Raw genomic sequence first — 230686 nt, forward strand, 5'->3', positions numbered from 1 at the left:
AGGCTGAGTCGCCACCACTTGTGTGCCGCACGGGATCGCTTTGTTGCTGATGTTTGGTGCCAAACCACCAAGGTAGGCGTTACCTGCCAGTACCACGTACTTGCTCTTCACGCTGCCTTGCGCCGTTTTGACTACTGGGTTAATCCCTTTGTCAATCGACACGACCGCCGACTGCTCAAAGATTTGACCACCTAGAGAAATGAACGCAGCGGCTTCACCTAATGCCAGTTTCAGCGGATGAATATGACCACCGCGCATATCCAGCAAACCGCCAGTGTACACTTTCGTCCCTACCGCTTGTTCTACCTCTCCTGCGTCAAGCAGAGTCAGTTGGTCGTTGCCGTAACGCTCCCAGTTCTTCTTATGTTCTTCTAGCCCTTTGAGTTGTTTACTGTTCAGTGCCGTGAACAAGCCACCTTGCTTGTAATCACAGTTGATATCATATTTGTCGATCAGACCACGGATGATATCGCCGCCTTCAAAAATCATATCGCACAGAGCTTTAGCTTGGTTTTGGTCGTAACGGCTTTCAATCACGTCAACATCTCGGCTGTAGCTATTAACGATTTGGCCACCGTTACGACCAGTTGCCCCAAAGCCCACTTTTGCGCTTTCTAGCACAACGACTTTAAAACCTTTTTCTGCAAGGTGTAGTGCAGAAGAAAGACCAGAAAATCCCGCACCGACTACACACACATCGCACTCGATGTCGTTTTGCAACTGTGGGTATTCCGGCATGTTTGGCACAGAGTGCGCGTAGAACGAATCCGTATGCTTGTTCATAGAACTATTCCTTTATTTATCGTAATCGTCAGCAGGCTTAAGGATGGAGGCGAATCCAAGTGGTTTTGGTTTCGGTGAATTTTTCAATCGCGTGGAGAGACTTGTCTCGACCGTTTCCGCTCATTTTGAATCCACCAAATGGAACCGTCATGTCACCTTCGTTATAGTTGTTGACCCAAACCGAGCCAGCTTGCAGTCGTTTTGCTACGCGATGAACGCGGTTGATATTGCTACTCCAGAGTGCCGCGCCTAAGCCGTACTTCGAATCGTTAGCGATCTCAATTGCTTGCGCTTCGTCTTTGAATGGAATGACACACAGCACCGGACCAAAAATTTCCTCTTGAGCGACACGCATCTTGTTGTCGACGTTGTCTAAAATGGTTGGGGAAACAAATGCGCCCTGCCCATCGACATCGCCGCCACAACGTACGTTTGCACCTTCTGATTCACCTAACGAGATGTATTCCAACACTTTTGATTTATGATCTTGGTCAATGAGCGCACCCATTGATGAACTTGGGTCCATTGGGTCTTTTGGCGTGAACGCTTTCGACGCTTGAATAACTTTTTCTATAAACTGCTCTTTGATGCTTTCGTGAACAAGCAGGCGGGTTGCCGCGACGCACACCTCACCTTGGTTGTAGAAACACCCTGCGGCGGTGTCTGCTGCTGCGCGGTCTAAATCATCACAATCTTCAAACACGATGTTCGCGTTCTTGCCGCCCGCTTCTGCAAACACACGCTTTAGGTTGCTCTCACCCGATCTGACCATCAGTTGACCTGCAATGCGCGTCGAGCCTGTGAAGGCGATGCAGTCTACGTCTTGGTGTTTCGCCAACGCGTCGCCAGCTTCATGACCAAAACCCGTAACGACTTGGAAAACGCCTGTTGGTAATCCCGCTTGAGAAGCAAGTTGACCTAGAAATATCGCGGTGAGAGAAGATTTTTCTGACGGTTTTAGAATCACGCTGTTACCAGCGGCTAAAGCAGGACCAAGCTTCCAGCACGCAAGCCAAAGGGGAAAGTTCCACGGTACAACCGCAGCAACCACACCAATTGATTGATGAGAAATAAAAGCGTGTACATCTTTTTCGGTTGGGGCAACTTCGCCGTACACTTTGTCGATCGCTTCTGCGTACCAGCGTAAAGAGTTTGCTGCGCCAGGAATATCGGTTGAGAAGCTGTGAGAGATAGGTTTACCAGTATCAAGCGTTTCTAGCAGAGCCAATTCTTCTTGGTTTTGATCAATCAAGTCAGCAAACTGTTTAAGCACTGCTTTGCGATGAGCTGGGCTGCTCTCGCTCCACTGACCGGATTGAAATGCTTGGCGAGCGTATGAAACCGCGAGATCAACATCTTCATTTTGGCAACGGGCGATTTCGGTGAATATCTCATCTGTTGCTGGGTTAACTACCGGGATGGTTTGCCCTGTTAAAGCGGCACTGTATTCACCGTTAATGTACGCCCTGTTTTCGATGTTTAGATTGTTTTTTAGTTCAATCCATTGCTCTTGGGTTTTCATACGCTCTCCTTGTGATCACACAAGGCAAGCCCCCACTAAAATGTGGTTGGCGTATGCGCACTTATCATTCGACAAGCCTTGTCTGTGTGATTTGTAAATCGATGGGGCTTCGTCGTATCAATAATGTACGACTCGCCCGCTGTTATGACATGAGATTGCCCTTTATATTCCAGAGTGATTTCACCCTCTAATACGGTGCCAATCTCTTCGCCTTCGTGTTTGATTTCTGCCGCACCAGTGGTTCCATAAGGTGCGTATTCCTCGATCAAGAATCCGATAACTTGATCTTTGTCGCCATTCGTTACCAGTTTCATGGACACCGTCTCGCTCCCGATTTCCACAAGATCTGACGGCTTGATGACTACTTTCACTTCATCGTTCGAAGGTTGTTCAAAAGTGAAAAACTCTGATAACGATAAAGAAAATACATTAACGATTTTTTGTAGTGAGCTGACCGACGGGCTCACTTTGCCATTTTCAATGGATGAGATTGCACTGTGGGTAATACCAGCGCGCTCGGCTAGTTCCCTTTGTGACAATCCATGTTTTTTTCGTAACTGAACAATATTTTTACCAATCTCTTGATTGTCCATTCATACAGCTCCAAACGTTTAACGAGAGGTAGCCATCATAAATTCATTGAACAAAATTTGAGAGAAATGATTGGTTTTTGCTTCCCATTCTGGGTGCCACTGCACGCCAACGAAAAATTTTTGATTAGGAAGACTAAATGCTTCTACCAAGCCATCCGGGGCTTTAGCTTCTACTTGTAATAGAGGAGCAAGCTGATCGACGCCTTGGTTGTGTAGTGTGTTCACTTCAAAGAAGGTGGTATTTTCCCAATGATTTTGCACCAGCCATTGTTCAAATAAGCTCTGCTTTTGAACTAGTACAGCGTGTGCTGGCGCGTATTTTTGTTCGAAATCTTCAACAGGCGCTTCACGATGGTCATTGAAGCCGGAGTCATGAACGGCTGGGTTTAACGAGCCACCAAGTGCGACATTCATCTCTTGAAAGCCGCGGCAAATACCAAGGCACGGAATGTTTTGGTCAACCGCATGACGAATTAACGTGAATGAGAGCTCATCACGAGCTTCATCTTTGTAGCTCTCTTCGTGCGTTGCATTGTATCGATGTGGCGCAACGTTAGAGTGGCTGCCAGGAAAAAGAAAACCATCACATATGTCTAGGATGGTGGTTACGTCATCGCCCGACATGTCGGGAGCCAACATAATCGGTAGTCCTCCAAAATCCTTTATGGCGCGAAGGTAAAAGTCGTTGACCGCTTGTATCTGATAGCCACCCAACTCTTTAGCGCAGCTAACCACACCAATGATGGGTTTGTGTGTATCTGCCATGATATGTCCGTGTTCGATTTATTTAACACAAACCCTACAAACCATGTACAAAATTATCAACACAGATGACCATTATTATCGTCACAACGTGATCTGACGCACTTTTTAGGCTTCAAAACTGAATATTTATGCTCATTATATTGAACAAAACAAAACCAACTGTTACAAAATAGTTAACAGAAAGACATAAAAACCAGCCGTTAAACATCAAAAACACAGTGTAAGTGCATGTTTAAATTAAAAATAACCTAAAAAACAAACAACTCGCTCAGAGTACTGTAATTTATTTGTTAATTTGGTTATTTCTAATTTCTACTCGTCAGGCTATTTGGAGAAGAAAATGGAATCGTATCTACAGGAAGTAAAAAATTTTAAACAAAAATGGCCCGATATTGAATTTATCGATCTCATCTTTACCGATATAAATGCCACCCCAAGAGGAAAACGCATCCCGATAGATGCTCTAGAAAAACTGAATAAAGGTGTTGCCCTCCCCCTTTCGACCATCACCCTAGATACCAAAGGTAACGTCGTTGAAACAGCCGGGTTGGGAGAAGATCTCGGAGAACCAGATAATCTCTGCTATCCAATCAGCGGCACCTTAATGCCGACGGCAAAAGAACAAGTTGGTCAGCTACTGCTTAGTATGATGGATGAAACCGGGCAGCACCCTAACCCACTGTTCATCCGAAACATTCTCGCTTCTATATTGCAAACACTGCATGCTAAAGACCAATATCCTTGCGTCGCGCTCGAGCTGGAGTTCTATTTAATAGACAAAACCCGCGGCGAAAATGGCGAACCATTAACGGCAATTAACCCCACGAAAAAAACTCGAGAAAAAGATACCGAGGTTTACGACCTTGATGGACTAGATGACTACGCTGATTTCTTGGCCGACCTTAATCGAATTGCATTAGAACAAGGTTTAAACACTTCCGGAGCCCTATCTGAATCGGCACCAGGGCAGTTCGAAATCAACTTCAACCATTCTAAAGATGTGCTTCGAGCATGTGATGAAATCATCATCGCAAAACGCTTGATTCGCCAGGTCGCTCATCAGCACGGATTTGACGCCACATTTATGGCGAAACCTTTTAGTGAGCAAGCGGGTAATGGCATGCACATTCACCTCAGCTTGGTTGATACAGATGGTAACAACCACTTTAGCCAACCAGACGGTCAAGCGAGCGCCTTCTTCTATCAAACCATGGCAGCGATGCTGTCACAAACATCCGATGCCATGGCCCTAATCTGTCCTAACGTTAACTCTTACCGTCGCTTTGTTCCTGGCGCTTACGTCCCAACCAAAGCCGATTGGGGAGAAAACCACCGCGGTGTTGCGTTGCGTGTGCCTATCAGCGATAGCAAAAATCGCCGTATAGAGCATCGTATAGCAGGCGCTGACGTTAACCCATACATTCTCGCTGCAGTAGTACTTTCCGCAGTATTAGCGAGTGAAAGCTACACCAAAGATCAATGTCCACCGACTCTCAGTGATGATGCAATTGAGTTACCTCTGCGTATGTCAGAAGCTCTAGAGCGACTGGAGCACAGTGAGCTGGCTCAATACATCTCAAGAGATTTTATCGATTTGTATCTAGCTTGCAAACAGAGTGAACTCGCAGAATTTGAGCGAGCGATTACTCCATTGGAAATCGACTGGATGTTGCACTCGGCATAAACAAAGGAAATGAACTTTATGACTACGCAGACCAAGGCGCTGGATGCGCCTCTTAAAATCAACTCTCAACACATTATTGTTTCTTTAATCTCGGTTGCGACGTTTGTCTTTTTTACCACAATCGGTTTGAACCATGAGGAAGGCGAAGCCTACGGATGGATGAGTCTTTTACCAACGGCGTTGGTATTGGTCTTTGCGCTGACAACACACCGAACTGTGGAAGCCCTCTTTAGCGGCGCTATTGCCGGTGTTCTTCTGCTTAACCCAACTGAAGCGGTGGAACAGATTGTTGATATTTCCATGAGTGTAATGATGGATGAAACTATTGCTTGGATCATCCTCGTTTGTGGTTTGATGGGCGGCCTAATTGCTATTTTGGAGAAAGGCGGCAGTATCTTAAGCTTCTCCGACATGCTGGTCACGAAAGTAAAAAGCCGTAAGCAATCGATGCTGATGACCTTTGCTTTAGGTATTCTGATCTTTATCGACGATTATTTGAATGCGATTGCAATTTCTTCCTCAATGAAAAAAGTTACGGACGGCTACCAAATCTCGCGTGAAAAGCTCTCATATCTTGTGGATTCAACCGCCGCGCCTATCTGTATCCTCGTACCGATTTCCACTTGGGCAATTTTCTTCAGTTCGTTGCTAGAAGCAAACGGAGTAGCAGAAGCGGGAGATGGTATCAAAGCATACATTGAAGCTATTCCATACATGGCTTACGGCTGGGTAACGCTGGTGATTGTTTTGCTGGTTGCAATGGAAAAGATCCCAGATCTAGGTGCGATGAAAAAGGCAGAAAAGCGTGCGAAGAATGGTCAAGTTCGTCCAGACGGTGCAACAGATGTCGACTTTGGTCCCGATGTATCTGCACATACCAACCCAACCATGGGCCTTGTCAACTTCTTGTTACCAATGATCGTACTTGTTGCCGCAAGTTGGTATTTTGGTATCGATCTACTTGCTGGTGTTTTCGTCGCGTTAATCTTTACTATTAGCTTTTACGGCGCACAAAAACTGATCTCGATGAACGACATGTTCGAAGCTGTTTATGATGGCATTAAGGTTATGCTACTGCCGCTTGCGACCGTTATTGGTGGTTTCATGTTGAAATCGGTCAACGACTCATTGGGCGTCACGCAGTATGTCATTGAGACCGTCAGCCCTTACCTGTCAGCGTCTTACTTCCCGGCGATTATCTTTATGATTACGGGCGCGTTGGTATTTGCAACGGCATCGTCTTGGGGAACGTTTGCAGTAGCGATGCCAATTGTTCTACCTTTGGGCGAACAGCTTGGTGTTCCTCTACACTTAACCGTTGCAGCGCTGCTTTCAGCATCAGCGGCAGGGAGCCACTCTTGTTTCTTTAGTGACTCAACCGTGTTATCTGCACAAGGTTCGGGCTGTACAGCAATGCAACACGCAACCACACAGTTTCCTTATGCGTTGATTGGTATTGTTGCAACCGCGATTTTCTTCTTCATCATCGGTTAGCCCCTTTATCTAATTGCAAAACCCTGCTCAAAAATAGCGGGGTTTTGTTCTATCAAGTCAAATGATCCTCTTAAAACTACTTTACGTTCGTTCAGTATAAAAATACTCAAAGATGTACAGCTGCACTCAATAAGGGTTTGGTAAACCTAATATTTTTGGTTTACGCTTAGCGAAGCGTTTATTGTGCAACAAGGCAGCTTTTGAGTAACTTAAATGCCGCCTTAATACAGTGTTAACGGTTGGAGAGACATGAAAAAGTTAGCCCAAGAGATATGGATATTTGACGGAGATCCCGTCCAATTCTTAGGACTCCCATACACCACTCGTATGACTATTGTTAGGCTTTCTGATGGTGGCCTTTGGGTTCATAGTCCAATTAAGTTATCAAATTCGATTAGAGAGCAAATCAACAATCTAGGCCAAGTGAAATACTTAATCGCTCCTAATCATTTACACCACTTGTTCTTATCTGAATGGGTATTTGCCTATCCTAGCGCAGAAGTTTATGGCACAGATGAAGTCATCAAGAAGTGCCGTGATATACACTTTCACGCTTCACTTAACCAAGGCGGTAATGCTTGGAACTCTGAGGTTGAACAAGAACTATTTTCTGGCTCTCCATTAATGGAAGAGTGTGTGTTTTATCATCGACTTTCAAAGACCTTAATTGTTACTGACCTCGTCGAGAATTTTTCTGGCCAGGACTTTAACTACTGGCAGCGGTTTGTGGCTAAAGGGGCCGGTATTCTTGCTCCGAATGGAAAAATGCCTTTGGATTGGCGCCTAAGTTTTATGTTTAGCAAACAAGAGGCTCGAAAACACTTAAATAAACTGCTGTCTTGGAAACCTAATATATTGGTTATGGCTCACGGTGAAATCGTCCTTGATAATGCAGACAAGTTCTTACAGCGCTCTTTTAAGTGGCTAGTATGAGACAACATTGAAAACTCACACAACAGAATAGACAAGAAGCTATTTTAAAACATTAGGCCCTTTTAGCTTAGTCTTAGGGGGCAATTTACAGAACTACACGTTATGTTTAACGATAAGCTCCCCTATTCCTCTTAATTGAGCATTATGCAGCAATTTAAAATTCCGTTAGAATTGCACTTCAAAAACTTCAATGCGAAGAATTCTGAACATTGATACGGACATAAGTTCAAGAGTTAACATAACGCTATAGCAATCTCTTACTAATTATTTTGCTTCGAGACATTGGCATACTCCCGAAACAAACCCTTCGACTCTAAAGGTTTTGTTAATAACTGTTGCCATGCTTGTTAGTTATTCTCGTTGAACTCAGTATCTTGAAGTTGTTTGAATATATAAATTTAAAAAAGAGACATAAGATGCACAAAAAACTCATCATTCTAAGCTTGCCTATTCTATTAGCCGCATGTGCGGCACCAAAGTATACGGTAGAAACAATCTCGAAAGAAAATCAGAGCAAGGAAATCACCATCGTAAAAGACAACGCCACGCGAGATGTTTTCTTAGATTCGATGCAAGACTGGTGTTTGGATACCGCCCATAAATGCACAGTCGTAAGCGACGGCACTCCTCCTGTTAGCTCTGAGCTGACACTTACTTACGTATCACGCTGGAGCTGGGATTTTAGAACATTTATCGCTGATGCTCAGATCAAAGCCTACAAAAATAACGAAAAAGTAGGACAAGTTGAATTTAAAGCACCAAACAGCGCGAATCCAGATAAATGGGGTAAAGACAACAAACGAATCATTTCGATGATGGATTTGTTATTCGGTAAACAAACCGTGAGTGAGGCTCAATCCAAGATTAAGCTGGGCGAAATGTAATGAGCCGAGCAATTGCCCATTTAACCAGCATCATATATTTGTAGATAAAGATAGGAATGTTTAAGTAACTGAAGTCAAAACCATTGGGCTTTTCTTTATAACCGCCATTGCAGAAATATTAGGCTGCTACTTACCTTATCTCTGGTTAAAGGAAGATAAGTCAGTTTGGCTTTTGGTACCGGCAGCGCTATGCCTTGCTATGTTTGCTTGGCTTCTATCTTTACATCCTACCGCTACTGGCAGAGTTTATGCTGCTTACGGTGGTGTCTATATTTTTGTCGCAATTCTATGGTTGTGGTGTATCGACGGCGTTCGACCAACGCTCTGGGACATAGTGGGGGTTTCTGTCGCTATGCTTGGCATGTCAATCATCATGTTTTCACCCAGAGCATCCTAAACGTAACCGAGGGAAACCCTTACGCTTAGTATTTTGGCTATGTGCTAGATTTATTGATTAATAACATTATGACGTAATTGCTACATAGCCAAAGTACGCTTGGGCTTCACCCCAAAACAGCGCTATTTATAGGAGATACCAATGAACCATGCAGTGAAGGCAAGATTTGATGAGTATCCAAAACATGTGCGTATTCGGATAGAAGAGCTACGAAATATCGTCTTAACTATCGCTTCTGAATTAAAACTGGGGGAAGTTGAAGAATCTCTAAAATGGGGAGAGCCAAGCTACAGTGTGAAAACAGGTAGCCCGGTAAGGATGGATTGGAAACAGAAAACGCCTAGTCGTTATTATCTGTTCTTTAATTGCCAAACTAAGCTCGTCGACACATTCCGCGAACTGTATAGTGACTCACTTGAGTTTCAGGGTAATCGAGCAATAATTCTATCTTTATCAGCTCCTTTGCCAGAAGCTTCAATCAAGAGCTGTTTAGAATTAGCATTAACCTATCAAAAGCGAAAGAACTTACCTCTTTTAGGTATGTAAGATCGCTTAATAAAACTATTTACGGCCGATTAACCATATTCAACTACTCTACCTTTGTATCCTTTTTAATGCTTACGCAGTAAAGTTTTAGATTAAGTGGTCACCTTAATAGCGCCGTAACCAAACTAGTAATATCGAAATAAAGAAGAGTTTATGAAATCAAAAATCTTGTTCTTACTTATGCTTGGAGCTCATTTCAATGCTTTTTCAGCGACGAACTATCAAGTAAATGTGGTAGTAACAGAGCCTCAATCAACATTCATTTTTCCGACTTTTGAAATATCCTCTAAAGGAAAAAGCAAAACCAGTTTTGTCGACGGCTGCACGTACTTAGGAACCCTTTCAGAACCGAGCAAAAATAGCATACAGCTTGAAGCTACCATGTCATGCAACCGAGATGGCGCTACGTCAAGGATGGAAATGCCGGTATTTGTACTCAACTCCGAGGGTCAAAGCGCGAGTTATGATCTTGTAGAAAACGGGGTCGTGATGTGGAAATATTCTGTAGAAGTTAAGCCGTCACTTAAAAAGTGATATATCAGAAATACTAAAGTAACAATCAGCACTATTAACCGCCGTTTAAGTGTAATAGGTATATTCTTTACGACTTAATGACGTTACTTGTTGCCGCAAGTCTCCAACTCATGTACAAAACAGCCCTAATTTTAATAGGAGATAAGTGGCATGAATTTAATTGTACGTCAGGTAACTTTAGGTGATGCTGAAGGCATTACAAACGTCCTCAACCCCATCATTATTGAAGGTTTATACACTGTATTAGATACGCCTTTCACACCTGAAGAAGAAAAAGAGTTCATTACTCATTTCCCAGAACGGGGCGTGTTTACAGTCGCTTTATCCGAAAATAGCTCACAAGTTGCATATTTCGGAACATTCCGATCAGTCATTTCGGGATTATCCGATCACTTTTAACCTAACTCCGAAATTGGTGATCGGAATAGCGAAAACCGCGATCGGAAAGCCCGAATTCCTACCTTTCCTCTTTTAGAACAATAGCTCGCTATTCTTTACTTCTTAAACAAGTAAGTAAGGAAGCGACAATGGCAAAAAGAGGAATCCAATGAACAAAATAAGAGAGGTATTACGCCTTAAGTACGACTGCAGTCTTTCAAATCGCAGCATCGCTTCTTGCCTTAAACTCGGCCCTTCCACCATATCGGAACTCCTTACTCGCTTTAAACAAAGCCAACTTGGTTGGCCTCTACCTGAAAGTTGTAGCGATGCTGATCTCACTCAAGCTCTGTATCACGGCAACAAAGCCAGTCGCGATAAAGTCATGCCAGACTCCATTCAATACGCAGTCGAACTCAGACGTAAAGGTATGACGAAGATGTTGTTGTGGCAGGAACATCATGAGCAATATCAAGAGCAAGCTTACGCTTACACTCAGTTCTGCGAGCACTTCACTCGTTGGTTCAAAACCCAAAAGCGCAGCATGCGTCAGCTCCATGTGGCAGGTGACAAGCTGTTTATCGATTACTGTGGGCTTCGGCTTCAGGTAGTCAATCCTGACACAGGCGAAGTACGAGAAGCAGAAGTGTTCGTGGCGACCTTGGGCGCGTCCAATTACACCTATGTTGAAGCCTTCTCAAGCCAAGGTAAGTCATACAGGTTAGAGGCGCGCCAATGCGTTAGAGCACCTCGGCGGCGTACCACAACACTTGGTTCCCGATAATCTGCGTAGCGCGGTCACCAAAGCTAACCAATATGAGCCAAGGCTTAACGAGAGTTATCAGAAACTGGCGAATCACTATCAAACTGCCGTAATGCCAGCTCGTCCCTGCAAACCAAAAGGCAAAGCGAAGGCCGAGAATGCCGAACTCTTAGTAGAGCGCTGGATCATGGTGCGGCTACGACACAAACCTTCCATACCTTCAAGGAACTGAATCTCGCCATCCGTCAGCTTATGAACGACTTAAACCAACGTGAGATGAAACAGTATGGTGCAAGTCGTAAAGCGTTGTTCGACAAACTCGATAAGCCTCCGTTCCCCCCCCCCCACAAAAAATACAGCGTTACCTGTATACCTAAACCAAACGAGCCAAAGTCGGGCCTGATTATCACATCGAATATCGCCGCCACCACTACTCGTGCCACATCAACTTGTAGGTCACCATGTCGAACTGGAAGCCTACAACCGTCTCGTGCAGATCTACCATCAAGGTAACTTGGTCGCCCAGCATCCACTCAGCCAAAGAGAGCGCGGAAACAGCACCCAACCAGAGCACATGCCGAGTAATCATCAACATCAGAAGTGGTCGCTTGGACGCCTGCTCAACTAAGGGAGCCAATATCGGCCCAGCTATGCGAGAAGCCGTTAATAAGATGCTCAACTCCAAGCCTCATCCAGAGCAGTCGTATCGCTCCTGCCTTGAGCTGCTCAATCTGAACAAAGCGCATGGCGAATCGCGCTTAAAGCAAGCCTGTAACGATGCGCTGATGCTGACAAAACCGAACTACACCTTCATCAGCAATCTACTGAAAAATAATCGAGAAGGGCAACTAAGCAAAGACAAGGCGAGCACGCCGAACCTAGTTCATAGCAATGTCCGTGGCCCGAACTGTTATCACTAGGAGAAAAGACATGAACTCACTGAACGACCAAACCAAAACTCTCCGCCTGAGCCATGCTGTAAAATCGTTAGAGCAGTAACAGGAACAACTAAGCACCTACGCAGAGTTGGACTTCGAGGAAAGAATAAGCCTGCTTCTGGAAAGTGAAATCTTGAATCGTACTCAGACCAAAATCCAACGTCTAAAGCGACAAGCCAAGCTGAGAGTAGATGCGAAGCCAAGCCAACTCATCTACAAAGAAGGACGAAATCTCAATCGTCAACAGATAAGCGAACTTATGACGGGTAGTTATCTTTACAAGCATCAGAACATCTTGATCACAGGCCCAACAGGCGCAGGCAAAACCTATCTTGGCTGCGCACTGGCAACCAGTGCCTTCGACCAACAACAAACCGTCAGGTACTACCGATTAATTCGCTTGCTTGATGCTCTGACCGCAGAACGTCTAGATGGCAGCTATCAAAAACAACTCCAATCGAAGGCTAAGAAAGCCTTACTGATCCTTGACGACCGGGGGATGGAAAAACTGACTCAAGAGCATGCAGGCCATCTTCTGGAAGTATTCGAAGATCATTACCAAAACAGCAGCACAATCGTCATTATTCAGTTACCTGTAAAAGAGTGGTACAACATGATCGGCAACGCAACCGTCGCAGACGCTCTCATGGATCGGCTGGTACATAATAGTCATCGAACAGAACTAGGAGGTGAGTCGATGAGAAAACTGGCGCAATCCGATCACTTAGAGTAAAAATAGGAAGAGAGAAAAACGGCAGGATCAGGTGATCGGAATAAAACGAAACAAGCGATCGCAATCACCGAAATACGCAAAACACTCGCAAATTTAGAATTTTGGCATGAAGGCTTGGAGTCCATTACCTAATGATTTAGCAAAACTAAGAGGAACTAATGCATATAAAACAAAGCGATAAGCTACAGAGAAGGAGCCTTTGACGCAAGGAATTAGAAGCAAAATTCACCCTGCGTATAACGCCGCATTAAGTGGTGAGCAACTCACCGCCTAACCCGAAATATAGTGCCATAAACACCGCACTAAAACTTTGAACTGAAACTGCCGAGCGTTGGGAATCCCTCTTAAATGCTTTGTTAGCTTTCGTACTCTACGACGTCAGCATTTTTTAGTTGATATTTTTGTAACAAAACCAGTGCCCTTTCAGAAACTAAGAGTAGCCCAGTATCTGTCACGCTAAAATCGTCTTTATCTATGGTTCCAGAGACTTGGAACCACGAAAAACGAGGTAATGTACACTCTGGATACAGTTCTTCAAATATGTCAGAAATAGATATTTCAGCCACTTCCAGATTGTATCCTGACAACTGCGATGAGCGTAAGGCCATGGCTAAACGCTCAGAGACTAAAAAGCATGGAAATGAAGTCAATAAATCATCACCTAACCAACCATCAAACTGAAAATGTAGCTTTTCTATTGTCGGTGGATGCAAATCGAAATTTGCCAGCGTATTTTCACCCAAGCTTCCAGGAACTTCTGGTTCGATCAAATATTGGTTCATTTCATTCTCCCAAAGAAAGCTAACGCCCTGTGAAGGTGTGAGCAACGCAATACGAAAGCCGCCGCACACCACTCTAATCCCTAAAACCAACGCATAATGAAAATGCCACGCGTTGCGAATCCCTCTTGAATAGTTTGTTATTGCACTGAGCTAACGGCTACGCTGTCAGCGCCCATTTGATAGCCAAAATTCATACCGTTCTTTTGCCCTTTCAGATACACGCAACACTGTGCCCTCAATCCACTTAGGAGCATGTCTTCGATTCAAAATGGAAATATTTAGCTTATCCCCAGATTCTGATGTGCAATCATCGCAACCTAATCCATATTGATTGCGTAACCATCTTTTACCTTGAAAATAATAAGAGCGACCGTTTCGAGTCAGTTTGACGATATCAATCAAAACAGTACCACTTTCCAACTCAATATATGCTAACAGCTCTCTTTGTTTATGCTTCATTTTTTCCTCTGGGCAATAATGCCTTGCTAAGGGGTGAGCAACGCAATACCGAAGCCGCCGCATACCACCTTAAACACTAAAACCAACGCATAGTGAAAATGCAGCGCGTTGCGAATCCGTCTTAAAGCGTTTGTTAGCATTCAGCACCAAGTTATACTATAAATTTTCTACGTTATATAGGTAGCTAACCTTCTACTGTCTTTTTACCGCACTTTTCACAAACTAGGTGGCGTTCAAACTCATCCATAGAGGCAACAAATGCTCCAAGAGCCCAGCCTTTAATCGCGCCTGCTATAAATTCCTTAAATTTCTGATTTTTGGCACCTTTAAAAGCACTCGGCTTTCTGACCAAGACAACTACGTGATGAGTATCCGTACCGCAATCTGAACAGTAACGAACTTCTGTTTTGTGAGACATTCTTTTTCTCCATGAATGCTAACGCCTTGCTAAAGTGTGAGTAACGCAATAATAAGCTACCGCACAGCGCCTTAATCACCATAAGCCACCGTAAAGTAAAAATGCCACACGTTACGAATCACTCTTAAGCAATTTGTTCGTACATGCGCCACTTCTATTTATACGCTCAAAAATATTGAAAAGTGGCATAATATGAAAGAATTTGAACACTGAAGTGAGACGGGCAGCTACAAAACTTCAACTCGATTAATGGACGAGAGTTGACTAGAAGAAAAATGCACTGAACTGCCCTACTTTCACTGGCTTCAAATTAGAAAAGGATTCATTCATCGCACTTTTATGGCAACACCCGAAAAACGACAAGATTAACTTAGGAAGTACAGCGAAAACGAAGAAGCTCCAAAGAAGTAGGCTAATAGTTAGAAACCGTAAACGATGAAATCGAAGCGAACAATCCATATATAGTGCCACCGGAAAGAACATGAAAGACACAAACTGAAAGGTGTAAAAACGAGCGCCAACACAGATAAATACCAAAACTTATGACCTTCGACGCCAAACCCGCACTAATGCCGCATTAAGGTGTGAGCAACGTCACCACCACACTAACTTATACGCCTTAAATACAAAACCCAACGATGACATAAAAATGCCACGCGTTGGAAATCACTCTTAAATACCTTGTTAGTTTTTTGTTTCTAGAGTGTGCTTATTTTCCAAGTCGTCTAACCTGTTTTTAAGTTTCTCTAACTTTCGAGAATAAATAAAGAAACCGATTTGAGAACATACTACGGCCACATAGAACAGGTTATCTCTATGTTGAGCTGGAGCATCATTCCACAACCATATAGCGAAGACAGTGACAAGCACATAAGAAATAATATTTGAAATCATTGATGAAGCCCCGAAACTAATCGCACACTTCGATTTTCTAACTCTGTATTTACTTTTTTTAATTCAGACTTATTAAACGCAACAGCTCCCAAAATGACAAACATAGCTAAACCACCTCTGCCAAGTTTACCTCTAGCTTTAGATTCCTTGGATAGTTACCAGCTTTTAGGTTGAACATGTATTTGCCAGCCGCTGTTTCTTTCCTTTCATATTTTGAATCGTCAGGCGCCTTCTTTTTCACTGAGTCAATGCCATTCTCACAACTTGGTTTTGTTGTGTAGCTCTCACTAGCTAAGATATTTTGTCCATTTCCTGCTTTTAAACGAAAGCGATATTCTCCCGCTGTATCTTTATAAAGTTCAAATTTTCCAGACATAGACGCCCCACAATATTATTGACAAATCAAACATTAAAGATATATGCATGTCAGATCATACAAAATATAATCAATTTTTCAAAATTTTCAATTATGTTGAATAAGTAATACACACTAGCTTCTGTAGGTGTGTTCTCAAAGAACTTAATGCACTCACAAGTAGCTGCCATCTATAGAGTTATAAACAACCAAGGACATTTTTGAGAGCTAATTACAATATCAACTAATTAGCGTTGAAGCTATCTGTAGTTGTGCATATGATAGACGCACAATCGGAAATGGAGATTATGTTGTGCAACCTAGAGGCAAATCACTTTCTGTACCACTACGTCCCAAAATCCAATGGCACTTGAACTAGCTGTACACCGATATGAGGTTTCAACTATTAAACTTTATAATCAAACTTGGATGAGACAACCCTAAATCTTTCAAAGCTTCTCAAGAAGATTTGAAACACCTCAAAACCTTGAGACGTAGCTTAAATGCACGGTATCATTACAAAATAACTTACAGAATATCAAGAGCGAAGCGCAGTGACTTCGCCAGACGATTTAATGGATGAACCTCATCACCTTACCCGTGTTTTGGCAAGATACCTACCCAGTATCGGTGACACCAAGCAAACTAAACGACATGAAGCCACCATATTATTATGGGAACTGGGCATTTCCGAAAAATGGAAATGATCTTTGTAACACGCAACCTTCATACGCTTGGTCTTGGAATCAATGACCCATCCAATGGTGTTTGGTTACCTAGAAATGTGAAAAACAAAGGATATTGGAGTTCTCCAGATGCTGAAGCATATAAGAAAGTTCATCGCTATGACTATGAAGCATGGGTAGTTACAAATTTAAGCAATAACTCTCTTAAAAAAGATGTGTTCATTAACCGTCTTCGTAATATCAAAATTAAATTAAAAACTTCTACTTACCCCGAAGGTATGATTTCTAGCAAAAACCCGAACTGGAATGATGAATAATGAACGTCTACCAATTGAAAGAGGCGCCGCATGATTACAAGGCTTTGCAATTAGGTCCAACGGAACTCTTCGGTGCCATAGGCAAACAACATCTAATGACCATACACCGCCAGCGCTCTCAGAACACGTCATTACTAGATATTTGGAAAAATGTATCCGCCTCATTCGATGACGTTTTAGGAACTAACGCTGACATCCCTGATGTGTCGCTGTGGTCTATGACATACCTAGTACTGTCCCATCGTGCTTACGAAATATTAAAACCCACCTTAGAAAATGAAGGTGAGTTTCTATTGGTAACTGTCGGAGAGGAACAAGTTTATGTCTTTAACTGCCTCTCCTTTGGCCAAGAAGACGAATCTGTTTGCGTGAAGAAATATCTTGATGGCATCGAAGATGGTTACGAAATACTTTATTTCGAAGAATCGGATATCGAGAAGCGATATCTATTTAAATCACGACTTGAAGGTTGTCAAAGACTGTATGCCACTGAATCTTTTAAACACTTATGTGACCACTATGACTTGCGTGGGCTTCGGTTTGAAGAAGAGCTGCTAAGAGTGTTTTAGCCAACTTAAATTTCAAGTAGCAGCTATGAAATGTATTAAATTATTCAAGAGTAACAATGAGGAAACCGTGATTGGATAAAATAGAATGAACAAACGAGTACATTGCACTAGTTAGCGAACAATTTAAACTGTGGGCTAACTTCCTCAATACAGGTTCGGGGTGTTAACTTTTACTCTGGCAATAACGTATATGGGAACATCTTCACCGTCGGTAAATCGGGTTCTTTCTTTACTCGTTATTTTCTTTGTAAGGATTAATGGCTCCCAGTATTTACCTCATAAAACTTGGCAGTTAAGAGTTAAAGCAAAATCAGACGAGAAGACAAAGTTAATACTACTAGGCCTAGAGCAAAAATACTTTAATTTTATAACAAACTTCACCATGTATCCTATGTTTATGTTTGGTTTGCTATTTCTCATAGCTGTTTCTTTGAGTACATCAATAGCAAAGTATTTTCCTTTGTGGTAAACATACGTCGGCTTTTATAAAATCCCTTAAGAATGACTCAAACGCTTGGCATTTTCAATTAAATAGCGACCTTCGTGGTTAAAGTTAATTATTAAAATTATCACAAAGTAATATTCCATTATAGTCTTAAAAGGGAATTATATGAAGTTAGTTGACAGCGCGGGAGCTACTGCTTTAATTACTGAATGTTTATACTGTGCTAGCACAGAATTTAAACATGGATATTTTAGAACCTTAGGTCTTGATGGCGATTTATTAGAGCGAAGCTTCCAAGAAATTATTTATGAGGTTTTATATAAATCTTAAATAATATTGTAGATTTTTAGCTTCTTTCGTTTGGATGCGTGTTTGTATATTCATTTTTTAGAATATCAATCAGTACAAATATACGTAAAATTTTTAGCCAGAAAAGTAGCAGGTCAAAAGCACTTTAGGTTAAATACTAAAAATCCAACGAAAATAGAAGATAAATATCTATCATATTTAAAGGTATCTTGAGGATTGCTTTTAGCAAAATTCATTTTTATTGTCATATATCCAATCATGAAAAACAAGGCGTCACTAGAGAAAATGATGTGATAGCAGTTATAAAAAGCAATGGAAATGACAAAGTCACATTCCGGACTAAAGAGTATGAGACTAGTATGATATTTTTATACTGTGGTTCTCGAAATTGTGCAGGGTATAATCCAGAAGGGAGTCAAATTATCTATGTACCCCAAACACAAATGACGACGAAAAACCCAAGAATATACCAAAGATGTTGATTATTCTATCTACAACTAGCTTTCTGATTACTACTCAATCCGATGAAGAACTAGTAGTGGTTACGGACTGGCTTCAGCGTAATTCACGTCGCCGAAAAATGACGAGCACCCTCTAAAATATCAACAATTGGAAGATATACGAATTAATTATGTGTTTGAGCCAGGAGATTGCAAGGGCAAAAAAGATGACGATAAACAGTATATTAAGAAACTCCGCAAGAAACTGAAGTTAACACATGAGAATGGGGTTGATTCATTTAATTACTTATAGTGTCGACCGAGACAAAATAAATCATTTTATGTCAATGCGTACTAAAGTGATGCGTGAGTTAGCTAAGAATTTAATTTATCGGTCAGCCATAGGGGAGGATTTTCAACCTCAAATACAAGATATTACGAAGTGACTAGAGTTAACTTTCAAAGCTTGGCCCTATCATGTTTTAAAGGATGTCTCTAATTTAAACCTCTACAACCAAGACGCTATCCGTACACAAACCAGCCCCTTCAGATTTTAGAGTCTTTATCCTAAACTGTGTGATTCATAGACATTCTTTCAACTATGCTGGGTGTCTATGGACAGAGAAATCCAACAAAGACTACGGTGGGTAAAAATGTATGAGGAATGTGGTTATGCAGGCCTGGTATGTCGACGCTGTAGTATTTCCAGACCAACATTACATAAGTGGGCTAGGCGATAGAAGCAGTATGGAATCGCTGGTCTGGAAAGCCAGAGCAGACGCCCTCATTCATCTCCAGTTGCCAAGCTCTATGATGAGCTAAGAGCATTGATCGTTACGATGCGTGAGAAAGGCAATTTAGGGGCGCGGCGTATACAAACGAAAGTAATCCGACTTCACCAAATACATCTAAGCACAGCGACACTCCATAAAGTTTTATACGAAGCACCAGTCAAACTCATCGTAACTTACCGACGAAAAAAAGATTTCCAAAGATATGAGCGCCCAATTCCTGGTGATAGAGTCCACATGAACACCTGTAAAATAGCGCCTGGAATTTACCATTATACAGCTATTGATGACTGCTCTCGCTATCGGGTTCTAAGGTGCTGCTCTCGGCGCACAGCAGCAAATACAGTTGACTTTATCGATTGTGTCGTGGAAGAGATACCATTTCCTATCCAGCGTATTCAGACGGACAGAGAGCGTGAATTCTTTGCTGAGAAAGTCCAGAAACAACTCATGATTTATGGGATCAAGTTTCGCCCAAATAACCCTGGTTCACCTCACTTGAATGGTAAAATGGAACTCTCGCAGAAAACAGATAAAAGTGAGTTCTATCCGACCATAGATGTCTATGTGGGGTTGGAAGAACTGGACCTGCTGCTAGCTGAATGGCAACACTACTACACCTAGGAACGGCCCCACAGCTCGTTAAATGGGCTAACCTCGGATAGACAGGATTACTAAGATTCTGATCAAACCCTTTTGTCTGAAGAGGTATCTCAGAACTACGAGATCAAGAAAGAGAGGTATCAAGAGCAGAATTACAAGCTCGATCTTCAGCTAAGAAAAGTGAAACCATCTCTATGAATCACACATTTAAGCTTAGAAACATGATTTTGATTGCTAGCTTTTTCTGGCGACTAACGCCCTGTTAAGGGGTGAGCAACGCAATACTGATGCCACCTTAAACACCGAAACCAACACACAGTGAAAATGCCACGCGTTGGGAATCACTCTTAAATGCTTTGTTATGTATAGCGGCTAGAGAGACCAATTGTAGCTTTTGAAAAACACATCATCTATAGGAAGAACCGGGCACAACAATGCCCCTTCAAGCGGCTTACTGACCGCGATTACTTTTGAAACCTCATCAATCATTACACCAACAGATTCAAGAGAACAGTTCTGTTCGACACTCACCCCCCATTTTTCAGCTTGATTAGAAGATATAGGTTGGCCTAGAAGAATGGCTACTTTGTTACCTTTTACACTGAGTGTCTGTAAATCACCTTGAGCATTAACTGCCCAATTACATTGAGAAGTTAGTTTTGTTTCAAAAATGGTAGACTCTTCAAACAAAGTACAAGATGATCCATTGTTAACTGACAGATTAAATGCTAAGGAAGAAAAATTAACAAACGATAAAAGTAGCGTAGTTGTTTGTTTCACTGTTTTATCTCCCAAAACCAAACTTCATCACCAAGATTAATCCAATCAGGGGCGCCTCCCTTCATATGCTCGCCATCCCAAACGTCAATGTGATCGGTACTACCCCACCCATTCCTGATAAAGATAATCCCTCTCCGACCCATTAATGATTTTCTCTTTGCTCTTTAATAAGCTCTTTATTTCCAAATATATTAGGGTTAACAGAGATCCAATTTGCTAACTCTTGGGCTGCTAAAATGTGTCTAGGACTATGTTTAAAGCCAGGGTAGCAGCGCCTATTAGGATATTTTTGGTCAAAACTTGAAGTGTCGATACCTGTTTCCTCCAGAGCAACCCGTACGAATAGCACACTGATTAGGAAAATGAGCCCTATCACAAGGAGATTTTGGGTATGGATGGTTTTTCCACAACTTGACAAATTGAATTACTGACACTGTACGTACCTCACTGAAACAAAAAGCACTCTAACACACTCAAAAATAGCAGTTACTCTAAGTGTCGCACTTCAAACTTGATACTAAGAACTCGAAGCAAACATCAAAGGGTAGATAGTAGTTCATAGGCCCTTTAAGAGTGCACGAATTATTCGATCGCGAAATATACGTAAGATAAACCATGTTATCGCTATCGTCGCTGATACCACAGCCAAACTGTCTACAGCCATCACGATGTAGAATAAGCAGCCGACAATAACACCAATCAACATCGCTACGTTGAATGGAAAAGCGTTGAATTTAACTATACCGGATGAGCCCTCTCTTAGCTCTGTCTTTAGTCCTTGCAAGTAAAAGAAGAGTAAAGTGCACCCACCGAAAAGACCCAATATTGCTATAATCATTATAACTCCGAAGGATTGATTAGACCTCTGAGGATCAGCTCTTTTCTGGCATCTTTCATGCCTTGGGTTTGCATTGCATTAAAACCAATAATCATTATCACAAAAGCGCCAAGCATTCGCCCTGACTCACCTACAAGTTGCTTTCTTAATCCCAATTTTTTCGCTGTCTCTAACACCTTATTCGAACTAACGATACTCGTTAGACCTTTGGTCACTGTTGTTTTCATTCCTTCATTAAAAACAGAATATACGCCAGCGGGTAACACTCCGACTGAAATCGTTGGAACATCAAAGCCAGGGCTACTGAGTAAGTCAGAGATTTTCTTGTTTGAATTATAATAACTTTTTAACTCAGAATCACTTAGTGACCAGCAGAACCAGTATGGATTTGCGCCGATTTGGCCTATCATTCCATAGAGTTTAGACTTCAAGCGATTGTTTTTTAAATTCAACACACTACTCGTTACTTTTCTTTGGTCGGGCTTCGATAAATGTCTGTACAACACAATACCAGATAAAAGGCTTAACGATTGATTTTCACGATGTAAATCATTTTTATATGGTTCTAGACCCATGAGAACAATGAAAAACTTTAACGGATCTTGATTGTGTTGCCGATGGGTGTATCTGGAATATGTGACGCTTAAAGAGTCCATGCCTAAAAGTCCTTAGGTAATTTCAATACACAAATCATTACATAATATTAAGTAGGCGTTTCGTTTGTAAAATGTCATTTACTTCTAATGTATTGATATATAGAACTATATTAAAAGTGAGATCTGGTAGGGGTATCCACTTTTAGGTTACAAAAGCTGATGCAAACTTGTAAAGTTGCATCGTTGATTGTAACTTGGTGAAACTTATTTTGAGGCAAAGGTGAGTCTGCCGTGGTCGACATCTGACACGCCTTTGCACAGTTCAGAGTTGCGTTTTTCTAATTTAGTAGAGCATGAATTAACTGATGTATGGCAACTCGCTTATTTGAGCGCCCAGTATCATTGGAACAGAGCACACCGAATACAAACCCATATTGCTCAGTGCTTAATCATTAATAAATTCAATAACTTTACAAGATGATGAAGCATAAAAGGCTAGAGGGTAGCTCCTTCATCAAGAAACCGAATATACGGACGCAACAACTAAAGAGTTGCTTTGAGTTGGAAAGCAACTGGTAAGGGTTTCTTACTTATTGCCAGCAGGAAATGAGGCAAATTAACGAATTTGAACTCCACTTTAAAAAACTTGGGCGCTATCTTAAATCCTGAGATTAATTCCACAAACTTGAATTACTCCTCTTGAGCACATTTTGATCTTAGAGGCTATTCGGTGAAGATCCGAAACAAAAACAAGCACAAACAGTGATTTAAATCACAATTAGGAGTTATTTTCGCAGTTCCTCTCAATGTTTCCCTAGAGGGTAACACCAAGACAATATTACATATAAAACAATGCCTTGTAATGAAATCGAGAATCCATCTTGAACAGTTTGTTAGCTGAAAGTTTCACCGAGTGCATCTATCCATTGCTCTGGCTTCGCTACAATAAACTCGTAACACGTGTTGTTGGCTAGCTTTATGCGAAATGCATTCGTGTTGGTTGGAGTTACACCACCACCTTTGCCCAAGTACTTAGCTACGGCAGCAATGCCTTGGCGCTTTAATTGATATGGACCAAAACCCAACTTTTCGTTGTACGGAATAAAAATTAAATCCGGCTTCGTTAGTTCTAATTTCCCATCTGCTTTAGTCGCACCGAATTGAGTTGTAGCTGTTGAAGACTTAATTACTTTATCAGACATAACGTACCCTCTTCCTTGATTTACTTTTGTCTGCTAACGCCCAATTAAGGGGGTGAGTAACGCAAAACCGATGCACCGCAAAGCACCTTAATCACTCAAATTAACGCATAGTAAAAATGCCAAGCGTTGGAAATCACTCTTAAACAGTTTGTTAGCTATCTATCAAATTGATACAGTTTTGAATGATGATTGCACTATCAGCTTTACTTTGAGTTTGCATCGCGCATTGTGCCATAGAGCTATAGCCACTACTCTTACGTACTTCATGATTCAAATTATCTAGCGCAAGACGAAGAGTTGAAAGATTAAACACTCCGTTATTAACCAAATATTTTACTGTCTCAGGATAAAAACTGGCCATTTCTAAAAATTCAGCTTGCTCATTCACATCATTAAATATATTTTCCCGTTTTAGACACTTTTTGGATAATTTCATGGACAAGATACTGCGCTCTTGTTCGTTGAAAACTTTTCTTTGCATCAAAATAAGAGTCATCGCCAATGCTGCATCAACATCGTAATGATCGTTTTGGCCGCCAACCATTTTTAAGCACTCTTCAAAGCTTTGAATCAAGTCAGGTAAGATTCCATTCATGTTATTCCTCCAATTTACATTAGGCAATATCTGGCATTACAGCTAACACCCTGTTAAGGTGTGAGCAACGCAATGCCGAAGCTGACGCATACCACCTTAATAACTTAAATCGACGCATAGTAAAAATGCCACGTGTGCAAAATCCCTCTTAAACGCTTTGTTAGCGCGCTATTAAGTTAAACAAGAAATTCTTTGGGGTCCGTTGACTTCCAGTCCTTTTTTCCTCATTACTGTAATAACTATATTCACGTTGATGCTCATCACCATCAACGTGAATCTTATTAACAGCGCAAGGCATATTTATATGCGAAACCGTACACCTAATATTAAAAGTATCATTGTAACTCAACTTCTTAAGCACCTCTACATGTAATACTGTTAACCTGTTAAATATAGAGTTAAGCTCAGTAATAATTATCAATAGATTATTACGTATGCCATTCATTCTATCTTTAACAAAGTGCTTAGATGACTTAAATGACATTTATGGCAACGTAAAATCTTATTCACTGAACGTTCGAGAGCAGCTATTTGAGATCGTGAAATCATGTTTACCCCTCCATAAAGCTACGATAAAGCTCTTCAAGCTTCGAGTTCAATTCAGAGTCACTTTTCGCAGAAATTGAGCCAATTAACTCTGATTCACTTATATTTCCTAGTCTCACATCAAAGCTTTTATTATCAAAACTATCAACGAAAATACACATTTCACTCCCCTCATAAAAGAATGAAGCAGAGTTATCATTAACAGACATATCAAATTTCATCTTTTCCTCTTAATAATGTTTATAAATATCATGTCGACTTAGTGCGTTGCGAATCACTCTGAAGTAACTTGTTATACCGCTTGGATTCAAGTACGAAGTGCGACACCCCTGAAATTTAAAACTGTGAGATGTGCTATTCATAAGTTTTACTCCCGCCAAGAAGTGAAAAACCATGAATTACACACACCGCACTGAGAATGAAAGGTATATGATGTCCGCACTTAGAAAGCAAGGCATTAGTGTCGTCAACATCGCTAAAGAGCTAGGGCGTCACAAGAGCACTATCTACCGAGACTTTAAACGTAACTCTCGATATAATGCCTATCGCCCCAACCCTTCCTATCAGCCAGCTAGAGCGCAACAAAGAGCTAGAAACAGGTTAAGCCGATCACGGCGTAACAAGCGGTATACCAAGCACGATTTCAAAATTATTGACGCACTTATAATGCTCGACTTAATGAGTTTGTAGGAGACAAGCTTTCCAAGTCAATTAACTTAGGAAACCATGAACGACTTTCTAAATACATATTATGGCGATAAATCCAAAGAGGTTTATAACAAGAAACTTTCTCGATTAAAGAAGAGCTTTAGCTATCTAGCAGATGAATCCGCAATTAGTGAAAACTTTATGTTTAACAAAAAACCAAAATGGCTAAATGTTTCTGATAATAAGAAAGAACGCTTGGGTTTAGATATAGAAGCATTCAAAGCAATTGAAAAAGAGGCCCCTCTATTTTTAAAAGTAGCGATGGGGTTATCGATTCAATCGACTCACGCAGTAGCTGAACTACATAGAATAAAATACCGTATACCAAAACCGGATACATGTGGAATTGTCTGGTTTGATACTCCAAAACCAGAGAACGGAGAAATTGTATTTGGTACCTTGTACATACATCGAGCAAAGGTTAAGAATGCTAAAACGTCTTATGTTGCTATTCCGGTGACAAGCGCTATCAAAGAAGTTGTAGAGCTATCTAAAACAGATAAGCTACATTGCCCTTACGTAGTGCATCGTAGACCTGCAAGAAACAATAATATCGCTAAGCAGTGTGACCACCGTTACCAAGTGACCAGTCGCATGATCAGCGAAACATTTTCCAAAGTACGCGACGAACTCGGTTTGTACTCTAACGTAGAAAAAGCTAAGCGCCCTACTTTCCATGAAATCCGAAGGCTATCGGCAAAACTCATCGATGAAATGGGTGTAAACCCTCGCCAACGCATGGCACATGCCAGTGATAGAACCACTCAGATTTACACTGATAGTCACGACGTAGAATGGCATGAAGTACCAGCCATAAGCGTCGCAATATAGCCCATTTCAAGCGCTGTACAAACTACTGTTTTTTACCACCTTTTTACCACCCCCTCGAACTTTACTCAGTACTAACGCAGAGTAATAACAAGGGGATAAAAAGGAAAAAAGAAGGAATTCCACTTGAATATCAATAAGTTATAGACACAAAAAAGCCCACCAAAAGGTGGGCTTTTTCTAAAATTTGGTGGGTCCGGGCGAACTCGAATCGCCGACCCCTACCATGTCAAGGTAGTACTCTAACCAACTGAGCTACGGACCCAAATTTTGTGTTCCTAACCATTCAATTCAGAATGGTGCGTCCGAGTGGACTCGAACCACCGACCCCCGCCATGTCAAGGCGATACTCTAACCAGCTGAGCTACGGACGCATTTCTCTGGAACGACGAGGATATTAGCTATAAGCGAACGACGGTGCAAGCACAAATTTGCCAACTTTGAACCGTTTGGCGAAAATGTAAACTCAACACGCGTTTTCAGATGATTTTATCGACAAGAACTGGGCCTGTAGGGTTTAAAAGTGTGATCTATATAACTTTTATTATCTCACTTAATTGTCGTAAGGCACTTCACTGAGCATCCAAATCTGTAAGGTTTGCGATACCTTAGGGCAAGTACCAAACAAAATCTGATATTTAGGTTTAAATGGTTCGCCGATATAGGTTGTACGGATCAACTCTCCTGTTTTAACATCCACTTGAGTGCTCACCCTGCCTTTGAAGTTTTGAAATATGACAAACTGCTCACTGTGGTAAACCATTTGCTCTCGGTAAAACAAGAAATGATCTTGGGGTGTCTCTGTCAATTCACACTCTAGTGGTTTCAAATTAGGTATCGCACTAACATTAGATGCGATGAACAATGCTGACAAAATCCATCCGTATCGCATATGGCTGCCCTATTCTGCACTCTTTTTCAAAGTATAGGTCTTGCCTTGAGGACAGATACAAAAAAGGCTTTGATCATCTCTAATCAAAGCCCCTTATTTCTGCAGGTTAATTGCCGTGTTTAGTCGTCCGCCTCAAACACAACGTTATAATTTTCGGTGTATGTACAATTCGGCTGACGGCTACAAGTAAAGAAACGTCTCCCTTTGAACTCACCTTGGCTTGCGGTTTTAATGATCATCGGACTGCCGCATTTTTTGCAAAAGCGCACTTCTTTATCAGGCTCAATCAAATCAATGTGTGCCGCAAGCAAACGACGTAATCGCCCAACTTGATAACTGTGCTTTACCGAGGCGCCAATTAAAGGCAGGTTGGCCGTCTTACAAACATGAATCAATAACTTTTGTCTTTCTATCTTACCCTTGTTTAGCTCCTGCCCATTATCCAATTCAACGATAACGCGCGGCTCTAGTGTCCTTGGGTCACAAATAACGTAATCAAAATAGCTTCGAGATATACGATTGTTCGCGACAAAAAACTGCTTCTTATTTTTGATTTCTTTTGGCGTAACCAAACTGGACATGTTTACTTTCGCGAATACTACGGCATGCTCCCCGACCGCAGCTCTTAACGCATTATAGAACGCACCCTCTTGACCTCTGAGCAGAGGGCCTTTCGAGCGATAAGGATAATCACGCGTGTCATCGTGCTTAATCACGTACTTTTGAATAACAAAGAAGAATAAAACCAGAAGAACAACAATGATAAAAATGTTGGTCATAAATAAAGTGCATCCAAAACAACTCGTTGCTCAAAGCGTAAATGGAAATGTTATGCAGAGCAACAAAACCTCGCAATTTTGAGGCGCCACGACGATAGCGAGAAACAGAAAATTTTGCTCACCAATAAAAACAAGCCAATCACACACTTGGATTGGCTCGTTTAAATTTTGTTAATACATTATGTATGCTAAGAATCAACTATTAGCGTCTGGCTGATTCTCTGGCATCGCATCAATAAAAGCGGGCAGTTGATTGCATGACTGCACAACAGCGTTAATGGTTGGATAAAGAGAGGTATCTACACCAAAGCGTTGTGCGTTATAAAATTGTGGTACCAGACAAATATCGACAATAGATGGCGAGCTTGTCAGGCTAAACTTGCAATCACCATTTAGTTTACGATGCTTCTGAAGTTTCTCTTCTAATGCTGTAAAACCTTTGTGGATCCAGTGATGAATCCAAGCGACTTTGCGCTCTGGCTCGCAAGCTAACTCCCCCTCTAAATACTGTAGAACTCTTAAGTTATTCAGGGGATGAATCTCCATTGCAATATCCTGAGCCAAAGCTAGCGCTTGGTATCGAAGCGGCGTTTGCTCGGGGATCACAGTGACATCCGGGTAGTGTTCTTCTAAGTATTGAATGATCGCCAGTGACTGGGTTAACTGAACCTCCCCATCCACCAGCAAAGGAACCAGTTCAGAAGCGTTTAACTCATGGTACTCGTTACTGTGTTGTTCGCCACCATTGCGCACCAAGTGTACCGATTTTGAATCATACAATAGCTCTTTAAGATTCAAGCAAATACGCACACGATACGCCGCCGATGATCGCCAGTATCCGTATAAAATCATGCTATCGCTCATATCGTCTCCCAACCAGCATTGTTAGTGCTTGAGATATTGGCTAACTTGTTGGTCAATCGAGCCGAATATGTTGTTGCCACCCGCATCGAACATTTCCAATCTGATTGAATCTCCAAACGACATGAAGTTAGTCGACGGCTTGCCATCACGAATGGTTTCAATCATGCGAACTTCCGCGATACATGAATAGCCAACGCCACCCTCCTCAATCGAAGTGCCATGTTCGGTGCCTTGCTTATTAGATACCGTGCCAGAACCTATAATTGCCCCAGCAGATAGCGGGCGCGTTTTAGTCGCATGAACAATTAAGTCTGCAAAATCAAACGTCATATCGATACCCGCATTTGGGCGACCAAACGGCTTGTGGTTGTAGGTCGAGACCAATGGTAAATGCACTTTGTTTTCGTACCACGCATCGCCTAGTTCGTCTGGTGTTACTGCCACAGGAGAAAACGCAGAAGAAGGTTTAGATTGGAAAAAACCAAACCCTTTAGCTAATTCTGCGGGAATTAGCCCACGTAGTGAGACATCATTCACCAGCATGATCAAACGAATCGACTCCTGAGCCTCTGCAACACTCGCGCCCATTGGTACGTCACCAGTTACCACAGCCACTTCACCTTCGAAATCAATACCCCATTCATCACTCGCAAACTCGATGTTGTCACAAGGACCAATAAAGGCATCAGAGCCTCCTTGGTACATCAACGGATCGGTCCAAAAACTCTCTGGCATTTCAGCGCCGCGAGCTTTTCGAACCAACTCAACGTGGTTTACGTAAGCACTGCCATCAGCCCACTGATAAGCGCGAGGAAGCGGCGACTCGCAGTAGTGCGCTTCAAACTCTTCATACCCTGCAACCGTGCCATTGTTCAGTGCAACGTATAGCTCTTCCAGTTGCGGTGCTAGCGTATCCCAGTTATCAAGTGCCACCTGCATCGTCGGTGCTAAGTTCATGGGGTGGAAAATTTCTGTCGCTGGTACGCAGCGCGTTAAGTCTTTGCTCACGACCATCAACAAACCGTCACGAGTGCTATTTTTCTTGGTTGCTAATTTCATCCTTGCCTCTTACTTCTCTTGCCAGCTATAGACGTATTCTTTGTTTTCTACTTTTTCCAGCTCATCCGAAAACTGAAGTGCGTGACGCGTATCAATCATGACCGCAACTTCGTCGGTGAAAGTCTTCTTATGCTCTCGCCCTGCTTTGAATGCTTTCGGGTGAGGACCATGCGTAAATCCTGCTGGATGGAATGTCACCATGCCTGCTTCAATGTTGTCACGGCTGAAAAAATCACCTGCATGGTAGAACAAGACTTCGTCATAATCGTCATTGTTGTGGTAGAACGGTACTTTGAGCGCTCCAGGATCACTTTCAATTGGACGAGGAACGAAGGTACACACCACAAATCCTGCTCCTACAAATGTAGTATGTGCAGAAGGCGGTAAATGGTAACGATGTGACATAAGTGGACGAATATCACGCCAGTTCACTTTTACTACCGCCAAATCACCATGCCACCCAATCGCATCCAACGGGTTGAATGGGTAAGTGATAACACTGACTTTATCGTGGCGTTTCACCTGAACCTGTGTTTGATTTTCAGAATATTGAGCACGGAACTGATCGTTGATCGACGGCGTTTCTAGAACCGCCGGATCAAACACCGCGTGGTTTCCAACCATGCCTTTTTCGGGCAATGTATAAGCCGCATCGGTGTTTTCGATCATCAGAATGAACATCGGCTCGCTTGGCTCTAAACGCCAGCTCGTTGAGCGCGGGATCATGACATAATCCCCTTCGCTCACTTTCAAATGACCATAATCACAGTAGAGATCTGCCGTACCTTGGTGGATGAATAGCAGTTCGTCGCCATCTGCATTTCTCACCAAGAAGTCCATTTTTTCATCCATACGCCAGACACGAACTTTACAATTCGTGTTATGTAATAGATGTGGGACTGCCCAAGGGGTAATATGGCTAGCTTTCTCGACTAGATTAAAATCAAATGCTCGTGGACGTAGCTCGCCTTCCCACTCAGACCACTCCGTTGGGGCATGTTGATGATGAAAATGTGTTGCGGGGCCGAAGAAGCCACTTCGACCTGCCTCACGTTCATAAATTGCCTCTTCCGGGAAGTCAGCATGCGCTTGTTTAGAGCACACTCCCTCCCGTTGAGGGAATGTGATCCATTTATGCATCGCTCAATACTCCTCGGCGAATTTGGTCTTCTTCTATCGATTCAAACAACGCTTTGAAGTTACCCTCGCCAAAGCCTTCATTGCCTTTACGTTGGATGATTTCGAAGAACACAGGGCCGATAACGGTTTGAGTAAAGATCTGTAGCAAGATGCCATCTTTCGTTGGTGCACCATCAATAAGAATCTGCAAATCACGAAGCTTGCTTACATCTTCACCGTGGCCTTCAACACGCTGATCGACTTTCTCGTAATAAGTATCTGGCGTTGGCATAAAGTCCATGCCGCGCTCACGCAAGGTTTTGACCGTTTCGTAGATGTCGTCTGTGGTCAATGCGATGTGTTGAATACCTTCGCCATTGTATTCACGGATAAACTCTTCAATCTGCGATTTATCATCTGACGACTCATTGATAGGAATTCGGATTTTGCCGCAAGGTGCGGTCATCGCACGGCTGACAAGACCAGTCAGCTTACCTTCGATATCGAAATAACGAATTTCGCGGAAGTTACCAATGCGCTCATAGAAACCTGACCAGACATCCATGTTGCCCTGCTTAACGTTGTGCGTTAAGTGGTCGATTTCGTAAAGACCAACATTCGCTTTTGATAAACGCTCATCAGCATCATCATAAAAACGAAAATCGACATCATAAATACTCTGCTTTCCATAACGGTCGACAAAATAAAGCAAGCTTTCACCGATGCCATAAATAGCAGGAATGCTAAGCTCCATCGGCCCAATTTCCGTTTTATATTCTTTACCGCCATTCTCTAACGCATGCGCCAGAGCAACGGTGGCGTCTTTCACACGAAATGCCATGCCACAAACCGACGGACCGTGAACTTTGGCGAATCCCTCAGCTTGGCTATGCGGCTGCGCATTCACAATAAAGCTAATGTCACCTTGTCGATATAACCACGCTTCTTTTGAGCGATGCTTTGCAATTTCCGCAAAACCTAACGATATAAACAGATCTTTAAGCTGTTGAATGCCTTTGTTGTCAGCAGCGGTATATTCAACAAACTCAAATCCGTCTGTTCCTAGTGGGTTATATGCATCAACCATGACTTTCTCCTTGTCTCAGTAGCTTTTGTTTGGACTTATTTTTCTAACTTGGCGCAGGTCTTGAGAAATTGGAATACGTGGGGAGAAATCTTTACCTTGGCGATTTTTACGCATAATTGTAAAATATATGTTACACACAGGAGGCGCGTCGAATCTACTTTCGTAAACATCAAATAAACTGCTTATTTTCAATATATTAGATTGATATTTTCGGCTTTACGCCAACACATAAAATGTAAACAAGTTGTTACTTTGGCATTTTATCTTGGCAACGTAACTCAAAAAAGTAAAAGGGTATGGAAAATCTATTGCACCCTATCTCTATCCGATTTATTCATTTGCTCCTGCAAAACATCAAAAGTAATGTTTCGTGACGCTTCATACAGTTCGAAAGGCTCATCGGTCAGAATCGTGTCATGGATACCCCTTTATTGATTCACCTCAGTTTTATTTAAAAGTAACTGTGCCATAAGTGGTGCTCTGTTCCCTATCGAGCCGAGCCACAAGGCTTCACGCTCGATCAGAAAAAGAGACATCTAATGACACACATCAATCAAGAACGCTTAGTTGAACATTTTTGCCAACTGGTACGTATCGATAGCGAATCAACAAACGAAAAACAAATTGCAGAAACACTGGCAGAGCAGCTAGGCGACCTAGGCTTTACCGTGCACAAGCTTCCAGTACCTAAGCACATTTCTAACGGCTTTAACGTGTACGCCCGTTTAGACGGCAAAAAAGACGGCTCTATCCTAATGAGCTGTCATATGGATACAGTCACACCGGGCATTGGCATTGAGCCAATCATCGAAGACGGCGTTATCCGTTCAAAAGGCAATACGATTCTTGGTGGCGATGATAAATCTGGTATTGCTGCCATCATGGAAGCCGTTCGTTGTATTCAAGCGGAAAACCTTGAGCACAAAACGTTAGAACTTGCTTTCACCGTGTATGAAGAAGGCGGTTTATTCGGTTCACAATACTTCGATATGTCACACGTCACTTCAACGGAAGCAATCGTGTTAGATACGGGTGGCCCTATTGGCACTATTGTGACCGCAGCCCCAGGCCAGCAAAAAATCGTGGCAACAATCAAAGGTCGACCAGCACATGCAGGGCTTGCGCCAGAAGAAGGCATCAGTGCGATCATGGTGGCGGCAGATGCCATCAACCAAATGAAGCTGCTTCGCATCGACGAAGAAACGACAGCCAACATCGGTATAGTGAATGGCGGTCAGGCCACAAACATTGTTATGCCTGAATTAAAAATCGTGGCAGAAGCACGCTCCCTGAATGGCGATAAACTAGATGCTCAGGTCAATCATATGATCTCAACATTAGAGTCTGTCTGTGAAAAACACGGTGCAGAAGTCGACATTGAATCTAGCCGAGCCTACGACGCTTTTGTTATTGAAGAAAACCACCCGCACGTAAACGCTATAAAAGCAGCGTTTTCAGAGTTGGGAATTGACGCCTTCACAAAAGGCACTGGCGGCGGTAGCGATGCCAACAACTTTAACAAGAAAGGTCTCACAACGGTCAATCTTTCAACTGGCATGGCAAAAGTACACACGACAGAAGAGTTTATCGCGGTAAGTGATATGGTCAAAATCACTGAGTTCGTGAAACATTTCCTAGTCAGTTAACGTCGTGCTTTTTGAAGAGCAGACTGACTATCTTCCCCTTCTAGCCTGTGCTTGAAGGGGATTTTAATTTGTATCGAAGCAAAATTACTTCCCGTCATGCCAACTTGATATCAGATCTTCAAAGAAATTCCCCTAGCTCACTTTTTGAGACCAGACAGCTCAACACCTGACACCCTGTTACAGTAATGTTAAAACTCGATTGTGTAGACAATTTATACAATATACATTTTTGGCATCTTTCAGGATGAAAAGAGTGAGACAAGGATGAAATTACCTAAGTTGCTTTTATTAGCGTCGATGATGAGTCCAATACTGGCAACATCAAGCTATGCCGCGCCGTATCCCTCAGGTGTGACCCTCGATGAGACACAAGAAATTACGCTAAACAATGGGGCTGAAGTTACTTCTATTGACCCAGCCAAGCAAGCCGCAGAGCCCGCTTTTAATCTCGGTCGAGACCTGTTTGAAGGTCTGGTCATTCAAGATAAGCAAGGTAAAACCATTCCTGGTGTTGCTGAGTCTTGGTCAGTCAATGACAACAATACGGTTTATACCTTCCACTTACGTGATGCAAAATGGTCAAATGGCGAAACGGTCACTGCACAAGATTTTGTCTACAGCTGGCAACGCTTACTGAATCCAAACACTGCTTCACCGTACGCTTGGTTTGCGGCCATTCCAAATATCGAAAACTCGCAAGCGATTATGAAGGGCGAAGCCGAGCCTGAGTCTTTGGGCGTGAAGGCGCTGGATGAAAAAACGTTCCAGGTAACACTCGAAGAGCCTATTCCCTTCTTTACGAAACTATTAAGTCATCCCGTACTTGCACCCGTTCACAAAGCGACCGTCGAAAAACATGGCAACCGTTGGACCCAGCCTGAGCATATCGTTACAAATGGTGCGTTTACTGTCTCTGAATGGAAAGTTAACGAAAAACTGGTGATGGTTAAAAATCCACATTATTGGGACGCAAGCAATGTAGTGCTGGAAAAAGTCACCTGGCTACCAATTGGTGATGCAAACGTAGTGCTAAACCGCTACCTAGCTGGTGAGATAGACCAAGCGGTTTCCATTCCTGCCGCTCAGAAGAAAAAGTTAATTCAACAACGCCTACAAGAAGTGGCAAGCACCAGTGCGTCTCTTGGCTCCACATTCTATTACCTCAACACTCAACAAGGGCCAACAAAAGACGTGCGGGTTCGTAAAGCCCTCTCATATGCCATTGACCGTCAACTGTTAACAAGTGCTATTTTGAGAAACGGTGGGGTTCCAATGTATACCCTTGTGCCACCTCAAACAGATGGTTTTAAATCTCACACTCCTGAGTTCGCAACTTGGAACCGCCATAAACGTATCGAAAAAGCGCAGCAATTACTGTCAGAAGCTGGATACGATAAAAGCAATCCGCTTAAGTTAACGTTTACCGTACCAACTTTCTCGATGGACGTAAAAATGGCAACCACCATGGCAGGCATGTGGAAAAGCCGATTGGGTGCGCAAGTCACGATAAAACAGCTAGAACCGAAAGTGTTCTACGCACTTAAAGAGCCGACCGACATTACTCGCGGCGGCTGGACGGCTGACTACAATGAAGCCTCTACATGGTTGGATATCTTCGTTTCTAGTGGCGAGTACAACGATTCTCGTTATAACAACCCGCAATACGACGAGTTAATGGCTCGCTCAAAGACCATGAGCAACCCATCAGAACTGTATCTACAAGCAGAAAGCATGCTGATTGAAGACATGGCCATTATTCCTATTTATCGTCCGGGTAACGATCAATACCTCATCAAGCCTTACGTGGGCGGCTACGAACTGACAAACCCTGAGTCGTCGTACTACCGCAAGAATGTCTATGTAAAAGCCCACTAAAAGCATGTTTTCGGTCTGAGTCGGCAAGTTCAATGTTTACTTGCCGTTCCTCATATCTCTCGGTGGAGAAGGCAACCTGAGCTCAGACCATTTTTTATTCATAACCGTTCGAAGTGATTTCGGATGACCAAAGGATGATGGATCATGATTTGGTACATTGTTAAGCGATTAGCTATCGCTATCCCCACGCTTCTATTCATCGCACTCGTATCATTTTGGCTGATGCACATTGCACCAGGGGGGCCATTTGATATGGAACGGCCTATGCCAGAAGTGGTACGTGCGAATATCGAAGCAAAATTCCATTTGGACCAGCCCTTCCTTACTCAGTTTTGGATTTACATTGGTAATTTCATACAAGGAGATCTCGGTCCGAGCTTCGTTTATCAAGACTTCAGTGTTACACAGCTCGTCGCACAATCATGGCCAGTTTCAGCAGTATTAGGCGTACTCTCCTTTTGTATTTCCGTTCCACTTGGCATGTTGCTTGGCACCATTGCGGCATTGAACCGAAATAGCCGCCTAGATTACGGCCTGATGACACTTTCGATGACTGGAGTTGTGGTTCCGGCTTTCGTGCTTGCTCCGGTTTTAGTCATGATTTTCGCTATTCAGCTTGGCTGGTTCCCTGCTGGTGGTTGGGAAGGAGGAAAGCTGGCTTTTCTTGTTCTTCCCGTGCTCAGCTTAGCGATTGGCTCCATTGCGAGTATTGCACGCGTCATGCGTGGCGCAATGATTGAAACGCTCAACCAACCATACATTCGAACGGCAAAAGCCAAAGGTTTGTCCACAACCTACATTTTATTCCATCACGCTTTGCGACCATCCCTGATTCCCGTCGTTGCGATGCTCGGCCCTGCGTTTGTGTCTGTTGTGACAGGCTCGGTGATTATCGACATTTTCTTTGGTACAGGTGGCATGGGACAACACTTTGTGTCTGGGGCTCTCAACCGCGACTACGGCCTAGTAATGGGCATTACTCTGATTGTCGCTTCACTCACTATCTTCTTTAACCTTGTGGTCGACTTGCTATATACGATTATCGACCCTCGTATACGCGTTTAGGAGTCCGGTATGTTAACGATCAAAAAACTGGATACACAAGCTCTTCAAGATCAAGTCGTCGACAATATTGAAGCCGTCGAAGGTCGCAGTCTTTGGCAGGATGCATGGACTCGATTTCGTAAAAACAGAGCCGCGATGACATCAGTGTATGTTTTGGCTTTCATTACCTTATGCATCACTTTCGGCCCCTCTCTTGCCGCTTTTGGCCATGATGAAATTGACTGGGAAGTGCTCATCGATCCATACGAGCTAGGGAAACCTTCACTGAGCAGTGGCCATTACTTTGGTACCGATGATCTCGGGCAAGATGTCTTCGCTCGCACGATGCAAGGTGGCAGGCTCTCTATTTTGGTAGGTTTTGTTGGCGCCTTAGTCGCCGTTGTTATTGGTACGATTTGGGGAAGTATTTCCGGCTATCTTGGCGGCGTTGTCGATAGCGTAATGATGCGCATTATTGAGGTGCTCGATTCGGTGCCATTTATGTTTATGGTTATCCTGTTTGTTACCCTTTTTGGCAACAACATCTACCTGATTTTTATCGTGATCGGAATGGTATCTTGGCTGGGCATTGCCCGTGTTGTACGTGGTGTCACCTTCGGTCTAAAAAAGCGAGAGTTCATCGAAGCCGCACACTCTATTGGGGTTTCTAAATTGACAATTGTCCGACGCCATGTTCTGCCTAATGTGCTTGGGATCGTGATGGTTTATTCCTCCTTAATGGTACCAGGATTCATTATGTTCGAATCGTTTTTGAGCTTCTTAGGGCTTGGTGTTCAACCACCAGACACGAGCTGGGGAATCCTAATTTCCGAAGGCGCAAAAACGATTGACGTTGCATTGTGGATGCTGCTTTTTCCCTCTCTGTTTTTAGTTGCCACCCTCTTTTGTTTTAACTTCATCGGCGATGGCTTGCGTGATGCTCTTGACCCGAAAGACCGATAAGGACAAACCCATGCTATCTATTGAAAACATGAACGTGCGCTTCGATACGCCAGATGGGCAAGTGCAAGCGGTCAGTAATCTCTCCTACTCGATTAAAGCGGGCGAAACTCTTGGGATTGTTGGGGAATCAGGTTCGGGAAAAAGCCAGTCTGTTTTCGCATTAATGGGGTTAACCGCGGATAACGGCGCCGTGTCTGGAAGCGCAATGTTCCACGGTGATGATTTACTCGCGATGTCTAAAAAGCAGCTCAACCGCATCCGTGCAGAGAAAATCGGAATGATCTTTCAAGATCCGATGACGTCACTCAACCCATTTATGAAAATTGGCAAACAGCTTTGTGAAGTTCTCATGATTCATAAAGGAATGACCCGAAAACAAGCAAAAATTGAATCGATTCACATGTTGGATGCGGTGCGTATTCCCTCTCCCGAAACTAGGATGAATCAATACCCTCACGAATTATCTGGCGGAATGCGTCAGCGAATCATGATAGCGATGGCCTTGTTGTGTAAGCCCGAGTTGTTAATTGCAGACGAACCAACCACCGCGTTAGATGTAACCGTTCAAGCTCAAATTTTGACGCTATTACGAGACTTACAACAAGAGTTCAATACGGCTATTTTACTGATCACTCACGATATGGGCGTCGTCGCCGAGATGTGTGATCGCGTATTGGTCATGTATGGTGGTCAAAAAATGGAGCAATCAGATACCGAGACATTGTTCGCTCAACCTGCGCACCCCTACACTCAAGGCCTGCTAAAGGCGATTCCTTCCATCACTGAAGATATGCCGCGTTTACCAACCATCCCAGGTAACCCACCAAGTGCGTTGATTAACCATCAAGGGTGTCCGTTTAAAGAGCGGTGCGAGCATCGAGAGACGCGTTGCCAATACGAAACCCCACGGTTTTCTCCATTAAACACGAGCCAGTCCATTGCCTGTCACGTTAAAGCACCCAGTGTTATCACTCCCATTCAAATAAAAGCTTAAGGAGGCGTTATGAATAAAAAAGAAGTCCTCATGTCTGCTCGTGATTTAAACGTCCACTTTCCTGTTTCACGTCATCTTATTCCAAGTCGACGTAAAATCGTGAAAGCGGTCAATGGTATCGACTTAGATGTTTACCGAGGTGAGACACTTGGCATTGTGGGGGAATCAGGCTGCGGAAAATCAACACTTGCACGCGCCTTACTTCGCTTAATTGAACCTACACATGGCGAGTTGACTTGGAAAGGTCAAGACATGCTCGGGTTTAGTAAAAAAGAGCTTTCCTCTCGACGCAGAGAATTTCAGATGGTGTTTCAAGACCCATCCGCTTGTTTGAATCCGAGATTAACCATCTCAGAATGCATCGCCGAACCACTGCTCACCCACGAGCCAAAGCTTAAACAGGCAGAGGTAGAAAAGCGTGTCATCGCTATGATGGATAAAGTGGGTCTCTTGGCGAGCCAGCGAAACCGCTATCCACATGAATTTTCCGGAGGTCAATGCCAGCGTGTGGGCATTGCCAGAGCATTAATTCTCAATCCAGATTTGGTCGTGTGTGATGAACCCGTTAGTGCGCTAGATGTCTCCATACAAGCTCAGGTCATCAATCTTCTAGATGATCTTAAACAAGAAATGGGGTTAACACTGGTGATGATTGCGCATGACTTAAGCGTGGTGCGCCATATCAGCGACCGCGTTATGGTGATGTATCTTGGTAAACCTATGGAAGTAGGACGTTACGATAAAGTATTTGATGATGCACAGCACCCCTACACCAAAGCACTGTTATCTGCTGTCCCGATAGCTAATCCGCAATTAGCACGTGACCGTGAAATACAACTATTGCCCGGCGATCTTCCTTCTCCACTTAACCCACCTAGCGGTTGTGTTTTTCGTACTCGATGCCCAGAAGCCACAGAAGTATGCGGGCAACAGAACCCAATAAAAACAGGCTCGGAGCAGCATCATATCTATTGCTCAAATATGACTTTAGGAACCATTTAATGAACAATACTAACTCAGTAAACCAACGCCTTACGTTATTGCGTGAGGCAATGTCCTTTCACAACGTGTCTGCATATATCGTGACCAACAATGACCCACATAACAGTGAATACTCAGCGGATCATTGGTTAGCGCGAAGCTGGATTTCAGGTTTTACCGGTTCTGCAGGCGATGTCGTCATTACCCAACAAGGTGGTGGCCTGTGGACTGATGGTCGTTACTATATTCAAGCTGAAGAACAGTTACACGGCACAGGGTTGGAACTGTTTAAAGCCAAACAACCAGAAACGCCGACAATTGCCAAATGGCTAGCTACCACGCTCCCAGAAAACAGTATTGTCGCAGTTGACGGGCGCGCCATCAGTTACGCTTTTTATCAAGGCCTCAAACATGCCTTTGAAGCGAAAAGTATTAAGATCATTCTCGACCTGGATTTACTCGCACCGATTTGGCTTGAAAGACCACTTCGCCCAAGTACACCCGTATTCGAGCATCCCACCGCTTTTGCTGGCGTTGACACAGAAAATAAGTTAGCAAGAATCCGTTCTTGGTTATCCGAGAACCAAGTAGATAGCTTATTAGTGTCAACGCTAGATGATGTCATGTGGACAATGAATATTCGAGGTGGTGATACTAATTACTGCCCAGTTTCTGAAGCCTATCTAATCGTAGAGCAATCACTTGCGACACTGTTTATTGATAAAGCCAAACTGCCTCAAGAAGTTGAAAGAGCACTGACCGAGCAGAGTGTACACATTCGCCATTACAGCTACGTAAGTCAGTATTTGAATCAGCAATGTGAGGGATTATCGCTCGCTTTTAGCCCTACCCACACAGACAGCTTATTGGTGAGTTCGATTGAACGGAATGTGAATCTAAAACCAATGGCTTGCCCTGTAACGGCAATGAAGGCCATAAAAAATGAGACCGAACTAACCAGCCTAGAGCAGGCATTAACAGATGATGGTGTGGCAATCGTAAGGTTTATGAACTGGCTAGAAGAGCAAGTTCCAAGCGGATTCGTTACAGAATTGTCTGCTGAGGCACAACTGAACCACTATCGCCGTCAAACCCGACATTATGTGAGTGACAGTTTCCGCACTATCGCAGGCTTCGCAGCTCACGGGGCAAAAATGCATTATGCCGCCGATGAAGAGAGTAATGCGGCGGTCAATGAAAGCAACTTCTTTCTTGTCGATTCTGGTGGCCAATACCTTGGCGGGACAACAGACATCACCCGTACTTTCCACTTCGGGTCACCGACCATTAAGCAGCGCAAAGATTATACCTTGGTGCTCAAAGCGGTCATCCGACTGACTCAGACTCGATTCATGAAAGGCTCTACGGGTGCCAATCTTGATATCATGGCGCGCGGCGTCTTATGGCAACATGGTATTGATTACAAGTGCGGCACTGGACACGGCGTAGGCATTTGCTTGAATGTTCATGAAGGCCCACAAAATTTCTCGCAAAGCCACCGCGAGGTTGAGCTAAAACCGGGTATGGTCATTACTAATGAACCAGGCGTGTATCGCGAAGGTGAGTACGGAGTAAGAATAGAGAACATTCTTAAAGTTGTAGAAGTAGAACAAAATGAGTTCGGCACGTTTTACGGTTTTGAGACCATCACTCTTGCTCCAATTGCGACCAACGCCCTTGATTTATCAATGCTAGATCAAGCAGAGCTAGACTGGCTCAATCATTACCATTCACGAGTCTATCAAGCACTTAGCCCTTTTCTTGATACGCAAGATAAAAACTGGCTTCAACGCGCAACCCAACTTATTGAGAAATAGGATATCAGCAAGCTTTATAACGTTTTCATTTTCATCTCAAACTCCTTGTTTGCCAGCCTTCGGGCTGGTTTTTTTTATAGAGATAACGGCGTGAAAAACAAAAACGCCCCGCAATGTTAGCGAGGCGATCAATTAAATTAAAATGATGCAGTTAAAATGCCCTACTGACGACACTTCTGAGCATCAAAATCAACGACGATGGCGGCACTCTCAAAGTCCCCAGAGACTTTAACGTAGCCCCAGTAGTTACTCTGATTTGACAACGTAATACACTCTCCATTACCAATATTATCTGACCACCCGTGAAGATTAGCACCATCCGGCCAACCAGAGTTACTGTATTCAAGCTTTAGGTTGCCCATACCGTTCCCCGTCGTTATCGCCAGATTTGAGCTCTCATTCACCGCTGGCACGCTCAGCCAAATGGTTTGTTGATTTGCCAAGCAAACAGGCTCTCCTGCTGTTAGGCGCCCACCGCTTACTTTACTTTGCACCGCGCAGTCTTGTGGCAATGTGTCATTACCGCCCAACGTTGAGATAACAACACTATGAGTGGCGGTTGCCGTCAAGCCTTCACTGTCTGTCACACTTAGACTGACCGAATACTCCCCTTCACTCCCATATTGGTGCGTCGGCTTGGTTTGTGTACTTGTCGAGCCATCACCGAAGTCCCATAAGACGCTGACGATCTTCCCGTTTGGGTCTGTACTGTTTTCACTGCTAAATGTAATGCTTTCACCGACTTTCCCCTTGTTGTTTGCGGTTATGACTGCATTAGGTGCACCATTTGAGACAAGGGCTTGCTGCCACTGCTCAAACTCACTTTGATATAAATTCGCCCATTGGGTGATCGTTGCTTTGTAATTGCTCCAATTCCCTTGGCGTGTTTCCACCAGCATTTGGTTTACGTCATCTTTATGATTTTCAAACATAAAACGTACAGCTAAGTACCCCCAACGATAAATTCGATCGACATCAAACCCATCATAAGTAGTCTCGAAAATCTCACTTAAGGTATATGTCGAGCCGTCTAAAATCGTCTCAAGTGCTGCTTGGTTGTCATTTTCTTGAGCGACATACTCTGCAATGCCTTCACTCCACCACACTATTTTTTCAGTTGGATGACTAAACCCTCCATAGAGATCAAATCGACCATCTAAGTAATGCACGTATTCGTGCTCTAAGTTCCAGACAAAGTGATCCGCGTTCGCATAAGAGGCTTCATAAGCAATAAAGTTGGGAATATTCCCCGGCTGGGAAGGATCGCCTTCCAAGTACATACCGCCATTGTCAGTACTAATATCGAAAATTGGCCCTGCGTACTTACCATAATCGGTGCTTGAATCGAAGATATTGACTTGGATCTGAGTATTGTGGTCATCTTTTACTGGCTGTTCACCAGTTTCTAATGACTGATGAAAGTAACCCTCTTCGTAACCCATTTTAGAACATGCGGCCGCGTGTTGCTCTTGCGTCATATTCTGGGACAATATTCGAATTGTTGGACTACAAGTATAAGTTTGCGATAGCACTAAGCCTTTTAGCTCAGTTTCGAAATTACAAATTCCGAACTCACTACAATCTGCGTAATATGAGGCAGTGTCCGCCGCCGCAAGCCAAACCGCGTCACCCCGACCATACATTTCATACTGTTCAAAGATTCGACTCAGCTGACTCTTCACAACAGAACTCGCGTTACCCGTATACTTGGTCAAACGCCCGAGCTCTCGCCCCGCATTCGCGGCCATGAACTCATCTTCAGCACCGATTGATGATGCCCTCAGAGCAAAATCGCCTAAAGCTTTGGCAAGGTCCGTTTGGTTGCCAATTATTTGCACAAATTGCTCGTTCCACTGCCCACCAAACAAAATAGTGAAAACACCGTTAACTGCATTGCGCATATACCAGTGCTGGGCGTATTGATCATTCCAACGTGTAAGCCACTGGGTCACTTGCGGTAAGTACGCGTGCTGCAAGCCCGCACTATCCATAGTGATGATGACTTCACTAAGCACTTTGCCGTGACGGTCGCTGTTCTCATAGAAGTTTGCGTTATTAACAAACGCATCCACGGATTCTTTCACCGCTGGGGTAACCCATTCAATAAATGAGATGTTGTCATTGTAAAACTCGGCGTAATAACCCGCGCGCAAGTATAAGAAAAACGTTTCGAGTTCATCGCTCCCGCCACCTGTATACCCCTTCGCCAATGTCGTAGTGCGCTTCGCAATGTTGTACATATGATCGGAGCTAAATACCGACTCCTGAATCCGACTTTCAGCAGAGAATAACTGGTTCACGCACGTCGCGCCCTGACTTAAAATTTCGCTGATCAATTGGTTACTGCTTTCGGTAACCAATGCTTCCAAATCACAAGCAGTGCTCGACTCATCAAGGCTTTCAAGTGACTGTACTCGAGTTGCCTTGGAGGGCTGAATAGGGAGAGTTGCGGTTGGTTGGTATTCAACTCGATTGGATTCAACACCGTGTGTATGAGCCGAATGTGCATGTTGCTCTGTAACTTGAGAAACTGGCTCGCTTAACGCAAATACGCCAGTGCTGGTTAATGTTGTCGCAATCGCGACACTCAAAGTCTTCAGTTCCATCTAATTTCTTCTATATTGAGTTTTCCTTAAATGCATTACGTCTTTTGCATCGCCACTGCCCTTATTACTGCAAGAGCATCTCCATATAATCTACTCGCAAGACAAGATGAAACATTTTGTTAACAACTGAACGTGACGGTGTCAGTTTTTGGTACTCGAGTTGCCGTTGCACGAGCTTGCCAGAAATCGATTTGCTTTAGTAATATTGATCAACTAGTTGTTTATCTTTCCATTCAAATATCTTTTATTGCTCCTCACAAAAGCGATAAAATGGTTTCTTTTCTTTTTGCTAAACAACTCCTATGACCGACGCTGATATTGAGCTACAACATCTTTGGTTAGAAGTCCAAGCCGAACGCTGGCAAAACCTGCCACGCTTTTTATTCAGTTACTACTGCTACAAGCACAACCTTGTCAGTAAAACCAACAAAGTTTGTTGGGAGACGGCACGTGCAAGACTGCCCGCTTCAACATCAATAAAAGAGCGAAAAAAGGCGGTGGTTGAACCGTTAGTCCCTGAGGAAGCCGTGGTTGGGTTATTGAAAGCCATCAGCAAAGATGGGGAAATGACATTTGACGTGATGGGAACCACACTTGATACGTTTTTGCATTATGTTGTGATTAGCAAGGAAGAAAAAGCGCGACTTAAATCAAACATGCCAGCTAGTTGGTATCAGCAATCAAACAAGTCGCCTTTGGCACGTTTCGAGCAAGCTGGCATTAAGCTACCAGAGTGATATGTCAGTCATCGCTGAAGATACACAAAAAAGACAAGCGCCTACAATGAGGCGCATTTGGTCAAAAATTGAGGTGCCCCTAAACAAAAGTGCAAAGTGACCAACAAAGAAAAAGTTTGGTTACTCTTGAATGCCTCGAATGCGTACATTACGTCTACGCAAAACTTCTAATGTCACGAGCAAACACACCGACATAAAAATCAACAACGTAGCGACCGCCAATATGGTCGGACTAATTTGCTCTCGAATTCCTGACCACATCTGCCTCGGAACGGTTTTTTGTTCTGCCCCAGTCAGGAATAACGCCACCACAACCTCGTCGAACGAGGTGCCAAAAGCAAACAAGCCGCCAGATATCATCCCCGGACGAATCAGTGGAAAGGTAATGTGTCTGAAAGTATAAACAGGGTTTGCGCCTAAGCTAGCCGCCGCTTTTACCAAGCTATGGTCAAAGCCGCTTAACGTCGCAGTAACGGTAATGACGACAAAAGGCGTACCTAACGCAGCGTGTGCCAAAATGATGCCTAAATAAGTTTGTGATAAGCCAAAGCGTGTGTAGAAAAAGTACATCGCAGCAGCAGAGATAATGACTGGTACGATCATGGGTGAGATCAACAGCGCCATAATCGTATTGCGAAAAGGCAAGTTACTACTTGCTAAACCCAACGCCGCCAGAGTTCCTAGCCCTGTTGCAACGAGTGTCGCCATAAAAGCAATAAACGTGCTGTTTTTCAGCGCCAACAGCCACTGATCACTAGTAAACATTTCTTGATACCAGCGAGTAGAATACGCTGCCGAGTCAAGGTTTAAAATCCCCTCGGTAAAAGTAAAGTAAGGCGTTGCATTAAACGATAACGGGATGATGGTCAGAATTGGAGCGATTAAAAAGAACAGCACCACCCCACAAAAAGCTAAGTAACCTGCGTAAGCAACTCGCTCTACTTTTGATGCATAGTTTGGTAATGCCATGGTTATCCCCCTACCTTAAGGTTGTTAATGCCAACCACACGGTTGAACATATAAAACAGAACCAGTACAACGAACAAAAGCAGTCCACCCAATGCGCCAGCCATCCCCCAGTTCAGTGATGTCTGCATATGATAGGCAATCATATTGGAGATCATCTGTCCGCTTCTTCCACCAACCAAAGCGGGCGTAATGTAGAAGCCAATAGAAAGAATGAAAGTAAGCAAGGCCCCCGCACCTATACCCGGTAACGTAAGCGGCATATAAACTTTGATGAACGCAATGAAAGGCGTCGCGCCTAGAGAACGAGCGGCTCGGAAATAAGTTGGGCTAATTCCTTTCATTACGCTATACAGAGGCAGGATCATAAAAGGCAACAGAATGTGCACCATAGACACCACCGTTCCGAAGGTATTGTGAATCATCTGAATTCGCTCAGAAGTAAAACCCGACCAAATAAGGAGATCATTAATGACCCCTTGGTTTTGCAGCAGAACAATCCAAGACGTGGTTCTGACTAACAATGATGTCCAAAATGGCAGCAGCACAATAATTAAAAGTAAGTTCGCGCGCTTATCAGGTAAATTGGCAAGCAGGTAAGCAACGGGGTACGCCATCACCAAACAAGTTAAGGTGATTGAAATAGACATCCAAAAAGTTTTAAAGAAAAGGTCGACGTATATTTGGCGTTTTTCTGGTTGGGGCTCAATGTCTCCAAACTCATTCACTTGCAAGTCTAGCGCTGCAAGATAATGACTGAATGTTAATGCGCCACTAAGATTCTTAAACGCCGCCCAATATTTAGGATTAGCCCAACGCTTATCCAGCTTAGCCAACTGTGTCACCGAGATCGGCAGCGACGTCAACCGAGACAACTTTCTGCCGGTTTTCATGAGTAAACTGCGCATACCAGACTCTTCAATATTCATCCGGTTGGCTATTTTCGGTAGCTCTTTGCTTTGATAAAGCGCAAGTACCTCAACAGAGAATGCCTCAATGACTTCTTGATGAGGCTGACCTTGATAATCCCAACTTTCTAAAGCTTGAATAGTTTGTGGGAGTGACTGGGATATTTCTCGGTTATCCACGCTTCGAAAAAGCATGTCGAGGATAGGAAAAGCAAACGTAAGCAGAATAAAACACACCAATGGCGTTGTGAGCATAATGGAGCGAAGCTTTTTTCGGCGCTCTGCCTTTTGCAGCTGCGCTTTCAGATTGGTTTCTTGCTCATGAACTTGGCGTTCGATTTCCAATACAGAATCTAATGCGGTTAGCTCTCGACTCATGCTGCTACCTCGCTACTTTGAGTTTGTGTCCCATCAAGAGCATGGCAATCGTCACTTTGCCAACCAATACGACAAATTGAGCCAGGCGTTAACTGCAAGTGTTTACGATTATCGTTAGGTACTTTAACGATGAAGTGACCAACGCTCTCTACTTCGACGACCAGACGATAATGATCACCGTGATAAATCAATTCTCGTAGGACGCCCGAGACTTGGTTCTCACAAGACGCTTTCTCTGGTTGAATAACAATCTTTTCTGGTCGAATGGAAAGTGTTGTTCTCTGCCCTTGCTCAGAGACTCTGACAGGTTTCGCAGTAAATAACTCTTTCCCAACGAGCACTTGGCAATACTTTCCGTTCCACTCTTTGACTAAACCTGAGAGTTGGTTGTTTTCTCCGATAAACTGCGCAACAAACGTATTACTCGGAGATTCATAAAGCTCGGTTGGTGTCGCGAGTTGTTGCACTTCGCCGTGATTAAAAACCGCAATACGGTCGGACATAGTGAGAGCTTCGTCTTGATCGTGCGTCACATACAAAATGGTAATGCCAAGCTTTTCATGCAAATGTTTAATTTCCATCTGCATTTGCTCACGCAGCTGCTTATCTAACGCGCCTAGTGGTTCATCCATCAACACGAGTTTAGGCTCAAACACTAATGCTCGCGCTAACGCAACACGCTGTTGTTGACCACCTGATAACTGCTTCGGGTATCGAGTCGCAACATGCTCAAGCTCGACCATTTCTAATACACTCTGAACTTTGCTTTGAATCGTGTCACTGTCGAGTTTTCGCACCTTTAAAGGAAACGCAAGATTCTCAGCAATGGTCATATGTGGAAACAACGCATAGTTTTGAAACACCATACCAATATCACGCTTGTGCGGCGCGAGATGATTGACAGGAACGCCATCAATATAAATGTCTCCACCGGTCGCAGTTTCAAAGCCTGCTAGCATCATCAAGCAAGTGGTCTTGCCCGATCCTGACGGCCCCAACATAGTAACGAACTCTCCAGGAGCAATATCTAAGTTGAAGTCTTTCACCACCAAATTCGTGCCATCGTAGGTTTTCTTAACGTGTTGAAAGCTGACATAGTCCTTGTTTTCCGTGCTCATGACTTCCCTCTTCTCATTTTTTGAATATTACGAATGAGTAGAGCGTCAGTTAACGCTCTACTAAACAGCACAATTACAGATTGTATTTGGATAGGTCTAAGCGGGTTTCTAACGCATGTTCAACCATTTGAATGACTTGTTGACGCTCTTCACCTTGTAAGAGTTGGCGTGGCGCACGAACTTGTTCAGAACCACGTCCGCAGACTTGCTCGGCCAATTTTATGCACTGAACCAGCGTAGGAATGGTGTCTAAACGCAGTAGGGGTAAGAACCAACGGTAGATCTCTAACGCTTCAGCATAACGACCTTGGCTTGCCAGTTTATAAATCGCAACGGACTCTTCTGGGAATGCGTTGGTTAAACCAGAAATCCAGCCGGTCGCACCTAGCATCAATGATTCAAGAGCGATGTCATCAACACCACTGAACACGGTAAAGCGGTCATCAAATTTATTGTAAAGCTCGGTGATACGACGAGTATCAGTGGTCGACTCTTTGATAGCTACAATACTTTCAAACTCAGCCAGTTTCGCCATGATGTCGAGGTTTACATCGACACCATAAGCAACCGGGTTGTTGTAAATCATGATTGGCATTTCTGGCGTTGCTTCTGCTAGCGTGCGGTAATATTCGAACGTTTCGCTCTCAGACGTGCGGTAAACCATGGCAGGCATCACCATACAACCATCGATACCAATTTTGTACGCATCCTGCATGTAATCAACAGCTGCTGTGGTAATAGACTCTGCTGTACCAGCAATCAAAGGCACACGGCCATTTACGACTTCTTTTGCCGCTTGCAAGACCTGGCGTTTCTCCTCCGGGTACAACGCACAGTTCTCACCGACAGTACCCAAGCAGATAATGCCATTCACACCATCTTTAATTTGGTTATCTATAACAGTTTGCGTTGCGTCTAAGTCGATTGACTGATCTTGACGAAATTGCGTACTGACCGCCGGATAAACACCTTTCCAATCAATTTTCATGAACTACTTTCCTTATATGTATATTGTATGCAATTTAAATGAACGAGCAAAAATGCTCAGGCATGGCTATCTATGCCATTTTCTAACAACACCGCCTTTACAGCGGCCAAATCAGCCAAAGCACTGCCAACTGATTTGTATAAAGTAATGACCTCATCGTTTTGACGTCCTGAGATTTGTTGGGCGCAAAGCTGCGGTAATTCCCCTTTAATATCGTCTGACGTGAACACGCCCTCTTGAATTGGAATGAGAAGATCGCCCGCTTCGGCTAATACATTAATACGGCTATCAACATACACCTGTGCTCGTTGCACTGCTTCGGAGTCGCATTCACGCTTATCCAAGTCATGATTACCGACCAAATCAATATGGGTGCCCGGCTGCACGTCTGCGCCATTAAACAAAGGCTCTGCTGATGCGGTAATACAGCTGATGATGTCAACGTGTTTGATAACGTGGTCCACATTTTCTACGACTGAAACACGGAACCGACGCTCATCAGGAAGCGACTGATACTCTGAAGATGACACAATGGCATCTACCGTCGCCTCGGCTTTGTCTGAGTTACGCCCCCAAATATAAACCTGCTTAAGTGGGCGAACCGCAGCGTATGCCCACGCAAAATAAGGCGCAAGATTGCCCGTTCCGAAGATCAACAGACGATCAGCATCCGGACGCGCTAAATAGTCCGCTGCCAACGCAGAAGCTGCGGCGGTGCGCCAAAACGTTAAAACTTTACCGTCCACGAGTGCGAGCGGCTCACCATCGTTTCGTCTGAAAACAAGCAGCTTAGATGCAAGCGTATCTTTGCCTTGCTCAGGGTTATGCGGGAAATACGTAAAGGCTTTCACCGCAATCAACTCCTGGTTCCAAGCTGGAAGTAGCGCAAACGCCTCGTATTCTCCCTCTTCTAAGGGCATAACTCGGCGTTGAGGTATTGTTGCTGGCCGCGAGTACATTTCACGCATCGTTTCAATAAGAGACTCCATTGTTAAACATTGCGCGACTTGCTGTGCTTCGATGACTTTCATTATTTCTCCGAAAACATAAATACAGTTGAGGAAAAGTACGGAACCTCGCTTATGGATGAAAACTCGGTCCCATACAAAAATTAACGCCTAGTTAAGCAGCCAGGTGTTGAACTCTTCATTGAGTTCATCCGCGTAGTCTGACCACCATTCATCGTTAATCAGGAAGGCAGTTTGGAAGTTTTGAGGTGCGGTAGGAAGGTTCGCTAAAATGTCTGGGTTCACCTCCGCCGAAGACGACTTACGCGTAGGCCCATAGGCAACGTACTTAGCTTGATCAGCTAATGGTTTTGTTCCTGAAGAAAAAGCAATAAAGTCCAATGCAAGCTTTGTGTTCTCACTCCCTTTAGGTATCGCCCATCCATTCATGTAACCCATTTGACGGTCCCATATAATCCGAAATGGTTGACCTTCATCTTTACGGGCATTGTGGATTCGGCCGTTAAACGCCGAGGCGATCACCACTTCTTTGTCTGCAAGCATTTGAGGTGGCTGGGCACCTGTTGTCCACCACAGTACTTCTGATTTGATCGTATCCAACTTAGCAAAAGCACGCTCACGCCCCGCTTCGGTTTCGAGCAGGCTGTAGACCTCTTCTGGCTTTACACCATCAGCCAATAGTGCCCACTCAAGATTGCCCTGAGGTTGTTTTTGCAATGCACGTCGACCTGGAAAAGTTTTTAGGTCAAAAAGATCGGTCAACTTGCTTGGCAAAGCCTTACCTTTAAACGCGTCTTCGTTCACCGCTAATACAGTGGACACAACGATGGTATTGATTGCGCATTCGTGAATCGCACCATCAATAAAATCCTCTTGTGCTGGTGTTCCATCAGCTCCCGGAGGCAAAATACTTGGGCTCACTGGTTCTAATAGCCCTTCTGCACAACCACGAACAATGTCCGGCTTGTCGAGAGAAACCAAATCCCAGCGCACATTGTTCGCTTCCACCTGTGCTTTAATTTCGGCTAATCCGCCGCTGAAATCCTCGGATACGATCTCAACACCTGTTTTTTTAATGAAAGGCTTATGATATGCCTCCACTTGGCTCTTGGTGAATGCACCACCCCAAGATACGACCGTCAATTTGTCTTCAGCATAAGCAGAGGTCCCCAACAGCATTCCTGAAATCAACAGCGCCAATGGTGCTTTGGTCATTCGTGACATGTTTTACTCCTTTTGGTTGTTTTTCTGGAGGCATCCGAGTACGGCTGTTGGATACCAGTTTTTGTTAAAATTAAGTTAACATTAGCATCTAATATATTTTATACAATATTTAATATTAAATTTTTCAGGCAAATCGTTGTAATGAAAAAGGTGAAAGATCAATCGATGTCGGCTTTCCTTCGATAAGCTCTAAAAGGAGATCTGCCGTAATCGCCGCTTGAGTTAATCCAAGGTGTTGGTGGCCAAATGCCAGTAATACATTTCCATCCCAAATGCTATCAATAACCGGTAACGAGTCGACTGTTGAAGGCCGATTACCCATCCACTTTTCTCCTTGCTTGAGTGGATGTAACCCCGATTCAAACATCTCATCACCTAACTTAAAAAGCATTTCTGAACGTTTCATATTGGGTGGTGACTCTACATCGGCATACTCAACAGTGCCTGCCAAGCGTAGCCCACCAGACATCGGAGTCATGATGAATTTTCTATCGGCAGAGCTAATAGGAAATGGCAGTACATCATGCTTGTCGTCCACCATTAGGTGATAACCTCGCTCGGCTTGAATAGGCACTTTGACTCCGGTTAGCTGCCGTATCAAAGGCTTAGAATGTACACCAGCAGCAACAATGATTCGGTCAAATGAATACGTTTGAGACTCAACCAGCACCTCGCCATTTTTCGCCAACGCAGATACACCGTTTTGTAAAACCTTACCGCCAAGAACTTCAAAAGCTTCACTTAGCTCAACACAGAGCTGATAAGGGTCTAGCGTATGACCTGTATCGGGAAAAAAGACGCCGACACGAACCTTATGGCTGAGATCAGGTATCCGCTCTCGAATCGCCTCTTGTGTCCAAACTTGATACGCCACACCGTTTTTAGCCAGTGAGTTAAGCGTGCTTTGATAATTCTGAAACAGTTTCTCGTTTTCAAAAGTGAGCAATGAACCATTCATTTTTATTAGATGCGCTTTTCCGATTGAATCAAGCACGCCACGCCAACTTGCCACTGACCGCTCGTTAAGACTCTTAATCGCGTTTTTTGCCCGCTCCGCGGCTGATGGCTTGGTTTGTAATAGAAAACGAACCATCCACCCGATTGTGTTTGGAATATCTTGCCAACGGATCGAAACCGGACTTTTGGGATCTAGCAGCATTTTAGGTAATTGTGGAAGCAGCGCTGGCGTTGCAAGAGGGAAGATTTGCTCAGTCGCGATATGGCCTGCATTTCCCTTAGAGCATCCATTCCCCACGCCATTGGGATCAAAAATCGTGACTTGATAACCTTGCTGCTGCAATTTCAAGCCAATTGATAAGCCAATAATCCCCGCACCTATCACAGCGATCCTTTCCTTTTTAGTTTCATCCTTGACCAACATAAATATGCTCCGAGTCACACTTGAAAACGTAGATTGTATACAATATATTTTACATTACGTTAACATCACTATTGTTTAATTCAACCATTTTTTCAGCAAGGAGCGAAAAATGAGACAAGGAACTTTTTTCTGTATTGATGCCCACACCTGCGGCAACCCAGTTAGGCTGGTAGCAGGCGGTGTGCCTCCACTCGAAGGCAATACCATGAGCGAAAAGCGCCAATACTTTCTTGAGCATTATGATTGGATTCGTCAGGCACTCATGTTTGAGCCTCGCGGACACTCGATGATGTCGGGGTCCGTTGTCTTGCCTCCTTGCAGCGATAACGCAGACGCTTCAATTCTGTTTATTGAAACCAGTGGCTGCTTACCAATGTGTGGCCACGGCACCATTGGAACCGTCACCACCGCTATCGAAAATCGCCTTATCACTCCCCAAAAAGAAGGTCGTTTGATACTTGATGTCCCAGCAGGACAAATCGAAGTGCACTACCAAACAAAAGGTGACAAGGTCACGTCGGTAAAGATATTTAACGTACCGGCTTACCTTGCCCACCAAGACGTAACCGTGGACATAGAGGGCTTAGGTGAGCTCACTGTCGATGTTGCTTATGGCGGAAACTATTACGTAATCGTCGACCCTCAAGAAAACTACGCCGGACTTGAACACTACTCTCCAGATGAAATTTTGATGCTTTCTCCAAAAGTTCGCGAAGCGGTATCTCGAGCGGTTGAGTGCGTACATCCAGAAGATCCGACAGTGTGCGGTGTTTCTCACGTGCTATGGACCGGAGAGCCCACTCAAGAAAACGCCACCGCTCGAAATGCTGTGTTTTACGGCGACAAAGCGTTGGATCGCTCGCCATGTGGTACGGGTACTAGTGCACGCATGGCGCAATGGCATGCAAGAGGCAAACTCAATCAAGGAGAAGACTTTGTTCACGAAAGTATCATCGGCAGCCTATTTCAAGGACGTATAGAAGGCATTACCGAAGTGAATGGCAAAGCCGCTATTTTGCCAAGTATTGAAGGATGGGCACAAGTATACGGTCACAACACAATATGGGTAGACGATGAAGATCCATATGCGTACGGATTTGAAGTGAAGTAATAAGGATAGTAAGGAAGAATGATGAACCCACAAGAACCAACCACTTTTTACGCAGTCAACGCCTTTACTGGTGAGCCTCTACCTATTGCGTTTCCGGTACATGGAGAGCAAGAAGTTAATCAAGCCGCCTCAGCCGCCCAAAACGTTGCGCGTGAGTTTCGCCAACTAAGTAATGCAAAGCGATCGAGCTTACTTTGCTCTATCGCCTCTGAATTGGAAGTGAAGAGTGAAGAAATCGTTGCTCGTGCTCATTTAGAAACTGCCCTTCCCGAAGCACGTTTAAGCGGCGAAATAGGACGTACCGCGAACCAATTAAGACTATTTGCCGAGGTTGTGAGATCGGGTAATCACCATCAAGCAATTTTCGATACGCCAAACCCAAACCGTCAACCACTGCCAAAACCAGATATTCGCCGTCAACAAATCGCAATTGGCCCTGTCGCCGTGTTTGGTGCGTCTAATTTTCCGCTCGCATTTTCTACGGCAGGTGGTGATACGGCTTCGGCACTGGCAGCTGGCTGTCCTGTGATTGTAAAAGGCCATACCGCCCACCCTGGCACCAGTCAACTTGTTGCAGAGTGTATTGAGGCTGCACTGGAGAAAGAGTGCTTACCGCAAGCCATCTTCACGCTATTGCAAGGCAACAAACGCGCACTTGGCCAAGCACTCGTTACCCATCCAAAAATTAAAGGGGTTGGGTTTACAGGCTCCGTCGGTGGTGGCCGTGCGCTGTTCAATCTAGCTCAGCAAAGACCAGAGCCAATCCCCTTCTATGGTGAACTAGGGGCGATTAACCCAACATTTATTCTCCCTTCAGCCATACGAGCAAACGCCTCATTGGCTGAAGAGTTTGTGGCTTCTATGACTTTGGGCTGTGGACAATTTTGTACAAAACCAGGCGTTGTATTTGTCTTGAATAGCCCAGAAACGCAAGCCTTTATCGAAACCGCTCAAGGGTTAATTCGACAACAATCAACGGCCACTTTGCTAACGCAAGGAATCCGAGAAACATATGAATCCGAAGTGGATAAGCGAACTTCCGAAACAGGCATTAACGTCACTCGTTCTGAACAAGCAGAAGCGACCAATGTCTCACCAGCACTGTTCGTGACGGACAGTAAAAACTGGCGTAAAAACCCACAATGGGAGGAAGAAATATTTGGTCCTCAATCGTTAATCGTAATCTGTGAAGATTTCGATGACATGTTGAAACTGAGTGATTCACTGACTGGATCGCTCACCGCAACCCTTCACGCTACCGCTGAAGACGAAGAACAAGCCAAGCAACTGCTTCCAAGTTTGGAAGAAATCGCCGGACGCCTTGTATTCAACGGTTGGCCAACTGGCGTCGAGGTTGGTTACGCTATGGCTCATGGTGGACCATATCCGGCTTCAACCAATTCTGCCTCAACATCTGTCGGTGCGGAGGCTATTCATCGTTGGTTGCGTCCGGTCGCTTATCAAGCTTTGCCAGAATCTTTATTGCCGGATTCATTAAAAGCGTCGAACCCACTGGGTATCCAACGCGCCATAGATGGCAGTGTGTCCCAATAAGATCAACAAATGGCTCAAAAAGGCATCAACTGATGCCTTTTATTTCACTCTACTTCTCAAAACCTTCTTTCCTAGTTGGTTTGTGCCAGAAAAACAATAAACTACTAAAGTAAAATGGATTGGATACAATATTAATTTCACGGGAGACTTCAATGTCACAGAAACCTGTTTTTAAAACGCGCACTCAGCTCGTTGAGGAAGCAATTCGAACTCAGATCTTGAAGGGCGAGTTAAAAACTGGTCAACCTTTACGTCAAGATGCGTTAGCAAAAGAGTTTAATGTTAGCCGAATTCCTGTGCGTGAAGCGTTAGTTCAATTGGAAGCACAAGGACTCGTTAGCTTTGAACCTCACAAAGGTGCGACGGTCACTGAGCTATCTCCAGAGAAAATCAATGAGCTATTTGAACTGCGCGCTGTCGTGGAATGCCACATTTTAGAGCGCGCGATTCAAAATATGACAGACGCTGACCTTGAACGCGCGCGCGAAGTTCGCGAACGTTTCGAGTCAGTAGTGAACAGTGGCGACGAAGTAGAAGAATGGAGCAACTACAACTACGAGTTCCACAAAGCCCTATATGCGCCAGCCAACATGCCTGAAACTATGGACGTCATTTACAACCTGAACACAAAGTGTGACCGATACATACGCATGCAGCTATTGTTTACTACAGGCATTAAAAAGGCAGAAGAAGAGCACTTAAGCTTGTTTGAAATGTGCCAAAATCGCGATATCGAAGGCGCCAAGTACCTACTGAAAAAGCATATTCTAGAAGCAGGCACAGCGATTCGAAACCTGCTGCTTGAAAGGCAAAATATCAGCCAGTAAATGGAATAACGAATAAGGTGATATTCAAGGATGAATGTTGGACCAAAGTTTTTACTTGCAGCGCTACGACAAAAGATTAAAGAAGAAGGGCTTTGCTACAATTCCTTGTCAGAGAAAAGTGGCATCCCTTTATCTAGTATTAAACGCCACCTACATAATCCAGCTTTAGGTTTGGATAAAGTACTTATTTATCTGAACTACCTGAATACCGATCTCATCGAACTCGCAACCTTAGCCAACGAGCTTCAGCACCAAAACGAGCAAATGCTAACAGATGAAGAGAGCGCCCTTTTCGTTGAGCATCCTTATTTACTTGATTTTATTTATATGCTGACTTCTCGTGATATTAAACCGCAAGAGATAGCCCAAACTTACGGACTTTCTGATACAAGCTTACGATTCTATTTGCGTATCGCGGAAATTCTAGGATATGTCGAAAACTTCGGAGACGGCTTGTTTTACCGTTCTGGTCGTCGATTTATTATGGAAGAAGGTACGGCATTAGACACCTTATTCAAAGAGCGATTTCAACAAGATTCGCTTTCTCATGATATCAACCCAGGCGTATGTATAGGTCGCATTAGGCTCACCGAAGAGCAGAAAGTGCAAATAGAGGACGAGCTTTGTAATAAATTAGCGAAACTTAACGCAGTTAACACTTCCAACAATGAAGGTGAACTAACAAATATATTAATGCGCTGCACTCCCGGTGCTCAGATATTTTTCGCTGATGATATACCTAACATTGACGGAAGCCTATTAAAGCACGTCGCTCAACTCACTAAATTAAGTTAAAGCATCAGACAAATAAATCAAACAAATCCCAGATAACATCATATACCCCTACCAAATTATTGATTCAAAGCGTTTCCTGAATCTAATTCTGATTTTTATTTAGCAAGCATCGCTTAGTCAACTAAGAACTTGTCTTAATTTCACACTTATTAATTGTCTTGTTAGATCTTTTGAAATAGACAGAAAACTTAAGTAATGACTAATTTAGCTTAAGGATAAAAGACAACTTTTTTACGTTATTTACCTCACACTATTTAACTATAAATTTGCAGACGAACAAATTAAATTAATACATTCACCTAGCTAATAAAAACAAAAGCAAAACACATAATTATAATTCTATTATTTATAAGGACATAGAAAAGTGAAATTTAAGTATTCTTTAGCAACGGCAGTCACTCTCGCATTATTACAAGGCTGTGGCGGTGGCGGCGGTGATAGCTCATCACCTACTCCGTCCACTAGCAGTGCAAACGGTCCAACATGGAAAGTTCATGATTTTAGCCAATCGTCGAAAACGTTTATCAACCAATGTGAAACGCCCCGCGTCGGACTGGACCCATATGACAACTATGCCGCCTATCCAGATAAATTGGGCTCTGCATTACACGAAAAACTCTTTTTAAGAGCTTTTACTAACGAAACGTATCTATGGTATGACGAGGTTCCTGATAATAATCCAGCAAACTACAAAACTGTTACTGATTACTTCAATACGCTGGTCACCTCTGCTACTACCGCGACGGGTAAACCAAAAGATCGCTTCCATTTTACCGTCCCTTATGAGGATGATATGAAATCATCGCAATCCGGTTTAGTTGCTGGATTTGGTTTTAACTGGGCATTCCTACGTGGCGTACAACCTCGAGACGTTCGTATTTCCTACACTGAAGAAGCCTCGCCAGCTGATAGAAGCGGCATTGCTCGTGGTGATAAGCTTCTGAAAATCAATAATATTGATGTGGTTAACACCGGTAGTCAGTCCGACATTGATTTTATTAATAAAACGCTCTTTAACCCTGACATCAATCAAGATTACACCTTCACATTTGAGAGTGTTGGCGGTCTAGAGAAAACCGTGACGCTTACCGCCTCTGATGTCATGACCTCTCCAGTTAAAAATGCCAAAGTGATTACACAAAATGGTATGCGGATCGGCTATCTGCAATACAACTCCTTTGAACCAAGCGCTCAAGCCCCGCTTATTGAGGCGTTCAGTACGCTCTCAGCAGAAAATGTTGACGAGATCGTCGTTGATTTACGTTACAACGGCGGTGGCTTAGTCCTTCAGTCCTCGCAAGTAGGCTACATGCTAAGCGGTGCTGGTCAGAACCGAGTCTTCAGTGAGTTGATTCATAATGACAAAGTGATGCGTACCATTAAAGATGGGGATAACATCTATCGCTTTACGAATCTAGCAATAGACTGGGCAGCACAGAAATATTCGGATCAAGTGCTTCCGACACTGAACAAAAAGCGCGTATATGTGCTGACTTCAGGAGGCACGGCTTCCTCAAGTGAACTGCTAATCAACGCTTTGCGCGGCATTGATGTGGAGGTTATCCAAATAGGTTCAACAACCACAGGTAAACCGTATGGGTTCTCACCAGAACAAAACTGCGGCACTATGTACTACACTATTCAGTTCAAGTCGGCGAACGAGAAAAAATTTGGCGACTTCGCTGATGGTTTTATTCCTACTCCAAAGAGCCAAATCAATACCGAGCTAGGCTTAAACAATAGAGTGGAAGGTTGCTGGGTCAATGATGACCTAACAAAACCATTAGGCGATCCGTCTGAAGGTATGCTTTCTGCGGCGCTAAACTACATGGAAACAGGAACCTGTCCGCCAGTATCCCCTTCAAGTTTCAACGCCATGCCGCGTAACATTTCATCTCCGGAGTTAAGCGATCTTCGCTCTCCGCTACGAACAGAGGCAATTCATGTTGAGATCAACTAACTTTTTACGAATGCTGATTCGGGTTGCGCTTTTCCTAGGCACTTCAATTTCTTTGATAGGATGTCAAGCTATGTCACAAGAACCCGTTGAAGCATTGAGTAAAAAGAACTCTCCGGAAACAGTCATAGAAATTCAAAACGCGATCGCAGAAATCCAAGGGACACCAGCACCTAGAATCGCAAATAACGTATTTGAATCCTCACCGCATTTGTTGATTGAAAAAGGACGAGTAAAAGGTAACAACAATCAACTGCTGGATGGCAGCTATACGGATCTTCCAGACCAATATACGTTGCAGATAAGAGGTGAAACCTGTGGCTTGTACTACGCCAAAACAGATACCTTTGTCACTCTCAGTTCACTAGATTGTGAGCCCATCATTAAGTTTTAGATCTCCCAAAAAGAGAAGCCCGCTGATATCAGCGGGCTTCCTACTTTATTGTTCAGTGTGAAACGGTCAACGTTACTTTAGTTCAATCCATGCTTTGCGCTGTTGCTTATCCATGTATGACCAAGCTACAAAGCGGCTCACTTTCTGTCCTTGGCTCATTTCAACCACACGAATGGCTTTCACACCCAATTTTTCAAGCTGCTTGCGCATCGGGCGAACGTTGTCTTTTTTGGATATGAGTGTTGTAAACCACAAAACCTGCGCGGCAAAAGCTTGGCTTTCATTCGCCATTTTTCGGATAAACGCCGCTTCTCCGCCTTCACACCACAATTCAGCGTTTTGACCGCCAAAATTCAACGCAGGCTTACTTGTCTTTACTGGTGCGGTTTGAGGTTTTAGCCCTTTCTTGCGCTGGTTTGCTTTTAGATTATCGATTTTACGCTGGCTGCCCATAGCGGCATCTTCCGCCGAACGGTGGAATGGCGGATTACATGTCGTCACATCATAACGATCATTCGGTTGAATGATACCTCGATAAATATTGGCATCATTGTATTGCTGTACCAGTGCAATTTTTCCCTTCAAAACACGATTGTGCTCTACGATCGTTTGAGCCGATTGGATGGATTTTGGATCGACATCGCTGCCCGTATAGTGCCAACCGTATTTTGTTACACCAACAATCGGATAAATACAGTTTGCTCCCACGCCAATGTCCAACGCTTTCACTTTTTGGTGCGCGTACTGACCTTTTACTTCACTATCAAGTAGTTCTGCCACTCGGTGAATGTAATCAGCGCGGCCCGGAATCGGTGGGCAAAGGTAGGTGTCGGGAATGTCCCAGAACTCGACACCATAATACGCAGCAAGCAATGCTTTATTGAGCATTTTAACCGCGTTAGGATCAGAGAAGTTTATGGAATCTTCCCCTTTCGGATTTTTGATAACGAATGGCTTTAACTGTGGTTCACTTTCCACGAGTTTTTTAAAATCGTAACGACCTCGATGAACATTACGCTCATGCAAACCATTCTTCGCTATTTTTATGAACTCGACTTCGCTCTTTCCTGCAGGCTGAGGGGATTTGCGCGCAACTTTGTCTTTAACACGCTTCGGCTTGTCTTTATTCGCGTCTTTCTTCTGACCCGCCATTGAAGCCTTTGGCTTTGCTTGCTTCGCGTTGTGATTATTGTTCTTCATTCAAATTCGCTTTTAAATCGAGGTAAATCATAAACAAACGAGCATCAAATTCGAGTTGGTGATACTCAGGCTCCATATAGCAACATAACTGATAGAACGCCTTGTCGTGGTTTTTCTCACGAGTATGTGCCAACTCATGTACCACCAGCATTCTTAATAGTGGCTCGGGCGCATCTTTAAATACATTGGCAATGCGAATCTCGTTTTTCGACTTCAGCTTACCGCCATGGTTTCTACTGATTACACTGTGCAAACCAAGCGCGTTGTTTACCGCGTGAATTTTCTTATCGTAGACAACTTTACTGATTGGCGCGGCTTTCTTCATGTAGCGGTTTTTGATTGCCATGGCGTACTCATAGAGCGCCCTTTCGCTTTTGATTTGGTGCCTATCGGAATAACGCTTTTCGAACCAAGGAACAAACTTGCCACTCGCTATCAATGAGCTCACCTGCTCTACGATGTTTTGTGGGTAGCCCTGAATGTATCGAAGTGACGGATGCATAGAGTTAACGTCTGTTATGACAAAATAAAGGCGCTCAATATACCTGAGATAAAGGACAGTTTCACCTTAGCTTTCGCCTTTCATTTATGGTGAAAGGCCGTTAAACTTCGCCTCCCAATGATAATGGAGAGAAATTCAATGAAACGTGTCGTTCTTTATGTCAAAGACAAATGCCCTCACTGCAAAGATGCTCAACGTTATCTGGATTCGAAAAATATTAACTATCGTTTGTGCAATGCTAAGATGCAACGCGGTCGCAAAGAACTTGATGCGCTTGGTGCTCGTTCAGTGCCAGTTTTAAAAATTGGTGATCGGGTAATGATTGGCTGGAACCCAAAGAACTTCGAGAAGATGTACAAAGGCGACTAGTGCTCGGACGATGAATCTGCGCTGCGTTTAAACGTAGCGCTTGATAAAGTCGATAAACGTTCGATCTGCTATTGATAAGTACCCCTGCTTGCGCCAAGCAAGTGCCAGATCCAGCGTCACTGGTGGTTCAAACGGTAAGCCAACAACGCCCGACTCATGTTGCGTCACCAATTCCAGTAACGCGGTAATCGCAAACTCTTGTTTTACAATACTCAAAATCAAAGGCAGTAAGTTGGTCTCGAATGATGACTTCATGGTAAACCCATGCTCCTCACTCACCTGATCCAAAAATTCGCGGTGAAAATAGCCATGCTGAAACATAACCAAATCGTGTTCAAAGAACTCATCAAAAGTAAGAGCGTGTCGCTGGGCTAACTCATGCTCAGGTGAAACAACTGCGACCATTTGGCTAGTAAACAAATGGTCAGTTTCTAGGTCATCAGGCACGTTATCACAACTGATCACACCGATATCGAGTTGACCATTGAGCAGCATACGACGAATCGATTGAGTCCCAGCTTCGACCAAGGTCAATTTTAACTCCGGGAACTGGCTTTTAAACGCCATCACAATTCGTGGAAAGAAATAACTGCCCATCATTGATGGCGTCCCGAGCCTTACTTCGCCTTTCGCTAAGCCTTTCAACTCATCAATCGCGAGCTGCGCGTCGTGCAACTGTTGAATCACCCGCTTGGCATGTACAAATAACGTTTCGCCCTCTTTCGTTAAGCTGATTTTTTTATCATCACGGCGAAATAGGGTAACGCCCAAAGACTGCTCAAACTTTTTGATAGAAATGCTTAATGCGGGCTGGGCAATATGCAGGGCTTTCGCCGCATGGGTAATGTTTCCGTGTTCAGCGACCGCCAGAAAATGTTTAAGTTGTTTCGATTCCATTAGATCAAAAATATATGGTGTCCATATTTTTAATATATTTTTTTAATTTATAACGAACTGATAGATTGATCACAGTCTCTCCATTTGCTCACATTAGGCAGGATTCATGGTCAGTTTTGGCACACCGGAATACAAACGCATTACGCTCTCGCTAGCGCTTGGTTCCTTCTTGGTTTTTTCAAATTTATACCTACTACAGCCAATGCTGCCCACTTTTGCTCAAATTTTCACGATCTCAGAAACGCAAGTGAACTGGTTATTTGCGGCCTCGACACTCGCTCTCTCTTTTAGCCTCGTTCCAATGGCTGTGTTGTCAGAATCAGTGGGAAGAAAGCCAGTCATGATGGCTGGTCTGTTTTCAATTCCTACCCTTTCCGCTTTGATGCTGTTTGGTGACTCATTTCTGTTTTTGGTGGTATGTCGAGCACTGATCGGTGTCGCGCTCGCCGCTTTTGCTGCGGTCGCCGTGGCTTACATGGCAGAAGAACTCGACAAGCACGCCTTCCCGATGGCAATTGGAACGTACATTGCGGCTAACTCATTAGGCGGCATTGCAGGGCGTATTAGCGGTGGCTTATTGGCGGACAATTTCAGTGTTGATGTCGCCATTGAAGTTATGATGGTGTTCACTCTTCTTGGTGTCATTGGCGTTCACTATTTATTGCCAACACAGCGCAACTTCACCCCGTCATCAAGCAGCTTGCGCCATCAAAATCGTGCGCTTATTGGTCATTTTAAAAACCAACGCGTGTGGTTCGCAATGCTGATAGGAGGACTCAACTTTGCTTTGTTCGTCAACCTTTACTCCGTCATGGGTTTCCGTCTGGTGAGTGAACCTCACAATGTGCCCGTCGGGTTGGCCTCACTGATCTTTATTTGTTACTTGGGAGGGACTTTCTCCTCTCGTTGCGCAGGCCACTGGAGTAAACGTTATTCATCAATCCTCGGTATGTTCTTAGGCGCGATAGTGAGCATGGCGGGGATGTGGATTGCGGCGGTTGAAAGCTTGACTGCAATGCTATTTGGGTTGTTGCTGATAAGTTTTGGTGCCTTCTTTACTCATACCCTCGCCTACGGTTGGGTCGGTCAGAACGCCACTCGCGCCAAAGCCACCGCGACAGCGCTCTACTTAGTACACTACTACGTAGGCGGTAGCTTAGGAGGATTCTTACTTCTTTATTGTTGGCAACATGGTGGTTGGTCGAGTGTTCTTATGGGAGGAAGCGCAGTCTACCTAGCGATGTTTGCTGCAATTGCGTATTTGAAACACATTGCCGAAAGAAAGCATACTGACCAAACACCTGACGCTGCGAGTTTAAAGAGTAGCTAAGGTACGCTCATTTGCGTAATACCTCTCTGGTTACTTGGATAACCAACTCTGCTATGCTTGCGCTACTTTAATAAAAACCAGAAAGTCGTATGTCAACGCGTTCAACACAAAACACAGATATCGAAGCGATCACTCAACAGGTCGATCAATGGCTCAAAGATGTAGTAATCGGTCTCAACCTTTGTCCATTTGCTGCCAAGCCGCAACGTAATAAACAAATCAAAATCTTTGTTAGTGAAGCGACTCAAGAAGAAGCGCTTCTAGAAGATATTTTATTGCAGCTGATTGAGCTGAGTAACACAGAACCCGAACAACTTGAGACCACGTTGGTTGTGGTTCCCAACATGCTACAAGGTTTCTGGGACTACAACTTTTGCATAGATTGGGTTGAAGGATTAATTAAGCAGCAAAACTGGGAAGGTGTTTTCCAAGTAGCGACTTTCCATCCTGATTACTGTTTTGGCGGCGCAAGGCCTGAAGACGACGAAAACCTAACCAATCGTTCTCCTTACCCGATCTTCCATTTGATTCGCGAAGAGAGTATGGAAAAGGTACTAAAACACTATCCTGATCCTGAATCCATTCCCGATACGAACATCGCTCGTGTTTCCGCCCTTTCAGAGGAAGAACGTAAAAAGCTGTTCCCTTACCTATTTCGTTAAGCACCACCATTCCCAAAGGCAGATTTATCACCAGTTAGATGCAATGCCCTTGGGGTTCAAAGTGCGGTTTGGTATCATTGCCGCTTCAATCGATTCAATGGAAATTAGAATGCAACTGTCAAAGCTAACCCAAGAGATTTTTGATCACTTATACCGTGATATCACCGAGTTCCGTAGTACGTTCGACTTACCAGTCGCAGACGCTGCAAGCCTTGATACGCAAGCAGACACACTACACACCTCTTTGGCGATCGAAGAGCTAACAGAGCTAGCAGAAGCAGATTGTAAAACTGAGCAAGCAGATGCCATCGTAGACAGCGTGTATGTATTAATGGGCCGTCTCGTTCATCTTGGCCACAGCAAAGTAGAAGACAACCTGGCGATCAGCTACTTAATTGATCTTCTATTAAACGTTGCGGTAAACCGTGGTATCGAGTTTATTCCTTGCTGGGATGAAGTACATTCAAGCAACATGAGCAAAGTATGCCGTAACGAGCAAGAGTACTCAGAAACAGAAGCATTCTACGCAGAACAAGGCATCAAGTTGATGGCGGTGCAGAAAGGTGAATACATCATCGCGAAATGCGCCGAAGATTTCGTATCGGAAGGTAAAACCATTCGTAAAGGCAAAGTACTCAAATCTGTTTACTACCGCCCTGCAGATCTAAAACCGTTAACTCAATAAGCGTTGAGTTTGGCTATCTCGATTAAAAAAAACGACCTCAAGTAGGTCGTTTTTTATTGTCCCTAAACATTAATCAAAGATTAAATAAGGTTGCTCATCTACGATGACCTTTTTGACTTGAGTATTGAACACTTCCCCGAGAGCTTCTTCCGTTAGCACAGTATCGGCACTTCCTGATGAGTGCAGCACACCGTTGTTAAGCAGCAATACTTTATCTGCGTGCTTTAATGTGCGATTGAGATCGTGATTAGCAACTAATACTCCAATTCCCTGCGCCGCCATAGCGTTAATCAATTGATAGAGCAGACCCTCTTGCGCAATATCTAACGGTGCTGCTGGCTCATCCAAAATTAAAAACTGCGAAAAAGGATTAATGGTACGCCACACCTGCAAACATACACCTGCTAATCGGACACGCTGCCACTCACCACCGGATAATGTTTGAATACTGCGATGAAGCTTATCTTGCAGTTGTACCAGCTCCACCACCATATTGACGGCATCACGCACTTTGATATCCGCAATCTCAGCACCACTTGGCAGAGATAAAGCGAGATACTGAAACACATCAACATTAAACGCTGGGCGCGATTGCTGACACAAATAACCTCGAACATGAGCTTGCTCTGACAACGGTAAAGTAAGCAAGTTTTTGTTGCCAACGTACACTTCACCACTCATACCGTCTCGGTGACTTAACGTACCAGAAATCGCAGCCAATAAAGTACTCTTACCGGAACCATTAGGCCCAACGATATGTACGATTTCGCTAGCTTTGCATTCAAAAGAAAGAGGCAATAATCGACTACCAACCGACATATGTTTAACGTGCATCATGACTCTTCACCAGCATCCAGATGAAAATAGGTGCGCCAATCGATGTTGTCATGACACCTAAAGGCAACTCTGCGGAGTCCAATAACAGTCTTGCGCCGATGTCAGCAAATACAAGCAACGCAGCACCAGATATTGCAGAAAGTGGCAATAAATAACGGTTTTCCGTACCAAAAGCCAAACGCAACAAGTGCGGCACCACCAAACCAACAAAACTGATGATGCCACCCAAAGCGACTGAACTACCCACCAAAACAGAAATGGCGAGGATCAATTTCCAACGCATTTGATGCACATCGACACCCAATTGGGTCGCATGAATCTCACCCAGCATCAATTTATCAAGCGACTTGCCTTTACAACATAACCAGGTAAGCACTGGTAACATCACCAAAGTAACGGTATGTTGATACCAACTTGCACCGCCAATACTGCCCATTAACCAATACATCAGTTGGCGTAAACTGAGATCATCACTAAAGTAAAATGCCCAGGTCACAATCGCGCTCGATAAAATACCCAATGCGACCCCAACCAAAAGCAATCGAGCCGTCGTCAGGTGCATTGCCCTTGCTATCGCCACCAAAACAAACGTGAATACCATCGAGCCTGCAATCGCTGCCAACATAAAAACAATCGGGGTAGGAAGAACAGGTGACGCGAACATGATTAAGACCATTGCTAAGCTTGCGCCACCAGAGATACCAAGCACGCCAGGTTCAGCCAACACGTTCCCAAGCAACACTTGTAACGTCGCGCCAGATACCGCTAACGCAGCACCAATAATTGCCGCAGACACTAACCTCGGTAAACGCAAGTCCACCAATAACTTCTGTTCAAATGCAGATAAGGATTGAAAAGGAGAAAGGAAAATTTCTCCGACCATCAAGTGAATGGCAGAGAGTACAGCGAGCACGATCGACATAACCATCAGGTTACGTTGCCAGCGTCGTTCCTTGTTCAGGATAAGTTGTTGAAAATCCATAGCGGCCGATAAAAACAAACGAGGCTTAACCTTACAGTTAAGCCTCGGTAAATTGCAATTAACTTCTCAAAGCAATGTTGGATTAATCGTAAACCAACTCACCCTCTTCAAAACGGGTTTTCACTTCACAAACCATCAGAGCTGCACGTTGACCTATTGCGACGTGGCGGTTCGGGAAGACAATCGCTTCGTTTTCATTCTTCGCCATTAATGGTTTGTCGCCATCATGACCAAACACTTCGCCGTGAACAAATGAGGTGAAGTTTTCAACATTGTCGTCGAACATAAAGTCAAAGTCTTCGTTCAAACGAACGATTGTGCGACTTACGCGATACTTAATGCATGGTTTTGGTAGGTGTTCTGGCTTCGTTTCCGCAATCAAATTACGTAAAGACAAATCAAACGCGGTCAGTTTATCGAGGTCATTTTCACCAATACGAGCCACACGTCCAAGCTCCATCGTGAGAGCCTGCGCACCAAAGTTCTCAGCACTGTACCAGCTAAACGTACTCGATGGTGAGTTTGACAGGAGCACAGCTTCAATGTGTGCACTGTCCAAGAAATCGATCAATGCCTTGCTGCGCACTGGATGACGAGTCTTAGGACTTACTGAAAACGTATAGTGCTTCGAGCCTCTAATCGCGCAGTGTAAATCAAGGTGCCAGCGTGTTGTCGGGTCGGTATCCTGATAAAAATCTCGAACAAGCAGCTTAAGTGTATCGGCGATAACAAGCTCTTTTGTCTGTTTGTGTTCTTTTTCGTCAAACAGACGGTTGAGGTTTTCTTCGAGGAATCGCGTGTGCGCCAGAGTGGATTCTGGGTGAGCGATAATGAACAGACAACGGGTATCGACCGTCTGGAACCCAGATTCTATGTCTTGAATAATGGAATCCACCAGCTCCATCGGTGCGGTTTCATCTCCGTGAACTCCACAAGAGATGATGATGTTCTTCGTATCCTGAGTATAATTCGCAGGGATTACTTCTAATACACCACGCTGATAGAGTTTAAGTTTTACACCGCTAGAAAGCACCTGCTCCGCTGGTGCAACATCAATATGAACATCTAACGTGTCAGTTAAAAACGATTGGCGAAAGAGAGACTTCGTCATGCGTTACTCCTTAATAGCACGGCGGATATGTTAATAAATTGTACAAAGGATTTTTGTTGCTGCGATCTCACTTATGAGTAGAAATCACTATTTCCCTCGAAAATCCGATGCCTTTTCGCGCCAGGCACTCAAATCAAGCATTGAGGCGTTTAATTTTCAAACAATTACAAAGTGTTAGGGCTGTGAACTTTACCACAGCCCTGATTAAGATCATTATGATTTGATCAAATTTTTGTAGCTATAAAGCAGATTATGCATCAACACTGCGAAAAACTTAGCCGCGCTGTACGAGCAAACGCTCAAACTCATCGACTTTTTCACGCACTAGCTCAACACTCTGCTGCCAAAACCTTGGCTGGGTTAAATCCATAGACAGATGCTTTTCGACGACATCTTCCGCCATCATGCAGCCTGTATCGCGCAGCAAATTGATGTAATCGGTGTAAAACGCTTCGCCTTTGGTTTCTCGCTGTGCATAGATACCCTTGCTAAACAAGAAGCCAAATAGGTATGGGTAGTTATAAAAGCTCACGCTATCAATAGAAAAGTGCAGCTTGCTTGCCCAGAAGTACGGATCCGGTTCGCTCATTACGTCGCCATACCATTCTTTCCAAGTTTCTGACATCAACTCACAGAAATCATCTGCGGTTAACTCTCCATCCTGGCGGCGTTCATAAAACGATTTTTCAAACTCGTAGCGAACCGGAATGTTGATCATTAAAGCTAGCGCAGATGACAACTCTTCCCACAACATCTCGAGCTTTTCATCAACGCTCTCAGCTTTCGAAATCAAATGATCACGAACGATGTTTTCTGCAAAGATAGAGGCGGTTTCTGCTAACGTCATTGGGTAGTAAGTTTGGCAAAGTGGCAAATCACGAATAACCCAGTTATGGAACGCATGGCCAAGTTCATGTGCCAGAGTCATAAGGTCTGAACGGCTGCCACTCCAAGTCATAAACACAAGTGGTGTTCGCGTTGCTGGCAGTTTGGTGCAGTATGCGCCAAGACGCTTGTTAGCATTTGGCGCGGCATCAATCCAACCATTTTGTACCATCAAACGGACAAACTCCGACATCTCAGGGTTTACTGTTTCAAATGCTTCACAAATAACATCAATCGCTTCATCAAAGTCGTAAACCTTCGCTTCACCGCTCAAAGCAGGCATAGCCGCCAGATGATTCCAAGGTTTCATCTCATCCAGACCATGTACTTGCGCCATCAATAAACCTGCTCTCTGACCAATAGCTCGACTGTCTTTGGCTACTGTCATCATCGCATTTAAAGTTTCAGCTTGGATTCGGCTACCATGCAAACTCGGCTCTAGGAAGTGAACTTCACGCTTCGTAGAACGCTTTTTGTTTTCAGTTAAGCGCCATCCTGCTAACGCATTCAAAATCGCAGCGAATGATTCTTGGTGCGTTTGCATTGCATCTTGTACGCCACGCCACGCGGCTTCTTGACGCTCGAATTCAGAACCATAAAGAATGCTTGCCGCTTGAGAAAATCCAAGCTCTTCACTATTACCATCTGTGTACTCAAGCTTCACTTTCAATGAGCCAGTCAGGTTATCGTATAGGTTACCCCAAGCCGATTTGCCATCCACACTCATCGCAGCCAGTAACTGTTCTTCTGCGTTGCTAAGACGAGTATCCGCCAACTTTCTAGAATTCAAGATAGAAAAAGCTTGCCCACTGATATCAGGATTCTCATGGTCTAACACGCGCAAGATAAACTCTTCGTCGGCATGAGTTAGTGTCAAATCAAAGGGACTGAACGCTTGGGAAAGCTCCGAAAAGATGCGGGTCATTTTACCAAGTAACGATTTCGCTTCGGCGTTTGTTGCATCAACAGAAGCATAACAACTCGCAAAATTTGCAACTGTACCCGCTAAACGACTCGCGGCTTCATTGGTCAAAATCGCATTTTGCATGATCTCTACGTTGCCACAATCTGCTGGTTGTTTATTCAAAAGATCAATACATTGTTCCACAAGAGCAATATCGTCTTGAATTCGTGGGTCAGAAAGGTCGTTATAAACGATGGACAAATCCCAACTCGGCGTTGTCATTTCTATATTTCCTTTTTATGTAACTGAGTCAATTTTCGCTTCCTGCACCTAGCAGATGGGCTTCCACTGACATCTTCCGTGACTATGCCCGTAAGCAATATCGTTCTGGGCATTTTAATATTTATAAATTAACGAGTTAAAAGAGGTACGCCAATCGAACGCACCGAGGCGTAAATTTGCTCATCTATGGTAACTGTTACATGCGTGACAGAAGCGTTTCCTATCGACAACGTCGAATACCACTTTGGGTTACGCCAATCTAACTCCAATACATGAGCAAGAATCATACGAATGACGCCACCATGCGTGACGATAAGTAGATTGTCATTGATATCGTTGATGATTTGAGACCAAACGCGACATATGCGCTCAGAAAATGTGCTTAAGCTCTCAGCATTCGGCAACGTATGTTGTGCTGGCGATTGCCAAAAAGCATCTAGCTTTTTCCACTGCTCAGTGAGCATATCAAAAGGCATACCATCAAAATCACCAAATGCCATCTCTTGTAAAGACTCATCCGTCATTACTGGTAATAATTGCTGTTCAGCAATGATGTTTGCCAGTTCTTGACAGCGTGAAAGCGGAGAAGAAATTATTCCACCCACACCTCGTCCACTCTCGGCCCAAGCCCGAGCAATACTCTCTTGATCAGCAGGCGTAACTTTTACATCTGTTTGGCCATGGAGTCCTGGTGGAGCGTCTACTTTTCCATGACGCACAAGATAGATATTGAGTGTTTTCATTTTGTTCCATCCTACTCTTTAAGAACCAACGGCAAACCAGCAGCAACAAAGGTAACGCGATGGCAAACACTGGCTAGTTTTTGATTCATCCGTCCTGCATTATCCACAAAATAACGACTAACCGCCCCCAAAGGTACAATGCCCATTCCAACCTCGTTAGAGACGAATATTAACGTCGCATCTGAGCCACGTACCACCTGTATAAGCTTTTCAATTTCTGCTTCTAGCTTCTCATTGGAACATTCATCACCTAACTCAAATATCCAATTGTTGAGCCACAAGGTTAAACAATCGACCAATACAACATCGGTGGTAGCGAAATTTGTCAGTAACTCAGATAAATGAAGGGGGCATTCATGCTCTTGCCACTCGCCCCCGCGTTGCTTTTGATGATGCGCTATTCGCTCTCGCATTTCTTGGTCAAATGGCAGCGCGGTTGCAACATAGTGTAATGATCGATGAGAAGCGACCGATAATTGCTTAGCTGTTTTTTCTGCCAAATGCGACTTCCCAGAGCGCGCGCCACCGAGTATCAATTGCTTCATGAGGAGTGATACAACCCAATCATAGTGAGATAAATAAGCAGTTCCGACAACTGTTGCGCTGCGCCAAGGCAATCCCCCGTAAAGCCGCCAATTCTCTTGGTTAACCAACGTTTGAACATCAAACGAAATACCACGAGAACAAGCGATATCAAGATCGCATCCGCGATACCAAGCACAAGCAATGTTATGCCACCAGTAAACAACAAAATGGAGACTTCTAGAGAAGACTGGCGACTTGCTAGCGGTTTACTTTTCGACGTATCACTGTCACTGACATAAGGCATGTCATAAATAAGCGTCGCTGCTAGTGCTCGGCTTGCGGTGTAAGCGACGACAATGACCAACCAAAAGTGCGGCAAGTTAGCCAGTTCACTCCAAAAAACATACTTAGCCAATAACGCCATAATGAGAGTGGCGGCACCATAAGTGCCAATACGACTGTCTTTCATAATAGAGAGGCGTCGCTCTACGGTCATGCCACCGCCAATGCCATCCGCCATATCGGTCAAGCCGTCTTCGTGAAAAGCCCCAGTTAACAATAAGCTAAACACCATCGTTAATACTATGGCAACCGACTCTGGGAAAAAAATTGAGGTGAGCGAGAATACCAAAGCGCAAAGTGCTCCAAGCACGAGACCAACTAACGCAAAGTAACGGCCTGCCTGATTCATGCGTTCTTCACTGTAAGGCAACGCTTGGGGCACGGGTAAGCGGCTAAAAAAACTGGTAGCTAATAGAAATAACTCCCACTGGTATCTTAACGATGACGGCATGACTTTCTCAGAATTATCAGGGACTGACACTAAACTGTAACTCCTGCACTCTCGAAGCTCGCCATTTTGTTGTAAAACTGGGCAGCAGCTTTTAACAGAGGCAAGGCAAGAGCGGCTCCTGTTCCCTCCCCTAGCCGTAAACCAAGGTCGAGCAGAGGTTCTGCTTTTAGATGTTCCAATACAAATTTATGTCCATTTTCTTCAGAGCGATGGGCAAACAACATGTATTCACGCGTTTCTTCGTCTAACAACGTCGCAATATAAGCCGCTACCGATACGATAAACCCATCCACTAAAACTGGAGTTTTAAGCCGCTTGGCTTCTAAAAAAGCGCCCACTATCTGTACGATTTCAAAGCCCCCAACCTGTGCGAGAATCGCTTTGGTATCAAGACCTCGACATCGGTTTACCCCCTGTGCTACCAGTTTATATTTGCGGCTCAACTGCTGTTGATTGATTCCGGTGCCAACGCCAACACAATAATCAATATCTAATGAGCTCAGTGCCGATAACAGTGCTGAGGCCGAACTGGTATTACCGATGCCCATCTCACCGAACATCAAGAGGTTTGAACCATGCAAAATGGTTTGCTCAGCAATCTTCGCACCATATTCTAAACCTAACGCCACTTGTTCTGGGGACATCGCTGATTGTTTAGAAAAATTAGCCGTACCGTTACCCAACCGTTGTTCAACCAAGTTGGGATGGGATTTAAATTCTGGAACCAGCACATCAATAGGAGCCAACATGCCGCAATCTATTACTTTGAGTTGAATGCCATTAATGTCGCAAAAACAGTTGATGGCTGCGCCGCCAGCGAGAAAGTTAGCCACCATTTGTTGAGTGACTTCGCTTGGCGCAATGCTCACACCCTCCTCTGCAACGCCGTGATCTCCAGCAAATACCAGCATGCTCGGTTTGCAGATAGCGATGGAATCAACTGGCTGAGGTTTATCCTGACTTTGAATAAGAGCTAACTGCAGTGCCACCTTTTCCAATAAGCCTAAAGAACCGACGGGTTTGGTTTTGTTATCTATGCGTGCTTGTATCTCCGCAGCAAAAGAGTCATCCATTTTTTACGTTCCTTTGATGTTGTCTGGGTGAGAGGTGTTCTGTTGTTCAAGAGGTCTTGTTCAGCGACAGTTTTTGCGCGCCCACTATTGTATACACTTGCATCCAATTGGGGCAGCGCTAATCAAGTTTATCTCAGGATAGTCTGCCGAGTTCGCAGAGCGTCTCACCTTTCTTGCACGAGATTATAAGTAACTCGTTGAAATCCGCTACAATAGCTTAGACTATGTTCCCATATAGGAGAAAAGATATGGATAACAACACCTGCGCAATCATCGCCGGTGCAACTGGCTTAGTAGGCTCAAAAGTCATTGCAAACCTCATAAATCAATCAGGTGTTGGAACATTATATTATCTTTCTCGCCGCCCACTCGATGGCGTCCTAGATGTGGACAACAAGCTTATTCCTCTCATTGATGCAGACCTTTCTATCCACCAATGGGATGAGAACCAACCAACACCAACCATCGGCTTTATCTGTTTAGGTACGACCCTTAAGCAAGCTGGTAGTAAGGATAATTTGCGTAGAGTAGATGTTGATCTGGTGTGCAAAGTCGCCCAACAAATGAAAACAATCGGAGTCAAACGCCTTGCGGTTGTTTCTAGCCTCGGTGCAAATAGTAAATCGCCATCCCATTACTTAGCTTGTAAAGGACAAATGGAACAACGAATCGAAGCTATGGATTTTGAGGAAATCGTATTTGTTCGCCCAGGCCCGCTTGTTGGTCAACGTCAAAACCCAAGAATGGACGAGAAGTTAGTACAAACTCTGTTTAAGGTAATTCGCCCACTTATGCTAGGCAAACTGTCCAACTTTTTACCGATTCGAGCAGAAGATGTCGCCAAAGCGATGATTTATCAACTTTTCAGTTATCAAGAAGACTCGGTGGTTTACTTACAAAGGAAAGAAATGCGTGACTTACTGCATCACTACGAATAACCATTTTGTACAATTAACGTGCTAATTCACGCTCTCACGCGACTAAGATCTCGTTTTTATATTCATTTTAGATCTAGCTAATACCCGTTTGTCATTTTTAAAGTTATATCACGAGCGTTATCTTACGCTCCATAAATAAATCCGTATAAAACCCCGTATAAAAAACAACCGCCACTTCGGTTGGTTGATAAGGTCAAATTATGAATTTTGCAGTGATAGCCTCTCTAGCCGTCTTTGTTGGAATATTGTTCTTTCTATTTAATCAACAACAAAAGAAACACACTCTTTCACGTCTCGTTTTGATCGGTCTTGTTACCGGTTCTCTTTTTGGTCTTGCTTTGCAACTCATTCACGGTGAAGGTAACAGCGCAATTGCTCAAACACTTGAATGGGTAGGCATTGTAGGCAGTGGCTACGTTGGTCTACTGAAAATGGTCATCATGCCACTGGTGTTGGTATCGATGATCTCTGCAGTTGTTAAATTGGAGAAAGGTGGATCATTAGGTAAAATTTCTGGCCTGACCATCTCTGTTCTTCTAGTAACGACTGCAATTGCTGCACTTATCGGTATCTTGGTGACAACGACATTTGGCCTTTCAGCAGAAGGTTTAACTGAAGGCGCGCGTGAAACCGCTCGTATCGCCGTTTTAGAAAGCCGTGCCAGTACAGTAAGTGACCTAACTATTCCTCAAATGCTAGTTAGCTTCATTCCAACCAACCCATTTGCTGATCTAACAGGTGCTCGCTCGACATCAATTATCGCTGTTGTGATTTTCGGCGTGTTAACTGGTATCGCCGCTCGTAAAGTGATGATGGAAAAAGCAGAGTTGGAATCACCGATTCGTACTTTCGTAGAAGCTGCTCAATCTATCGTTATGCGATTAGTGAAGATGATCATGGCCCTAACGCCATACGGCATCGCAGCACTGATGGCAAAAGTGGTAGCGACATCAAGCGCAGGCGACATCCTAAACCTACTTGGCTTTATTGTGGCGTCTTATGTTGCTATCGCACTGATGTTTGTTGTTCATGGCGTATTGGTCTCTTTTGTTGGCGTTAGCCCTGCGGAATACTTTAAGAAAATCTGGCCTGTACTGACCTTCGCGTTTACATCCCGTAGCTCAGCAGCAACAATTCCACTAAACGTAGAAGCGCAAATCACCAAGCTTAACGTACCACCAGCGATTGCAAACCTATCAGCATCGTTTGGTGCCACTATCGGCCAAAACGGCTGTGCGGGTATCTATCCTGCAATGCTTGCAGTGATGGTAGCTCCAACAATGGGTATCAACCCACTTGATCTACACTTTATCCTGTCATTGATTGCGATTATCACCATCAGCTCATTTGGTATTGCAGGTGTCGGCGGCGGTGCGACGTTTGCAGCCTTGATTGTTCTTCCTGCAATGGGCTTACCTGTGACCATCGCGGCACTGCTTATCTCTATTGAACCACTGATTGACATGGCACGTACCGCACTAAACGTTTCAGGCTCAATGACTGCGGGTACAATTGCTAGCCGAGTGCTGAAGTCACCAGAAAGTGAAGCAACATTGGAAGAAACACGAGCATAGAACTCAAATTCCTTCCAAAGCGATAAAACGTAAAATATCAAGCCGATGGTTCGCCATCGGCTTTTTTCATTTTCAAAAATTCAACTTGCATCTTTCGTTGCTAGTCAAGGCGTTGAATGGTCTAATACTGTCATCGGTTTTGTAAACGGTAAGCAGAATGCACCAAGATAATCAGCCCACTTTTTTCTTCTTTGATTATGAGACATGGGGAACCAACCCCGCGAAAGATCGCCCAAGCCAGTTTGCTGGTGTTCGTACAGATGAAAACTTTAATATCATCGGCGAGCCTTTAGTCATGTACTGTCAACCACCGGCTGATTATCTTCCGTCTCCTGAAGCTGCGCTTATTACTGGTATTACTCCGCAAAAAACGGTTCAAGAAGGCCTTTCTGAGCCAGAGTTTATCGCTAAGATTCACACTGAACTCGCGAGACCAAATACCACCAGTTTAGGCTACAACAGCATTCGCTTTGATGACGAAGTGACCCGTTATACTTGTTATCGCAACTTTATCGATCCATACGCATGGAGTTGGCAAAACGGTAACTCACGTTGGGATTTACTCGATGTACTACGCGCGTGCCATGCCCTTCGCCCAGAAGGCGTAGAATGGCCAGAAAACGAAGATGGCTTCACTAGCTTTAAATTAGAACACTTGTCTGTGGCTAACGGCATAGAACATAGTAACGCGCACGATGCCATGGCAGATGTGGTTGCGACTATCGAAATGGCAAAGAAAGTAAAAGCAGCGCAACCAAAATTGTTTGATTACTTTTTTTCTATGCGCCAAAAGCGCAAGCTCAATGATTTAGTCGACATCGTCAACATGACACCGTTGATGCACGTTTCAGGCATGCTAGGGCGCGAATGTCAGTACACTAGCTGGATTGTGCCTGTTGCTTGGCATCCAACCAATAATAACGCCGTTATCACCATCGATTTAGCGAAAGACCCTCAACCTATTCTTGAGCTATCCGCAGAAGAGCTGCACGAAAGACTCTACACGAAGCGCGAAGATCTTGGTGAATTGCTACCAGTGCCAGTTAAACTAGTTCATTTGAACAAATGCCCTATTCTCGCCCCTGCAAAAACGTTAACGGCTGAAAATGCAGAGTCTATTGGCATTGATCGCCAACAATGTCTCGCCAATCTCGCTTTGTTGCGCCAACATCCTGAAATTAGAGAAAAGCTGATTAGCCTCTTTTCCGTCGAGCGTAAATTCGATAAAAGTGATGACGTCGATACACAGCTTTACGACGGGTTCTTTTCTCCGGCTGATCGCGCAGCTATGGATATCATTCGAGAAACCGACCCGAATAATCTTGCTGCATTAGACATTGAATTTGATGACAAGCGTATTAAACCTCTATTGTTCCGCTATCGTGCGCGTAACTTCCCAGGCACATTAGACGAGCAAGAACAAAGACGCTGGGCACTACACTGTCGAGAAGTGTTTGAAAGCCAAATTGAAGAGTACATGCTGAATTTAGAAAACTTAGTTCACGAACATGAAAGTGACGAAAAGAAGATTGCGATATTAAAATCCGTGTACCGTTATGTAGAGAGCTTAGCTTCCTAACTCCTCCTAATACAAGCGCACCTTATGGTGTGCTTGTTGTTTATATACTGTCAAAATGATTAAAGAACGATTCTTACAACTGATCCAACTGCTCATTTCAATCTTCCTCATCATGGGAGCACTTGGCATCGGAATTACCATTCAAAAGTTCACTGGCGTTTCCGTTCCAGGAAGTGTCATCGGTATGCTCGTACTGTTTTTCTCCATGACTCTTGGGCTTGTAAAAGTCGACTGGGTCAAACCGGGCGCCACGCTATTTATCCGCTATATGATCTTATTGTTCGTTCCTATTAGCGTGGGATTAATGCAACATTTCGATATGCTACTCGCTAATGCCCTCCCTATCATTGCTAGCGCAGTTGGAGGCTCACTCATTGTACTAGTCAGCCTCGCTTGGCTGCTGGACTACTTGTTAAAGGAGAAGCACTGATATGTGGTTAGTTGTTACCATTGCGGTTTTTCTTGTCGCGCGCCAAATTGCAATCAAAGTGAATAATCCTCTAGCAAATCCTTTGCTGATCAGTATTGCAGTGCTCATTCCTTTGCTTACTTACTTAAATGTACCGTTTGAAACGTATTATGCGGATAACGAAGGGATCAGTTTTTTACTTCAACCAGCCGTAGTTGCTCTGGCTTATCCACTATATGAACAACTACCACAAATTAAAGCAAACTGGCGAATCATCACTTTTGCTTGCACAGTAGGCAGTGTGATGTCGATGATGACAACCACCTTGATCGCAGTCGCTTTCAAAGCGGATATCAGTTTAATCGCGAGTCTAGTGGGTAAGTCCGTCACTACACCAATAGCGATGGAAATATCGAGTCACCTCGGTGGTGAAGCCGCCGTTGCAGCGATCTTGGTTCTGATTGTCGGTTTATTGGGCGCAATTTTGGCATACCCAATTTACAATTTGATTGGAATTAAACACCCGATTGCACGTGGTCTGACAATGGGTACAGTCTCTCATGCCTTAGGCACCGCTACTTGTGCAGAGAAACAGCCCATAGATGCCGCGTTCTCATCACTCGCATTGGTTTTATGTGGGATCATAACTTCTATTTTGGCTCCAAGCTTTTTTGCTTTGGCTGTCTGGCTATATCAATAGTTAAGCGCTCTCGGTCTGCCCTCCTTCCGGCAGGCCGTAGCCTTTCCGCTTCTTCCTTACCCTTTTCTAAACCCTATCTTATCTATCAACCTCACCCAGTAATATCGTGAAGGGACTTGATCGAGATATACATTCATAGCATTAGCATTCTAGGTGCTACCACTCGCTCTAGATTACGTAGGCATAAAGTAGCATAGCGGTAAAAGTCGCGTTAGTAACATACTCCTGCTCCTTGGTCATATGAATATATACTGATATGGTTAATTGTGAGACGGAGATAACGCTTCACACCTGTGCAATCGAATACATGTGTGAGCTCACTCTAATTATGTAACAGAATTATCAATTGCATTATTTATCGTGATCTAACGCACGGAACATTTCTATCTTTCACATAGAATAACTGTCCATGCAATAACAAGGATTCAACATGAAAAGTCGCATTGAACAGGCGCTAGCAGGCGCTCCAGAAGCACTTTCCAAACAACTTGCTCCTATCATCCAAGCTGATGATTTTGATGCTACGCTTTCAGTTCAACAATTTGAGCAGTTGCTTTCAGCTACCGGTCTATCAGACAAAGAGCTTCGTGTTGCGCTACTTCCTTTTGCCGCAGCGTACTCCTATGCTCCCCTTTCTGACTTTTATGTCGGCGCTATCGTTCGTGGCCTTTCAGGTCGCCTTTACTTCGGTGCCAACATGGAATTCTTTGGTGTACAGTTGGGTCAAACGGTTCACGCAGAGCAGTCTGCGATTAGCCATGCTTGGATGAAAGGCGAACGTGGTCTTAAGGATATCACTATCAACTTCAGCCCATGTGGTCACTGCCGCCAGTTCATGAATGAGTTATCTACCGCAAACGAGCTTAAAATCCAGCTCCCAGAACGCGAAGAAAAGTCACTTCATGAATACCTGCCTGAAGCCTTTGGACCAAACGATCTCGGTATCGAGTCCGGCTTAATGGCAGAAGTTAAACACCAATTCTCATGTGATGATGAAGACGCACTCATCCAAAGTGCAGTTGAAGCGATGAACATGAGCCACTCTCCATACACCAACAACTTGAGTGGTTTAGCATTAGAGATGACTAGCGGCCGTGTATTCCAAGGCGCTTATGCAGAAAATGCAGCGTTTAATCCTAGCTTGCCACCGCTACAAGTTGCGCTAATCCAAGTTTTACTTGCGGGTGAAAACTTTGACAGCATCAAAGCCGCTGCATTGGTAGAAAACTCTGAAGGTAAGATCAGTCACTTAGCCGATACGCAATCAACGTTGGAAGCGTTGAATCCAGATATTCCGCTTAGTTTTGTCAACGTATAAACGACAAATTCAACAAAAAGCTCTACAACATGTAGAGCTTTTTTATTACCTAAAAACCAAAAGCAAACGTTTGCTTTGTCATAAAACTTCAGTATGATCTCCTGCAATTTCTGTCTCATCACTCTATTTTGTAAGGGAACACTATGTTTGGCACTGCAACTAGCGCAAATGCTACCCGTGTATTACTTTTAGGCTCTGGCGAACTCGGTAAAGAAGTCGCCATTGAATGCCAGAGACTTGGTTTAGAAGTGATTGCTTGTGATCGCTATGCCAATGCTCCAGCGATGCAAGTCGCTCACCGTAGTTATGTTATCGACATGTTAGATGGGAACGCCTTAGAAGAAGTTATTACGAAGGAACAACCTACTTACGTCGTACCAGAAATTGAAGCCATCGCAACCGGCAAACTGGTAGAGCTTGAAGAAAAAGGACTGAATGTTGTTCCAACCGCTAAGGCAACCAGGCTAACAATGAATCGTGAAGGTATCCGACGTTTGGCAGCAGAAGAACTGGAATTGACGACTTCACCTTATCGTTTTGCAGATAACTTTGAAGACTTCAAAGCCGCGGTTGAGCATGTGGGTATTCCGTGCGTGGTGAAGCCAGTGATGAGCTCTTCCGGTAAAGGGCAAAGTGTTATCAAGACCGAAGACGACGTTACAAAAGCATGGGATTACGCTCAGGAAGGCGGACGTACGGGTGCAGGTCGCGTTATCGTGGAAGGTTTTATCGACTTCGATTACGAAATCACTTTATTGACCATCAGAGCCGTTGACGGTGTGCATTTCTGTGCTCCAATTGGTCATCGTCAGGAAGATGGCGACTACCGCGAATCATGGCAACCGCAAACTATGTCAGAAAACGCAGTAAAAGCAGCTGAATACACGGCTGAGAAAGTGGTAAACGCGCTCGGTGGCTACGGCATCTTTGGTGTAGAGCTGTTTGTCAAAGGCGATAAAGTCATTTTCAATGAGGTCTCTCCTCGCCCTCACGATACGGGCATGGTTACAATGATTTCACAGGAAATGTCTGAGTTTGCTCTCCACGTGCTCGCGTTTACCGGAATGCCAATTAATAATATTGTGCAATATGGCCCATCTGCGTCTGCTGTTATTCTTGGACAAGGAACTTCCACAAACATTCGCTTTGAAAACCTAAGCAAAGCTTTAGCTCAACCTCAAACACAAGTTCGTCTATTCGGTAAGCCAGAAATCGATGGCCGCCGCCGTTTAGGTGTTGTCCTTACGCGACGAAAAACCACCGAAGAAGCCGTTCAAGATGCTGTTGAAAGTGCTTCAAAAGTGAATATCATTTATTAAATACGAACCACTCATACAAAAATAGCGCAGCTCAACTTGCTGCGCTATTTCGTGTTCCAAACCGAAGAGAGCCTATTCACTCTCGATTAAGTACACTTCTTCAGAGAAGCGACTTAAGCCTTTTTTCGCAATTTTAGGATGATTCTCGTCAGCTTCATCTACGTTCAAACAAGTAACTTTGTAACCTGAAAATAACTGCTCAATCTCTTCGACCGGCACGCTAAATGGAGGCCCCGCCATCTCTTCTTGAGGATAGTTGAGTGTAACAAGCAAAATACGACCGCCTGGATTCAGCAGTTGCTTGAGACGCTCTACATACTCCTCTCGCATATCTTGCGGTAAAGCAACCAACGCGGCGCGATCATAAATGATATCGGCTTGAGATACTGGTGCAGTGAAAAAGTCCCCAGTATAAATAGAGAGCTCATCAAATTGATAAAGCTCGTGCATGCCATTAAGAGGCGTTACCGTTGGCGTGTAAAAATGTTCAGCAAAAAAGGCACGCACAGCGATATGGCTTAGCTCAACACCTTCAACCGAATCATGCTTCATCGCTAGCCAAATCAAGTCTTCTGACTTTCCACATAAAGGAACTAACACTTTATCTTCACGCTTTGGATTAGTGTGTTTCCAATATACTGGTAATAGCGGGTTTACATCTTCCAAGTGAAATCCGATTTGATTGCTGGCCCATTTGTTATGCCAAAATTCTTGGTCTCTCATTTTACTTTCTACTTGTCGGCTGTTTTCATTTTGAGAGGTAAGACTAACGTTTTTTTTCAATTTGTCTATGCCGTTCATCTTTGGTTAATACTGCGGTGATAGGATGTAATCGGTCTCATAGGAGATGCGCCTTTATCTGATAATCAGAATAAAGAAAAGAGAAATGGTGATCTAACGCACGATTCTACTTCAAGATAAAACTGAAACCTTGGAATCTTTCGTAATGGCCCCATTTATAAGTTAGTACCTGATTTGCCGAACTTAGCGACCTTTATGTTCCCTATTTTCTAAGTACAAGCAAGTTAAGGAGAGTGAATGAGCTTATTTCTTCGTACTACAGCATTGATGCTTTTGGTACTTAGCCGTGCACCGGCATTTGCCGCACTTCCAATTACCCCTGCGCCTAATGGCGAACAAAATCGTTCAACCAGCCAAAACGAAGTTTGTTCGAAACTTTTTAAACACAGCCTTAGCGGTTTATATGGCATTCAGTCAATCGACACCACACCAACTCAGCCATATTCTGACTTCGACATTCTTTACAGCAAAGCTCACCAAGCGCAATTTGAACTTGAAACTATCTGTAAAAGTACCGCACTTCTTAATGACGCTCAGCCATACTTCGCAGGCGTGAAATCCAAACAACGAGCAGAAGAAAAGATAGCTTTAGAGTTAGATGGGAAAGTTGAACGTATTACTGACCTAGCACGTGCAACGATTGTAGCTGAAGACGTCGCGAGTTTAGTCTCCATTTATGAAACGTTAGAGCGTGAAACAACGATTGTGAAAGTAAAAAATCGATTCAAAAAACCTGGCCCTTCAGGATATAGAGACTTGAACTTGCTCGTTCGTTTACCAAAAACAAACCTAGTAGCCGAAGTTCAACTGCACTTGAAAGCAATCGCAGATGTAAAAAGCGGTCCCGAACACGACCTATACGAAAAAATCCAGAAACTAGAACGTCAAGCGATGTTGGAAAAACGTGAGCTAAGCGAAATAGAGCTTGCCTCTATTCGCAACATGCGTACACAGTCTAAGAACTTGTACCAACAAGCATGGCAACCATACTTAACAACGCATCTAGAAGCGGCGTAACCGATATCATTAAGCGTCTCTCATAAACAGAAAAACCACCGCATTACGGTGGTTTTCATTTGTATGCACACGAATTTTACGCAAAAAAAAGACCACGCCTTAGCGTGATCCATTTATTCGGCTTACTGTACTTTCTTCAGGTTTTCTACACGAGCTTTTAACTTCTGACCCGGGCGAAAAGTCACTACACGTCGAGCAGTAATTGGAATATCTTCACCAGTTTTCGGGTTACGACCAGGTCGTTCATTCTTGTCACGAAGATCAAAGTTACCAAAACCTGACAGTTTTACCTGTTCGCCACTTTCCAGTGCCTTACGAATCTCTTCAAAGAACACTTCCACCGTTTCCTTGGCGTCCCGCTTACTAAATCCTAATTTATCAAACAGGTTTTCTGCCAGTTCGGCTTTTGTGAGCGCCATAAAACTTTCCTCAAAGCTATGTTAAACAATGCTACGTTAGTGTAGCGCCAGAGCAGTTTTACCCTACCAATTCAACAACATATCGGGGTTACATCAGGAAGTGTATGACAAGCTTATGATTTTCGCCAACTTTTTTCTTGGCGAACAAAAGGAATAGCACTACGTAAATTATTGTTAAACGCCAGAAATTTGATATTTTTGTTTTTGTTTCATCTTTATCAGGAAAAACATCCAGATTATAAAACTAAAAGTAGTTTAAATATCAACATTAAACACTATTTAATAAAAATATCAGATATTGGTTATTTAACAGACACTTGACATAGAACTTGTCGTAAATTCAGTGATTTGTATGTAACTCGATACGTAACAATTAGATTAAAAGGTATGACCACCTGTACTTTGCAACTGTGCTTTGAAAGCTTGATTAAACCCACGCTTCTCGCTGTTTAACGATGACGCCATATATAAAGATTGATAATGTGGAAGTTCGTGTATTTCCTCATTAGCTTCTTACACTGCTTCTAGGCGACCATGATTAATCAAATCATAAATATTCTTTTCCCTGTTTTTGCTCTTGTCGGAGTTGGCTATTTGGTCGGTCGTTACATCAAGCCTGACTTTCGCCCAATAAACCGCATTAATATTGAGGTTTTTACGCCAGCACTGGTATTTTCGTCACTCGTTAGCATGCCGCTCGATTCAAATCAGGGGCCGCTTCTTTTGGCGGCAATTGTTGCGGTTTTAATTCCCGCACTACTCATGATCCCGGTATGTCGATGGACGTCACTCTCGTTTAAAACCTGGGCGCCACCACATATGTTTCGGAATAGCGGAAATCTAGCTATTCCTTTGTTTACCTATACGTTTGGAGAAATTGCGCTGTCGTCAGCAGTGCTTTTATTTGTCGTGTCAGCATGCTTGCATATCAGCTTAGGCGTAATGCTGCTTAGTCATGGCAACCCTTTTAAGCAAATAGTCAAGATGCCAATCTTTTTAGCAGCGTCGTTGGCTCTGTTTCTCAACGTGTCAAATGTGGGTGCATGGGCGCCTTTATACGAAGCCACTGCTCTACTTGGGCAAGCGGCCGTACCCGTGATGCTTTTATCTCTGGGGGCACAAATGTGTCATTTACGGTTGGACGGTTTAAAGATTGGTGTGTTGTGTACCGTGCAGTCACTGGCAACTGGTGCTGTCGCTTTTGCACTTATTTATTGGTTAATTCCCCTTCCAACGATGCAATTGCAAATGATGGTGCTCTTCACAATGCTGCCGCCAGCCGTCATGAATTACCTATTTGCGGAAAGACTGAATATAGAACCCATGAAGGTGGCGTCAATGGTACTATTTGGCAACTTTTTCAGCATTCTTACGCTGCCTCTTCTGCTTAGCTATACCCTCTCACTCGCTGCCTAACCGCCAATAAGCTATCGTTAGCGTGTATTAGCTGAAAAACAATACGTTCCTAATCTCGGGTAAGGGCCATCCCTAGTTTGGTCTAGTATTTTAAAATAATGAGGGGTGGTGCGAGCAGTAAGGAACTTGAACAACGATAAGGTAATCCTAAAAATAAAAAAACCCTGCCAAACTGGCAGGGTTTTCATTTCTTAAGAAGATACGTTACGCGAGATTAGTCACGTAGAGACGCACCAAACTTCTCAGAAACGTGAGCAACGATAGCGTCAACCGCACCAGCGATATCTGCATCTTCAAGCGTACGCTCAAGTGACTGTAGAGTCAGAGCGATTGCTAGGCTCTTCTTACCTTCTTCAACGCCTTTACCTACGTAAACGTCGAACAGTTTTGCATCTTTAAGGAACTCGCCACCTTGCTCTAGACAAGCGTTAACAATGTCACCAGATGCAACAGCTTCATCCACTACTACCGCGATATCACGACGGTTTGAAGGGAATTTAGAAAGTGCTACCGCTTCTGGGATCACTTTGCTGTTAATTGCAGACCATTCGATTTCGAATACGATAGTACGACCATTTAGACCGAACTTACGCTCAAGCTCAGGGTGAACGGTACCGATCACGCCCACTTCTTTGCCATCTACGATGATTGCCGCAGATTGACCTGGGTGAAGTGCTGGGTTAGCTTTTTTGCTTTCAGGTGACAGTGCAGCGAAAGAGTACGCTTTTTCGTTCGCAGATAGCTCTAGAATCGCTTCTAGATCGCCTTTAAGGTCGAAGAAATCAACCGTGTTAGTTTCGATATCCCAATGTTCTTCACCGCGAGTACCAGCGATAACACCCGCTAGCATAGGCTCTTGGCGCATGCCGTTTTCTGCAGATTCACATGGGATGAAACGTAGGCCGTATTCGAATAGACGAACGCGTGGCTGTTGACGCTTCTGGTTGTGAACAACCGTGTTCAGCAGACCTTGGATAAGACCAAGACGCATTGCTGACATGTCTGCAGAAATTGGGTTTGGAAGTACTAGAGGCTCAACACCAGGTACAACTAGCTTTTGCTGCTCAGGCTCAACGAAGCTGTATGTGATTGCTTCGTGGTAACCACGGTCAACAAGAAGATCACGAACGCGTTTCAGTGGAAGATCCGCTTCAACGTGGTTGTGCATCTTAAGTGCTGCTGCTGGGTTTTGGTTAGGAATGTTGTCGTAACCGTAGATACGGCCAACTTCTTCAATCAGATCTTGCTCGATAGCGATATCGAAACGCCATGTTGGCGCTACTGCCACCCAACCTTCTTCTGAAGCTTCAACAGTCAAACCTAGGCGCTCTAGGATTTCTACTACATCAGCATCAGCGATGTGGTGACCTAGTAGGTTGTCTAGTTTCGTGCGACGTAGTGCAACTTTGTTTGGCTTAGGTAGGTCTGCTTCAGATTCTACAGCTACAACAGGTGCTACTTCACCACCACAAATTTCAACAAGAAGCTGTGTTGCACGCTCCATTGCGCTCACTTGTAGTGCGTAATCCACACCACGCTCGAAACGCATTGAAGAATCAGTGTGAAGACCGTAGCTACGTGCGCGGCCACGGATGTGGTCAGGTGCAAAGAATGCACACTCTAGTAGAACGTCTTTAGTCTCAGTTGTTACACCAGACTCTTCACCACCAAAGATACCTGCGATTGCAAGTGCTTTGTTGTGGTCAGCAACTACTAGTGTATCTGCGTTTAGTTCTGCTTCGTTGCCGTCAAGAAGCGTTAGCTTCTCACCTTGCTCAGCCATACGAACTACGATGCCACCTTCGATCTTCGCTAGATCGAATGCGTGCATTGGTTGGCCTTGCTCTAGAAGAACGTAGTTAGTGATGTCTACTACAGGGTCGATAGAGCGAATACCACAACGACGCAGTTTCTCTTGCATCCATAGTGGTGTTTCAGCTTGAACGTTTACGTTCTTAATAACACGACCTAGGTAACGAGGACACGCAGCAGGAGCTTTCACTTCGATAGACACTTTATCGTCGATTGAAGGGGCAACTGCTTCTACTAATGGCTCTGTCACGTCAGCACGGTTTAGTACGCCAACTTCACGAGCTAGACCACGAATGCTGAAACAGTCAGCGCGGTTTGCCGTTAGGTCTACGTCTACTGTTACGTCGTCTAGACCTAGGAATTCACGGAAATCGGTACCGACTACTGCGTCTTCTGCTAGTTCCATGATACCGTCTGACTCAACGTCGATACCTAGTTCAGTGAATGAACAAAGCATGCCGTGAGATGGCTGGCCACGTAGTTTCGCTTTTTTGATTTTGAAATCACCTGGAAGAACAGCACCAACTGTTGCTACTGCTACTTTCAGACCTTGGCGACAGTTAGGTGCGCCACAAACAATGTCTAGAAGCTCTTCTTCACCCACGTCAACTTTAGTTACGCGCAGTTTGTCTGCATCTGGGTGTTGACCACATTCAACAACGTGACCGACTTTAACGCCAGTAAAAGAACCTGCAACAGGAAGAACGTCGTCTACCTCTAGACCGGCCATTGTAATTTGGTGAGTTAGCTCGTCAGTAGTAACCGCAGGGTTTACCCACTCACGAAGCCATGATTCGCTGAATTTCATGTTGATGAACCCTCTGGATTACTTGAACTGTTTTAGGAAACGAAGATCGTTCTCGAAGAACGCACGTAGGTCGTTCACGCCGTAACGAAGCATTGTTAGACGCTCAACACCCATACCGAATGCGAAACCAGAGTATTTTTCAGGATCGATACCTACGCTACGTAGCACGTTCGGGTGAACCATACCGCAGCCTAGTACTTCTAACCATTTACCGTTCTTGCCTTTCACGTCTACTTCAGCTGAAGGCTCAGTGAATGGGAAGTAAGATGGACGGAAACGTACTTCTACTTCTTCTTCGAAGAAGTTACATAGGAAATCGTGCAGGATGCCTTTCAGCTGAGCAAAGTTTACGTTCTCATCAACCAGCATGCCTTCCACTTGGTGGAACATTGGCGTGTGCGTTTGGTCGTAGTCGTTACGGTATACACGGCCTGGTGCGATGAAACGGAATGGTGGTTTACCATTTTCCATCGTACGGATCTGTACGCCTGACGTATGAGTACGAAGCATCAAGTCTGGGTTGAAGAAGAAAGTATCGTGGTCAGTACGCGCTGGGTGATCAGCTGCGATGTTTAGCGCATCGAAGTTGTGGAATGCATCTTCGATCTCTGGGCCTGCCTCGGTGTTAAAACCGAGTTCGCCAAAGAACTTCTCAATACGCTCTACAGTACGAGTTACTGGGTGTAAACCACCGTTTTCAATACGACGACCTGGTAGTGTTACGTCGATTGTTTCTGCTGCTAGTTTCGCTTCAAGCTCAGCACGTTGTAGTGCATCTTTACGAGCTGCGATAGCTTGCTGAACTACGCCTTTCGCTTTGTTGATCTCTTGACCAGCTTCACGGCGTTCTTCTGGTGGTAGTTTGCCTAGGCTTTGAAGTTGAGCAGTTAGCTCACCTTTTTTACCCAGATACTGAACACGCACTTCATCAAGTGCGACTAGCGATTCGGCAGCTTCAATTGCAGTGCTCGCGCTAGCAATGATCTCTTCTAGATGTTGCATCGTTTCCTCATCTACCTGTAGGTAGTGTCCATAAGGGAGTGATTGGTTTTTTGATAGCTGTACATAGTAGCCAAACCGGGCACCAATGCCAAATTGAATTACGAAAAGAAGAGGTTATTGAATAAAAAGAGCACAAAAACGTCAAAAATGTCATCTTTAGTTAATCTGCCGTTTAGTTGTGCCCTTTTGTTTTAGAAATAGTATTGAATAGATAGCTCGATAAAATCGTCATCTCTAGCAAAGTAGAGCAAATCATTTGGTGTTTCATTTTTAAACAACCAAGCATCAATTTGCCACTTAACGTGATTCGATATTCGGCTCGACGCCTCTAACTTAGCATTGTAAACATCAGCGTTATCTAAATCCTTCGTGATTCCCGTCAATACTTCCGTTCCGTCCTCATCATTGAGCGCCCAACGAATACCTGCAAACACATCATTTTGACCGATAGTTTGTGCGTTGTTCCCTCGACTGTCATAGAGGTACTCACCAATAACTCCCACATCCCAAACCGTGTCAAATGCACCGACGAAGGTATACTCAAAACCCGTCACAAGACCGACATGATTATCAGCGCTATCTCGATAAACACTTTCTAGTTTCCATAACCAATCGCCAACAATTCCTTGCACATCGAGACCGACATGACTCATCAGAGCGTAGTAAGGCTTTAATTCTCCGTACTCAAAACGAAAGTAGGGATCCCGGTTTGTTCCATATAAATAGCTTAGGCCTACGTCCCAATCGCCAAGCATTTTCGAATATCGAAAAGCCACATCTACGTGCTTCTCTTCTCTGCTTGATTCATAGATAGCATCATCAGAGACAACGGGTTCGGTTCGCAAGCGGCCATCTGTACCCGCAAACGTTCGTTCCCTAAAGTAAGGTAACAACATTGCGTGGACGGTACCCCAGTCTTTGAAAGAGGTAAAATGTAACATCGGCTGACCGAGCTTATCTTCACCATCAACGGCTTCAATAGAGTCTGTTTGGTTTACTACATCAACTAAATGGGCTGATTCAGTCACTCCCCAAAAGACCTTACTAATCCCAACTCGAAGCTCATAATCATCCCAATAAGTCAGATAAAGTGCCTCTCGTATGTCACCATGACTTCGCTCATCGTCTAGACCATCCAGACGATAGAAAGGTGTGAAAGTAAAGTTTGCATCACCATTTTGCATCTCCCAGTAAAATTCTGGCTGCAAAACCAATGACGTTTGCGCTTTGCTCTGACCCTGAGAGCCCGTTTTAAAAAACTGACGATGCTCAATATTGACTTGTCCTGCGAGCTCGACGGCAGTCAGAGGCATCGAGTAAAAAAAGGCTGCTGCACTAAGCAACAACCCAACATTTAATCGCTTCATTTTTCCTCCACTACCTCACTCGCTTCAACACATTCTTATGAAAGTCATTGTCTTGTAATCCAGTGTTAAAACGCATTTCGCTAGTCGTTAGCTCAGTACTTTTTCCTGTTTGATGGTTTGTCATCGCCATAGTGTGCGCTCGCCAATATTGGTTGAGATATTGCTTGTAATCGGAAAAAGAAAGCGTTTTTAACAAAGAGCCTTTGCGGTCGTAAAACTCAACTTTAAGTGGACGATAATGCGCTTTATCTAACCACACCGTTTGCTTGGTATAACCTGAGTTCTTATCGGTCGGAATTTGCTCTACGACGAAAACATCTTGCCCGTTTATGCTGTCATCTTTTAGGTAGTTGAAACGGTATTTTTCAATCTCAAAGGAACTGAGATCCTCATACGCGAATTCACTGCCCATAAAAGGACCTGATTTGTTACGCGAGGAAATACGTTTCACACGTTTCAGTGCAGGAAGGTAAAGCCATTGGTCATCGGCACCCACCGTATGAGAATGGTTGAGAAACGCCGTGCCTTTTACATCTCTCGGTTCATCAAATATCGTGAGCCCTTTGTCACCATCGCCATCAACTTCAAGTGATTGTAAGCGCATTAAACGTGTGCTGCTTTCTCCTTGCGCGTTTCGCAGAATCATTTGCATCGTAGCAACAGAATCCCCCCACCCTCCATCACGGGCTTTGCGCTCTTGGGCAATTTCTAGTCCTTTGGCTTCATCCGCCAACACCGCATGACTCATAATAAGCGAGACAGAAAGTACTGATACTTTTAAGGCATTTTTTACTAAATTCATGTTCAATCCTTTAATTCGTTATGACTGAGTAACAGTCTTGGTTTGAGAGTCAGTTGATTTAAGCTTATTTCGGCGCTCTACCTCGTCGTAAACGCCTTTGTCAAACAACATCAGTAGAGTCGGTAGAAAGATGAAATCCACAACAAGAGCAATGAAGATAACAATGGCACTCAACTGTCCCATATCGGCATTTAAGCGGAAGCTCGACATCGCCAGAACAGAGAAACCAGCAACAAGCACGACCGTCGTAATCCAAAGCGCGCGCCCCACGGTGCGAAAGGCGTAGCGAACCGCTTGCTCCGCACTGTGGCCATCTTTACGAGCGTGTTGATATTTAGAAAGAAAGTGAACGGCGTCATCGACAACAACACCAAGCGTTAATGTCACAACGACAGACAATCCCAAGTTAATCTCGCCAGAAACCAGCGCCCAAATACCAAAACCAATAAGCGCAGGAGCAATATTCGGGACAAGACTAATTAAGCCAAGCTTGAACGAACGCAAGGCAAAGATCAGTAATGCAGAGATTAAGACAAGAGTAATGGGCAAGGTTGACAGCATGCTGGCCATATTCGTTTCACCAATATGCGCAAACATCAATGAAGGACTAGACGCAACAACATCATATTGAGGCGCGTTTTCGTTAAACCATTGGTAAATGCGATTTTCCAAATCAACAAGCTCGACGCTGCCCAAGTTCTCCACGGTGAGAACCATCTTGATCGACGACTTATCTACATTGATTTGGTTGTTCAAATCTAAACCATACGGTAGTGACATTTCATAAAGCAGCAGATATTGAGCCGCTAATTCTCTGTCTTGAGGGAGCGAGTAATAAGCCTGATCATCTCCATGCATGTTCTTGTTTAGGCGCTTATAAACATCGCTCAAGGTCGCAACATGGTCCGTTTCTGGCTGCAACCTTAGCCAGTCAGTAAATTTACCCACGGAATTGAGAAAATTAGGATCGGCAATGCCCTGCGATTCGTTAGTTTTTATCGCGATACTGATGTTCGCCATGCCACTGATTCGCTCTTCCATAAAATCAGCCGCTCGGCGAAATTCATTGCTATGGCCAAAGTACTCGACGGATTCATCATTGACTTTGTTCAGCGGAATCAAGCTCGCACTCGCGACAATAACAAGCACCGACAACGGCAATAACGCATGTCGCTTTGACACCACGAAATCTCCTAAATGATCCATAAAGTGCTTTCTTTCATCAGAAGTATCCGACTTCACCGTAACCGGAAGGATATTAAGCAAGGCGGGAAGTAACGTGATGGAAAGGAAACAAGCAACCATGACGCCAAGGGCTGATAGGTTGCCGAAATCTCTCAGGATTGGAGAATCCGACATATTCATCATTAAAAAGCCGATCGCGGTGGTAATGGAGGTAATCAAGATAGGCATGAAATTGAGCGCAATACTTCGCTCAATAGAGTGGGCTTTACTAAAGCCGTTTTGCATAGACTGACGCATTGTCGCGATGATGTGTACACAGTCTGCGACGGCAAGCGTCATCACCAAGGTAGGCACATTAACGGTCGCCGTGCTTAAGAACATACCAGCCCATCCTGACAAGCCCATTGTCACCATAACCGAGCCGATAATAACGATGAGCGTCGCGATGACGCTAAGCAATGAGCGCAACATGATGGTCAGAAACACCAATATCACTAGTAACATAGTAGGCACTAATGTTGCGCTATCATCTTGGGCTGCGGTCATAAATGCGTAGTTCATTGCAATAATACCAGCCTTGTGGAATTCCGTGTCTGGGTACACTTGCTGATAACGTTCAATCATTCCGTTTATGTAAGCAACCACCTCTTGTACTTCAGCAGTTTTATCTATTTCAGGGAGTTGGACCGTAATGTTTACGACCGTGACATCTCCTTTTTCAGAAATCAGTGAACTTTTCAAAACCGGCTCACTCAACGCAATACTTTTGACTTTCTCTATTCGTTGAGGTGTCAATTCATATTCGCTATACAGTAAGTCTTCGACAAGAAGATCATCTTCAAACGCTTCGGTATGCTGGTAGTTGGCGAGGGAATCAACGCGGGTGGAGTATGGAACTTGCCACGCCTCGTCAGTGATCTGCTGAATAAGAGATAATGTACTAGGAGTAAAAACAGTGCCGCTCTTTGGCGCTATAACCAAAGCAAGACTGTCAGATTTTGCAAAGGTGGTTTGAATTTCATCAAACGCAAGTAACTGCTCATTTGTTCCATCAAAGAAGATGTCGTAATCTCCTCTAAAGTAAAGATTTTTTCCTCCAATAGTTGCTATGACAATCAATAAAACGGTAGCAAGCATCACCAATACACTGTAATTCGTTGGTAGCTTACCCCACCCTGAACGGGCGTATTGTTGAACGTTGTGATGTGGCATCACACTCTCCTTTTGTGACGTTTCGTCAAATTTAAAAACTAAAAAAACAGCAAATGCTGTAAATAACCAGACAAACTCGACATGCAAACTTTAGATCGAATGAATTTGGCTACATAAGTCAGTTTTTAGTAACTTCCTATGCTTCTCGTGATCATTGGCTGAACGCCAACCCTCGAGATTTAATGACGATTCGTCACAATAGTGCGATAAAAAAGCCAACCATAACGTCAGATTGGCCTTTCCAGTTTATTAGCGATTCACTGACTCTAAATAAGCAAGCTCTTCACTAAATAACTCCTGCTCCACTCGACGCCAGGTTTTACGGTAGTCCCATTCTGTAGATAAAGGCGACCAACCTAAACCATCAAGTAACATATTCGCGTTGTGCAGTACTGAGAATGGGTCTTGAATTCGCTGAATACATCGACTGTTCGATGCATTTTGCGCCAAAGCGTTTGAACCGAATGCAATAGACCAGTTGGCGAATACAATAGCATCAGAACCAATTGCGGGAGAAAACTTAAGATCACCACATTCTACCGCATTGTTCACCAGCGCATCAGCACCATCTATTACTTGTTCTTCCAAGTTATTCAGTTCATTCACACGTTTAGGCGAAGCCTTCTCTAGAACCCAAGGCGTCTTTGCAACAATCGCACAAGTTGATAGTACTGGCTCCATACGAGCGTAAATACGATAACCTACATGCATCGCAATGATTTTTTCTCTGGTATTGCCATTAAATTTGGCGGTACGTTCGAAAAATATTGCTTCGCTTTTCAGCGAATGAATACAAAGCGCAAGAATCACATCTTCTTTGCTGCAAAAATGATTGTAGATCGTCCCTTTAGAATAAGGGCTTGACGCTGTAAGCTTGTCCATCGTTAAGTTGGCAAAGCCTTGCTCTTGAACTAAAGACTTAGCCAATTGAATAAGCTCTATCTCACGATCAGCAATCGCCTGTTGCTTTTTTGTTAGCCCTGAAGACACACGACATCCGTCTTGCTTGCTATATTTTTTACAGCGAAAGTTAAACATAATCCTTTGATCCGTATACCAACACACTCCCAATAATTGTAACACGATTCTTTAATACGGGAACGCAACTAAAGTTGACGAACCGTCACAAATGACACTTCGTCATAATAGATCAAAAAACAAACATTTCAAGTATGAATTTATAATTAGAAGATAAATAGCTACCAATTATGCATACCCAAGTAGCTACAGGATGCTTGGTTCAACGAGAATGGTTTCTTTGTAGAGGAAGCGAGAGAGGCTTTGGGAGGAACAACGAAGGAAATCAGCATGTTAAAAATAACGAAAGTAGATGCTGAACAGGTATTATTCGAAATAAGCCCAACACACTTTAAGTCTGAATTAAGAGCAAACACCGCTGAATGCCCTACTTACAAAGTATTTGCTGTCTTAGGCTTTTTCTTTTGCAACGCCCTTTCAGAAACTCTCTTCAAAAAAGGCTCAAAATCTATATAGATAGGCTTGGCTTATCACCTGCAGCTGCGATGGCATAACGAATATCATCAATAAATCGCCCCTCTGTCTCAATAATGCCGTCAGAGAATGTGACTGGCTGATGTGGCCCAGCAAGTAGAACAATATTAGTAAAATCAGAGACATTAAAGTTCTCTGCTACAACATTTTTGGAATGAAAATCAATGACGGTCTTTGCAACTTGATCTTCCAGTAACAAAAGCTGTTCTTCAGTAATTTTCATACGCGCCAAAGCAACGCGAACACACTTATCGTGGGTAGTCGTCTGCTCTTTTATGATTTCGGTATATTTGTCGTTGAGCTTGGAGTTCTCTGCATAGCTATAATATAAAGGCCCGTGCAGCGTTATATTTTTATCTTCATCAACGTAAACGAGATCCAACAACTCTAATGCTTTTAAGTAATCAGACATGCTCTGCTCAGACAAGTCATACTTTTTCTTTAAAATAGAATAACCGTCTTTACCTCGAAGCATTCTCAATTCACGATAAAAGTCGTAAAGGTGAGGGAATTGAAAGAATACTTCATCCTGTGTGCGACTAAAGTAATCCTCGTCTTCACCTTGCAATTGATTTGCGAGCTTTTGTAGTTCATCTAACGTGCAATCAACCGCTCTACAATATTCCAGCAACTTATCTAAAGCGAGATTCGTGCTTGTAAGATGTCTCTTAAAGGTAGATAGTGGCATACCCATTTTCTCAGATAGCTCTCGATATGTTAGCCCTTTTGTTTTAATCGCTTGGCGTAATGCGGCTAGCAAGTATTCGGGAGTCAGATCTCTCATCTACAATTCCTTTTGGCAATGTTACAGCTGTATAGTATTTGTAACAATTTAGAACCGCTTGGCAAGGTATAAGTTCATATTTTTATAAGAAAAACATGAATTAATATACCGAAAAGAGAATTCACACAACAAATGAAAAATTCAATATGAATTCAATTTCATTATAGATATAAAATAATATGCAAAATAAAAGTAAAGCAATTACTCTAAATCATCGTGATTAATTTTAATAGTAACGTAAAGTTGAGAATATAAACCTATTCTCTCTACAAAAATCTAGAATAATTAACCTAAAAGGAACAGAACGGTAAATGCATAATAATTCACCGCTCTCTATTAGCATTTTTGCAATGCTATTCAAGTAGACTAGTCCGCTAGTTTCACTGCAGTACCAAATGCCAAAATTTCCGAAGAACCATCTACGATTGAGCTTGTGGTAAATCGAATCCCTACTATTGCATCGGCACCTTTAGATTCAGCGTCCGCCACCATGCGCTGTATAGCAATATCACGCGCGTCGGTCATCATTTCCGTGTAACCACGAATTTCGCCGCCAACAATGCTCTTGATACCCGCCATGAGGTCACGGCCAATATGCTTTGATTGAACAACATTACCAGTTACAACCCCTCTGATTTCAGAGATCTGCTTGCCAGGAATGCTTTCGGTCGTTGTGTAGATCATTTTTAATCCCTTATAAACGTAAAAATTTATACCCAAGCTACCTTATAACTAACATAAGATGCTAACCAATAAATTGAGAACACTGATAAACAATACTCTAAATAGCCAAGCTAAAAGTCATTTGGGTATAAATTTTAGCAATAAAAAAGGAGAGCTAATGCTCTCCTTCTCTTAATCCTAAACTGCTAATTAAAGAGCAGCTTTCGCTTTTTCAACTAGAACTGCAAATGCAGCTTTGTCGAATACAGCGATGTCCGCAAGGATCTTACGGTCGATCTCGATAGATGCTTTCTTCAGACCGTTGATGAAACGGCTGTAAGATAGACCATTTTGACGAGATGCCGCATTGATACGTGCAATCCATAGTTGACGGAATTGACGTTTCTTAGCGCGACGGTCACGGTAAGCGTATTGACCAGCTTTAGTAACTGCTTGGAAAGCTACGCGGTAAACACGTGAACGCGCACCGTAGTAACCTTTAGCTTGTTTTAGAACTTTCTTATGACGTGCACGAGCTTGTACACCACGTTTTACGCGAGGCATTATGCTTCTCCTAAACTAAACGATTGATAACTAAAAAGAATTAAGCGTATGGCAACATACGGATTACTGCAGCCACTTCACATTTTGGAAGGATTGCATTCGGACGTAGTTGACGCTTGTTCTTAGTAGTACGCTTAGTCAGGATGTGACGTTTTGTAGCGTGCTTGTACTTAATACCACCAGCAGTTTTCTTAAAACGCTTAGCAGCACCTTTGTTGGTTTTCATCTTAGGCATGATGAATAACTCCGCATTGAGTAGGTTTAATAAACAACGTAATTAGGGCGAACAAAACCCAGCCATATGCCTTTATATAAAGGAAAGCGGCTAGGTTTTAATTACTTGATGAGCCGTTAATTACTTCTTTTTAGGGGCTAGCACCATGATCATCTGGCGACCTTCAATCTTCTTAGGGAAAGATTCAACTACAGCAATTTCTGCAGTATCTTCCTTAAGACGATTTAGAACGTCAACACCGATGTCTTGGTGTGCCATCTCTCGGCCACGGAAGCGAATTGTTACTTTCACTTTGTTGCCTTCTTCAAGGAAACGCGTCAGGTTGCGTAGTTTTACCTGATAGTCTCCAATATCAGTTCCAGGACGGAATTTTACTTCCTTGATCTGGACCTGCTTTTGCTTCTTCTTCTGCTCTTTAGCAGTTTTGCTCTTCTCGAAGAGGAACTTACCATAGTCCATCACACGACAAACAGGTGGCTCGGCGTTAGGACTGATCTCAACGAGATCCATACCAGCTTCTTCAGCAGCTGCAATGGCTTCTTGAATCGATACAACACCAACTGATTCACCGTCAGCGCCTGTTAGTCGAACTTCACGAATACCACGAATTTCACCGTTGATACGGTGCGGGTTTTGTTTTACCGGCTGTTGGCCACGTCTTCCGCCTTTAATAGCTTATTCCTCCAGATTGAGCTTACGGCTAGAGATCTCGTCTTGGATGTATGCAATAAAATCATCCACTTTAAATTTACCAAGATCTTTACCTTTACGAGTACGCACTGCTATTTCGCCAGCTTCCATTTCTTGGTCACCAACAACAAGCATATACGGTACACGCTTCAAAGTATGTTCGCGGATTTTAAAGCCAATCTTCTCATTTCTCAAGTCCGCTTTAGCTCTAATTCCACTTTTTTGTAGTTTTTGTACTATTTCTTGAACATAACCTGACTGTTTATCAGTAATGTTCATAAGAACTGCTTGTTCTGGCGCCAACCAAGTTGGGAAGAAACCAGCATATTCTTCGATAAGGATACCGATGAAGCGCTCTAGTGAACCTAGAATCGCACGGTGAATCATTACCGGTACAAGACGTTCATTGTTTTCACCTACATAAGTTGCACCTAAGCGACCTGGTAGGTTGAAGTCTAGCTGGACAGTACCACACTGCCACGCACGGTCTAGACAATCGTATAGTGTGAATTCAATCTTAGGGCCGTAGAACGCACCCTCGCCTTCTTGAATTTCGTATGGGATATCCATCGATTCAAGAGACTGCTTCAATGCTTCTTCAGATTGATCCCAGATTTCATCTGAACCTACACGTTTCTCTGGACGAGTAGACAGTTTCACTACGATGTTGTCGAAACCAAATGTTTGGTACGTATCGTACACCATCTTGATACAGTTTGTTACTTCTTCTTGAATTTGGCTCTCAGTACAGAAAATGTGAGCGTCATCCTGAGTAAAGCCACGTACACGCATAATACCGTGTAGTGCACCAGATGGTTCGTTACGGTGACATGAGCCAAACTCAGCCATACGTAGCGGTAGGTCGCGGTACGATTTTAGACCTTGGTTGAAGATCTGTACGTGACCTGGACAGTTCATTGGCTTAATCGCGTATTCACGGTTCTCAGAAGAAGTTGTGAACATTGCATCAGCGTATTTGTCCCAGTGCCCAGAGCGTTCCCAAAGAACACGGTCCATCATAAGTGGACCTTTCACTTCTTGGTAACCGTACTCATCTAGCTTAGCGCGGATGAATACTTCTAGATCACGGAAGATAGACCAACCATTGTGATGCCAGAACACCATACCCGGTGCTTCTTGCTGCATGTGGAATAGGTCTAGTTGCTTACCAATCTTACGGTGATCACGCTTCGCCGCTTCTTCTAGGCGAGTTAGGTGCGCTTTCAGTGCTTTCTTGTCGTGGAAAGCCGTACCGTAGATACGTTGAAGCATTTTGTTGTCGCTGTTACCACGCCAGTAAGCACCTGCAACATTCAGCAAAGTGAAGTGTTGACAGAAGCTCATGTTAGGAACGTGAGGACCACGACACATGTCGATGTATTCTTCATGGTGGTAAAGGCCTGGACGATCATCACGAGATACGTTTTCGTCAAGGATTTCCACTTTGTATGGTTCGCCACGTGATTCAAACGTATCACGCGCTTCCTGCCAGCTTACTTTTTTCTTAACCACTTCGTACTTGGTTTTCGCTAGCTCTTTCATACGCTTTTCAATCTTTTCAAGATCTTCTTGCGTTAGAGATTCGTCTAGGTCGATATCGTAGTAGAAGCCATTGTCGATGGTTGGACCGATCGCCATTTTAGCTTGAGGGTAAAGCTGCTTAAGAGCGTGACCAAGAAGGTGAGCACAAGAGTGACGAACGATTTCTAGACCGTCTACTTCATCTTTAACTGTGATGATTTCAAGGCTTGCGTCTTCTTCAATTAGATCACACGCATCAACGCGGTTACCGTTTACACGACCAGCGATAGTTGCTTTGGCAAGACCAGGACCGATCGATTGCGCAACTTCCATAGTAGAAACTGGGTTGTCAAATTGACGCTGACTGCCGTCAGGAAGAGTAATAATAGGCATGCTATGTCCTTTACAGTGGTGTTGCACACCAAGCAACACATGTTATTCAAATTAGAAGCTATTTGTTGAAAATAGTTGAGAGTCAATAAAGGCCTCTCGGTAACACGAATACCGGACCGTTATCGAGAATGGGATTGTACCTAGCTCACATTTAGAATGCAAAGCGCGATTTTGTTTTGTCATAAGAACTTAACCGCAGACCCGTCACGACAATCTGATCATGCTTTTTTAAGAGACAGCATAACTTGTAAACGGAATTGCCCCTCAATGAACTTACACAACAAATTACAATATCGCCTATTACGTGTGAACCGATACAAAACCTAACACGCTGGGCGAGAGCTCAACGTGCGATTTAGGTATATAGTTGTTTTATAGAGTAGTTTGTATGTAGGTATTCATCATGGTCTATTTCAAATCGCGCTTTATGGTGCTTCTAAGCACCTCGATATGTTCTTTGCAAGCCTTCGCATCAAATGACTTATATGGCCCGCTGCGTTCTTACGCACAATCCCCAATGCAAGTGGTTAGTCACACCAACGTACTGCGTTCAGGACATAGTCTACCCTATGGTTTTGTCGAAGCTTATGGTTCGGGAACCGTGGCAAGTGTTTGGGCTCATACTGATGAATACGCACTGGATTATTACCACAATCAAATCGAATTAGGCAGCAAATGGCAAGTCAGCAACCGTTGGCAGTGGGAGCTCAACTATCGATGGGTCTTTGCCGCTGACAACCATTTAGATGGACTGACGAAAAGCTTCCATAAACTTTTCGGTATCGGACAAAATGGGCGGGATAAAGTAGACAGAGATCGTTTTTACATTTCAATGCCGCAATATGATGTGCTTGAAGATGATTTCGAAGGACAAACACTGGCCAATAACCTATCTACTTACTTGCAGTATCAAGTGTTCCAAAATGAACATCACGGCCTATCGATTGGCGGCAGTTTGTATTTTAACGATGTGGCTCACAGCACTTTTCAAGGTAGCAGTTTCGAGCAAGGCTTCCAATTAAACTACAGCTACTTAAGTGATGCTCATGCATTTTATTCGATGATTGGCATGACTTTTCGCTCGGATGACCGTGCCTTGCTCGATCTGCCCTATCGACATAATACGATTGCCATTGCGGGTGGGTACCGTTATGCCTTAGAAGATAACCATCACCTGATGTTGGAATATCATTGGTATCAAGGCTCAACAGAAGGGCCCACAGAGTTTGCTGATGCCTCTAATGAACTGGTATTAGGCTATCGATATCTAATGGAAAATTCAGCGCTTGAGTTTTTAGCCGTAGAGAACGCAAGAAACATGGATAACAGTACCGATATCGCTTTCACAATAGGATATCGGTACATATTTTCATCAAGTTGATGAGAGCTATAGATTTAGCGTTGGTGCAACTGCGGTTGCGACTTGAGCATCGGTTGCATTGATCGGCAACGTAAACGAGCGATATTGGTCACCAGCCAAACTGAGCGAACGGTCAATCTCTGCCAAACAATGCATGACCTGCCCTTCCAGAATAAAAGAGAGCTCAATTTCTTTTGATGAGATAAAGCCGTTGTTACGGAACTCTAGTTCTTGATAAATACCAGAGCGAGAGGCAAACGAGCCACCGCGCAAAAAGCCTTTTTCAACATCGGCTTTAACCATTGTGAAACCAGCTTGCTCGATCGCTTGAATAACCCGAGATGCTACTGGTAGTGGTTTCACTTCAATATAGTCACGGTCACGCGGATCAATTGCAAAATCAATATCTAACGTCGTCTCAACCCAAACATGACATTGATTCTTAAGTGCGCTAACCGCAGTAATTGGCGTTTCATCATGCAATTTTAGCTCAAACGGAACCTGCTTTTCTTCATTAGGTTGAATCACAAAAGGGTCAACTGCTTTCAATTGATCAATAGTGAACGTTTGGTAACTTACGCTATCATCCACTTCGACTTTCATTTCCGTGTTCAATTTAATCGTAATAGCATCAATTTGTTGTTCGACGTCTCCGCCTTTGATATGAACATGCCCTTTCAGCGTCGCTCCTTGAAACACGCTCATTTCGTCCAAAATGGTATCTACTTTTGCAGAGCCGATCCCCAGTGATGCTTTCAATTTTTTAAACATACTTTCCCTTTTTTAGCGATTTTTCTTCTAATAATCGTTTGTTTACACAATTGTTTTCTGCTGTGCAAGCAATAGACCACAAGAAAATGTTTGAATTCAATCATCAATCCAAATAATGCTCAGCAACAAGAGTCATTCAGCTCTGCAATAGGATTGCTCGGTCACTAAGCGGTACATTCGTCGAGAAATGTTTGCAATTTGTACCTAAATTAAGCAGTATTTGTATAGTCAAATAAAGGGAGATCATTATGTCTGCACCACTCTACATTCAAATTAAACAATTTATCCTGGATAAAATTGATGCTGGAGAGTGGGTAGTTGGTCATCGCATCGCCACCGAGATTGAGCTTACCGAGCAATTTGGTGTCAGTAGAATGACAGTGAACAAAGCAATTCGGGATTTAGTAAATGAGGGCCGATTACAACGTCGCCCACGTTTAGGCACGTTCGTGTGTGATCCTGGTGAAAAGTCAGAATCTCCTCTGCTAGACATTCGAAACATTGCCGAAGAAGTCAGCGATAGAGGGCGAAAGTATGGCAGTAAAGTGCTCAAACAAATTGCCATAAAAGCAGATGACAACATTGCGACAAAACTCGGCGTTATGCTAGGCACGACAGTGTTTTACAGTGAAATTATTCACTATGAAGACCAAACGCCGATTCAATTGGAGCTCCGCTGGGTGAATAGCCAATATGCCCCGAGTTATTTAAATCAAGACTTCACACAAATCACTCCAAATCAATACCTGTCAAATAATTGCCCACTCAGCGCGATAGAACATACTGTAGAGGCAATTGTGCCTGAAAGCCGTATTAAGCAAGACTTAAAAATGCAAGCCAATGAACCTTGCCTTCTCTTGAATCGCAGAACGTGGAGCCAAGATAAATTAGTCAGTACCGCCCTACTTTATCACCCTGGTAACAAATATAAGCTGAGCTCAAAAGTGCTCATTTAAGGACAAGATTTGTCCTCTAGATCTACGTTTTGATCACATTTTAGCAACATCAATCTTGTCAGTATTCTTATTTTGCTCTATTTATTTGTATATACATTTAATGATACAAATAAACACAGGGACACAAACATGGATTTGCTGATTGAAAACGCACGTCTAGTTACCATGCAATCGGGAGAATGCGGATACCTTCCAACGCCTCCAGCGCGCATTGGTATTAAATCTGGAAAAATCGTTGCGATCAGTACTTGTGCCATTGGTGAAGACGCACCGCAAACCGAGTCTCTGCTGTCTGCCCAACATTACGCTCAGAGTATCGACCTTCAAGGCAAGTTAGTTCTGCCAGGTTTGATCGACTGCCACACTCATCTTATTTACGCGGGCAATCGTGCCAACGAATTTGAAATGCGCTTAAACGGCGTGCCATATCAAGAAATTTCCAAACAAGGCGGCGGGATTCTCTCAACGGTACATGCGACACGCTCTGCAACCGAAGCACAACTAGTTGAGTTAGCGTTACCACGTTTAGATGGGTTACTCGCGAGTGGCGTCACTTCTGTCGAGGTGAAATCTGGCTATGGATTGACACTGAATGATGAAATAAAAATGCTCCGTGCAGCCAAAATGCTTGAACAAGAGCGCAAAGTTAAAATCACCACTACACTTCTCGCCGCTCACGCCATTCCGCCAGAGTTCCAAGGTCGTGCAGATGATTATATTGAGCACATTTGTCAGGACATAATCCCTGTTGTCGCAAAGGAAGAATTAGCTACGAGTGTCGATGTTTTTTGTGAATCGATTGGTTTCAATCTTGAACAAACAGAAAAAGTGTTTGTAGCTGCAAAACGCCACGGCTTAAAGGTTAAAGGGCATACTGAGCAACTTTCTAATCTCGGTGGTACAGCCCTCACTGCGCAATACAACGGTCTGTCAGCGGATCACATCGAGTTTTTAGATGAGCAAGGTGTTAAAGCACTTGCTCGATCAAACACCGTCGCCACTCTATTGCCTGGCGCTTTTTATTTTCTAAGAGAAACTCAGTTACCACCGATTGAGTTGTTGAGAGAGCATAACGTGCCGATGGCAATTGCTACGGACGTCAACCCAGGTACATCACCATTTTCTGATCTCACACTCATGCTGAATATGGCGTGCACACTATTTCGCCTTACACCGCAAGAAGCACTGCGTGGTGTAACGCAACATGCAGCCAAAGCTCTGGGTTATCAAAACTCACGTGGCGAAATCAAAGTAGGGTTTGATGCGGACTTCTCTATCTGGGATATCGAAAGCCCTGCGGATTTAAGCTATCAAGTCGGAGCAAAACGTCTGGTAGGTCGTATAGTAAATGGTGAATACATTTCACACGGAGGCCACTAATATGTCTCAATTCGACCTACACTCTCCCCTATTTCATTGGCAAGGCCGTCATGATGCCGAGGACGGCAAGCTTGGTCAGCGAATTCATCACGTTGTTCAACGCCAAAAAGCAGATGAGTTGAGTGCCGTTGCGCATGGCGTCTCATTACTCGGTTTTGCTACCGACGCTGGCGTTGCGAGAAACAAAGGACGCATTGGCGCGAAAAAAGCGCCAGACTTAATCCGACGAGCACTCGCTAATTTAGCATGGCACCAAGACGCCCCACTATATGACTTAGGTACTGTGGTGTGTGAAGACGACTTACTGGAAGAGAGCCAAGCTCTATGTGCAGCAACCATTTCAAGCGCACTGCCCCATACGCCAGTCATCGTGCTGGGTGGTGGGCATGAGATTGCGTGGGCCTCGTTTTCCGGCTTAGCGGAATATTTTAAAGCGCACCATCCAGAGAAGAAGCCTAAAATCGGCATTATCAATTTCGATGCGCATTTCGATTTGCGCGCATTCGAGAGTAACCTCGCCGACATAAGACCGAGCTCTGGTACACCCTTCAACCAAATTCACCATTTTTGTCAACGTAACGATTGGGACTTTCATTACGCTTGTATTGGTGTAAGCCGCAGTAGCAACACTAAAGCGCTATTTGAAAAAGCAGATGCGTTAAATGTTTGGTATGTAGAGGACAATCAGCTCTGCTACTTAAACCACAGTTATCACTTAACTCAGCTTCAGCATTTTATTGACGACTGTGACTACCTCTATTTGACTATTGATCTGGATGTATTCCCTGCTGCAACCGCACCTGGAGTCAGCGCACCAGCAGCTCGGGGAGTGAGTTACGGCACAATTGCCCCCTTTTTAGATCGAATTCTTCATTACAAAAATAAGTTAATGCTGGCTGATATCGCCGAATACAACCCAAATTATGACGTCGATAGTCAAACAGCACGATTAGCTGCCCGTTTGTGTTGGGATATCGCCAACGCAATGGCGGAAAAACAGCACAAACCATAATGCATCCCAGATGCCACTGATTATTACGACCAAGCAAGTACTTGGTCATCACGAGAAACTAAAGGAGTCTGAAATGACACAGCGCCAGGGACAAGATCCACGACTTGATACAAGCAGAACAATTCGTGCACCTCACGGAGATAAACTGCGCGCAAAATCTTGGCTAACCGAAGCCCCTCTTCGTATGCTGATGAACAACCTTGATCCTGATGTTGCAGAACATCCACATTCACTGGTTGTATATGGCGGCATTGGCCGAGCAGCGCGAAACTGGGAATGTTACGACAAGATTGTTGAAGTACTTGAAAGACTCGAAGATGACCAAACGCTTTTAGTTCAATCAGGCAAGCCTGTTGGTGTTTTCCCTACTCATAAAAATGCCCCACGCGTGCTTATCGCAAACTCAAACCTTGTTCCGCATTGGGCAAACTGGGAACACTTCAACGAGCTCGATAAACAAGGCTTGATGATGTACGGCCAAATGACCGCTGGCAGCTGGATATACATTGGCTCGCAAGGTATCGTACAAGGCACATACGAAACGTTCGTATCTGTTGCAAAAAAACACTTTGACGGTGAAGCAAAGGGCCGTTGGATTCTAACGGGTGGTCTTGGTGGCATGGGTGGTGCTCAACCTCTCGCTGGTACAATGGCGGGCTTCTCCATGATTGCAGTAGAGTGTGATGAATCACGTATCGATTACCGCCTACGTACAGGCTATGTCGATAAGAAAGCGACTTCTTTAGATGAAGCGCTAGCTATCATTAAAGAGTCAGACACACCAGTATCGGTTGGTCTACTAGGTAATGCAGCAGACGTTTTCTCTAAGCTGGTAGAACGTAATATCACGCCTGATGTCGTAACAGACCAAACGTCTGCACACGACCCGCTCAATGGTTATTTACCACAAGGCTGGAGCATGTCTCACGCAGCAGAAATGCGTTTGCAAGATGAAGCAATGGTCGTAAAAGCAGCGAAAAAATCCATGGCTGTGCAAGTTCAAGCGATGTTAGAGCTGCAAAATCGCGGCGCCGCAACACTCGACTACGGTAACAACATCCGCCAGATGGCCTTGGAAGAAGGCGTAGAAAACGCATTTGATTTCCCTGGCTTCGTTCCAGCCTACATTCGTCCTCTATTCTGTGAAGGTATCGGTCCTTTCCGTTGGGCTGCTCTCTCTGGCGATCCTGAGGACATTTATAAAACCGACCAAAAAGTAAAAGAGCTAATTCCAGATAATCCGCACTTACATAACTGGCTAGATATGGCTCGCGAACGCATCCAGTTCCAAGGTTTACCTGCGCGTATTTGCTGGGTTGGTCTTAAAGATCGTGAGCGTCTTGGTCAAGCATTCAACGAAATGGTGAAAAATGGCGAACTTAAGGCGCCCGTTGTCATTGGTCGAGACCACTTAGACTCTGGCTCTGTAGCAAGCCCGAACCGTGAAACCGAAGGTATGATGGACGGATCTGACGCCGTATCAGACTGGCCATTATTAAACGCGCTACTCAACACGGCAGGCGGCGCAACTTGGGTTTCACTACACCACGGTGGTGGCGTAGGTATGGGCTTCTCGCAACACTCAGGTATGGTTATCTGCTGTGACGGCAGTGAAGATGCCTCAGAACGTATTGCCCGCGTGCTGCATAACGACCCAGCAACAGGCGTGATGCGTCATGCTGATGCGGGATACGATATCGCTAAACAATGTGCAGCAGAGCAAGGGCTAGATTTGCCAATGCTCAACGAAGAACTGAAGAAGCTCAAGTAAGGATGAAAGAGATGTTAAATTTAACGCTAAAGCCAGGTCATATTAGCTTAAACGAACTACGCCAAGTGAGCCGTTCACCAGTCAACCTTACTTTGGCTCCTGAAGCCATTCCGGCCATTGAAGAAAGCACGCAAGTCGTAGACCGAGTCATCGCGGAAGATAGAACGGTTTACGGAATTAACACTGGTTTTGGGCTATTGGCTAACACACGAATAGCACCAGAAGATTTAGAAACACTTCAACGCAGTATCGTTCTTTCTCATGCGGCAGGTATCGGTGAGTTTATGTCAGATGAAACGGTTCGTCTGATGATGGTATTAAAAATCAATAGTCTGTCTCGTGGCTTTTCTGGGATTCGCCTAAAAGTCATTAATATGCTGACCGACCTAGTCAACGCACAAGTTTACCCTTGCGTACCTAAAAAGGGCTCTGTTGGCGCATCAGGTGACTTAGCTCCTCTAGCCCATATGAGCACAGTATTACTGGGAGAAGGACAAGCTCGCCACAACGGTAATATCATTTCCGGGCAAGAAGCATTAAAAATCGCAGGTCTAGAGCCTATCACTCTGGCGCCAAAAGAAGGCTTAGCGCTACTAAATGGGACTCAGGCATCCACAGCGTTCGCATTGGAAGGCCTGTTTATCGCGGAAGACCTTTTCGCGTCAGCAACCGTTTGTGGTGCAATGTCTGTTGAAGCCGCTCTCGGCAGCCGACGTCCATTCGATCCGCGCATTCACCGTGTACGTGGTCATCGCAGCCAAATGGACGCAGCACTCGCATACCGTCATTTGTTAGACACATCGAGTGAAATAGGTGATTCGCACACTAACTGTGAAAAAGTACAAGACCCGTATTCTTTGCGCTGTCAGCCTCAAGTGATGGGTGCGTGTTTACAGCAAATCCGCAATGCGGCGGAAGTATTGCAAGTAGAAGCGAACTCCGTATCAGATAATCCGTTGGTGTTTGCTGAAGATGGTGACATCATCTCTGGCGGTAACTTCCACGCGGAGCCGGTTGCAATGGCAGCCGACAACCTAGCACTTGCGATTGCCGAGATCGGCAGCTTGTCTGAACGTCGTATGGCATTACTTATCGATAGCGCGCTATCAAAACTGCCACCGTTCTTAGTCGACAATGGTGGTGTGAACTCTGGTTTCATGATCGCTCAGGTTACCTCTGCTGCGTTAGCAAGTGAAAACAAAACACTCGCTCACCCAGCGTCAGTAGACAGCTTGCCAACATCTGCAAACCAAGAAGATCACGTGTCAATGGCAACATTCGCGGCTCGCAGATTGAAAGAAATGGGCGAAAACACTCGCGGTATTCTGGCGGTAGAATACCTCTCAGCAGCACAAGGCCTAGACTTTAGAGCACCAAACAAGTCCTCTGAGCGTATTGAGATTGCGAAACAAATGTTGCGTGAAAAAGTATCGTTCTACGATAAAGATCGCTACTTTGCTCCAGACATTGAACAGGCAAATACTCTGCTTAAGCTGGCTATCCACAACACGCTCATGCCAGAGAGCTTGTTACCAAGTGTTCAATAACCAAGCATAACTGGCATTTCATCGAATAAACAGATAATGACTTGAAGGCTCTACGTTCAGCGTGGAGCCTTTTTACATACGATTAAACATGTTGATGGCACTATTTATGAACGCCAGTCTACTTTGATGGCTATACTTTAAAAGATAGGCGAGCGAAAAGGTCGTTGTTTATTGTTTTCACAAATAAAAGCGTTGCTAAAGTATGCGTTTTTAACGGTTTATCCGCCGAAATAGTGTCTTATTGTTAGGATACGGTGAAGTTTTCACTGGATGGACCATTGCTACGCAGATATTCGCATATAATCCCACACAGTTTTGGTTACTACGTAAAAATTATGTTTCTAACACCTTATTTTTCAAACACTAATCACCAGTTTCAGTTCACTCGCGAACAAGCAAGCCACTTTGCAAAACGTGTCGCAGGTGACTACAACCCAATTCATGATGAAGACAACAAACGCTTTTGTGTCCCTGGGGATTTACTTTTCGCTGTGCTTCTTAGTAAAGAAGGCGTTAGCCAAAAGATGCGTTTTAACTTCTCTGGCATGGTAAACGATGGTGTAGCACTTCATATTGAAAATAAGTGTGACAAAGAAAGCGCTGTTGTTGACGAGGCAGGTAAAGAATACTTACACATGTCCCGTGAAGGTGAAACTAACCACGATCCGGCATTTATTGAGCATGTAGTGACAAATTACGTGCAATTTTCTGGTATGAACTTCCCTCACATCATGGTTCCTCTTATGGAAGAGAAGCAAATGATGATTAACTGCCAGCGTCCATTAGTTATTTATGAAAGCATGGAAGTCGAATTTTCACGCTTAGACCTTACGCATCCAGAGGTTGATTTCACTGGCGCAACATTCGACGTAGAAGGAAAACGAGGTGTAGTCACCTTAAACTTTGCGTTCAAAGAAGACGGTGAAGTCGTTGGTAAAGGTATTAAGCGCATGGTTGCAAGTGGCTTGAAGCCATATGACCAAGAAGCGGTTGACGACCTTGTACGCCGCTTTAATGAACGTAAGGATGCATTCCTAGCAAAGTTCGTTAAGGCAGCCTAGTCGACTGCCCTATCGGAAGCGCACAAAAAACGTGTTTACTAAAAGAAAGTCCAACGTCTACCGTTGGGCTTTCTTTTTATGTCTCATCCAAACAAAACTAAATGCAATGCTTAGAGCCAGCGACGAACATGATTTTTATAATCCACATACTCTTCACCAAACAATCGCTCTAAAACGCGTTCCTCAGGCTTGATTTGAAACCGATTCATATAACTGACAAATATCACGCCACAAAGCACCACACTCAAGTGCTGCCACCACAAACCAGTTGCTATGATTAGGAGCAGTAATGCCGTGTACATAGGGTTGCGTGAAAAGGCAAACACACCAGTTCTTACAACAGAAGATGCCGCTTCAGGTTTTACTGGGTTTACTGTGGTTTTTACTTTGCGAAATTCATACACACCAGCAATGCCCATGTAACCAGACAACAAAGTTAATACACCTACTACAAATTCAACAAAGGGTACTCGAATGTTCATGCTCGGCGTCAAAACTTTAAGTCCATACATCAAAAGTATGACTAACAAAAACACCACAACAGGTGGGGCTTTGAGTTCAAGTTTTCTCAAGATTCATATCCTTTGAAATTGTTGTATGTGGCTTCTAAAAAAGCCCAGTAAAACTGGGCTTAATTTGATGTGATTATATCAAAGTTAACAGCGCCTGAACGGGATGCTTGGGCTTCGTTCCTTCAAAGCGTTTAACTTGGCTGCGGCAAGAATAGCCTGTAATCAAACATCTCTCGTTATCCAACTTATCTAAGCTTGGCTTCCAGCTTAAATTGTAAATATCTTTCGACATCGACAACTTATCAACCTCATGACCAAACGTACCCGCCATACCACAACAACCAACAGGTACCGTATTCAAAACTGCACCAAAGTGAGCAAAAATAGCGCCCCACTCTTTTTCCGCATTCGGCATTTTGGTTTTTTCAGTACAGTGCGCAAACAGATACCAAGGTTCCTGCGCCTTATGCTCTCCGCTTTCAAACGCTTCTAGTCTTGGGTAAAGCCATTCGTGGGCTGTTAGTACATCGAAATTACCTCGCTTACTGCCAAGCACTTCAGCGTATTCATCTCGATAACACAGCACCAATGCAGGGTCGACACCAACTAATGGGATATCCAAATCCGCTACCATCGCCAAGAACTTCGCTGTGTCGGCTGCTGTGCCCTTAAACTGACGTAAAAACCCTTTAATGTGTTGTGCTTTACCATTCGGCTTAAACGGCAGAAGTACCGGATGCATACCCAGCTTTTTCAATAACTTAACGAAGTCTTCAACGACATCAGCGTCGTAGTAGCTAGTGAATGGGTCTTGAACAATTAAAACATGCTTGCTCTTTTCAGACGAAGACAAACCACTGAGCGCTTGCAGATCATAAGGCGTTGTCAGCGACTCTACTCGTTGTTTCAAGGTGGGTACTGATAACAACGGCGCATCGACATACCCGACCGTAGATGCCGTTAAACTTTTCACCCACGACTGCTTCAAAACACCATTTACGACACCTGGCGCTTTTGCCATCATCGGCAGCATAGTCTCAATGTTCGCAACCAGATAGTCTTTTGCAGGACGTTGATAACGAGAGTGATAGATGTTTAAAAAGCGTGAGCGAAAGCTCGGAACATCGACTTTAATCGGACACTGGCTCGCACATGCTTTACACGCCAAACAACCATTCATCGCTTCATACACTTCGTGGGAGAAATCGTATTCGTGACGACGATTGATAGAATGACGTACGCGGTCAATCATGGTTTTGATTGATGTTTTGTTTTCTAGTGTTTGCTTTTCTAAGTCAAGAATATCAATGCCTTGCTCAGTAAGCTGACGCAACCACTCACGAACCAAACCTGCACGACCTTTTGGTGAATGACGACGATCGGCTGTTACTTTCATCGATGGACACATTGGCGAGCTAGTATCGTAGTTAAAACACAAACCGTTACCGTTACATTCCATCGCTTGTTTAAAGCTGTCACGTACTTGAACGTCAATCTGACGGTCATAGTAACCACGTTTGGTATCGGTAACTTTGACAAGCTCTGCATCACTATCAAGCGGCGTACAGATTTTGCCCGGGTTCATTTTGTTGTGTGGATCGAATGCCGCCTTCACACGTCTCAGCTCAGTAAACAACTCATCACCGAAAAACTCAGGGCCATATTCTGAACGGAAACCTTTGCCGTGTTCACCCCACATCAAACCGCCGTATTTCGCCACCAGCTTAACCACTTCATCAGAAACTTCGTGCATCAATGCTTCTTGGTGCGGGTCACACAAATCCAACGCAGGACGTACGTGAAGCACCCCGGCATCGACGTGACCAAACATGCCGTAATTCAGAGACTTGCTGTCTAACAGCTCTCGAAACTCTACAATGAAGTCCGCCAGATTTTCTGGTGGCACACAGGTATCTTCAGCAAATGCGACCGGTTTAGCGCGGCCTTTTGCTGCGCCTAACAAACCCACCGCTTTTTTACGCATGTTGTAAATACGCCCGATACTCGCTACATCGTTACAGACTTGGTAACCGATGATGCCCGCTTCTTCTGTTTCCAGCATGGTATCGAGCTTGGCGGTCAGCGATGCAACCTGCGCTGCAACTTCTTCTTCGTCCTGACCTGCATATTCCACCATATTGATGCCAAGCATCTCTTTATTTGGAACATCGGTAAGCAAATCACTCACGGTGTGCCAGACGATATCTTGCTTCGCGAGATTAAGCACTTTCGAGTCAACGGTTTCTACAGACAGCGCTTTCGCTTCGACCATCAACGGTGCATTACGCAGTGCAGAATCAAAGCTGTTGTATTTAACGTTAACCAAAGTACGCGCTTTCGGAATTGGCGTCAGGTTAAGCTTCGCTTCGGTAATGAATGCCAATGAACCTTCAGCGCCGCACAGTACTCGTGTGATATCGAAACGGTCACCTTCTTCATTCAAGGCATTTTTTAAATCGTAGCCCGTTAAAAAGCGGTTAAGAGGAGGAAACTTATCTACGATCTGCTGGCGTTTTTCACGACATACGGATTCCGTTACACGTAGCGCCTTGGCAGCAAACTCGTCTTCTTTTGGGTAGCCGTTGGACAGGTCTGATTCTAAAACTGAGCCATCAGCAAACACCGCTTGTAGCGACAAAACATGATCGGATGTTTTTCCGTATTTCAGAGAACCTTGACCAGAAGCATCGGTGTTGACCATGCCGCCAATCGTTGCACGGTTACTGGTAGATAAGTCTGGAGAGAAGAAGTAGCCATAAGGGCGAACAGCGTCATTTAACTGGTCTTTCACTACACCAGTTTGTACACGAACCCAGCCTTCTTTCTCATTAATCTCAAGCACTTTGTTCATGTGACGAGACATATCCACCACAATACCTTTGGTTAGCGACTGACCATTGGTCCCTGTGCCGCCACCACGAGGTGAAAAGGTAATTCGTTCGTACTTTTCTTTATTGCTCAGTTTCCCGAGGAGAGAAACATCTTCTGTCGTTTTGGGATGAACGACAGACTGAGGAAGTTGCTGGTAAACACTGTTGTCAGTGGCAACCGCTAGCCGGCTTGAATATTGGCTTTCGATATCACCAGTGAATCCGGCGTGCTCAAGCTCTTTCAGAAAACTAAGAACAAGAGGATCGACATCAGTTTGCGAGTGTAATCTTGGTAACATTTGCTTCCTGCCCCTACGACGCTGATCCGATCAGCTGCGGGTTGTGTAATTATTTGCTCACTTCTCATACAAATTGGCGCTAAGCGAAAAAAAACACCACAAAAGAGTTAGTGAAGTAATATTCTTTGAATTTCGTCACTTTACAACATTTAAAAAGACGAGCAAATCAGAATCTCGATACAATAATTAAACTTATGCTTTATTTTTTCACGCTTGATGCCTTACATTGGGGAACGAATCGCGTTTCTAGATGAGTTTTCAGAATGAAAAAAAATAAAATTGTGACCACTGAAGATATCCTTCTCAAACTTTGCCAGTCTGTTTCTGGCGTACTTACTTCGGCGACATCTTCTCAAGTAAATTATTCAGCAATGGTGCAAAAAATCCACAAGACTAGCCTCAAACCAGATTTTGGCTGTTTTGTTCTGTTTGATGGCGGATTTACCGGGCTAGTTGTGATTAATTTTACGGCAAAAGCCGCACTGGAGATCTACACCAACTACATGCGTAATATGGGCATGCCAGAAGAAGAACTGGCAATATCTCATACTTCTGACGAGGTAGGCGATGTTCTGGGTGAACTCATGAATCAACTGGTCGGAGACTTCACTAATAAAATTCGTAAAGACCTGCAAACGAACATCACACAAAACCAACCAAAAATGCTGGCGCTGAATAAGCAAGTTATCTTACAAGTTGATACCAACCTTGACCGCCCTCAAGCGCGCAGAGTGACGTTCTCCACCGAAAACAACAATATTTTCTATCTCGAACTAGCAATGGATAAAACTGAGTTCATCCAACTGGAAGAGTTTGAAGTTGCTGAAGACGAAAACCCAGACGACATTTTAGAGGCCACACGTAAACAGTTGGCTGAGAAAGAATCTAAATCGTCGGGATCAAACGATGATGCCGATGACTTGCTCAACCAGCTCGGGTTGTAATTCTAACGAATCTTAATGAAGAATGGCTTCTTAGACACAAGTACGACTTCATACTGATTACGACGAACTAAAACGCCAGCCTCGCTTAATGCGAGGCTTCTTTTTATGTGCTGAAATTATCTTCAGTCCCACCTTGTATTTCGTTTTTATGTCAAAAAAGGTAATATGTCTGACTTCATAAATTTTCTGCTTTCGTTACTGGTTGTCGATGGATAAACAAAAAGCTCTGAAAAAAATCGCCAAGTGCTTAGAACTGGGCAATTCCGCTAATGTTAATGAGGCTGCCAATGCTATCAAAATGGCACATCGCCTCATGCTTAAATATGGTCTCGATAAAGACGATATTGAGTTCATCAGAATGGGAAAAACACAATCTTCTCATCTGCTACCAGCGAACATCAGTTCTACCATATTGCGAGTGATTCGCGGCATTAACACAAAATTCGGTGTCGAAGCAGTATTGTTGAATCACAAAGGGCTCAAACGTGTCGAATTTATCGGTGAAGCAGATCGCGCTATTTTTGCTGCATTTGCTTTCGATATTGTTTATCGCGAGATGAACGAAAGTACCGGACAATTCCGAAACAGCTTTGCTGGCACCGGCACCTCTTCTCAGGAAGTGACTCGCCGTGTGAACTCATTTGTATCTGGCTGGGTGGAAGGCGCGATTGAAAAATTGCCAATTATTTCTCCAGATGAAGAGTCGGCCAATAAAATTAATGACTATATTGATAAAGAATTCCAAAACATTGACCGCGAAACGTTCAAGAAGCAATTGAAAGAAGCAATGAAAAACCTAACTGAAGACTACGAAGTGGGCTTAAAGAAAGGTAGAAAGGTTTCAGTTAACCGTGGAGTGGGCGGCGAACAAGCACGCAAAATGTTGGGCGATTCATCGAAATAGCCAGAATAGTAAAGGATTCACATAAGCAGCAATGACTTCGATGTCGATGGGGCTTACTTTGAGAGCTTTGGCAGTATTGGTAGGAATTTTCTTACAGAAACTCTTATCAATCTTACTTTCTCATAACAAATATTAATGCTTGTTTATTCATAATTCGCATCCCATTATGAGGCATGGTTTCGCCTCAGTTTTATACGGAGATTTTCCCTTGAAAAAGATGCCTATTGCACTAGCTCTAGTGCTAGCTCTTACTGGCTGTCAAGCCACTCAACGCCAAAATGCAACAACGGGTGAATACGAAACTAACTCCACCACGCAAGGCGCGCTTATTGGTGCGATCGCTGGCGCAGCAATCGGCCTAGCAACGGGTGATGATGCTAAAGAACGTCGTCAGCATGCACTCATTGGTGCAGCCGCAGGCGGAGCGACTGGCGCTGGCGTTGGTTACTACTTTGACCAACAAGAAGCGGAATTACGTCGCGCTTTGCTAAACTCTGGCGTACAAGTTCAGCGTGTTGGTGAAAATCAGCTTTTACTGCGTATGGAAAACGGTATCGGCTTCTCTTCAAGCTCTTACCAACTTGATGCTAGTATCCATAATACTCTACGCGGTGTTGCTCGCATCCTAGTTGAGTACCCAGATACCAGTCTCGTTATTGATGGTTACACGGATAGCACAGGCAGTGAGTCATACAACCAAACGTTGTCAGAGCGCCGTGCAGAGTCCGTACGTCAATTCCTAGTATCTCAAAACGTTGCACCTGGTCGTGCAATTGCACGCGGCTACGGCGAACGTAACCCAATTTGCTCAAACCAAACTTCTGAAGGTCGTGCGTGCAACCGTCGTGTTGAAATCCAGATCTTGCCACTGAAGTAATTTGGTTGCACCATAACGGTAATAATAAAAAATTACCGGAGCAGGCCTAACCATTATCGTTAGGCCTGACATATTAATGTCTGTCAAAACGTCTGCCCTACTCTGCTTATTTAGCCTCAGCTTTTCTGGCTACTCACTTGCCTCTCAAGCTCCAAATGACCCCATCGAACAATACGAGTACGCACAACAATTATTGGCATCAAACGAAGCTGAAGCCTCACCAGAAACGCGCTACTGGCTAGAGCAATCCGCCAACCAAGGTTACCTCCCTGCGCAAAAACAGCTCGCGAACGACTTTGCTAAAGGGATAAATGGCGAAAAAAATGAAACACAAGCGTTATATTGGCTAACCTCTATCGCACTCAATGACCCAACCGATCGTGGCTTTCTTCTCGCCGATTTTATTCAGCGCAATCCAGATAAGGTCACAACTTCTCAATTGACTGAAGCCTTGTATCAAATGGCTTCTCAGCATAATCCAGCAGCAGAACAAGCTTATAATCAACTGTTAGAGCTGCGCTTCAACCAACTACGAGCTAAACAAGTCTCGCAAATAAAGTCGCTCGATAAAAAAGCAGAGCAAACACAAGAAGAGAAAAGCACAGTTGCAAACCCCAAAGTAAAACACTCGCAGTTTCTATGGCTGATTTGGCTAGCGGCGATCCTCATCATCAGCGGCTTAAGTTTCCTCGTGATCAAAAAACTCAAGCAGAATAGAAAAGCGCGTGAAGCCAAAGAGGAAAGCCAAAATCAACGAATGGCGGAAAAAATAAAAGAGCTAGAGTTTACGAACAAGCAACTGAAGCGTCAGTTAGAGAAACTATTCAGAGAATTTAAGAAATCCAAAACTCAGGCAGAAAACCATAAGCTAAGCGTCGCGTGTGCTATGTTTGGCTACACACCACAAACCATCCCTGATTTACAGGCAATCAAGCTACGCTATAGACAGTTATCAAAGCTTTATCATCCTGACACAAGGGGCAGTGAAGAAGAAATGAAGCGACTCAATCATGCCTTTAAGCTCGTTTCACAAAATGTTACAAAACAGTAAAAATAGGTCAGGATACTTTGGCTGCCATGCTTTTATTCCCATATAATCAAACACCGCAATCGATCTCCCTCTCAAAGAAATTAACAGACATTTAACTTAAGTCGCGCTTTTATGCCATAATGCCCGGCGCAAAATAACACCTAACGACTCAAATTAATCTAGGTGGGGAGAAAATCAATGTTCACTGAAGAAGGCACCTGTGATTGGTGTAAAAAACCTAGTCTTGTAACTCGTCACGATTATTTAGATGGCAAGCACCATTACTCATGTAAAGCTTGTTACGACATGGCAAAAATCGACGTGCGCCTATTTAACCAAGGCGAATTGCAAATGCGCGAACGCTTGCAACGAGCGAGCTAAGCAAGACGGAATCAATGGAACTGATTTTCAAAGGCGCCTTTTAAGGCGCTTTTTTGATCGGCCAAGCCCTATTTCCAATCTCTATCTCGTATTCCCTCCTATCTTACATAGCACGTCGCATCGGTTATCAGCCCTCTCCCACTGTATACAAACCATTGTCCGTGAAAAACACCTGTATATACAGTAGTAAACCCCTGTATGTCTCTCGTCCAGTTTTCTACTCACCTCACATTTTTAAATTGATGTTAGACATATCAAAAATGAAAAACAACCACATAAATTCAATCACTTAGAATCAAATCCTTTTATTTCCTTCTCAAAAAACCGCAAATAACTTTTGAGAAACTGGTTGATCAGGTCACCAAAACAAACTACTGTATACACATACAGCATGTATAAAGGAACAGTAAGATGCAGTTACAAAGTCAATCTCATACATACTCTCGTTACAACGTATTGGCACAAGCAACTAAGCCCATGGCCGTTTCGGATCAGCTTCTATCTAAGCTGGCTGTTTTATCGCAGCAGAAACAATGGATTTTGTTTACAGCAGACTGCCCTCGTCCAGACTTTGAACAACTCACTGCTTCTAATATTTGCTGTAAAAACGTTATTCAAATGAAGCCCTCTCAACAGCTTTCAGAAGTCGAGATCGTGATAAAAGCCATCCGCTCAGGCAATGCCAGTGCTGTTGTCGCATCCAATAAAATTGCACTTATGAATCAATCTATGTTGCGCGACATGGCGCAGCGCTATCAGTGTGAAGTCTTTTTCGTCGAAGGCAGAGTTAATAAGTACCACTAATAAGTTCGACGTTATCCATCCTGCATCTCGCCTCCTTTTTAAGGGGGCTTTTTTTGTATTAAAGAAAACAGGCAAACGTTTGCTTTTTCTCTGGCGAGTTAAAATAGTTCTGGTATGATGCCCACATTCGATTTATTCAGCGCCCACATTTTGCTGAATATCTTCTCTTTCTGACGTTTGATTAAGATGATAGGAATGTCGCAATGAGCCTTGCTAATCAAGTACTTGCCGTCAATGACGACCTGCCAATTCGCACCCATAAACCCGTTCATAGTGGAAAAGTTCGTTCAGTTTACTGGTTAACTGAAGAAGACAGCGCCCGACTGATCAAAGAAAAAGGATACAATGTCGCTCCAGATGCGCCCTTGGCTATCATGGTGATTAGCGACCGAATCTCTGCATTCGATTGTATTTGGCATGCTGAAGGTGGTCTTAATGGTGTCCCGGGTAAAGGGGCTGCGCTTAATGCGATTTCTAATCACTGGTTCAAACTGTTCAAAGAAAATGGCTTAGCAGATAGCCATATTCTAGACATTCCTCACCCTTTTGTTTGGATTGTACAAAAAGCCAAACCGGTAAAAATCGAAGCCATCTGCCGCAAATACATCACGGGTTCGATGTGGCGCGCTTACGCAAATGGCGAGCGCGAGTTTTGTGGAATCCAACTTCCTGAAGGGTTAGAAAAAGACAAAGCACTGCCAGAGTTGCTAATGACCCCATCCACAAAAGGCATTCTAAAAGGCATTCCCGGTGTGCCAGAAGCGGATGACGTTAATATTACTCGTCAAAATATCGTAGACAACTACGAAGCATTTAACTTCTCAAGTGCGGACGATATCGCACTCTACGAAAAACTGCTGAAAGACGGCTTTAACGTTATCAGCCAAGCATTAGAAGCAATTGACCAAATCTTTGTCGATACCAAATTCGAATTTGGTTATGTTCATGATGCTGCTGGCAATGAAAAGCTGATTTACATGGATGAAGTGGGTACACCAGACTCATCTCGTATATGGGATGCTAAAGAGTACCAAGCAGGTCACATCGTAGAGAACTCAAAAGAAGGTTTCCGCCAGTTCCTACTTAACCACTTCCCTGACCCAGATATCTTGCTAAATAAAGAACGTATGCCAGAGCGTGAAGCACTCGCTCGTGATAATGCTTTACCCGTCGAATCTTTGATGGCGATTTCGAGCACCTACATTGGTATTGCCGAGAAGATTACAGGCAAGCCGATTCATTTGAGTGAGAATCCGAAAGCGGAAATCATCGAGGTTCTGAGCAAAGAATACGGATTGATTGACTAGCACTGTCGCTAGATTGCTAAACGCTTTCCAATAAAAAGTCCGCACTAGCTTGCGGACTTTTTTCGTATTAGGCTCAGTTTAGCCGATATTTAACGTAGTACCATCAGTTGTGGAGGCTGACTTGGTCGTCACCTGATATGTTTTGTCTTTAATCGTTGATACGAAATACCAGGTCGACTCTGCTTTGTCGGGCGTAAAAGTAACGCGCATAAAGCCACGCTGCTTGATATCTGCCCACTGTAATTCTGACACTAAGTGCGGCAACGTGTATTCCATTTGAGCGATCGCAACAGGATCTAACGCTAGGTAGGCCTCTAGCCCAGGGGAACTCACCGAGCTAGTTGCAAACTCTATCCCGATAGGATGCTTAGATACGTCTTTAAGCTCACTTGCCCATGCGTTGTGCGTATCTCCTGCCAAGCAGACAAATTTACCACTGTTGGCTTTGGCCAGTTGATAAACTTTCTCTCGCTCAACGTAGTAACCATCCCATGCATCTAGGTTATACGGGAGAGAAATGGTATCTGAACTTGGGTCAGAGAGGTAACCCGTAATCGCAGAGTTTACTGCTAATAACGCCTCTGTTTTTTGTTCTTCAGTGGCAGTAAACAATTGAAACATCGCGGTCATAACCGAACTTGGCAACTCCATACGAGACATTAACACTTGTTGCCCTAGCACATTCCAAGTTGCGTCGTGCGTACTGAACGCATCCATCAGCCAAGCGAGTTGGTCAGCGCCTAACAGCTCTCGGTCTTCGCTGCGCGACTGAGCAACTAAACCGCCAATCGCTTCCATCGTTGGAGAGCTGAGCGAGAAATAATCCAACGGTTTATCACGCCCCACAAGTCGCGTGTCGAGCATCATCAAATTGACTAGACTTCCAAACGAAAACTGACGGTAAATCAGCATGTTTGAGAAAGTGTTTTCACGAACGGGCAACCATTCTGTCCACGCGGCAGCCGCAGCTGGACGACGATCATTAAAACTGCCTTCCTCTTCTTGATGGTTTTCCGCACCATTTTTCCAACTATCATTTGCAAGCTCATGGTCATCCCAGACTGCAATCATTGGTAGGCTCGCATGTAACGCTTGCAGATCAGCATCTTGGCGATATTGCGCATACCGTTTTCGGTAATCATCTAAGGTAATGCATTCAGTGCCTTTGCTTGGCTCTCGCCCTAGTGCCTCAGCATCTTCACTAGCGTAGCCACCAGCCCCATACTCATAAATGTAATCACCGAGATGAAGTACCACATCAAACGGTTCTTGCTCATGTTGATTTAAGATCTCTCGATACACATGGAAATAACCAGCAGGATAGTTTGCACAAGAAACAACGGCCATGGATGCCTTTTCTACACCACCCTCTGGTAATGTTTGAGTTTGCCCGACTTCGCTAGTGACATCTCCAACCATGAATCGATAGTAATAGTGAGAATTTGCGTTGAGGTTTTGAACATCAACTTTTACCGTAAAATCTCGGCTCGTATCTGTAGCGAAAGTGCCACTTTGTACGATATCAGTAAAAATTTCGTTAGATGAAACTTGCCAGCTTACATCTGCGTAGCTTGCTGAGGTCGTAACACGAGTCCAAATGATTACTTGTGTTTGAGTAGGATCTCCACTCGCCACTCCGTGCTCAAAGGTAACCGCAACAGATTCACTAGCATCGCTACCACAGCCCACCAGCCCGGTAACAATCGCCGTTGAAGAGGCAGCTTTCATAAAGTCTCGACGAGACAAAGACATATTGACTTCCTTTCTTATTGTGTTTGTTTTTATGCCCAAATGACGTGGTGACTCAATCATCCTTGTGTGCCAATAAGGGACGTTAATTCGAACTTACAGTACCAACCACTTAGTCGGTAATTTGTCCTAAAAACACAAAGTTAGAAGCTAGTTATGACAATTGCATTTCCAAACGTTACATTTTTGTTAATTTAAGTGCAAATACTCTATATTCATCACACTTCCAAGACCTGTGACAAAAACCTCAAAATAAAAAAGCGACCTACTTTGAGGTCGCTTTTCATTGCACTATTGTTAAGTGGTACATCGATGAAGTGGAAATGCTCAGCCTAAAACTTGATGTTAAGGACATCTTGTTCTGACGTATCCACCTTCAACTGACTGCGAGATTCTATGTACTCGATTTGCTGAACATCGAGCGAATATGGCATAACGACTCGCAATTCATTGATCCCTTCATGTTTAGCTAGCTGGGTTAAGCGGACCAAATTGGATTCATCACTTTTACGAGAAGACATCGATTTTAATGCGGCATCCCACAACCGATCTTCAGGCTTGCTCAATTCCGCAATGTTCTGTTTCCACATCAAACCGAAAATAGGCGCGATGGTGGCAAATGCCTCTAAAAAGGTCCATTTCTTACTACCTGTCGCTCCTAAAAAGCTAGTGTAGTCGAATTCAATGCACGTCTTTCCTTGTTGATCCATTCTATGCCCCCGACACTCGAAAATGAGATATACCAAATATCGTTCAACTGTTTTGATATAGCAATGGGATATAAAACATTCGTCTTTTATGCCTTAATTTACATACAAAAGGAAATATTAAAACCAGCTTTGTAACAACTGATGTACAGCTTCGCCATATATAAGCATTCAATTGATTAATATTTCAATTAAGAAACTAAAAACAACACGCAAGTAACGCTATCAATATGAAATCATTATAGATTCACCAAGAAAATATCAATTCTTGTCACAACGTCATCCGCCGACCTACTTTACATCAATCACTCGACTGGCCTTTTTATACTGTATCTTCCAACCAGCCCAACGTGGCAGCTCCCAACGCTTCGGGTCCCCCTTACGGTTTCCCTCTCGATAAACGACCTGTACCAGCTTGCGAGACGCGTAATACTCAACATCCAGTTGGAGTTCTGGCAGCGAAAGTTCTAAAGGGTACTGCTCCGTGAAATCGTCGTATTCCCATTCTGGAACACCGTTAAATGTTAAGTCTTCCGGTTCAAACAACGCCATATCATCGACATTTTCAACGCCTAATGTTTCCAACTGATCCTTTAACCAGCTAGAAAATGTCAAGGAGGCCAAGTCGTTAACCTCTTCTCCTTCGACATTAAGGCCCAATGCGTTGTAGAGTTTCCAGTGTTGGATTTGTTGTTTTCTTTGAGAAGCAAATCCTGGTAACAGTGTCTCGTCTTCTATCATTTCGACAATAGACTGAACAGCAACATCACCTTTTAACGCTTGATGTTCAGTACAGATTGTTCGTCCGGCGTAGACCAAATGCATCGTTGCTCTTGGGGTCTCCTCTTCATAATTCGTCTCACCTTGTTGCCACTCCCCTAGCTCAAGTTCGCGTAATAATGTCAGCGGGATAGGCATCATAACCGATGCGAGGTTCAGTGTTTGCTTAACGCCTCGTCCTGGCACGCTATGGCTATCTAGCACGATGGCCGCTTCTTCTTTATCAGGAAAGCGGCTGTTACGCCCAACCAGCATCTCGACTACGCCATTTCCTAGAGCATCCCTTCGACGAGCTCGTCGGACAAACACAAGCTCAGGGTGCAATGAGGCGATGGAGAAAAAGAGCGCTTCACGTTTATATCGAGAGGCAACGTCAAGTTCCGGTAATTCAAATACTTCTCGCATTTGTTTCGCTAAACCTTGTGCCTCTTCGAGTGCGCTGGCATCAATGACAATGCCCGGAAGTCGCTCCCCTCGAACCAAACGGATCAGCAAAGAGGCATCACATCCGTATGGCTCCTCTTGAGATAGAAGCTCAGCAACTTCACCACTTTGTCGCTGATAGAGCTGCGCAGGCACAGATAAGGCGGCAGCCAAATCAATCATTGCTTCCTTCTCTGGCTTCGCTTGAATTCTGGTAACGAGATCGGCAAACAGTGCATCAATAGGTAGTGGATATACTTTTCTCCCGTGCTGCGTGACATTGCCATCCTCATCAATCGCTTCCATGGATAACAACGTCGAATGAGATGCCTCTAGCGACTTTGGGGGAATTGAGTCGAGAAAATCGAGTGTTGAGAGACGGTACCCACAACAAGCCGCTGCCAGCATGGGCTCGACGAGCTCTTCTCTGTGTAATTCTGGAGGCGTCACTAATTCTAAAGGCGCGTGCTCACCATATAGACGAATACAAGCCCCTTCGGTAACGCGACCTGCTCGCCCCATTCGCTGCGCGGCACTGGCCTTAGAAATGTTGGTTAATGTCAGTGCTGTACGTCCATTTCGTTGTACAGTTCTGCGCTCTAAACCACTATCGATTACCACACGGATATTAGGAATGGTCAGAGAGGTTTCCGCGACGTTGGTTGCCAATACGACTTTCCGTTGCTTTTGTACCGTCAGCGCACGATGTCGTTCTTCATCACTGACCGAGGCATGAAGTTTAACCACCATGACATCACTGCTGCTTTGTAGCATCTGCGCGCATTGGGCGATCTCTTTACGTCCTGGGAGAAAAACAAGAATATCGCCATCTTCATCTTCCAGTGCTTCTTTTACCGCTCCGACAACTTCCTGTTCACATCCCTTTTTGTTCGGTAAATAGCGGCTGTCTGTGGAACGATGTGTCACCGTGACTGGAAAGCAACGTCCTTCCGAACGCAGACGCTTAGCATCCAGGTAACGCGCTAGCTTTTCGCCTTCTAAGGTAGCGGAAGTGACGATCAATCGATGTTGATTTTCTTGCTTCAAAATGGCGGTTAATAGATCAATATCCCATCGTCGCTCGTGAAATTCGTCCACTATCACGACATCAAAGTCTGCTAGCTTGTTTTCCGAAAACCAACGCAGTGCAACCCCCGGAGTCACAAATACAACTTCGGTTTTTTCATCAAAGTAGGCATGAAGCTTGATCGCGTAACCGACTTTGCGACCTATTGGCTCTCCAGATTGCTCCGCAAGAAATTCAGCCAGCGAGGTACAAGCAATTCGACGTGGTTCAATAACCAGAACGCGTCCGTGTTTTGCCGCCCACATGGGCAAGCGGGTAGATTTACCCGACCCGGTTTCGGCTTCCACCACAAGATGGTTAAGGCTTACACGATGGTCAAACTCGGCTTGCAGGCTGTCGATAGGTAGTTGAAACATAGAAATTGGATTTGATTTGATGATGCAAAACATTATACCCAAGTAAAAAAATCCTGCTTTAGGTATCTCTAAACAACCAATATTGCCGATATTTTCGTCGGTATCTGAATTTTTTTGCGACATTACATTGATGTGCATCAACGCATGTTTACAACTAAATAGTGAACCCGTTAAAATTTGGTGCGCATCCTTCAACCCTACATAAGGCACCCAATGAACAACGATAAACGCCCACTATATATTCCATATGCGGGTCCGGCTCTTTTAGCAACCCCTCTTTTGAACAAAGGCAGTGCATTCTCTGCTGAAGAACGTAGTTCATTCAACTTAGAAGGTCTGCTTCCAGAGTCGACCGAAACTATCCAAGAGCAGGTGGAACGTGCCTACCAGCAATACAAAAGTTTCGAAAGCGATATGGATAAGCACATTTATCTGCGTAATATCCAAGACACCAACGAAACATTGTATTACCGCCTAGTGCAAAATCACATTTCTGAGATGATGCCTATCATCTACACACCGACTGTTGGCGCAGCATGTGAAAACTTCTCTAACATTTACCGTCGTGGTCGTGGTCTGTTCATTTCATACCCAAACCGTGACCGTATTGACGACTTGCTGAACAACGCAGCAAACCACAACGTTAAAGTGATTGTTGTGACAGATGGAGAACGTATCCTTGGCTTGGGTGACCAAGGTATCGGCGGCATGGGTATTCCTATCGGTAAACTGTCACTATATACCGCGTGTGGTGGTATCAGCCCTGCTTACACGCTACCAATCGTGCTTGATGTGGGTACCAATAACCCGCAACGCTTAGCTGATCCGATGTACATGGGTTGGCGTCATCCTCGTATTACGGGTGCAGAATACGATGCATTTGTAGAAGAGTTTATCCAAGCGGTACAGCGCCGTTGGCCTGATGCTTTGATCCAGTTCGAAGACTTTGCTCAGAAAAATGCGATGCCTCTTCTTGAGCGTTACAAAGACCGCGTGTGTTGCTTCAATGATGATATTCAGGGTACTGCTGCTGTTACTGTTGGCTCTCTACTTGCAGCTTGTAAAGCAGCAGGAACTCAGCTTTCTAAACAACGTATTACCTTCCTAGGCGCAGGGTCTGCTGGTTGTGGTATCGCAGAAGCGATCATCGCACAAATGGTATCGGAAGGAATTTCTGACGAGCAAGCTCGCTCACAAGTTTACATGGTTGACCGTTGGGGTCTGTTACAAGAAGGCATGCCTAACCTTCTTGATTTCCAACAACGCTTGGTGCAAAAGCATACCAATACGAAAGAGTGGGAAAATGAAGGAAATGGCTTCTCACTACTCGATGTTATGCGTAACGCCAAGCCAACGGTACTAATTGGTGTTTCTGGTGCTCCTGGCCTATTTAGCCAAGAAGTCATCAAAGAAATGCATAAACACTGTAAGCGTCCGATTGTCTTCCCACTGTCGAACCCAACAAGCCGCGTGGAAGCGACACCGAACGACATCATTCGTTGGACAAATGGTGAAGCACTGGTTGCAACAGGTAGCCCATTTGAGCCAGTGGTTCATGAAGGTCGCACTTACCCTATTGCACAATGTAACAACAGCTACATCTTCCCAGGCATTGGCCTTGGTGTACTTGCTGTCAATGCAAAACGTGTCACTGACGAGATGCTAATGGAATCAAGTCGCGCGCTAGCAACATGTTCTCCTCTAGCAATCAATGGTCGTGGTGCACTACTTCCACCACTGGAAGAGATCCACTTAGTGTCGAAAAAAATCGCATTTGCCGTTGGTAAAAAGGCAATTGAACAAGGTGTCGCATTAGAAATTACTGATGAAGCATTGAACGTGGCGATTGAACAGTCGTTCTGGCAACCTGTTTACCGCCGCTACAAACGCACTGCGTTCTAAGCTTGAGACAATTCGTTTAATAATTAGCCCCTACCATGTAGGGGCTTTTATTTTTTTATCATCCTAACCAGATTTTGGCATAAATGGGCTTCTCTCTTTTTGTTTCTATCAGATATGATGAGAGCTACATTTTTAGTTAAGGATATAAGACGTTTTGTTGTTTTCTCGCATAAGATCAAAGTGGAAGCTGAAATTTTCCTGGAAGCGATTTGCTTTGATTTTGTCGATCTCTGCACTTAGTCTGCTTGTTTCTGTTATTGCCATCGACCGGTGGGTGGTTTTACAAGCCAAAGAGAGCATTTTCACTGAATACGAGCAAATCCCTCAACATGAGGTTGCCGTAGTTCTTGGTACCAGTAAATACATCGGAAAGATCCTCAACACTTACTACACTCATCGCATTAATGCGGCGATTGAGCTTTACAACCAAGGCAAAGTAAAACAGTTTTTATTGAGTGGTGATAACGCCCACCGTTCATACAACGAACCGTGGACAATGAAACGCGACTTACTTAAAGCAGGCGTGCCTGAAGAAGTGATTCACCTTGATTATGCTGGCTTTCGTACCTTAGATTCGATTGTACGAGCGAAAAAAATTTTTGCTTCGGAGCGATTTCTGATTGTGACTCAGCGCTTTCACTGTGAACGCGCACTGTTCATCGCTGATGCTTACAGCATTGATGCGCAATGTCTCGCGGTAGCAGGGCCGACGGCCAACAAGCAAAAAACATCGATGCGTGTTCGAGAACTGCTAGCCCGTGTGAAAGCGTTTTTAGACCTGTACATTATCAATACGCAGCCTAAGTTTCTTGGCCCTCAAGAACCTATCGTCGCAGTAAAAGAGCCAAATAAAGCAGCTAACGAGCCTCTTCAAGTCCCCGTCGAATAGGCTCACAAGCCTAGTAACATTTCTATAAAACAAATGGGTAGTTTTCTACCCATTTCCAATTCTCAACATCACACTTTCTAATTTGCTCTACGATTCAGGCAAAACTCTTTTTCGCATTCAAAGTAACATTTCATCAATAAATAACTACAAGTCAGTTACTTTGCCATAAAAAACCGACAAAAGGCAATGCAAAAGGAGCACTACCCATGACCGCACTCGCTGTGACATTGAAGAATTGGTTCTTCACTCGCAACAGCATGATTTTGAACGCGAATATCCTATTGTTCATTATCTTGTTTAATACCTTACCCTTTGAACCACAAGTAGTAACCGGCCTGAGCATCTTAGTTTTTGTTGCTATTTTGTGGCTAACCGAAGCGATTCACGTCAGCATTACCGCGCTGCTCATACCACTACTTGCGGTATTTTTGGGTGTGTTCAACACTCAAGCCGCACTGAATAACTTTTCCAACTCCATCATTTTTCTATTTTTGGGTGGTTTTGCACTAGCTGCGGCTCTGCATAAACAAAAGTTAGATCAAGCGATTGCAGATAAAGTACTATTGCTGGCAAGAGGAAAAATGTCTGTCGCTGTATTCATGCTATTTGGTGTGAGTGCTGGCCTGTCAATGTGGATTTCAAACACCGCCACCGCCGCGATGATGTTACCGCTGGTGCTGGGTGTGATGACAAAGCTAGACGCCAAGAAAAACCACAACACCTTTTTGTTTGTTCTACTCGGTATCGCTTACAGTGCTTCAATTGGTGGTATTGCAACACTGGTTGGTAGCCCACCAAACGCAATTGCAGCCGCTGAAGTTGGCCTAAGCTTCACTGAATGGATGAAGTTTGGTGTACCTATTTCCCTAGTATTAATGCCAATCGCTATCCTCGTATTGTACACGATGACTAAGCCTGACCTTAGCCACAAGTTTGACCTTGACCATCAACCAGTCGAATGGACAAACGGCAAAATGATTACGTTGGCGATTTTCTTACTGACCGTAACTTTGTGGATATTCAGTAAGCCTATTAACGCTATGCTGGGTGGCTTCGCGAAGTTCGATACTCTTGTAGCCATTGGCGCCATCCTTCTACTTGGTGCTTCTCGCGCCGTCGAGTGGAAAGATATTGAGAAAACAACCGACTGGGGTGTGTTAATCCTATTTGGTGGTGGTATCTGTCTGAGTAACGTCCTAAAAGCAACCGGAACAAGCGTATTTTTGGCTCATAGCTTGTCAGGCTTCCTTGAGCAAGCCGGTATTCTCTTAACGATTCTTGCAGTGGTTGCTTTTGTTGTCTTCTTGACTGAGTTTGCGAGTAACACCGCCAGTGCTGCGCTACTTGTCCCTGTATTTGCGACCATTGCAGAAGCCTTAGGCATGTCTCCGGTTATTCTCTCTGCACTGATTGCCGTCGCTGCATCTTGTGCATTTATGTTACCTGTTGCAACACCTCCAAACGCGATTGTGTTCGGTACGGGTCATATCAAGCAAAAAGAAATGATGCGAATTGGTTTCGTATTAAACATTGCCTGTATTGCTGCACTAACGCTTTTCGCTTGGTTGTTCTGGTAAAAATAGCAAATTCGATTAGCACTACACTGCTGCTCACGGTAATCGTATCGATAACCCAAACTTCCCCCCTAAGTGGTGTTCAGCAGTTTCCCTCTTGGTGGCCAGTTGGCCACCTTTTTTCTTTCCTTTTAGTGAACGGCTATCAGGCTTGCTTCTTTTCGCAAGCAAGTAAACCATAATGAGCTTCCACTCGGTTGCGACCATTGCGCTTCGCCTGATACAACACTTCGTCAGCTCTCGCCATTGTTTCTGAGACGCGTTCATTCTGCATTTGGGCAATGCCAATACTGCAAGTTAATGATTCACCGTGCACCCACAAATGATCCTCCACATTTTTGCGAATCATTTCTGCCTTCTCTAACGCTTGTTCAATATTGGTATCAGGGCAAAATACGACAAACTCTTCGCCGCCCCAACGAACGAGTCGATCGTCTGAGTAAATAGAAGTCGCTACCACCATGACAAATTCGCGCAATATGTCATCCCCCATTTGGTGCCCAAATTTGTCGTTCACCTTTTTAAACTTATCCAAGTCCAAATAGAGAATACTGAAGGTGTTATGCCCCCAGCGAACCTGACGAGATTGTTGTTCCAGCCAGTGTTGCACAGCATATCGGTTCATCGCGCCCGTCAAAGCATCTCGATGCGCTAACTCTGCAAACTCATAGTTTTGAGCTCGCAAAGTATCATTCACCTTTTCCAAATGACGGTGACGCTTTTGCGCTTTTTCATAAGCCACTCTATTTTTTCGTAACTCATGCAGTGAAAAAGCCAGTCCAAGCGCCATCCAAGAGAGTAATAATGCATACAACAATGTTTCTTGCGCAAGGTAAGCGCCTTCAAACTCAATTTTATCAATCACAATTCTATGTTTACCAAGTGCCGCACCAGACCCAGTTGCAATATCAATACGTGTGATGTTTGAAAATTCAGGTGCAGAGTGCTCAATCGCGACTCCGTTATCCGCTAACCACCAGGTCATCACCTGAAGATTTTTAATCGGAATTTCGACAATATCGCTCGAACCCGACGGAGAAAACTGCATGCCATTATATTTAATGGTGTACTCGTCGTCCGGCTTGGAATACTCAGAATTATAATTGCGAAGATACAAACGTAGGTCGTGGCTAGGGTTAGCCCCTATTCCTGCCTCTTCATATCGCACCTTCAATCGAATCGTATGGTAGTTGGAAAGGTCAATACCCTGTGTTGGCGTTGCTGAATCGGTATAAACCGAGATTCCGCAGTAAGGCCAAGCATACGAGCTCTGCTTTAGTTCACAGCTAAGAACTAGGCTTTGCCGATCGTATGTGATATCAGCCTCACTCACACCTCCTTCACTGGCATCTTTAGTTGCATAGATATTGAAATGCTCAGGTGTAATGGTCAGCTTTCGCGTATCGCCAAGCACACTATAAAGGGCAACCAAACTGATAGTGCAAATAGAAAGAGCAAAGATAAAGTTATGGATCCACTTCATGGGCAAGTGACCTGCTGAGATTATATGCAATACGTGAGGTTCAATAATTTCAAAAAATGAAATCAAGGTGATTTATCAAGAAATAAAATCACTTTCTCATTCAATTCTTAGTTTCGACACATAGTAACGGATTTTGAACCGTTATCACGTTTTAAAATTTCTAAAAAGTGCAGCTCAACTTCTATTTGCGAAGCATTTCACAGCCATAATTTTTAGAAAATAAAACACGATGCATAATAATTTAGTGCAAGACATTTACTTTAAAGCTCCTGTCAACCCTGCATCTCTTCTCCACTTCAGTATATACTGTGCAAAAACACAATAATGAGTAATGTCATGTCATTAATTGCAACTGGCACGCTAAACAAAATGCGTGCTTCTCTGGACGGTGCCGTCAACTACCGTCTTCCTGTCGGTGAGGAAGAAATCGACTTAACTCCGTTTCTGGGTAAAACGCTCACACTGACTCACACTGGCAATATTTTTTGTTGCTCATGTGGAAAGAAAACGAAAAAGAGTTATTCGCAAGGCCACTGTTTTGTATGCATGAAAAAGCTAGCAAGCTGCGACATGTGTATCATGAAGCCAGAGACCTGCCACTACGATCAAGGGACTTGTCGCGAACCACAATGGGGTGAAGAGAATTGCATGGTGGATCACTTTGTCTACCTGTCCAACACATCCAGCTTAAAAGTTGGTATTACTCGTCATACTCAAATCCCGACTCGTTGGATTGACCAAGGCGCGACTCAGGGCTTGCCAATTTTTAAAGTAAAAACTCGCCATATCTCCGGTTTAATTGAAGTTGAACTGGCGAAACATATCGCAGACAAGACCAATTGGCGCACACTGCTTAAAGGTGACGGTGAACCTATGGCATTGCAGGACCGTTTTGCTGAGCTATTGCCTTTAGTCGAAGAGAAAATTGCCGAGATAAAACAGCAATTCGGCGAAGATGCCATTGAAGTATTAAACGAAAGCATTACCGACCTTAGCTACCCGGTACAACAGCACCCAACGAAGATCACTTCGCATAACTTCGATAAAAACCCGGTTGTTACTGGCACTTTGCAAGGCATTAAAGGTCAATACCTCATCTTTGATACTGGCGTTATTAATGTAAGAAAATTCACTTCCTATGAAGTTGAAGTTAGTGCGTAATCGCTTGCAGAACGCGTTGATTCAAATAAAAACGAAAAAAGCTCGAGTTTGACTCGAGCTTTTGTTTTTCTATTAGGAAGAAATCGTTAGTTATGCGTCAAGGATGCTTTCTAGCACATCGAATAACATATCGACTTCTTCTATTGTGTTGTAATGCATACAACCAATTCGCACTACACCACCCGATTCTTCTAAACCAAGTTGACGAACTAAGCCCAACGCATAAAAGTGACCATTCCATACACAAATGTTATGTTCACCCAGTGTTTTCGCGATGAACTCTGGAGAATATCGGCCAAACGTTAGCGCAAAAGTTGGCGTGCGGAGTTGGCTATCTTCCTTTGCGATACCGAATAGATTGACACCATCTAATGCATTCAAACGCTGTAAGAAACGCTCACTCAAGCGCTGCTCATGTTGTTCATACAGTTGGTAACTTTGCTCCAACCGTTGGCGAAGAGGTAAACCGACTTCACCAAATTGAGCCAGATACTCAACCGCAGAAACGACACCAGCAAGACCTTCAAAACTTTGCGTTCCTGTTTCAAATCGACCTGGACCTATATTAGTGGCAGGCTCGACTTTGTAAGGGCGAATACTGTGGAGCCACTGATCGGCTATGTAAGCAATACCAACGTGCGGTCCGAAAAACTTGTAAGCTGAGCAAGCTAAAAAGTCACAACCTAACGCTTGAACATCAACCAAATGATGAGGCGCATAATGGACGGCATCCACATAAACTTGTGCCCCGACATTGTGCGCCATGCTGACTACTTGCTGTACATCCACAATAGAGCCCGTCGTGTTCGATGCATGAGTCACAGCGACAAGGCGCGTTTTATCAGAAAGAAGGCGGCTTAAATGCTCCATATCCAGCGTACAATCTTCTTCGTTGATACGAACTTGATGAACCGTAACGCCTTTATCTTCTGCCGCTTGCTGCCAGCTGGATACATTTGAATAGTGATCCAAAGCGGAAACAATGATCTCATCTCCTGCTTGCCAATCTCGACTAATCGCGCGACTAAGCTGAAAGGTTAGTGAGGTCATATTGGCACCGAAGACAATATTGCCAGATGAAGGGGCATTAAGTAGCGCCTGAGCCGACTCACGCGCATTTTGCATTACGTCAACGGTCACTTGGCTAGAAAAATAATGCCCGCCTAAGTTAGCGTTGAAACAACCTAAATACCCTACCATGCTGTCTAGTACTGATTGAGGCACTTGTGAGCCACCTGGACCATCAAAAAACGTCACGGGCTTGTCGTTGTGGTATTGAGCCAACGCCGGAAATTGCTCTCTGATCTGATTAAGATTGAAGTTCATTACGCTTATCCGTAGCCGTGAGTACAAATACATCCATATGGCCCGCTTCGTCATCAATAACAGAGCGGATTGGGCACGCGTTATGCCACAGCTTGCTATCAGCCAAGATTGCGACCTCTCCGGTTTCTAGCACTTTACGGAAAAATGGGGCTTGGTTATGGCTGCTGTACAGCATGATGTCGCCACCGATGATGTTATGGCGTCCCACACCAACCATTGCAATGTGATCAAAACCGTCTTGGTGCACACCTTCAGGTGCTACTTGGGTTTCTTCTTCCAGTGCCCTGATACGGATTTGGTGAATTTCTATTTCTTGACCGTTTGGCAGATGATTCGCATTGACAAACAATTCACACATTTCTCGAAAGCCATCGCTGGTAAGAATATCCTTCTCAATTGGCTCGAATTGTCTTACAACATCACCTTGAAATCGGTTGATATCAGAGGATTGAACAAAGCTATTTTTATTTAAGTCGATGACTTTGCCGTTATCAAAACCAACCACAGAATAACGTCGTAGTCGATACTGACCATCTGCATGTTCGGTACGAGGCAGTTCTTCAAACGATGGGGAAAGCTGCTCAATTGCTGCCATGCTGAGCTGTGTTAAATGTAGAGTATTCTCACGTGAATGTAACATCATTTGCTCCTTTAATGAGGCACATTAATTAACATTTAATTTACACACTAGGTTACGCAAATATTCTGCAATTACCAGCTTTTAACGTTGATAGCTTCAACAAAACGACGAAAACGACATAACAAACCAAATCAAACCACAAAAACAGAACCATGTTTCAGTTTTACGCTTTGACAATATTTGAAACTAGACTTCTCTACTACGAATAGAATTTTATGCTAGAAGTCAACGTTCTCTATCAATATTTAGTGGGTTCTAATCTATAACCAATTATTCGATCACAATCGTTGTTTATGCTTTTAAAGCACTAAGAATTTCCATACAATCGAGGGAAATGTTACGCCCTTTTTGGAGCCATAATGAGCGACGTAAAACACTGTAAATTATTAATTCTTGGTTCTGGTCCTGCAGGATACACAGCTGCCGTCTACGCAGCGCGTGCAAACTTAAACCCTGTGCTTGTGACGGGAATGCAACAAGGTGGTCAGCTAACCACCACAACTGAAGTTGAAAACTGGCCAGGCGATGCTGAGGGACTGACAGGACCAGCATTGATGGATCGCATGAAAGAACACGCCGAGCGTTTTGAAACTGAAATCGTATTTGATCACATCAATGAAGTAGATCTATCACAACGCCCATTTCGTTTAAAAGGCGACTCAGGTGAGTACACTTGTGATGCCTTAATCATATCTACCGGCGCATCAGCAAAATACCTTGGCCTTGAGTCTGAAGAAGCATTTAAAGGTCGCGGCGTTTCTGCTTGTGCAACCTGTGACGGTTTCTTCTACCGTAATCAGAAAGTTGCAGTTGTGGGCGGTGGTAACACGGCTGTTGAAGAAGCGCTATACCTATCTAACATTGCGTCAGAAGTTCACCTGATCCACCGCCGCGATTCATTCCGCGCAGAGAAGATCCTTGTGAAACGTCTGATGGATAAAGTTGAAAGCGGTAATATCGTTCTTCATACCGATCGCACTCTCGATGAAGTACTGGGTGACGATATGGGCGTAACGGGCGTCCGCATTAAAGACGTGAACAGCGGTGCGACAGAAGATATCGATGTAATGGGTGCATTCATCGCAATTGGCCACCAGCCAAACACACAAATCTTTGAAGGCCAAGTAGACATGAAAGATGGCTACATCATCGTTCAATCAGGTCTTGAAGGCAACGCAACACAAACTAGTATCGAAGGTGTATTTGCAGCTGGCGACGTAATGGACCACAACTACCGTCAAGCGATCACCTCTGCAGGTACAGGTTGTATGGCTGCATTAGATGCTGAACGTTTCTTAGACTCACTTGGTGACAAATAACTTTTCACATTTGTGTCATATCCTTAAAGCCCAGCGGTATTCCCGCTGGGTTTTCTTTTGTATACTACCGCCTCATTAAAACAATTATCATTAAGCCTTCACGATGGATAAGAAAAAGCAAAGCAGCTTGAATAAGTGGCTGAAGCAACAAAGTAAGTTAGCCAAGCGCTGGCTTATGATTGCGATAGGCCTAGGCGTACTTTCAAGCGTGTTTTTATTGGCTCAAGCAGCCCTGCTCGCCTCCATTCTGCACCAGTTAATTATTGACCAAGTCGACAAAGCCGACCTCATTTGGCATTTTGTTGGGCTCGGTGGCACGGTTATCGGTCGAGCTGCTTGTACCTGGGGTCGAGAGCTTGCCGGTTACCGTTGCGGGGAGCAAATTCGAGTTTATATTCGCCAACTCATTTTAGATAAAGTTCATAAACTTGGGCCAGCTTACATCAAAAGCAAACCTGCTGGCAGTTGGGCAACGCTCATCTTAGAGCAGGTAGAAGATATGCAAGATTTCTTCTCACGCTACTTGCCTCAAATGTCATTATCGGTACTAGTGCCTTTCATCATTTTGGTTGTCGTATTCCCAGTAAACTGGGCAGCAGGCTTGATCTTCCTGGTCACTGCACCACTAGTGCCTATTTTCATGGCACTGGTTGGGATGAAAGCCGCAGAAGCAAACCGTAAAAACTTTAAAGCAATGCAGCGTTTGTCGGGTCACTTTTATGACCGCTTGCAAGCAATGACGACTATTCGCTTATTCGATAGAACAAAATCTGAAACTGAAACTCTTAAGGGTGCTTCGGAAGTCTTTCGTACTCGTACCATGGACGTTCTGAAAATCGCGTTTCTGTCTTCTGCGGTGTTAGAGTTTTTCACTTCTATTTCTATCGCAATTACCGCTGTCTACTTTGGCTTTAGTTATATCGGGGAGCTCGATTTCGGCTACTACGGCGCAGGTGTTACGCTCTTTGCTGGTTTGTTCATTCTGATTCTTGCGCCAGAGTTTTATCAGCCATTACGTGATTTGGGCACGTTCTATCATGCGAAACAGCAAGCGGTTGGCGCAGCAGAAAGCATTGTCGAGTTTCTGGATTTGGAAGTCGATCAAATCAAAGATGGTACCCAAGCGTTAGATAAAAACAGCCCTATCCATATTGAAGCGAACCAGTTAACCATTTTTAGTCCGGAAGGTAAGCAGCTCGCAGGTCCCCTATCCTTCTCTCTTGAAGCCAACAAAAGTACGGCTTTAGTTGGACCAAGTGGCGCAGGTAAAACAAGCTTGGTAAACACCATCCTCGGTTTCATGCCTTATCAAGGTAGCTTGAAGATTAATGGTTGTGAATTGTCGCAACTGGATCTAGCCACATGGCGAGAGGCAGTAAGCTGGATTGGTCAAAACCCGATGCTATTACACGGTAGCATTCGAGATAACATCACACTAGGTAAGCACAATATTCAGGATGCAGACGTACATTCTGTGTTGAATGACTCTCACGCTGCTGAATTTGTTGAAATGCATGGGTTGGATTATCCGATATCTGATCGTTCTGGTGGTTTATCTGTCGGCCAAGCGCAGCGTTTAGCACTGGCTCGCGCCATGCTACAAAATGGTCGTTTTTGGTTATTAGATGAACCAACCGCAAGCTTAGATGCTCGCAGTGAAAAACTCGTGATGGAAGGCATTAACAAGTATGCGCATGCCACAACGAATTTGATGATTACTCACCAACTTGCGCCTTTACAAAACGTATCGCAAATTCTTGTTATGCAGGACGGCCAGATTGTTCAACGTGGTGATTACGCCACACTGTCGACAGAAGATGGCTTATTTAAAGACATGTTGGAAGCGAACCTCGCACAACGTGAAACAGACAAGGGGAACTTAGATGCGTGATTTACTCCCTTATCTAAAACTCTATAAGAAACACTGGTTTGGTCTTTCGCTAGGTATGCTACTGGCATTTCTGACCTTAGCGGCGTCTATTGGCTTATTAACGCTATCAGGTTGGTTTATTTCAGCCGCAGCGGTGGCAGGCTTGACGGTTGCTCGTGAGACCTTCAACTACATGTTACCAGGTGCCGGGGTACGCGGCGCTGCAATGGCTCGAACCGCAGGTCGATGGGGAGAACGTGTCGTTAGCCACAATGCAACGTTCAAGCTGCTTACCGATCTACGTATCTTCTTCTTTAAGAAACTTGCACCACTGATTCCGGGTCGTGTTTCTACGATGCGTGATGCCGATCTGCTCAACCGCCTAGTAGCGGACGTAGATGCGATGGATCACGTTTACCTTCGACTTATCAGCCCTGTCGTGATTGGTATTTTTGGCATATTGAGTTTAACGGCTGTCCTGGCGTTCTTTGATTGGCATCTCGCCTTACTGCTTGGTTCGATTCTTACCGTCATGTTGTTTGTATGGCCGGTGCTGTTCTATAAACTGGGTAAAAACAATGGCGAGAATCTCACTCATCATAAAGCGCAATTGCGAGTGGCGACACTGGACTGGCTTCAAGGCTACAGCGAACTGAGTATCTTTGGGGCAGAAGAACGTTATCGTAATCTCATTCTAGAGAAGCAGAAGCAGTTGCTGTCTAACCAGTTTGTGAACGCGAATTTAACGGGCATGGCTTCAGGCCTGCTTATGCTGGTGAACGGCATTACACTGGTTGTGATGCTTTGGTTTGCTGCAGACGGCGTAGGTGGTCGTGCTCCTGATCCTTGGATTGCGCTGTTTGCGTTTGCAACCATGGCGAGCTTTGAGATTCTGATGCCTATCGCGGGCGCATTCCAGTATCTCGGTCAAACGTTGACTTCTGCTCGTCGTTTAAATGAAGTAATTTTAGCTGAACCTGACGTTGTCTTCCCTGAGCAGTCGAAACATAAAGACACAACGTTAGACATTGAATTCGACAGCATTGATTTCACTTACCCTGACGGTCAGCAAAAGGTGCTGAAAGACTTGTCACTCTCACTACCGTTGGGCACTAAAACTGCAATTGTAGGTCAAACAGGTTCAGGTAAATCAACACTGATTCAGCTTCTTTGCCGCTACTGGGATGTTAACCAAGGTGAAGTTCGAATCGGTGGTACAAAACTGCAAGATTGGAGCGAGTCGGACCTGCGAGCAGCAATGACTGTGGTCAGTCAACGCGTAGATGTACTAAACGGGACACTACGTGACAACTTACTCATGGCCGCTCCGGATGCAAGTGATGAGCAACTGTCTACTATTTTACAAAAAGTCGAGCTTGGCGGACTTCTTGAAGAGCCGGGGTTAGACGCTTGGTTAGGCGACGGCGGCCGTCAGTTATCTGGTGGTGAGAAACGTCGAATCGGTATTGCTCGAGCATTGCTACGTGATGCCCCAATCCTACTCTTAGATGAACCGACTGAAGGCCTCGATAAGCGTACGGAACAAAAAGTGATGGCGCTTTTCAATGAACACTTTGCTAATAAGACAGTAGTATTCATTACACACCGACTGATAGAGCTAGAAAGTATGGATAGCATCTGTTTGATGGAACAAGGTGAGATCATCGAACAAGGCGACCATCCAACGCTACTCGCTCAAAAAGGTCGTTACTACCAGCTATTACAATCTCTATAATTCGATTTTCAGTGACGAGAAGGGCTCATCAAACGATGAGCCCTTTTGTTATTCCTGTATTATTAGTTACCTAATTAAGCACGTATACAGTGCTGATTTACCGACCAGATTTTTTGAGATAAGCCGCCATTTCATCTTCCGGAACCATGCCCCCACCAGTTGCCCAAACAAGATGTGTTGCGTTTTTGAGTTTTTCTTCGTCAAATTTCATTTGAGACTGATAAGCATGGTTATTCGAGACGTGCACTGCCCCAATCATACCGGCTAATGCAGAAGGCTCTAGATTAATACCTTCCAGTTCACTTAACTCACCCAAGTGGTGATACATACGAGCGTCATCAATGGTGTAAAAACCATCAAGTAGCCTTTCCATCGCTCTTCCGACAAATCCCGAAGCACGCCCGACTGCCAAGCCATCAGCGGCGGTGATGTTATCGATACCCAAATCTTGTACCGAAATATCGTCATGCAAGCCTGTATGTACGCCCAACAGCATGCACGGGGAGTGCGTTGGCTCCGCGAAAATACAATGGACATGCTCGCCAAACGCTACCTTCAAGCCAAATGCCACGCCACCAGGCCCGCCGCCAACACCACAAGGAAGATAAACAAACAATGGATGATGCTCATCAACCACGATTCCCAAGTCATCAAACTGCTGCTTAAGACGCTCACCCGCAACAGAGTAACCTAGAAACAGCGTCCGTGAGTTTTCATCATCGATAAAGAAACAGTTGGGATCTTTTTCTGCCTCTTTACGACCTTGCGCGACAGCAATACCATAATCTTCTTGGTGCTCTACGACATTAACACCATGTGACCGGAGCTTATTTTTCTTCCATTCCCGCGCATCCGCAGACATGTGGACTGAAACTGAAAAACCCAGCTTCGCACTCATGATACCGATGGACATACCAAGATTGCCGGTTGAGCCAACTGCAATACTGTACTGCTTAAAAAACTGCCGAAACTCATTGCTGAACAATTTGCTGTAATCATCGCTTTCACAGAGCAAGCCGGCTTCAAACGCCAACTTTTCTGCATGAGTGAGCACTTCATAAATACCACCTCTCGCTTTGATCGAACCAGAAATTGGCAAATGACTGTCTTTTTTGAGCATTAAATGGCCCAATATTGGTGTGTCGTATTGCTGCTCCAAACGCACTTTCATATTGGGAATATCCACCACTGCGGACTCAATAACGCCACGCGACGTTTCCGTTTCGGGAAACGCTTTCATCAAATAAGGCGCAAATCGTGCTAGCCGTTCACTCGCCGCTTGAATATCTTTTTCATCTAACCCGACATGAGGTAAGCCTTCCTCCAAGGAAGTGATATGGGGGTTAAACCAACAAACCTCTTCAAGATCAATAAGTGCTGCCAAGAGTGGGAACTGCTTAGTCAGCGCTTCAATATTTGCCTTGGTCATTTTACCTTCCTGGAATGATGTGAGTTGAGATAAACAAAAGCGCCGCAATAGCGACGCTTTGGAGAACAACTATCAGTTTGAGCTTACGCGTAGTTTTTCTCAAACTCTTGCATGAAGTCTACTAACGCTTGAACACCTTCTAGCGGCATGGCGTTATAAATAGATGCTCGCATACCACCAACGGCTCGGTGACCTTTTAGCGCTTTCAACCCTTTAGAGTCTGCTAGCTCAAGGAAGGTTGCATCCAGTTCAGGCTTAGCAAGTTGAAATGGCACGTTCATCAAAGAACGGTTTGCTGAGTGCACGCCATTACGGTAGAAATCAGACTGATCGATGTAATCATACAGTAGCGCGGCTTTAGCGCGGTTCACTTGCTCAATCGCTTTTACTCCACCCTGTGCCTTCAGCCATTTGAAAACAAGACCAGACAGGTACCATGCAAAGGTTGGTGGCGTGTTGAACATTGATTCTTTTTCTGCCAAAACAGTGTAATCCAAGATACTTGGTAGTACCTGCTTCGCCATACCTAATAAATCATCGCGCACGATAGCAATAGCAATGCCGGAAGGACCAATATTTTTCTGAGCGCCCGCGTAAATCACACCGTATTTAGACACATCGATTTCACGAGAAAGAATTGTCGAAGACATGTCAGCAACAATCGGTTTGTCGGTGATAGGAAGATCGTTAATCTCAATACCATCAATGGTCTCATTTGGACAGAAGTGAACGTAAGCCGCTTCTGGAGCAATTTTCCATTCACTTGCAGGTAGAACCGCGACTTTCCCGTTGATTTCTGTTTTTGCATCAAACACGTCTGGTTCGCAGTATTTTTTCGCTTCAGCTACCGCGCTTCCAGCCCAATAACCACCATCGATGTAAGTTGCCGTATCGGCATCACCAAGTAAGTTTAGAGGAACAGCAGCAAACTGAGCACGAGCACCACCTTGGCAGAACAGCACTTTATAGTTGTCCGGAATATTCAGAAGATCACGTAAATCCTGCTCGGCTTCTTCTGCAACTTTGATGAACTCTTTGCTTCGGTGGCTGATTTCCATGACCGAAGTGCCAAGACCTTGCCAATCGATTAGTTCCTTTTGTGCTTGCTGCATAACTGCTTTAGGCAGACCTGCTGGCCCTGCACTGAAGTTAAATACGTTGTCCGTATTTTGTTCCATGATGCTCATTGCTCCTGCTATGTAAATATTAAGAAATTAATATCACGTTTTCGCAGTGATAAAAACAAGAAAAGAGGTCTTACGACCTCTTTTTAAAGACTAAGCGTTGAATTGGAACAAATTCGCAACAACACGAATTACTGTTGTTGCATCAAAGCAGGCATAAGTAGAGCCACCAATGGGAACTCATGCCCATTTTCGAACTTCAATTTGCCTTCACCAATTTCTGCTTTTAATTGATAACCGCCCTCTACTTTTTCGATCAACTCCATAATAAGGAGCTCATCAATCCCTTCTTGAATAAATGGGTAATGCGTTACTAATTCATCAGAGAAGTAAGTGCTAAGTTCACCAGTAGTGGCCGTCACCAACTTCATTGGATCTTGAGTAATATGCTCAGTACCTTCAGGGATGGATAGTTGCCACTCGTTGTGGAACTTGCCGTCACCGAACGCGAGTGAAAGCTCGTTCACGGATAAATCAAAACCTTTGCTAAACAGCGTATCGACATGCGGCAATAAATTCGCAATTTCCTGCTCATCTAGCATAGGAGAGCTTTGATAGATAGACATAATTTGATCAAAAGACTGGCTATCCACATCTGCAATTGAGAAATCCAACTTAAAGTTATCGACATCCGTCCCATCAGTTAAACGTAGTTTCTTAGCATCTAGGTTTAATTGACTGTTCAGCTTATCACCAGACTCACTCATCGTAGTGTTACCACGGTAGCTCGCATTTTCAATCAAAAAGACAGGCGTCAAGTTCGCATCAACCACATCCAGCTTCTCTAGAGAAAAAGATTGCTCACCCAGCCAATAGCCTTTTGCTTGCTTTCCTTTACCTTGCCCTGTCAATGCATTCAGATGAAGCTCTTCACCGTTTTCAAAATCCACTTGAACAGAAGGAACGGAAACTTGGTAATTGAGATCACCCAATACCGTCACATCACCTGTTACTTTTGCAGGGCTTGTAGAAACAGAAACACCTTGCGCTTCGTTACGATAATGCCAACTGTCTAGGTCGAGGATAAATGCTGTATTGCCATTTAGTTGAGTCTGGCTATGCATCGTGAGAGGCAAAAAGTCATTGTCCACCAATTTTGAATCTGCTGTTAGGCTTGTTAGACCGTGGCTAACATCACTGGTTACGTCAAACGTCGTTGGCATACCATCACGCTCTAACTGCGTTTTAAGCTCAGGATCAACAACTGAATAACGAGTCAGCACGACTGAAGACAAATAGCCACGCTGATACTCGACCACTTCGCCTTTAATCATTTCATCATTCATATTGGTAATACCATCTTCAATGATGGACTGACCAATTTGTCCGACAGCCAATGGCCAACACAGTGCTAATGAGATAGCACCACCAATGGCGCCGATTTTTTTAAGATTTTGCATAACGTCACTTATTAGATATTTTCGGTCAGTCTACCCCAAACCACCTGCGGAGAAAACATTGAGACAAATCAGACTATTGATGCTTATTCTAGTCCATTAATCAGGAATCATACTTGGCTCCCACTCATCATGTCCTTTTATTGTTAAAGTTTGCGTGGCGAAGTTTTAACCGGAGCTAAAACATCTGTGAATCGTTATGCTGTGTTGTGTCTCGACAACAACCCAATCAGTGCTGAACAGTTTCGATTGGAGCTGTCTGCCTTCTCAAGTAAGTTTGATATTTTTTCTGTCGAATCGATAGAAGAGGCTCAAAGCGCTTTAGAGTATCTAGAAGAAAGAGAACAGACTGTTGCTTTAGTTATAGCGAGCCATCACGCTCATTTTAACGGCGTGGATTTTCTTATTGGTTTAGACCGGATGCCACATACCGAGCAAGCAAGAAAAATTCTTATTAGCTGCTCGTCTGATATAGAGGCAATTCTCACTGCCGTTAATGAGGGCAGGCTCGACCACTGCCTCACTAAACCTTTGCCAGATCACGTCTTATTTAACACAGTGCAAAAAGAGCTGACCCAATTTATCTTGCGAAATGGCAAAGAAGACCTGCTAAGTTACAGTCAGATATTGGATCATCACAGCTTGTTGCGAGCGCACATCAATAACCAGATGAGCCATTATCAAGCCGGATTCTTACACGACTACCACTCGATGTCTGATACCGAGTTAGCCGAGCAAGTGATCTCCGCTCTCCAGCAATTTTTCAAAGATAATGACGAAACAAGAGCGTGCCGTACATACTCACCTGAACACTTATTAACCGTGGAAGGCGAGCCAAATAGCTTTTTGTGGTTTATCACCGAAGGTGAAGTGGCTCTGTACAAGCGCGATGAACAAGGCATGCAGCGAGAGGTTGTACGCCATAACAAAGGGAATATTGTCGGAGGCATGTCGTTTGTTACTGGGGAATGTTCTTTCTCGACAGCTCTAACACTAACCAAAACAGAAGTTATCAAACTCGATCGCAACGTATTCAATAAAGTGATGCAAAGCGACTCAAACTTACTGCCTCTTTTTACAAACTTGCTTTTACGCCACTTCAACCGCCGATTGCAAAGAAGCATCAACACCAAACTGCAACTTCAAAAAACGCTCGAATCTTTAGAATCAGCCCACCAGCAGCTCATTGAAAGAGAAAAAATGGCGATGCTTGGTCAATTGGTTGCAGGAGTGGCCCACGAACTAAACAATCCAGTAGCCGCGATATTGAGGGGCGTAGAGAATTTAACGCATACGCTAGAACGATTACTTAACGATGCGCCAAGTTCCGATATACAAACCAAAGGCATTGAATTACTGAGCAAAGCGCAAACCTCAAAACCCGCTTCAACCGCCGAGCTCAGATCACGCGTAAAAGCGCTTAGCCATACTTTTCCAGACCGAGCATTGGCAAAAAAAGTGGTGAGCCTTGGATTAGAGTCCGATCAAGAGCTACTTACCCAACTAATGAGAAAGCAGCAAGCGTCTTATCATGCTCTCAATACACTAGAGCAATACCACAAAGCAGGTTCTACACTTCGCTCAATTAATGTCTGTGCAGCACGAATTGCTGATATGGTAAAAAGCCTGAAAGGATATGCTCGGTCAGATGATGAAACCCTGCACTATGCCGATATTCATGAGGGTATTGAAGACACCTTGGTGATTTTCGAGAACAAATTAAAAATGCACCAAGTTTCAACCGACTATGCAAACTTGCCTTCCATCCTTTGTCAACCGATCGCACTCCAACAGGTGTGGACGAACTTGGTCTCTAACGCCATTGACGCATTTCCAGAGAAAGGTGTGTTAAACATACAAACACGCCTTGTAGAAAAAGAGCACACACATTATGCCGTTATCTCATTTGAAGATAATGGATGTGGCATTCCTGAATCGCAAAGAGACGCCATTTTCGAGCTGAACTTCACCACAAAAAAAGAAGGTAACTTTGGCTTAGGCATCGGGCTGTCCATCTGCCAGCAAATCGTAACAGCACACAGAGGGTGGATTGACGTCGAATCAGAGATCGGCCAGTTCACAAGAATGACCGTCTGGTTACCAGTCATCGAAGAAGGAGATGAAACATGACCAAGTATCTAATTTTATGTGTCGATGACGAACGAGAAGTCTTGGATAGCGTGCTCCAAGATCTTGCTCCCTTCGAGGAGAACTTTGTTGTCGAAGGAGCGGAATCAGTGACTGAAGCTCGGCAAGTGATTGAGGAGATGGCGGAAGAAGAAGTTCAGCTTGCTCTCATTTTATGTGACCACATTATGCCGGAACAAACTGGGATCAGCTTCTTAATCGAACTCAGTCAAAATGGTGACACAAAAGCAGCGCGCAAAGTTTTACTCACAGGACAAGCCGGTTTGGAAGACACCGTAGAAGCCGTAAATAACGCGAGTCTCGATTATTACATTGCCAAACCTTGGAAAGGCGAAGCGTTGAGAAAGGCAATCGTGTCTCAGCTTACCGCGTTTGTGATTGAGAATGATGATAACCTGCTATCCTGGACTCAAATCCTTGATTCTGAGGCAATCCTCAACGCCATGGCAGATAGAAGAGCAAGCTTTGGCGAGTAATAAAGTGTTTAGTTCTAACTTGAACTCAACGATGGTCATTGAACCACCTTACCTCGCATAGTAGAACGAGGTTAGAAAAACATCGTTACTTGTCCGAGTGAAATCCTCGGACACTACGTATATGGCGTAGTTTTTGCTTAAACCAAGGAACTATTAAGTTAATTGACAAAACATCGACACATTTTTGTTGGTCGTGGACCTTCCTTTTTATTATGATGTCGGACAAATCAGATTACGGTTCAAGTGGTTGCTTGAATCCATGGAAATAATGAACAAGGTTTATCGTTAGTTATGCGTAAAACACTATTAGCCGCTGCCTTACTAGTGGCATCAAGCCATGCCCTAGCTGCAAACGATCGCAATGCGCCAGCAACTATGAGCAACTTTAGCTACGACTATTTCGAAGCACGTATTGGCGCAAGTCCTGTGACATTTGGTGCTGGATTCAGCAAATCAATTCACCCGAACGCGCATGTTATTGCTCGTATTGACTCTGAGTTTGAAAGTGATTTTGACTCAGCTGCAGGCTTTGGCTTCCATTCTCCGCTAAACAACTGGGCAGATCTTACTGGTGAAATGCTAATGCGCGTTGTGCAACCTTCGAACGAGAGCAGCACAGATGTTGGTATGGAGCTGAACTTAGGTGTTCGCCAATGGTTGGGCCCTCAATTAGAAGTAGGCGGCAAAGTCGGCTACGTTTCTATCGATAACGATGACGATTGGACTGGCTCTGCCTACGCTCGATTCCACTCAACAGAGCTTTTCTCTTTGGGTGCTGAAGCACGTATCAACGATTTTTACGGTGATCAGGTAATGTTTACTACGCGTTTTAAGTTTTAAGATTTGTGCTGTAAGAAAAGAGCAAATTAAAAAAACAAAAACCGAGGTCTCTGCCTCGGTTTTTTGTCTAATTTAATGACTAACTCAATGAAGTGGTAAAAAACTTCAACGTCCTTTTTCCGCTTTTCACACTTGCCTTTACGACCCGCTAACTCCATCGAAACGAGTCAATCATTGTGCGATCAGCTTCGCTTAGTCACACAGTGCCAATAACTGTTTTTTACGCGGCTCTTGGATCAGTTTCCAATGTACGCCATCAGTTGCACCAGCAAATTTCCACAGTAGCTTTACATCAACATCATTACCGTAAGCCGTTTTAACTTTGTTGAAGACTTTTACAGGTCCAAGTTCTAAAAAGGTTTCTACGTCATCAACACCGGCTTTCTTGACCATACGTTCAAGGGTTAGTTGCATGTTGGGTAAGTCTCTTAAGCGTCTACTGGCAGAGGACTTTTGATATTTCCGTTCCTTAATTGAGTATTCAATTGATTTCTGTACCAGTTCATCAAGCCCTACATATCCGGATTCGAATAAATCGGTTACATCATAATAATTTACGGTTGCCGTCGTCTGTTTTTTGACGTGCTTATACTTCTCACAGCTCAGTTGAGTAAACACTTCATCTAGCCCATTACCACCACGTAAGTAGCAGCAATCATTGCTGACAAGCGCAAACATAGCATCATCGGTGAATAAACCAATACCACCGAACATAGAACGTTTTTGGTACTCACTGAAGGTGCGTACATATTTAAAAAAAGCTTGGTCTGTCATGTCCATTGACCTCTTTAATCTGAATAAATTACCCCGATTAGCGATGTCACCAGATAAACAGCAGCTTATAGCGAATTATAAATGTCGATTTGTTGGCGATATTTTTGTGAGTTGTGCTCACCAACTTGCTTAATCATACTTAACGTTGAAAAATAAGTTAGGACATAGGTCACATATAAAAAAGTATAAATTCTGCATACGTGATTAGTTTCACATTTATTGTTCGTGTGGTGATATTTTTTTGACGCATAGCATGCCTAAAACGCGCCATCATTATGATCTCGCTGGCAATTACGGGCACATAATACGCATTTAATTGATAAAGAATACGCTGTAAGGGTACACTGTACGAAAGATCTCAAGTACAGCGTCACAATGGAACATTTATCATTTTTTTGGCTGCCAAATAATAAAGATAAGCTTATAAACGCACTGGAATCCGAGTTTGCTCAGCTGGTAGAACAGTCCATCGCCACGGGTAAGATTTCGTTACCTCCTATTCCTGATGTCGTGCTTAAAATTCAGCAGTTATGTGTCGAAGAACACACCACGATTGCCGATGTTGCGAACTGTTTATTGGAAGATCCCGGATTAGCAGCGGTCGTTTTACGAGTCGCTAACTCTGTGATTTTCAATCGCAGAAATATCACCTGCAACGACTTAACTACAGCGGTATCTCGTCTCGGAATACTTCGTGTACGTGATATTGTTACCGCACAAGCGATCGAGCAACTTAAACACTCAGTTAATCTCACTAAAGAATGCAATGCCATCTTGGTGAAGAGTGCAGCGATATCGCGTGAGCTCGGTGCCGTCATGGTGATGTTGGTTCAATCGTTTCGTAGCCACGAGCCAGGCACTTATGGTCATCTAGAGCAAGAAAAGGCGTTATTGGTCGGTCTATTAGCCGATATTGGGTTATTTTGCCTAATTAATGAGTACCACTTGTACTTAGATAGGGGCAATTACTTAGACCCAGATATTGCATTGCAGATCTTCCAAACACGTTGTTCTGCCACAAGTAAACTGGTACTTGAGCGTTGGGGGTTTGACAACGACTTCAGAGAAGTATCCTCAAACGAAAAATACGAGTTAACGCGACCAGAAGTGAGTTATCTCGACATCGCTAGAATTGCGCATCATTTATTGATGTTCCGCAATCACGATGAACGCATTGACGAACATGAAGTTGAATTCAACTTAACTGGTGCAGAAGTCTTGTATGAACTTAGTAACATGAGTGATACTGACTTCAATGATCAAATCCGTGCTGTACTCAATGCTAGCGGTTTGTAATTTATCGCTTTCTGATAATACCTTATCCGCGATAAAACGATTCGCTCAAGGCTGAGCTGTGTGTGGTGAAATGTCTCTAATTTCAACCGATAGATAATTTGATTTATGCGTGTTGATGTTATCTCAAAAAGGAATCATTGAGCTTTATGTTCTCAGGGATGCTATTTATTTTCGCTCCGCTTGTGGTGGGGTATCTAATTCCTATATCTCGATCTTCGTTATTGGAGAAGATCAATCAGTCAACGTCCTACCTTATTTACGTCATTTTGTCGTTGATGGGTCTTAGTTTGGCGGCGCTCGATAATTTAAGCAGCAACTTACAAAGTATTCTCCTCTATGCGAGTACGTTTTTTTTGTGTCTAAGTGCCTGCAACCTGTTGGCTCTGCCTATTATTGATAAAATTATTCCACTCCAGACCAATCAGAATCAAAAGAAGCTACCGTTATCTTCGATGGCTTTAGAGTCAGTTAAGCTTATCGTGGTCGTTGGCGGAGGGTTAGTGGTTGGCCTGCTGTTACCCATTGATTTGAGTTGGGTAGATACAGCAAGCGAATGGATACTCTTTCTACTTCTATTTTTTATTGGTATTCAGCTGCGCAATAGTGGACTTACTCTGCGTCAAATCCTATTAAATAAACAAGGAATGGCCATTGCGGCTGTTGTCATCGCAACATGTATGCTTGGTGGCGTTCTTGCAGCGGTGCTTTTGGATCTTCCTCTTTATCAAGCACTCGCAATGGCTTCAGGTTTTGGCTGGTATTCACTCGCAGGTATTTTAATGGGTGACGCTTTTGGTCCGGTATTTGGTGGCGCGTCGTTCTTGATTGAATTGATGAGAGAGTTAGTCGCACTGGTTGCCATTCCTCTCTTTATTCGTAGCTATCCGTGCACCGCAATTGGTTATGCCGGTGCAACAGCAATGGACTTCACCCTACCCGTTATTCAAACTACCGGTGGTGTGCGTTGTGTTCCTGTTGCTATCGTTAGCGGCTTTATTTTGAGTTTATTGGTACCAGTTATGATGCTTTTCTTTGTATCACTTGCTAGCTAGATCTCAGGTTTTCGCTTTAACATCCATTACAATACGGCAAAAATTTAAATACCCAGTTAACGTCAAAGTGGTCAATGTTTTTTGGCAAGACCCCTCTTTCTTTTCGTCATTCAGCCCAACGATTTGTCACGACCAAATAGAAAGAAGGGAGAAACATCAACTGATGTGCATTGCGTTAATAAAGGGATAACAACCAGAAGGAAGAAGAATGAAACGCTTTGTCGTTGCAGCGCTCCTCGCTACAAGCTCAACTTTTACGCTTGCCGCAGATCAACAATGTCTTGCTAGCAAATACGATGGCTACGTCGATGCCTCACTACAGTGGTATCAAGATCTTGTTGATTTGACGGTTACCCAATATCCAGATCTGAAAGAAGTTAGTCAATGGTTCTTGGATGGACGTAAACATCACTTTGAATTAAACCGCGAAGCGGTTCACTACTTTCTAGAGAACGACCCTAGCCGCGTTGCGACGGAACAGCCAATCGAAGCATGGTTAAAACTAGAGCAACATGACGTTAAGCAGTTAGCGACCCGAAGCGATAAGTTAGGTGAAGTTGCAAAACAGACATTTAGCGACCGTCAATCAACTAACCACCCAAAAAACTACGAGCTTCGTTCAGCATTCGCTGATCTGCTTAGTCATCCCCAACAAATTGATACCGCACTTAATAAGTACAATCAGTCAATAGAAAAGATTGAAAAGCAGAAATGTGACTAAGATTGCTCGCATTAGTCGTTGATTAGCATTCGAAAACACTAGAATGTTTTAACGTACTCAATCTAGAATTTTTTAATGTGAATATCGTAACCTTCACCTAAAATTTTCATTTCTACAACTTGGGTTTCAACAATTAAAACGGGACTTTGCGCCCGTTTTAGTTTAGATTGTGCCGCTCGCATTACCAAAATAACTACAAAGATTCTTTGCTATGGTTAAGGAACAAAAAACCGCTGATGTTAGCTTTGAGAGCTTGCTAAAGATCTTCACTGTCCCAGAAGGTCCGGACTCAACGTTAACTAAAATTGACGAGAGCCTCTCGCGAAATCTAAATCAATTTCTTCGTGAACACATCGTGGCAGAAGAAAAGCCTTTACGCGAAATCGAAAAAGACTTTTCTTCTGCTCAGATTCCTGAGCAGCCAGAGTTCGTGTCAGATCATACAGAGCACTTACTCGACACTTTGGTGTCGCACTCAGTTCACACATCTTCACCAAGCTTCATTGGTCATATGACATCGGCACTGCCTTATTTCTTGATGCCACTGTCAAAGATCATGATCGCCTTAAACCAAAACCTGGTAAAAATAGAGACTTCCAAAGCCTTTACACCACTTGAGCGTCAAGTTTTGGGTATGCTGCATCGCTTGATATATGGTCAGAATGATACGTTTTACAATCAGTGGATGCACAGTGCAAACCACTCATTAGGCGCATTTTGTTCCGGCGGCACCATTGCCAATATCACTGCGCTTTGGGTAGCACGTAACAAAGCGTTAAGAGCCAATGGCTCATTTAAAGGCGTGGAAAAGGAAGGCCTTTTTAAAGCCATGAAGCACTATGGCTATGATGGCTTAGCGGTGCTAGTGTCTGAGCGTGGTCACTACTCCCTTAAGAAAGCAGCCGATGTATTAGGGCTAGGCCAAGAGGGCTTGGTTGCGGTTAAAACCGATGCCAACAACCGTATTATTGTCAACGACCTGAAAGCGAAAATTGTTGAGCTCGAAAAACAAAACATCAAGCCTATTGCTGTTATTGGTGTGGCTGGCACAACAGAGACAGGTAATGTTGATCCATTGCCTGAAATCGCTGAAGTCTGCCAAGCTCACGGCTGTCACTTCCATGTGGATGCCGCATGGGGTGGCGCAACACTTATGTCTAACCATCACCGTCACCTTCTTAAGGGTGTGGAAATGGCAGACTCAGTAACTATTGATGCGCACAAGCAGCTCTACATCCCGATGGGCGCTGGTATGGTTCTGTTCAAAGACCCTGACGCAATGAAATCCATAGAGCATCACGCTCAATATATATTGCGAAAAGGTTCAAAAGACCTAGGCAGCCATACATTAGAAGGTTCACGTTCGGGTATGGCGATGTTAGTCTACGCCGCAATGCACATCATAAGTCGCCCAGGTTATGAGCTTCTTATTGACCAAAGCATTGAAAAAGCTCGCTACTTTGCGGATTTAATCAAACAGCAAGATGATTTCGAATTGGTTTCTGAACCAGAGCTTTGTCTGCTCACATACCGTTATTTGCCGCCATTCATCCGTGAAGCATTAGCACAAGCAGAAGGCTCACAAAAAGAACAACTGAATGAGCTGATCAATGAGTTAACACAGTTTATTCAAAAGCGTCAGCGCGAAACGGGCAAATCGTTCGTTTCACGTACAAGACTGAACCCAGACCAATGGCAACGCATGAATACGATAGTGTTTAGAGTGGTTTTGGCAAATCCACTGACCACAAAAGAAATTTTGAGCTCAGTGCTTGATGAACAACGCGAAATCGCCAAGCAAGCACCAAATTTGATGAAAAGGATTCAACAGCTGGTTGTTGATATTCAATCGTCTTAACAGCCAGATCGAGTTACATCAATTTGAAATTTTTTTTCGTTTTGATGTAACTCAAACATCATTATCGTGCGACTAGCGCAACAAAACTTCGTTTACACATCCAATTCTGTAGTTTTTACAACATTTTGTTTGAGGCCTGTCAAATTCTCACTAAATAGTACCCGTTATTGGTTTAGACTGATTGAAGATCAGGTTTATACTGATTCTATGGCGCTGGTTGTTTTCGTTAACGCCCCACTCTACTCCGGAATCTTCGTGTTTCCTTTCGTTAGCAGAGCCAGCGAGTTGTTCTCTATACCCTCGTGAACACTATGAATACATTAGAAAAAATTCAAAAAAACCTGGAGAATTTCAGTAAGTCAGAGCGCAAAGTTGCGGAAGTAATTATGGCGTCTCCACAAACTGCAATTCATTCAAGCATTGCAACGCTGGCTAAAATGGCCGACGTTAGTGAGCCCACTGTAAACCGCTTCTGTCGTCGTCTGGACACCAAGGGCTTTCCAGATTTTAAGCTTCACTTGGCACAGAGCCTAGCCAACGGCACCCCTTACGTTAACCGTAATGTGGAAGAAGACGATGGCCCAGACGCGTACACCCATAAGATTTTCGAATCGACGATGGCGTGTTTAGATGTCGCGAAAAATAGCCTAGATCCAATGCAAGTGAACCGTGCGGTCGATTTGCTAACGCAAGCGAAGCGCATTTCATTCTTTGGCCTTGGTGCATCATCTTCTGTCGCCCGAGATGCACAAAACAAGTTTATTCGCTTTAATATTCCAATTACTTGTTTTGAAGATATTGTTATGCAGCGCATGAGTTGTATCAACTGCAGTGATAATGATGTTGTGGTTCTTATTTCTCATACCGGTCGAACAAAGAGTCAGGTAGAAATAGCGAACCTTGCTCGTGAAAATGGCGCAACGGTTATTGCTATTACAGCGAAGGATTCTCCTCTAGAAAAGGCAAGCTCGCTGGCCATCACGCTCGATATTCCAGAAGATACCGACGTTTACATGCCAATGGCAAGCCGAGTTGTACAAATGACAGTGATTGATGTGCTAGCAACTGGCTTCACTCTTCGCCGTGGTACAGGTTTCCGTGAGAACCTAAAACGCGTAAAAGATGCGTTGAAAGACAGTCGCTATGACAAACTAAGCCAGTACTAAGCACTAAAGCTTAGTCAATACTTTATCTAGGGGAACTCAAGGCTCCCCTTTTGTTTTAATGCTGCTAAGGGAGCAATCACCCTAAGTCGTTGACACTCGATAAGTCCGCTCTTGATTCCAGTACTTCAACAGAACTGACATGTTGTGCACTCTCTGCTACACACTCTCCGCTACAATCACAGACTTGCTGCAATATGTAAATCAAACGTTCCTGATTAAGAGGTAAAGGATTCCCTTTGATTGCCATTGACTTAAGCGCATCGTTCGCCACTTGCTCAAAAGAGGTTTCGCATACTCCAAATTGAGCCAGTAGCGGTAACGCTAACTTATCTAGCACCATATTTACCCAAAGAATTCCATCGTGTTCGTTAGCATTTACTCGCTCAGTGACTAATTGGGCCAGCTTGCGATAACGACTTATCACATCATTCCTACCCGCGAGTTTAGCGGCGTTAATGTTCTCCTGCATCACGTGCGGAGCTAGGCGAGCCGTAATAACGCTATGGGGGGCGTCTAACTTGCCTCCTAACGCCGATGCTAACCCATGAGCGGCACCTAATTTGGCATTAGTAATCGCCATACCACCAAGCAATGCAGCGAACGATAAATCAGAGCGCGCCTTATGATTATCTTGCTTACAAGCGGCAATCACTGAACGGCTTAAACGGCGTAGCCCCTCTTCGCAGACCATATCAGTAAGAGGGTTTGGCTCACCACACACATACGCTTCCATTAAATGAGTGAACGCATCCATTGCGCCACGTCCAGATGTGTATTGGTCGGTCCCGTAAGTAAGTGTCGGGTCTACAATGGCAACGTCTGCGAGCATATCAGGGCTTCGAAGACTCACTTTCACTTTATCTTGTCCAGATTTCAGCACAGCATTTCTGGTCACTTCTGAACCGGTGCTTGCTGTCGTAGGAATTGCAATAAAATGAAGAGGCTTTGCTTTTAAAGGGACGCTTCTTCCTACCACTTCTACGTAATCGTAAACATTGCCTTGATTGGGAATAATGGCAGCTAAGGCTTTGCCCATATCGATGACGCTGCCACCACCTATCGCAACTACCATATCAGGTTGGAATTTTCTACCGAGCACTGCGGTCTCTTCTACCATCGTGATGTATGGTTCACCAACGATAGCTACGTGCTGGTAACGCATATTTTGAGCTTTAAGATATTGGATAATGGGGGCGGCTCGTTGGGTATCCTGCCCAGTAACCAGCAAAACACTGTAGCCAAATTGGTTAATAACGGATAATGAAGATTGAAGTGCACCTTCACCAAATATAATCCTTGTTGCAGTCATAAACTGAAACATACACACCCTCCCAAAAGAATATACCCAAATAACCTCTCGCCCTCTGATTTAACACTTATGTAAGAGTTGAAGTTATTTGCGTATAGCCAAAATAGATTGCTATTTTTTTAAACAAAAAAAATTGACCAATTCCACCTTGCCATCATTAACCCTTTAGAATGTATGTTTTTTATGTGTCACTTCACATACTTCAGAGTCGTAAAATAAGCACGTGCGTTTAGTTTTTATTCGATAGATTTCACCTATAGAACCAAGAGGTAATTGCCGCTTTATTTCCGTATCTGGATCGGGCATAGTTACTCCAACAAAAGAAAGCGCACTCAGCCGCTATGTTTTGTACGCTTTCAAAAAAGAATAGATTTAGGAGAAATAAGATTATGTTCGTTGTTATCTTTGGTCGCCCTGCATGTCCTTTCTGTGTTCGTGCAAAAGAGCACGCAGAAACGCTAAAAGCAAAACGTGATGACTTCAACTACCGTTACGTTGATATTCACGCTGAAGGTATTTCTAAAGCAGATCTTGAGAAAACAGTTGGTAAACCAGTTGAAACCGTTCCTCAGATCTTTATCGACCAAGAGCACATCGGTGGCTGCGACGAGTTCGAAGCATACGCGAAAGAGCACCTAGGTCTATTTGACGAGTAATAAAGACTGTTTTCAAAAAAGCCGCTTCATGCGGCTTTTTTATTATTTTTCAGCTGGTTATTACGTTAAGTCAACTAATGGTAAAACCTAAAAAAATTCACTTATCTTTTTGCTATATTTAGTTACAATTCACAGTTCTTAATCTTTTTTGGCACACACTCTACCGAGCCACACAGTGAACATAGACGTCGTATACCTTCTCGAGCAAAACCCTATCCTTCTAATCTTCGTCGTATTAGCCATTGGCCTTGCCATCGGAAAAATTCGATTTGGCAAATTACAATTAGGCAACTCTATTGGCGTTCTTATTACCTCTTTGGTAATGGGCCACCTTGGTTTCTCATTTAATGCAGAAGCTTTAACCATTGGCTTTATGCTGTTTATCTACTGCGTTGGCATTGAAGCTGGACCAAACTTTTTTGGTATATTCTTCAGAGATGGTAAGCATTATTTTATTTTAAGCATGACTGTTCTCGTGTCTGCGGTCAGCTTAACGTATGGCTTGAGTCACTATTTCGGCCTCGATTTTGGCTTATCCGCCGGTATGATGGCAGGCGCATTGACCGCAACGCCAGTACTGGTTGGTGCACAAGATGCTCTTAACTCTGGCCTTGCGACTATACCGCGGAATATGGAATTTTCTCTGGTATTAGAAAATCTATCCGTAGGCTACGCGATGGCTTATCTGGTCGGCTTAATTAGCATGATCATGTTTGCTAAATTGTTGCCAAAACTGCAAAAACAAAACCTTTCTGATTCCGCGCAGCAAATCGCACAAGAGCGTGGCCTTGGAAATTCAAGCCAGAGAAAAGTGTATTTACCCATTATTCGAGCTTACCGAGTGGGCCCAGAGCTAATTGACTGGACTGATGGTAAAAACTTGCGAGAACTGGGTATTTATCGTCAAACTGGCTGTTACATTGAACGAATCCGCCGAAATGGTATTCTCGCCCACCCAGATGGTGATGCTATCTTGCAAGAGGGAGATGAAATTGCACTGGTTGGCTTCCCTGACAGCCATGCTCGCTTAGACCCTAGCTTCCGTAATGGTAAAGAAGTATTCGACCGTAACTTGCTTGATTTACGCATCGTTGAAGAAGAAATCGTCGTAAAAAGTGACGCAATCGCTGGTAAGCGTTTATCGGATTTGAATTTGTCTGAGTTTGGCTGTTTCTTAAACCGCGTAGTTCGCGCTCAGATTGAAATGCCTATGGACTTAGACATTGTGCTCGCTAAAGGGGACGTCCTTCAAGTGAGCGGCGAGAAAAGCCGAGTACATGGACTGGCGGAAAAAATCGGTTTCATCTCGATCCACAGTCAAATGGCCGATTTGCTCGCTTTTTGTAGCTTCTTTATTTTGGGTATTCTGTTTGGCCTCATCACAATGACGTTCGGTCAGGTGTCTTTCAGTTTGGGTAATGCGGTGGGTCTTCTGTTGTCCGGTATTACGCTTGGTTTCTTACGAGCAAATCACCCTACTTTCGGTTATGTCCCACAAGGGGCGCTGAATATGGTCAAAGATCTAGGGTTAATGTTCTTTATGGTCGGAATTGGTCTAAGTGCAGGTGGAAAGATGTTCGAGCACCTAACGCAAGTAGGACCAAAAGTCATTGGTTTGGCATTTATTGTCAGTGTTGTGCCTGTAGTTCTGGCTTACTTAGTTGGCGCACACGTACTCAAGATGAACCGTGCCCTGCTCTTCGGTGCCATTATTGGCGCCCGTACTTGCGCTCCGGCTATGGATGTCGTTAACGACTACGCTAAGTCCACCATCCCAGCCCTTGGTTATGCGGGTACCTATGCGATTGCGAATATTTTAATGACGCTAGCTGGTACGATTCTGATAATACTAAGTTAATACTCACTTTGACTATGAAATACAAAAAGGCGCTCAATGAGCGCCTTTTGTTTATTGGTTATCTAGTCTGTGATTCGATTAGATTTGAATGAAGTCTGCTTCAACTGCTGGATTCACATCCGCTTCGTAATCTACGCCTTCAACGCCGAAACCAAATAGTTTCAAGAACTCTTCTTTGTACTCAACGTAGTCAGTCAGCTCTTTTAGGTTCTCAGTCGTAATTTGAGGCCATAGCTCACGACAGTGCTGCTGAATGTCGTCACGAAGTTCCCAGTCATCCAGACGTAGGCGGTTCATCTCATCAACTTCTGCCGCGCTACCGTCTTCTTTGTATAGACGTTGGCTGAACATACGGTAGATTTGTTCCATACAACCTTCGTGTACACCTTCTTCGCGCATTTTCTTGAATACCATTGCGATGTACAGTGGCATAACAGGAATTGCAGAACTCGCCTGAGTTACAACAGATTTAAGTACCGCAACATTGGCACTACCACCTGTTGCTGCTAACTTGTCGTTTAGCGCTTTCGCTGCACGGTCTAGGTCCATTTTTGCTTTACCTAGTGCACCATCCCAATAAATTGGCCAAGTTAGCTCAGTACCAATGTAGCTATACGCGACGGTCTTACAACCTTCAGCAAGAACACCAGCATCAGACAACGCATTGATCCAAAGTTCCCAATCTTCACCGCCCATTACAGTGACAGTGTCTTTGATTTCTTCTTCTGTTGCAGGCTCAACGCTAGCTTCGATGATCACATCTTTGTTGGTATCAACAGCCGTTGATGTGTAAGTTTCACCGATAGGTTTAAGAGATGAACGAACTAATTCACCAGTTTCTGGCATTTTACGTACTGGAGATGCCAGTGAGTAAACCACCATATCGATTTGACCTAAGTCTTCTTTGATGAGCTCGATAGTTTTCTGTTTCGCTTCATTTGAGAAAGCGTCGCCGTTTAAGCTTTTTGCGTACAGACCTTCTTCACGCGCTAGCTTTTCAAAAGCAGCGGCATTGTAAAAACCTGCTGTACCTGGTTTCTTCTCAGTACCTTCTTTTTCGAAGAAAACACCGATAGTTGATGCACCGCCACCAAATGCCGCAGCGATACGAGAAGATAGACCGTAGCCACTTGATGCACCAACAACAAGAACACGCTTAGGTGCGTTTTTGATTGGACCTTGCGCTTTGGTGTACGCAATTTGTTCTTTTACGTTAGCTTCACAACCAACAGGGTGCGTTGTAGTACAGATAAATCCACGAATTCTAGGTTTGATGATCATATTCAACTTCCTTTAAAAAACCTTGTTAGGATAAAAGTTTCGTTGGGATTTCGCATCTAATTTCTGTAAAAATGCTCTTAAAAGGCAAGTGGTTGGAGCACTATCCCACCATCCACTCCCCAAGAATACAAAAAAGCACCTCATTGAGGTGCTTTTCTTAACATTAGTTGTCTATTATGCCGCCGGATTCAACTGCGACTTTTTTGGGCTATGAGTTCGCACTTCAGAAAAGTCATGACTAAAGTGGTCAACTTGAATCGCCTTGTAGCGCAATTTATCTGCAGCCATGATTTGATCAATTTCTTGCTCAGTTAACACGCCTGCTTCAAATGCTTGCTGCAAACGGTCATGCAGCAGACCTTTACGAGCCACTTTACCATCCTTCGCAGCCTTCATAAGTTTACGCTCCAAAGGTTTAATGTCGTACATTGCAAGGAATGCATTCTCCATTAAGCCTACGCTGTCATCCTCTGATTTTCCGATGTAGCACAGATGCGTGAGGCGATCACGTTGCGCGCCTGGTGTCATCATCGCTTCAGCCAAATTCACACACAGCTCATCACTTGGCTTATTGAAATGATTACCAAGCGGGAACAATAGCCCCTTAAGCACACCGCCAACGTATTTCACAGGGAAGTTGGTGTAAGCCTCATTTAATGACTTAGAAGCGTTATACAAACAGTGTTGAACAGCGTAATGAACGAAGTCTAGATCGCCTTGTTGACGGCCTTCATCTTCATACTTTTTCAAGGCAGCAGATGCCATGTATAGATAGCTTAATCCATCACCCAAACGTGCTGAGATCATTTCTTTACGCTTCAAGTCTCCACCTAAGGTTAACATCGCAAAGTCTGCACTTACTGCAAGTGCACGACTAAGACGAGTAATGTCTTTGTAGTATTGCTGCGTTGGGCCACTCATGTGCGCGTTAACAAATCGAGAACCAGTTAGTGCTGCACCAAATGCACCGAATGTATTACCGAGCGCGTGCTTGATGTGTTTAAAGAGTAAGTTGTCAAATTCTTTCGCACCTTGTTCAGAATCTGGATTCGCCGCGGCTTCCATTTCTTTTAGAACATATGGGTGGCATCGAGTCGCACCTTGACCAAAAATCATCAGGTTACGAGTCAGAATATTCGCGCCTTCAACAGTGATAGCAACCGGGATACCAAGGTAATGTTTAGCAAGATAGTTCATTGGACCATCTTGAATCGCACGACCCGCATGGATATCAAACGAATCATTTAGAATGGTACGCGCGATTTCCGTCATGTGGTACTTGGCAATCGCGGTTACAATCCCAGGTTTTTCTTTCATATCGAGAGAAGTCGTCGTTAGCGTACGCGTCGCTTCTAGTAGGTAAGTAAGACCACCAATGCGCCCCATTGCTTCTGCAACACCTTCAAACTTACCGATCGACATTCCAAACTGTTTACGCACGTAAGCATAAGCACCTGTTGTACGTGTAGTAAGGTGACCAATCGCTGTGCCAAGCGCTGGGAGAGAGATACCGCGACCAGCAGAAAGACACTCAACCAGCATACGCCAACCTTTACCTGCATAATCAGCGCCACCGATCAACCAGTCCATAGGGATGAAGACATCTTCACCACGAGTAGGACCATTCATAAACGCAGACCCCAGAGGATCATGGCGTTCGCCTATCTCGACACCTTCATGGTCAGCGGGAATCAACGCACATGTAATGCCAACCTCTTTCTTGTCACCAAGTAGCCCTTCAGGATCTTGCAGTTTAAATGCTAACCCGAGCACTGTCGCAACTGGCGCAAGCGTGATGTAGCGTTTATTCCAACTAACTCGCACGCCAAGCACTTCTTTGCCTTCATGGGTGCCGTAACAAACCACGCCTTGATCAGGTATGCCACCCGCATCAGAACCCGCTTCAGGGCCAGTTAGGGCGAAACAAGGGATGTCTGTACCATCAGCTAAACGAGGCAACCAGTAATCTTTTTGCTCTTGCGTACCATAGTGCGATAGCAGCTCACCAGGGCCAAGAGAGTTCGGTACCATTACCGATACCGCGGTACTGATACTTCGAGTCGCAATACGAGAAACAATGGTTGAGTTCGCCAAAGCGGAAAATTCACGACCACCATATGCTTTCGAGATGATCAAAGAGAAAAATCGCTCTTTACGTAGGTACTCCCATACTTCAGGCGGTAAATCCCTGTCTTCTTTGACAATCTTCTGGTCATCAAGCATTTCTAGCAGGGTTTCAAGCTCATTATCCATAAATGACTGCTCTTCTGCCGTCAGTGTAGGCGTTGGATAATGATGCAATGTTGTGAAGTTTGGCTTGCCTGAGAATAGTTCGGCATCCCACCATACACTACCCGCTTCCATCGCCTCTTTCTCGGTGCTAGACAGAGGTGGCAATACTTTTTTGAACACTTTAAAAGCCGGGTCACTAATCCATTTTCTTCGTAGAGAGCTCATAGTTCAGATCCTTTTGTTCACGTAACCGCTCGGGGTATAATCTTATTATTGGTTTAACTTTCTTATTTGTCTTATGCCAACTGCTTTGCTGACATTCCTGCTGACAAATATGGAATCAGTAAATCGACGACAGATTTCACATCGACTTCCTTTTCAAACTTACTTTCTGCCAGCTCCGAAAGAGCTTGGCTTGAAGCCATCGTAAATACACAGGTTCCTAACGTGAAGTGCAGTCGCCAAAACAAATGTTCTTCACATAGTTCCGGGTTCGCCTTCATTATCGAGAAAGTGAAAAGGTTCAGTACCTCTTCGTATCTGGTGGTAATGAACCAGCGTAGATGACCTTGAACGTCTGTATAACCGCGGCCAATTAACAACATAAATAGCGCAGTACCATTTGGGCGTACATCATTTAATGTACGTAAAGGTAATCGCAATGACTCAAAGACATCGTCCATGTTGTAGCTATCGCGCGTGTTTAACTCAATTAATGAAGTCTTAATGCTCGGCATTAGTGCTTCTAAATACCTATCTAAAACCGCTCTAACCAGCGTTTTTTTATCGCCAAAGTGATAGTTTACCGATGCTAAGTTAACGTTAGCTTTACCTGTTATCGTTCTTAGCGAAGTATCATTAAAGCCATGTTCAGCAAAGAGTCCTTCTGCGACATCGAGTATTTTTTCTTTTGTTGATGTTCTCGGGGCCATTTTAATCACTCGTATTAAACAACTGTTTGAAAATATACTCCCGAAACTTAAGATTAACAAATGATTAACATCACACTTTAACCAATTGGTCTGACCAGACAGTAAAAGGTGTGATCTAATCTTTTGAAATTCAATCGAATACTCCGGTGAAGCTTATCAGAAGAAAACGATCAAATTTCTCAGTCCAGCGCAATTGAAACGCTAACAATAGCCTTGGCGGCTCGGAGTGAGCGACGAGAGTATGAAATACATCTTCGGTTCTCGGGGAGATAAAATGAGAAACACAGAAGTTAGTAACTTCGCCAAGTTGGTAATCCATCTCGACTTTTCTATTACTTTCGGGTGTGTAAGAAGCTAGAAAGCATTAAGTAGAAATTTTTTGAAAAAAAATGGAACTGTTTGGAAAAGGCTCGGTCTGAATATACGTAACAGTTAGGGCATTTGAAGTTTCACTGGCCGTCAAACTTGTTTCCATCTAATTGTTACGTTGCTGCTTTTTTCTTATTAACTCCTATGTTTGTATCCGCCCAGTCAAATTTTCGGCTGGGCTTTTTTTCGCCTGTAGATTTACCAAGCGCCTCTTTCGATGATTTGCCCCAACTCCATAAGCTAGACCTTAGTTGGTCACAAAAGTAACCACCCTGAAGTGGTTGATGTGCCGATCTGCAGACATAAAAAAGCCTCCCGAATGGGAGGCTTTACTAAACAGTGTGTATCTTACGCTTGCGCTTTCTTAGGCAAAGAAAAGTGCAGTAACGCGTAGCCAAGTAACGCGGCTGTCGTCGAGCCCATTAAGATGCCTAGTCGAGCATAGGTATCAAACTCAGGGCTTACATTTCCAAACGCTAAAGAGGAAATGAATATAGACATTGTAAAACCGATACCACACAACACAGAGACCGCAAAGATATGCTTGAAGTTAATGCCTTCCGGTAGCTTAGCTACACCCATTTTCACAGCAGCCCAACTAAAGGTGAAGATACCTAGAGGCTTACCAACCAGTAGCCCCAAAGCAATACCTAATGGCAGCATTGAAGTTAGGCCTGACATCGATACGCCTTCTAGCGAAATCCCCGCATTTGCAAATGCGAATAGAGGTAAGATACCAAATGCCACGTATGGATGAAGTGCGTGCTCCATGTGCTTAAGTGGGGAATGTTCGCCCTGTTTACCCTTAAGAGGAATAGCAAAGCCGATCACTACGCCTGCAAGTGTTGCGTGAACACCAGATTTAAGTACCGCAAACCATAAGATCGCGCCGACTATCATGTATGGTGTCAGTTTCGTTACTTCCTTCGCATTCAACATGAACAGGACACCAGTCATGATGAAGCCAACAAGCAGCGCCATGCTAGAAAGATCACCTGTGTAAAACAGTGCAATAATAACAACCACGCCTAAATCGTCGATAATAGCGAGAGCTAACAAAAACACTTTAAGGCTTACTGGTACGCGCTTACCTAGTAGCGCCATGATACCTAGAGCAAATGCAATATCCGTCGCAGCTGGAATGGCCCAGCCAGAAACCGCCTCTGGGTCGTTAGCATTAAACGCAACGTAAATAAGAGCAGGGGCTAACATACCACCAACCGCCGCAATAGCAGGGAAAATTGCGGTTTCTTTTGATTTTAGCGCTCCTTCAAGTAGCTCTCGCTTCACTTCAAGGCCAATAAGTAAGAAGAAAACAGCCATTAGGCCGTCATTAATCCAGTGAGAAACTGACATACCGAATACATAAGTATGCAGTACAGATTGATAAGTTTCGCCCAGCGGTGAGTTAGCAATGGTCATCGCAATTGCCGCTGCAATTACGAGAAGAATACCACCTGCTGATTCCATTTTGAAAAAGTCACGAATGACATCGTTCATGGTTTCGTCCTTATATTTATTATCTTAATAAACGATTAACAAAGAGTGATAAGAGTGTATAGCTGTCGAAAACTTTAGAATAATCGCTTCTTCAGAGTATAAACTTCGGTTTTTTCGATGTTAAGTTTACTATACATCGTATTTTCCAACATGACACTCAATTTTGATCGGAGATCGTATTTGTTTTTGTCGCACCAAATATTTATCAAGATGATGAGAAAATCAGCATAACACGGCTTGTACCATCATGATAACCCCGTACTTTTGAGAAAAAGCTAGGAAGCTTCGCGCACTAAAAAACCACCCGTAGGGGGTGGTTTTCTTCACAACTCAATAGCCTGTCAGCTGCATAAAGCCCCAAGCCTCATTGGAGCCGGAGGCTAAAGTAGGCCCTTCCCAGTAAGGTATTACAAAGGGTAGCCACATATCTGACTTGATAATGCGGGTAGTCAAATTAATTTGATGCTTCGGAATATTGATAATCCACTGCAAAGGTAACCTTCTTCCATTGGATAAACTGGTCACTTGCATTGGTTTAATACTGATATCATCGTCTGAGAGGTTGATGACTTTACCTGAGCGTGTCGACAACGTGCCAAATACGTGCGGTGTTTGCCCATGGTGACGATAACGGCTAACAGTTAATGCTCGACCATCATCTAAATTGAAAACAAACCAATCCCAGCCTTGTTGCCCCTCACCAATTAAGCCGCTGCCCCATTCTTTTTGCGCCCAAGCAGAACCCGTCACTGAGAATCGCTTACCATTTAAGCTTAAGCTACCTTTTACTTTTAAAAATGGAGCACTGAAGCTAAAAGAAGCAACAGATTGCAACGCATGTTTAACTTGGAAACCTTTGTCTCCATTCACGACAAAGGGGCCGCTTGTCATGGTATTGAGCTCAAGTCCAAACGTATCAGTATTCACATTCAAGTTGCCCGGGAAAGGCGTCGCACCGAGTGATCGCCAAGTCCAATTATCAATCCATAACCTGAAAGGGCGATTGATCATACCAGCTTGGCCTATCCCACCTCTAGCTACCCGTTGCTCTTTCCATACATGCGAGCCATGACTGACGACAACATGTGAAATGTACAATTGAGGGTTCTGCCAACCGCTGGTTTCTCGCTCGTCCGTCGCAACCCTAAAATAGCTCCATTGAACATTGTAGATCTTGCCTTGCTCATCTTTTAGTTTCGCAAAGTAGTGCCACCATTCATGCTGATACTCGGGATGAAAGCGAAAGTCTGAGGGTAAAGAGACATGCTCATTAGGTAGTACAGGCTCGAAAATCGTTTGATTTTCACGCGTTAAGATAGAATCAAGTTCGCTTTCTCGTGTTGCTGTAGCCTCTAACCAAAAAGTTGAGTAAAAAGCAGCCCCAGTCAGAAAAGCGAACGTAACAACAATGAGCGTTGAAACCAACAAGCGTTTTTTAGAGCCCATTTTTTTCATTACAACGCGTCCCTTAATGACTTCATCGGTGTACTTTTGATCATTCTAATAACTGGCAATGCGCCAGCAACCATGATGGCAAGCATCGCCCAAGCAATGGTTTGAGCATACTCCCATGGAATCGTTTGAAGCTCTAGAGACCAGCCAAATGATTGCTTAATGATAATATCAACGATCAAATGTGCGAGCGCCAAGCCGAGCGGCACTGCAATAATCGCAGAAATGGCTCCGAAGACGAATAGCTGCAAACCACCTAATACGACAAGTTCTTTTCCGGACACACCCATGCACCTTAATAAGGAAAAATGCCGCTGCCGTGAAAGTTCTCCTGCCAACGTCGCAAAGAATAAACCAAACACGGCAATAATCAGCGTGATATTGCCCAAGGTTCCTGCTATCGCAAAGGTATGATCAAACACTCTCATTGCTTGGCTATAAATATTACCGTTATCAAACACACGATCTTGCGGGAGACGGAATACATTCTCTAAGCGATTTTTCAGCCCTTCTCCATTGACGTTATCTTTTAATACTACGCCAAGACCAACATTACCCGTACCTGCAAATGCATACAGCCAATTCCGGTGCGACATCATCACCTGGTTATATGGGTTTCCATAATCGTAGTAAACGCCTACGACTTGCCAATCACCACCAAGCGGTTCTTGCAAGTTAATGAAATCGCCAGGGCGGATATCCAGCTTCAAGGCCATCGACTCACTGACCATTAAGCTCTTGGTAGCGTGCAGTTGATACCAGTAATTTGGGACACCTAACTTGACGGTAAGTGAGTCTAACTCACCTTCAGAAGAGCCCGTACTTACAACTTGTAGAGCACCGTGCTCGGTCGGCATATCTTTTTCCCAGCGCCACCAAACCGAGTTCACCTCTGGCTGATTCTGGAGCCATGCGCTCATCCTAGCGGCTGAATTGTTGGTCGGATAGATGTACACATCAGCGGCTAATCGCTGATTTAGCCACTTATCGGTTGTATCTCGAAAGCTTCCGACCATTGTTTCTACACCAATGTTTGCCGCCAGCGCTAACATAAACGCCATCGTAGCCACACCGCGATAGCTCATGCTGGCTGCTGCATCAGCAAAAAACCAACGGACACGAACCCATCGCATGGTATAAGAAAAACTTTGGAACATATGCCACATAATAAATGGCATAAACAACGCCACACTAACCAACATCAGAGCAATAATAGCAAAGCCGGTTTCTTGTGTTTTCGGCGCCTGATATACCGCTATTGCAGCGACACAAAACGCACATGCCGCAAGCGCCTGCCAAGAGAACTCTCTTCCAGCAAATCGCATTAGCGACAGTCGAGAAGAAAGGCGGATTGGTTGTGACTTCAACAAACGGATTAATGGCCACAGACACGATATCAACGCACCCATCGCTGCCATGATTAGACTGTATAAGCTAGATTGCCATGACCATCCTATGGTTAAGCCTACGTTGGCATCATACAAATCACTCAGGCTCGAAGACACTGCTGGGATAAGTTCATTTGCTAAGATCAAGCCAAAAAAGTTACCACACGCCCACGCAATAAAGACGAGCAAAGACAACTCTAGTAATAAAGCTTGCGCTAACTGTGTTCCGTTAACACCAGTCTGTCTCAAAATACCTACCAAACGTTGTCGCTGGATGAAAGACAGAGACATCGCTTGATAAAAAATAAACAACCCGACCAAAAACGACAGCATTCCCATCGCGGTGAGATTCATATGGAATGCGTTAGTTAGCGACTCAAGCTCTGTACGCGTATTCCTAACGAGCGTCATTCCGTTTGGCAGCATGTTTTTCAGTGCTATTAGCTTTTCCTCTGGCATTTCACCACAAGAAATCGCAGACAAACCTGAGCTCCGCTTGAGCATACGCAACAACGATATATCAGTAACCAGCCGAGTACCCGAAAGCATCTTGTCCTTATCTACTTGAATAGGCCCAAGACGGCTTCCGTCATTCATCTCAATGAAGTCCCCATCCTGCCAACTCATGTAAGCGGCCAAATCTTGACTAACAAGAATAGGATAAGGAGGCTTCATTAGAGATAAAACAGGCATCTCACCTAGCGATTTTCCTTGTTGTAGTGGGATCATCGCAACAGGATCTATCCCCACCAACATCAGGCTCATATCGGTCTTGGCATCTAGATGAAGCACGTCAAACGGTGCACATTGGTTAAACCCAGCTCGACGTAACTGAATATAGAAACCTTGAGGAATTTTATTGGCAGAGTGCTTCGTTCGGATTCGGTATGGCAAAGGATTGGAGAAAAGCTTTTCCCCAGTAGCATAACTTTGTTTTGCATGCTGGTTGATAGAAGTAACACCAACAAGGAGGGACACGCCTAAAGTTAATCCCAGCCAGACAAGAATAATTTGTAGAGGGTAACGACGGTAATGACCGAGTAGTGCCTTAACTACGGGCCATAACATGTAACTGCCCTCCTTGAAGTCGAATCTTTCCTTCCATATGGGCGGCCACTTTTTCACTGTGCGTCACTAACAGCAAAGTACACTCCAATTGGCGAGCGAGACTCGTTAATAAGCGCATTACTGCTTCTGCGTTTCGCTCGTCTAGGCTACCAGTTGGCTCATCAGCAAGCAGGATTTTGGGTTCCATATAAAGGGCGCGAGCAATCGCCGCACGTTGTTGCTGACCACCAGACGCCTCTTCCGGATAACGTCCTAGCAATGGCATTAAGTCCAAAGCAGAAAGAATTTGACGCCACAACTCTTTATCTTCCGGCAGACCTTTTAACTGACGACAAAAACGAATATTGTCGGCAATATTAAGTGTAGGAAGCAGGTTGAATTGTTGGAAGATATTACCAATATTGTTGCGGCGATAAAGGGTTCTTAAATGCTCCGGTGCTTCATGCATAGCAAAATTTGGAAACTGCACTTCACCAGAGTCGGCAGTATCTAATCCGGCGATTAAATTCAGCAGAGTACTTTTACCCGAACCACTTTCTCCCATCAGAGCGACTTGGTCACCTTGCTGCAATGTTAATTCTGCCCCTTGTAATACAGGGTGAAACTCTCCCCCGTCTACATAGCCTTTACATAGGTCTGACAGTTTTAACATTGATTATGCCGCTCGGATGGTGTTTAAAAATTGGGATCAGAATCTACACTAAAATCCTGTTAGTAGAAAGTATTTTGAATGCTTGATCACACTATGGAAGTACAAATGCAACTCGATTCACTTTCTGTTGCTAATTTTGTTGACGTTTTGAGCAGATTTTTGCAGCCAAAATAAACTCTGTTCCTCTTTACTGGCCAATCAGGTTTCTCATCCATTTTCGGCTAACCATTCTTGGCAAGCAAATCGCCCACTTCACAACTTCTTCCGTCAGAAAGAGTAAGTAAACCCATTGTGGGTCCCAATTGAGATAAATCGCTGCAAATGCTGCGAGTGGAATCCCGATCACCCACTGTGCCAAGATGTCTTGATACAAACAAAACTTAACATCACCGCCCGCACGTAATACACCAACAATCGCCATCATCGGCACCGAGCGTAGCACAACACCCAACGCAAGAATCACCATAAACTGTTCAGCTAGCTCGCGAGTGTCTGTTGTCAGTGCACTAAACGCATTAAGGATCCATTGATTTGACACTATCAACAAGACGGCGACCACAAATGCGATAAGCACATTCAAAATGACCGTAGCCCATGCTTGATAATAAACGGGTTCAAAATTACGAGCGCCGAGCTGGTTCCCGACTAGAACTGCAGCCGCATTCGATAAACCAATCATCATCGCCAATGCGATCGACTCAACAGGTGTCATTACGGAAAGTGCCGCCAAACCTTGTACGCCTGCTTGCCCCATGATGGCGTGATAAGCAAACAGCCCACCAGCCCACGCCAAGAAGTTAAATGTGGTTGGCAAAGAGAGGCTCAAGAAACGCGTAATTTTATCTAAGACCAATCCTGCGCGTATATCATCCCAACCAAATGCGATTATGTGTTTTTTCAACCATAGATAACCAAACAGGCAACCTACTTCGATCGCGCCACTGATTACCGTTGCGATCGCTGCTCCCGTAATACCCAGAGCAGGAAAGCCTAATTGACCAAAAATTAAAACCCAGTTAAGAAACACATTAGATAAAATGCCTATACCACTAAAAAAAGTGCTTAAGCCTGGTTGGTGCATCGCCCTTAGGCCCACCGACATACTGGCCACACATGCAACAGCAAACATGCTAACCGACGAAATAATGAGATAGCTGGCCCCTAGTTCAATCACTTCTTGTGAATCGGTAGTCAAACTCATGATGGGCTGTGGAAAAACAACAAACAAAGCAACAGCAATCGCAGCAAACATCATTGCGATCATCCATGTTAAAGCGGTACTGCGACGCACCCCAACTTTATCGCCAGCCCCCCAATATTGAGCGGTTAACAATGCACCACCCGTTGTCACCCCAACTAACATAATGGTGGTGACGAAAGTCGCGCGCGCAGCAACTCCAACTGCGGCAATTTCTGCTTCACCAAGTTGACCAAGCATAAGAACATCGACGAGGCTTCGGCTTGAAAACATCATGCTTTGCAGTGTAATTGGTAACGCGATTGCAAATAAACGACGTAAGAATGCTTTATCTGCGTGTATTGAGAGTTGAGAAAGAAAAGTCACAAGCGCTCCAACGACAACTTATTGATAGAATGGGGAAAGTGTCTCATGATTATACTCTGTGGTGTTTATTCCACCAACGATAAAAGGACAGATAATGAAAAAGGTGTTGGTGCTAGGCGCCTCGGGTTACATTGGCTCTCAACTTCTTCCGTTACTTTTAGATAAAGGTTACGCCGTCACAGCAGCGGCGCGACATATTGATTATTTAGAGTCAAGAACTCAGCCTCACCCTAATTTAACGTTAAGGTATCTCGACTTGGCTGACGCAGAGACCACGAAGGCTGTAGTGAACGATTTTGATTTAGTATTTTTTCTCGTGCACGGGATGGCTCAAGGTGATGACTTTGTTGAGTACGAACTAAACCTTGCTTTGAACTTCAAATATGCGTTGGAACAAAGCTCCGTCGAGCATGTTATCTATTTGAGTGCCATTCAACCTCAAACCGGAAACTCTCGCCATTTAGCCGCTCGTAAAGCCACGGGAAAAATAATTCGACAGTCTGGTATTCCAGTAACTGAATTGCGTGCAGGCGTTATCATCGGCCCCGGCTCTGCCGCTTTCGAAATCATGCGTGACTTTGTCTACAACTTACCTATTTTGATCGCGCCTAAATGGGTCGACTCAAAAGCGAACCCTATCGCCTTGCCCAATCTCAACCACTATTTGTTGAAGTTAGCAGAAGCCCCCTATCCAGAAGAAAGTGAAATTTATGAAGTTGGAGGGCCAGATACACTTAGCTACCGCGAGCAGTTCAAAGTCATTTGCCGAATCACGAACAAGCCGTATCGGTTGTGGTCGACCCCGCTACTTACTCCGAAAATGGCATCGTACTGGCTAGGTTTAGTTACCTCAGTGCCAACTAGTATCGGTAAAGCATTACTTGCGGGCTTAGAGCACGACTACATTGCAGACTCTAAAGCGATTGAAGAACGATTTCCTCAAACGCTGATCAGCTACGAGCAAGCGGTAACTGATACCATTCAAGATGAAGGCACATTTGTACGCAGTAATGTCTGGGGGTTTGAACCCGCAGCGCTTCGTCGATGGCAACCAGGATATGGCTATTACCCAAAACAAGCTGGAGCGAGCATTAAAACCCAAGCCTCAGCGGCAGCATTATGGAAAGTGGCGCAAAAGATCGGGAGTCGCGAAAAAGGCTATTACTTTGCCAACATCTTGTGGCGTACACGTGAATGGCTCGATATCTTTTTTGGTGGCGGAAAACCGATTCGCGTTTCTCCTCCTGGACCAGAGCTTAAAGTCGGTGATTTTATTGACTCTTGGAAAGTGATTCGCTGCGATAATAATCAGTTTCTTTCACTGTTTTTTGGTATGAAAGGCCCAGGCCTTGGGCGTTTAGAAATTACCATCAAAGATCTCGGTGACGAACGAGAGCTGGATATTACCGCCTGGTGGCACCCGCAAGGGTTTCTTGGGCTGCTTTATTGGTTTGCAATGATGCCAGCCCATCTTTTCATATTTAAAGGCATGGTCAAAGCCATCGCGAAAGAAGCAAACCGTTTAGAAAACAAAAAGCCCCAATAACAGGGGCTTCTAAACACTCAAAATGTCACTTTAGTCAGCTTTGAACGAGAGTGGAATTTCGGCTAACTGGTTGCCTTCGTTTGCGGGAAAAATAAGGTACTCGCCATGGTATTTCACCATCGATTTGTAGTCTGTTACCTTATGTACCATAAAGCCCGCTTGCGCTGCTTTCTCAACAAACTCAGCATGATTGCCACGTACAAACCAACTCATTGGCTTTACGAGCAACTCGCCATCAAAACAGCTTTCGCATTGGTCTGCACATAACGCTAAAGAGTTTTGACCTTCAGTGAAGATTTGTACTTTGCCGCACCCAATCAGTTGCTCAGACGTCGAGACTTCCCAGCCTGCTTGCTCCATCAAATCAAGAAAAGACTCAATATCTGAATCTTTGAACACTTTGGAGTCTTCACCTTCAGGGAAGAATTGCGCATAAAAAGCAGAAATACGCTTGAAGATAAACAACAAACCAGCATCGTTCCCCTTTGAGCGACCTGCTTTTTGCCAACGCGTTAAGTCATCGCCTACCGTACGTCCGAAACGTTGTGATTTTAGCGCCTTTGTTACCCAACGCACTAAATAATGGTTATTCGCAACAGGGGCATTGGCTAACTTACCTGAGCGATGCTCTTGATCTAACTCTTCAAGTGCTGAGTTAACCAAGTTTTGAATTTCTTTGGTGTAATTCGACATTACGCCTTTCTTCCTAAAGTCCAATAAAACAGTGCTGAAAGCACAGAACAAGCAAACATTACGATGATCATCGGCCAAGCAACATTCCCGGGCAGTGATGCCACCAGCGCACCAACCAATGAACCGATACCGAATCTTAATGTCCCCGCTAGAGACGACGCCGTACCCGCCATTGATGGGTAACCACTTAAAAGCAGCGCCATCGCGTTACTACCTATCGTCGACAATGTACCGATAAACAGCACAACAAAAGGTACAATGCCCCATAATCCGAAGTCCATTAACCAACTTACGAATAAACCAATCCCCGCCAAAAGTTGCACGAACAACCCAAAACGAAGCATGGCATGGGAACCAACTTTCTTCACCAAGCGACCATTAATACTGGTCATGATGATCATCGCCACAATGTTCAAACCAAATAGGTAACCAAAGTGGTCTGGTCGAACACCATATAAATCAATATAAACAAACGAACCCGCCGTCAAAAATGCAAACATTCCGGAAAATGAAAACGCACCTGAGAGCATCAAACCGATCGCTTCAGGATTGGAGCATAATCTGGCGTAGTTTCTCAGCGTCGTGCGGAAACGAAGAGGCTGACGATTTTCAGGCTGTAACGTTTCAGGGATTTTCCAAAGTACGAGAAAAATCACAACTACAGCGAAAATAGCTAGTACCCAAAAAATGGAACGCCAACCAAACCAAATCGCGAGATGGCCACCGATCATCGGTGCCACCAACGGCGCAATAGTAATGACCAGAGTAACGAAGGACATTGCGCGTGCAAAGTCTTCACGGTCAAACATGTCACGCACGACGGCTTGGATAATGACCGCCGCTGCCGCGCCAGCAAAACCTTGTGCCGTACGTACATAGGTCAGCGCATCAATGCCATTTGTTGTCGCACTCACAACGGCAGCCAAGCCGAAGAAAAGTACGCCTAAAATCAACACAGGTCTGCGACCAAAGCTATCGGCGAGCGGCCCGTGAATTAACTGGCCGATCGCAAAACCCGCGGTATAAGCCGTCAACGTAATCTGAACCGCGCCAGGCGCGACCCCCAAATCTTTCGCAATTGTCGGCATCGCAGGCAAATACATATCGATCGCCAAAGGCGTCAAAGCACCAATCGCTCCTAGTACCAGAAACAATAGAAAACTGATTTGGGATTGCGGAGCACTTTGAGCTTTTTCTGTCATTCTTTTACCTCTTGTTGGAGCCCTACCGTCAATACTTGCAGAACAAAGTGAAAATAACGGACAGTTCTTATATCGCTGAATGTAGAAGCCAAAAACCTGTTCTATCCAACGTTCGAGAATCATAAGGGCAAATATGTACCAAGGTGTGACCTTGACGAACTCGACATAGAAAAGCATGTGAAAGCGAAATGTGTTTATGGGAAACAAACACAATGCAGTAAAAATGATGGCGTTGACACCATCATTCCATTCACCGTAGCCGAAGGCTTTGCAATAAGAGTATGCATGCCTCAGCTAAATGCAAAGGCGTATCACTGAGATGAGTAAACACACCGGAATTGTCTAGGCACTAATTTTGGTAGGAAAATTTATTTTGAGCCAATTCCTACCAAAAGACTAGTTCCTATTAGGAACTAAAGAATTTCCCATGCCGACAATTAATTCCAAATAGAATCAATTTCTTCTTGCGTGAGGTAGCGATAATCACCTGGTTCTAGTGCCTCATCAAGTTCGATAGAACCAATACGCTCACGATGTAAGTACTCAACTTTATTTCCTAACGCCGCGAACATACGTTTCACTTGGTGATACTTACCTTCCACGATAGTTAACAATACTTCATTCTCGGCCTCGTTCACGATTTCCAAACGAGCAGGCAATGTTGCTTCTGATTCATTGCGCAAAATGATGCCTTGTTCGAGCTTTTCCGCATAATCAGGCTGAATAGCATCGACGAGCCAAACACGGTACGTTTTCTCACACTTATGCTTAGGTGAGGTAATACGGTGAGACCACTTACCATCATCCGTAATCAACACTAAACCAGTTGTGTCGACATCTAATCGGCCCGCAAAGTGAAGGTTTTCAATTTTAGGCTCATCAAGCAATGCGAATGCAGTTTGGTTGTAGCCATCTTCATGTGAACAAACAAAGTCAGCAGGCTTATACAACATAATGTAACGAGGACCAGGAGCACCAATAACACGGTCTTCCCACATCACTTCCGCACCTTTAGGTACTTTAAATGCACCACTTTTTTGAACCTCGCCGTCAACGGTGATGTCTCCACTTTTGATGATCTTTGTTGCCTGTTTGCGTGTTGCACCCAGAGCGTCACACAAATATTTATCTAAACGCATGAATACCTCATTGAATTATACCCAAGTGACCTCTAAATCTTGGTTTAAAGGTCACTTGGGTATAAAAGTCAGGTATTATAGCGTTCCTCGTTCGAATAGTTGAGCAATTTCACATATTTTCATGTACACACTTCGTCCTTATCAAGCCGACTCGGTTAAAGCCGTTATTCATTACTTTCGTAAACACTCGACACCAGCAGTGATCGTGCTGCCAACCGGTGCCGGGAAAAGCTTGGTGATCGCAGAACTTGCTCGCCTTGCGAAAGGACGAGTGTTAGTCCTCGCCCACGTAAAAGAACTGGTCGAGCAAAACCACGCGAAGTATGAAGGTTATGGTTTAAAAGGTTCTATCTTCTCAGCAGGATTGGGACGAAAAGAAACTGACCAGCAAGTCGTGTTTGCTTCGGTTCAATCGGTCGTACGTAACTTAGATTCGTTCAAAAACCAGTTTTCTCTGCTCGTTATTGATGAGTGCCATCGTGTGCCAGATGACAAAAACAGCAGCTACCAAAAAGTTATTACTCACTTACGAGAACTGAACCCTGGCATTAAGGTGCTGGGACTAACTGCAACGCCCTATCGTTTAGGAATGGGCTGGATTTATCAGTATCACACCCGAGGTCAAGTGCGAACCGAAGAGCCTCGATTCTTCCGCGATTGTATTTTCGAACTGCCGATCCGTTACTTGCTCGACGAAAACTTCCTCACTCCAGCCCGCATGATGGATGCGCCCGTTTTGTCTTACGACTTCTCTCAGCTGAAGCCCGCTAACACCGGACGCTACAAAGAAGCAGAAATGGACATGGTGATCGATAAAGCCAAACGTGCGACTCCACAAATTGTTGAGCAAATCATGCAATATGCGAAAGAGCGCCAAGGGGTCATGATCTTCGCTGCAACTGTTCGACACGCACAGGAGATCCACAGTTTATTGCCAGAAGGCGAAACTGAAATCGTCATTGGTGATACACCTACGCTGGAGCGCGATGCGATCATCCAAGCGTTCAAGAATCGCCAAATAAAATACTTGGTCAATGTTTCGGTACTGACAACCGGTTTTGATGCGCCGCATGTCGATTTAATCGCGATTTTGCGACCAACAGAGTCAGTCAGTCTGTACCAACAGATAGTAGGACGAGGATTACGCTTATCAGACGGAAAATCAGAATGTTTAGTGCTTGATTACGCAGGCAACAGCTACGATTTATACCAACCTGAAGTCGGTGATCCCAAACCAGACTCTGACAGTGAAATTATCACGATTCCTTGCCCGGCTTGCGGATTCAATAACAATTTCTGGGGTAAGTTGGATAGCAACGGTTTCTTGGTTGAACATTTTGGCAGACGTTGCCAAGGTTACTTTGAAGATGAAGACACAGGCGAACGTGAACACTGTGGCTACCGTTTTCGTGCCAAATACTGCGGTGAATGTGGTGCGGACAACGATATCGCTGCACGAATTTGTCATGAGTGTGACGCGACGCTCGTTGACCCAGATAAAAAGCTAAAAGAAGCCCTTAATCTCAAAGATGCATTAATCTTTGAATGCACAGAAATGGACCTATCTGTATTTAAGTCCAGTGATGGTAAATCTCAACTAAAGGTGACGTATTCTGGTGAACCATACCAAGGCGAAGGCAATGCGTTAGTTCATGAGTTTTGGTCATTGAGTACCAAAAAACAAAAACAAACGTTTAAAGATCAGTTCGTACGCCCCCACTTAGCAGACAAGCATCGTCCTTTTGAAGAGGCTTCACCGACACGCGTTGTAGCTAATCAACATCGTTTCCGTTTGCCTCAGTTTGTTATTGCTAGAAAATCTGGTCGCTTTTGGAAGCTGCGGGATAAGATTTTTGAAGATGAGTTGAAATAACATCGACAACACATGGCAAAACTTAATTAGCTGATTCACTCTCTGTTCATCTATATCCGATATACTGCGGCTAACGCTCCAGAAAAGGTTTGACTATGTATAAAGCAACGACTTCTCTACATTCTGCGTTACTTTTCGGCCTTATCACGACATTCATGTGTGCACCAAGTTTTGCCAAGCATGGCAACGAGTACACATCACAAAATGGCCACGCCATCGTGCAAGATGTCGAAAAGCCAGGAACACGCATCGAATTCGATGAAGATCAAGATGAGGTCTATCGCGCGGTTCAACAAGGATATATACGACCATTTTCGGAACTTTACGCCGCAGTAGAAAACGACCTATACGGCCGCATCATCAAGGTCGAGCTTGAAGAAGATGATGATGCTTGGGTGTATGAATTGAAAATTCTGTACAACAATAGCGTCCTGAAAGTTGAGTACGACGCCGCCACGCTGGAAATGCTTGAGATCAAAGGTCGCAGCTTTAACAAAGCGTTAAAGCCGCAAAACAACTAAACTTGTCTAATGCGTAATCCAGACGCGATGCGTAGCTTACTTCGATAAAAACCCAAACATAATAAGAATCATCAATATGAAAATACTTGTTGTTGAAGATGATCCTCGTTTAGGCGAGCAAATCATCGAAACATTAGAAAGTACCGGCTGGGTACCAGAACTGTCCCAAGATGGCATAGACGCTCTGTATCGCGCGACTTCGGAAGAATGGGACGCCATTGTTCTTGACCTCGGCTTGCCAAAACTGGATGGTCTTACCGTCCTAAAAGGCATCCGAGATGAAAACATTAATACTCCTGTCGTGATTTTAAGCGCTCGCGACACCCTAACGCAGCGAGTTGAAGGCTTAAACGCAGGTGCAGACGATTACCTAACTAAACCATTTGAAATGGTTGAGCTTATCGCTCGTATTCGTGCACAGCTTCGAAGAGCCTCTGGTAATGCCTCTCCTGTGATGCAAATTGGCGACTTGAGCTTGGATACACGCACTTCTAAAGTCATGTGGCAAGGGCAAGCGGTAAGCTTGACGGCGCTAGAGTATAAAGTGGTCGCTTACTTTATGCATAACCCGGAAAAAGTGATTTCTCGAACCGAACTCGTCGAGCACATTTACAAACAAGACTTTGATCGTGACTCCAACACAATCGAAGTTTTTATCGGCCGAATTCGCAAAAAAATCGCACCAAAGATCATCAAAACTGTCCGAGGGTTGGGATACCAATTAAATGCCGAATAGAAACAGGCTACCGTTGAACGCAATAAAACGACTGAGTATCAAAAGTCGCCTCGTTTTAGCGGCGATCGTTTGGTTAACGGCAATGATCCTCGCCGCTGGTGTGACGATACCGACGCAGGTCTACAACTATATGGTTGATGACACTCGCTCACAGCTCAGCATTTTTATGGATGAAGTCGCAGCACAGTTAGAAGTCGATAACACCGGGCACCTTTCACTCGCAGCTCAGCTATCAGACCCTCGATTTAACCGACCTTACAGTGGTTTGTATTGGAGTGCCTCTACAGAGGCAAGCCTCGAACGTTCTCGTTCGTTGTGGGACAAAAAAATCGAATACAAAGGTTTGGATAAAGATGCGTATGGAGCAAGAGGCGAAAAACTAATTACGCTAGAAAAAGCACTGTATCTTCCTGATTACGATGGTCCTATTCACATTATTATTGGTATTGACGAAGAGCCCATTAAAAATACCCTTCAGACGTTAATCGGCCAACTTTGGCTTATTTTGGGTTTATTATTCGCGGGCGTGCTTACGGTCATTTTACTGCAAATTGCTTGGTCATTGAGTCCGCTTACAAAGCTACAAAAAGAATTAGCCGAGCTGAAGTCTGGTAATAAAAAGAGTCTAGAAGAAACCTACCCAAAAGAGATTTCTCCTCTAATCTTCGACCTCAATGCTCTGCTGTTCCATTACCAAGAATTACTAGAGAGAGCTCGCAATCATGCAGGTAACCTATCTCATGCACTTAAAACGCCACTTTCTGTTCTAAAAAATGAAGTTCAGACGTTAGAACCTGAGGCACAATCCCGTCTCCGAGCTCCAATCAATCAAATACAAGACCATATCGATTACCATTTGGGTCGTGCCCGTATGGCCGGATCGATGAACATATTATCAGTGAAGTCGAACCCTGCAGATCGTGTGGATGCTATCTCAATGGCGTTTGATAAAGTGTATGCGAGCCGAAGCATTACCTTAATTAATGAACTTGATTCAGAGCTGAATGTAGCAGTAGAGCAGACCGATCTCGATGAAATGCTAGGTAACTTGCTAGAAAATGGCTATAAGTGGGCCAACAGCATGATTCGTGTGCACTCCTCTCAGGATAAGGAAAATATACACATCATTATTGAAGATGATGGGCCAGGCATCCCTAAAGAGAAACTGAGTCAAGTAATCAAGAGAGGAGTTAGATTGGATGAAACAACCCCTGGCTCAGGCCTTGGTCTAAACATAGTCAGTGAAATGGCACACAGTTACCGAGGTCAATTAACATTGGATACAAGCGCTTTAGGTGGATTAAAAGCATCTTTAGTCTTACATCTCAGCCGAACATAAAGCATATAACAGTAAACTTTGTTCTTCGGACCTTGATCAGTAAACCGATGAAAATGAAGTCGATGTGAACAAAATCCAAGCAAAGCGTTAAAAGGGATAGCCTTCCACCCCGCTAAATCATACCTTTTTGTTGATTTGGATACGATTTGGGTTGCCCATTTATAAGTGGAATGATAGTATCCGCGCTCGCTTGAACAGTTCCTGTTTCAAGCTTTACCACGAACAACAAGGTCGCATTGTTGATTGTGAACATTTGATTTTTACTAATTTGAGAGTAAATACTATGAAATTCGAAGCAGTAGTACGTACTGAACTAGGTAAAGGTGCGAGCCGCCGCCTACGTCACGCTGGCAAATTCCCTGCAGTTGTATACGGCGGTGAAGAAGCAGCAGTAGCTATCGTTCTTAACCACGACGACATCGTAAACCAAATGGACAAGCCTGAATTCTACGAAGGCATCGTTCTAGTTATCGATGGCAAAGAAGTTAAAGTTAAGCCACAAGACGTTCAACGTCACGCGTTCAAGCCAAAAGTTGAACACATGGACTTCATCCGTATCTAATTCCCTACCAAGGAATTAATCGGATTAAATCCAAACCTTTTGCATAAAAGATAATCGGACTTACCAACCGAGACATCTACAAAATTTCAAAACCCCGGAGTCTTACCACCTCCGGGGTTTTACTATATTTGGCATATAGCATTTGATTTATGAACGGGCAATATACTTCACTAAAGTGAGATCGGTCAGCGTCATACTATCAATCACTTCCGACTCTTCCTCTCCAGTACGCACAAAACCACACTTCTTGTAAAAGTTAAGCCCCTGTTGATTAGTATCCAGTGCTTTCAAACTGATCTGCATAACTGACGTAGAGAGCAAACGTGTCTCTAACTCATCTAACAGTGCACTTCCTGCTCCTTGCCCATAATGTAGCGGCGTAACGTAGCAACATGTCACTAATGCCGTTTTATCTTCGCTGGTGTGGTTAGGTAACTCGTAACTTAAAAAGCCAACAATTTCTCCTTGCCTCTCAACTACGATCAATTGGGCCAGTTGCTCCGTCATCACTCGCGCCCACATCCTTTCTCGACGCTCAATCGTAAACTGCTCTATGTAGCTCTTTGGCATTAATCCTTTATACGCCACCTGCCAAGAATCAACGTGTATCTTGGCGATTTGGGCTGCTTCCTTTTTGAGTGCGTCCCTTACTGTGTATCTCATAAGCATCCTTTATTAGCGTTCACCACTTACAAATTCTTTTAACCCTACCCTTTAAACCAAAGCTCAAAGATAACGGCTACAGTCGCAACGCTTTACATTAATCTATTTCATTTTCATTAATTAAATGATAGTTCACATCATAATATTCGAAGAAGAACGATCCATTATTTACTTTTCATTTTGACTCATTAGGTTGAATCTATTTGTTTAAACACTCGAGTGTCAAATGCGGAATAAGCACGATAAGGTATCGGATGAGGATAAATAAACGATGCCTAAAGCATAAGGTTTCTAAACGATCGCAATTATAGTAAAGAGATAAATACAATTTTTGATAGAGTTTGGCAGAATAAAGCCATGATCAAATGAGTTTAAGCTCTGTGCTGTTCATTATGCATACAAACCGAACCCCTCATCATTAGAGCGAAAATTTATAACGATTTGTGTCATACCTATTAGGAAAAACATAAACTTGGCAAAATAATCACCAAAATCAGCGTAATACTTCGCAAAAATGCGCATTGATTCACACAAACAACACACATTCAATTAACTACCTCACAAAAAATAGAGCTAGCGATACAAAATAAATACTAAATACCAATTCTGTTTATTTATAGACGTAGTTTGCAGGCTTATTAATTCATTTCTCCGATAGAAGTATAAATAAGAGATAGATCACTAAAGTTTCACATTAATTCCGTATATTTCACGCCGTAACAATAACAAAATCACAAAGAAAGGATCCCTTATGAAGTTTTCCAAATCTCTTTTGGTAGTGGCAGTAGGCGCTGCGCTAGCAGGATGCGGCTCAGACAGCGACAATTCTCCAGTAACCTGCGAGACTGCAGATTCTTGTACTAAGTTCACCGTTCTCCACACTAACGATAACCATGGTCGCTTTTGGCATAACAGCGACGGCGAATACGGCATGGCTGCGCGTCACACTTTAATCGAATCTATCCGCGCAGAAGTCGAAGCAAAAGGCGGTGAAACCATTCTGCTATCTGGCGGTGATATTAATACCGGCGTACCAGAATCAGACATGCAAGATGCGGTTCCAGACTTCGTAGGGATGAACCTACTTGGTTACGATGCAATGGCTGTCGGTAACCACGAATTTGATAACTCACTAGATATTCTCGATATGCAAGCCGAGCTAGCTGACTTCCCTATGCTGGCTGCGAATATCTATAAAAAAGATACAAACGAGCGTTACTTCGACCCTTACAAAGTATTTACTATCAACGGCCTTAAGATCGCTGTTATTGGTCTAACAACGCAAGACACTGCGAAGCTAGTCAATCCAGACAACGTATCAAACATCCACTTCGAAGACCCTCAAGTAGAAATCAAAAAGGTACTGAAAGAAATCGAAGAGAACGAAAAGGTAGACCTAGTGTTTGCAACGACGCACATGGGTCACTACGAAGATGGCAAAAACGGTAGTGAAGCACCAGGTGACGTTAAACTCGCTCGCTCTCTTGAAGAAGGACAGCTAAACGCTATCATCGGTGGTCACTCACAAAACCCTGTATGTATGGAACCAGGTACCAATGAGTATGCTGATTTCAAACCTGGGGATGATTGTGCCCCAGACCAACAAAAAGGCACTTGGATTATGCAAGCGCATGAGTGGGGTAAATATGTGGGTCGTGCAGACTTCGAATACTACGACGGCAAGCTTCACTTAGCGAATTACGCACTGATTCCTGTAAACCTTCTAGACGAAAACGATGAAGTTATCGGTGAACGAATTCAACAAGATGCAACGGTAAAAGCGTTACTACTGCCATACCAACAACAAGGTCAAGAGTTATTAGATGAGAAGATTTCTAATACGACGGGTAAGTTAGAAGGTGATCGTAACGTAGTTCGCTCTCAACAAACTAACCTAGGTCACCTACTCGGCGAGGCATACCGTACTTACAAAACGGTAAATGCTGACTTTGGTGTGATGAACTCTGGCGGCGTGCGTGATTCAATCCAAGATGGTGATATCACTTACCGTGACGTACTAACGGTTCAGCCATTTGGTAACTTCGTGACTAAAGCAACTATGACAGGTAAAGAAGTTAAAGAATACTTAGATGTGGTTGCGACGAAATCTGCAGGCTCTGGTGCTTACGCTCAACTAGATAACATCACTTTAGATGTAAATTGTGATGCTGGCTCAGTAACCATTACCGATATTAACAATAAAGGCTTCGATCTAGACGCAACGTACACATTCTCTGTAATCAGCTTCAGTGCTGCTGGTGGCGATAACTATCCAATCATCGATGTTCAATCTACACAGCTAACCGATGCATACGTTTTGCGCGAGTTCTTCGTAAACAACCCACAAATCTCTGCGGATAACTACAACAAGAACTTAGAGAACATCAAGTACTTCAGTAATGGCCAACCAGTAAAAGGCTGTCCTGCATCTGGTAGCTAATACTCAACACCTTACCCCTGGCACTAAGAGCTTTTACAAGCAATTTCGTCAGGGCTTTCCTCAAAACCGAAGCTTTGTGCTTCGGTTTTTTATTTTCGATAAATTACTGAAAACTCTCCACCTTCACAATATGTTCAAAAATTGTTCATTTGTGTTATTGACGCCCCTGTGTTGGGCTTCTATGTTTGATAAGGTCTTTTAAATATGCAGGTTCATCGGCTAAATTTCGCGAAACATTTTTAATCGCATAGTCAATGATTCTGAGAAAGATGTGAATGGCGTTACAAACACTGCTCTCAAACAATTTGTCTTTGGACTTCAAACGATGGTGATGTGCCTCCACGCGCACACTAATGAGCAGCGATCTGGACGTCAATGTGTTCAAACTGCTGCCATCGAGTTCTGGAGGTCAAAAATGAAACGAGCCAGCAATAGCTACAGACTCCAAATGATCAAAGAAGTAGTTACCCGTAGAGAGCGTGAAGCTTGTACGGATCCTATGGCGAGATACATTCATCAACTCATGGATGAACGCCCAACAAGTAAATTAGATGTTGAATTCAATCATCGATTTTCAGGAAATCACTTCGACGAACAAGCGGGAGGCTGGGTTAGCGACCGTTGGTCGATGAAATAACGCCAATTACCGCTTTATAGGGAAAATGGATAGGAGATTCCCGGTTCTTAAAGGACACCTTGCCGGACCGGGAATATGTAAAAGCCTAATCAGAACCGAAAGCGAAGGCGTAACCCCACAGACTGAACAAGAGTTCTAGAATAAGTCTTGTTGAGGCGATGACTCATCTTGAAGCTGTTCTGGCTTCGTCTTCCCTGCCAACATCTTTCTTCTGTACCTTTGACGACACAACTTAATAACGTGCAACTGCTGAGCGGGGGTTAAGTTAAGCCAATTAAACCTTTCCTCTCTCTTTCTCATACACCCCTTGCAATACCCTTTTTCATCGGAGGTACATACTCCAACACAAGGGCTTGGGACAGTAAAAAACTCCAGTTGCTCCATACTAAAACCGCTCTTTCCATATTAGGGCGTATTGGCCTAGTTTAAATAATGAGAAGATTAGTCAGCAACAAAACTTGCTATATACTTCGTTATGTCAAAAACATACGAAACCATAACCTTATGCTGACAAAAACAGTGTTTTATTACTTATACTTACCGCGTTTATAAAAACGGAGTCTATAAAATGAAGCTTAGCCTAAAAACGTTAGTTACAGCAATCTCTCTCCCTGTTCTTATGACTGCTTGTGCTAGCAACGGTGATGATGTGAAAGAAATAACGGCTCAAGATTTGCAGCACCACAACTGGGAACTTGTTCAAGTTGATGGCAAAAATATCGTTCTAGACGAACACCAAAAAGCGGCTCGCCTAGAAATTGGTGAAAATCTAACCGCAAACGGCAACGCAGGTTGCAACAACTTCTTCGGTCAAGCCGAGCTGAAAAACAACCAACTACGCATCGAAAAAATGGGCATGACCATGAAGATGTGTATGGAAGATCAAATGAAGATCGAAAACGCAATGACACAAACACTATCTAACTGGAGCGATATCACGCTAACTAAAGATGGTCTTGTTCTGAAAAGTGCCGATCACGAATTGACGTTTACACTACGTGACTGGGTAAACTAATCCCAACTAAGTAAACCAAATAGTATTTTGAAAGCAGCCAGACGGCTGCTTTTTTTATGTCCACGAGTCATTGGTCGTGCATGCCAAAGTCATTTAAGTGACAAACTTTCTTTCTCTTTTGCCCTCAATTCCATGCTTTAAACATCAATTTTGCTCTGTAAAACAACCTATTCATATCTCTGGGGACAATAATTTTCAATTACTTGAAAGAATATCCTCAAACAAACGGTCCGCTCCTAGAATGACACCAAATTTGTCCTTTCTTCGTTTTGCTTCACATTGAGAGTAATTCTTTGAATCAATGAGTGATTCCGTTTGGGATTGGCATTGATAATAGAGAGAGATGAATTACTATCCTTGTAACAGAGCGGAACGACTTGCGAAAACGTCAATAGAAACGAAAGCAAGAACCAAAAGACATAACACGGAATAGATATGAAAAAGCTACTCAGCAGCATTGGCATTTTAGCCACGACTTTTGCGACACCTTCTTTTGCCGATTCATCAGTGAATAGCGAATGGCAAAAAATCGAACATCAAGCCGACGGGCAATCCGTCTACTTTCATGCTTGGGGCGGAAGCCAAGAAATTAATCGCTACATACAGTGGGCGAGTAGAGAGCTAAAATCACGTTATAACGTGACGCTAAACCACGTTAAAGTAACTGATATTTCTGAGACCACTACTCGACTTATCGCAGAAAAAGCGGCAGGCAAAAACAGCGGTGGCAGTGTTGATATGGTTTGGATCAATGGCGAAAACTTCAAATCAATGAAGGATAACCAATTGCTATTTGGTCCTTTTGTCGAAGGTTTGCCAAGCTGGCAATATGTGGATAAATCTCTACCAATTGATGTGGACTTCTCCGAGCCAACAGAAGGTCTAGAAGCACCTTGGGGAGTAGGACAATTAGTGTTTATCCATGACGAGCAAACCCTCCATAACCCTCCAAAATCATTCGCAGAAATGCTGAGCTATGCAAAAGCGTTCCCGAATCGCCTGACTTACCCTCGACCACCAGAGTTTCATGGCACAAGCTTTATCAAAGCATTACTCATTGAACTGTCTAACAACGCCCCTGAGCTGCAACAACCAGTTACCGATAACACGTTTGAGCAAGTCACTCAACCGCTGTGGTCTTATCTAGATGAGTTCCATAAAGTCGCTTGGCGCGGTGGTAAGCAGTTTCCAGGTGGTACAGCAGAAACCCTTCAGCTACTAGATGATGGTCAGACTGACCTGGCGATTACCTTTAACCCGAACGCGGTTTTCTCTGCGCAGTCGAGCGGTAATCTTGCAGAGAGCACCAAAGCGTACGCAATGGACGCAGGAGCACTCTCAAATATCCACTTTTTAGCGATTCCTTGGAACGCAAATGCCAGTGCTGGTGCACAAGTTGCGATAAACTTTTTATTGAGCCCTGAAGCACAGTCTCGCAAAGGTAACCTAAACATCTGGGGCGACCCTTCGGTACTAAGCAACCAATACCTAACTGGTTCGGCCAAAAACACTCAACAATTCAAATCTATCGCTGAGCCACATCCAAGTTGGCAAGCGGCGTTAGAAAAAGAATGGTTGAAACGCTACGGGAATTAGTAAGAATCCATGTTAAGAGCGCTGTATTTAGTCATTATCGCAGTTTGTATTTTGCCTACCATTCCGGGACTACTTGGAGTGGTGGTCTCTGCGCTCGGTTATGTGCCTCCTATCGGCTTGCACCACTTTTCTTTAGATGGCTTTAACGCTGTTTTTGATTGGGAGGGTGTTTGGACATCCATCGGGCTTACTTTCTACTCTGCCATTTTCAGTAGCTACTTGGCTTGCTTGATCACATTTGCGATTTTGCAAGCCTCTTGGGGCAGTAAGTTTTGGCGAAAAATTGAAGTAAGCCTCTCGCCACTTCTTGCCATGCCGCACGTAGCGTTTGCGATTGGCTTTGCGTTCTTGTTTGCCCCAACTGGTATGGGCGTTAGGGTTCTCAACCAACTGTTTGGTTACGACTCGAATGCACAAACGGTGAATGACTTAGCATTGCTGATTAAAGATCCGCACGCACTCGGTTTGATCATCATGCTTGCGATTAAAGAAGTGCCGTTTTTATTGTTGATGAGTATTCCAATTCTTCAGCAATTGAAAGTCGATAAGATTGAAAAAGTCAGTCATTCGATGGGCTACAGTTCGGCGCAAGCGTGGTGGAAATGCGTGTTCCCACAGTGGATAGCAAAACTGCGCTTTCCAATGCTGGCGGTATTGGCTTACAGTTTGTCCGTTGTCGATGTCGCCCTGATTATTGGCCCCACCAACCCGCCGACGTTTGCGGTTTTGGTATGGCAATGGTTTAACGATCCAGATTTATCGCTCCTACCAAGAGCGGCCGCTGGCGCAGTAATACTGTTTGCGATCGCAAGCCTTTTGATTGGATTTGCACGCTTAATGGAATGGTGTATTACCAAAGGCTTCAAACGCTGGCAGTACTCTGGTCGAAACGGGTTTCGTTTACCCGGTAAAACCCTATTTTCACTGGTCGCGCTACTTGCACTTCTAATGATTCCACTCATGGTGCTGTGGAGCTTTGCCCAACGTTGGCGCTTTCCAGATTTGCTCCCAAGCCGTTACAGCCTGCGTTTTTGGGAATACGAATGGCACAGTATTCTAGGGACTCTAGAACAAAGTATGTCAATCGCCCTAATCAGCGCGACTGTCGCGCTAGTTCTTGCTTTAATAGCACATGAGTATCGTCTCCGTTATCGCTGGCAGGTGCCCGGTTACATCATCGCCATCCCAATGCTGATTCCTCAGCTATCCGTGCTATTCGGTATGCAAATAGTGACGCTGTACTTAAACAGTAATGCGTATTTCTTTTGGGTATGTTGGGCGCATATATTCTTTGCGTTCCCATTTATTTACCTCTCGCTAGACGGTCCGTGGCGCAGCTTCGATAACGGCTTAACTCGCGCCGCACTCAGCTTGGGTAAATCACCGATGCAAGCTTGGTTAAAAGTGAAACTGCCAATCCTCCTGCCTGCAATTGCATTCGCGTGGGCTGTCGGTATTAGTGTCAGCCTGGCGCAATACCTACCAACATTGGTGCTAGGGGCTGGGCGCATTAGCACCATCACAACCGAAGCCGTTGCGCTATCCAGTGGTTTTGACCGACGTGTCACCGCGATTTACGCCATTTGGCAAGCACTCTTGCCGTTCTTGTTCTTCTCTTTTGCGATACTACTAAGCCGCTTACACATGAAGTATCGCCGCTTGTCTATAAAAGGTTTACTACTGAATGAGTCTTTGTCTCGAAAACCTCGCCATCCGTAAAGCCAATGGCGACACGCTTTTTTCAGCGTTCAACATGACTGTAGAGAAAGGTGAAATTGTTACTCTGATGGGACCAAGTGGTTGTGGTAAATCCACTTTGTTGGATGCCATTGCCGGGCACCTATCCGCCGAGTTCAACTACTCTGGATCCATTACGCTTGATAACGAAAAGTTGGATGCCCTCCCTGCCCATAAGCGTCAGGTCGGTATTCTATTCCAAGACGATTTGCTCTTCCCTCATTTAACGGTGTGGGAGAACCTTGCCTTCGCGCTACCAAACTCAATCAAAGGTGAAGAGCGTAAAGCTCACGCTATGCAAGCACTGAAGAACATTTCATTGACCAAACTAGCAGAGTCCTTTCCTGACCAAATTTCGGGAGGGCAACGTGCCCGTATCTCATTGACTCGTATGCTGCTAGCAAAGCCGAAAGTTGCGCTACTTGATGAGCCCTATAGCAAGCTGGATAAAGACCTGCGCGTGCAATTTCGCAATTGGGTGGTCGAACAATTGCAGCAAGCGAACATCCCTACTTTGATGGTAACGCACGATGAAGACGATATTCCTGATGGCAGCCGCTGCCTAAACTGGCCGTGGGAGACAAATCATGCTTGATAGCCTGAGTATAAAGCTCATCCGCAAACCGCTGGCACTCAGTGCGACATATCTCGATAAATGTGGTATCACTGCAAATCAGACGACAGTGTTTGGTTTTGTACTTGGCTGTTTTGCCCTGCCTGCTTTGATCGCCGAACAGTACTTGTTGGCGTTGCTGTTTATTTTGCTGAACAGAATCTGTGATGGGTTAGACGGTGCACTGGCAAGGATTCAAGGCATTACCGATGCGGGTGGCTTTCTTGATATCAGCTTAGATTTTTTGTTCTATTCGTTGATTCCTTTTGGCTTTGTGCTTGCCAACCCAGAGCACAATGCCGTTGCAGGCGCATTTTTGATTTTTTCCTTCATCGGCACTGGTAGTAGCTTTTTGGCTTTTGCCATCATGGCAGGAAAACAAGGCATCGATAATCCGGTATATAAAAACAAATCGCTTTACTACATGAGCGGCTTAACCGAAGGTACAGAAACCATTGGCTGCTTGGTTTTATTTTGTTTGCTACCGCAACACTTTGCCGTCATCGCGTATATCTTTGGCGCGGCATGCTGGTTTACTACTTTTACACGTATTTATTCAGGGTTTCATACGCTTAACGATCATTAATACTGCTTAGACAATCGCGTTTCCTTAAGGGACAAGCCGCTAAGCCACTGTTTTATAAAGCACCAAAACGCAGGTTAAATTGGGGTATATACTCTTTGAATGAAGAAACCATTCGGAGGCTATATGAAAAAACAGATTAATTTAGGCATGTTGCTCACCATTACTTGTGCGCTCGTGCTTGGCGGCTGTAGCTCACCTAACCCGTACGGAGATGCATACGGCTCATCCGACACTCGCAAAGTTCAGCAGGTTTACTACGGCACAGTAGAAAAAGTAGAACCCGTAACCATTGATGCCTCTACCCAATCCAATGCCATTGGCACCATCGCTGGTGCTGCCGTGGGCGGGATCTTAGGCTCAAAAGTTGGGGGCGGTTCTGGCTCGGATATCGCTGCCATTGGTGGTGGTCTATTGGGTGGCTATGCAGGCAGCAAAGCGGCTGAAGCAACCGCGAAAAGAAATGGCGTGAATCTGACCATTCGTTTAGAGGACGGAAAGATTATCTCTATTGTTCAAGAAGCAAATCCAAACATGATTTTCCAACCAGGCCAAGCGGTCCAAATCAATGTTTCTGGTAATGACGCTAGAGTCGTTCCTCGTTAATTCGGACGAACCAAACCTTTGGCCTGCTTTAATTCAAACACCTAACCCGCGCAAGCTTACATCACTGGCTTGTTAACTTGCGCGTTTCTTTTCGTATCAAACTTGATCGTCGTCAATGGAACATCAATCTCCCACACCTTTCGATGTTCAAATGACATCAAGTTGCTAGCATGAGCCCATTCCAGATAACTTTGGGTTTGTTATGACTCCGACTGTTGACCACGTACTCCTTAATATCGCGCTAAACCTCAGCTCAAATCGCTCTCACGAGCAGCAATATCAAAATCTCATTGATGGGGTCGCGCAAGTATTCCCATGTGATGCGAGCTGCCTGTTTATCTTCGATGAGGATAGGTTTCTAACTCCTGTCGCGGTAAAAGGCTTATCCAGCTCGGTCTTAGGTCGTCGCTATTTCCCCAAGGCGCACCCTCGCTTAGATGCCATTATTCATAGCCGTGAACCGGTGCGTTTCGATGCCGATTGTTCACTGCCGGATCCTTTCGACGGCACACTATTAACTGAAGACCAATGCATTGATGTTCACGATTGCATGGGCTTTAGCTTGTATGTCGAAGGCCAACTTGTTGGCGCACTAACGATGGATGCCCTAACGGTGGGCGCGTTTGATGGCATCGATCCTGTCGCTATCGAAACCTTTGCGGCTTTGACCGCTGCGACATTGCGTAACATTGCTCAGTTAAAAGCGCTCAAAGCGCAAAACCAGAAGCAAAAAAGCGTCACTCAAACCCTTATCCAGCAAGCCCGTTCTCAACATGGCGAAATGGTGGGTTTGAGTCCACAGGTCAACCAGTTACGAAACAACATTGCGACTGTTGCTCAATCAGATTACGCAGTACTTATCACAGGAGAGACCGGTACTGGTAAAGAACTGGTCGCGCACTCGGTACACGCGCAATCTCATCGTAGCGATAAGCCGATGATTTACGTCAACTGTGCGGCCCTGCCTGAAGGTCTGGCTGAGAGTGAACTGTTTGGCCATGTCAAAGGCGCATTTACAGGTGCTAATAGCCACCGTGCCGGTAAGTTTGAACTGGCAGACGGTGGAACGATTTTCCTTGATGAAGTGGGCGAACTGCCTATGATTTTGCAAGCAAAATTGCTGCGCGTAATTCAGCAAGGCGAGCTGCAACGTGTGGGTAGCGATCAGCATTTGATGGTCAATGTGCGCATCATCGCCGCGACCAATCGACAATTAGAAAAAGAGGTCGAAGCTGGCACGTTTCGAGCAGACCTTTTCCACCGTTTAAACGTATTCCCAATCCAAGTCCCCCCACTTCGTGCCCGTGACGGTGATATTCCCGTTTTAGCCGGATATCTGTTAGAAAAGGTACGCCAACAATTTAATGCGTCCAATCTTCACGTTCACCCTAAAGTGTTGACTCAACTGGAGTCTTTACCTTGGTACGGAAACGTACGCGAGCTCGAACACACTTTAACTCGCGCGGCTTTACACGCCATTCAACAAGGTGCAAGCACGATCATGCTTAACCATTTTGACACCTCATTGGCTCTCGGTGATGTAAAAAACACATCGCATTATTTACCCAAAGAAAGCCAACCAATGCGAGAACTGATAGAAAGCTATCAACGTGATTTAATTGAACATGCTTTAAGCCAAACTGGTGGCGTTTGGGCAAAAGCAGCGGAGTTTTTGCAAATGGATCGCGGGAACTTATATCGGATGGGTAAAAAGCTCGGGATCAATAAATAACCAACCACAAGAAGCCGATGTAATTAAGACATCACCCCCGTTGTCTTAATTACATCAATCATTCACCTAAAAACAATAAAATCCTATATAAATCAACAAAATAAAAATTGGCACACATTCTGCTCTCTAGCGGTCAACATCACGACTATTAAAACAATCACTGGAGAACCCAATATGTTCTGTATTCAATGTGAACAGACAATTCAAACCCCTGCTGTTAAAGGTTGTTCTTTTGCACAAGGTATGTGTGGTAAAACTTCTGAAGTATCTGACCTGCAAGACGTGTTGGTTTACACACTGCAAGGGGTTTCTTTTTGGGCATCAAAAGCACTTGAATTCAACATCATTAACGATGAAATCAACCAATGGGCACCAAAAGCATTTTTCTCTACATTGACGAACGTAAACTTTGACCCTGAACGTGTCCTAGAGCTAACTTCTCAAGCAGCAACGTACAAAGCATTGCTAAAAGAGCAAGTGATATCGGCAGCAACGCTTGCTGATACCGAAGTTGCAGACATCCCTGTTGTTGCTCACTTTGAGCTACCAAATAGCGCAGAAGCGATCTTAGCTTTTGCTCCTCAAGTTGCCGTTAACCGTGGTAAAGACCAAGTACATGAAGATGTGATTGGCCTGCGTCTACTTTGCCTATACGGCCTTAAAGGTGCAGCCGCGTACATGGAGCACGCACGTGTTCTTGAGCAAACCAACAACGATATCTATGCCGAATACCATGAAATCATGGCGTGGTTGGGCACAGACCCTGAAGATCTCGGCGAACTACTTGATTGCTCAATGCGCATCGGCCTGATGAACTACAAAGTGATGGAAATGCTCGACCAAGGTGAAACAATGACCTTCGGCCATCCAGAACCAACCACGGTGAACGTCAAGCCAGTAAAAGGTAAATGTATTCTTGTTTCTGGCCATGATTTGCATGACCTAGAAAAAATCCTGCAACAGACCGAAGGCAAAGGCATTAACGTTTACACCAATGGTGAAATGCTGCCTGCACACGGCTACCCTGAGCTGAAGAAATACTCTCACCTTGTCGGTAACTACGGCAGCGCATGGCAAAACCAGCAGAAAGAATTCGCCAACTTCCCTGGTGCAATCGTAATGACGTCAAACTGCTTGTTGAATCCAAATGTGGGTCAATACGCAGACCGTTTATTCACTCGTAGTATTGTTGGCTGGCCTGGTGTGGCTCACATCGAAGGCGATGATTTTAGCCAAGTGATTGAATGTGCTCTAGCGCAAGACGGTTTCCAACACGATGAAATCGAACACCACATCACGGTTGGTTTTGGTCGCAATGCACTGATGAACGCCGCCCCTGCGGTTATCGACCAAGTGAAGCAAGGCAACATCAAACACTTCTTCCTAGTCGGCGGTTGTGATGGTGATAAAGCGGAACGCAGCTACTACACCGATTTTACGGCTGAAGCGCCAGAAAACACGCTAATCCTGACCTTGGCGTGTGGTAAGTTCCGCTTCAACAAGAATACGTTCGGAGATATCAACGGCATCCCTCGCCTATTGGATGTGGGCCAATGTAACGATGCTTACTCTGCAATCCAGCTTGCACTTGCACTGGCGAAAGAGTTTGACTGTGACATCAATGAACTGCCACTCACGCTTGTGCTTTCTTGGTTCGAGCAAAAAGCGATCGTTATCTTGCTAACGCTATTTGCATTGGGCGTGAAAGGCATTTACACAGGCCCTACTGCACCAGCATTCCTAACGCCAAACCTAATCGCCATCATCCAAGAGAAGTTCGATATGCGCAGTATTGGCAATGTTCAGGATGATCTAAAAGCCATCCTAGCAGCCTAATAAACCTGCTTGTTACGCGCCTCCTTACGCGGAGGCGCTATCTATTTCGAACCAAAAATAGCCACAACCAAAGAGATCGTTATGTTTTTTGAATGGCAAGGTAACCAACCCGTCACACTCCGTTGCATCGACAAATACTTCGAAACACACGACACCGTCAGCATCAAATTGGCCGAACTAACCGAATCACTTCTGTTTCAGTTTAAGCCTGGCCAGTTTATTAACTTGGGCGTCGAAATTGATGGAAAAATGGAGTTTCGTTCCTATTCAATCAGCTCGATCAATGAAGACGATCACCTTCAACTCACCATCAAACGAGTATCTGGCGGTAAAGTATCGAACTACATCGTTGACTCGCTGCTGCTCGGTGATACTGTTCAAGCATTACCACCAGCAGGCGAATTTAACTGCATCGACCATCCACCCGTGTTACGTGATGGCGAAACAAAAGCCTTGCTTATCAGTGCAGGTTGCGGCGTCACGCCCGTATTTTCGATGGCAAAACACTGGCTGAGTAATCAAGATGAAAACGAAAACGATGTGGACATCGCATTTCTTCATATCGCACGCAGCCCAGAAGAGACGATTTACTACGATCAGCTAGAAACGTTAGACGCCGTATATCCCAACTTCCATTTAAAGCTGTTGCTGAAAAACCGTGAAGGAACGTCACACCCACAAGGTCGTTTGAATGCCGACTGGATTAAAGAGCTTGTTCCTGATTTCAAGCAACGCACCGTTTACCTGTGTGGTCCAAGCCAGTTTATGCAAGATGTTCACGGCTATTTGAATGATCTTGGTTTTGACATGACGAACTTCTACCAAGAGAGTTTTACGCCAGCGACTGGCGCAGAATCATCGGTCTCCGATGAGACGGTTAACGTTTTTGTTCCTGATTTTGCTCAAAGCATCGATGCGCAAAAAGGTCAGGTACTGGCCGATGTGCTCGAAGGCGCAGGTTTACCATTAATCGTCGCTTGTCGAAGCGGAATTTGTGGCTCGTGCAAATGCAAGGTTCGTAAAGGCAACGTTTCTTCCACTAGCCTAGAAACATTGACGCCAGAAGAAATTGAACAAGGCTATGTGCTCGCCTGCTCATCAATCATCGAAGCGGATCTTGAAGTGCAGATCGGTTAATGCTGCTGGTATCGATCTTTTATTGTTTCCCGTCATTCCGACGAGCCTAGGCGAGGTCAGGAATCTAATATCAGCGTGTTAGGAATAACTCACTCTGATAATAGACTCTGAATCACACTCGCGTCTCGCTATTCAGATTAACGGGGTATCGTGGAAATGCCAGCCGTACTCAAACGGCTGGTATTATAGATAGGCACAACTTTCGTTTCGTCGTCATTGCTTCTCGCTAAACAGCAACACTTTCAATGCTGCTTCGCTGTCTACGTCCATAAACTCTGGTGGGTTATCCAGACGCTCACGGAATGTCAACTCTGGCGCTTCTTCTTTCATGCTTTCAATCAAGAAGTCGCTTGTCACAGATGGTGAGTTCACACATGCCATCACTTGACCGCCTTCTGCCAACAAATCCGGCAATCGACGTAGAATCTTTTTGTAGTCTTTAGTCAGCGCAAAGCTGCCTTTCTGGAATGAAGGCGGATCGATAATGATCAAGTCATACTGACCAGATTTCTTAATCTTACCCCACGATTTAAAGATATCGTGCCCCATAAAGCTTACCTGGTTGATGTTATGACCATTTAGCTTGTGGTTCTCACGACCTTTAGACAGCGACGCTTTTGCCATGTCGACGTTAACCACTTTATCTGCGCCACCCGCAATGGCAGCGACAGAAAAGCCACAGGTGTAAGCAAACAAGTTAAGCACGTTTTTATGCTTCGCATTTTCCCGTACCCAATCGCGACCGTAGCGCATGTCCAAAAACAGACCGAAGTTTTGATTGCGGCCAATATCCAATTGGTATTTCAAACCGCTTTCTTCAACGACAGGGCGAGCATCTAATTCACCGACAAGCACTTCTGAAGGCGCACCATCGGCATAACGGTGCTGAATAACCATAGTACGACCTTGCTTGTCTGCCCACAGTGGTGATTGTACCAACGCATTGAGGCCGCTTTTCAGCTCAGCGAGAAACACGTCGTCGACTTCTTTAAACAAGTTGATGATCAACTGACCTTGTAACCAGTCACAGGTGATTTGCTCTAGGCCCTCAAAACGACGACCACGACCATGAAACAGTCGACGAATTTCATTCGGAGCTTGCGCTAGCTCGGTTTCTAGATGCTGAAAAAACAGCGGAAGTTGTGATGCTTGCATCGAGTTCTCTTATTAGTTTTCTTTGTGACGGTTATTTGATCGTAGGCCAGTTCAGTTCCCAGGGGGAAAGCCAAGTATCCAAACCCTGAGAGACGATTTCACTGTGCCATTTGTTACCAAGCACTTTGTATTCTCGTGGATCGCAAACAAAGCGATATTGCTCATCTCGGTATTGGAAGCAAAGTGAAAATGCATGCAGATAACCGCGATCAGCCTCATTGCCTGCATTGTAAATCGGGTCGCCAACAATACCTGAGCCAACCGATTTTAATGCCACGCGGATTTGATGCGTTTTACCAGTGTGCGGCTTACATAAAAATAAACGCTCTCCGGGCTCTGCCGCAAGAGAGAAAAACTGGGTAACGGCTGGGTTATTTTTGCTGTTGACCAGCTTCCATGATGAACGGCGCGAACGCTCCATATCACCAACGACCAAACCTTGTTTCTTTTTCGGCTTTTTAGAGCCAATCGCCAGATAGAACTTTTCCACTTGGCGGTCAGCAAAAGCTTGCGATAACGCACTGCCCGCTTTGGCGTTGCGTCCGAGGAGCAGAATACCCGATGTCATTTTATCCAAGCGATGGATAAGATAGAGATGCTCATCACCACTCTGCTTAGCCACTTCTTGCAGCAGCATTGTGTCGCCATCGTCTTTATGAACAGAGACGTTAGGATGCTTATTGATGATCAGAAAATCGGGATGAGTATGTAGAATATCGAACATAAAAAACTGGCTCCACGTTTGGAGCCAGCAGTATACATAAGTTATCGGACAAAGCTATCGAGGCTTGCCCCCAAGGTATTTGCTAAAGCTTCTTCGAGAAAATGCCAGCAAGACCAATGATTGCGATACCCAGCAGCATGATTTCACCTTTGCCACTATCAAAGCCAGACTTAATCCCCATGAAGGCAACAATAGCAATCGCAACAGGAATCAGGTATTTAACTAGGTTGTACCACAATCCAAATAGCGGGAAGGATACTTCGCCGTCATTAGTGATCTCTTTTTCTAGCTCAGCACGGCTTAGGCGCCATCCTGCAAAGATACAAACCAACATACCACCAACCGCTAAGAAGATTTTGTCCGTTAGCAAGTCGAAAATATCAAAGGCACCGGTACCGAACAGCGTTGGCCCCATTCCACCTAAAGATAGTGACGCAAAAATACATAATGCCGCCATAACTGCACTTGCAGACAGAACAGCGTTAGAGCGCTTCATGCCTTTCTCGTCGATTAGGTAAGACACGACAACTTCCAATAATGATACTGAAGAAGTTAATGCCGCCACCGTCAAACCGATGAAAAATAGCAACGCGAATAGCAACCCAATCACTCCGCCCATTTCAGCAAACAGCTGAGGAACGACAACAAATACAAGACCAGGGCCTGCCGAAGGCTCCATGCCAAAGGCAAACATAGCTGGGAACATAGCAACACCAGCAAGAATCGCGACACCTGTATCCATAGCTGTAACCATACCGGTTGTTTGAACTAGGTTCTCTTTCTTCTTCAGGTAAGAACCGTACGTCATCATACAACCCATACCTAAGCTAAGTGAGAAGAACGCCTGTCCTAGTGCAGCAAGAACCACGTTGCTGTCGACTTTAGAAAAGTCCGGCATGAATAAGAACTCAAGGCCAGCCATTGCACCTGGCAGCATCAAGCCTTTAACAGAAACAACGATTAGGATTAAGAACAGAAGCGGCATCAGAACCTTACCGGCTTTCTCAATACCACCCGAAATCCCTTTCATCACAATCATGACGTTAAGGAACAGGTAAACACCCATCCACATTAAAGGTTGAATCGGATCTGAGATGAAACCGCCAAAACTGTCGCCAATTGCTTCTGGCGCGCTGAGTAGACCACCACCCACTTTAAAGATGTAGGCCAATGCCCAACCACCAACCACAGGGTAGAAGCCCATGATCAAAAGACCACTGAAGACTCCCATAACGCCAGTGAACGTCCAGCGTCGGTCAGTTGTCTTGAATGCACCTACGGCAGAAAGACCTGTCTTACGACCAATAGCGAACTCTGTCAGCATCACGCTAAAGCCGATAAAAATTACAAAGATAAGATAGATAGCAACGAATGCACCGCCGCCACTCTCACCTGCTGTGTAAGGGAATTTCCATATATTGCCTAAACCGACAGCGGAACCCGCTGCTGCCATTACGAAGCCTAGTTTAGACCCCCACGTATCACGTGGTGCTGCTGTATTAGTTGTAGCCACGCTTTTTCTCCAAAATTAGTTTGTTGTGTATGCATAGAGATAGGCGTCTAAAAAGTTTATGTAAAAATTATTGTACACTTATAAAATAAGCGTTCGACGCACTATGTCTAGAAAGTAAAGCAGCTCCCCTTTAAAATTGGAACCCCAAAAAAGTACATTTATCGCACAAGTGTCGAGTTACGCAGGTTAAATGCTGCTTTTTTGTTCAAAAGTTAAAGAATGACCTTATTTTTCACATTAAAATAACAGAATCAGCTGTTATGAAATTCGTTCCTCATATAAGGTCAATCCCATGTCTAAATGGGAAATCTATTCCCCCAACCCACTTTTATGCTTAATATCCTAGAAGGGCATATTACTCTGAGCGTATATGGACAAGTTTTATCACTTTCTTACTTTAGCTGGCATCGGGCTATATTGGTTACTGGTCGCAGGTGTGACCATTCGTGTCGTTTTAAAGCGCCGTGCAGTGAGCGTGTCTTTAGCTTGGCTAATGATCATTTATATCCTTCCCGTTCTGGGTGTCGCATGTTATTTCCTCTTCGGTGAACTGAACTTAGGCAGAAAGCGAGCCGAACGTGCGAAAGAGATGTTTACACCATTCGAGAAGTGGTTCAGTCAGCTTAACGACTGTAACGCGCACAACCCAGAAACGATGGGAAGGCACATCTACCGAATTGATGAACTTTGTAACAACCGCCTTGGTCTTCCCGCATTGAGCGGTAATACATTGTCGCTGCAACAGTCACCTAATGAGATTTTGCATTCCATTATTGAAGACATCGAAAACGCGCAGAGCAGTATTCGAATGGTATTCTACATTTGGCATCCGGGTGGTTTGGCTGACTCTGTCGCTTCTGCGCTTATTCAAGCGGCTAAACGCGGCGTAGATGTCAAACTATTGCTCGATTCAGCAGGTAGTCCACGTTTTTTCAGAAGTCCTTGGTATCGAATGATGCAGGATGCTGGAATTGAAGTTATTCAAGCGCTAGAAGTGAAGATGTGGCGTATTTTCTTACGTCGTCTTGATCTTCGCCAACATCGCAAGATCATCGTAATTGATGATGAAATTGCTTATACAGGTTCAATGAACTTGGTTGACCCGGCTTACTTCAAGCAAAATAGTGGCGTTGGGCATTGGGTGGATATCATGGTTCGCATTACAGGACCAACGGTAAACGTATTGAGTGCCATCCACTGTTGGGATTGGGAAGTCGAAACTGGCGAACGTCATTTACCAAGACTACCTGAATGCAAGATCGATGAGAGTGAATTCCAACACCCTATTCAGGTTGTGCCTTCTGGCCCAGGTATGCCGGAATATCTGATCTATCAAGTATTAACATTGGCAATAAACCAAGCCAATCGCTCGGTACGAATCACAACACCATATTTCGTGCCCAATGCTGATTTACTCGAAACGTTAAAGATGACAGCACAACGAGGCATTAACGTTGAACTCATTATTCCCCATAAAAATGACTCTATGATGGTGCAATGGGCTTCACGCGCTTTTTATAGTGAGCTCTTGAGTGCAGGGGTCAAGATTTATGAGTTTTATGGTGGTTTGCTGCATACAAAATCTGTCGTAATTGACGACCAATTCTGTTTAGTTGGCACCGTAAACATGGATATGCGCAGCTTGTGGCTGAACTTCGAAGTGACCCTCGCCGTTGATGACGAAGAGTTCACCAAGCAAATGTCTTGGTTACAAGATAGCTATATTAAGCAATCTCACACTGTTGTATTGGAAGAATGGGAGAAAAGGAGCCTATTTTCTCGGTTCTTAGAGCGAGTGTTCTATCTCTTCAACCCACTCCTCTAATACCTCAAATACACAGGCTAAAAAACCTCCAGCGCTACATGCATCCTGCTGGAGGTTTGTTCTTTTAGCTCCCTATCTACACGATACCTCTCGACATCATTACCTGTTCATCTTGGCTGTTATTGGCTGATAGTTGACTTTTCCCTTGCATAACCTACGTCGTCCATGTTTTAAATATTCAAAACCGCAATATTTAAGACAGGGAACTTTTATGTCAGAGGGAAAAAAAACCAAACTCATTACCGCTGGCCGCGATAAAAAGTGGACAAATGGTGTTGTAAACCCACCCGTTCAACGCGCTTCAACCGTGGTATTCAATACCGTTGCAGAAAAGAACCAAGCCACCATTAATCGTGCAAACAAAACATTGTTTTATGGTCGCCGAGGCACCAACACGCACTTTGCTTTCCAAGACGCAATGGTTGAGATTGAAGGTGGAGCTGGTTGCGCGCTTTACCCTTGTGGAACGGCAGCAATTTCAAACGCCATCCTCTCTTTCGTTGAAACTGGCGATCACATTCTAATGGTGGACACTTGTTACGAACCAACTCGTGACTTTTGTAACACCATAATGAAGAAAATGGGCATCGAAACCACCTATTATGACCCAATGATCGGTGAAGGTATCCGAGACTTGATTCAGCCGAATACCAAAGTCCTTTTCTTGGAGTCTCCTGGTTCAATAACCATGGAAGTCCAAGATGTACCTACATTAGCGCGCATTGCCCACGAGCAAGATATCATCGTGATGCTTGACAACACATGGGGAGCAGGCGTGAACTTCTCTCCTTTCGAGCATGGCGTAGACATTTCCATTCAAGCGGCAACTAAGTATATTGTTGGACATTCAGATGTCATGCTAGGTACTGCTGTGGCTTCTGAAAAGTATTGGGATCAGCTTCGTGAACAAAGCTACCTGATGGGTCAGTGCGTTTCTCCTGACGACGCATACCTAGGTCTTCGAGGTATTCGCACGTTGGATGTTCGCCTAAGACAGCACGCAGAAAGCAGTTTAAAAGTCGCTCAGTGGCTCGCTTCTCGCCCAGAAGTTGATCATGTCCGCCATCCAGCTTTAGAAACAAGCCCTGGCCATGAGTTTTTCAAACGAGACTTCACAGGTGGAAACGGCTTGTTTTCATTTGTTCTCAAAACGTCTTATCCAAAAGCGACGACGGCTCTGCTTGATGGTATGAAACACTTCAGTATGGGTTACTCTTGGGGCGGTTATGAAAGCCTCATTCTAGCTAACGAACCTAAGAGCTTTAACAGCCTGAGAACCATAGCTCACCCACACTTTGAAGGTACTTTGGTTCGTATTCATATTGGCTTAGAAGACGTAAATGACTTGATCGCTGATTTAGAGGCTGGTTTTGCGCGTTATAATGCCTTAATGCTTGAAAAAGAAGCCTCCCTATAACAATGATTGAATCGCCCTGCATTGCGGGGCGTTTTTATAAGCCCCTGACTTAATTAGAATTAACTAACATTCACCCGAACCCATTAATTAATGTTAATCATTTGTGTTGTTTTTCAATTGAGCAGTCACAGAATGAAATAATGTGCCACAAATAGGCTTTCCAAATTTAGAGTTTCTCTCCTACTTTTTATCATTCATAAGAGGTCATACCACAAGGAGATAGTTTTGAAACTCAAATTTATAGCGCTAATGCTTTTTACCTTAGTTACCGTCCCAATAACCTCCGTATACGCTGCAACAGGTTATACCCAAACCAAGTATCCGATTGTTCTGGTTCACGGTTTGTTTGGTTTTGATACCCTGGCAGGCGTTGATTACTTTTTCGGAATACCACATTCCTTAACAAAAGATGGCGCTACGGTTTATGTTGCACAGGTATCCGCGACCAACAGCAGCGAAGTTCGAGGGGAGCAACTGCTTGCTCAAGTAGAAACCTTACTTGCAGCAACAGGCGCAGAGAAAGTCAATCTCATTGGTCACAGTCATGGTGGTCCAACAACGCGCTATGTTGCCTCTGTCCGTCCTGACCTAGTCGCATCAGTTACGAGTATAGGAGGCGTTAATAAAGGGTCTAAAGTGGCAGATTTAGTTCGTGGCACCGTATCTGAGGGTTCGGGTAGTGAGCAGCTCGCGGTAAAACTGGCGCAAGGCTTAACTACTCTTATTAATCTTCTATCAGGTGGTTCTGATCTCGACCAAGACCCTTTAGCCTCACTAGCAGCATTAACCACGGAAGGATCATTAGCGTTTAACCAACACTACCCGGAGGGGGTCCCTACCAGTGAATGTGGTAATGGTGACTTGCTGGCTTCAAATGGCGTTTATTACTACTCATGGACCGGATCATCCACTTTTACAAACGTTTTCGATCCGACCGACGCTGCCATGATGGTACTTGGCTTAGCCTTTGATGGGCCAAATGATGGCTTAGTTGGTGCGTGCAGCACACATTTGGGCAAAGTCATACGTGATGATTATCAAATGAACCATTTGGATGAAATTAACGGCCTGCTCGGTATTCATCATCTTTTTGAAACCGATCCAGTCACGCTTTATCGCCAACATGCAAATCGTCTCAAACTTCAAGGTTTATAAGAGGTCATCACAATGAAGAAAGTCGCTCTCACCACTTTTATCCTGCTCTCGATATTTGGCGTGGGAGCGCTTTCTCTGTTGCAAAGCGACAAACAACAAGAGATAACCTCTAACCATTCGCAATCTCAGCAAGATATAGCCGCCGATGTCTCTTCCCCAAAAGACTTCTTCGAATATTCTCTTAGCCGGCTGGGCGAAGAAGATCTCGATACGATCAAAGCGGAAGTTAATGATGACACTTTAGCAAAGCAAACTCTGAATATTGATGCCAAACTTTTTCAAACCTACCTTTCCTACAAGCAAGCACTCTCTGCATTAGAGCCTTTTGAGCACAACCACCTAACGCTTGAACATTTAACCATGCTGAATGAAGCAATACTGAACTTACAGCTTCAATACTTTAACGAGGTGCAGATAACCCAGTTGTTTGACGAAGAAAACCGACTTCGCCAGCTTGCATTAGAAAAGCTGACGATCAAAAAACAGGCATCGGATATCGAGAGTCAGACCCACCTTCTCAATCAAGCGTTATCAGAACAACCGGATTACATACGAGAAAGTGAACGCAATAACGCATTAGCAAAGCAGCTCGAGCAAGCTTCTCAGCTTGATTCACAAGACAAGTACATCGCCCGTGTTGCTCTGGTAGGAGATGCCGGAGCGCAGAGGCTGCAAAAGCTTGATGAGCAAAGAGCATCATTTGAGACTCAACTCGCCACTTACTTAAAGCAGCGTCAAAATATTCTGAATAGAGATTTTCTAGGGCAAGACGAAAAACAGGCAGAAATCATTGCTTTAAGAAAACAAAGCTTCGATACCACTCAATGGCGTCGAATCGAAGCTTTGGAACGTATTCATGATAGCCAGAACTAACAACATTAGCTTAATCGCCAAACGTTACTTATTCTGCTTTTTAGGACATCCAACGATATGGTCATCCACCATGCCGACGGCTTGCATGAAAGCATAACAGATGGTTTCACCGACAAACTTGAAGCCTTTCTTTTTTAGGAATTTACTCATGGCTTTGGATTGCTCTGTCGAAGCTGGTACGTCACTCATATGTTGCCATTGATTGACGATTGGTTCACCGTCCACGAACTGCCACAACGCGTCTGATAAACTCCCGTATTCAGCAATTAACGCTTTAGCCGCTTTGGCATTACTAAATACCGAGTTAATCTTTCCGCGATGTCTCACAACATCGAAGTTTTCCACGATGTATTCAGCGCGTTCTTCATTTCTTTGTTCCAACGCATCTAGGTCGTAGTTCTCGAACGCTTCTCTGTAACCTTCGCGTTTTTTAAGGATGGTGATCCAGCTAAGCCCAGCTTGCGCACCTTCCAAAGTAATAAATTCAAACAGGACTTGGTCGTCATATACTGGCACGCCCCATTCGGAATCATGATATTCGCGTTCTAATGGGTGATTCATCGCCCACGCACACGTTTTTTGTTCTGTCATTATTCTTCCTTAAAAAGCGCCTCTAACTGATGAGCTAGAGGCGCGATATTTTTCATCGTTATATCAGTAGCACTAAGCCTGTTTCGGTACTGCCACTTTATGGAACAAACGATACAACACTGGCACGACAATCAGTGTCAGGACTGTCGCAAAACCCAAACCAAACATAATCGTAACCGCCATTGGTTTGAAGAAAATATCTGGCAACAGTGGGATCATACCAAGGATCGTCGTGATAGCAGCCATACAAACGGGACGGACGCGACTTACCGCAGCATCAACGACCGCGTCATAAGCCTCTTTACCGGACTTCATTTCAATTTCAATTTGGTCCAGTAATACGATGCCATTTTTGAGCACCATTCCCGATAAGCTTAAGAAGCCGAGCAATGCCATAAAACCAAACGGCGTGTTGAGCGCCAACAAACCGGTAGTGACACCAATTAACGCCAGCGGCACGGTAAGCCAAACAATGAGTGGCTCTTTGATAGAGTTAAATAGGAATACAGTGATCAAGAACATGAACAAGTACCCCATTGGCATGGTAGTAAACAGCGACTCTTGAGCATCACCAGAAGATTCGTATTCACCACCCCACTCTAGTGAATAGCCAGGAGGCATTTGAATCGCTTCGATTTGGGGCTGTAAACGTTTTTGCAACGTCGATGCGGTTTCTTCACCTAGAATATCAGGGTCTGCCATCACAGTGAGCATACGCTTACGGTTCTTACGTACGATGATAGGATCCTCCCAACGCATGTCGTAACCCATTGTGACTTGTTGAAGTGGGATAAACTCACTCTGTGCTGGACTCCATATTTTCATGCCTTCGATGTTACGAATATCAATACGTTCATCTTCAGGTAAGCGAGCCACGATAGGCATGAGCGTCGTGCCGTCTCGGTATAAGCCTATCGTCATTCCAGAGAATGACATGGACAAGAAATCATCGACGTCCGATTTGGTAATGCCATAGCGACGTGCCTGACTCTCGTTAAACTGAGGTTCAAGAACTTGGGTTCGTTCACGCCAATCATGCCTGATATTTGTTGCCTGAGGGTCGGCGTACATGATGTCCTTGACCTGAGCGGCTATCGTGCGAAGGACGGTTGGATCTGAGCCAATAATGCGAGCTTCAATTTTTGCACCACCACCAGGGCCTAACTCAATCTGTTTGAGCTTGTAATTGATTTCTGGGTAGTTGGCTTTTAAATACTCTCGAAACTTCGCCATTAATGGTTTTAACGCTTCGTAATTTTCCATACGAGTGGTTATCTCACCATAAGCCGCATAACTTTTCTCTGGCGCGTACGTTAACATGAAGCGCTGTAAGCCTTTACCCGCGGTCGTCGTGATATGGTCAACATGCTCTTGCTTAGCTAACCAACTTTCTAACTCTTTAAGCGTTGTGTTAGTTGCTCGAATATCAGTTCCTTCTGGCATCCATACATCTAACTGAAAAATCGGCGTTGTCGAAGATGGGAAAAACGCTTGCTTCACAAAGGTGAACCCGTAAACACTTGCCGCTAATCCCGCAATCAGCACCACAACGGTAAACCAAGCACGACGCATACAAAACTGAAGAAACTTTTTATAAATAACGAAAATAACCCCGTTATATGGATCATTTTCTTCCCCTTCACCTTGTTTAATCTTCTGGCCTTTAAAGAAGATGTCAGCAAAGAATGGTGTCAACGAAATAGCGGTAAACCAGCTCAACATTAAAGAGATCAGCAGAACCGTAAATAAAGTGCCACAGTATTCGCCCGTCGAGTCTTCAGACAGTCCAATTGGCGCAAATGCAGTTACCGCAATCACAGTTGCCCCAAGTAATGGCCACTTTGTTTGGGTAACAATGTCGGTCGCTGCTTGGAGTCGAGTTCGCCCTTTTTGAGTACCAATCAAAATCCCCTCAACCACAACGATGGCATTGTCCACCAGCATACCTAACGCGATAACCAAGGCACCTAATGAAATCCGCTGTAAATCTATCGCGAGATACTTCATGAAAATGAACGTACCCAGCACCGTCAGCAGCAAGATTAAACCGATTAGTAGCCCAGAACGTAGCCCCATAAAGAACAGAAGTACGATAATGACGATACCGACAGCTTGAGCCAAGCTCACAACAAAACCGCTAACCGATTTATCCACTTCTTTCGGCTGACTATAGATTTCCGAAATTTCGATACCGACAGGTTGCTGGTACTTTAGCTCGGCAAGGCGATGATCAAATGCTTTTCCGACTTCAACGACGTTGACGCCTTCAGCAAAAGAAACGCCGACGTTTAGTGCAAGACTTCCGTTAAAATTAATAATATTATTCGGGACTTCTACGTAACCACGTTTTATTTCCGCCACATCTTTCAAGAAAATGAGCCCCTGAGCGCCCGACTCAGTAATTAACAAATCACCCAGCTCCTCCACACTCTGGAACTCGCCAGTCGGCTGAATTCTGATGTACTCGTCACCAATTCTGATCGCTCCTGCGTCAGAAACCACGTTTTGCGTCGAAAGAAGATTAAACACGGTATCCGGAGCAAGACCTATACTGCTCAGCTTTTTCATCGATACTTCGATGAAAACTTGTTCTTGCTGTTGCCCGGATACCGAAACTTTACTCACGCCATCAACCAGTTCGAGCTCTCGGCGTAAGTAATCGACGTAATCTAGTAGCTCTTTATAGCTATAACCGTCGCCAGTCACCGCTAACAAAATCCCGTAAACATCACCAAAATCATCGATCACTTGAGGTTCATTCACACCTGGAGGCAACGTCCCTTTAAGGTCGTTCACTTTACGGCGCAACTCATCCCAAATTTGTGGTAGATCATCAGGGCCATAATTGTTCTTCATCGTGACCGTGATTTGAGATAAGCCTCGGCTAGAAATCGAATTTACTTCATCAACATAAGTAAGCTGCTGAATCGCTTTTTCGATTGGGTACGTCACTTCTTCTTCGACTTGTTGCGGTGTCGCACCAGGGTAAGAGGTCACTACCATCGCATCTTTAATAGTAAAAGCAGGGTCCTCAAGACGCCCTAAACCAAAGAATGCGGCGATACCACCAATCAAAAATATCAGTGCGACCATCCAACTGATGACGCGATTTCGGATGAAGTACGCAGCAATACCGGTCACATCATCATCACTTTGAGGCACTGATTTATTAAGATCGCTCATAGACCGGCCTCCTGCGTAGCCATTTCCTGTATCACTTCCACTTTCATGCCATCCCTTAATCGAGAAACACCGGCAATCACAACTTTGTCTTTGAGCATGAGACCATCAAGGATTTGAATGGACGTTTTAGATGCCTTACCTGCTCGCACCTGTTTGCGCGATACCGTATTGTCGTCATTCAGTACCCAAACAAATTTGTTTTCGCGCCCCAGCTCGTCACCATCCGCATTAAAAATGGCTTCGATAGGAACATTAATTCCTAGGTTGAGATCAAGCCCAACATTCTCGTCTTTAGAAGTTACCTCAACAGCCATACCATCTAGGATGTACTCTTCTTCCGGCATAGGAAGCGACAGTGTGACAGTAAACGTACCTGTTGTTGGGTCGGGTTCGGTTGTAAATTCTTTTACCGTCGCGTTATATTCGTTACCACTGGGCACGCGCACTAATGCTTTGATCGCGGTAAGCCTTTCTTCCGTTGGCGGTTGGTTCACATAGAGGCGGTCAGGAAGCTGAATCAACACTTCGACTCGCTCCAAGCTGTGAATATTAACGATATGCTGTCCGACTTGAACATTTTCGAATTGGTCGATATTAACTCGCGAAATAACCCCATCCACGGGCGCTTTTAAGGCAGTAAATGATAGACGAAGTTTGGCTAACTGAAGCTCAGCTAAGGCGATTTGTCGTTGTGCTGCAATTTCATCAAACTGAGACTTAGCTAATAGGCCTTTATCAACCAAAGGGCGTGAGCGGCGATACTGACTGTCGACAACAGAAAAACGCGCACTCGCATTATCTACATCCAACTCATAGTCCGTGGGATCTAGCGTTGCAATAACATCACCCTTCGTGACTTTGTCGCCCTCTTTTACCATGATGCTGCTGACTTCTCCTGCCACTCTGAAGCTCAAATGAGAGCGATCCGCTGCATTCGCAACCGCAGGGAAGTACAAGTTGTCATCCACCTTGTTTCCCGCTAATGACGTAACTCTAACTCGTGGCGTTTCGAGCTCTTTTTCTGGCGCCTTATCCCCACAGCCAACGAGAAAAAGCGTTGAAAGTAAAGTCGCTAGAGAGATGACTCCTTTCATATTACAACCCTCTTTCCTTAATCCACGCTCTTACCTTAATTCCGGGTTCAATTACACTGACACCCGAGATAATGATTTGGTCGCCATCGTTAAGCCCAACTAACACTTGATTTTTGTCATTCATCTCAATTGCGGCTTTGGACACAATGCCTTGCTCATCGACACGCCAAACGTATGTTTTGCCGTTCTCTTCTAGCAACGCGGAGTTAGGAATCTTTGTCGCTCCTGCACTTTTGGACAGGAGGTAAGCATTGCCAGACATTCCCGGCAAAAGGCCTATTTCTGCTGGCCGCTCCATGACCATCGTGACTTTGTAACTGCCCGTTTTAGGGTCGGCTTCTGTATCGATTTCCTGAAAGGTTAAGTCAAAGGCTCGCTCGGGGAACGCATCAAATATCATTCTGGCAGAGACATCGCTCCCCTGCGTGTAACGATTTAGAAGATAGTCTGGGATTTGGAATATCACTTTGAGGAATTGGTTGGACTGAATATTCATCACCCCTTCTTTCGCGGCAACATATTCATGGTTTTCTGCTGGAATGTACGAAATAGTGCCATCATATGGCGCGACAAGTTTGGTATATCTTAAGTTTGCCTTTGCTTGATTCCATTGAGCTTTTGCTGAGTTGTGATTCGCTTTTGCCTCATCAAAATCTTGCTCAGATACTACTTGGTCTTTACGTAGCTTTTGGTATCGCTTGTATTGCACATCTGCGAGCAAAAAATTTGCCCGAGCTTGCTGTTCGAGCAGAGAATATTCATCTGGGTTTAATGACGCCAAAACATCACCTTTACTAACGACTTGACCTTCATTCACTTCTATCGTTTGAAGAAGCCCAGGAACTCGAAATGTCAGTACTGCTCTATCGCCAGCTTCCGTCGTGGCAGGAAAATGTCGCTCAAACTGGGCATTGCCAACAGATACTGTAAATAGCTTCGCAGGACGCGATTCAGGTTCAGGAACAGGAGGAAGTTCTTTACCGCACCCCGACAAGACAGCCGAGATGGCAATAGGAATGAGCAATTTTCTCATTACATTCATCCATAAAAATTGGGGGATTATTTTTAAAGTAGATGAATTTTGAACGAACTTCCAGAGCAGAAAAGATTAATAGTGCTTTAAAATTAGTAATTTGTGATAAAAAAGCAGGCTTTATGCCTGCTTCAGTTAAATCTTCTTTGGATACAAAATGCCTAGAGCTTACTGAATTCTCTGTTCACCCTATATGTATCAGACGTAACATAAGCTTCCATGTTACGAATTTTGCCATCAAGACGGTCAAAATCCCTTTCCAACACACTGAGCAGTTGATCAGGGCTTTGCCCTTTCTGCCAAGGCTTACTTTTGAGCGTATGCTCTTGCTGAGCTCTGATATTTTCAGAATACGTTAATGGTTGCTTTTCTAACATAAACGCCATCGCGATGTACGCTAACAATACCAAAAACGTACCACCTAACAGCGCTGCAGAAATCACTACAATACGAATCAACCAAACTTCTGCACCAAAGTAGTTGGCAATTCCGGCGCAAACACCGGAGATTTTGCCATTTACTGGATCACGATACAGTTCTCGATTATTCATACTTTCGTCTCCATGTTGGTGACTCAGCATCCAAGATGCGCTCCAATGTATCAACTCGGGACTGCATCGCTTCCGCTTTTTCAGATAGTACCTGAAGGCGCTCTAAATCTTGGCTCGACAGTGCACTATCTGTTTTGCGTTTGCTGCGATAGTGTAAGAAGAGCCATAGTGGAGCGACAAAGATTAAAAAGACAATCACTGGTCCTGCTATAAAAAATGCCGACATAAATGGCTCCTTTCTTATTTATCTTTCGATGACATCTGTTCTTTCAGTTTTGCCAACTCTTTTTCAATTTCGTCTTGTGCCTGCAACTCTGCAAACTCTTGTTCTAGCGATTTAGCATTACCAGTTTGAGCATACAGGTCTGCTTCCGCTTCCATTTCATCCACTTTACGTGAGTACTGCTCAAATTTCGCCATCGCTTCATTAGTACGGCTAGTGTGCAGGTGTTTTTGCACATCACGACGGTTAGATGCAGTTTGGTTACGAATTGCTAGTGCTTGCTGTTTTGCGCGCGTTTCAGCAATTTTGCTTTCCAACTTACCAATCTCGCCAGTAAGCTTATCGATCGTTTCTTCCACTAAGGTTTGCTCAGTGTGGAGGCCCTTAATCACTTGCTCTAGCTTTTGCTTTTCAATTAACGCTGCACGAGCTAGATCTTCACGCTCTTTAACTAATGCTAAGCTCGCTTTTTGGCCCCATTCGCCAATTTGCTCTTCTAACGTTTCAACCTTACGAGCCAACTCTTTCTTGTCTGCAATCGCTTTAGCCGAGTTAGTACGCACTTCAACAAGTGTGTCTTCCATTTCTTGAATGATAAGACGGATCATTTTTTCAGGATCTTCCGCCTTGTCCAGTAATGCACTGATGTTTGAGTTAACGATATCTGCAAATCGAGAAAAAATACCCATAACGGAACTCCTCTTTTTTCCTATTAAAACTCGACAAGGTGGTGATTAACCTTGTGTCTCCCTGAATATAAAACAAGTAACGTGCCAACTTATAATTTTCTTTTAAATCAGATTGTTATTCATTTTGTTGTCGTTACACACTATTGTGCTATGATGTTTTTCACCAACTGTTGGTGAAATTTACCAACTCTATCTCTAAATCATGGCTCGGCTGTTAAATAAGAAGGACTTTATGAAGCAAAACCTGATTGGTGAATCACCTGCTTTTCTCGCTGTACTAGATAAAGTATCACAACTTGCACCCATTGAGCGCCCTGTCCTCATCATTGGTGAACGAGGTACGGGTAAAGAACTCATCGCTCAGCGTTTGCATTATTTATCAAGACGTTGGGATAAACCACTACTATCACTCAACTGTGCGACATTAAGCGAAGGGCTAATAGATTCCGAATTGTTTGGACATGAATCCGGCTCCTTCACGGGCTCTAAAGGTAAACATAAAGGGCGTTTCGAGCGTGCCGAGGGCGGTACTTTGTTTCTTGACGAACTGGCAACCGCACCACTTTTAGTTCAAGAAAAGCTATTACGTGTCATTGAATATGGTGAATATGAGCGAGTTGGCGGTCATACCGCTCTCAATGCGGATGTTCGACTTGTTTGTGCAACCAATGCCGACCTACCAAAATTGGCAGAGCAAGGTGATTTTCGTGCAGATCTGCTCGACAGGCTAGCCTTCGATGTCATTATGTTGCCGCCTCTTCGCGAGCGCAAAGAAGACATTCTCTCTTTAGCAGAGCACTACGCGATGAAAATGTGTCGTGAACTGCAACTGGAATACTTTGTCGGTTTTACCCCAAAAGCGCAGCAGTCGCTTATTGAATATGAATGGCCCGGTAACGTCCGCGAACTAAAAAACGTGATTGAACGTGCGATTTACCAACATGGTCTGAATGCTCACCCAATTGATGAACTGGTTTTCAATCCTTTTGAAACGGTTTGGCACAGCGCGCTTGGCCATAGTGCAAAACAAGCAGAACAACAAGAAGAGGAAGCATCAAGCAACACCATCCAATTCCCTCTAGACTATAAACAATGGCAAGAGGAACAAGATATCCATTTACTCAATCGTGCATTGGAAGAAGCCAAGTTTAATCAACGACAAGCAGCCGAGCTACTTGGCTTGAGCTATCACCAATTACGAGGGATGGTTAGAAAATATGGTTTGGTCGGACAAAGCTAACTTGACCGAGAGTACTCAATCAATACACGAGCTCGTGACTGCGCTCTAATTCGCATGCATTTATGGCATAACACCTTACAGTGTATGGATTTTATGTTTGGAGCGAGTTCACAAAGGTGATAAATTAGCGAGATCATTTTCGCTTGTTAGCTTTGAAAGAGTAAGATCAAACGAAACGAGCAAGATCCAATGAACATTTCATATTATGAATGCTTTTATAAGATTATCGCTGAGCCTTATTGGGATTAGCCTACTGACCGCTTGCGGCGATGAAATTGACCACAATGATATTCGCAAAGCTGGCTTTGTGTTTTGCGGACAGGGTAAGCCGACCACGTTTAACCCTCAGCTTATTGATAGCGGTATTACCGCAGAGGCTCTGAGCCCGCAGCTGTACGATACGCTGCTCACGCTCGATCCTAAATCACATCAGCCCGTGGCAAGCATCGCCGAGAGTTGGTCAGTAAATGAATCAGGGACGGAATACACGTTTAAGCTTAAACGTGGTGTTCAATTCCAAACCACGCCTTGGTTCACACCCACTCGCCCATTGAATACAAAAGATGTGGTATTTAGCTTCAAGCGAATCATCGATGTAGACCATCCTTTTCACCAAGTAGGTGGTGGTTTTTATCCATGGTTTGCAGGGTTAGATTTTCAAAACCTACTCCAAGACGTGGTTGCAATAGATGAGCATACGGTAAGGTTTACGTTATCTCAGCCAAACTTTTCTTTCTTGGCCAATATTGCCACCAGCCATGCGGTTATCTTGTCTGCGGAGTATGGACAGCAATTGGCAGCAAAAGATCATAAAGAAGAAATCGACCAACTTCCTATCGGTACCGGCCCTTATCAATTAAAAGAGTACCAAGTGAACGATTTGATTCGATTAGAGCGTCATTCTAATTACTGGAAGTCACCAGCAAAAATGGAACAAGTGGTGTTCGATATCTCTCACAGAGGCACGGGTACATTAGCTAAACTTTTAAGAAACGAGTGTGACGTACTCTCTTCACCTATTTCGAGCCAAATACCTGTCATTCAAGAAAATGACAACCTTGAGCTGACGGCTACACCGGCTAACAACGTTTCCTTTATTGCGATAAACACAGAAACCACCGCGCTGAGTGATGCTCGAGTTCGCCAAGCACTTAACTTAGCGATCAACCGTCAAAATATTTTAGATTCGGTTTACTACGGAACTGGCTCCCAAGCTTATACCTTGCTACCACCTAATTCATGGGCTTATCAAAAAGACAGTGTAAAAATTCGTTATGACCGGAATTATGCATTGGCACTACTTCGAGATGCAGGCTACGAAGACGGCCTAGAATTGACCATGTGGGTACCACTTGAACCACGTGCTTTTAACCCAAGCCCTCGTAAGACTGCGGAGTTAATCCAAGCGAATTTTGCCGATATTGGGGTTAAATTAACGCTACTGACCGATGATAGGTTTGAACGTGTGGATTTGGAGAACATCAACGATATCGATTTACTTTTAACTGGTTGGATTGGTGATACCGGGGATCCTGACAACTTTTTCCGCCCTTTATTATCTTGCGAGTCTGACCGCGTTGGCCTTAACGTGTCCATGTGGTGTAACGATGACTTCGATTTCTTGCTCGATTTGGCGTTAGAAACTCAAGAACCGCGTTACCGTTTGAACCTATATCGCCAAGCACAGAACATTTTGAATCAAGAGTTCCCGGTTATTCCTCTGGCGCATGGCGTGCAGTTCCGTGTGCACGACAAATCGCTGACAGGCTTCAAATCAAGCCCTTTCAATGCCCAACCGTTTGATAGAGTTGAGAGAATTCACTGATGTTTTGGTATACCGTTCGACGCTTTAACCTATTTATCATCACTTTGATGATCCTTACATTAGTGGGTTTTTCTCTGCTTCGCCTTGACCCTCTCTCGCACTGGGCAAACGTTGATTTTTGGTCTGGTTGGCAAACTTACTTAATCAACCTTTCTCAGCTTGATTTTGGCATAAGTAAAAACGGCAACGCGATTTATGACGAGCTCGCCGTCGTATTCCCTGCCACTTTGGAACTGTGCTTTTTTGCCTTTTTGGTGTCCCTTTTGATCGGTATTCCACTTGGAACCGTGGCTGGGATGAAGCAAGGTAAATGGCTCGACACCAGCATTTCATTCATGTCGATGTCTGGTTATTCCGCCCCAATTTTTTGGGTAGCTCTGCTACTTATCATGGTCTTTTCATTGGAATACCAACTCTTTCCCGTTGCGGGACGGTATGATTTACTTTACGAAATTGATCATGTAACCGGATTTGCCATTATCGACGCATTCATGGCGAAAGGTGAATACCGCGCTCACGCACTGCAAAGCGTCATTGAGCATATGGTGCTGCCATGTTTGGTGCTTGCTTTGGCTCCAACCACCCAGGTTGTCGGACTAATGCGCTCCTCGGTAGCGGAAGTGATGAGCCAAAACTACATCCGTGCAGCGAGAATCAAAGGTCTTTCTAACCGCGAAATCGTAACTCAACATGTATTGCGGAATGCGATACCGCCTATCATTCCCAAAGTTGGTGTTCAACTTTCGAGTATGATTACCTTAGCTATCATCACGGAGTCTATTTTTAACTGGCCAGGTATTGGTCGTTGGCTTTTAGATGCGCTAGCAAGCCAAGACTATGCATCTATCCAAGCTGGCGTGATGGTACTTGCGACTTTGGTTCTTACCGCTAACATACTCTCGGATTTGATTGGCGCGATGATTAACCCTTTAGTTCGAAAGGAATGGTATGCTAACAAATAACGTTTATCAGGAAGAGCGCATTCCAACACAGTTTGAGCGTTTTTGGCGAAGCTACCGCGCCAACGGACTAGCCATGTTTGGCTTGTGGTGCTTGGTGTTTATCGTCCTTATTACCATTTTTGCTCCCCTACTTGCACCATTTGACGCCCAAGCACAGTCTGGTGAATTGCTTGTGCCGCCGTCATGGGCCCCAGCAGGAACGGTTGATTACTTTTTGGGGACCGATGACTTAGGTAGAGATATTCTTTCGCGCCTGATTATGGGCTCTCAGCTAACATTTGGCGCTGCTGTCGCCATCACCGCAATTGCTGCCGTTGTAGGCTGTTTAATTGGCGTATTGGCAGGTATGACGAAAGGCTTACTGTCGAGTACTCTCAACCACTTGCTCGATACCGTCATGTCTATCCCGTCGCTCTTATTAGCAATCATTTTTGTAGCATTTCTCGGCTTTGGTGGGTTCAATATTTTACTCGCAATCTGCTTGGCATTGATTCCGCGTTTTATTCGCTCTGTTTATATCGCAGTCCACACCGAAGTTGAAAAAGACTACATAATGGCGGCACGCCTTGATGGCGCTAATGATTTCTACTTACTGTGGAGTTCAATTCTTCCTAACATTCTGACGGTCATTGCCGCTGAAATCACACTCGCGCTGTCTGCTGCGATTTTAGATATTACGGCACTGGGTTTTCTTGGCCTAGGTGCACAGGCCCCAAGCACCGAGTGGGGAGCAATATTAGGTGACTCTGTCGAGCTTATTTATATTGCACCTTGGACAGTGACCCTACCCGGCCTGACCATCATGTTTACTGTTATTACCCTAAACTTAGTAGGTGAAGGTGTACGTCAAGCGCTTAATGCGGGGATCGAATAATGCCGTTGTTAGATATTCGACATTTGACCATTGAGATCGAAACACCTCAAGGGTTGGTCAAAGCCGTTGACCGAATGAGCCTAACTTTGAACGAAGGCGAAATTCGTGGTCTTGTAGGTGAGTCTGGTTCAGGGAAAAGCTTAGTTGCAAAAGCGATTGTCGGGGTAAGTAAAGATAACTGGCGCATCACCGCAGACCGTATGCGCCTTGGCAATATTGACTTGCTTCAGCTTACACCAAAAGAGCGTCGGCGCGTCATTGCTCGTGATATTGCGATGATTTTCCAAGAGCCTTCAACTTGTCTTGACCCTTCAGAGGAAGTCGGGCGTCAATTGATTGAATCCATTCCATCTCGCGCATTTGAAGGGAAATGGTGGGAGCGATTTAAATGGCGTAAAAAACAGGCCATCGCGCTTTTGCATAAAGTGGGTATTAAAGATCACAAGCGTTTAATGGGTAGCTACCCTTATGAACTGACTGATGGTGAGTGTCAAAAAGTCATGATTGCCATGGCGATAGCGACCAAACCAAAGTTGCTGATCGCAGATGAGCCAACCAACGACTTAGACCCGATTACTCAATCGCAAATTTTGCGTCTGTTGAGCCGCATGAACCAACTTAATAACACAACCATTTTGCTTATCGGCCACGACTTAGCGACCATAACACAGTGGGCAGGACGTATTACGGTAATGTATTGTGGTCAGTCGGTGGAGTCTGCCGATACCAGTAAAATCATTGCGGCACCCAAGCACCCGTACACCGATGCCTTGCTTAAAGCGATGCCTGACTTTAATGATTGGGTACCACACAAGCAAAAACTCCAATCCCTACCGGGCTCGATTCCGCCATTGCAGCATCTGCCTATCGGTTGTCGCCTCGGACCACGTTGCCCATATGCGCAGAAACAATGTGTAGAAATTCCACACACCAGACGAATTAAGAATCATAAATTTAACTGCCACTTTCCATTGAACACGGAGAAAAAGTCATGAGTGCGTTACTTGAAGTCGATAATTTATCGAAGCAATTTGTTACGCGCTCCCGTCTGTTCAAACGTCAGGTTAATGAGGCAGTTAAACCGGTAAGCTTTACTTTAGAGCCAGGACAAACTATTGGTTTTATTGGTCAAAACGGGTCAGGAAAATCCACACTAGCTCGTATGCTTGCTGGCGTTGTTGAACCAAGCTCCGGAGAGATCCGTGTGAATGGCGAACGATTGGAGCACAAAGATTACGCGACACGCTGCAAGCTCATCCGCATGATTTTCCAAGATCCAAACACATCGTTAAACCCACGTATCCAGATTGGTCGTATTTTAGAAGGTCCGCTAAAGCGAAATACCAACATGCCGCCAGATGCGCGCATGCAGCGTGTAAAGAACACCCTGCTCCGCGTAGGATTGCTGCCTGAGCACGCCTATTTTTATCCACAAATGCTAGCTGCCGGTCAAAAACAGCGCGTATGTTTGGCTCGTGCACTTATTCTTCAACCTTCCATCATTGTCGCTGATGAGGCGTTAAACGGTTTGGATATGGCAATGCGCTCGCAGATCATTAACTTATTCCTCGAGTTGCAAGAAGAGATGGGATTGTCATTTGTGTACGTGTCTCAGCACATTGGCATTGTTAAGCATATTACTGATAAAGTGATGGTGATGCATGAAGGTGAAGTGGTCGAGTTTGGCGAGACCAACCAAGTACTGACTCATCCCGAGCATCCTATTACTCAAAGACTAGTCGAAAGCCACTTTTATAAAGCGCCAAGCCATCAAACAAAATAGCTTATCAAAAATGTAATCGTGCAAATGTAAAGAAGCCTGCTTTAACGCAGGCTTCTTTATTGCATGGGGACTAATCAAAAAACTAACGGCGGCTCGCTTGTTTGCGTAGTTCAAAATCAAACTCGTCAGGAAACAATACGACCCCTTCTTCATTTTGATTTGGGAATACAACAATCGATAGCTCGTCATCCTCTAGACCAGAGGTCCAACGGCTGTGCCACTTGTTTAAAGAGATCGCTTCTGGCTCGCAATCTTCCCAATCACCATTCGCCCATTGCAAAGCAAACTCTTCGTTTGGCCATACTGGTACACAATCATCATCTTCTGTATTTAACATGACACAGCCATGTTCGTCTTTCAGAATCCAAACCTTACGATTCGCCACAATCTCTTTTACGCAGTACTTTAAACGTTGCTCTTCGTTGTAGCGATTAATGGTATCCATCTGCTCTTGGGTCAGTTGCTCAGACATATTCGTCTCCTATTTCCCATAGAAAAATGCCCGCAGCTAAGCGGGCATTTAAAGTATATGCTAGAAAATTAAGCTAGTTCAGTTTGAAGCCAAGGCCAACCTTGCTTCTTACGGCTTAGCGTGTTTTCCATCATTAGCATGCCGTCTTTTTCGTGCTTAACAAGCTTCTCAGCCCACTCACCTTTGTATAGAAGACGAGTTTGAGCAGTCGTGATGTCTGTTAGCATTACAGCAGCGAACGCTAGGTTATCTTTCTCACAACGAGATTCTAGGTCTGCTTCTAGTGCTTCGATCATACCGTCAACTTGCTCAAGAGTTGCAAGTTCAACCTGACCAACCACTACGTCACGACCGTTGAATGGGTAACCTTTAAGGTCTTTCTCAACAAGCTCAGCCGCTGATAGACCTTCGATGTTTGTTTTAGCAATTAGAAGATCTTTAGTGAACGCGTCCACATCTTGTACGTCTGCGATTGCCGCTAATTCAGCAACGGCATCTTTGTCTTTTTGTGTACAAGTTGGAGAAGCAAAACCTACTGTGTCAGATAGAATTGCTGACATCATTAGCTTAGCAATTTGTGGAGTAATCGCGTGGCCTTCAATCTTGAACATGTTGAATAGAACAGTGTTGGTACAACCAACAGGCCAGATCCATGCTTCCATTGGGTTTACTGTCATCACGTCACCTAGACGGTGGTGGTCAACAATACCCGCAATTTCAGCTTCTGCGATATCGTCTGGTGCTTGTGCTAGATCTGAGTAATCTACTAGCCAAACGGTCTCACCCGCAACTGATGTGCGAAGCTCAGGAACTTCAGCGCCAGCAACTTCTAGGATGTGCTGAGTTTCACGGTTGATTTCGCCTTGGCGAATTGGCATAGCTTCAACGCCACGCGCTTTTAGAAGTTCAGTTGCAACGAGTGCACTACAAATACTGTCACTGTCTGGGTTCTTATGACCTACAACTAGAATCATGTTTCTTCCTATTCAAGTCAATTTTATACGCCGCCTAATACAGTTAATTAGGGCGTGTTTGCTCACAAAGGCCGATACTTTACCTGATTTCAAAGAGTTTGACACGAAGAAAAGTTCACAATGCTATTGCGAATAAATCTCATTTACATATAATGATAATTATTCCTATTTGCATTTGAGTAAACGATGAACGCGACCCAATTATTACACTCTGCACAACAGTTGTTTCAGCCTACTCAGTTTCGTTTAGCTTATAAGCGATTGCTGATCCCTATCGTCATGCTCATTTTGCTAGGCAATGAAAATACACGTGACGTAGCCGTACAGACGCTATCCGACTCATTCTGGGCAGTGTCATGCTATGTTGCTGCCACATTGGCTATTTATCATTATCTTTCAAACTTTATGTCGAAAACCAATCGAATTACCGAGCTATATCATCGCTCGCGTAATCATCAGGTTTTCTTTGCTTCTTTGTTGGGTGCTTTGCCTGGCTGTGGTGGCGCTATTGTTGTGACAACGCAATTTATTAGTGGCCGAGTGGGATTTGGTGCGATTGTCGCGGTACTTACTTCAACAATGGGTGACGCTGCCTTTTTACTTCTTGCCGCCAAACCAAGTGTTGGATTAGGCGTGGTTGGATTAGGCATTATCGTGGGTACTCTTTCAGGGTTAGTCGTTAATGCTTTTCATGCTGATAACTTTCTGCGACCAGAACCAAAAGAAGCACCTCAGACACATGCTTGTTGCCAACACCAGACAGACCGACACACGCCTCTTGAACAACGTGCAATCAATCTACAAGGCGCATTTTGGAAATGGCTTATTGTGCCTGCTAGTGTCGTTGCTGTGTTAATGTCTTTCCAAATAGATATTAATCAGTTGCTATCTTTGAAAGCCAACACCATTGAATGGCTGGGCGCTATCTTCGCGGTGATCACAATGTCGTTGTGGGCTATGACAAAAGAGCTCGGCGATTATCAGTCAACGGTCTCTGAAGATGAAAAAATTGTGGACTCGCATCCAATTCAAAAAGCGGCTCAAGACACAAACTTCGTCAGTGCTTGGGTGATCGTCGCTTTTCTGGCGTTTGAACTGACGACCTATTTTTCTGGAATCGACCTCGTAGAAACCTTTTCTCATTGGGGGATATGGATGCCATTAGCTGGCCTAGCCATTGGTATGTTGCCTGGTTGCGGACCGCAAATTTTAGTCACTAGCCTGTACATCTCTGGTGCAGCGCCACTTTCGGCGCAATTGGCAAATGCGATTTCTAACGATGGTGACGCCCTATTCCCCGCCATTGCTATGGCACCGAAAGCTGCTTTGGTCGCGACTATTTATTCGTCCATTCCTGCGTTTATTGTTGGATACGGGTATTACTTTTTATTCGAGTTCTAACGCCCAGAGCATCAAAACGAGAAAGGAGCCGCAATAGGCTCCTTTCTTGATCTTGGTATTAGGCGATTTACTTCACGTTATGCTGTAACGATCGCTTTCGCATTGAGCCCTTTATCCACGCTCACCATTAACAACTGGCAAGGTTCTTGGTTTAGCTTTTCCCCTGTCCAGTAATCATACCAGTCCACCGGTTGATCAGACGTCAGCGTAAATTCCATCGCTCCGTAACTCGCATAATTAAACAAACAATGGAGGTCATTCTTCGTCGTTAGTTTTAAAAACGCGTGATTTAAACTCAAAGCGGTAAACTTTGCAGATTGCTGGTTACGTTGTTGACGTAACATGAGCTTAGCCAGTGTCTTCTTAGCAAACGGCGTAATCTCAGGGAGTGGGTCGCCAGACAGCAGCAAACCACCACTCGCTAATAACACCGTGCGATGAAATTCATACTCTTCTCTGGATGCAGATTGATTAGCTAATGAAGTGAATGTCGCGCAATCCGGGTCAATTTGCCACAGTTTTCGGTGCTGCCAACTACGGTAAAAGGTTTCTCTGGCTATCTGCTCGAATCGACGACTATGACGCTCTACATCGTCAGAAACACGCATTGCATCCACAAGCCCCAGAGATGGCCACATTGGCGCGTTGCAACCTAAAAGCCACGCATCACCAGCGCCTTTGGCAATCGCTTCCATTCCTAAGCGATACGCCTCAACGCCTGTAATACCAGATTGTTTACGAACACCTTTTAAGGTGCCCCAATAGTTCGCGTCTAGCTTGAACAACTCAACGCCCCACTCTTGTCTCATGACAGAGACTACATTCGTCAGATGGTCTTGTACTTCTGGGTTTGAGGTATCGAGTATGTACCAAGGCGTGCATCGCCAACCACCGTATGTGACATCTTCTGCTTTAAGTAAGCCACCATCCTTGTGGCGAACAAACCACTCTGGATGCTGTTTGAAGATCTCCGACTCAGGCTGTGCAATGAAAGGCGCCATCCAAATTGCCGGCTTTTTTCCTTTTGCACGGATGTTATGAATGAGCTCTTTTACGCCACCAGAAAACTTATCTGATGGGGTTAACCAATCGCCCATAAAGGCTTGATAGCCATCATCCAGAAGTACCCACTCAAGGTCTTCGAGCTTATCTTGCATGCAATCAACGTTCTGCATGATGTTTTGCTCTGTCACGTCTGCGTAGTACGCGTACCACGAACACCAACCAACAGGCGTATCTTGTGTCACACCTTGGCGAACAGGATGATGCTTTGCAATCATCTCGCCATAGGTTTGATAAAGCTCGGATAGCGATTGACCACAGAGTACCGCCACGGATTCAAGTTGATTACTTTCCCAATCCGCCACTTGAGTCAACTCACCATCAATTGCGGCTGATAAAACCCAATGCCCATCACGCAGTACAACATCAAAATAGCCAGCAAAGCGATGACATGATGTGAAGCCATACAATGTGTAGCCAGCCGAGCCTTCCACCACTAAATAGTTGTAATAACGCTTAGGGGCATCTTTAGGGTAGATTCGATAAGAAGGATTATTGTCTGGGCAGCGACCAATATCAACGGGGTGATTGATCGTTCCCGCCGTTTGCGCCAACATTTGAAAACCATCCCCAATTACGTTGGCCTCGTGCTCGTACAAAAACGGCATTTCGAGCAACACTTCACGGTCGGTAAAGGTTTTATTGTGGAGACCAGCAAAAGAAAAATGTAATTGATTACCCTCGACTTCAACTTGGAAGTCATTGTTATTCACAGTGATCTCAGTGTGATTTGCCAATTGAATGCTCTGAGCCATAAAGAGTCTACTCACTTAATTATTATTGTTTAGCTTGGCGCATTATCTCCTGCTTGTCTCACCCAATTCGTTACCATCATCACGAATACCAGTCTCGTTTAACGTTATGAAGTTACTATTGAGACAACGCTCACTGAAATTTTGATAAAAAAATACCAGCCCTGAGGCTGGTATTTCGATTTATGCAAACTGCACTAATTAAGCAACTTCGATCGGACCACCAAATGAAGTGACTGGCGGCACTTTACCTGTGAACTTCTCGAAGTCTACGATACATGTGTTCGCAGAAGTCGCCTGTGCAAGCTCAGAAGAACCGATGTCTTGCGTTAGCGTGTTAGGATCACCGTAGGTACAGATTGCGCCCTCTTTCTCGTTTAGAGGACCGTACCATGCACCTTCTTCGATACGAATAACGCCACGTGGGTAGCTGTCAGTCAAAACAGCGCCAGCTAACAGCTGACCACGACCGTTGAATACACGTACCAAATCGCCATCTTTGATACCTTTTGCTTTGGCATCCGCTGGGTTGATGTAAACCGGCTCACGACCTTGTACCGCGTAAGTCGCGCGGAACTCTTCAGACTCACACATCTGAGAGTGCAGACGCTTATCAGGGTGGCAAGACTGCAACCAGAATGGGTATTTATCTGAACCAGGACCACCGTGTGAACGCTCTGATTTTTCGAACCACATTGGGTGCTCTTGACAGTGTTCGTAACCGTAACGGCCGATCTTACGAGACGTGATCTCGATGAAGCCAGACGGCGTACCTAGTGGATTCAGCTCAGGGTCTTTACGGAAGTCCGCATGACGAACCCAAGGTTTACCTTCACCGAAGTCTAGTACGCTCTTCTCCCAGAACTCGTTGAATTCTGGCATTTCAAACTTACCTTCGTTCGCTTTTTTACAATCGTTGTAAAGGCTTTCGATCCATTCCATCTCGCTCATACCACGAGTGTATTCTTCGCGGCGACCAAAACGCTGAGTTAGTTCACTCATGATTTGGAAGTCAGGCTTAGATTGGAACAATGGATCAACTAGGCGATGCATCGCAATCAGACCTTTGTTCGAGTATGAACCGTATACGTCGATGTCGTTACGTTCCCATTGCGTACACGCCGGTAGAACGATATCTGAGAAACGACATGTCGCAGTCCAAGCAAACTCGATCGTTACAACCGTTTGAAGCTTGCGGAACGCTTTCTTCATGCGGTTACGATCTTGATGGTGGTGCCATGGGTTACAACCCGAGATAACCATCATCTTGAAGTCTGGCAGTTTCACTTTACCGCCGTTGTAGTTGATCTCTTTGCCAGGCTCTAGCAGACAGTCGATCCAACGTGCAACAGGGATAGTACGACTGTAACCGTTAAAGTCGTTGTTGTCCCACTTCGGTTTCATACCTTGGTCAAGGTTACGAGGGAAACCACCAGGGCCCGCGAAACCAGTAGAAGGCACACCGATACTTGAGTAATGGTGACCGTAAGAGATACCACCGCCAGGTAGACCGATTTGACCAACCATTGCAGCAACCACAGCCGCTGCCCAGTATGGCTGCTCACCGTGCTCTTGACGCTGGATACACCAACCCATCAGGATCTGTGTACGACCGCTGACTAGCATGCGTGCGAATTCACGGATCTTGTCCGCTTTCACGCCACAAATCGCTGCTGCCCATTCAGGCGTCTTCTCTACTTTGTCTTTTGTCTTACCTTGAACGTATTGAATGAACTCTTCAAAGCCTAGACAGTAAGTATCAATGAATTTCTTATCGTACAGGTTTTCGTTGTACAACACGTGTGCCACAGCGAGCATGAACGCTACGTCTGTCAGCGGGTTGATGTACAAGTGATTGTTCTCTAAGTAGCGCTGAGTTTTGTTCTTCACTGGGTCTACAGATAGAACGTTGATCTCACCTTTTGCCACTTTTTCTTTTAGTTGTGCAAGGTACTTAAACGACTCATGCGTTTCACAGTTCCAACCTACTTGAAGGTTTTTCACTGGGTCGTTAGCCCAAAGAACGATGTTGTCAGAGTTTTCTAGGATCTCAGACCAAGACGTACCTTGTGCATAAACTTCGGTTGAGCCTAGCACGTACGGCATAATGGTTTGACCTGCACCCGTCGAGTAGTCACCTACTTTAGTGATGAAGTTGCCATGCATACCTACTGCACGTTGCATGTGCGCAGTACAGTTGTTAAATGAACCCGTTTGGTTCCAACCTGTTTGACCTGCATGCAGCGCCCATGGGCCGTAGTCTTTTTGAATACGTTCTAGTTCGCGATAAAACAAATCTAGCGCTTCATCCCAAGTTACTCGGATGAAACGGTTGTTACCGCGAGTATCTGCGCTGTATTTATGTTTCTTCAACCAATCTAGACGAACCATTGGGTAACGAACACGTGAAGGGCTGTAGATAATACCCTTAATGCCGTTCAACATTTCTGTTGGGTTTTTGTCTAGCTCTAGCGGCTTGATCTCTTGAACTTTACCCGCGTAGATGTGGGCGCGAAACGCGCCCCAGTGAGAACCGGTTACTTTCCAAGTACCTGTCGTCTCAACGGCATTTGCAGAGGCGGACGCCAATAAGCTAGGACCAATTACTGACGCTGCACTTGTGGTTGCTACACCTTTAAGAAAACTTCTTCGTGTAATAGCCATTTAAAATTACTCCAATCCGACGCTTATTAGTGGTGACCTTCAGCATAATCTGAAGAGTGTTTCTGTAGATACTTCAAGATCAGTGCTTCACTGTCTGTATCTAGGTTAACGAACGCCAACATACCGTCGAACATACCTGGCCAGGTGTTCGCGTCGAAGTGCGCTTCCGCAGGTTGAGTGTGACATACAGAACAATTGGTCTTGTAGGCTTCACGAGATTTTTCCCAAACAGGATTGATGTCGTTCAGCATAGACTCTTTCTTAATCCATACTTTCGCCGCTACTTTTTCCCAAGGAAGGCCTGTTAACTCATCCACTTTTTTCTCACCAGTCGTCACAATGCTGCTGTCTGTTGCTGCTTCTTTCATCAGAGACGCAGTCGCAATGTTCTTACCGAAATCTTCTTGAATTACGCGACCAAAGCCTTTCGCTTTACGCCAGCCGTCAATTTCGATTTCGATGAAGTCACCTTTATCTTCCAGAACTTTTACTGTTGATGCAGGGTTTAGAAGACCCGCTTCTTTCGCGCCTTGCGCGTCAAAGTAAATTGGAAGGTGACGAATACTTACGAGCTCTTGACCTACTGCGTAGTCAGTACCTGATGTCATTTGCTCTAGATCACCCACGATGCCGCCGATGCTATCCATACCTGCTGGTAGGTTGTGCGCGATACCTTTGTGACAGTCAACACAGCTTTGATCTTTCTCAGCGGCTTGCTTCATTTGGATACGAGCCGTAGGAGACATTTGCTCGAAATCCATCGATTCGTAGTTGTGACAGTTTTTACACTCCAGAGATTTGTTTGCCGAGAAACGATCCCATTCGTGTTTAGCAAGTTCGATACGACGCTCTTCGAACACACCCGGTTCGTCGTAGTTGCCAAATACTTGTGCAAATACTTCTTTAGAAGCTTGCATCTTACGAGCGATCTTATCTGTCCAGTTATGTGGAACGTGACAATCAGGACAGGTAGCACGAACACCAGAGTGGTTTTTCCAGTGCACCGTTTCTTGTAGCTCAACGTACACGTTGTCACGCATTGTGTGACAACTAATACAGAATTCTTCTGTGTTGGTTGCTTCTAGAGCGGTGTTAAAGCCACCCCAAAAGATAACACCAGCAATAAAGCCGCCCATAGTCAGCACACCTAGGCTGATATGTACAGCTGGGCGCGTCATGGTACGCCACAGTTTAATGATTAATGATTTCATTATTTGCTCTCTTAAAATCTTTTCAAAAGTGTGGTTATGAGCTCACTGGCTTACATGCCGTGCGCGCCTGGAGGTCCAAAGAAGAAGACTTGCAACATCCAAACGATGAACCCGTAGCCGCCAACAAAGGCCACACTCAGAATTGGGAAGAGAACAACTGCAATGAAGAGGAACGACTTCCACTCCAGGGAGCGTTTTTCACCACTCTCAATTTTATTAACATCACTCATACATTTGCCTATTTTGTATCTAGTGTTATTGAAAAGCCCGCGTAACCAAGCTTAAGTTTTTTACAATCTCTAATGGAAAATGTTAGACCATACTAATAGTAGGGTTCAATCAAATAAGCGACCTCAGACCTTGTAATTCAACACTTTTTTGAGCTCATCCAGAGATATGATGGATTGATGTTATTTATTAAAAAACATGAACAGATGTGACAAAATAAGTCTTTTAAGGAGTTGTTAAATAACCAACATTTAAGAAACATCGATCACATTTAAATCGTAATTACCATGCCATAAATCGACTTAAAAACTCCGAAAAAGATAACCGTTTGTAAACAAAATGCTGCGTATTAATGTCGAAAATAGCACTCAAGATTTACTTTAAGAACAGCAAAAAGTGCACGTAGTGGTTCATATAAAGGGGAGGCTTAGATACAATTATTCGCGTATTTTCAAGGAGCGATTATGGACAACGTGGTGGATATAAGCTGGGTCAAACTGGCACTGTTTGGTTTGATTTTATTGGTCCCCTTCTTTATCAATGCCCGCTACAAATTAGGGATAGCAAAAGACACCATAATCAGTGTTATCCGAATGACACTTCAGCTCATATTGATTGGCGTGTATTTAGAATATCTTTTTCAATTAAACAGCTTACTTGTCAATATACTTTGGCTTGCCATCATGCTACTGATTGGTGCCAGCTCAATTGCGGGAAAAGCTCGCTTACCTAAAAAGCCACTTATGCTTCCGCTACTAACGGGCCTTACCTGTGGTCTAATACCACTTCTGATAGCAATTACAGCAGGCTTAGTGCAACCATCCCCTATTTACAATGCGCAGTACATGATCCCACTTGCTGGTATGTTATTGGGTAACAGCTTGAGTAGTAATATCATCGCTCTTCAGAATTTGTTTACGGCTTTTGAGCAGAGACAAGCAGAATATGAGGCTGCAATCTCACTTGGAGCCTCTCCTCGCTACGCATCCTTCCCCTTCATTCAGGAGGCTCTTAGAAAGTCCCTTGCCCCGACTTTAGCTTCTATGGCCACTACAGGGCTGGTTACCTTACCGGGTATGATGACCGGTCAAATTCTAGGTGGCGCGAGCCCGATGGTTGCGATTAAATACCAGTTAGTAATTATGCTGGCTATTTTCGTCATGTTGAGTGCCTCCGTAACCATAACGTTAGAAATGACATTGCGCTGGGTACAAACCAAAGAAGGCCGAATAAAGATAAAAATCGAGCAACCCGAATCGACCAAAACTCATGGTTAGCTGGCGCTTGTGGGTAAAGACCGTTAAACAACTTATATTGCCAAGTCGAACATACTTATAACTGAATAACTCAACTATTCTTCGAGCACTCATCAAGACGCTTTCAGATGAAAAGCCAGGCAGAATTCTTTTTGATATAAGCCTCTAATTTTATGAAATTTTCTTTGCAAGTTTAGATACGCACGACCTTTGATACAGGTTATCCACAGAAAATGTGGATAAGCCCCCAAAACCCATACGCAACCAGAAACATAGCAACATAAGTGATCAATCGAATCGTCATGCATTGATCACGTGACTGACATGTTCTAATTTTAAAGTAAAGGCAGTGACCACAAACTTGGAGAGACGTACATGGATGTCTTAATGATCAAAGAAAATTACGATGAACTCCTGTCCGATGCACCTCTGGATTGGCTCGTTCAAGAACCAAAGGAAGTAACTTCTCATTGGCTCCCAACCGATTTTGGCATCAACGAAGAGTTGATTTAACATGACTCGACTTATTTGACATTTGCAGAGACAAATAAAAAGAAAGGCGAACCATCTGGTTCGCCTTTCTTGTGATCTTCTAAACTTATCGCAAATGGTTATCTTCATCGCGTAGATAAATCATCCAATACCACATGCCAACAAATACGCCACCACCAATAATGTTTCCTATCGTAACAGGAATTAGGTTGTTTACGATGAACCCCATCATGTTTAAGTCCGCGTAGTTTGCAATATCTGCCCCTGTCATTTGCCAAAACGCTTCTGGCGCAAAGTACTTAATACCAATCGCCATAGGTACTTGGAACATGTTCGCAATACAGTGCTCAAAACCTGCCGACACGAACATAGCCACAGGCAAAATCATGACCGCTATTTTATCTGTCAATGTTCGCCCACTAAACGTCATCCAAACTGCAATACAAACTAATACGTTACACATAATGCCAAGCGCAACAGCAGCAAAGAAACCATGATGTAATTTGTGTTGGGAGATCGCCATCGCGTTAAGACCAACTTGGCCATGATCAAACATATATTGCTTGGTAACTAGCATACAGGCCACGAGCAAAATGGCCCCAACCATATTGCCAAAGTAAACCACCAACCAGTTTTTGATAAGTGCTTGCCAAGAGATTTTTCCACTCGCACGCGCAACTAGTGTCAGCACAGAGCTAGTGAAAAGCTCGCCGCCAGTAACCACCACCAAAATCAAACCAAGGCTAAATGCCAGACCACCAATGAGTCGTGTAATGCCCCAAGGCAGCTCGCCTGCGCCTGTCGTTACCGTGGTATAGAAGATGAAAGCAATACCAATATGAAGCCCCGCAGAAATGGCGAGCAGAAAAGATTTGATTGGAGCTTTCGTTGCTTTGCCTACCCCCACTTCAGCCGCGCGTTCCGCAGCTTGTGGCGGTAATAGTGAGTCAAACTGATTAAAGTTCATTCTGGTGTAACATTTAGAAACATTTAAAGAGGCGCGGATAATCGCTCTATTTCCCTATTTTTTCAAGTGCTATTTGGCGTGTTTACTAAAATCGTTGTTATTGGGAGATCAAGCAATAAATAGCGCCTATCATTCGCTACCGTAAGTATCATTGATACTTAACAAGTATTCGGCCTTTCGAACAAAGATCCTGCGTTATATCAGCCTGATAGCGCCATACTTAACACTTCTTGTCGTTGAATGTTGCCCAACGCTACTTTTCAGACTAGCTTGGTAAAAAAAGCGCAAAGGAATCATTTATGAAATATTCAGCTGAACATATCGCCGAATTGAATCTACTTCTTCAGTTCGACCTAAGTAGTGCTGCAACTGGTATTAAAGTTCATACAGACGCGTCAGAAGAAATGCAGGCAGCCGTTGCTCGTCTATATAAGAAGCAACTTTGTACACAGCCTGACGGTGGTTATCTAACAGACGAAGGCATTGAAGTTGCAGAACATGCAGATAAGATTTTGAGAGTTCTGTCTGTGTAATTTGAACAAAAAACGCCACCGAACTCGGTGGCGTTTTTTAGTCCTATATTTTTCCTGTCGATGCCTGTGGCAATAATCGCTTTTTCATTTTGCTAAATGGTTGAACCTTGTCATACAACCAGTTAAAACCAGTGGCATAAAATAGGAAGAAAACGAGGAAGCCGGCTTCCAGCATCAGAGCTTGAAGAAGCGTAATTTCTAAGAACCAGGCAATCACAGGTAGAGAGATAAAGATTAATCCTCCCTCGAAACCAATAGTGTGTCCAAGCCGCATCGCTAAACTTCGCTCAGCTCGATTGTCACCAAACCACTTATCAAAATACAAGTTGTAGATGTAGTTCCATATCACGGTATACATGCTCAACCCGACCCCAACCAACGCGAGATCACTAGAACCCTTTCCAGTGATCAATGAAGCCGCTGGTACAATAATCGCGAGTGCGATTAACTCAAAAAGTACTGCATGAAAAATTCGTTCGTTACGAGTCATATTTCTCTGTCCAAATAGTTCTACTCAATGCTTAGAATTTTATCTATTATTTAGATAACCAAAAGTTAGATACCATCGGTTTAAGCGATATGTTTACCATCGAACAACTGCAAGCTTTCATTGCTACATCAGAAGCAGGATCATTTTCAGGAGCAGCTAGAAAACTGGGGCGAGCTCAATCTGTAGTGAGCCAGCACATCATGAATATGGAGATCGACTGTGGTGTTGAGCTTTTCGATCGATCAGGCAGGTACCCTAAATTAACTGAGAATGGCCTCGCGCTCGTACCTTATGCACAAGCAACAATCAGCCAACTCGACCGCCTAAACAATAGGGCATCGCAGCTCTTTTCCACGCCAACGAACAAATTAGTCTTAGCTATTGATGAAGGGATTCCTCTGACTCGCTTGCCGGATGTGCTAAAGAAGTTAGAGCAACGCTTTCCACACTTACAAGTTGAATGCTTAACGGCTTCAAGCCCTGATATCATTGAATTGGTTAAGTCGGAACGCGCCACGACTGGGATTATTTTGAGTGATTTACAAATGCCAAGACACATCGATTTCACCAATCTTGGCAATATTGCATTTGATGTCTATGTCTCTTCAACACATCCTTTAGCAAAGCAGCAAATCACTCACATTGATCAACTAAAACAACATCGTCAATTGGTCATACGATCCAAAAGTGCAGAGCCATGTGGTCTCAATCAAGCATTTAGCCCAGATATCTGGTACGCTGATAACTACTATATTTTGTTGGAATTGGCGAATAAAGGGTTTGGTTGGTGCTTTCTACCACAGCATTTAGTCGCGTATTCACCTAATACATTAAAAAAGGTTGGGGATGATTTCACAAAACTGGCTTGGCAAGTCAATGTTGACCTTATTCAGCACCAGAAATGGCATTCAGATCCCCTCCATCAACAAGCCAAAGCAGAACTGCTCAACCTATTCGGGCAGACATAAGTAAGTAGGAAGACCCAAATGGCAAATACATTGATCGTAGGTGCAGGCTGGCTCGGAACTCCGCTAGCAGAAACATTGATGAAAGATGGACACTATGTTGTCGTCACTCGTCGTAGCCAAACTCGATTAAAAGAGTTACCCACCTCATTAACTCACTCCGCATTGTTCGATTTCAATCAATTGAACGCCACAGCACGGCTAGATGAGTTGCTCAAACAGCATCAAATTACGCACGTTATCGGTGCTTTTCCTCCAGGGTTTCGTAAAGGACGCGGTCAAGAATATGCCCAGCAATGGCAAATACTTGCCAACGCAGCTAAGCAAAACAACGTTGAAAAACTTCTCATGATCAGCTCTACCACGGTTTACCCTAACCTTGCTTCCGATATGGAAGAAGCTGACGCGTCACTCTCTTTAGCAGCCGAAAGCCCTTATTTCTCTGATAATGCACGTATTATGCTTCAAGCAGAGCAGCATGTTATCGACTCGAATATTAGCTTTGTTATTCTACGTTGTAGCGGATTAATCGGGCCAGATAGACACCCATCTCGCTTTGCAGCAAGGCTTCAACAAGTTAGTCGTAAAGCACCAGCTAATATGCTTCATCAAGATGATGCTGTCTCGGCTGCGAAATTTGCCTTAGGCAATTTAAGCAACCAAGTCATTAATGTGACGACACCTCATACTGTCAGCAAGGCTGAGTTCTACCAAGCTGCCATAAACAAAATCGGAAGTGAGATACCTCTTCCACCCGTCACAGAGCAAGCTGACAAGCGTATTCTTGCTGACAAACTACTCTCACTTGGTTATCGATTTCACTTCAATTCAACTTTGGATGCGCTATGAGACTCTATAGACATATAGAAACGCTTTGGGATTACATGCAACTCAAACATAAACTGAAGCCTGCGGACTGTTTGTTTGTGATGTGCAGTAATGATGTGCGTGTAGCGGAGCACGCTGCCAAGCTCTACCACCAAAAGTTGGCACCTTTGATTGTATTTTCAGGGGGTGAAGGTCGCTTCACAGATGGACTGTTTGAAAAAAGCGAAGCAGAAACCTTTGCCGAGATTGCAAAGATGTCGGGCGTTCCAAGTGAAGCAATTTTGCTCGAAACTGAATCCACAAACAGTGGAGAAAATGTTCGCTTTACTGAGCAACGATTAAAAGAGGAAGGAAAACAGTGTTTCTCGTTTATTCTGGTACAAAAACCGTTTATGGAGCGTAGAGCAATCGCGACATTTGAAAAACAGTGGCAGTCACCCTACACTCAGCTCCAAGTAAGCTCTGCGGCTCTTCCATTTTTTGAATACATTAATGAAGACATGCCATTAATGATGGTGCTAGAAGCACTAATGGAAGATTTCTCTCGCGTAAAAAGCTATCCAGAGAAAGGATTTCAAACCAAGCAGAACATCCCTCATCAAGTTGAATCTTCTTACCAGGTTTTACTCGAGCGGTTTGGTTTTGACTTAGGCTAGCTTTTTCTAACCGACAACAAAAAGCCACCAAGTACGGTGGCTTTTCTGTATCAATACGGCTTATTTACCGAGCGCTTCTTTGTAATGTTGGCGGCATACGGAGACATACTTATCGTTACCGCCGATCGCAACTTGATCGCCTTCTTTAATTGCCACGCCGTGTTCATCGGTACGAATAACCATATTCGCTTTGCGGCCACAATGGCAGATTGTTTTGAGCTCAACCAGCTTGTCTGCCCAAGATAATAGATACTTACTGCCTTCAAAAAGTTCGCCTAGAAAATCGGTGCGAAGGCCGTAACACAATACTGGAATATGCAACTTATCAACGACTTCAGTAAGTTGATAAACTTGTTCTTTCGACAAGAACTGACACTCATCAACAAGAATACAGTGACGTTTTTCAACCTCATTCAGACCTGCGATCTCTTGATACAAATTGGTATCCTGACGAAATAAATGTGCGTCAG

The 230686-nt window shown here is 44.2% G+C and carries 202 protein-coding genes, 2 tRNA genes and 5 pseudogenes (2 of these 209 only partly in view); 109 read left to right on the forward strand and 100 right to left on the reverse strand.

Annotation, left to right across the window (positions count from 1 at the left end; genetic code table 11):
- The 4 genes in view from R8N47_RS05245 to R8N47_RS05260 are tightly spaced (at most 37 nt apart) and all read right to left on the reverse strand, a layout consistent with a single transcriptional unit that may run on beyond the window.
- On the reverse strand, window positions 1-783 hold the 5' portion of the coding sequence (locus R8N47_RS05245; RefSeq protein ID WP_053303134.1) for an NAD(P)/FAD-dependent oxidoreductase. The gene continues 495 nt to the left of window position 1, outside the view; the window shows 783 of its 1278 coding nt (coding positions 1-783); it begins with the start codon at window positions 781-783; its stop codon lies beyond the left edge, outside the window.
- A gap of 37 nt (window positions 784-820) precedes the next feature.
- Window positions 821-2305, reverse strand: a complete 1485-nt coding sequence (locus tag R8N47_RS05250) for an aldehyde dehydrogenase (RefSeq protein ID WP_053306913.1) — start codon at window positions 2303-2305, stop codon at window positions 821-823.
- Window positions 2306-2340: 35 nt separating this feature from the next.
- The gene (puuR, locus tag R8N47_RS05255; RefSeq protein WP_005377813.1) at window positions 2341-2898 is read right to left on the reverse strand and encodes an HTH-type transcriptional regulator PuuR; all 558 of its coding nucleotides are present in this window, start codon (window positions 2896-2898) and stop codon (window positions 2341-2343) included.
- Window positions 2899-2916: 18 nt separating this feature from the next.
- Window positions 2917-3663 carry a gamma-glutamyl-gamma-aminobutyrate hydrolase family protein gene (locus R8N47_RS05260; RefSeq protein ID WP_005377814.1) on the reverse strand — a complete coding sequence of 249 codons (747 nt, stop codon included), beginning with the start codon at window positions 3661-3663 and terminating at the stop codon, window positions 2917-2919.
- 340 nt (window positions 3664-4003) lie between these two features.
- Here R8N47_RS05260 and R8N47_RS05265 point away from each other — a divergent pair, with 340 nt between their 5' ends.
- From R8N47_RS05265 to istB, 10 genes and pseudogenes are all read left to right on the forward strand, one after another.
- Window positions 4004-5347: a glutamine synthetase family protein gene (locus tag R8N47_RS05265; protein WP_053306915.1), complete on the forward strand. Its 1344-nt coding sequence runs from the start codon at window positions 4004-4006 to the stop codon at window positions 5345-5347.
- Window positions 5348-5365: 18 nt separating this feature from the next.
- A complete protein-coding gene (locus R8N47_RS05270) occupies window positions 5366-6841 on the forward strand; it encodes a Na+/H+ antiporter NhaC family protein (protein ID WP_005377816.1) in 1476 nt (491 codons plus the stop codon).
- Window positions 6842-7090: 249 nt separating this feature from the next.
- Complete coding sequence (locus R8N47_RS05275) at window positions 7091-7774, forward strand: DUF4336 domain-containing protein (protein ID WP_054574095.1); 684 nt, start codon at window positions 7091-7093, stop codon at window positions 7772-7774.
- Between the two features lie 416 nt (window positions 7775-8190).
- On the forward strand, window positions 8191-8658 hold the full coding sequence (locus R8N47_RS05280; protein ID WP_005385757.1) for an Sbal_3080 family lipoprotein: 468 nt from the start codon (window positions 8191-8193) through the stop codon (window positions 8656-8658).
- An 82-nt stretch (window positions 8659-8740) separates the two neighbouring features.
- On the forward strand, window positions 8741-9055 hold the full coding sequence (locus R8N47_RS05285) for a YnfA family protein (protein WP_213913834.1): 315 nt from the start codon (window positions 8741-8743) through the stop codon (window positions 9053-9055).
- 141 nt (window positions 9056-9196) lie between these two features.
- Window positions 9197-9601, forward strand: coding sequence for a DUF1801 domain-containing protein (locus tag R8N47_RS05290; protein WP_031780989.1), 405 nt, complete (start codon window positions 9197-9199; stop codon window positions 9599-9601).
- A gap of 153 nt (window positions 9602-9754) precedes the next feature.
- Entirely contained in the window at window positions 9755-10135 is a 381-nt protein-coding gene (locus tag R8N47_RS05295; protein ID WP_031780990.1) for a hypothetical protein, read from the forward strand.
- A gap of 150 nt (window positions 10136-10285) precedes the next feature.
- A pseudogene (locus R8N47_RS05300) lies at window positions 10286-10489 on the forward strand (histone acetyltransferase); the annotation flags it as partial.
- 193 nt (window positions 10490-10682) lie between these two features.
- Window positions 10683-12196 (forward strand): annotated as a pseudogene (gene istA, locus R8N47_RS05305) (IS21 family transposase).
- Window positions 12197-12206: 10 nt separating this feature from the next.
- Window positions 12207-12947, forward strand: a pseudogene (istB, locus tag R8N47_RS05310) (IS21-like element helper ATPase IstB).
- Between the two features lie 356 nt (window positions 12948-13303).
- Here istB and R8N47_RS05315 read toward each other — a convergent pair.
- The 4 genes from R8N47_RS05315 to R8N47_RS05330 form a co-directional block, all read right to left on the reverse strand.
- Window positions 13304-13729, reverse strand: coding sequence for a hypothetical protein (locus tag R8N47_RS05315; RefSeq protein WP_064353871.1), 426 nt, complete (start codon window positions 13727-13729; stop codon window positions 13304-13306).
- Window positions 13730-13894: 165 nt separating this feature from the next.
- A complete protein-coding gene (locus R8N47_RS05320; protein WP_033905187.1) occupies window positions 13895-14188 on the reverse strand; it encodes a hypothetical protein in 294 nt (97 codons plus the stop codon).
- A gap of 184 nt (window positions 14189-14372) precedes the next feature.
- On the reverse strand, window positions 14373-14606 hold the full coding sequence (locus R8N47_RS05325) for a hypothetical protein (protein ID WP_033905186.1): 234 nt from the start codon (window positions 14604-14606) through the stop codon (window positions 14373-14375).
- A gap of 1000 nt (window positions 14607-15606) precedes the next feature.
- The gene (locus tag R8N47_RS05330) at window positions 15607-15876 is read right to left on the reverse strand and encodes a YegP family protein (RefSeq protein ID WP_225452469.1); all 270 of its coding nucleotides are present in this window, start codon (window positions 15874-15876) and stop codon (window positions 15607-15609) included.
- Window positions 15877-16528: 652 nt separating this feature from the next.
- Between R8N47_RS05330 and R8N47_RS05335 the strand changes: the two genes are divergently transcribed.
- The 4 genes and pseudogenes from R8N47_RS05335 (at window position 16529) to R8N47_RS05350 (ending at window position 20213) form a co-directional block, all read left to right on the forward strand.
- Window positions 16529-16858, forward strand: a complete 330-nt coding sequence (locus R8N47_RS05335) for an AHH domain-containing protein (protein WP_081248153.1) — start codon at window positions 16529-16531, stop codon at window positions 16856-16858.
- Window positions 16858-17427 carry a hypothetical protein gene (locus tag R8N47_RS05340; RefSeq protein WP_064353863.1) on the forward strand — a complete coding sequence of 190 codons (570 nt, stop codon included), beginning with the start codon at window positions 16858-16860 and terminating at the stop codon, window positions 17425-17427. The genes R8N47_RS05335 and R8N47_RS05340 overlap by 1 nt, the downstream gene beginning before the upstream one ends.
- 610 nt (window positions 17428-18037) lie before the next feature.
- Complete coding sequence (locus tag R8N47_RS05345) at window positions 18038-18202, forward strand: hypothetical protein (RefSeq protein ID WP_161781338.1); 165 nt, start codon at window positions 18038-18040, stop codon at window positions 18200-18202.
- Window positions 18203-19235: 1033 nt separating this feature from the next.
- Window positions 19236-20213 (forward strand): annotated as a pseudogene (locus R8N47_RS05350) (DDE-type integrase/transposase/recombinase).
- 174 nt (window positions 20214-20387) lie between these two features.
- On the opposite strand, the gene R8N47_RS05355 reads toward R8N47_RS05350, so the two are convergent.
- The 5 genes from R8N47_RS05355 to R8N47_RS05375 form a co-directional block, all read right to left on the reverse strand.
- On the reverse strand, window positions 20388-20795 hold the full coding sequence (locus tag R8N47_RS05355) for a hypothetical protein (protein ID WP_064353862.1): 408 nt from the start codon (window positions 20793-20795) through the stop codon (window positions 20388-20390).
- 837 nt (window positions 20796-21632) lie between these two features.
- Window positions 21633-22289, reverse strand: coding sequence for a hypothetical protein (locus R8N47_RS05360; protein ID WP_064353860.1), 657 nt, complete (start codon window positions 22287-22289; stop codon window positions 21633-21635).
- 833 nt (window positions 22290-23122) lie between these two features.
- Window positions 23123-23431: a hypothetical protein gene (locus R8N47_RS05365; RefSeq protein ID WP_033905178.1), complete on the reverse strand. Its 309-nt coding sequence runs from the start codon at window positions 23429-23431 to the stop codon at window positions 23123-23125.
- 151 nt (window positions 23432-23582) lie between these two features.
- On the reverse strand, window positions 23583-24026 hold the full coding sequence (locus tag R8N47_RS05370; RefSeq protein WP_033905177.1) for a hypothetical protein: 444 nt from the start codon (window positions 24024-24026) through the stop codon (window positions 23583-23585).
- Between the two features lie 551 nt (window positions 24027-24577).
- Window positions 24578-24793 (reverse strand): hypothetical protein, encoded by a 216-nt coding sequence (locus R8N47_RS05375; protein WP_033905175.1) that lies wholly within the window; start codon window positions 24791-24793, stop codon window positions 24578-24580.
- Between the two features lie 172 nt (window positions 24794-24965).
- On the opposite strand from R8N47_RS05375, the pseudogene R8N47_RS05380 reads away from it, so the two are divergent.
- Together R8N47_RS05380 and R8N47_RS05385 are read left to right on the forward strand one after the other, a co-directional pair.
- Window positions 24966-25247, forward strand: a pseudogene (locus R8N47_RS05380) (helix-turn-helix domain-containing protein); the annotation flags it as partial.
- A 51-nt stretch (window positions 25248-25298) separates the two neighbouring features.
- Window positions 25299-26111 (forward strand): tyrosine-type recombinase/integrase, encoded by an 813-nt coding sequence (locus R8N47_RS05385; protein ID WP_033905174.1) that lies wholly within the window; start codon window positions 25299-25301, stop codon window positions 26109-26111.
- Between the two features lie 185 nt (window positions 26112-26296).
- On the opposite strand, the gene R8N47_RS05390 is transcribed toward R8N47_RS05385, so the two are convergent.
- The 8 genes from R8N47_RS05390 to hppD all read right to left on the reverse strand — a co-directional run bounded on the left by R8N47_RS05390 (window position 26297) and on the right by hppD (window position 31908).
- Window positions 26297-26373 (reverse strand) — tRNA-Val (locus R8N47_RS05390).
- A 32-nt stretch (window positions 26374-26405) separates the two neighbouring features.
- Window positions 26406-26482: transfer RNA gene (locus R8N47_RS05395), tRNA-Val, on the reverse strand.
- Between the two features lie 179 nt (window positions 26483-26661).
- Complete coding sequence (locus R8N47_RS05400) at window positions 26662-27000, reverse strand: hypothetical protein (protein WP_005377830.1); 339 nt, start codon at window positions 26998-27000, stop codon at window positions 26662-26664.
- Between the two features lie 119 nt (window positions 27001-27119).
- On the reverse strand, window positions 27120-27779 hold the full coding sequence (locus R8N47_RS05405; RefSeq protein ID WP_047100684.1) for a DUF2726 domain-containing protein: 660 nt from the start codon (window positions 27777-27779) through the stop codon (window positions 27120-27122).
- Between the two features lie 195 nt (window positions 27780-27974).
- A complete protein-coding gene (maiA, locus tag R8N47_RS05410) occupies window positions 27975-28643 on the reverse strand; it encodes a maleylacetoacetate isomerase (protein ID WP_064353859.1) in 669 nt (222 codons plus the stop codon).
- 21 nt (window positions 28644-28664) lie between these two features.
- Complete coding sequence (locus tag R8N47_RS05415) at window positions 28665-29702, reverse strand: fumarylacetoacetate hydrolase family protein (protein ID WP_054577894.1); 1038 nt, start codon at window positions 29700-29702, stop codon at window positions 28665-28667.
- Window positions 29703-29711: 9 nt separating this feature from the next.
- Window positions 29712-30842, reverse strand: coding sequence for a homogentisate 1,2-dioxygenase (locus R8N47_RS05420; protein ID WP_054577895.1), 1131 nt, complete (start codon window positions 30840-30842; stop codon window positions 29712-29714).
- Window positions 30835-31908: a 4-hydroxyphenylpyruvate dioxygenase gene (gene hppD, locus R8N47_RS05425; protein WP_005377835.1), complete on the reverse strand. Its 1074-nt coding sequence runs from the start codon at window positions 31906-31908 to the stop codon at window positions 30835-30837. Before hppD ends, R8N47_RS05420 begins: the two co-directional genes overlap by 8 nt.
- 539 nt (window positions 31909-32447) lie before the next feature.
- Here hppD and R8N47_RS05430 point away from each other — a divergent pair.
- From R8N47_RS05430 to R8N47_RS05460, 7 genes are all read left to right on the forward strand, one after another.
- Entirely contained in the window at window positions 32448-33554 is a 1107-nt protein-coding gene (locus tag R8N47_RS05430) for a M20/M25/M40 family metallo-hydrolase (RefSeq protein ID WP_017820903.1), read from the forward strand.
- 264 nt (window positions 33555-33818) lie between these two features.
- Window positions 33819-35429, forward strand: a complete 1611-nt coding sequence (locus R8N47_RS05435) for a peptide ABC transporter substrate-binding protein (RefSeq protein ID WP_064353858.1) — start codon at window positions 33819-33821, stop codon at window positions 35427-35429.
- A gap of 144 nt (window positions 35430-35573) precedes the next feature.
- Window positions 35574-36494 carry an oligopeptide ABC transporter permease OppB gene (gene oppB / locus R8N47_RS05440; protein ID WP_005377838.1) on the forward strand — a complete coding sequence of 307 codons (921 nt, stop codon included), beginning with the start codon at window positions 35574-35576 and terminating at the stop codon, window positions 36492-36494.
- 9 nt (window positions 36495-36503) lie between these two features.
- On the forward strand, window positions 36504-37436 hold the full coding sequence (locus R8N47_RS05445; RefSeq protein WP_005377839.1) for an ABC transporter permease subunit: 933 nt from the start codon (window positions 36504-36506) through the stop codon (window positions 37434-37436).
- Between the two features lie 10 nt (window positions 37437-37446).
- Window positions 37447-38430, forward strand: a complete 984-nt coding sequence (locus R8N47_RS05450; RefSeq protein WP_017820901.1) for an ABC transporter ATP-binding protein — start codon at window positions 37447-37449, stop codon at window positions 38428-38430.
- A gap of 9 nt (window positions 38431-38439) precedes the next feature.
- Window positions 38440-39432 (forward strand): ABC transporter ATP-binding protein, encoded by a 993-nt coding sequence (locus tag R8N47_RS05455; RefSeq protein WP_064353857.1) that lies wholly within the window; start codon window positions 38440-38442, stop codon window positions 39430-39432.
- Window positions 39432-41228 (forward strand): aminopeptidase P family protein, encoded by a 1797-nt coding sequence (locus R8N47_RS05460; RefSeq protein WP_064353856.1) that lies wholly within the window; start codon window positions 39432-39434, stop codon window positions 41226-41228. The genes R8N47_RS05455 and R8N47_RS05460 overlap by 1 nt, the downstream gene beginning before the upstream one ends.
- Before the next feature lie 161 nt (window positions 41229-41389).
- Here the strand turns inward: R8N47_RS05460 and R8N47_RS05465 are convergent, their stop codons facing one another.
- Window positions 41390-43834, reverse strand: a complete 2445-nt coding sequence (locus R8N47_RS05465) for a collagenase (protein ID WP_262594016.1) — start codon at window positions 43832-43834, stop codon at window positions 41390-41392.
- Window positions 43835-44136: 302 nt separating this feature from the next.
- Between R8N47_RS05465 and R8N47_RS05470 the strand changes: the two genes are divergently transcribed.
- On the forward strand, window positions 44137-44571 hold the full coding sequence (locus tag R8N47_RS05470; RefSeq protein WP_017820898.1) for a hypothetical protein: 435 nt from the start codon (window positions 44137-44139) through the stop codon (window positions 44569-44571).
- Between the two features lie 120 nt (window positions 44572-44691).
- Here the strand turns inward: R8N47_RS05470 and R8N47_RS05475 are convergent, their stop codons facing one another.
- The 7 genes from R8N47_RS05475 to R8N47_RS05505 form a co-directional block, all read right to left on the reverse strand.
- Complete coding sequence (locus R8N47_RS05475; protein WP_064353854.1) at window positions 44692-45540, reverse strand: ABC transporter permease; 849 nt, start codon at window positions 45538-45540, stop codon at window positions 44692-44694.
- 2 nt (window positions 45541-45542) lie between these two features.
- Window positions 45543-46823 carry an ABC transporter permease gene (locus tag R8N47_RS05480; protein WP_064353853.1) on the reverse strand — a complete coding sequence of 427 codons (1281 nt, stop codon included), beginning with the start codon at window positions 46821-46823 and terminating at the stop codon, window positions 45543-45545.
- A complete protein-coding gene (locus R8N47_RS05485) occupies window positions 46820-47941 on the reverse strand; it encodes an ABC transporter ATP-binding protein (RefSeq protein ID WP_048626301.1) in 1122 nt (373 codons plus the stop codon). The genes R8N47_RS05480 and R8N47_RS05485 overlap by 4 nt, the downstream gene beginning before the upstream one ends.
- A 73-nt stretch (window positions 47942-48014) precedes the next feature.
- Window positions 48015-48929 (reverse strand): dihydrodipicolinate synthase family protein, encoded by a 915-nt coding sequence (locus R8N47_RS05490; RefSeq protein ID WP_005377851.1) that lies wholly within the window; start codon window positions 48927-48929, stop codon window positions 48015-48017.
- A 56-nt stretch (window positions 48930-48985) separates the two neighbouring features.
- A complete protein-coding gene (locus R8N47_RS05495) occupies window positions 48986-49960 on the reverse strand; it encodes an ornithine cyclodeaminase family protein (protein ID WP_005389759.1) in 975 nt (324 codons plus the stop codon).
- 87 nt (window positions 49961-50047) lie between these two features.
- The gene (locus R8N47_RS05500) at window positions 50048-51121 is read right to left on the reverse strand and encodes a polyamine ABC transporter substrate-binding protein (protein ID WP_017633955.1); all 1074 of its coding nucleotides are present in this window, start codon (window positions 51119-51121) and stop codon (window positions 50048-50050) included.
- A 124-nt stretch (window positions 51122-51245) separates the two neighbouring features.
- A complete protein-coding gene (locus tag R8N47_RS05505) occupies window positions 51246-52502 on the reverse strand; it encodes an FAD-dependent oxidoreductase (RefSeq protein ID WP_318070267.1) in 1257 nt (418 codons plus the stop codon).
- A 109-nt stretch (window positions 52503-52611) separates the two neighbouring features.
- Between R8N47_RS05505 and R8N47_RS05510 the strand changes: the two genes are divergently transcribed.
- The 6 genes from R8N47_RS05510 to R8N47_RS05535 all read left to right on the forward strand — a co-directional run bounded on the left by R8N47_RS05510 (window position 52612) and on the right by R8N47_RS05535 (window position 59140).
- On the forward strand, window positions 52612-53613 hold the full coding sequence (locus R8N47_RS05510; protein WP_047008677.1) for a 4-hydroxyproline epimerase: 1002 nt from the start codon (window positions 52612-52614) through the stop codon (window positions 53611-53613).
- 21 nt (window positions 53614-53634) lie between these two features.
- The gene (locus R8N47_RS05515; protein WP_213913851.1) at window positions 53635-55167 is read left to right on the forward strand and encodes an aldehyde dehydrogenase (NADP(+)); all 1533 of its coding nucleotides are present in this window, start codon (window positions 53635-53637) and stop codon (window positions 55165-55167) included.
- A 152-nt stretch (window positions 55168-55319) separates the two neighbouring features.
- Window positions 55320-55994, forward strand: a complete 675-nt coding sequence (locus R8N47_RS05520) for a GntR family transcriptional regulator (RefSeq protein ID WP_005377862.1) — start codon at window positions 55320-55322, stop codon at window positions 55992-55994.
- Window positions 55995-56024: 30 nt separating this feature from the next.
- The gene (locus R8N47_RS05525) at window positions 56025-56789 is read left to right on the forward strand and encodes a hypothetical protein (protein WP_064353850.1); all 765 of its coding nucleotides are present in this window, start codon (window positions 56025-56027) and stop codon (window positions 56787-56789) included.
- Between the two features lie 364 nt (window positions 56790-57153).
- Window positions 57154-58749, forward strand: coding sequence for a S41 family peptidase (locus R8N47_RS05530; RefSeq protein WP_054574071.1), 1596 nt, complete (start codon window positions 57154-57156; stop codon window positions 58747-58749).
- 70 nt (window positions 58750-58819) lie between these two features.
- Entirely contained in the window at window positions 58820-59140 is a 321-nt protein-coding gene (locus R8N47_RS05535) for a hypothetical protein (protein ID WP_053350410.1), read from the forward strand.
- Window positions 59141-59212: 72 nt separating this feature from the next.
- Here the strand turns inward: R8N47_RS05535 and rlmF are convergent, their stop codons facing one another.
- Both rlmF and R8N47_RS05545 read right to left on the reverse strand, forming a co-directional pair.
- Window positions 59213-60340 (reverse strand): 23S rRNA (adenine(1618)-N(6))-methyltransferase RlmF, encoded by a 1128-nt coding sequence (rlmF, locus tag R8N47_RS05540; RefSeq protein WP_053350411.1) that lies wholly within the window; start codon window positions 60338-60340, stop codon window positions 59213-59215.
- A complete protein-coding gene (locus R8N47_RS05545) occupies window positions 60327-60842 on the reverse strand; it encodes a M48 family metallopeptidase (protein ID WP_053350412.1) in 516 nt (171 codons plus the stop codon). The genes rlmF and R8N47_RS05545 overlap by 14 nt, the downstream gene beginning before the upstream one ends.
- Window positions 60843-60980: 138 nt before the next feature.
- Between R8N47_RS05545 and R8N47_RS05550 the strand changes: the two genes are divergently transcribed.
- On the forward strand, window positions 60981-61211 hold the full coding sequence (locus tag R8N47_RS05550; RefSeq protein WP_005377871.1) for a glutaredoxin family protein: 231 nt from the start codon (window positions 60981-60983) through the stop codon (window positions 61209-61211).
- Between the two features lie 27 nt (window positions 61212-61238).
- On the opposite strand, the gene R8N47_RS05555 is transcribed toward R8N47_RS05550, so the two are convergent.
- Entirely contained in the window at window positions 61239-62108 is an 870-nt protein-coding gene (locus R8N47_RS05555; RefSeq protein WP_005389786.1) for a LysR family transcriptional regulator, read from the reverse strand.
- Between the two features lie 106 nt (window positions 62109-62214).
- Between R8N47_RS05555 and R8N47_RS05560 the strand changes: the two genes are divergently transcribed.
- The 3 genes from R8N47_RS05560 (at window position 62215) to R8N47_RS05570 (ending at window position 64785) form a co-directional block, all read left to right on the forward strand.
- Window positions 62215-63438: an MFS transporter gene (locus R8N47_RS05560; protein ID WP_053350414.1), complete on the forward strand. Its 1224-nt coding sequence runs from the start codon at window positions 62215-62217 to the stop codon at window positions 63436-63438.
- Window positions 63439-63527: 89 nt separating this feature from the next.
- The gene (locus R8N47_RS05565) at window positions 63528-64100 is read left to right on the forward strand and encodes a DUF1415 domain-containing protein (RefSeq protein ID WP_064353849.1); all 573 of its coding nucleotides are present in this window, start codon (window positions 63528-63530) and stop codon (window positions 64098-64100) included.
- A gap of 109 nt (window positions 64101-64209) precedes the next feature.
- Window positions 64210-64785 (forward strand): nucleoside triphosphate pyrophosphohydrolase family protein, encoded by a 576-nt coding sequence (locus tag R8N47_RS05570; protein ID WP_005377875.1) that lies wholly within the window; start codon window positions 64210-64212, stop codon window positions 64783-64785.
- A gap of 69 nt (window positions 64786-64854) precedes the next feature.
- Here the strand turns inward: R8N47_RS05570 and btuD are convergent, their stop codons facing one another.
- The 8 genes from btuD to cobT form a co-directional block, all read right to left on the reverse strand.
- A complete protein-coding gene (btuD, locus tag R8N47_RS05575; protein ID WP_080996857.1) occupies window positions 64855-65622 on the reverse strand; it encodes a vitamin B12 ABC transporter ATP-binding protein BtuD in 768 nt (255 codons plus the stop codon).
- Window positions 65609-66604: a vitamin B12 ABC transporter permease BtuC gene (gene btuC, locus R8N47_RS05580; protein ID WP_053306934.1), complete on the reverse strand. Its 996-nt coding sequence runs from the start codon at window positions 66602-66604 to the stop codon at window positions 65609-65611. Before btuC ends, btuD begins: the two co-directional genes overlap by 14 nt.
- An 82-nt stretch (window positions 66605-66686) precedes the next feature.
- Window positions 66687-67715: a succinylglutamate desuccinylase gene (locus tag R8N47_RS05585; protein ID WP_064353848.1), complete on the reverse strand. Its 1029-nt coding sequence runs from the start codon at window positions 67713-67715 to the stop codon at window positions 66687-66689.
- 274 nt (window positions 67716-67989) lie between these two features.
- A complete protein-coding gene (locus R8N47_RS05590) occupies window positions 67990-69786 on the reverse strand; it encodes a M3 family oligoendopeptidase (RefSeq protein WP_064353847.1) in 1797 nt (598 codons plus the stop codon).
- A gap of 128 nt (window positions 69787-69914) precedes the next feature.
- On the reverse strand, window positions 69915-70529 hold the full coding sequence (cobC, locus tag R8N47_RS05595; protein ID WP_005389801.1) for an alpha-ribazole phosphatase: 615 nt from the start codon (window positions 70527-70529) through the stop codon (window positions 69915-69917).
- A gap of 11 nt (window positions 70530-70540) precedes the next feature.
- On the reverse strand, window positions 70541-71074 hold the full coding sequence (cobU, locus tag R8N47_RS05600; protein ID WP_053350418.1) for a bifunctional adenosylcobinamide kinase/adenosylcobinamide-phosphate guanylyltransferase: 534 nt from the start codon (window positions 71072-71074) through the stop codon (window positions 70541-70543).
- Window positions 71071-71847 carry an adenosylcobinamide-GDP ribazoletransferase gene (locus tag R8N47_RS05605; RefSeq protein WP_053350436.1) on the reverse strand — a complete coding sequence of 259 codons (777 nt, stop codon included), beginning with the start codon at window positions 71845-71847 and terminating at the stop codon, window positions 71071-71073. Before R8N47_RS05605 ends, cobU begins: the two co-directional genes overlap by 4 nt.
- 29 nt (window positions 71848-71876) lie before the next feature.
- Window positions 71877-72920 (reverse strand): nicotinate-nucleotide--dimethylbenzimidazole phosphoribosyltransferase, encoded by a 1044-nt coding sequence (gene cobT, locus R8N47_RS05610; RefSeq protein WP_021707632.1) that lies wholly within the window; start codon window positions 72918-72920, stop codon window positions 71877-71879.
- 248 nt (window positions 72921-73168) lie between these two features.
- Here cobT and R8N47_RS05615 point away from each other — a divergent pair, with 248 nt between their 5' ends.
- The 7 genes from R8N47_RS05615 to purT all read left to right on the forward strand — a co-directional run bounded on the left by R8N47_RS05615 (window position 73169) and on the right by purT (window position 80757).
- Entirely contained in the window at window positions 73169-73858 is a 690-nt protein-coding gene (locus R8N47_RS05615; protein WP_053350419.1) for an NAD(P)H-binding protein, read from the forward strand.
- Window positions 73859-74058: 200 nt separating this feature from the next.
- Window positions 74059-75432 carry an L-cystine transporter gene (locus R8N47_RS05620; protein WP_053350420.1) on the forward strand — a complete coding sequence of 458 codons (1374 nt, stop codon included), beginning with the start codon at window positions 74059-74061 and terminating at the stop codon, window positions 75430-75432.
- Between the two features lie 157 nt (window positions 75433-75589).
- Window positions 75590-77011, forward strand: a complete 1422-nt coding sequence (gene sbcB, locus R8N47_RS05625; RefSeq protein WP_017820876.1) for an exodeoxyribonuclease I — start codon at window positions 75590-75592, stop codon at window positions 77009-77011.
- A 55-nt stretch (window positions 77012-77066) separates the two neighbouring features.
- Window positions 77067-77441 (forward strand): CidA/LrgA family protein, encoded by a 375-nt coding sequence (locus R8N47_RS05630; RefSeq protein WP_005397786.1) that lies wholly within the window; start codon window positions 77067-77069, stop codon window positions 77439-77441.
- Window position 77442: 1 nt separating this feature from the next.
- Window positions 77443-78120 carry an LrgB family protein gene (locus tag R8N47_RS05635; RefSeq protein WP_005377888.1) on the forward strand — a complete coding sequence of 226 codons (678 nt, stop codon included), beginning with the start codon at window positions 77443-77445 and terminating at the stop codon, window positions 78118-78120.
- 430 nt (window positions 78121-78550) lie between these two features.
- Complete coding sequence (cdd, locus tag R8N47_RS05640) at window positions 78551-79438, forward strand: cytidine deaminase (protein ID WP_064353846.1); 888 nt, start codon at window positions 78551-78553, stop codon at window positions 79436-79438.
- Window positions 79439-79581: 143 nt separating this feature from the next.
- Complete coding sequence (purT, locus tag R8N47_RS05645; protein ID WP_064353845.1) at window positions 79582-80757, forward strand: formate-dependent phosphoribosylglycinamide formyltransferase; 1176 nt, start codon at window positions 79582-79584, stop codon at window positions 80755-80757.
- Window positions 80758-80829: 72 nt separating this feature from the next.
- Here purT and R8N47_RS05650 read toward each other — a convergent pair whose 3' ends face one another.
- Window positions 80830-81480, reverse strand: a complete 651-nt coding sequence (locus tag R8N47_RS05650; RefSeq protein WP_021707633.1) for a thiopurine S-methyltransferase — start codon at window positions 81478-81480, stop codon at window positions 80830-80832.
- A gap of 315 nt (window positions 81481-81795) precedes the next feature.
- Here R8N47_RS05650 and R8N47_RS05655 point away from each other — a divergent pair, with 315 nt between their 5' ends.
- Window positions 81796-82575, forward strand: a complete 780-nt coding sequence (locus tag R8N47_RS05655) for a phosphoribosylglycinamide formyltransferase (protein ID WP_005377897.1) — start codon at window positions 81796-81798, stop codon at window positions 82573-82575.
- A gap of 122 nt (window positions 82576-82697) precedes the next feature.
- Here R8N47_RS05655 and ihfA read toward each other — a convergent pair whose 3' ends face one another.
- On the reverse strand, window positions 82698-82994 hold the full coding sequence (ihfA, locus tag R8N47_RS05660) for an integration host factor subunit alpha (RefSeq protein WP_005377899.1): 297 nt from the start codon (window positions 82992-82994) through the stop codon (window positions 82698-82700).
- A 534-nt stretch (window positions 82995-83528) separates the two neighbouring features.
- Between ihfA and R8N47_RS05665 the strand changes: the two genes are divergently transcribed.
- Entirely contained in the window at window positions 83529-84410 is an 882-nt protein-coding gene (locus R8N47_RS05665) for an AEC family transporter (protein WP_005377901.1), read from the forward strand.
- A 214-nt stretch (window positions 84411-84624) separates the two neighbouring features.
- Here the strand turns inward: R8N47_RS05665 and pheT are convergent, their stop codons facing one another.
- From pheT to R8N47_RS05695, 6 genes are all read right to left on the reverse strand, one after another.
- On the reverse strand, window positions 84625-87030 hold the full coding sequence (pheT, locus tag R8N47_RS05670; protein WP_053303165.1) for a phenylalanine--tRNA ligase subunit beta: 2406 nt from the start codon (window positions 87028-87030) through the stop codon (window positions 84625-84627).
- A gap of 18 nt (window positions 87031-87048) precedes the next feature.
- Window positions 87049-88032 carry a phenylalanine--tRNA ligase subunit alpha gene (gene pheS / locus R8N47_RS05675; protein WP_005385470.1) on the reverse strand — a complete coding sequence of 328 codons (984 nt, stop codon included), beginning with the start codon at window positions 88030-88032 and terminating at the stop codon, window positions 87049-87051.
- A gap of 191 nt (window positions 88033-88223) precedes the next feature.
- Window positions 88224-89399 carry a hypothetical protein gene (locus R8N47_RS05680; protein WP_064353839.1) on the reverse strand — a complete coding sequence of 392 codons (1176 nt, stop codon included), beginning with the start codon at window positions 89397-89399 and terminating at the stop codon, window positions 88224-88226.
- A 10-nt stretch (window positions 89400-89409) separates the two neighbouring features.
- Window positions 89410-90201 (reverse strand): outer membrane lipoprotein-sorting protein, encoded by a 792-nt coding sequence (locus tag R8N47_RS05685; protein WP_064353838.1) that lies wholly within the window; start codon window positions 90199-90201, stop codon window positions 89410-89412.
- An 18-nt stretch (window positions 90202-90219) separates the two neighbouring features.
- Window positions 90220-92598 (reverse strand): efflux RND transporter permease subunit, encoded by a 2379-nt coding sequence (locus tag R8N47_RS05690; protein ID WP_064353837.1) that lies wholly within the window; start codon window positions 92596-92598, stop codon window positions 90220-90222.
- 249 nt (window positions 92599-92847) lie between these two features.
- Window positions 92848-93636, reverse strand: coding sequence for a TetR/AcrR family transcriptional regulator (locus tag R8N47_RS05695; protein ID WP_005377913.1), 789 nt, complete (start codon window positions 93634-93636; stop codon window positions 92848-92850).
- 270 nt (window positions 93637-93906) lie between these two features.
- On the opposite strand from R8N47_RS05695, the gene R8N47_RS05700 reads away from it, so the two are divergent.
- Window positions 93907-94092: a hypothetical protein gene (locus R8N47_RS05700; protein WP_031780965.1), complete on the forward strand. Its 186-nt coding sequence runs from the start codon at window positions 93907-93909 to the stop codon at window positions 94090-94092.
- Here the strand turns inward: R8N47_RS05700 and R8N47_RS05705 are convergent.
- The 6 genes from R8N47_RS05705 to thrS all read right to left on the reverse strand — a co-directional run bounded on the left by R8N47_RS05705 (window position 94085) and on the right by thrS (window position 98960).
- On the reverse strand, window positions 94085-94894 hold the full coding sequence (locus R8N47_RS05705) for a helix-turn-helix domain-containing protein (RefSeq protein WP_005385480.1): 810 nt from the start codon (window positions 94892-94894) through the stop codon (window positions 94085-94087). The genes R8N47_RS05700 and R8N47_RS05705 overlap by 8 nt on opposite strands.
- 366 nt (window positions 94895-95260) lie before the next feature.
- Window positions 95261-95578: a heavy metal-binding domain-containing protein gene (locus tag R8N47_RS05710; protein ID WP_005377919.1), complete on the reverse strand. Its 318-nt coding sequence runs from the start codon at window positions 95576-95578 to the stop codon at window positions 95261-95263.
- A gap of 189 nt (window positions 95579-95767) precedes the next feature.
- Complete coding sequence (rplT, locus tag R8N47_RS05715; RefSeq protein ID WP_004727974.1) at window positions 95768-96121, reverse strand: 50S ribosomal protein L20; 354 nt, start codon at window positions 96119-96121, stop codon at window positions 95768-95770.
- Between the two features lie 40 nt (window positions 96122-96161).
- A complete protein-coding gene (rpmI, locus tag R8N47_RS05720; protein ID WP_005377932.1) occupies window positions 96162-96356 on the reverse strand; it encodes a 50S ribosomal protein L35 in 195 nt (64 codons plus the stop codon).
- Between the two features lie 120 nt (window positions 96357-96476).
- Window positions 96477-97028, reverse strand: a complete 552-nt coding sequence (gene infC, locus R8N47_RS05725) for a translation initiation factor IF-3 (protein ID WP_080276913.1) — start codon at window positions 97026-97028, stop codon at window positions 96477-96479.
- A gap of 3 nt (window positions 97029-97031) precedes the next feature.
- Window positions 97032-98960 (reverse strand): threonine--tRNA ligase, encoded by a 1929-nt coding sequence (gene thrS / locus R8N47_RS05730; RefSeq protein WP_005395892.1) that lies wholly within the window; start codon window positions 98958-98960, stop codon window positions 97032-97034.
- 403 nt (window positions 98961-99363) lie between these two features.
- Here thrS and R8N47_RS05735 point away from each other — a divergent pair, with 403 nt between their 5' ends.
- Window positions 99364-100341: a DUF3187 family protein gene (locus tag R8N47_RS05735; protein ID WP_064353836.1), complete on the forward strand. Its 978-nt coding sequence runs from the start codon at window positions 99364-99366 to the stop codon at window positions 100339-100341.
- 6 nt (window positions 100342-100347) lie between these two features.
- Here the strand turns inward: R8N47_RS05735 and R8N47_RS05740 are convergent, their stop codons facing one another.
- Window positions 100348-101091, reverse strand: coding sequence for a sporulation protein (locus R8N47_RS05740; RefSeq protein ID WP_064353835.1), 744 nt, complete (start codon window positions 101089-101091; stop codon window positions 100348-100350).
- A 248-nt stretch (window positions 101092-101339) separates the two neighbouring features.
- Here R8N47_RS05740 and hutC point away from each other — a divergent pair, with 248 nt between their 5' ends.
- From hutC to R8N47_RS05770, 6 genes are all read left to right on the forward strand, one after another.
- Complete coding sequence (gene hutC, locus R8N47_RS05745) at window positions 101340-102047, forward strand: histidine utilization repressor (RefSeq protein ID WP_005377944.1); 708 nt, start codon at window positions 101340-101342, stop codon at window positions 102045-102047.
- 129 nt (window positions 102048-102176) lie between these two features.
- Window positions 102177-103427 (forward strand): imidazolonepropionase, encoded by a 1251-nt coding sequence (hutI, locus tag R8N47_RS05750; protein ID WP_064353834.1) that lies wholly within the window; start codon window positions 102177-102179, stop codon window positions 103425-103427.
- Between the two features lies 1 nt (window position 103428).
- Window positions 103429-104439: a formimidoylglutamase gene (gene hutG / locus R8N47_RS05755; RefSeq protein ID WP_064353833.1), complete on the forward strand. Its 1011-nt coding sequence runs from the start codon at window positions 103429-103431 to the stop codon at window positions 104437-104439.
- A gap of 73 nt (window positions 104440-104512) precedes the next feature.
- Window positions 104513-106210 (forward strand): urocanate hydratase, encoded by a 1698-nt coding sequence (gene hutU / locus R8N47_RS05760; protein WP_053303311.1) that lies wholly within the window; start codon window positions 104513-104515, stop codon window positions 106208-106210.
- Between the two features lie 11 nt (window positions 106211-106221).
- Window positions 106222-107757, forward strand: coding sequence for a histidine ammonia-lyase (gene hutH, locus R8N47_RS05765; RefSeq protein WP_053303171.1), 1536 nt, complete (start codon window positions 106222-106224; stop codon window positions 107755-107757).
- Window positions 107758-108092: 335 nt separating this feature from the next.
- Window positions 108093-108818 carry a DUF3581 domain-containing protein gene (locus R8N47_RS05770; protein WP_017821813.1) on the forward strand — a complete coding sequence of 242 codons (726 nt, stop codon included), beginning with the start codon at window positions 108093-108095 and terminating at the stop codon, window positions 108816-108818.
- A 110-nt stretch (window positions 108819-108928) separates the two neighbouring features.
- Here the strand turns inward: R8N47_RS05770 and R8N47_RS05775 are convergent, their stop codons facing one another.
- Together R8N47_RS05775 and R8N47_RS05780 are read right to left on the reverse strand one after the other, a co-directional pair.
- Window positions 108929-109390 (reverse strand): methyltransferase family protein, encoded by a 462-nt coding sequence (locus R8N47_RS05775; protein ID WP_213913842.1) that lies wholly within the window; start codon window positions 109388-109390, stop codon window positions 108929-108931.
- Between the two features lie 73 nt (window positions 109391-109463).
- Entirely contained in the window at window positions 109464-112499 is a 3036-nt protein-coding gene (locus tag R8N47_RS05780; protein ID WP_064353832.1) for an FAD-binding and (Fe-S)-binding domain-containing protein, read from the reverse strand.
- Window positions 112500-112762: 263 nt separating this feature from the next.
- On the opposite strand from R8N47_RS05780, the gene R8N47_RS05785 reads away from it, so the two are divergent.
- From R8N47_RS05785 to R8N47_RS05815, 7 genes are all read left to right on the forward strand, one after another.
- Window positions 112763-113443: a DUF3334 family protein gene (locus tag R8N47_RS05785; protein WP_005388843.1), complete on the forward strand. Its 681-nt coding sequence runs from the start codon at window positions 112763-112765 to the stop codon at window positions 113441-113443.
- Window positions 113444-113651: 208 nt separating this feature from the next.
- Window positions 113652-114347 (forward strand): DUF2786 domain-containing protein, encoded by a 696-nt coding sequence (locus tag R8N47_RS05790; RefSeq protein WP_005377954.1) that lies wholly within the window; start codon window positions 113652-113654, stop codon window positions 114345-114347.
- Between the two features lie 217 nt (window positions 114348-114564).
- Complete coding sequence (locus R8N47_RS05795; protein ID WP_005377956.1) at window positions 114565-115224, forward strand: OmpA family protein; 660 nt, start codon at window positions 114565-114567, stop codon at window positions 115222-115224.
- 76 nt (window positions 115225-115300) lie between these two features.
- A complete protein-coding gene (locus tag R8N47_RS05800; protein ID WP_064353831.1) occupies window positions 115301-116275 on the forward strand; it encodes a hypothetical protein in 975 nt (324 codons plus the stop codon).
- A gap of 177 nt (window positions 116276-116452) precedes the next feature.
- The gene (locus R8N47_RS05805) at window positions 116453-116635 is read left to right on the forward strand and encodes a hypothetical protein (RefSeq protein WP_005377960.1); all 183 of its coding nucleotides are present in this window, start codon (window positions 116453-116455) and stop codon (window positions 116633-116635) included.
- A 411-nt stretch (window positions 116636-117046) separates the two neighbouring features.
- Entirely contained in the window at window positions 117047-117439 is a 393-nt protein-coding gene (locus R8N47_RS05810) for a SulA-like leucine-rich domain-containing protein (RefSeq protein ID WP_005377962.1), read from the forward strand.
- 203 nt (window positions 117440-117642) lie between these two features.
- Window positions 117643-118746 (forward strand): phosphoribosylaminoimidazolesuccinocarboxamide synthase, encoded by a 1104-nt coding sequence (locus R8N47_RS05815; RefSeq protein ID WP_064353830.1) that lies wholly within the window; start codon window positions 117643-117645, stop codon window positions 118744-118746.
- Window positions 118747-118824: 78 nt separating this feature from the next.
- On the opposite strand, the gene R8N47_RS05820 is transcribed toward R8N47_RS05815, so the two are convergent.
- From R8N47_RS05820 to R8N47_RS05830, 3 genes are all read right to left on the reverse strand, one after another.
- Window positions 118825-120498 carry an alkaline phosphatase D family protein gene (locus R8N47_RS05820; protein ID WP_064353829.1) on the reverse strand — a complete coding sequence of 558 codons (1674 nt, stop codon included), beginning with the start codon at window positions 120496-120498 and terminating at the stop codon, window positions 118825-118827.
- 329 nt (window positions 120499-120827) lie between these two features.
- Window positions 120828-121205 (reverse strand): hypothetical protein, encoded by a 378-nt coding sequence (locus tag R8N47_RS05825; RefSeq protein WP_005377965.1) that lies wholly within the window; start codon window positions 121203-121205, stop codon window positions 120828-120830.
- A gap of 288 nt (window positions 121206-121493) precedes the next feature.
- Window positions 121494-123848 carry a helicase-related protein gene (locus R8N47_RS05830; protein ID WP_064353843.1) on the reverse strand — a complete coding sequence of 785 codons (2355 nt, stop codon included), beginning with the start codon at window positions 123846-123848 and terminating at the stop codon, window positions 121494-121496.
- Window positions 123849-124061: 213 nt separating this feature from the next.
- Here R8N47_RS05830 and R8N47_RS05835 point away from each other — a divergent pair, with 213 nt between their 5' ends.
- The 3 genes from R8N47_RS05835 to R8N47_RS05845 all read left to right on the forward strand — a co-directional run bounded on the left by R8N47_RS05835 (window position 124062) and on the right by R8N47_RS05845 (window position 128216).
- On the forward strand, window positions 124062-125750 hold the full coding sequence (locus R8N47_RS05835) for an NAD-dependent malic enzyme (RefSeq protein ID WP_064353828.1): 1689 nt from the start codon (window positions 124062-124064) through the stop codon (window positions 125748-125750).
- A 154-nt stretch (window positions 125751-125904) separates the two neighbouring features.
- Complete coding sequence (locus R8N47_RS05840) at window positions 125905-126639, forward strand: vancomycin high temperature exclusion protein (protein WP_005388862.1); 735 nt, start codon at window positions 125905-125907, stop codon at window positions 126637-126639.
- A 206-nt stretch (window positions 126640-126845) separates the two neighbouring features.
- A complete protein-coding gene (locus R8N47_RS05845; RefSeq protein ID WP_017634863.1) occupies window positions 126846-128216 on the forward strand; it encodes an SLC13 family permease in 1371 nt (456 codons plus the stop codon).
- A gap of 142 nt (window positions 128217-128358) precedes the next feature.
- Here the strand turns inward: R8N47_RS05845 and R8N47_RS05850 are convergent, their stop codons facing one another.
- On the reverse strand, window positions 128359-129696 hold the full coding sequence (locus R8N47_RS05850; RefSeq protein ID WP_064353842.1) for a GGDEF domain-containing protein: 1338 nt from the start codon (window positions 129694-129696) through the stop codon (window positions 128359-128361).
- A gap of 336 nt (window positions 129697-130032) precedes the next feature.
- Here R8N47_RS05850 and R8N47_RS05855 point away from each other — a divergent pair, with 336 nt between their 5' ends.
- Window positions 130033-130857: a DUF2797 domain-containing protein gene (locus R8N47_RS05855; RefSeq protein WP_053303179.1), complete on the forward strand. Its 825-nt coding sequence runs from the start codon at window positions 130033-130035 to the stop codon at window positions 130855-130857.
- A 90-nt stretch (window positions 130858-130947) separates the two neighbouring features.
- Here R8N47_RS05855 and R8N47_RS05860 read toward each other — a convergent pair whose 3' ends face one another.
- Together R8N47_RS05860 and R8N47_RS05865 are read right to left on the reverse strand one after the other, a co-directional pair.
- On the reverse strand, window positions 130948-132183 hold the full coding sequence (locus R8N47_RS05860) for a cysteine desulfurase-like protein (protein WP_064353827.1): 1236 nt from the start codon (window positions 132181-132183) through the stop codon (window positions 130948-130950).
- Window positions 132167-132823: a 2OG-Fe dioxygenase family protein gene (locus R8N47_RS05865; RefSeq protein WP_005377989.1), complete on the reverse strand. Its 657-nt coding sequence runs from the start codon at window positions 132821-132823 to the stop codon at window positions 132167-132169. The genes R8N47_RS05860 and R8N47_RS05865 overlap by 17 nt, the downstream gene beginning before the upstream one ends.
- A 359-nt stretch (window positions 132824-133182) precedes the next feature.
- Here R8N47_RS05865 and trxB point away from each other — a divergent pair, with 359 nt between their 5' ends.
- From trxB to cydC, 3 genes are all read left to right on the forward strand, one after another.
- Window positions 133183-134142, forward strand: a complete 960-nt coding sequence (gene trxB / locus R8N47_RS05870) for a thioredoxin-disulfide reductase (protein ID WP_054577922.1) — start codon at window positions 133183-133185, stop codon at window positions 134140-134142.
- 103 nt (window positions 134143-134245) lie between these two features.
- Window positions 134246-136033: a heme ABC transporter permease/ATP-binding protein CydD gene (gene cydD, locus R8N47_RS05875; RefSeq protein WP_064353826.1), complete on the forward strand. Its 1788-nt coding sequence runs from the start codon at window positions 134246-134248 to the stop codon at window positions 136031-136033.
- On the forward strand, window positions 136026-137747 hold the full coding sequence (gene cydC / locus R8N47_RS05880) for a heme ABC transporter ATP-binding protein/permease CydC (protein WP_005388879.1): 1722 nt from the start codon (window positions 136026-136028) through the stop codon (window positions 137745-137747). The genes cydD and cydC overlap by 8 nt, the downstream gene beginning before the upstream one ends.
- A 97-nt stretch (window positions 137748-137844) precedes the next feature.
- On the opposite strand, the gene R8N47_RS05885 is transcribed toward cydC, so the two are convergent.
- From R8N47_RS05885 to R8N47_RS05895, 3 genes are all read right to left on the reverse strand, one after another.
- Window positions 137845-139176 carry a D-serine ammonia-lyase gene (locus R8N47_RS05885; RefSeq protein ID WP_064353825.1) on the reverse strand — a complete coding sequence of 444 codons (1332 nt, stop codon included), beginning with the start codon at window positions 139174-139176 and terminating at the stop codon, window positions 137845-137847.
- 83 nt (window positions 139177-139259) lie between these two features.
- On the reverse strand, window positions 139260-140354 hold the full coding sequence (gene serC / locus R8N47_RS05890) for a 3-phosphoserine/phosphohydroxythreonine transaminase (RefSeq protein WP_064353824.1): 1095 nt from the start codon (window positions 140352-140354) through the stop codon (window positions 139260-139262).
- A 137-nt stretch (window positions 140355-140491) separates the two neighbouring features.
- The gene (locus tag R8N47_RS05895; protein WP_005389614.1) at window positions 140492-141760 is read right to left on the reverse strand and encodes a DUF945 family protein; all 1269 of its coding nucleotides are present in this window, start codon (window positions 141758-141760) and stop codon (window positions 140492-140494) included.
- A gap of 186 nt (window positions 141761-141946) precedes the next feature.
- Between R8N47_RS05895 and R8N47_RS05900 the strand changes: the two genes are divergently transcribed.
- The 3 genes from R8N47_RS05900 to R8N47_RS05910 all read left to right on the forward strand — a co-directional run bounded on the left by R8N47_RS05900 (window position 141947) and on the right by R8N47_RS05910 (window position 145221).
- Window positions 141947-143887, forward strand: coding sequence for an ATP-binding protein (locus R8N47_RS05900; RefSeq protein ID WP_064353841.1), 1941 nt, complete (start codon window positions 141947-141949; stop codon window positions 143885-143887).
- The gene (locus R8N47_RS05905; RefSeq protein WP_017820839.1) at window positions 143884-144381 is read left to right on the forward strand and encodes a response regulator; all 498 of its coding nucleotides are present in this window, start codon (window positions 143884-143886) and stop codon (window positions 144379-144381) included. Before R8N47_RS05900 ends, R8N47_RS05905 begins: the two co-directional genes overlap by 4 nt.
- 291 nt (window positions 144382-144672) lie before the next feature.
- Window positions 144673-145221: a hypothetical protein gene (locus tag R8N47_RS05910; protein WP_005378006.1), complete on the forward strand. Its 549-nt coding sequence runs from the start codon at window positions 144673-144675 to the stop codon at window positions 145219-145221.
- 192 nt (window positions 145222-145413) lie between these two features.
- On the opposite strand, the gene R8N47_RS05915 is transcribed toward R8N47_RS05910, so the two are convergent.
- Window positions 145414-146001, reverse strand: a complete 588-nt coding sequence (locus R8N47_RS05915; protein WP_005378007.1) for a TfoX/Sxy family DNA transformation protein — start codon at window positions 145999-146001, stop codon at window positions 145414-145416.
- Between the two features lie 369 nt (window positions 146002-146370).
- Here R8N47_RS05915 and R8N47_RS05920 point away from each other — a divergent pair, with 369 nt between their 5' ends.
- The 5 genes from R8N47_RS05920 (at window position 146371) to R8N47_RS05940 (ending at window position 152088) form a co-directional block, all read left to right on the forward strand.
- Entirely contained in the window at window positions 146371-147291 is a 921-nt protein-coding gene (locus R8N47_RS05920) for an HDOD domain-containing protein (RefSeq protein ID WP_005378009.1), read from the forward strand.
- Between the two features lie 146 nt (window positions 147292-147437).
- Window positions 147438-148343 carry a lysine exporter LysO family protein gene (locus R8N47_RS05925; protein WP_005378011.1) on the forward strand — a complete coding sequence of 302 codons (906 nt, stop codon included), beginning with the start codon at window positions 147438-147440 and terminating at the stop codon, window positions 148341-148343.
- A 208-nt stretch (window positions 148344-148551) separates the two neighbouring features.
- Window positions 148552-149064 carry a hypothetical protein gene (locus R8N47_RS05930; RefSeq protein WP_017634875.1) on the forward strand — a complete coding sequence of 171 codons (513 nt, stop codon included), beginning with the start codon at window positions 148552-148554 and terminating at the stop codon, window positions 149062-149064.
- Window positions 149065-149275: 211 nt separating this feature from the next.
- Window positions 149276-150922, forward strand: a complete 1647-nt coding sequence (gene panP, locus R8N47_RS05935; protein ID WP_005378019.1) for a pyridoxal-dependent aspartate 1-decarboxylase PanP — start codon at window positions 149276-149278, stop codon at window positions 150920-150922.
- Window positions 150923-151233: 311 nt separating this feature from the next.
- The gene (locus tag R8N47_RS05940) at window positions 151234-152088 is read left to right on the forward strand and encodes a MurR/RpiR family transcriptional regulator (protein ID WP_005378021.1); all 855 of its coding nucleotides are present in this window, start codon (window positions 151234-151236) and stop codon (window positions 152086-152088) included.
- A 76-nt stretch (window positions 152089-152164) separates the two neighbouring features.
- Here the strand turns inward: R8N47_RS05940 and R8N47_RS05945 are convergent, their stop codons facing one another.
- Entirely contained in the window at window positions 152165-153409 is a 1245-nt protein-coding gene (locus R8N47_RS05945) for an iron-containing alcohol dehydrogenase (protein WP_064353823.1), read from the reverse strand.
- Window positions 153410-153786: 377 nt separating this feature from the next.
- Here R8N47_RS05945 and R8N47_RS05950 point away from each other — a divergent pair, with 377 nt between their 5' ends.
- Complete coding sequence (locus R8N47_RS05950) at window positions 153787-154053, forward strand: GrxA family glutaredoxin (RefSeq protein WP_005378026.1); 267 nt, start codon at window positions 153787-153789, stop codon at window positions 154051-154053.
- A gap of 175 nt (window positions 154054-154228) precedes the next feature.
- Window positions 154229-155911: an aspartate:alanine antiporter gene (locus tag R8N47_RS05955; RefSeq protein WP_005378028.1), complete on the forward strand. Its 1683-nt coding sequence runs from the start codon at window positions 154229-154231 to the stop codon at window positions 155909-155911.
- A gap of 78 nt (window positions 155912-155989) precedes the next feature.
- Here the strand turns inward: R8N47_RS05955 and fabV are convergent, their stop codons facing one another.
- The 8 genes from fabV to R8N47_RS05995 all read right to left on the reverse strand — a co-directional run bounded on the left by fabV (window position 155990) and on the right by R8N47_RS05995 (window position 168349).
- The gene (gene fabV, locus R8N47_RS05960) at window positions 155990-157192 is read right to left on the reverse strand and encodes an enoyl-ACP reductase FabV (RefSeq protein WP_005388648.1); all 1203 of its coding nucleotides are present in this window, start codon (window positions 157190-157192) and stop codon (window positions 155990-155992) included.
- A 174-nt stretch (window positions 157193-157366) separates the two neighbouring features.
- Window positions 157367-159649 carry an acyl-CoA dehydrogenase gene (locus tag R8N47_RS05965; protein WP_017634878.1) on the reverse strand — a complete coding sequence of 761 codons (2283 nt, stop codon included), beginning with the start codon at window positions 159647-159649 and terminating at the stop codon, window positions 157367-157369.
- Between the two features lie 71 nt (window positions 159650-159720).
- Window positions 159721-160356, reverse strand: a complete 636-nt coding sequence (locus R8N47_RS05970; protein ID WP_053306960.1) for a TetR/AcrR family transcriptional regulator — start codon at window positions 160354-160356, stop codon at window positions 159721-159723.
- Window positions 160357-161073: 717 nt separating this feature from the next.
- Window positions 161074-162225, reverse strand: coding sequence for a Na+/H+ antiporter NhaA (nhaA, locus tag R8N47_RS05975; protein ID WP_005378034.1), 1152 nt, complete (start codon window positions 162223-162225; stop codon window positions 161074-161076).
- Between the two features lie 330 nt (window positions 162226-162555).
- Window positions 162556-163680, reverse strand: coding sequence for a lipocalin-like domain-containing protein (locus R8N47_RS05980; protein WP_042521997.1), 1125 nt, complete (start codon window positions 163678-163680; stop codon window positions 162556-162558).
- Window positions 163680-166133, reverse strand: coding sequence for an ABC transporter permease (locus R8N47_RS05985; protein WP_005378038.1), 2454 nt, complete (start codon window positions 166131-166133; stop codon window positions 163680-163682). Before R8N47_RS05985 ends, R8N47_RS05980 begins: the two co-directional genes overlap by 1 nt.
- A complete protein-coding gene (locus R8N47_RS05990) occupies window positions 166114-166785 on the reverse strand; it encodes an ABC transporter ATP-binding protein (RefSeq protein ID WP_005378040.1) in 672 nt (223 codons plus the stop codon). Before R8N47_RS05990 ends, R8N47_RS05985 begins: the two co-directional genes overlap by 20 nt.
- A 187-nt stretch (window positions 166786-166972) precedes the next feature.
- Entirely contained in the window at window positions 166973-168349 is a 1377-nt protein-coding gene (locus R8N47_RS05995; RefSeq protein ID WP_033905119.1) for an MATE family efflux transporter, read from the reverse strand.
- A 94-nt stretch (window positions 168350-168443) separates the two neighbouring features.
- On the opposite strand from R8N47_RS05995, the gene R8N47_RS06000 reads away from it, so the two are divergent.
- Window positions 168444-169895 (forward strand): DUF2867 domain-containing protein, encoded by a 1452-nt coding sequence (locus R8N47_RS06000; RefSeq protein WP_064353822.1) that lies wholly within the window; start codon window positions 168444-168446, stop codon window positions 169893-169895.
- 30 nt (window positions 169896-169925) lie between these two features.
- Here R8N47_RS06000 and R8N47_RS06005 read toward each other — a convergent pair whose 3' ends face one another.
- From R8N47_RS06005 to rsuA, 3 genes are all read right to left on the reverse strand, one after another.
- Window positions 169926-170588, reverse strand: a complete 663-nt coding sequence (locus R8N47_RS06005; RefSeq protein ID WP_005378053.1) for a DUF2913 family protein — start codon at window positions 170586-170588, stop codon at window positions 169926-169928.
- Complete coding sequence (locus R8N47_RS06010) at window positions 170588-171790, reverse strand: Bcr/CflA family multidrug efflux MFS transporter (protein WP_017820848.1); 1203 nt, start codon at window positions 171788-171790, stop codon at window positions 170588-170590. The genes R8N47_RS06005 and R8N47_RS06010 overlap by 1 nt, the downstream gene beginning before the upstream one ends.
- A 437-nt stretch (window positions 171791-172227) precedes the next feature.
- The gene (gene rsuA / locus R8N47_RS06015) at window positions 172228-172929 is read right to left on the reverse strand and encodes a 16S rRNA pseudouridine(516) synthase RsuA (protein ID WP_005388670.1); all 702 of its coding nucleotides are present in this window, start codon (window positions 172927-172929) and stop codon (window positions 172228-172230) included.
- Between the two features lie 121 nt (window positions 172930-173050).
- Between rsuA and R8N47_RS06020 the strand changes: the two genes are divergently transcribed.
- The 5 genes from R8N47_RS06020 to rplY all read left to right on the forward strand — a co-directional run bounded on the left by R8N47_RS06020 (window position 173051) and on the right by rplY (window position 177960).
- Entirely contained in the window at window positions 173051-174802 is a 1752-nt protein-coding gene (locus tag R8N47_RS06020) for a DEAD/DEAH box helicase (RefSeq protein WP_064353821.1), read from the forward strand.
- A 155-nt stretch (window positions 174803-174957) separates the two neighbouring features.
- Window positions 174958-175323: a PepSY domain-containing protein gene (locus tag R8N47_RS06025; RefSeq protein WP_372008595.1), complete on the forward strand. Its 366-nt coding sequence runs from the start codon at window positions 174958-174960 to the stop codon at window positions 175321-175323.
- Window positions 175324-175399: 76 nt separating this feature from the next.
- Window positions 175400-176059: a response regulator transcription factor gene (locus R8N47_RS06030; protein WP_005378073.1), complete on the forward strand. Its 660-nt coding sequence runs from the start codon at window positions 175400-175402 to the stop codon at window positions 176057-176059.
- Window positions 176049-177398 carry an ATP-binding protein gene (locus R8N47_RS06035; RefSeq protein WP_005378071.1) on the forward strand — a complete coding sequence of 450 codons (1350 nt, stop codon included), beginning with the start codon at window positions 176049-176051 and terminating at the stop codon, window positions 177396-177398. The genes R8N47_RS06030 and R8N47_RS06035 overlap by 11 nt, the downstream gene beginning before the upstream one ends.
- A 283-nt stretch (window positions 177399-177681) precedes the next feature.
- A complete protein-coding gene (rplY, locus tag R8N47_RS06040) occupies window positions 177682-177960 on the forward strand; it encodes a 50S ribosomal protein L25 (protein WP_005378066.1) in 279 nt (92 codons plus the stop codon).
- A 147-nt stretch (window positions 177961-178107) separates the two neighbouring features.
- On the opposite strand, the gene R8N47_RS06045 is transcribed toward rplY, so the two are convergent.
- Entirely contained in the window at window positions 178108-178623 is a 516-nt protein-coding gene (locus tag R8N47_RS06045) for a GNAT family N-acetyltransferase (protein ID WP_064353820.1), read from the reverse strand.
- 751 nt (window positions 178624-179374) lie between these two features.
- On the opposite strand from R8N47_RS06045, the gene ushA reads away from it, so the two are divergent.
- Window positions 179375-181063, forward strand: coding sequence for a bifunctional UDP-sugar hydrolase/5'-nucleotidase UshA (ushA, locus tag R8N47_RS06050; RefSeq protein WP_017634888.1), 1689 nt, complete (start codon window positions 179375-179377; stop codon window positions 181061-181063).
- A 415-nt stretch (window positions 181064-181478) separates the two neighbouring features.
- Window positions 181479-181700, forward strand: a complete 222-nt coding sequence (locus R8N47_RS06055; protein WP_005386686.1) for a hypothetical protein — start codon at window positions 181479-181481, stop codon at window positions 181698-181700.
- 135 nt (window positions 181701-181835) lie between these two features.
- Here R8N47_RS06055 and R8N47_RS06060 read toward each other — a convergent pair whose 3' ends face one another.
- Window positions 181836-182084 carry a DUF1289 domain-containing protein gene (locus R8N47_RS06060; protein WP_005378062.1) on the reverse strand — a complete coding sequence of 83 codons (249 nt, stop codon included), beginning with the start codon at window positions 182082-182084 and terminating at the stop codon, window positions 181836-181838.
- Between the two features lie 184 nt (window positions 182085-182268).
- On the opposite strand from R8N47_RS06060, the gene R8N47_RS06065 reads away from it, so the two are divergent.
- The 9 genes from R8N47_RS06065 to R8N47_RS06105 all read left to right on the forward strand — a co-directional run bounded on the left by R8N47_RS06065 (window position 182269) and on the right by R8N47_RS06105 (window position 192555).
- Entirely contained in the window at window positions 182269-182715 is a 447-nt protein-coding gene (locus tag R8N47_RS06065; RefSeq protein WP_005378077.1) for an META domain-containing protein, read from the forward strand.
- Window positions 182716-183150: 435 nt separating this feature from the next.
- Complete coding sequence (locus tag R8N47_RS06070; protein ID WP_064353819.1) at window positions 183151-184311, forward strand: ABC transporter substrate-binding protein; 1161 nt, start codon at window positions 183151-183153, stop codon at window positions 184309-184311.
- A 9-nt stretch (window positions 184312-184320) separates the two neighbouring features.
- Window positions 184321-186030 (forward strand): ABC transporter permease, encoded by a 1710-nt coding sequence (locus tag R8N47_RS06075; protein WP_064353818.1) that lies wholly within the window; start codon window positions 184321-184323, stop codon window positions 186028-186030.
- Window positions 185996-186643: an ATP-binding cassette domain-containing protein gene (locus R8N47_RS06080; protein ID WP_064353817.1), complete on the forward strand. Its 648-nt coding sequence runs from the start codon at window positions 185996-185998 to the stop codon at window positions 186641-186643. The genes R8N47_RS06075 and R8N47_RS06080 overlap by 35 nt, the downstream gene beginning before the upstream one ends.
- A complete protein-coding gene (locus R8N47_RS06085) occupies window positions 186636-187247 on the forward strand; it encodes a CDP-alcohol phosphatidyltransferase family protein (RefSeq protein ID WP_033905112.1) in 612 nt (203 codons plus the stop codon). The genes R8N47_RS06080 and R8N47_RS06085 overlap by 8 nt, the downstream gene beginning before the upstream one ends.
- A gap of 123 nt (window positions 187248-187370) precedes the next feature.
- The gene (locus R8N47_RS06090; RefSeq protein ID WP_005386695.1) at window positions 187371-187850 is read left to right on the forward strand and encodes a glycine zipper 2TM domain-containing protein; all 480 of its coding nucleotides are present in this window, start codon (window positions 187371-187373) and stop codon (window positions 187848-187850) included.
- A 202-nt stretch (window positions 187851-188052) separates the two neighbouring features.
- The gene (gene norR, locus R8N47_RS06095) at window positions 188053-189582 is read left to right on the forward strand and encodes a nitric oxide reductase transcriptional regulator NorR (protein ID WP_064353816.1); all 1530 of its coding nucleotides are present in this window, start codon (window positions 188053-188055) and stop codon (window positions 189580-189582) included.
- Between the two features lie 174 nt (window positions 189583-189756).
- Window positions 189757-191418, forward strand: a complete 1662-nt coding sequence (gene hcp, locus R8N47_RS06100; protein WP_064353815.1) for a hydroxylamine reductase — start codon at window positions 189757-189759, stop codon at window positions 191416-191418.
- Window positions 191419-191499: 81 nt separating this feature from the next.
- Window positions 191500-192555, forward strand: coding sequence for a hybrid-cluster NAD(P)-dependent oxidoreductase (locus R8N47_RS06105; RefSeq protein ID WP_064353814.1), 1056 nt, complete (start codon window positions 191500-191502; stop codon window positions 192553-192555).
- Window positions 192556-192768: 213 nt separating this feature from the next.
- Here R8N47_RS06105 and R8N47_RS06110 read toward each other — a convergent pair whose 3' ends face one another.
- From R8N47_RS06110 to R8N47_RS06120, 3 genes are all read right to left on the reverse strand, one after another.
- Window positions 192769-193710 carry a class I SAM-dependent methyltransferase gene (locus R8N47_RS06110; protein ID WP_064353813.1) on the reverse strand — a complete coding sequence of 314 codons (942 nt, stop codon included), beginning with the start codon at window positions 193708-193710 and terminating at the stop codon, window positions 192769-192771.
- A 31-nt stretch (window positions 193711-193741) separates the two neighbouring features.
- Window positions 193742-194434, reverse strand: coding sequence for a TIGR01621 family pseudouridine synthase (locus R8N47_RS06115; protein ID WP_033905107.1), 693 nt, complete (start codon window positions 194432-194434; stop codon window positions 193742-193744).
- Window positions 194435-194516: 82 nt separating this feature from the next.
- On the reverse strand, window positions 194517-195887 hold the full coding sequence (locus R8N47_RS06120; RefSeq protein WP_064353840.1) for a sodium-dependent transporter: 1371 nt from the start codon (window positions 195885-195887) through the stop codon (window positions 194517-194519).
- A gap of 430 nt (window positions 195888-196317) precedes the next feature.
- Between R8N47_RS06120 and cls the strand changes: the two genes are divergently transcribed.
- From cls to R8N47_RS06140, 4 genes are all read left to right on the forward strand, one after another.
- Window positions 196318-197772, forward strand: coding sequence for a cardiolipin synthase (gene cls / locus R8N47_RS06125; RefSeq protein ID WP_017820861.1), 1455 nt, complete (start codon window positions 196318-196320; stop codon window positions 197770-197772).
- Between the two features lie 211 nt (window positions 197773-197983).
- Complete coding sequence (locus R8N47_RS06130) at window positions 197984-199189, forward strand: cystathionine beta-lyase (RefSeq protein ID WP_064353812.1); 1206 nt, start codon at window positions 197984-197986, stop codon at window positions 199187-199189.
- A gap of 249 nt (window positions 199190-199438) precedes the next feature.
- Window positions 199439-200344 (forward strand): esterase/lipase family protein, encoded by a 906-nt coding sequence (locus tag R8N47_RS06135; RefSeq protein ID WP_017820863.1) that lies wholly within the window; start codon window positions 199439-199441, stop codon window positions 200342-200344.
- 12 nt (window positions 200345-200356) lie between these two features.
- Window positions 200357-201217 (forward strand): lipase secretion chaperone, encoded by an 861-nt coding sequence (locus R8N47_RS06140; RefSeq protein WP_064353811.1) that lies wholly within the window; start codon window positions 200357-200359, stop codon window positions 201215-201217.
- 24 nt (window positions 201218-201241) lie between these two features.
- On the opposite strand, the gene R8N47_RS06145 is transcribed toward R8N47_RS06140, so the two are convergent.
- The 7 genes from R8N47_RS06145 to pspA form a co-directional block, all read right to left on the reverse strand.
- Window positions 201242-201808: a DNA-3-methyladenine glycosylase I gene (locus tag R8N47_RS06145; protein ID WP_005378109.1), complete on the reverse strand. Its 567-nt coding sequence runs from the start codon at window positions 201806-201808 to the stop codon at window positions 201242-201244.
- A gap of 72 nt (window positions 201809-201880) precedes the next feature.
- Entirely contained in the window at window positions 201881-204991 is a 3111-nt protein-coding gene (gene vmeI / locus R8N47_RS06150; protein ID WP_064353810.1) for an efflux RND transporter permease subunit VmeI, read from the reverse strand.
- The gene (locus R8N47_RS06155; protein ID WP_064353809.1) at window positions 204988-206085 is read right to left on the reverse strand and encodes an efflux RND transporter periplasmic adaptor subunit; all 1098 of its coding nucleotides are present in this window, start codon (window positions 206083-206085) and stop codon (window positions 204988-204990) included. Before R8N47_RS06155 ends, vmeI begins: the two co-directional genes overlap by 4 nt.
- A 1-nt stretch (window position 206086) precedes the next feature.
- Window positions 206087-207118, reverse strand: a complete 1032-nt coding sequence (locus R8N47_RS06160) for an efflux RND transporter periplasmic adaptor subunit (protein ID WP_064353808.1) — start codon at window positions 207116-207118, stop codon at window positions 206087-206089.
- A 161-nt stretch (window positions 207119-207279) separates the two neighbouring features.
- Window positions 207280-207669: an envelope stress response membrane protein PspC gene (gene pspC / locus R8N47_RS06165; RefSeq protein ID WP_064353807.1), complete on the reverse strand. Its 390-nt coding sequence runs from the start codon at window positions 207667-207669 to the stop codon at window positions 207280-207282.
- Window positions 207662-207895 carry an envelope stress response membrane protein PspB gene (pspB, locus tag R8N47_RS06170; RefSeq protein ID WP_005378117.1) on the reverse strand — a complete coding sequence of 78 codons (234 nt, stop codon included), beginning with the start codon at window positions 207893-207895 and terminating at the stop codon, window positions 207662-207664. The genes pspC and pspB overlap by 8 nt, the downstream gene beginning before the upstream one ends.
- 14 nt (window positions 207896-207909) lie before the next feature.
- Window positions 207910-208581 (reverse strand): phage shock protein PspA, encoded by a 672-nt coding sequence (pspA, locus tag R8N47_RS06175; protein WP_005378119.1) that lies wholly within the window; start codon window positions 208579-208581, stop codon window positions 207910-207912.
- Between the two features lie 232 nt (window positions 208582-208813).
- On the opposite strand from pspA, the gene pspF reads away from it, so the two are divergent.
- The 6 genes from pspF (at window position 208814) to R8N47_RS06205 (ending at window position 215265) form a co-directional block, all read left to right on the forward strand.
- On the forward strand, window positions 208814-209821 hold the full coding sequence (pspF, locus tag R8N47_RS06180) for a phage shock protein operon transcriptional activator (protein WP_017820869.1): 1008 nt from the start codon (window positions 208814-208816) through the stop codon (window positions 209819-209821).
- A gap of 205 nt (window positions 209822-210026) precedes the next feature.
- Entirely contained in the window at window positions 210027-211646 is a 1620-nt protein-coding gene (gene sapA, locus R8N47_RS06185) for an ABC transporter substrate-binding protein SapA (RefSeq protein ID WP_064353806.1), read from the forward strand.
- Window positions 211646-212608, forward strand: coding sequence for an ABC transporter permease (locus R8N47_RS06190; protein ID WP_005378122.1), 963 nt, complete (start codon window positions 211646-211648; stop codon window positions 212606-212608). Before sapA ends, R8N47_RS06190 begins: the two co-directional genes overlap by 1 nt.
- The gene (locus tag R8N47_RS06195; protein ID WP_005378123.1) at window positions 212595-213482 is read left to right on the forward strand and encodes an ABC transporter permease subunit; all 888 of its coding nucleotides are present in this window, start codon (window positions 212595-212597) and stop codon (window positions 213480-213482) included. Before R8N47_RS06190 ends, R8N47_RS06195 begins: the two co-directional genes overlap by 14 nt.
- Window positions 213482-214477, forward strand: coding sequence for an oligopeptide/dipeptide ABC transporter ATP-binding protein (locus tag R8N47_RS06200; RefSeq protein WP_005378126.1), 996 nt, complete (start codon window positions 213482-213484; stop codon window positions 214475-214477). Before R8N47_RS06195 ends, R8N47_RS06200 begins: the two co-directional genes overlap by 1 nt.
- A complete protein-coding gene (locus R8N47_RS06205; RefSeq protein ID WP_005393308.1) occupies window positions 214474-215265 on the forward strand; it encodes an ATP-binding cassette domain-containing protein in 792 nt (263 codons plus the stop codon). The genes R8N47_RS06200 and R8N47_RS06205 overlap by 4 nt, the downstream gene beginning before the upstream one ends.
- Window positions 215266-215347: 82 nt before the next feature.
- Here R8N47_RS06205 and R8N47_RS06210 read toward each other — a convergent pair whose 3' ends face one another.
- Together R8N47_RS06210 and R8N47_RS06215 are read right to left on the reverse strand one after the other, a co-directional pair.
- On the reverse strand, window positions 215348-215737 hold the full coding sequence (locus R8N47_RS06210) for a DUF2750 domain-containing protein (RefSeq protein ID WP_005378129.1): 390 nt from the start codon (window positions 215735-215737) through the stop codon (window positions 215348-215350).
- A 68-nt stretch (window positions 215738-215805) separates the two neighbouring features.
- Complete coding sequence (locus R8N47_RS06215; protein ID WP_017634678.1) at window positions 215806-216711, reverse strand: manganese-dependent inorganic pyrophosphatase; 906 nt, start codon at window positions 216709-216711, stop codon at window positions 215806-215808.
- Between the two features lie 186 nt (window positions 216712-216897).
- Here R8N47_RS06215 and R8N47_RS06220 point away from each other — a divergent pair, with 186 nt between their 5' ends.
- Window positions 216898-218112, forward strand: a complete 1215-nt coding sequence (locus tag R8N47_RS06220) for a putative manganese transporter (protein WP_025766868.1) — start codon at window positions 216898-216900, stop codon at window positions 218110-218112.
- 77 nt (window positions 218113-218189) lie between these two features.
- On the opposite strand, the gene R8N47_RS06225 is transcribed toward R8N47_RS06220, so the two are convergent.
- The 4 genes from R8N47_RS06225 to torE form a co-directional block, all read right to left on the reverse strand.
- Window positions 218190-219929, reverse strand: coding sequence for a glycoside hydrolase family 36 protein (locus R8N47_RS06225; protein ID WP_064353805.1), 1740 nt, complete (start codon window positions 219927-219929; stop codon window positions 218190-218192).
- Window positions 219930-220127: 198 nt separating this feature from the next.
- Window positions 220128-222590: a trimethylamine-N-oxide reductase TorA gene (gene torA / locus R8N47_RS06230; protein ID WP_064353804.1), complete on the reverse strand. Its 2463-nt coding sequence runs from the start codon at window positions 222588-222590 to the stop codon at window positions 220128-220130.
- Window positions 222591-222616: 26 nt separating this feature from the next.
- On the reverse strand, window positions 222617-223801 hold the full coding sequence (gene torC, locus R8N47_RS06235; protein WP_064353803.1) for a pentaheme c-type cytochrome TorC: 1185 nt from the start codon (window positions 223799-223801) through the stop codon (window positions 222617-222619).
- 50 nt (window positions 223802-223851) lie between these two features.
- Window positions 223852-224031, reverse strand: a complete 180-nt coding sequence (gene torE, locus R8N47_RS06240) for a trimethylamine N-oxide reductase system protein TorE (RefSeq protein WP_005378141.1) — start codon at window positions 224029-224031, stop codon at window positions 223852-223854.
- A 462-nt stretch (window positions 224032-224493) separates the two neighbouring features.
- On the opposite strand from torE, the gene R8N47_RS06245 reads away from it, so the two are divergent.
- On the forward strand, window positions 224494-225306 hold the full coding sequence (locus R8N47_RS06245; RefSeq protein WP_047100766.1) for an ABC transporter permease: 813 nt from the start codon (window positions 224494-224496) through the stop codon (window positions 225304-225306).
- Between the two features lie 354 nt (window positions 225307-225660).
- Window positions 225661-225798: a hypothetical protein gene (locus R8N47_RS06250; protein WP_005378145.1), complete on the forward strand. Its 138-nt coding sequence runs from the start codon at window positions 225661-225663 to the stop codon at window positions 225796-225798.
- 85 nt (window positions 225799-225883) lie between these two features.
- Here the strand turns inward: R8N47_RS06250 and focA are convergent, their stop codons facing one another.
- Window positions 225884-226744: a formate transporter FocA gene (focA, locus tag R8N47_RS06255; RefSeq protein WP_005378146.1), complete on the reverse strand. Its 861-nt coding sequence runs from the start codon at window positions 226742-226744 to the stop codon at window positions 225884-225886.
- Window positions 226745-227043: 299 nt separating this feature from the next.
- Between focA and R8N47_RS06260 the strand changes: the two genes are divergently transcribed.
- Complete coding sequence (locus R8N47_RS06260) at window positions 227044-227277, forward strand: TIGR02647 family protein (protein ID WP_005387662.1); 234 nt, start codon at window positions 227044-227046, stop codon at window positions 227275-227277.
- 43 nt (window positions 227278-227320) lie between these two features.
- Here the strand turns inward: R8N47_RS06260 and R8N47_RS06265 are convergent, their stop codons facing one another.
- Window positions 227321-227767: a PACE efflux transporter gene (locus tag R8N47_RS06265; protein WP_042522041.1), complete on the reverse strand. Its 447-nt coding sequence runs from the start codon at window positions 227765-227767 to the stop codon at window positions 227321-227323.
- 89 nt (window positions 227768-227856) lie between these two features.
- Here R8N47_RS06265 and R8N47_RS06270 point away from each other — a divergent pair, with 89 nt between their 5' ends.
- Genes R8N47_RS06270 through R8N47_RS06280 form a run of 3 tightly spaced genes read left to right on the forward strand, consistent with a single transcriptional unit; the run spans window position 227857 to window position 230216 of the window.
- Complete coding sequence (locus tag R8N47_RS06270; protein ID WP_005378151.1) at window positions 227857-228735, forward strand: LysR family transcriptional regulator; 879 nt, start codon at window positions 227857-227859, stop codon at window positions 228733-228735.
- An 18-nt stretch (window positions 228736-228753) separates the two neighbouring features.
- Entirely contained in the window at window positions 228754-229581 is an 828-nt protein-coding gene (locus R8N47_RS06275; RefSeq protein WP_064353801.1) for an NAD-dependent epimerase/dehydratase family protein, read from the forward strand.
- Window positions 229578-230216 carry a YdcF family protein gene (locus R8N47_RS06280; RefSeq protein ID WP_064353800.1) on the forward strand — a complete coding sequence of 213 codons (639 nt, stop codon included), beginning with the start codon at window positions 229578-229580 and terminating at the stop codon, window positions 230214-230216. Before R8N47_RS06275 ends, R8N47_RS06280 begins: the two co-directional genes overlap by 4 nt.
- A gap of 60 nt (window positions 230217-230276) precedes the next feature.
- Here R8N47_RS06280 and R8N47_RS06285 read toward each other — a convergent pair whose 3' ends face one another.
- Window positions 230277-230686, reverse strand: partial view of a thymidine kinase gene (locus R8N47_RS06285; RefSeq protein ID WP_064353799.1) — the 3' portion only. The gene runs 169 nt beyond the window's last position; the window shows 410 of its 579 coding nt (coding positions 170-579); its start codon lies beyond the right edge, outside the window; the stop codon is at window positions 230277-230279.

The sequence above is a fragment of the Vibrio sp. 2132-1 genome (assembly GCF_033344315.1).

Excerpts from the sequence above, each read along its gene's own strand:
- R8N47_RS05250 (WP_053306913.1), bottom strand. The coding sequence starts at position 2,305 with ATGAAAACCCAAGAGCAATGGATTGAACTAAAAAACAATCTAAACATC.
- puuR (WP_005377813.1), bottom strand. The coding sequence starts at position 2,898 with ATGGACAATCAAGAGATTGGTAAAAATATTGTTCAGTTACGAAAAAAA.
- R8N47_RS05260 (WP_005377814.1), bottom strand. The coding sequence starts at position 3,663 with ATGGCAGATACACACAAACCCATCATTGGTGTGGTTAGCTGCGCTAAA.
- R8N47_RS05265 (WP_053306915.1), top strand. The coding sequence starts at position 4,004 with ATGGAATCGTATCTACAGGAAGTAAAAAATTTTAAACAAAAATGGCCC.
- R8N47_RS05270 (WP_005377816.1), top strand. The coding sequence starts at position 5,366 with ATGACTACGCAGACCAAGGCGCTGGATGCGCCTCTTAAAATCAACTCT.
- R8N47_RS05275 (WP_054574095.1), top strand. The coding sequence starts at position 7,091 with ATGAAAAAGTTAGCCCAAGAGATATGGATATTTGACGGAGATCCCGTC.
- R8N47_RS05280 (WP_005385757.1), top strand. The coding sequence starts at position 8,191 with ATGCACAAAAAACTCATCATTCTAAGCTTGCCTATTCTATTAGCCGCA.
- R8N47_RS05290 (WP_031780989.1), top strand. The coding sequence starts at position 9,197 with ATGAACCATGCAGTGAAGGCAAGATTTGATGAGTATCCAAAACATGTG.
- R8N47_RS05295 (WP_031780990.1), top strand. The coding sequence starts at position 9,755 with ATGAAATCAAAAATCTTGTTCTTACTTATGCTTGGAGCTCATTTCAAT.
- R8N47_RS05315 (WP_064353871.1), bottom strand. The coding sequence starts at position 13,729 with ATGAACCAATATTTGATCGAACCAGAAGTTCCTGGAAGCTTGGGTGAA.
- R8N47_RS05320 (WP_033905187.1), bottom strand. The coding sequence starts at position 14,188 with ATGAAGCATAAACAAAGAGAGCTGTTAGCATATATTGAGTTGGAAAGT.
- R8N47_RS05325 (WP_033905186.1), bottom strand. The coding sequence starts at position 14,606 with ATGTCTCACAAAACAGAAGTTCGTTACTGTTCAGATTGCGGTACGGAT.
- R8N47_RS05330 (WP_225452469.1), bottom strand. The coding sequence starts at position 15,876 with ATGTCTGGAAAATTTGAACTTTATAAAGATACAGCGGGAGAATATCGC.
- R8N47_RS05335 (WP_081248153.1), top strand. The coding sequence starts at position 16,529 with ATGGGAACTGGGCATTTCCGAAAAATGGAAATGATCTTTGTAACACGC.
- R8N47_RS05340 (WP_064353863.1), top strand. The coding sequence starts at position 16,858 with ATGAACGTCTACCAATTGAAAGAGGCGCCGCATGATTACAAGGCTTTG.
- R8N47_RS05345 (WP_161781338.1), top strand. The coding sequence starts at position 18,038 with ATGAAGTTAGTTGACAGCGCGGGAGCTACTGCTTTAATTACTGAATGT.
- R8N47_RS05360 (WP_064353860.1), bottom strand. The coding sequence starts at position 22,289 with ATGGACTCTTTAAGCGTCACATATTCCAGATACACCCATCGGCAACAC.
- R8N47_RS05365 (WP_033905178.1), bottom strand. The coding sequence starts at position 23,431 with ATGTCTGATAAAGTAATTAAGTCTTCAACAGCTACAACTCAATTCGGT.
- R8N47_RS05370 (WP_033905177.1), bottom strand. The coding sequence starts at position 24,026 with ATGAATGGAATCTTACCTGACTTGATTCAAAGCTTTGAAGAGTGCTTA.
- R8N47_RS05375 (WP_033905175.1), bottom strand. The coding sequence starts at position 24,793 with ATGAAATTTGATATGTCTGTTAATGATAACTCTGCTTCATTCTTTTAT.
- R8N47_RS05385 (WP_033905174.1), top strand. The coding sequence starts at position 25,299 with ATGAACGACTTTCTAAATACATATTATGGCGATAAATCCAAAGAGGTT.
- R8N47_RS05400 (WP_005377830.1), bottom strand. The coding sequence starts at position 27,000 with ATGCGATACGGATGGATTTTGTCAGCATTGTTCATCGCATCTAATGTT.
- R8N47_RS05405 (WP_047100684.1), bottom strand. The coding sequence starts at position 27,779 with ATGACCAACATTTTTATCATTGTTGTTCTTCTGGTTTTATTCTTCTTT.
- maiA (WP_064353859.1), bottom strand. The coding sequence starts at position 28,643 with ATGAGCGATAGCATGATTTTATACGGATACTGGCGATCATCGGCGGCG.
- R8N47_RS05415 (WP_054577894.1), bottom strand. The coding sequence starts at position 29,702 with ATGAAATTAGCAACCAAGAAAAATAGCACTCGTGACGGTTTGTTGATG.
- R8N47_RS05420 (WP_054577895.1), bottom strand. The coding sequence starts at position 30,842 with ATGCATAAATGGATCACATTCCCTCAACGGGAGGGAGTGTGCTCTAAA.
- hppD (WP_005377835.1), bottom strand. The coding sequence starts at position 31,908 with ATGGTTGATGCATATAACCCACTAGGAACAGACGGATTTGAGTTTGTT.
- R8N47_RS05430 (WP_017820903.1), top strand. The coding sequence starts at position 32,448 with ATGACACACATCAATCAAGAACGCTTAGTTGAACATTTTTGCCAACTG.
- R8N47_RS05435 (WP_064353858.1), top strand. The coding sequence starts at position 33,819 with ATGAAATTACCTAAGTTGCTTTTATTAGCGTCGATGATGAGTCCAATA.
- oppB (WP_005377838.1), top strand. The coding sequence starts at position 35,574 with ATGATTTGGTACATTGTTAAGCGATTAGCTATCGCTATCCCCACGCTT.
- R8N47_RS05445 (WP_005377839.1), top strand. The coding sequence starts at position 36,504 with ATGTTAACGATCAAAAAACTGGATACACAAGCTCTTCAAGATCAAGTC.
- R8N47_RS05450 (WP_017820901.1), top strand. The coding sequence starts at position 37,447 with ATGCTATCTATTGAAAACATGAACGTGCGCTTCGATACGCCAGATGGG.
- R8N47_RS05455 (WP_064353857.1), top strand. The coding sequence starts at position 38,440 with ATGAATAAAAAAGAAGTCCTCATGTCTGCTCGTGATTTAAACGTCCAC.
- R8N47_RS05460 (WP_064353856.1), top strand. The coding sequence starts at position 39,432 with ATGAACAATACTAACTCAGTAAACCAACGCCTTACGTTATTGCGTGAG.
- R8N47_RS05465 (WP_262594016.1), bottom strand. The coding sequence starts at position 43,834 with ATGGAACTGAAGACTTTGAGTGTCGCGATTGCGACAACATTAACCAGC.
- R8N47_RS05470 (WP_017820898.1), top strand. The coding sequence starts at position 44,137 with ATGACCGACGCTGATATTGAGCTACAACATCTTTGGTTAGAAGTCCAA.
- R8N47_RS05475 (WP_064353854.1), bottom strand. The coding sequence starts at position 45,540 with ATGGCATTACCAAACTATGCATCAAAAGTAGAGCGAGTTGCTTACGCA.
- R8N47_RS05480 (WP_064353853.1), bottom strand. The coding sequence starts at position 46,823 with ATGAGTCGAGAGCTAACCGCATTAGATTCTGTATTGGAAATCGAACGC.
- R8N47_RS05485 (WP_048626301.1), bottom strand. The coding sequence starts at position 47,941 with ATGAGCACGGAAAACAAGGACTATGTCAGCTTTCAACACGTTAAGAAA.
- R8N47_RS05490 (WP_005377851.1), bottom strand. The coding sequence starts at position 48,929 with ATGAAAATTGATTGGAAAGGTGTTTATCCGGCGGTCAGTACGCAATTT.
- R8N47_RS05495 (WP_005389759.1), bottom strand. The coding sequence starts at position 49,960 with ATGAAAGTCATCGAAGCACAGCAAGTCGCGCAATGTTTAACAATGGAG.
- R8N47_RS05500 (WP_017633955.1), bottom strand. The coding sequence starts at position 51,121 with ATGTCACGAATGACCAAAGCACCATTGGCGCTGTTGATTTCAGGAATG.
- R8N47_RS05505 (WP_318070267.1), bottom strand. The coding sequence starts at position 52,502 with ATGTTGGTCAAGGATGAAACTAAAAAGGAAAGGATCGCTGTGATAGGT.
- R8N47_RS05510 (WP_047008677.1), top strand. The coding sequence starts at position 52,612 with ATGAGACAAGGAACTTTTTTCTGTATTGATGCCCACACCTGCGGCAAC.
- R8N47_RS05515 (WP_213913851.1), top strand. The coding sequence starts at position 53,635 with ATGAACCCACAAGAACCAACCACTTTTTACGCAGTCAACGCCTTTACT.
- R8N47_RS05520 (WP_005377862.1), top strand. The coding sequence starts at position 55,320 with ATGTCACAGAAACCTGTTTTTAAAACGCGCACTCAGCTCGTTGAGGAA.
- R8N47_RS05525 (WP_064353850.1), top strand. The coding sequence starts at position 56,025 with ATGAATGTTGGACCAAAGTTTTTACTTGCAGCGCTACGACAAAAGATT.
- R8N47_RS05535 (WP_053350410.1), top strand. The coding sequence starts at position 58,820 with ATGTCACAAGAACCCGTTGAAGCATTGAGTAAAAAGAACTCTCCGGAA.
- rlmF (WP_053350411.1), bottom strand. The coding sequence starts at position 60,340 with ATGAAGAACAATAATCACAACGCGAAGCAAGCAAAGCCAAAGGCTTCA.
- R8N47_RS05545 (WP_053350412.1), bottom strand. The coding sequence starts at position 60,842 with ATGCATCCGTCACTTCGATACATTCAGGGCTACCCACAAAACATCGTA.
- R8N47_RS05550 (WP_005377871.1), top strand. The coding sequence starts at position 60,981 with ATGAAACGTGTCGTTCTTTATGTCAAAGACAAATGCCCTCACTGCAAA.
- R8N47_RS05555 (WP_005389786.1), bottom strand. The coding sequence starts at position 62,108 with ATGGAATCGAAACAACTTAAACATTTTCTGGCGGTCGCTGAACACGGA.
- R8N47_RS05560 (WP_053350414.1), top strand. The coding sequence starts at position 62,215 with ATGGTCAGTTTTGGCACACCGGAATACAAACGCATTACGCTCTCGCTA.
- R8N47_RS05565 (WP_064353849.1), top strand. The coding sequence starts at position 63,528 with ATGTCAACGCGTTCAACACAAAACACAGATATCGAAGCGATCACTCAA.
- R8N47_RS05570 (WP_005377875.1), top strand. The coding sequence starts at position 64,210 with ATGCAACTGTCAAAGCTAACCCAAGAGATTTTTGATCACTTATACCGT.
- btuD (WP_080996857.1), bottom strand. The coding sequence starts at position 65,622 with ATGATGCACGTTAAACATATGTCGGTTGGTAGTCGATTATTGCCTCTT.
- btuC (WP_053306934.1), bottom strand. The coding sequence starts at position 66,604 with ATGGATTTTCAACAACTTATCCTGAACAAGGAACGACGCTGGCAACGT.
- R8N47_RS05585 (WP_064353848.1), bottom strand. The coding sequence starts at position 67,715 with ATGACGAAGTCTCTCTTTCGCCAATCGTTTTTAACTGACACGTTAGAT.
- R8N47_RS05590 (WP_064353847.1), bottom strand. The coding sequence starts at position 69,786 with ATGACAACGCCGAGTTGGGATTTGTCCATCGTTTATAACGACCTTTCT.
- cobC (WP_005389801.1), bottom strand. The coding sequence starts at position 70,529 with ATGAAAACACTCAATATCTATCTTGTGCGTCATGGAAAAGTAGACGCT.
- cobU (WP_053350418.1), bottom strand. The coding sequence starts at position 71,074 with ATGAAGCAATTGATACTCGGTGGCGCGCGCTCTGGGAAGTCGCATTTG.
- R8N47_RS05605 (WP_053350436.1), bottom strand. The coding sequence starts at position 71,847 with ATGCCGTCATCGTTAAGATACCAGTGGGAGTTATTTCTATTAGCTACC.
- cobT (WP_021707632.1), bottom strand. The coding sequence starts at position 72,920 with ATGGATGACTCTTTTGCTGCGGAGATACAAGCACGCATAGATAACAAA.
- R8N47_RS05615 (WP_053350419.1), top strand. The coding sequence starts at position 73,169 with ATGGATAACAACACCTGCGCAATCATCGCCGGTGCAACTGGCTTAGTA.
- R8N47_RS05620 (WP_053350420.1), top strand. The coding sequence starts at position 74,059 with ATGAATTTTGCAGTGATAGCCTCTCTAGCCGTCTTTGTTGGAATATTG.
- sbcB (WP_017820876.1), top strand. The coding sequence starts at position 75,590 with ATGCACCAAGATAATCAGCCCACTTTTTTCTTCTTTGATTATGAGACA.
- R8N47_RS05630 (WP_005397786.1), top strand. The coding sequence starts at position 77,067 with ATGATTAAAGAACGATTCTTACAACTGATCCAACTGCTCATTTCAATC.
- R8N47_RS05635 (WP_005377888.1), top strand. The coding sequence starts at position 77,443 with ATGTGGTTAGTTGTTACCATTGCGGTTTTTCTTGTCGCGCGCCAAATT.
- cdd (WP_064353846.1), top strand. The coding sequence starts at position 78,551 with ATGAAAAGTCGCATTGAACAGGCGCTAGCAGGCGCTCCAGAAGCACTT.
- purT (WP_064353845.1), top strand. The coding sequence starts at position 79,582 with ATGTTTGGCACTGCAACTAGCGCAAATGCTACCCGTGTATTACTTTTA.
- R8N47_RS05650 (WP_021707633.1), bottom strand. The coding sequence starts at position 81,480 with ATGAGAGACCAAGAATTTTGGCATAACAAATGGGCCAGCAATCAAATC.
- R8N47_RS05655 (WP_005377897.1), top strand. The coding sequence starts at position 81,796 with ATGAGCTTATTTCTTCGTACTACAGCATTGATGCTTTTGGTACTTAGC.
- ihfA (WP_005377899.1), bottom strand. The coding sequence starts at position 82,994 with ATGGCGCTCACAAAAGCCGAACTGGCAGAAAACCTGTTTGATAAATTA.
- R8N47_RS05665 (WP_005377901.1), top strand. The coding sequence starts at position 83,529 with ATGATTAATCAAATCATAAATATTCTTTTCCCTGTTTTTGCTCTTGTC.
- pheT (WP_053303165.1), bottom strand. The coding sequence starts at position 87,030 with ATGAAATTCAGCGAATCATGGCTTCGTGAGTGGGTAAACCCTGCGGTT.
- pheS (WP_005385470.1), bottom strand. The coding sequence starts at position 88,032 with ATGCAACATCTAGAAGAGATCATTGCTAGCGCGAGCACTGCAATTGAA.
- R8N47_RS05680 (WP_064353839.1), bottom strand. The coding sequence starts at position 89,399 with ATGAAGCGATTAAATGTTGGGTTGTTGCTTAGTGCAGCAGCCTTTTTT.
- R8N47_RS05685 (WP_064353838.1), bottom strand. The coding sequence starts at position 90,201 with ATGAATTTAGTAAAAAATGCCTTAAAAGTATCAGTACTTTCTGTCTCG.
- R8N47_RS05690 (WP_064353837.1), bottom strand. The coding sequence starts at position 92,598 with ATGCCACATCACAACGTTCAACAATACGCCCGTTCAGGGTGGGGTAAG.
- R8N47_RS05695 (WP_005377913.1), bottom strand. The coding sequence starts at position 93,636 with ATGTTTAACTTTCGCTGTAAAAAATATAGCAAGCAAGACGGATGTCGT.
- R8N47_RS05700 (WP_031780965.1), top strand. The coding sequence starts at position 93,907 with ATGTTAAAAATAACGAAAGTAGATGCTGAACAGGTATTATTCGAAATA.
- R8N47_RS05705 (WP_005385480.1), bottom strand. The coding sequence starts at position 94,894 with ATGAGAGATCTGACTCCCGAATACTTGCTAGCCGCATTACGCCAAGCG.
- R8N47_RS05710 (WP_005377919.1), bottom strand. The coding sequence starts at position 95,578 with ATGATCTACACAACGACCGAAAGCATTCCTGGCAAGCAGATCTCTGAA.
- rplT (WP_004727974.1), bottom strand. The coding sequence starts at position 96,121 with ATGCCTCGCGTAAAACGTGGTGTACAAGCTCGTGCACGTCATAAGAAA.
- rpmI (WP_005377932.1), bottom strand. The coding sequence starts at position 96,356 with ATGCCTAAGATGAAAACCAACAAAGGTGCTGCTAAGCGTTTTAAGAAA.
- thrS (WP_005395892.1), bottom strand. The coding sequence starts at position 98,960 with ATGCCTATTATTACTCTTCCTGACGGCAGTCAGCGTCAATTTGACAAC.
- R8N47_RS05735 (WP_064353836.1), top strand. The coding sequence starts at position 99,364 with ATGGTCTATTTCAAATCGCGCTTTATGGTGCTTCTAAGCACCTCGATA.
- R8N47_RS05740 (WP_064353835.1), bottom strand. The coding sequence starts at position 101,091 with ATGTTTAAAAAATTGAAAGCATCACTGGGGATCGGCTCTGCAAAAGTA.
- hutC (WP_005377944.1), top strand. The coding sequence starts at position 101,340 with ATGTCTGCACCACTCTACATTCAAATTAAACAATTTATCCTGGATAAA.
- hutI (WP_064353834.1), top strand. The coding sequence starts at position 102,177 with ATGGATTTGCTGATTGAAAACGCACGTCTAGTTACCATGCAATCGGGA.
- hutG (WP_064353833.1), top strand. The coding sequence starts at position 103,429 with ATGTCTCAATTCGACCTACACTCTCCCCTATTTCATTGGCAAGGCCGT.
- hutU (WP_053303311.1), top strand. The coding sequence starts at position 104,513 with ATGACACAGCGCCAGGGACAAGATCCACGACTTGATACAAGCAGAACA.
- hutH (WP_053303171.1), top strand. The coding sequence starts at position 106,222 with ATGTTAAATTTAACGCTAAAGCCAGGTCATATTAGCTTAAACGAACTA.
- R8N47_RS05770 (WP_017821813.1), top strand. The coding sequence starts at position 108,093 with ATGTTTCTAACACCTTATTTTTCAAACACTAATCACCAGTTTCAGTTC.
- R8N47_RS05780 (WP_064353832.1), bottom strand. The coding sequence starts at position 112,499 with ATGTTACCAAGATTACACTCGCAAACTGATGTCGATCCTCTTGTTCTT.
- R8N47_RS05785 (WP_005388843.1), top strand. The coding sequence starts at position 112,763 with ATGAAAAAAAATAAAATTGTGACCACTGAAGATATCCTTCTCAAACTT.
- R8N47_RS05790 (WP_005377954.1), top strand. The coding sequence starts at position 113,652 with ATGGATAAACAAAAAGCTCTGAAAAAAATCGCCAAGTGCTTAGAACTG.
- R8N47_RS05795 (WP_005377956.1), top strand. The coding sequence starts at position 114,565 with ATGCCTATTGCACTAGCTCTAGTGCTAGCTCTTACTGGCTGTCAAGCC.
- R8N47_RS05800 (WP_064353831.1), top strand. The coding sequence starts at position 115,301 with ATGTCTGTCAAAACGTCTGCCCTACTCTGCTTATTTAGCCTCAGCTTT.
- R8N47_RS05805 (WP_005377960.1), top strand. The coding sequence starts at position 116,453 with ATGTTCACTGAAGAAGGCACCTGTGATTGGTGTAAAAAACCTAGTCTT.
- R8N47_RS05810 (WP_005377962.1), top strand. The coding sequence starts at position 117,047 with ATGCAGTTACAAAGTCAATCTCATACATACTCTCGTTACAACGTATTG.
- R8N47_RS05815 (WP_064353830.1), top strand. The coding sequence starts at position 117,643 with ATGAGCCTTGCTAATCAAGTACTTGCCGTCAATGACGACCTGCCAATT.
- R8N47_RS05820 (WP_064353829.1), bottom strand. The coding sequence starts at position 120,498 with ATGTCTTTGTCTCGTCGAGACTTTATGAAAGCTGCCTCTTCAACGGCG.
- R8N47_RS05825 (WP_005377965.1), bottom strand. The coding sequence starts at position 121,205 with ATGGATCAACAAGGAAAGACGTGCATTGAATTCGACTACACTAGCTTT.
- R8N47_RS05830 (WP_064353843.1), bottom strand. The coding sequence starts at position 123,848 with ATGTTTCAACTACCTATCGACAGCCTGCAAGCCGAGTTTGACCATCGT.
- R8N47_RS05835 (WP_064353828.1), top strand. The coding sequence starts at position 124,062 with ATGAACAACGATAAACGCCCACTATATATTCCATATGCGGGTCCGGCT.
- R8N47_RS05845 (WP_017634863.1), top strand. The coding sequence starts at position 126,846 with ATGACCGCACTCGCTGTGACATTGAAGAATTGGTTCTTCACTCGCAAC.
- R8N47_RS05850 (WP_064353842.1), bottom strand. The coding sequence starts at position 129,696 with ATGAAGTGGATCCATAACTTTATCTTTGCTCTTTCTATTTGCACTATC.
- R8N47_RS05855 (WP_053303179.1), top strand. The coding sequence starts at position 130,033 with ATGTCATTAATTGCAACTGGCACGCTAAACAAAATGCGTGCTTCTCTG.
- R8N47_RS05860 (WP_064353827.1), bottom strand. The coding sequence starts at position 132,183 with ATGAACTTCAATCTTAATCAGATCAGAGAGCAATTTCCGGCGTTGGCT.
- R8N47_RS05865 (WP_005377989.1), bottom strand. The coding sequence starts at position 132,823 with ATGTTACATTCACGTGAGAATACTCTACATTTAACACAGCTCAGCATG.
- trxB (WP_054577922.1), top strand. The coding sequence starts at position 133,183 with ATGAGCGACGTAAAACACTGTAAATTATTAATTCTTGGTTCTGGTCCT.
- cydD (WP_064353826.1), top strand. The coding sequence starts at position 134,246 with ATGGATAAGAAAAAGCAAAGCAGCTTGAATAAGTGGCTGAAGCAACAA.
- cydC (WP_005388879.1), top strand. The coding sequence starts at position 136,026 with ATGCGTGATTTACTCCCTTATCTAAAACTCTATAAGAAACACTGGTTT.
- R8N47_RS05885 (WP_064353825.1), bottom strand. The coding sequence starts at position 139,176 with ATGACCAAGGCAAATATTGAAGCGCTGACTAAGCAGTTCCCACTCTTG.
- serC (WP_064353824.1), bottom strand. The coding sequence starts at position 140,354 with ATGGAACAAAATACGGACAACGTATTTAACTTCAGTGCAGGGCCAGCA.
- R8N47_RS05895 (WP_005389614.1), bottom strand. The coding sequence starts at position 141,760 with ATGCAAAATCTTAAAAAAATCGGCGCCATTGGTGGTGCTATCTCATTA.
- R8N47_RS05905 (WP_017820839.1), top strand. The coding sequence starts at position 143,884 with ATGACCAAGTATCTAATTTTATGTGTCGATGACGAACGAGAAGTCTTG.
- R8N47_RS05910 (WP_005378006.1), top strand. The coding sequence starts at position 144,673 with ATGCGTAAAACACTATTAGCCGCTGCCTTACTAGTGGCATCAAGCCAT.
- R8N47_RS05915 (WP_005378007.1), bottom strand. The coding sequence starts at position 146,001 with ATGGACATGACAGACCAAGCTTTTTTTAAATATGTACGCACCTTCAGT.
- R8N47_RS05920 (WP_005378009.1), top strand. The coding sequence starts at position 146,371 with ATGGAACATTTATCATTTTTTTGGCTGCCAAATAATAAAGATAAGCTT.
- R8N47_RS05925 (WP_005378011.1), top strand. The coding sequence starts at position 147,438 with ATGTTCTCAGGGATGCTATTTATTTTCGCTCCGCTTGTGGTGGGGTAT.
- R8N47_RS05930 (WP_017634875.1), top strand. The coding sequence starts at position 148,552 with ATGAAACGCTTTGTCGTTGCAGCGCTCCTCGCTACAAGCTCAACTTTT.
- panP (WP_005378019.1), top strand. The coding sequence starts at position 149,276 with ATGGTTAAGGAACAAAAAACCGCTGATGTTAGCTTTGAGAGCTTGCTA.
- R8N47_RS05940 (WP_005378021.1), top strand. The coding sequence starts at position 151,234 with ATGAATACATTAGAAAAAATTCAAAAAAACCTGGAGAATTTCAGTAAG.
- R8N47_RS05945 (WP_064353823.1), bottom strand. The coding sequence starts at position 153,409 with ATGTTTCAGTTTATGACTGCAACAAGGATTATATTTGGTGAAGGTGCA.
- R8N47_RS05950 (WP_005378026.1), top strand. The coding sequence starts at position 153,787 with ATGTTCGTTGTTATCTTTGGTCGCCCTGCATGTCCTTTCTGTGTTCGT.
- fabV (WP_005388648.1), bottom strand. The coding sequence starts at position 157,192 with ATGATCATCAAACCTAGAATTCGTGGATTTATCTGTACTACAACGCAC.
- R8N47_RS05965 (WP_017634878.1), bottom strand. The coding sequence starts at position 159,649 with ATGAGCTCTCTACGAAGAAAATGGATTAGTGACCCGGCTTTTAAAGTG.
- R8N47_RS05970 (WP_053306960.1), bottom strand. The coding sequence starts at position 160,356 with ATGGCCCCGAGAACATCAACAAAAGAAAAAATACTCGATGTCGCAGAA.
- nhaA (WP_005378034.1), bottom strand. The coding sequence starts at position 162,225 with ATGAACGATGTCATTCGTGACTTTTTCAAAATGGAATCAGCAGGTGGT.
- R8N47_RS05980 (WP_042521997.1), bottom strand. The coding sequence starts at position 163,680 with ATGAAAAAAATGGGCTCTAAAAAACGCTTGTTGGTTTCAACGCTCATT.
- R8N47_RS05985 (WP_005378038.1), bottom strand. The coding sequence starts at position 166,133 with ATGTTATGGCCCGTAGTTAAGGCACTACTCGGTCATTACCGTCGTTAC.
- R8N47_RS05990 (WP_005378040.1), bottom strand. The coding sequence starts at position 166,785 with ATGTTAAAACTGTCAGACCTATGTAAAGGCTATGTAGACGGGGGAGAG.
- R8N47_RS06000 (WP_064353822.1), top strand. The coding sequence starts at position 168,444 with ATGAAAAAGGTGTTGGTGCTAGGCGCCTCGGGTTACATTGGCTCTCAA.
- R8N47_RS06005 (WP_005378053.1), bottom strand. The coding sequence starts at position 170,588 with ATGTCGAATTACACCAAAGAAATTCAAAACTTGGTTAACTCAGCACTT.
- R8N47_RS06010 (WP_017820848.1), bottom strand. The coding sequence starts at position 171,790 with ATGACAGAAAAAGCTCAAAGTGCTCCGCAATCCCAAATCAGTTTTCTA.
- rsuA (WP_005388670.1), bottom strand. The coding sequence starts at position 172,929 with ATGCGTTTAGATAAATATTTGTGTGACGCTCTGGGTGCAACACGCAAA.
- R8N47_RS06020 (WP_064353821.1), top strand. The coding sequence starts at position 173,051 with ATGTACACACTTCGTCCTTATCAAGCCGACTCGGTTAAAGCCGTTATT.
- R8N47_RS06025 (WP_372008595.1), top strand. The coding sequence starts at position 174,958 with ATGTGTGCACCAAGTTTTGCCAAGCATGGCAACGAGTACACATCACAA.
- R8N47_RS06030 (WP_005378073.1), top strand. The coding sequence starts at position 175,400 with ATGAAAATACTTGTTGTTGAAGATGATCCTCGTTTAGGCGAGCAAATC.
- R8N47_RS06035 (WP_005378071.1), top strand. The coding sequence starts at position 176,049 with ATGCCGAATAGAAACAGGCTACCGTTGAACGCAATAAAACGACTGAGT.
- rplY (WP_005378066.1), top strand. The coding sequence starts at position 177,682 with ATGAAATTCGAAGCAGTAGTACGTACTGAACTAGGTAAAGGTGCGAGC.
- R8N47_RS06045 (WP_064353820.1), bottom strand. The coding sequence starts at position 178,623 with ATGAGATACACAGTAAGGGACGCACTCAAAAAGGAAGCAGCCCAAATC.
- ushA (WP_017634888.1), top strand. The coding sequence starts at position 179,375 with ATGAAGTTTTCCAAATCTCTTTTGGTAGTGGCAGTAGGCGCTGCGCTA.
- R8N47_RS06055 (WP_005386686.1), top strand. The coding sequence starts at position 181,479 with ATGAAACGAGCCAGCAATAGCTACAGACTCCAAATGATCAAAGAAGTA.
- R8N47_RS06060 (WP_005378062.1), bottom strand. The coding sequence starts at position 182,084 with ATGGAGCAACTGGAGTTTTTTACTGTCCCAAGCCCTTGTGTTGGAGTA.
- R8N47_RS06065 (WP_005378077.1), top strand. The coding sequence starts at position 182,269 with ATGAAGCTTAGCCTAAAAACGTTAGTTACAGCAATCTCTCTCCCTGTT.
- R8N47_RS06070 (WP_064353819.1), top strand. The coding sequence starts at position 183,151 with ATGAAAAAGCTACTCAGCAGCATTGGCATTTTAGCCACGACTTTTGCG.
- R8N47_RS06075 (WP_064353818.1), top strand. The coding sequence starts at position 184,321 with ATGTTAAGAGCGCTGTATTTAGTCATTATCGCAGTTTGTATTTTGCCT.
- R8N47_RS06080 (WP_064353817.1), top strand. The coding sequence starts at position 185,996 with ATGAGTCTTTGTCTCGAAAACCTCGCCATCCGTAAAGCCAATGGCGAC.
- R8N47_RS06085 (WP_033905112.1), top strand. The coding sequence starts at position 186,636 with ATGCTTGATAGCCTGAGTATAAAGCTCATCCGCAAACCGCTGGCACTC.
- R8N47_RS06090 (WP_005386695.1), top strand. The coding sequence starts at position 187,371 with ATGAAAAAACAGATTAATTTAGGCATGTTGCTCACCATTACTTGTGCG.
- norR (WP_064353816.1), top strand. The coding sequence starts at position 188,053 with ATGACTCCGACTGTTGACCACGTACTCCTTAATATCGCGCTAAACCTC.
- hcp (WP_064353815.1), top strand. The coding sequence starts at position 189,757 with ATGTTCTGTATTCAATGTGAACAGACAATTCAAACCCCTGCTGTTAAA.
- R8N47_RS06105 (WP_064353814.1), top strand. The coding sequence starts at position 191,500 with ATGTTTTTTGAATGGCAAGGTAACCAACCCGTCACACTCCGTTGCATC.
- R8N47_RS06110 (WP_064353813.1), bottom strand. The coding sequence starts at position 193,710 with ATGCAAGCATCACAACTTCCGCTGTTTTTTCAGCATCTAGAAACCGAG.
- R8N47_RS06115 (WP_033905107.1), bottom strand. The coding sequence starts at position 194,434 with ATGTTCGATATTCTACATACTCATCCCGATTTTCTGATCATCAATAAG.
- R8N47_RS06120 (WP_064353840.1), bottom strand. The coding sequence starts at position 195,887 with ATGGCAGCAGCGGGTTCCGCTGTCGGTTTAGGCAATATATGGAAATTC.
- cls (WP_017820861.1), top strand. The coding sequence starts at position 196,318 with ATGGACAAGTTTTATCACTTTCTTACTTTAGCTGGCATCGGGCTATAT.
- R8N47_RS06130 (WP_064353812.1), top strand. The coding sequence starts at position 197,984 with ATGTCAGAGGGAAAAAAAACCAAACTCATTACCGCTGGCCGCGATAAA.
- R8N47_RS06135 (WP_017820863.1), top strand. The coding sequence starts at position 199,439 with ATGCTTTTTACCTTAGTTACCGTCCCAATAACCTCCGTATACGCTGCA.
- R8N47_RS06140 (WP_064353811.1), top strand. The coding sequence starts at position 200,357 with ATGAAGAAAGTCGCTCTCACCACTTTTATCCTGCTCTCGATATTTGGC.
- R8N47_RS06145 (WP_005378109.1), bottom strand. The coding sequence starts at position 201,808 with ATGACAGAACAAAAAACGTGTGCGTGGGCGATGAATCACCCATTAGAA.
- vmeI (WP_064353810.1), bottom strand. The coding sequence starts at position 204,991 with ATGAGCGATCTTAATAAATCAGTGCCTCAAAGTGATGATGATGTGACC.
- R8N47_RS06155 (WP_064353809.1), bottom strand. The coding sequence starts at position 206,085 with ATGAAAGGAGTCATCTCTCTAGCGACTTTACTTTCAACGCTTTTTCTC.
- R8N47_RS06160 (WP_064353808.1), bottom strand. The coding sequence starts at position 207,118 with ATGAGAAAATTGCTCATTCCTATTGCCATCTCGGCTGTCTTGTCGGGG.
- pspC (WP_064353807.1), bottom strand. The coding sequence starts at position 207,669 with ATGAATAATCGAGAACTGTATCGTGATCCAGTAAATGGCAAAATCTCC.
- pspB (WP_005378117.1), bottom strand. The coding sequence starts at position 207,895 with ATGTCGGCATTTTTTATAGCAGGACCAGTGATTGTCTTTTTAATCTTT.
- pspA (WP_005378119.1), bottom strand. The coding sequence starts at position 208,581 with ATGGGTATTTTTTCTCGATTTGCAGATATCGTTAACTCAAACATCAGT.
- pspF (WP_017820869.1), top strand. The coding sequence starts at position 208,814 with ATGAAGCAAAACCTGATTGGTGAATCACCTGCTTTTCTCGCTGTACTA.
- sapA (WP_064353806.1), top strand. The coding sequence starts at position 210,027 with ATGAATGCTTTTATAAGATTATCGCTGAGCCTTATTGGGATTAGCCTA.
- R8N47_RS06190 (WP_005378122.1), top strand. The coding sequence starts at position 211,646 with ATGTTTTGGTATACCGTTCGACGCTTTAACCTATTTATCATCACTTTG.
- R8N47_RS06195 (WP_005378123.1), top strand. The coding sequence starts at position 212,595 with ATGCTAACAAATAACGTTTATCAGGAAGAGCGCATTCCAACACAGTTT.
- R8N47_RS06200 (WP_005378126.1), top strand. The coding sequence starts at position 213,482 with ATGCCGTTGTTAGATATTCGACATTTGACCATTGAGATCGAAACACCT.
- R8N47_RS06205 (WP_005393308.1), top strand. The coding sequence starts at position 214,474 with ATGAGTGCGTTACTTGAAGTCGATAATTTATCGAAGCAATTTGTTACG.
- R8N47_RS06210 (WP_005378129.1), bottom strand. The coding sequence starts at position 215,737 with ATGTCTGAGCAACTGACCCAAGAGCAGATGGATACCATTAATCGCTAC.
- R8N47_RS06215 (WP_017634678.1), bottom strand. The coding sequence starts at position 216,711 with ATGATTCTAGTTGTAGGTCATAAGAACCCAGACAGTGACAGTATTTGT.
- R8N47_RS06220 (WP_025766868.1), top strand. The coding sequence starts at position 216,898 with ATGAACGCGACCCAATTATTACACTCTGCACAACAGTTGTTTCAGCCT.
- R8N47_RS06225 (WP_064353805.1), bottom strand. The coding sequence starts at position 219,929 with ATGGCTCAGAGCATTCAATTGGCAAATCACACTGAGATCACTGTGAAT.
- torA (WP_064353804.1), bottom strand. The coding sequence starts at position 222,590 with ATGGCTATTACACGAAGAAGTTTTCTTAAAGGTGTAGCAACCACAAGT.
- torC (WP_064353803.1), bottom strand. The coding sequence starts at position 223,801 with ATGAAATCATTAATCATTAAACTGTGGCGTACCATGACGCGCCCAGCT.
- torE (WP_005378141.1), bottom strand. The coding sequence starts at position 224,031 with ATGAGTGATGTTAATAAAATTGAGAGTGGTGAAAAACGCTCCCTGGAG.
- R8N47_RS06245 (WP_047100766.1), top strand. The coding sequence starts at position 224,494 with ATGGACAACGTGGTGGATATAAGCTGGGTCAAACTGGCACTGTTTGGT.
- R8N47_RS06250 (WP_005378145.1), top strand. The coding sequence starts at position 225,661 with ATGGATGTCTTAATGATCAAAGAAAATTACGATGAACTCCTGTCCGAT.
- focA (WP_005378146.1), bottom strand. The coding sequence starts at position 226,744 with ATGAACTTTAATCAGTTTGACTCACTATTACCGCCACAAGCTGCGGAA.
- R8N47_RS06260 (WP_005387662.1), top strand. The coding sequence starts at position 227,044 with ATGAAATATTCAGCTGAACATATCGCCGAATTGAATCTACTTCTTCAG.
- R8N47_RS06265 (WP_042522041.1), bottom strand. The coding sequence starts at position 227,767 with ATGACTCGTAACGAACGAATTTTTCATGCAGTACTTTTTGAGTTAATC.
- R8N47_RS06270 (WP_005378151.1), top strand. The coding sequence starts at position 227,857 with ATGTTTACCATCGAACAACTGCAAGCTTTCATTGCTACATCAGAAGCA.
- R8N47_RS06275 (WP_064353801.1), top strand. The coding sequence starts at position 228,754 with ATGGCAAATACATTGATCGTAGGTGCAGGCTGGCTCGGAACTCCGCTA.
- R8N47_RS06280 (WP_064353800.1), top strand. The coding sequence starts at position 229,578 with ATGAGACTCTATAGACATATAGAAACGCTTTGGGATTACATGCAACTC.